This is a genomic window from Paraburkholderia sp. BL6665CI2N2 (assembly GCF_004366535.1).
In the GTDB taxonomy this organism is placed as follows: Bacteria; Pseudomonadota; Gammaproteobacteria; order Burkholderiales; family Burkholderiaceae; genus Paraburkholderia.
On sequence record NZ_SORC01000001.1, the window covers coordinates 5,739,817 to 5,970,502 of the forward strand.

At 62.2% G+C, this 230,686-nt stretch carries 202 protein-coding genes, 3 tRNA genes and 4 pseudogenes (2 of these 209 running past the window's edge); 85 read left to right on the forward strand and 124 right to left on the reverse strand.

Annotated features, from left to right (window positions below):
- From yidC to rpmH, 4 genes are all read right to left on the reverse strand, one after another.
- Positions 1–647: the beginning of a membrane protein insertase YidC gene (yidC, locus tag B0G81_RS25770; RefSeq protein ID WP_134138920.1), read on the reverse strand. The gene continues 1,012 nt to the left of window position 1, outside the view; only the first 647 of its 1,659 coding nucleotides appear in the window; the start codon lies at positions 645–647; its stop codon lies beyond the left edge, outside the window.
- 30 nt (positions 648–677) lie between these two features.
- A complete protein-coding gene (gene yidD / locus B0G81_RS25775) occupies positions 678–908 on the reverse strand; it encodes a membrane protein insertion efficiency factor YidD (RefSeq protein ID WP_007180115.1) in 231 nt (76 codons plus the stop codon).
- Between the two features lie 106 nt (positions 909–1,014).
- Complete coding sequence (locus B0G81_RS25780; RefSeq protein ID WP_134138922.1) at positions 1,015–1,500, reverse strand: ribonuclease P protein component; 486 nt, start codon at positions 1,498–1,500, stop codon at positions 1,015–1,017.
- A gap of 23 nt (positions 1,501–1,523) precedes the next feature.
- Positions 1,524–1,658 carry a 50S ribosomal protein L34 gene (gene rpmH, locus B0G81_RS25785; RefSeq protein ID WP_004198824.1) on the reverse strand — a complete coding sequence of 45 codons (135 nt, stop codon included), beginning with the start codon at positions 1,656–1,658 and terminating at the stop codon, positions 1,524–1,526.
- A gap of 392 nt (positions 1,659–2,050) precedes the next feature.
- On the opposite strand from rpmH, the gene dnaA reads away from it, so the two are divergent.
- The 5 genes from dnaA to B0G81_RS25810 all read left to right on the forward strand — a co-directional run bounded on the left by dnaA (position 2,051) and on the right by B0G81_RS25810 (position 12,932).
- Positions 2,051–3,691, forward strand: a complete 1,641-nt coding sequence (gene dnaA / locus B0G81_RS25790; protein WP_243856584.1) for a chromosomal replication initiator protein DnaA — start codon at positions 2,051–2,053, stop codon at positions 3,689–3,691.
- 220 nt (positions 3,692–3,911) lie between these two features.
- Complete coding sequence (dnaN, locus tag B0G81_RS25795; RefSeq protein ID WP_007180118.1) at positions 3,912–5,015, forward strand: DNA polymerase III subunit beta; 1,104 nt, start codon at positions 3,912–3,914, stop codon at positions 5,013–5,015.
- 114 nt (positions 5,016–5,129) lie between these two features.
- Positions 5,130–7,601, forward strand: coding sequence for a DNA topoisomerase (ATP-hydrolyzing) subunit B (gyrB, locus tag B0G81_RS25800; protein ID WP_134138926.1), 2,472 nt, complete (start codon positions 5,130–5,132; stop codon positions 7,599–7,601).
- A gap of 360 nt (positions 7,602–7,961) precedes the next feature.
- Positions 7,962–10,640 carry a DUF3578 domain-containing protein gene (locus B0G81_RS25805; protein WP_243856585.1) on the forward strand — a complete coding sequence of 893 codons (2,679 nt, stop codon included), beginning with the start codon at positions 7,962–7,964 and terminating at the stop codon, positions 10,638–10,640.
- Positions 10,641–10,643: 3 nt separating this feature from the next.
- The gene (locus B0G81_RS25810) at positions 10,644–12,932 is read left to right on the forward strand and encodes a DUF2357 domain-containing protein (RefSeq protein ID WP_243856586.1); all 2,289 of its coding nucleotides are present in this window, start codon (positions 10,644–10,646) and stop codon (positions 12,930–12,932) included.
- 181 nt (positions 12,933–13,113) lie between these two features.
- Here the strand turns inward: B0G81_RS25810 and B0G81_RS25815 are convergent, their stop codons facing one another.
- Positions 13,114–13,356 (reverse strand): SymE family type I addiction module toxin, encoded by a 243-nt coding sequence (locus tag B0G81_RS25815; protein WP_134138930.1) that lies wholly within the window; start codon positions 13,354–13,356, stop codon positions 13,114–13,116.
- Between the two features lie 932 nt (positions 13,357–14,288).
- On the opposite strand from B0G81_RS25815, the pseudogene B0G81_RS25820 reads away from it, so the two are divergent.
- Positions 14,289–15,399, forward strand: a pseudogene (locus tag B0G81_RS25820) (type VI secretion system Vgr family protein).
- On the opposite strand, the gene B0G81_RS25825 reads toward B0G81_RS25820, so the two are convergent.
- The 15 genes and pseudogenes from B0G81_RS25825 to B0G81_RS25895 form a co-directional block, all read right to left on the reverse strand.
- Positions 15,284–16,000: an Imm52 family immunity protein gene (locus B0G81_RS25825; RefSeq protein WP_166679061.1), complete on the reverse strand. Its 717-nt coding sequence runs from the start codon at positions 15,998–16,000 to the stop codon at positions 15,284–15,286. The pseudogene B0G81_RS25820 and the gene B0G81_RS25825 sit on opposite strands and share 116 nt — an antisense overlap.
- 23 nt (positions 16,001–16,023) lie before the next feature.
- Entirely contained in the window at positions 16,024–16,743 is a 720-nt protein-coding gene (locus tag B0G81_RS25830; protein WP_243856793.1) for an immunity 52 family protein, read from the reverse strand.
- Positions 16,744–16,771: 28 nt separating this feature from the next.
- Positions 16,772–17,356 carry a restriction endonuclease fold toxin 5 domain-containing protein gene (locus tag B0G81_RS25835; RefSeq protein ID WP_134138936.1) on the reverse strand — a complete coding sequence of 195 codons (585 nt, stop codon included), beginning with the start codon at positions 17,354–17,356 and terminating at the stop codon, positions 16,772–16,774.
- Positions 17,356–17,706 (reverse strand): hypothetical protein, encoded by a 351-nt coding sequence (locus B0G81_RS25840; RefSeq protein ID WP_121306916.1) that lies wholly within the window; start codon positions 17,704–17,706, stop codon positions 17,356–17,358. Before B0G81_RS25840 ends, B0G81_RS25835 begins: the two co-directional genes overlap by 1 nt.
- On the reverse strand, positions 17,699–18,199 hold the full coding sequence (locus B0G81_RS25845) for a DUF4123 domain-containing protein (protein ID WP_158608132.1): 501 nt from the start codon (positions 18,197–18,199) through the stop codon (positions 17,699–17,701). The genes B0G81_RS25840 and B0G81_RS25845 overlap by 8 nt, the downstream gene beginning before the upstream one ends.
- Positions 18,196–18,585, reverse strand: coding sequence for a PAAR domain-containing protein (locus B0G81_RS25850; protein ID WP_134138938.1), 390 nt, complete (start codon positions 18,583–18,585; stop codon positions 18,196–18,198). Before B0G81_RS25850 ends, B0G81_RS25845 begins: the two co-directional genes overlap by 4 nt.
- A gap of 42 nt (positions 18,586–18,627) precedes the next feature.
- Entirely contained in the window at positions 18,628–19,560 is a 933-nt protein-coding gene (locus B0G81_RS25855) for a DUF3592 domain-containing protein (protein WP_134138940.1), read from the reverse strand.
- Between the two features lie 50 nt (positions 19,561–19,610).
- The gene (locus tag B0G81_RS25860; RefSeq protein ID WP_134138942.1) at positions 19,611–20,690 is read right to left on the reverse strand and encodes an SUMF1/EgtB/PvdO family nonheme iron enzyme; all 1,080 of its coding nucleotides are present in this window, start codon (positions 20,688–20,690) and stop codon (positions 19,611–19,613) included.
- Between the two features lie 44 nt (positions 20,691–20,734).
- Positions 20,735–22,825 carry a hypothetical protein gene (locus B0G81_RS25865; RefSeq protein WP_121306912.1) on the reverse strand — a complete coding sequence of 697 codons (2,091 nt, stop codon included), beginning with the start codon at positions 22,823–22,825 and terminating at the stop codon, positions 20,735–20,737.
- Positions 22,826–22,857: 32 nt separating this feature from the next.
- Positions 22,858–25,818 carry a type VI secretion system Vgr family protein gene (locus B0G81_RS25870; protein ID WP_243856587.1) on the reverse strand — a complete coding sequence of 987 codons (2,961 nt, stop codon included), beginning with the start codon at positions 25,816–25,818 and terminating at the stop codon, positions 22,858–22,860.
- Positions 25,819–26,289: 471 nt separating this feature from the next.
- The gene (locus B0G81_RS25875) at positions 26,290–26,781 is read right to left on the reverse strand and encodes a hypothetical protein (RefSeq protein WP_134138944.1); all 492 of its coding nucleotides are present in this window, start codon (positions 26,779–26,781) and stop codon (positions 26,290–26,292) included.
- Positions 26,782–27,661: 880 nt separating this feature from the next.
- On the reverse strand, positions 27,662–27,931 hold the full coding sequence (locus B0G81_RS25880; RefSeq protein ID WP_134138946.1) for a hypothetical protein: 270 nt from the start codon (positions 27,929–27,931) through the stop codon (positions 27,662–27,664).
- A pseudogene (locus tag B0G81_RS25885) lies at positions 27,907–28,269 on the reverse strand (DUF3375 family protein); the annotation flags it as partial. The gene B0G81_RS25880 and the pseudogene B0G81_RS25885, both read right to left, overlap by 25 nt.
- 246 nt (positions 28,270–28,515) lie before the next feature.
- A complete protein-coding gene (locus B0G81_RS25890) occupies positions 28,516–29,793 on the reverse strand; it encodes a reverse transcriptase family protein (RefSeq protein ID WP_347877467.1) in 1,278 nt (425 codons plus the stop codon).
- 760 nt (positions 29,794–30,553) lie between these two features.
- Positions 30,554–31,036, reverse strand: coding sequence for a GyrI-like domain-containing protein (locus tag B0G81_RS25895; RefSeq protein ID WP_134138950.1), 483 nt, complete (start codon positions 31,034–31,036; stop codon positions 30,554–30,556).
- A 306-nt stretch (positions 31,037–31,342) separates the two neighbouring features.
- Between B0G81_RS25895 and eat the strand changes: the two genes are divergently transcribed.
- From eat to eutC, 3 genes are read left to right on the forward strand one after another with little or no spacing between them, the layout of a single operon-like run.
- Positions 31,343–32,746, forward strand: a complete 1,404-nt coding sequence (eat, locus tag B0G81_RS25900) for an ethanolamine permease (protein ID WP_134138951.1) — start codon at positions 31,343–31,345, stop codon at positions 32,744–32,746.
- 43 nt (positions 32,747–32,789) lie between these two features.
- Complete coding sequence (locus B0G81_RS25905; protein WP_134138953.1) at positions 32,790–34,184, forward strand: ethanolamine ammonia-lyase subunit EutB; 1,395 nt, start codon at positions 32,790–32,792, stop codon at positions 34,182–34,184.
- A complete protein-coding gene (gene eutC / locus B0G81_RS25910) occupies positions 34,181–34,978 on the forward strand; it encodes an ethanolamine ammonia-lyase subunit EutC (RefSeq protein ID WP_134138955.1) in 798 nt (265 codons plus the stop codon). The genes B0G81_RS25905 and eutC overlap by 4 nt, the downstream gene beginning before the upstream one ends.
- A 5-nt stretch (positions 34,979–34,983) precedes the next feature.
- On the opposite strand, the gene B0G81_RS25915 is transcribed toward eutC, so the two are convergent.
- Both B0G81_RS25915 and adh read right to left on the reverse strand, forming a co-directional pair.
- The gene (locus B0G81_RS25915) at positions 34,984–35,379 is read right to left on the reverse strand and encodes a DUF779 domain-containing protein (protein WP_134138957.1); all 396 of its coding nucleotides are present in this window, start codon (positions 35,377–35,379) and stop codon (positions 34,984–34,986) included.
- A gap of 65 nt (positions 35,380–35,444) precedes the next feature.
- Entirely contained in the window at positions 35,445–36,965 is a 1,521-nt protein-coding gene (gene adh / locus B0G81_RS25920) for an aldehyde dehydrogenase (protein WP_116143432.1), read from the reverse strand.
- Between the two features lie 334 nt (positions 36,966–37,299).
- Here adh and B0G81_RS25925 point away from each other — a divergent pair, with 334 nt between their 5' ends.
- A complete protein-coding gene (locus B0G81_RS25925; protein ID WP_134138959.1) occupies positions 37,300–38,334 on the forward strand; it encodes a helix-turn-helix domain-containing protein in 1,035 nt (344 codons plus the stop codon).
- 45 nt (positions 38,335–38,379) lie between these two features.
- Here the strand turns inward: B0G81_RS25925 and B0G81_RS45625 are convergent, their stop codons facing one another.
- The gene (locus B0G81_RS45625) at positions 38,380–38,700 is read right to left on the reverse strand and encodes a zinc ribbon domain-containing protein (RefSeq protein WP_134138961.1); all 321 of its coding nucleotides are present in this window, start codon (positions 38,698–38,700) and stop codon (positions 38,380–38,382) included.
- Positions 38,701–38,742: 42 nt separating this feature from the next.
- Positions 38,743–40,842: a heavy metal translocating P-type ATPase gene (locus tag B0G81_RS25935; protein WP_134138963.1), complete on the reverse strand. Its 2,100-nt coding sequence runs from the start codon at positions 40,840–40,842 to the stop codon at positions 38,743–38,745.
- An 87-nt stretch (positions 40,843–40,929) separates the two neighbouring features.
- Here B0G81_RS25935 and B0G81_RS25940 point away from each other — a divergent pair, with 87 nt between their 5' ends.
- The 7 genes and pseudogenes from B0G81_RS25940 to B0G81_RS25970 all read left to right on the forward strand — a co-directional run.
- Positions 40,930–41,124, forward strand: a complete 195-nt coding sequence (locus B0G81_RS25940; RefSeq protein WP_134138966.1) for a hypothetical protein — start codon at positions 40,930–40,932, stop codon at positions 41,122–41,124.
- A gap of 49 nt (positions 41,125–41,173) precedes the next feature.
- A complete protein-coding gene (gene cadR / locus B0G81_RS25945) occupies positions 41,174–41,605 on the forward strand; it encodes a Cd(II)/Pb(II)-responsive transcriptional regulator (protein WP_134138968.1) in 432 nt (143 codons plus the stop codon).
- 115 nt (positions 41,606–41,720) lie between these two features.
- Positions 41,721–41,921 (forward strand): hypothetical protein, encoded by a 201-nt coding sequence (locus B0G81_RS25950; protein WP_012431140.1) that lies wholly within the window; start codon positions 41,721–41,723, stop codon positions 41,919–41,921.
- Between the two features lie 43 nt (positions 41,922–41,964).
- Positions 41,965–43,368 (forward strand): ATP-dependent RNA helicase DbpA, encoded by a 1,404-nt coding sequence (gene dbpA, locus B0G81_RS25955; protein WP_134138970.1) that lies wholly within the window; start codon positions 41,965–41,967, stop codon positions 43,366–43,368.
- A 302-nt stretch (positions 43,369–43,670) separates the two neighbouring features.
- Positions 43,671–44,825 carry a pyridoxal phosphate-dependent aminotransferase gene (locus B0G81_RS25960; protein WP_134138972.1) on the forward strand — a complete coding sequence of 385 codons (1,155 nt, stop codon included), beginning with the start codon at positions 43,671–43,673 and terminating at the stop codon, positions 44,823–44,825.
- A gap of 122 nt (positions 44,826–44,947) precedes the next feature.
- Complete coding sequence (locus B0G81_RS25965) at positions 44,948–45,736, forward strand: ABC transporter substrate-binding protein (protein WP_134138974.1); 789 nt, start codon at positions 44,948–44,950, stop codon at positions 45,734–45,736.
- 50 nt (positions 45,737–45,786) lie between these two features.
- Positions 45,787–46,031, forward strand: a pseudogene (locus B0G81_RS25970) (helix-turn-helix transcriptional regulator); the annotation flags it as partial.
- 22 nt (positions 46,032–46,053) lie between these two features.
- On the opposite strand, the pseudogene B0G81_RS25975 reads toward B0G81_RS25970, so the two are convergent.
- Positions 46,054–46,314 (reverse strand): annotated as a pseudogene (locus B0G81_RS25975) (LysE family translocator); the annotation flags it as partial.
- Positions 46,315–46,569: 255 nt separating this feature from the next.
- On the opposite strand from B0G81_RS25975, the gene B0G81_RS25980 reads away from it, so the two are divergent.
- Positions 46,570–47,238: a DUF433 domain-containing protein gene (locus B0G81_RS25980; protein WP_243856589.1), complete on the forward strand. Its 669-nt coding sequence runs from the start codon at positions 46,570–46,572 to the stop codon at positions 47,236–47,238.
- Entirely contained in the window at positions 47,235–47,645 is a 411-nt protein-coding gene (locus B0G81_RS25985) for a hypothetical protein (protein ID WP_134138976.1), read from the forward strand. The genes B0G81_RS25980 and B0G81_RS25985 overlap by 4 nt, the downstream gene beginning before the upstream one ends.
- A 154-nt stretch (positions 47,646–47,799) precedes the next feature.
- On the opposite strand, the gene B0G81_RS25990 is transcribed toward B0G81_RS25985, so the two are convergent.
- A tRNA-Lys gene (locus tag B0G81_RS25990) sits at positions 47,800–47,875 on the reverse strand.
- A gap of 203 nt (positions 47,876–48,078) precedes the next feature.
- Between B0G81_RS25990 and B0G81_RS25995 the strand changes: the two genes are divergently transcribed.
- Together B0G81_RS25995 and B0G81_RS26000 are read left to right on the forward strand one after the other, a co-directional pair.
- Positions 48,079–48,483, forward strand: coding sequence for a PaaI family thioesterase (locus B0G81_RS25995; protein WP_121306893.1), 405 nt, complete (start codon positions 48,079–48,081; stop codon positions 48,481–48,483).
- A gap of 36 nt (positions 48,484–48,519) precedes the next feature.
- The gene (locus tag B0G81_RS26000) at positions 48,520–49,398 is read left to right on the forward strand and encodes a patatin-like phospholipase family protein (RefSeq protein WP_134138978.1); all 879 of its coding nucleotides are present in this window, start codon (positions 48,520–48,522) and stop codon (positions 49,396–49,398) included.
- Between the two features lie 95 nt (positions 49,399–49,493).
- Here the strand turns inward: B0G81_RS26000 and B0G81_RS26005 are convergent, their stop codons facing one another.
- Entirely contained in the window at positions 49,494–50,507 is a 1,014-nt protein-coding gene (locus B0G81_RS26005; protein WP_106283965.1) for a D-2-hydroxyacid dehydrogenase family protein, read from the reverse strand.
- Between the two features lie 376 nt (positions 50,508–50,883).
- Here B0G81_RS26005 and B0G81_RS26010 point away from each other — a divergent pair, with 376 nt between their 5' ends.
- Positions 50,884–52,740 (forward strand): phosphoenolpyruvate carboxykinase (GTP), encoded by a 1,857-nt coding sequence (locus B0G81_RS26010; RefSeq protein WP_134138990.1) that lies wholly within the window; start codon positions 50,884–50,886, stop codon positions 52,738–52,740.
- A 12-nt stretch (positions 52,741–52,752) separates the two neighbouring features.
- On the opposite strand, the gene B0G81_RS26015 is transcribed toward B0G81_RS26010, so the two are convergent.
- Positions 52,753–53,016 (reverse strand): hypothetical protein, encoded by a 264-nt coding sequence (locus tag B0G81_RS26015; protein WP_134138995.1) that lies wholly within the window; start codon positions 53,014–53,016, stop codon positions 52,753–52,755.
- A gap of 59 nt (positions 53,017–53,075) precedes the next feature.
- On the opposite strand from B0G81_RS26015, the gene B0G81_RS26020 reads away from it, so the two are divergent.
- Positions 53,076–54,179: a LysR family transcriptional regulator gene (locus tag B0G81_RS26020; protein WP_134138999.1), complete on the forward strand. Its 1,104-nt coding sequence runs from the start codon at positions 53,076–53,078 to the stop codon at positions 54,177–54,179.
- 160 nt (positions 54,180–54,339) lie between these two features.
- On the opposite strand, the gene B0G81_RS26025 is transcribed toward B0G81_RS26020, so the two are convergent.
- From B0G81_RS26025 to dprA, 3 genes are all read right to left on the reverse strand, one after another.
- Positions 54,340–57,009, reverse strand: a complete 2,670-nt coding sequence (locus B0G81_RS26025; RefSeq protein WP_106283962.1) for a DNA topoisomerase III — start codon at positions 57,007–57,009, stop codon at positions 54,340–54,342.
- A 250-nt stretch (positions 57,010–57,259) separates the two neighbouring features.
- Positions 57,260–57,637, reverse strand: a complete 378-nt coding sequence (locus B0G81_RS26030; protein ID WP_106283961.1) for a thioredoxin family protein — start codon at positions 57,635–57,637, stop codon at positions 57,260–57,262.
- A 68-nt stretch (positions 57,638–57,705) separates the two neighbouring features.
- On the reverse strand, positions 57,706–59,001 hold the full coding sequence (gene dprA / locus B0G81_RS26035; protein ID WP_134139004.1) for a DNA-processing protein DprA: 1,296 nt from the start codon (positions 58,999–59,001) through the stop codon (positions 57,706–57,708).
- A gap of 242 nt (positions 59,002–59,243) precedes the next feature.
- Between dprA and def the strand changes: the two genes are divergently transcribed.
- The 14 genes from def to B0G81_RS26105 all read left to right on the forward strand — a co-directional run bounded on the left by def (position 59,244) and on the right by B0G81_RS26105 (position 72,202).
- Positions 59,244–59,747, forward strand: a complete 504-nt coding sequence (def, locus tag B0G81_RS26040; RefSeq protein WP_106283999.1) for a peptide deformylase — start codon at positions 59,244–59,246, stop codon at positions 59,745–59,747.
- Positions 59,748–59,778: 31 nt separating this feature from the next.
- Entirely contained in the window at positions 59,779–60,768 is a 990-nt protein-coding gene (gene fmt / locus B0G81_RS26045; RefSeq protein WP_134139010.1) for a methionyl-tRNA formyltransferase, read from the forward strand.
- Between the two features lie 114 nt (positions 60,769–60,882).
- Positions 60,883–61,527 carry a LysE family translocator gene (locus tag B0G81_RS26050; protein ID WP_134139013.1) on the forward strand — a complete coding sequence of 215 codons (645 nt, stop codon included), beginning with the start codon at positions 60,883–60,885 and terminating at the stop codon, positions 61,525–61,527.
- 103 nt (positions 61,528–61,630) lie between these two features.
- Positions 61,631–62,488 carry a zinc metalloprotease HtpX gene (gene htpX / locus B0G81_RS26055; protein ID WP_012431382.1) on the forward strand — a complete coding sequence of 286 codons (858 nt, stop codon included), beginning with the start codon at positions 61,631–61,633 and terminating at the stop codon, positions 62,486–62,488.
- 417 nt (positions 62,489–62,905) lie between these two features.
- Positions 62,906–64,345 (forward strand): 16S rRNA (cytosine(967)-C(5))-methyltransferase RsmB, encoded by a 1,440-nt coding sequence (gene rsmB, locus B0G81_RS26060; RefSeq protein WP_134139016.1) that lies wholly within the window; start codon positions 62,906–62,908, stop codon positions 64,343–64,345.
- Positions 64,342–64,941 carry a DUF4390 domain-containing protein gene (locus B0G81_RS26065; protein ID WP_106283956.1) on the forward strand — a complete coding sequence of 200 codons (600 nt, stop codon included), beginning with the start codon at positions 64,342–64,344 and terminating at the stop codon, positions 64,939–64,941. Before rsmB ends, B0G81_RS26065 begins: the two co-directional genes overlap by 4 nt.
- The gene (locus tag B0G81_RS26070; RefSeq protein WP_106283955.1) at positions 64,931–67,345 is read left to right on the forward strand and encodes a PAS domain-containing sensor histidine kinase; all 2,415 of its coding nucleotides are present in this window, start codon (positions 64,931–64,933) and stop codon (positions 67,343–67,345) included. The genes B0G81_RS26065 and B0G81_RS26070 overlap by 11 nt, the downstream gene beginning before the upstream one ends.
- Positions 67,346–68,035, forward strand: a complete 690-nt coding sequence (gene esaR, locus B0G81_RS26075; RefSeq protein WP_106283954.1) for a response regulator transcription factor EsaR — start codon at positions 67,346–67,348, stop codon at positions 68,033–68,035.
- Between the two features lie 108 nt (positions 68,036–68,143).
- Positions 68,144–68,219 (forward strand) — tRNA-Phe (locus tag B0G81_RS26080).
- Positions 68,220–68,608: 389 nt separating this feature from the next.
- Positions 68,609–69,343: a 7-cyano-7-deazaguanine synthase QueC gene (gene queC, locus B0G81_RS26085; RefSeq protein WP_106283953.1), complete on the forward strand. Its 735-nt coding sequence runs from the start codon at positions 68,609–68,611 to the stop codon at positions 69,341–69,343.
- A 64-nt stretch (positions 69,344–69,407) separates the two neighbouring features.
- Positions 69,408–70,040, forward strand: coding sequence for a 7-carboxy-7-deazaguanine synthase (gene queE / locus B0G81_RS26090; RefSeq protein WP_116118660.1), 633 nt, complete (start codon positions 69,408–69,410; stop codon positions 70,038–70,040).
- Between the two features lie 9 nt (positions 70,041–70,049).
- The gene (queD, locus tag B0G81_RS26095) at positions 70,050–70,493 is read left to right on the forward strand and encodes a 6-carboxytetrahydropterin synthase QueD (protein ID WP_090518804.1); all 444 of its coding nucleotides are present in this window, start codon (positions 70,050–70,052) and stop codon (positions 70,491–70,493) included.
- A 225-nt stretch (positions 70,494–70,718) separates the two neighbouring features.
- Positions 70,719–71,501 carry an aldolase/citrate lyase family protein gene (locus B0G81_RS26100; protein ID WP_134139020.1) on the forward strand — a complete coding sequence of 261 codons (783 nt, stop codon included), beginning with the start codon at positions 70,719–70,721 and terminating at the stop codon, positions 71,499–71,501.
- Between the two features lie 50 nt (positions 71,502–71,551).
- Positions 71,552–72,202, forward strand: a complete 651-nt coding sequence (locus tag B0G81_RS26105; protein ID WP_243856795.1) for a tetratricopeptide repeat protein — start codon at positions 71,552–71,554, stop codon at positions 72,200–72,202.
- A gap of 106 nt (positions 72,203–72,308) precedes the next feature.
- Here the strand turns inward: B0G81_RS26105 and rodA are convergent, their stop codons facing one another.
- The 6 genes from rodA to B0G81_RS43805 form a co-directional block, all read right to left on the reverse strand.
- Positions 72,309–73,457, reverse strand: a complete 1,149-nt coding sequence (rodA, locus tag B0G81_RS26110; RefSeq protein WP_106283949.1) for a rod shape-determining protein RodA — start codon at positions 73,455–73,457, stop codon at positions 72,309–72,311.
- A gap of 9 nt (positions 73,458–73,466) precedes the next feature.
- Positions 73,467–75,782 carry a penicillin-binding protein 2 gene (gene mrdA, locus B0G81_RS26115; protein ID WP_134139028.1) on the reverse strand — a complete coding sequence of 772 codons (2,316 nt, stop codon included), beginning with the start codon at positions 75,780–75,782 and terminating at the stop codon, positions 73,467–73,469.
- Positions 75,783–75,924: 142 nt separating this feature from the next.
- Positions 75,925–76,437 (reverse strand): rod shape-determining protein MreD, encoded by a 513-nt coding sequence (mreD, locus tag B0G81_RS26120; protein ID WP_095417751.1) that lies wholly within the window; start codon positions 76,435–76,437, stop codon positions 75,925–75,927.
- Entirely contained in the window at positions 76,434–77,543 is a 1,110-nt protein-coding gene (gene mreC, locus B0G81_RS26125; RefSeq protein WP_134139033.1) for a rod shape-determining protein MreC, read from the reverse strand. Before mreC ends, mreD begins: the two co-directional genes overlap by 4 nt.
- Positions 77,544–77,696: 153 nt before the next feature.
- A complete protein-coding gene (locus B0G81_RS26130; RefSeq protein ID WP_004189550.1) occupies positions 77,697–78,740 on the reverse strand; it encodes a rod shape-determining protein in 1,044 nt (347 codons plus the stop codon).
- 232 nt (positions 78,741–78,972) lie between these two features.
- Positions 78,973–79,122, reverse strand: coding sequence for a hypothetical protein (locus B0G81_RS43805; RefSeq protein ID WP_166679062.1), 150 nt, complete (start codon positions 79,120–79,122; stop codon positions 78,973–78,975).
- Between B0G81_RS43805 and gatC the strand changes: the two genes are divergently transcribed.
- The 5 genes from gatC (at position 79,121) to B0G81_RS26155 (ending at position 84,388) form a co-directional block, all read left to right on the forward strand.
- Positions 79,121–79,420: an Asp-tRNA(Asn)/Glu-tRNA(Gln) amidotransferase subunit GatC gene (gene gatC / locus B0G81_RS26135; RefSeq protein WP_105511670.1), complete on the forward strand. Its 300-nt coding sequence runs from the start codon at positions 79,121–79,123 to the stop codon at positions 79,418–79,420. The genes B0G81_RS43805 and gatC overlap by 2 nt on opposite strands.
- Before the next feature lie 193 nt (positions 79,421–79,613).
- Positions 79,614–81,101: an Asp-tRNA(Asn)/Glu-tRNA(Gln) amidotransferase subunit GatA gene (gene gatA, locus B0G81_RS26140; RefSeq protein WP_134139038.1), complete on the forward strand. Its 1,488-nt coding sequence runs from the start codon at positions 79,614–79,616 to the stop codon at positions 81,099–81,101.
- Positions 81,102–81,106: 5 nt separating this feature from the next.
- The gene (gene gatB, locus B0G81_RS26145) at positions 81,107–82,582 is read left to right on the forward strand and encodes an Asp-tRNA(Asn)/Glu-tRNA(Gln) amidotransferase subunit GatB (RefSeq protein ID WP_134139041.1); all 1,476 of its coding nucleotides are present in this window, start codon (positions 81,107–81,109) and stop codon (positions 82,580–82,582) included.
- Between the two features lie 140 nt (positions 82,583–82,722).
- A complete protein-coding gene (locus B0G81_RS26150) occupies positions 82,723–83,562 on the forward strand; it encodes a PPK2 family polyphosphate kinase (RefSeq protein WP_134139044.1) in 840 nt (279 codons plus the stop codon).
- A gap of 46 nt (positions 83,563–83,608) precedes the next feature.
- The gene (locus B0G81_RS26155) at positions 83,609–84,388 is read left to right on the forward strand and encodes an exodeoxyribonuclease III (RefSeq protein ID WP_134139048.1); all 780 of its coding nucleotides are present in this window, start codon (positions 83,609–83,611) and stop codon (positions 84,386–84,388) included.
- 135 nt (positions 84,389–84,523) lie between these two features.
- On the opposite strand, the gene B0G81_RS26160 is transcribed toward B0G81_RS26155, so the two are convergent.
- The 7 genes from B0G81_RS26160 to argB all read right to left on the reverse strand — a co-directional run bounded on the left by B0G81_RS26160 (position 84,524) and on the right by argB (position 91,866).
- Positions 84,524–85,786 (reverse strand): M48 family metallopeptidase, encoded by a 1,263-nt coding sequence (locus B0G81_RS26160; protein WP_166679151.1) that lies wholly within the window; start codon positions 85,784–85,786, stop codon positions 84,524–84,526.
- A gap of 32 nt (positions 85,787–85,818) precedes the next feature.
- Entirely contained in the window at positions 85,819–87,213 is a 1,395-nt protein-coding gene (locus tag B0G81_RS26165; protein ID WP_106283942.1) for an AmpG family muropeptide MFS transporter, read from the reverse strand.
- A gap of 14 nt (positions 87,214–87,227) precedes the next feature.
- Positions 87,228–87,836, reverse strand: a complete 609-nt coding sequence (gene metW, locus B0G81_RS26170; protein WP_012431403.1) for a methionine biosynthesis protein MetW — start codon at positions 87,834–87,836, stop codon at positions 87,228–87,230.
- Positions 87,833–88,978, reverse strand: coding sequence for a homoserine O-acetyltransferase (locus tag B0G81_RS26175; protein WP_134139054.1), 1,146 nt, complete (start codon positions 88,976–88,978; stop codon positions 87,833–87,835). The genes metW and B0G81_RS26175 overlap by 4 nt, the downstream gene beginning before the upstream one ends.
- Positions 88,979–89,288: 310 nt before the next feature.
- Positions 89,289–89,972, reverse strand: coding sequence for a nucleoid occlusion factor SlmA (slmA, locus tag B0G81_RS26180; RefSeq protein ID WP_134139060.1), 684 nt, complete (start codon positions 89,970–89,972; stop codon positions 89,289–89,291).
- Complete coding sequence (locus B0G81_RS26185; protein ID WP_134139067.1) at positions 89,939–90,742, reverse strand: pyrimidine 5'-nucleotidase; 804 nt, start codon at positions 90,740–90,742, stop codon at positions 89,939–89,941. The genes slmA and B0G81_RS26185 overlap by 34 nt, the downstream gene beginning before the upstream one ends.
- A gap of 224 nt (positions 90,743–90,966) precedes the next feature.
- Positions 90,967–91,866, reverse strand: a complete 900-nt coding sequence (argB, locus tag B0G81_RS26190; RefSeq protein ID WP_007179687.1) for an acetylglutamate kinase — start codon at positions 91,864–91,866, stop codon at positions 90,967–90,969.
- A gap of 265 nt (positions 91,867–92,131) precedes the next feature.
- On the opposite strand from argB, the gene B0G81_RS26195 reads away from it, so the two are divergent.
- A complete protein-coding gene (locus B0G81_RS26195; RefSeq protein WP_134139072.1) occupies positions 92,132–92,350 on the forward strand; it encodes a cysteine-rich CWC family protein in 219 nt (72 codons plus the stop codon).
- Positions 92,351–92,539: 189 nt separating this feature from the next.
- Here B0G81_RS26195 and B0G81_RS26200 read toward each other — a convergent pair whose 3' ends face one another.
- Positions 92,540–94,177 (reverse strand): tetratricopeptide repeat protein, encoded by a 1,638-nt coding sequence (locus B0G81_RS26200; RefSeq protein WP_134139078.1) that lies wholly within the window; start codon positions 94,175–94,177, stop codon positions 92,540–92,542.
- A 133-nt stretch (positions 94,178–94,310) separates the two neighbouring features.
- Here B0G81_RS26200 and B0G81_RS26205 point away from each other — a divergent pair, with 133 nt between their 5' ends.
- Positions 94,311–95,621, forward strand: a complete 1,311-nt coding sequence (locus tag B0G81_RS26205; RefSeq protein WP_134139082.1) for an ATP-binding protein — start codon at positions 94,311–94,313, stop codon at positions 95,619–95,621.
- Complete coding sequence (locus tag B0G81_RS26210; protein ID WP_012431409.1) at positions 95,618–96,160, forward strand: response regulator transcription factor; 543 nt, start codon at positions 95,618–95,620, stop codon at positions 96,158–96,160. The genes B0G81_RS26205 and B0G81_RS26210 overlap by 4 nt, the downstream gene beginning before the upstream one ends.
- Before the next feature lie 141 nt (positions 96,161–96,301).
- Here the strand turns inward: B0G81_RS26210 and hslU are convergent, their stop codons facing one another.
- The 9 genes from hslU to B0G81_RS26255 form a co-directional block, all read right to left on the reverse strand.
- Positions 96,302–97,648, reverse strand: coding sequence for an ATP-dependent protease ATPase subunit HslU (hslU, locus tag B0G81_RS26215; protein ID WP_106283935.1), 1,347 nt, complete (start codon positions 97,646–97,648; stop codon positions 96,302–96,304).
- 9 nt (positions 97,649–97,657) lie between these two features.
- Positions 97,658–98,194 (reverse strand): ATP-dependent protease subunit HslV, encoded by a 537-nt coding sequence (gene hslV, locus B0G81_RS26220; protein WP_106283934.1) that lies wholly within the window; start codon positions 98,192–98,194, stop codon positions 97,658–97,660.
- Positions 98,195–98,667: 473 nt separating this feature from the next.
- Positions 98,668–99,087: an RNA polymerase-binding protein DksA gene (gene dksA, locus B0G81_RS26225; RefSeq protein WP_012431412.1), complete on the reverse strand. Its 420-nt coding sequence runs from the start codon at positions 99,085–99,087 to the stop codon at positions 98,668–98,670.
- 677 nt (positions 99,088–99,764) lie between these two features.
- The gene (locus B0G81_RS26230) at positions 99,765–100,853 is read right to left on the reverse strand and encodes a GTP-binding protein (RefSeq protein WP_134139088.1); all 1,089 of its coding nucleotides are present in this window, start codon (positions 100,851–100,853) and stop codon (positions 99,765–99,767) included.
- Between the two features lie 202 nt (positions 100,854–101,055).
- Positions 101,056–102,258 carry a class I SAM-dependent rRNA methyltransferase gene (locus B0G81_RS26235; protein WP_134139093.1) on the reverse strand — a complete coding sequence of 401 codons (1,203 nt, stop codon included), beginning with the start codon at positions 102,256–102,258 and terminating at the stop codon, positions 101,056–101,058.
- A 94-nt stretch (positions 102,259–102,352) separates the two neighbouring features.
- The gene (gene xerC / locus B0G81_RS26240) at positions 102,353–103,276 is read right to left on the reverse strand and encodes a tyrosine recombinase XerC (RefSeq protein WP_134139096.1); all 924 of its coding nucleotides are present in this window, start codon (positions 103,274–103,276) and stop codon (positions 102,353–102,355) included.
- A gap of 39 nt (positions 103,277–103,315) precedes the next feature.
- On the reverse strand, positions 103,316–104,038 hold the full coding sequence (locus tag B0G81_RS26245) for a DUF484 family protein (protein WP_134139102.1): 723 nt from the start codon (positions 104,036–104,038) through the stop codon (positions 103,316–103,318).
- 57 nt (positions 104,039–104,095) lie between these two features.
- A complete protein-coding gene (dapF, locus tag B0G81_RS26250; protein ID WP_134139106.1) occupies positions 104,096–104,983 on the reverse strand; it encodes a diaminopimelate epimerase in 888 nt (295 codons plus the stop codon).
- 94 nt (positions 104,984–105,077) lie between these two features.
- Complete coding sequence (locus tag B0G81_RS26255) at positions 105,078–105,962, reverse strand: lipid A biosynthesis lauroyl acyltransferase (protein WP_134139111.1); 885 nt, start codon at positions 105,960–105,962, stop codon at positions 105,078–105,080.
- 277 nt (positions 105,963–106,239) lie between these two features.
- Here B0G81_RS26255 and metK point away from each other — a divergent pair, with 277 nt between their 5' ends.
- Complete coding sequence (gene metK, locus B0G81_RS26260) at positions 106,240–107,430, forward strand: methionine adenosyltransferase (RefSeq protein WP_012431419.1); 1,191 nt, start codon at positions 106,240–106,242, stop codon at positions 107,428–107,430.
- A 183-nt stretch (positions 107,431–107,613) separates the two neighbouring features.
- Here the strand turns inward: metK and B0G81_RS26265 are convergent, their stop codons facing one another.
- Positions 107,614–107,979, reverse strand: coding sequence for a hypothetical protein (locus B0G81_RS26265; RefSeq protein ID WP_134139116.1), 366 nt, complete (start codon positions 107,977–107,979; stop codon positions 107,614–107,616).
- Here B0G81_RS26265 and B0G81_RS26270 point away from each other — a divergent pair.
- Positions 107,978–108,193: a hypothetical protein gene (locus tag B0G81_RS26270; RefSeq protein WP_116118681.1), complete on the forward strand. Its 216-nt coding sequence runs from the start codon at positions 107,978–107,980 to the stop codon at positions 108,191–108,193. The genes B0G81_RS26265 and B0G81_RS26270 overlap by 2 nt on opposite strands.
- Before the next feature lie 246 nt (positions 108,194–108,439).
- On the forward strand, positions 108,440–109,201 hold the full coding sequence (locus B0G81_RS26275; protein WP_134139120.1) for a phytanoyl-CoA dioxygenase family protein: 762 nt from the start codon (positions 108,440–108,442) through the stop codon (positions 109,199–109,201).
- Between the two features lie 80 nt (positions 109,202–109,281).
- Here the strand turns inward: B0G81_RS26275 and B0G81_RS26280 are convergent, their stop codons facing one another.
- Positions 109,282–109,488 (reverse strand): DUF3185 family protein, encoded by a 207-nt coding sequence (locus tag B0G81_RS26280; RefSeq protein WP_116118683.1) that lies wholly within the window; start codon positions 109,486–109,488, stop codon positions 109,282–109,284.
- A gap of 215 nt (positions 109,489–109,703) precedes the next feature.
- Between B0G81_RS26280 and mgrA the strand changes: the two genes are divergently transcribed.
- Entirely contained in the window at positions 109,704–110,747 is a 1,044-nt protein-coding gene (mgrA, locus tag B0G81_RS26285; RefSeq protein WP_106283922.1) for an L-glyceraldehyde 3-phosphate reductase, read from the forward strand.
- A gap of 62 nt (positions 110,748–110,809) precedes the next feature.
- On the opposite strand, the gene B0G81_RS26290 is transcribed toward mgrA, so the two are convergent.
- The 5 genes from B0G81_RS26290 to B0G81_RS26310 all read right to left on the reverse strand — a co-directional run bounded on the left by B0G81_RS26290 (position 110,810) and on the right by B0G81_RS26310 (position 118,713).
- Positions 110,810–110,995 carry a hypothetical protein gene (locus B0G81_RS26290; protein WP_012431424.1) on the reverse strand — a complete coding sequence of 62 codons (186 nt, stop codon included), beginning with the start codon at positions 110,993–110,995 and terminating at the stop codon, positions 110,810–110,812.
- A gap of 272 nt (positions 110,996–111,267) precedes the next feature.
- Positions 111,268–112,506 carry an MFS transporter gene (locus tag B0G81_RS26295; RefSeq protein WP_208328618.1) on the reverse strand — a complete coding sequence of 413 codons (1,239 nt, stop codon included), beginning with the start codon at positions 112,504–112,506 and terminating at the stop codon, positions 111,268–111,270.
- Positions 112,507–112,710: 204 nt separating this feature from the next.
- Positions 112,711–114,240, reverse strand: a complete 1,530-nt coding sequence (locus B0G81_RS26300) for an efflux transporter outer membrane subunit (protein WP_134139128.1) — start codon at positions 114,238–114,240, stop codon at positions 112,711–112,713.
- A complete protein-coding gene (locus B0G81_RS26305) occupies positions 114,237–115,442 on the reverse strand; it encodes an efflux RND transporter periplasmic adaptor subunit (RefSeq protein ID WP_134139133.1) in 1,206 nt (401 codons plus the stop codon). Before B0G81_RS26305 ends, B0G81_RS26300 begins: the two co-directional genes overlap by 4 nt.
- Before the next feature lie 88 nt (positions 115,443–115,530).
- Complete coding sequence (locus tag B0G81_RS26310; protein WP_134139135.1) at positions 115,531–118,713, reverse strand: efflux RND transporter permease subunit; 3,183 nt, start codon at positions 118,711–118,713, stop codon at positions 115,531–115,533.
- A 427-nt stretch (positions 118,714–119,140) separates the two neighbouring features.
- Between B0G81_RS26310 and B0G81_RS26315 the strand changes: the two genes are divergently transcribed.
- On the forward strand, positions 119,141–119,353 hold the full coding sequence (locus B0G81_RS26315; protein WP_042327325.1) for a hypothetical protein: 213 nt from the start codon (positions 119,141–119,143) through the stop codon (positions 119,351–119,353).
- Positions 119,354–119,468: 115 nt separating this feature from the next.
- A complete protein-coding gene (locus B0G81_RS26320) occupies positions 119,469–120,497 on the forward strand; it encodes a serine/threonine protein kinase (protein ID WP_106283917.1) in 1,029 nt (342 codons plus the stop codon).
- Positions 120,498–120,521: 24 nt separating this feature from the next.
- Here the strand turns inward: B0G81_RS26320 and B0G81_RS26325 are convergent, their stop codons facing one another.
- The 14 genes from B0G81_RS26325 to B0G81_RS26390 all read right to left on the reverse strand — a co-directional run bounded on the left by B0G81_RS26325 (position 120,522) and on the right by B0G81_RS26390 (position 135,842).
- Positions 120,522–122,423 carry a DUF3857 and transglutaminase domain-containing protein gene (locus B0G81_RS26325; RefSeq protein ID WP_134139138.1) on the reverse strand — a complete coding sequence of 634 codons (1,902 nt, stop codon included), beginning with the start codon at positions 122,421–122,423 and terminating at the stop codon, positions 120,522–120,524.
- Positions 122,424–122,527: 104 nt separating this feature from the next.
- On the reverse strand, positions 122,528–123,550 hold the full coding sequence (locus tag B0G81_RS26330) for an XdhC family protein (RefSeq protein WP_134139140.1): 1,023 nt from the start codon (positions 123,548–123,550) through the stop codon (positions 122,528–122,530).
- Positions 123,523–124,119 carry a carbon monoxide dehydrogenase subunit G gene (locus B0G81_RS26335; protein WP_134139143.1) on the reverse strand — a complete coding sequence of 199 codons (597 nt, stop codon included), beginning with the start codon at positions 124,117–124,119 and terminating at the stop codon, positions 123,523–123,525. The genes B0G81_RS26330 and B0G81_RS26335 overlap by 28 nt, the downstream gene beginning before the upstream one ends.
- Positions 124,110–125,345 carry a VWA domain-containing protein gene (locus B0G81_RS26340; protein ID WP_134139147.1) on the reverse strand — a complete coding sequence of 412 codons (1,236 nt, stop codon included), beginning with the start codon at positions 125,343–125,345 and terminating at the stop codon, positions 124,110–124,112. The genes B0G81_RS26335 and B0G81_RS26340 overlap by 10 nt, the downstream gene beginning before the upstream one ends.
- A gap of 5 nt (positions 125,346–125,350) precedes the next feature.
- Complete coding sequence (locus B0G81_RS26345) at positions 125,351–126,238, reverse strand: MoxR family ATPase (RefSeq protein WP_134139149.1); 888 nt, start codon at positions 126,236–126,238, stop codon at positions 125,351–125,353.
- 127 nt (positions 126,239–126,365) lie between these two features.
- On the reverse strand, positions 126,366–127,163 hold the full coding sequence (locus B0G81_RS26350) for a xanthine dehydrogenase family protein subunit M (protein ID WP_134139151.1): 798 nt from the start codon (positions 127,161–127,163) through the stop codon (positions 126,366–126,368).
- A gap of 22 nt (positions 127,164–127,185) precedes the next feature.
- Complete coding sequence (locus B0G81_RS26355; protein WP_134139154.1) at positions 127,186–129,567, reverse strand: xanthine dehydrogenase family protein molybdopterin-binding subunit; 2,382 nt, start codon at positions 129,565–129,567, stop codon at positions 127,186–127,188.
- A gap of 10 nt (positions 129,568–129,577) precedes the next feature.
- The gene (locus tag B0G81_RS26360) at positions 129,578–130,120 is read right to left on the reverse strand and encodes a (2Fe-2S)-binding protein (protein ID WP_134139156.1); all 543 of its coding nucleotides are present in this window, start codon (positions 130,118–130,120) and stop codon (positions 129,578–129,580) included.
- Between the two features lie 184 nt (positions 130,121–130,304).
- Positions 130,305–130,649: a hypothetical protein gene (locus tag B0G81_RS26365; protein ID WP_116118696.1), complete on the reverse strand. Its 345-nt coding sequence runs from the start codon at positions 130,647–130,649 to the stop codon at positions 130,305–130,307.
- Positions 130,646–131,014 carry a tlde1 domain-containing protein gene (locus tag B0G81_RS26370; RefSeq protein ID WP_134139158.1) on the reverse strand — a complete coding sequence of 123 codons (369 nt, stop codon included), beginning with the start codon at positions 131,012–131,014 and terminating at the stop codon, positions 130,646–130,648. The genes B0G81_RS26365 and B0G81_RS26370 overlap by 4 nt, the downstream gene beginning before the upstream one ends.
- Positions 131,015–131,387: 373 nt before the next feature.
- Positions 131,388–132,779 carry an amino acid permease gene (locus tag B0G81_RS26375; RefSeq protein ID WP_134139161.1) on the reverse strand — a complete coding sequence of 464 codons (1,392 nt, stop codon included), beginning with the start codon at positions 132,777–132,779 and terminating at the stop codon, positions 131,388–131,390.
- Between the two features lie 312 nt (positions 132,780–133,091).
- Positions 133,092–133,748 carry a response regulator transcription factor RqpR gene (gene rqpR, locus B0G81_RS26380; protein ID WP_012431442.1) on the reverse strand — a complete coding sequence of 219 codons (657 nt, stop codon included), beginning with the start codon at positions 133,746–133,748 and terminating at the stop codon, positions 133,092–133,094.
- Positions 133,749–133,758: 10 nt separating this feature from the next.
- Complete coding sequence (locus tag B0G81_RS26385) at positions 133,759–134,637, reverse strand: ATP-binding protein (RefSeq protein WP_134139163.1); 879 nt, start codon at positions 134,635–134,637, stop codon at positions 133,759–133,761.
- Positions 134,638–135,071: 434 nt separating this feature from the next.
- Positions 135,072–135,842, reverse strand: coding sequence for a ferredoxin--NADP reductase (locus B0G81_RS26390; protein WP_106283905.1), 771 nt, complete (start codon positions 135,840–135,842; stop codon positions 135,072–135,074).
- Positions 135,843–136,219: 377 nt separating this feature from the next.
- Here B0G81_RS26390 and B0G81_RS43810 point away from each other — a divergent pair, with 377 nt between their 5' ends.
- Positions 136,220–136,390, forward strand: a complete 171-nt coding sequence (locus tag B0G81_RS43810) for a hypothetical protein (RefSeq protein ID WP_158608130.1) — start codon at positions 136,220–136,222, stop codon at positions 136,388–136,390.
- A 115-nt stretch (positions 136,391–136,505) separates the two neighbouring features.
- On the opposite strand, the gene B0G81_RS26400 is transcribed toward B0G81_RS43810, so the two are convergent.
- The 5 genes from B0G81_RS26400 to B0G81_RS26420 form a co-directional block, all read right to left on the reverse strand.
- Positions 136,506–137,465, reverse strand: a complete 960-nt coding sequence (locus B0G81_RS26400; protein ID WP_134139166.1) for an ABC transporter permease — start codon at positions 137,463–137,465, stop codon at positions 136,506–136,508.
- A gap of 46 nt (positions 137,466–137,511) precedes the next feature.
- Positions 137,512–138,549 (reverse strand): ABC transporter permease, encoded by a 1,038-nt coding sequence (locus tag B0G81_RS26405; RefSeq protein WP_208328555.1) that lies wholly within the window; start codon positions 138,547–138,549, stop codon positions 137,512–137,514.
- Positions 138,539–140,113 carry a sugar ABC transporter ATP-binding protein gene (locus B0G81_RS26410; RefSeq protein WP_243856796.1) on the reverse strand — a complete coding sequence of 525 codons (1,575 nt, stop codon included), beginning with the start codon at positions 140,111–140,113 and terminating at the stop codon, positions 138,539–138,541. The genes B0G81_RS26405 and B0G81_RS26410 overlap by 11 nt, the downstream gene beginning before the upstream one ends.
- 430 nt (positions 140,114–140,543) lie before the next feature.
- Entirely contained in the window at positions 140,544–141,563 is a 1,020-nt protein-coding gene (locus tag B0G81_RS26415) for an ABC transporter substrate-binding protein (RefSeq protein WP_134139173.1), read from the reverse strand.
- A 115-nt stretch (positions 141,564–141,678) separates the two neighbouring features.
- Positions 141,679–142,731, reverse strand: a complete 1,053-nt coding sequence (locus B0G81_RS26420; protein WP_134143211.1) for a LacI family DNA-binding transcriptional regulator — start codon at positions 142,729–142,731, stop codon at positions 141,679–141,681.
- A gap of 340 nt (positions 142,732–143,071) precedes the next feature.
- Between B0G81_RS26420 and B0G81_RS26425 the strand changes: the two genes are divergently transcribed.
- Positions 143,072–144,052 (forward strand): aldose 1-epimerase, encoded by a 981-nt coding sequence (locus B0G81_RS26425; protein ID WP_134139176.1) that lies wholly within the window; start codon positions 143,072–143,074, stop codon positions 144,050–144,052.
- Between the two features lie 28 nt (positions 144,053–144,080).
- Here the strand turns inward: B0G81_RS26425 and B0G81_RS26430 are convergent, their stop codons facing one another.
- Both B0G81_RS26430 and B0G81_RS26435 read right to left on the reverse strand, forming a co-directional pair.
- Positions 144,081–144,878, reverse strand: a complete 798-nt coding sequence (locus B0G81_RS26430) for an endonuclease/exonuclease/phosphatase family protein (RefSeq protein ID WP_012431452.1) — start codon at positions 144,876–144,878, stop codon at positions 144,081–144,083.
- A gap of 88 nt (positions 144,879–144,966) precedes the next feature.
- Positions 144,967–145,506 (reverse strand): hypothetical protein, encoded by a 540-nt coding sequence (locus B0G81_RS26435; RefSeq protein ID WP_134139179.1) that lies wholly within the window; start codon positions 145,504–145,506, stop codon positions 144,967–144,969.
- Between the two features lie 269 nt (positions 145,507–145,775).
- Here B0G81_RS26435 and B0G81_RS26440 point away from each other — a divergent pair, with 269 nt between their 5' ends.
- The 4 genes from B0G81_RS26440 to B0G81_RS26455 all read left to right on the forward strand — a co-directional run bounded on the left by B0G81_RS26440 (position 145,776) and on the right by B0G81_RS26455 (position 150,370).
- Positions 145,776–146,753 (forward strand): AAA family ATPase, encoded by a 978-nt coding sequence (locus B0G81_RS26440; protein ID WP_106283897.1) that lies wholly within the window; start codon positions 145,776–145,778, stop codon positions 146,751–146,753.
- 420 nt (positions 146,754–147,173) lie between these two features.
- Positions 147,174–148,280: an NAD(P)/FAD-dependent oxidoreductase gene (locus B0G81_RS26445; RefSeq protein WP_106283896.1), complete on the forward strand. Its 1,107-nt coding sequence runs from the start codon at positions 147,174–147,176 to the stop codon at positions 148,278–148,280.
- A 231-nt stretch (positions 148,281–148,511) separates the two neighbouring features.
- Entirely contained in the window at positions 148,512–148,823 is a 312-nt protein-coding gene (locus B0G81_RS26450) for a high-potential iron-sulfur protein (RefSeq protein ID WP_116118703.1), read from the forward strand.
- A gap of 254 nt (positions 148,824–149,077) precedes the next feature.
- Positions 149,078–150,370 carry an MFS transporter gene (locus B0G81_RS26455; RefSeq protein ID WP_106283894.1) on the forward strand — a complete coding sequence of 431 codons (1,293 nt, stop codon included), beginning with the start codon at positions 149,078–149,080 and terminating at the stop codon, positions 150,368–150,370.
- A gap of 96 nt (positions 150,371–150,466) precedes the next feature.
- Here B0G81_RS26455 and B0G81_RS26460 read toward each other — a convergent pair whose 3' ends face one another.
- Both B0G81_RS26460 and B0G81_RS26465 read right to left on the reverse strand, forming a co-directional pair.
- Entirely contained in the window at positions 150,467–151,987 is a 1,521-nt protein-coding gene (locus tag B0G81_RS26460) for an amidase (RefSeq protein WP_134139182.1), read from the reverse strand.
- A gap of 264 nt (positions 151,988–152,251) precedes the next feature.
- Positions 152,252–152,950: a dienelactone hydrolase family protein gene (locus B0G81_RS26465; protein ID WP_134139186.1), complete on the reverse strand. Its 699-nt coding sequence runs from the start codon at positions 152,948–152,950 to the stop codon at positions 152,252–152,254.
- A gap of 253 nt (positions 152,951–153,203) precedes the next feature.
- Here B0G81_RS26465 and B0G81_RS26470 point away from each other — a divergent pair, with 253 nt between their 5' ends.
- The 3 genes from B0G81_RS26470 (at position 153,204) to B0G81_RS26480 (ending at position 157,013) form a co-directional block, all read left to right on the forward strand.
- Positions 153,204–154,307 carry a nitronate monooxygenase gene (locus B0G81_RS26470; protein WP_134139189.1) on the forward strand — a complete coding sequence of 368 codons (1,104 nt, stop codon included), beginning with the start codon at positions 153,204–153,206 and terminating at the stop codon, positions 154,305–154,307.
- Between the two features lie 423 nt (positions 154,308–154,730).
- Positions 154,731–155,876 carry a branched-chain amino acid ABC transporter substrate-binding protein gene (locus B0G81_RS26475; RefSeq protein WP_106302606.1) on the forward strand — a complete coding sequence of 382 codons (1,146 nt, stop codon included), beginning with the start codon at positions 154,731–154,733 and terminating at the stop codon, positions 155,874–155,876.
- Between the two features lie 120 nt (positions 155,877–155,996).
- Complete coding sequence (locus tag B0G81_RS26480) at positions 155,997–157,013, forward strand: cupin-like domain-containing protein (RefSeq protein ID WP_208328556.1); 1,017 nt, start codon at positions 155,997–155,999, stop codon at positions 157,011–157,013.
- A gap of 164 nt (positions 157,014–157,177) precedes the next feature.
- Here the strand turns inward: B0G81_RS26480 and B0G81_RS26485 are convergent, their stop codons facing one another.
- Positions 157,178–158,620, reverse strand: a complete 1,443-nt coding sequence (locus B0G81_RS26485; RefSeq protein WP_134139192.1) for a collagen-like triple helix repeat-containing protein — start codon at positions 158,618–158,620, stop codon at positions 157,178–157,180.
- A 259-nt stretch (positions 158,621–158,879) separates the two neighbouring features.
- Positions 158,880–160,091: an MFS transporter gene (locus B0G81_RS26490; RefSeq protein WP_134139195.1), complete on the reverse strand. Its 1,212-nt coding sequence runs from the start codon at positions 160,089–160,091 to the stop codon at positions 158,880–158,882.
- Between the two features lie 191 nt (positions 160,092–160,282).
- Here B0G81_RS26490 and B0G81_RS26495 point away from each other — a divergent pair, with 191 nt between their 5' ends.
- From B0G81_RS26495 to B0G81_RS26505, 3 genes are all read left to right on the forward strand, one after another.
- Positions 160,283–160,945 carry a pyridoxamine 5'-phosphate oxidase family protein gene (locus B0G81_RS26495; RefSeq protein WP_134139198.1) on the forward strand — a complete coding sequence of 221 codons (663 nt, stop codon included), beginning with the start codon at positions 160,283–160,285 and terminating at the stop codon, positions 160,943–160,945.
- Positions 160,946–161,339: 394 nt separating this feature from the next.
- A complete protein-coding gene (locus tag B0G81_RS26500; protein WP_106283886.1) occupies positions 161,340–161,642 on the forward strand; it encodes an H-NS histone family protein in 303 nt (100 codons plus the stop codon).
- Between the two features lie 319 nt (positions 161,643–161,961).
- Positions 161,962–163,215: a cation diffusion facilitator family transporter gene (locus B0G81_RS26505; protein WP_134139200.1), complete on the forward strand. Its 1,254-nt coding sequence runs from the start codon at positions 161,962–161,964 to the stop codon at positions 163,213–163,215.
- Positions 163,216–163,275: 60 nt separating this feature from the next.
- Here the strand turns inward: B0G81_RS26505 and B0G81_RS26510 are convergent, their stop codons facing one another.
- From B0G81_RS26510 to B0G81_RS26520, 3 genes are all read right to left on the reverse strand, one after another.
- On the reverse strand, positions 163,276–163,734 hold the full coding sequence (locus B0G81_RS26510; RefSeq protein ID WP_012431468.1) for an Lrp/AsnC family transcriptional regulator: 459 nt from the start codon (positions 163,732–163,734) through the stop codon (positions 163,276–163,278).
- A 90-nt stretch (positions 163,735–163,824) separates the two neighbouring features.
- The gene (locus B0G81_RS26515; protein ID WP_106283884.1) at positions 163,825–164,454 is read right to left on the reverse strand and encodes an exonuclease; all 630 of its coding nucleotides are present in this window, start codon (positions 164,452–164,454) and stop codon (positions 163,825–163,827) included.
- Positions 164,451–165,095 carry an MBL fold metallo-hydrolase gene (locus B0G81_RS26520; protein ID WP_116143254.1) on the reverse strand — a complete coding sequence of 215 codons (645 nt, stop codon included), beginning with the start codon at positions 165,093–165,095 and terminating at the stop codon, positions 164,451–164,453. Before B0G81_RS26520 ends, B0G81_RS26515 begins: the two co-directional genes overlap by 4 nt.
- A 608-nt stretch (positions 165,096–165,703) precedes the next feature.
- On the opposite strand from B0G81_RS26520, the gene B0G81_RS26530 reads away from it, so the two are divergent.
- Positions 165,704–166,336, forward strand: a complete 633-nt coding sequence (locus B0G81_RS26530; protein WP_106283993.1) for a septal ring lytic transglycosylase RlpA family protein — start codon at positions 165,704–165,706, stop codon at positions 166,334–166,336.
- Between the two features lie 122 nt (positions 166,337–166,458).
- Here the strand turns inward: B0G81_RS26530 and rsmI are convergent, their stop codons facing one another.
- A complete protein-coding gene (gene rsmI, locus B0G81_RS26535; RefSeq protein WP_134139204.1) occupies positions 166,459–167,340 on the reverse strand; it encodes a 16S rRNA (cytidine(1402)-2'-O)-methyltransferase in 882 nt (293 codons plus the stop codon).
- Here rsmI and B0G81_RS26540 point away from each other — a divergent pair.
- The 5 genes from B0G81_RS26540 (at position 167,339) to B0G81_RS26560 (ending at position 169,967) form a co-directional block, all read left to right on the forward strand.
- Positions 167,339–167,842 carry a YraN family protein gene (locus tag B0G81_RS26540; protein ID WP_134139206.1) on the forward strand — a complete coding sequence of 168 codons (504 nt, stop codon included), beginning with the start codon at positions 167,339–167,341 and terminating at the stop codon, positions 167,840–167,842. The genes rsmI and B0G81_RS26540 overlap by 2 nt on opposite strands.
- A 215-nt stretch (positions 167,843–168,057) precedes the next feature.
- A complete protein-coding gene (locus B0G81_RS26545; protein WP_106283879.1) occupies positions 168,058–168,645 on the forward strand; it encodes a phosphoheptose isomerase in 588 nt (195 codons plus the stop codon).
- A gap of 26 nt (positions 168,646–168,671) precedes the next feature.
- Positions 168,672–169,469 (forward strand): BON domain-containing protein, encoded by a 798-nt coding sequence (locus tag B0G81_RS26550; protein WP_116143246.1) that lies wholly within the window; start codon positions 168,672–168,674, stop codon positions 169,467–169,469.
- Positions 169,469–169,816 carry a c-type cytochrome gene (locus tag B0G81_RS26555; protein WP_134143213.1) on the forward strand — a complete coding sequence of 116 codons (348 nt, stop codon included), beginning with the start codon at positions 169,469–169,471 and terminating at the stop codon, positions 169,814–169,816. The genes B0G81_RS26550 and B0G81_RS26555 overlap by 1 nt, the downstream gene beginning before the upstream one ends.
- Positions 169,817–169,891: 75 nt before the next feature.
- Positions 169,892–169,967: transfer RNA gene (locus B0G81_RS26560), tRNA-Ala, on the forward strand.
- 148 nt (positions 169,968–170,115) lie between these two features.
- On the opposite strand, the gene B0G81_RS26565 is transcribed toward B0G81_RS26560, so the two are convergent.
- The gene (locus tag B0G81_RS26565) at positions 170,116–171,882 is read right to left on the reverse strand and encodes a methyl-accepting chemotaxis protein (RefSeq protein ID WP_134143214.1); all 1,767 of its coding nucleotides are present in this window, start codon (positions 171,880–171,882) and stop codon (positions 170,116–170,118) included.
- A 250-nt stretch (positions 171,883–172,132) separates the two neighbouring features.
- Between B0G81_RS26565 and B0G81_RS44795 the strand changes: the two genes are divergently transcribed.
- The 5 genes from B0G81_RS44795 to B0G81_RS26590 all read left to right on the forward strand — a co-directional run bounded on the left by B0G81_RS44795 (position 172,133) and on the right by B0G81_RS26590 (position 178,263).
- Positions 172,133–172,366 (forward strand): hypothetical protein, encoded by a 234-nt coding sequence (locus B0G81_RS44795; protein ID WP_243856590.1) that lies wholly within the window; start codon positions 172,133–172,135, stop codon positions 172,364–172,366.
- A gap of 168 nt (positions 172,367–172,534) precedes the next feature.
- Positions 172,535–174,067 carry a sensor domain-containing diguanylate cyclase gene (locus B0G81_RS26575; protein WP_116118719.1) on the forward strand — a complete coding sequence of 511 codons (1,533 nt, stop codon included), beginning with the start codon at positions 172,535–172,537 and terminating at the stop codon, positions 174,065–174,067.
- 88 nt (positions 174,068–174,155) lie between these two features.
- Positions 174,156–174,770: a DUF2239 family protein gene (locus B0G81_RS26580; RefSeq protein WP_134139208.1), complete on the forward strand. Its 615-nt coding sequence runs from the start codon at positions 174,156–174,158 to the stop codon at positions 174,768–174,770.
- 424 nt (positions 174,771–175,194) lie between these two features.
- Positions 175,195–176,760, forward strand: coding sequence for a methyl-accepting chemotaxis protein (locus B0G81_RS26585; RefSeq protein WP_134139211.1), 1,566 nt, complete (start codon positions 175,195–175,197; stop codon positions 176,758–176,760).
- 195 nt (positions 176,761–176,955) lie between these two features.
- Positions 176,956–178,263, forward strand: a complete 1,308-nt coding sequence (locus B0G81_RS26590; protein ID WP_134139215.1) for a solute carrier family 23 protein — start codon at positions 176,956–176,958, stop codon at positions 178,261–178,263.
- A gap of 135 nt (positions 178,264–178,398) precedes the next feature.
- Here the strand turns inward: B0G81_RS26590 and B0G81_RS26595 are convergent, their stop codons facing one another.
- Positions 178,399–180,054: a Na+/H+ antiporter gene (locus B0G81_RS26595; RefSeq protein ID WP_134139218.1), complete on the reverse strand. Its 1,656-nt coding sequence runs from the start codon at positions 180,052–180,054 to the stop codon at positions 178,399–178,401.
- Positions 180,055–180,438: 384 nt separating this feature from the next.
- Between B0G81_RS26595 and B0G81_RS26600 the strand changes: the two genes are divergently transcribed.
- Positions 180,439–181,716, forward strand: coding sequence for an EAL domain-containing protein (locus tag B0G81_RS26600; RefSeq protein WP_106283871.1), 1,278 nt, complete (start codon positions 180,439–180,441; stop codon positions 181,714–181,716).
- A 45-nt stretch (positions 181,717–181,761) separates the two neighbouring features.
- Positions 181,762–182,457: a copper homeostasis protein CutC gene (locus B0G81_RS26605; protein WP_134139221.1), complete on the forward strand. Its 696-nt coding sequence runs from the start codon at positions 181,762–181,764 to the stop codon at positions 182,455–182,457.
- Positions 182,458–182,551: 94 nt separating this feature from the next.
- Here the strand turns inward: B0G81_RS26605 and B0G81_RS26610 are convergent, their stop codons facing one another.
- From B0G81_RS26610 to B0G81_RS26650, 9 genes are all read right to left on the reverse strand, one after another.
- Positions 182,552–186,139: an indolepyruvate ferredoxin oxidoreductase family protein gene (locus B0G81_RS26610; protein WP_134139225.1), complete on the reverse strand. Its 3,588-nt coding sequence runs from the start codon at positions 186,137–186,139 to the stop codon at positions 182,552–182,554.
- A gap of 277 nt (positions 186,140–186,416) precedes the next feature.
- Positions 186,417–187,388 (reverse strand): ion channel, encoded by a 972-nt coding sequence (locus B0G81_RS26615; RefSeq protein WP_134139228.1) that lies wholly within the window; start codon positions 187,386–187,388, stop codon positions 186,417–186,419.
- A gap of 239 nt (positions 187,389–187,627) precedes the next feature.
- A complete protein-coding gene (locus B0G81_RS26620) occupies positions 187,628–187,873 on the reverse strand; it encodes a hypothetical protein (RefSeq protein ID WP_106283867.1) in 246 nt (81 codons plus the stop codon).
- Between the two features lie 80 nt (positions 187,874–187,953).
- On the reverse strand, positions 187,954–188,184 hold the full coding sequence (locus B0G81_RS26625) for a hypothetical protein (RefSeq protein ID WP_012431490.1): 231 nt from the start codon (positions 188,182–188,184) through the stop codon (positions 187,954–187,956).
- 121 nt (positions 188,185–188,305) lie between these two features.
- Complete coding sequence (locus B0G81_RS26630) at positions 188,306–189,223, reverse strand: carbohydrate kinase (RefSeq protein WP_134139233.1); 918 nt, start codon at positions 189,221–189,223, stop codon at positions 188,306–188,308.
- Positions 189,220–190,500: an AGE family epimerase/isomerase gene (locus tag B0G81_RS26635; RefSeq protein WP_134139238.1), complete on the reverse strand. Its 1,281-nt coding sequence runs from the start codon at positions 190,498–190,500 to the stop codon at positions 189,220–189,222. The genes B0G81_RS26630 and B0G81_RS26635 overlap by 4 nt, the downstream gene beginning before the upstream one ends.
- The gene (locus B0G81_RS26640; protein ID WP_134139241.1) at positions 190,497–191,483 is read right to left on the reverse strand and encodes a LacI family DNA-binding transcriptional regulator; all 987 of its coding nucleotides are present in this window, start codon (positions 191,481–191,483) and stop codon (positions 190,497–190,499) included. Before B0G81_RS26640 ends, B0G81_RS26635 begins: the two co-directional genes overlap by 4 nt.
- Before the next feature lie 194 nt (positions 191,484–191,677).
- Positions 191,678–193,528 (reverse strand): phosphodiesterase, encoded by a 1,851-nt coding sequence (locus B0G81_RS26645; RefSeq protein WP_134139243.1) that lies wholly within the window; start codon positions 193,526–193,528, stop codon positions 191,678–191,680.
- Positions 193,529–193,818: 290 nt separating this feature from the next.
- Positions 193,819–194,847: a bile acid:sodium symporter family protein gene (locus tag B0G81_RS26650; protein ID WP_134139246.1), complete on the reverse strand. Its 1,029-nt coding sequence runs from the start codon at positions 194,845–194,847 to the stop codon at positions 193,819–193,821.
- Positions 194,848–195,444: 597 nt separating this feature from the next.
- On the opposite strand from B0G81_RS26650, the gene B0G81_RS26655 reads away from it, so the two are divergent.
- Positions 195,445–195,963, forward strand: coding sequence for a hypothetical protein (locus B0G81_RS26655; protein WP_243856591.1), 519 nt, complete (start codon positions 195,445–195,447; stop codon positions 195,961–195,963).
- A gap of 364 nt (positions 195,964–196,327) precedes the next feature.
- On the opposite strand, the gene B0G81_RS26660 is transcribed toward B0G81_RS26655, so the two are convergent.
- The gene (locus tag B0G81_RS26660) at positions 196,328–196,540 is read right to left on the reverse strand and encodes a hypothetical protein (protein ID WP_134139250.1); all 213 of its coding nucleotides are present in this window, start codon (positions 196,538–196,540) and stop codon (positions 196,328–196,330) included.
- A gap of 124 nt (positions 196,541–196,664) precedes the next feature.
- On the opposite strand from B0G81_RS26660, the gene B0G81_RS26665 reads away from it, so the two are divergent.
- The 3 genes from B0G81_RS26665 (at position 196,665) to B0G81_RS26675 (ending at position 202,736) form a co-directional block, all read left to right on the forward strand.
- Positions 196,665–197,750, forward strand: a complete 1,086-nt coding sequence (locus B0G81_RS26665; protein WP_106283861.1) for a porin — start codon at positions 196,665–196,667, stop codon at positions 197,748–197,750.
- Between the two features lie 205 nt (positions 197,751–197,955).
- Entirely contained in the window at positions 197,956–198,894 is a 939-nt protein-coding gene (locus B0G81_RS26670; RefSeq protein WP_116143216.1) for a LysR family transcriptional regulator, read from the forward strand.
- An 83-nt stretch (positions 198,895–198,977) separates the two neighbouring features.
- Positions 198,978–202,736 carry a methylmalonyl-CoA mutase family protein gene (locus B0G81_RS26675; protein WP_134143215.1) on the forward strand — a complete coding sequence of 1,253 codons (3,759 nt, stop codon included), beginning with the start codon at positions 198,978–198,980 and terminating at the stop codon, positions 202,734–202,736.
- Between the two features lie 147 nt (positions 202,737–202,883).
- Here the strand turns inward: B0G81_RS26675 and B0G81_RS26680 are convergent, their stop codons facing one another.
- A complete protein-coding gene (locus B0G81_RS26680) occupies positions 202,884–203,843 on the reverse strand; it encodes a nitronate monooxygenase family protein (RefSeq protein WP_121306793.1) in 960 nt (319 codons plus the stop codon).
- Positions 203,844–204,128: 285 nt separating this feature from the next.
- Here B0G81_RS26680 and B0G81_RS26685 point away from each other — a divergent pair, with 285 nt between their 5' ends.
- Complete coding sequence (locus B0G81_RS26685) at positions 204,129–205,019, forward strand: alpha/beta hydrolase (protein WP_134139252.1); 891 nt, start codon at positions 204,129–204,131, stop codon at positions 205,017–205,019.
- Positions 205,020–205,070: 51 nt separating this feature from the next.
- On the opposite strand, the gene B0G81_RS26690 is transcribed toward B0G81_RS26685, so the two are convergent.
- Positions 205,071–205,541: an Lrp/AsnC family transcriptional regulator gene (locus B0G81_RS26690; protein WP_134139254.1), complete on the reverse strand. Its 471-nt coding sequence runs from the start codon at positions 205,539–205,541 to the stop codon at positions 205,071–205,073.
- 114 nt (positions 205,542–205,655) lie between these two features.
- On the opposite strand from B0G81_RS26690, the gene B0G81_RS26695 reads away from it, so the two are divergent.
- Complete coding sequence (locus B0G81_RS26695) at positions 205,656–206,555, forward strand: DMT family transporter (protein WP_116118737.1); 900 nt, start codon at positions 205,656–205,658, stop codon at positions 206,553–206,555.
- Positions 206,556–206,877: 322 nt separating this feature from the next.
- Here the strand turns inward: B0G81_RS26695 and B0G81_RS26700 are convergent, their stop codons facing one another.
- From B0G81_RS26700 to B0G81_RS26725, 6 genes are read right to left on the reverse strand one after another with little or no spacing between them, the layout of a single operon-like run.
- Entirely contained in the window at positions 206,878–207,798 is a 921-nt protein-coding gene (locus B0G81_RS26700; RefSeq protein ID WP_134139257.1) for an MBL fold metallo-hydrolase, read from the reverse strand.
- Positions 207,795–208,280, reverse strand: coding sequence for a MaoC family dehydratase (locus B0G81_RS26705; protein ID WP_134139259.1), 486 nt, complete (start codon positions 208,278–208,280; stop codon positions 207,795–207,797). The genes B0G81_RS26700 and B0G81_RS26705 overlap by 4 nt, the downstream gene beginning before the upstream one ends.
- Entirely contained in the window at positions 208,277–208,501 is a 225-nt protein-coding gene (locus tag B0G81_RS26710; protein ID WP_134143216.1) for a DUF1289 domain-containing protein, read from the reverse strand. The genes B0G81_RS26705 and B0G81_RS26710 overlap by 4 nt, the downstream gene beginning before the upstream one ends.
- 13 nt (positions 208,502–208,514) lie before the next feature.
- Positions 208,515–209,036 carry a YbaK/EbsC family protein gene (locus B0G81_RS26715; RefSeq protein ID WP_116143200.1) on the reverse strand — a complete coding sequence of 174 codons (522 nt, stop codon included), beginning with the start codon at positions 209,034–209,036 and terminating at the stop codon, positions 208,515–208,517.
- A gap of 54 nt (positions 209,037–209,090) precedes the next feature.
- Positions 209,091–210,017 carry a hydroxymethylglutaryl-CoA lyase gene (locus B0G81_RS26720; protein ID WP_134139264.1) on the reverse strand — a complete coding sequence of 309 codons (927 nt, stop codon included), beginning with the start codon at positions 210,015–210,017 and terminating at the stop codon, positions 209,091–209,093.
- A gap of 60 nt (positions 210,018–210,077) precedes the next feature.
- Positions 210,078–211,019, reverse strand: coding sequence for a glyoxylate/hydroxypyruvate reductase A (locus B0G81_RS26725; RefSeq protein ID WP_134139269.1), 942 nt, complete (start codon positions 211,017–211,019; stop codon positions 210,078–210,080).
- A gap of 384 nt (positions 211,020–211,403) precedes the next feature.
- Between B0G81_RS26725 and B0G81_RS26730 the strand changes: the two genes are divergently transcribed.
- Complete coding sequence (locus tag B0G81_RS26730) at positions 211,404–212,006, forward strand: alpha/beta hydrolase (RefSeq protein WP_134139271.1); 603 nt, start codon at positions 211,404–211,406, stop codon at positions 212,004–212,006.
- Between the two features lie 136 nt (positions 212,007–212,142).
- A complete protein-coding gene (locus B0G81_RS26735) occupies positions 212,143–213,168 on the forward strand; it encodes a sulfate ABC transporter substrate-binding protein (RefSeq protein WP_134139276.1) in 1,026 nt (341 codons plus the stop codon).
- A 91-nt stretch (positions 213,169–213,259) separates the two neighbouring features.
- Here the strand turns inward: B0G81_RS26735 and bioB are convergent, their stop codons facing one another.
- From bioB to B0G81_RS26810, 12 genes are all read right to left on the reverse strand, one after another.
- Positions 213,260–214,342: a biotin synthase BioB gene (bioB, locus tag B0G81_RS26740; protein ID WP_134139281.1), complete on the reverse strand. Its 1,083-nt coding sequence runs from the start codon at positions 214,340–214,342 to the stop codon at positions 213,260–213,262.
- Between the two features lie 33 nt (positions 214,343–214,375).
- Complete coding sequence (gene bioD, locus B0G81_RS26745; protein ID WP_134139285.1) at positions 214,376–215,119, reverse strand: dethiobiotin synthase; 744 nt, start codon at positions 215,117–215,119, stop codon at positions 214,376–214,378.
- Positions 215,116–216,300 carry an 8-amino-7-oxononanoate synthase gene (bioF, locus tag B0G81_RS26750; RefSeq protein ID WP_134139290.1) on the reverse strand — a complete coding sequence of 395 codons (1,185 nt, stop codon included), beginning with the start codon at positions 216,298–216,300 and terminating at the stop codon, positions 215,116–215,118. Before bioF ends, bioD begins: the two co-directional genes overlap by 4 nt.
- Positions 216,300–217,661, reverse strand: a complete 1,362-nt coding sequence (gene bioA / locus B0G81_RS26755; RefSeq protein ID WP_134139294.1) for an adenosylmethionine--8-amino-7-oxononanoate transaminase — start codon at positions 217,659–217,661, stop codon at positions 216,300–216,302. The genes bioF and bioA overlap by 1 nt, the downstream gene beginning before the upstream one ends.
- A gap of 1,031 nt (positions 217,662–218,692) precedes the next feature.
- Positions 218,693–219,970 (reverse strand): CocE/NonD family hydrolase, encoded by a 1,278-nt coding sequence (locus tag B0G81_RS26770; protein ID WP_134139296.1) that lies wholly within the window; start codon positions 219,968–219,970, stop codon positions 218,693–218,695.
- A 571-nt stretch (positions 219,971–220,541) separates the two neighbouring features.
- Positions 220,542–220,991 carry a YchJ family protein gene (locus tag B0G81_RS26780; RefSeq protein ID WP_134139298.1) on the reverse strand — a complete coding sequence of 150 codons (450 nt, stop codon included), beginning with the start codon at positions 220,989–220,991 and terminating at the stop codon, positions 220,542–220,544.
- A gap of 7 nt (positions 220,992–220,998) precedes the next feature.
- A complete protein-coding gene (locus tag B0G81_RS26785; RefSeq protein WP_134139300.1) occupies positions 220,999–222,129 on the reverse strand; it encodes an acyl-CoA dehydrogenase family protein in 1,131 nt (376 codons plus the stop codon).
- A gap of 28 nt (positions 222,130–222,157) precedes the next feature.
- Positions 222,158–222,835, reverse strand: coding sequence for an SDR family oxidoreductase (locus B0G81_RS26790; RefSeq protein WP_134139302.1), 678 nt, complete (start codon positions 222,833–222,835; stop codon positions 222,158–222,160).
- A gap of 47 nt (positions 222,836–222,882) precedes the next feature.
- Entirely contained in the window at positions 222,883–224,076 is a 1,194-nt protein-coding gene (locus B0G81_RS26795; RefSeq protein WP_134139304.1) for an acetyl-CoA C-acetyltransferase, read from the reverse strand.
- Positions 224,069–224,845: a carbonate dehydratase gene (gene can, locus B0G81_RS26800; protein ID WP_116119715.1), complete on the reverse strand. Its 777-nt coding sequence runs from the start codon at positions 224,843–224,845 to the stop codon at positions 224,069–224,071. The genes B0G81_RS26795 and can overlap by 8 nt, the downstream gene beginning before the upstream one ends.
- 94 nt (positions 224,846–224,939) lie before the next feature.
- A complete protein-coding gene (aceK, locus tag B0G81_RS26805) occupies positions 224,940–226,778 on the reverse strand; it encodes a bifunctional isocitrate dehydrogenase kinase/phosphatase (protein WP_134139306.1) in 1,839 nt (612 codons plus the stop codon).
- Positions 226,779–226,863: 85 nt separating this feature from the next.
- Complete coding sequence (locus B0G81_RS26810) at positions 226,864–227,268, reverse strand: MerR family DNA-binding transcriptional regulator (protein WP_116118753.1); 405 nt, start codon at positions 227,266–227,268, stop codon at positions 226,864–226,866.
- Between the two features lie 187 nt (positions 227,269–227,455).
- Here B0G81_RS26810 and B0G81_RS26815 point away from each other — a divergent pair, with 187 nt between their 5' ends.
- On the forward strand, positions 227,456–228,529 hold the full coding sequence (locus tag B0G81_RS26815; RefSeq protein WP_134139309.1) for an MBL fold metallo-hydrolase: 1,074 nt from the start codon (positions 227,456–227,458) through the stop codon (positions 228,527–228,529).
- 76 nt (positions 228,530–228,605) lie between these two features.
- Here B0G81_RS26815 and B0G81_RS26820 read toward each other — a convergent pair whose 3' ends face one another.
- Entirely contained in the window at positions 228,606–229,067 is a 462-nt protein-coding gene (locus B0G81_RS26820; RefSeq protein ID WP_134139311.1) for a DUF3828 domain-containing protein, read from the reverse strand.
- A 624-nt stretch (positions 229,068–229,691) separates the two neighbouring features.
- Positions 229,692–230,686: the 3' portion of an ABC transporter substrate-binding protein gene (locus B0G81_RS26830; protein ID WP_134139315.1), read on the reverse strand. The gene runs 592 nt beyond the window's last position; 995 of the gene's 1,587 nt are visible here — the last part of the coding sequence; its start codon lies off the right edge, out of view; its stop codon occupies positions 229,692–229,694.

Genomic DNA, 230,686 nt, shown 5'->3' on the forward strand with positions numbered 1-230,686 from the left:
TGATCGTCACGCACCAGTTCCATATAGACCGACGGGCTCACCGGCGTGGTACCGACGTTCTGAATCTTCGTGTCGACGCCGATCACATAGCTGCCACGCGTGAACGTGTAGGTCTTGATGACCTTCACGCCACCCTTCACCGGCGACTCGAAGCTGAGCTGGAACGACTTTTCGTTGCCCGTCAGATCGTGTTGCTGGTTCGGCAGCGGCGTGTAGATGTCGTTGTGATTCGGGAAATCGCCGCCAAGCAGGCCCGTGCGCGCCAGATACGTATGGTTCGCGGTGCGGTCGAACAGCGTGATGACGAGATCGGGCTGCTTGCCGTCGCCTTGCTTGACGAGCGACAGCTTCGACAGCGTGCCGCCGCGAGTGTCGATTTCGCCGCTATAGACGTCGGTGTTGAACTTGATCAGTTGCGATTGCGTGGCCGCCGGCGCGTTGCCCGGTGCGGCTGCGTTCGTGGCCGGCAGATCGGCGGGCTGGGTTCCCGGCGTCGTGGTTCCCGGGGCGGCGCTACCGACGGTCTTGGTCGGCGTGGCGCTCGGGAAGAACATCGACGGGCGTCCGTGGTCGCGTTGCCAGTTGTCGAACAGCATGACCGCTGACATGAAAAAGATGACCCATAGGACGGTGCGTTTGATATCCATGCGTTGTCTCAGTGTCGATGGAACGGCGCGTCAGCGCTTTTCAGAAGTGGGAGGCGGGACGAGATCGATGCCGCCCGCGGAAAACGGGTGGCAGCGGCAAATACGCCTGGCGGCGAGATAAGTCCCGCGCGCGGCGCCATGATACTGGATTGCTTCGCGCGCGTAATCAGAGCAGGAAGGGTAAAAACGGCACCGGTTGCCGAGCATTGGGCTCACGGCAACCTTGTAGAAACGCAGTAAAGCGATGAGTACCGTTTGCATGGCTGGTGCGGCCGGACGGCGCCGCGCAACGTGGAGTACCGGGCGACGCCCGCGCAGCATGGCTGCCGGAGCGGCCTGAACTGCAAAGCGGGCGGTCACTTGAGCGTCATTCCGTCTTGGGCGCTTCCGCGGGCGGCGCCTCGCGACGGGTCACTTCGCGCGCTGCCTTGTCGAGCAACGCCTCGATTTCACTGCGGCACAGCGCCCTCAACGGCGGCGACGAGGCGCTCGGCAAAGCCTTCTTGTCGAAGCGCGTGTGCAAACGCAGCAGCACATCCCAACCGCCGAATTCCGCGCGACGCAGCCGGAAGGCTTCACGCGCGATTCGACGTACCAGATTACGCGTGGCCGCGCGCGGCGCATACTTCTTGCCGATCACGAGGCCCAGGCGAGCTTCGTTGCCGGTGGGCCGGCCGTACACTACGAAGTGCGCGGTGCGGCGCCACGGGCGCAAACGAAAAACGGATGAAAATTCATCCGTTTTCAGCAGCCTTGCGGCTTTGGGGAAGGCGGCTTGCGCTCGCAACGGAACCGAGCCCAGTTGCTGCGCTTCAGCCGTTCCCGTCTTACCGCGGGCTTCACTACCCGGCATAAGCGTCGCGTGCAACGCCTGCCTTAGATGGCGAGGCGCTTGCGGCCCTTCGCGCGACGTGCGTTGATGACCTTGCGGCCACCTGCGGTCTTCATGCGAACGCGGAAGCCGTGGGTGCGCTTGCGACGGGTAACGGAAGGTTGGTAAGTACGTTTCATGTTGCTCTCACTTGATCGAAAAATAACCGCGCGATCATCGCTGAAAGCGCAATGGCCGGTGGTTCACTGAATTGGTTTTCGCGGAACCCGCTATTTAAACCGGTTTTTCGTTGACCGTCAATAGTTTAGCCTGGTTCGGCCCGGCCCCATGAGGAGCCAGCCTTGTGATCCGTCCCTGTGGATAACTCCCTTGCGGGTCCGTTTTGGCGTTAGAATCTCGCCTTACTTCCCAAAAATCCTGCACGCCGCTCCGGCTCGCTCGTCCCGCAAACCCTTGTGGCACAAGCGCCTGGAGCCATTGCGCCTGGTTAGTCTCGCTGCTCAGGGCCTTGTTGCGTGCGCGCGACAGGGGCAGCGGCAACCGCCGTGCACACCATAACGACAGCAACTCGATGAACGATTTCTGGCTACACTGTTCCGCCTTGCTGGAGCGTGAGCTCACGCCCCAGCAGTACGTGACGTGGATCAAACCGTTGGCCCCGGTCGCCTTCGACGCCGCTGCGAACACGCTTAGCATCGCTGCGCCGAACCGTTTCAAGCTCGACTGGGTCAAGAGCCAGTTCTCCGGCCGCATCGCGGATATGGCGCGCGATTTCTGGCACGCTCCTGTCGACGTCCAATTCGTGCTCGACCCGAAAGCCGGCATGCGCGCCCCTGCGGCAGCCGCGCCGGCGCCGGCTTCTGCGCGTCCGGCCTCCGCGCCTAGCTCGATGGGCGGCAGCGCCGGCAATGGCGCTGCGGTGGACGCAGCCGTCGGCGCCGTGCAAGCGGCGCAGGCCGCACGCGCCGCCGGTATGAATGGCGCGAACAACGCCATGGCCAACCTCAACGCGAATGCCCGCGCCGCAGCTGAACACAACGCGAACGCGCGCGCCGCGGCCGCTGAAGATTCCGCCGACCTCGACCTGCCGAGCCTCGATGCGAACGAAGCCGCGGCCGCCCGTCGTACGTGGCGTCCGGGCCAAAGCGCGAGTTCGAGCGGCAACAGCGGCGAAAACGACTCGATGTACGAGCGCTCCAAGCTGAACCCGGTTCTGACCTTCGACAACTTCGTGACCGGTAAGGCCAACCAGCTGGCCCGCGCCGCGGCGATTCAGGTCGCGGACAATCCCGGCATCTCGTACAACCCGCTGTTTCTGTATGGCGGCGTCGGCCTCGGCAAGACTCACCTGATCCACGCGATCGGCAACCAGCTTTTGATGGACAAAGCGGGCGCGCGGATCCGCTACATCCACGCGGAACAGTATGTGTCCGACGTGGTGAAGGCGTACCAGCGCAAGGCGTTCGACGATTTCAAGCGCTACTACCACTCGCTCGACCTGTTGCTGATCGACGATATTCAGTTCTTTTCAGGCAAGTCGCGTACACAAGAGGAATTCTTCTACGCGTTCGAGGCGCTGGTCGCGAACAAGGCGCAGGTGATCATCACCAGCGACACGTATCCTAAGGAAATTTCGGGTATCGACGACCGGCTGATCTCGCGCTTCGACTCCGGCCTGACCGTGGCGATCGAGCCGCCCGAGCTGGAAATGCGCGTCGCGATTCTGATGCGCAAGGCGCAATCCGAGTTCGTGAGCCTGAATGAAGACGTCGCGTTCTTCGTCGCGAAACACTTGCGCTCGAACGTGCGTGAACTCGAAGGCGCGCTGCGCAAGATCCTCGCGTATTCGAAGTTCCACGGCCGCGAAATCACGATCGAAGTGACGAAAGAAGCGCTGAAAGACCTGCTGACGGTGCAGAACCGGCAGATTTCGGTGGAAAACATCCAGAAGACCACGGCTGACTTCTACAGCATCAAGGTCGCGGACATGTATTCGAAGAAGCGTCCCGCGAACATCGCGCGGCCGCGGCAGATCGCCATGTATCTGGCGAAAGAGCTGACCCAGAAGAGCTTGCCGGAAATCGGCGAGCTGTTCGGCGGACGCGACCACACCACGGTGCTGCACGCGGTGCGCAAAATTGCCGATGAGCGCAGCAAGGACGCGCAACTGAACCACGAACTGCACGTGCTGGAGCAGACGCTGAAGGGCTGAGCGGTCTGTCTGGAAAAAACGACCTGTTTATTTCCAAACTCGCCCCCATTTTAGTGAGGCGGTTCCGTTTTCAGGCACAATACAGGTTTAACCGCCCGGCGGCCGCGGGCGGCTTTCACGCCGTGACAGGCGCTGCGTGGCGCCGGCGGGGAGTCGTGGCTGCGCGCGGAAAAGCTTACCTGGCAAGGCGCGCAGGCCGTTATATCAACGAAGGAACTCTATGCAACTGGTCAAGACCGAACGCGATAACCTCCTCAGGCCGCTGCAAACTGTGAGCGGCATCGTCGAACGCCGCCATACGTTGCCGATCCTCGCCAATTTGCTGATTACCAAGAACGGCCCTGACGTGTCGTTCCTGTCGACCGACCTCGAGTTGCAGATCACCACGCGTGCCGATTTCGGCGTGGGCGGCGATTCGGTGGCGACCACGGTGGCAGCGAGAAAGCTCCTCGACATTCTGCGCGCCATGCCCGACGGGCAGGTCACGCTCACGCTGAACGACAAGCGTTTGACCGTGCAATCCGGCAAGAGCCGCTTTGCGCTGCAAACGCTCGCCGCGGACGAATTCCCGACGGTCGCGCAAGCTAAAGACTACGGCGCGAACCTCGTGGTTCCCCAAAAGACGTTCCGCCAGTTGCTCGGCATGGTCCATTTTTCGATGGCCCAGCAGGACATCCGCTACTACCTGAACGGCATGCTGCTGGTGGTAGATGGCGACCAGCTGATGGCGGTCGCAACGGACGGCCACCGTCTGGCGTTCTCGTCCATGAAGATCGAAGGCTCGTTTCAGCGTCAGGAAGTGATCATTCCGCGCAAGACGATTCTGGAACTCCAGCGTTTGCTGGAAGACATCGACGACACGCTGAAGATCGACATCGCGCAGACGCAGGTCAAGTTCACGTTCGGCCAGGTCGAACTGGTGTCGAAGCTGGTGGAAGGCAAATTCCCCGACTTCCAGCGCGTGATTCCGAAGTCGCACAAGAATCAGTTCGTGATTGGCCGTGAAGAACTGCAGCGCTCGCTGCAACGCGCCGCGATTCTGACCTCGGACAAATTCAAGGGCGTGCGCTGCATCATCGAGCCGGGCCAGTTGAAGATCATGTCGACCAACGCCGATCAGGAAGAGGCGCAGGAAGAACTGGAAATCGCATACGACGGCGACAGCGTCGATATCGGGTTCAACGTCACGTATCTGCTCGACGTGCTCGCGAACCTGAAGGTCGACACGTTGCAAGTGAGCCTGGGCGACGCCAGCTCCAGCGCGTTGATCACGATTCCCGAGAACGACGAATTCAAATACGTCGTCATGCCGATGCGCATCTAACGCGTCCAACACCAAAGAACACACCAAGGGGCGCAGTGCCCCTTTGGCGTTTTTATGGTGATTTGAAAAGTCCCGAGCAGCAACCTTGCAGCAACGCAGAACCGGAAAAAATCCATGACTGAAACGAACAATTCGCAACCCGACAACAGCTACGGCGCATCCTCGATTCAGATCCTCGAAGGTCTGGAGGCGGTGCGCAAGCGGCCCGGGATGTACATCGGGGATACATCGGACGGGACCGGTCTGCATCACCTCGTATTCGAAGTGCTGGACAACTCCATCGACGAAGCGTTGGCGGGGCATTGCAACGACATCCAGGTGATCATTCACGCGGACAACTCCATTTCCATCACCGACAACGGCCGCGGCGTGCCGACCGGTCTGAAGATGGACGACAAGCACGATCCGAAGCGCAGCGCCGCTGAAATCGTGATGACCGAGTTGCACGCCGGCGGCAAGTTCGACCAGAACAGCTATAAGGTGTCCGGCGGCCTGCACGGCGTGGGCGTGTCGTGCGTGAACGCATTGTCCGCGTGGCTGCGTTTGACCATTCGCCGCGACGGCAAGAAGCACTTCATGGAATTCCACCGTGGTGTGCCGCAGAACCGCATTATCGAAGAGATCGACGGCGTGGCCGTTTCGCCGATTCAGGTCACCGGCGAGACCGAGAACCGCGGCACCGAAGTGCACTTCCTCGCTGACGAGACGATTTTCGGCAACATCGAATATCACTACGACATTCTGGCCAAGCGGATTCGCGAACTGTCGTTCCTGAATAACGGCGTGCGAATCAAGCTGACCGACCAGCGCACCGGCAAGGAAGAAGATTTTGCGTTCGTGGGCGGCGTGAAGGGCTTTGTCGAGTACATCAACAAGAACAAGTCCGTGCTGCACCCGAACATTTTCCACATCAGCGGCGAGAAAGACGGCGTGGGCGTGGAAGTGGCGATGCAGTGGAACGACAGCTACAACGAGAACGTGCTGTGCTTCACGAACAACATTCCGCAGCGTGATGGTGGGACGCACTTGACCGGTTTGCGCGCGGCGATGACGCGCGTGTTGAACAAGTACATCAACGATCATGAGGTCGCGAAGAAGGCGAAGGTTGAGACTTCCGGCGACGATATGCGTGAAGGGTTGTCGTGCGTGTTGTCGGTGAAGGTGCCGGAGCCGAAGTTCAGCGCGCAGACGAAGGACAAGCTGGTGTCGTCGGAAGTACGCGCGCCGGTGGAAGATGTGGTCGCGAAGGCGCTCGAAGAGTTTCTGCTCGAGACGCCGAATGACGCGAAGATTATTTGCAGCAAGATTGTCGATGCCGCGCGCGCGCGGGATGCGGCTCGGAAGGCGCGGGAAATGACGCGTCGCAAGGGTGTGCTTGACGGCGTGGGTCTGCCTGGGAAGCTGGCGGATTGCCAGGAGAAGGATCCGGCGAAGTCCGAGATTTATATCGTCGAGGGAGACTCGGCAGGCGGGTCGGCGAAGCAGGGTCGGGATCGGAAGTTTCAGGCGATTTTGCCGCTGCGCGGCAAGGTGCTGAATGTGGAGAAGGCAAGGTATGACAAGCTGCTTTCTTCGGAGCAGATTGTTACTTTGATTACTGCTCTCGGTTGCGGGATTGGTAAGGAAGACTACAACCTCGATAAGCTGCGTTATCACCGCATCATCATCATGACCGATGCTGACGTTGACGGTGCGCATATTCGGACGCTGTTATTGACGTTCTTCTATCGGCAGATGCCGGAGATGATCGAGCGTGGGTACATCTATATCGCGCAACCGCCGCTGTTCAAGATCAAGGCGGGTAAGGATGAGCGGTATTTGAAGGATGAGGCCGAGGTTAATGCTCACATTCTGAAGCTGGCGCTGCAGGGGTCGGAGTTGTTGGCTTCTGAAGGGGCTACGCCGATTACTGGCGATGCGTTGGGGGAGTTGGCTCGGGCTTATTTGCTTGCGCAGGGTGTTGTTAACCGGTTGAGCCGGTTGTATGACGCTGGGGCGCTTGAGGCTGTGATGGATGGGATTGCGATCGATCTGTCCAGCGAGGAAGCGGCTGATGCGTCGGCTAAGGCTCTTGAAGCGAAGTTGCGCGATGATCCGTTGAAGCCGGAAGTTAAGGTTACGACGATGTATGACCCGGTGAGGGAGCTGCGCTCGCTGCGGGTTGCGCGGACGCATCACGGGAATCAGAAGATTTCTGTGTTGGATCAGGATTTTCAACTCACCGCTGACTATCAACAGCTGATCAATACCGCTAATACGTTTAAGGGGTTGATTGGTACTGGAGCTGTCATTAAACGTGGCGAGCGGAGTATGGCTGTTACTGACTTTAAGTCGGCTATGAAGTGGTTGCTGGCTGATGCTGAACGTAACATCTCGAAGCAGCGCTATAAGGGTCTCGGTGAGATGAATCCTGGGCAGCTTTGGGAGACTACGATGGATCCGACTGTGCGTCGTCTTCTTCGGGTGCAGATTGAGGATGCTATTGCGGCTGATGGGATCTTTACTACGCTCATGGGGGATGATGTGGAGCCGCGTAGGGCGTTCATTGAGTCGAATGCGTTGCGGGCGGGGAATATTGATGTGTAATGACCGAACGCTGCTGAGATAAAACGCATGACGTAAGAATATAGGGCCCGTAAGTTGAGAACCTTACGGGTCTTTTTTATAGTTCGGACTGTCCGCGTCCCGCGGTATCTCATAGACGCCTCTGTTGAAGATTTTTCACCGATCCATTTTCGTCCGCACCGGCGATCACGCACTAAAGCAGTCATCGAGTTTCATTCCGCCGATATCATATTTAAAGTATTCTCCCGCTTGCCGTTGCGACTCTGGCAACGGCCGCCCGCTGCGTCGGCGAGTCTAATAATCTGAGAACATGAGATGAGCAGATACTGCGGGGACGATGACTCGAAATCGATCCTAGAGGCGGCCGCGCATTGGCGTGACGTGGCACTGCTGGGCGGCGGTTCCGTCCTCACGAGTAAGCAGCTTTGGACGTCATCGGCGCTCGAGTTGCTCGATGAGTACTTCGTAAGAAGGCCGGACCTTGGCGACGGTAAATACCTGGAAAAGTTGAAACAGCAACTCTCCCCCGTTGACGGCCCCGCTAAGCAACTGGTCGCGGAGATGATGTGGCTGCTGTACCTTTGCCCGAGCAGCCTGACCGCAGCACACAAGCGCAAGACTATCGAAGCGATCTGGGACTGGTCGAGTGAACCATCACCCACCGATTCGCGCTGGCTGGATGATGACGTGCTCGCTGGCATCGGTAGTGCAGGCCCGGGCTTTAATCAGAATCAGTGGCGAGAACTCGTTTTCCTGATCAACTTTCTCCGCCGCTTTCGTGCGCTAAGCGCAGATGATCAAGTTGCGTTAATGGAAGACGGCTGGAAGTTCGATGAATGGCTGCGCCAGATTCAGGATTGGGAAGCGAGGCAGTTTCGTCATATGCTCCTCTTCCTACTATTTCCAGACGACTTCGAGCGCATCTTCGGGAAAAATGACCGCAAGACCATCGTTCGACACTACTCGAAGCGCGAGCGGCGCGAAGTCAATCGAATGGATGCGGTCCAACTCGATCGAGAACTGCATGCCATCCGAAAACGCCTCGAAGTGGAGCGCGGGACCACGCAATTGGATTACTACGTACCTCCGTTAAAAGGTGAATGGCGTAGTGAAACGTTCGCCGCTGCAACGGAGGGCGTAACGGATGAGCACATCCTGCAAGCATTGGGTGAAATCGATCAAGAAGGCGTGCCGGAGGATGCAGAGTCTACTGGCTACGATCTCTTCTTCGAAGGCAAGCGCTATCCGCCCAAGTTAGTTGTGTCGCTGGCAGTCAAATACGCCACGGGTGAGCCACTGGATCGCGCCACATTTTCCGGAGGCGAAGCGTCCTCGGCTTTTCGTCTATTGCGACGTTTGGGTTTTGAGGTCGGTGCGAAAGATGACCCCGTCGGCGGTATTCCCGAACTGCTAGACCGCTTCCTGAAGCAAGCCAACAGTGGAACGGAGCTTCAAACCCAAGGCTACCTCAAGGAGTATCGCGGCCTCAGGGTTCGATTAAGCTTTGGCAAAGGCGGCATTGCCCGAACTCCGTGGATTGCCTTTCTCGGGGGAGAACAGTCAGTCACCGACGGCATCTATCCCTCGCTCTTGTTCTTCAGAGAGCAGCAGCAACTCGTACTGTGTTATGGGGTAAGCGACGAGGAGACACCACATCTGACTTGGGGCGAGCTTGGTGGAGTAGAGACCGTAAGAGACTGGTTCAAGGGGAGATTTGGGCGCACGCCGGAACGTTATGGATCATCCTTCGTCCGGGCCGCCTACGACGTCACGCAGCCTCTCCCCATGGCGGAGCTGCAACAAGATTTGGACGATGCTATCGACATCTACAATCGAGCGCTCAGCGCCGATGATGAGAATCCACAACTGGAAACGGATGAGCTGCAACACGCCCACACGCCTCTACCCGTCCGAGCCGATCTTCACGAAGCGGTCGAGTCGTTCGGCACTGCTCTGCGCGCCAGTGGCGTGCAATTCGGAGTTCAGCATGATGAACTTGTTTCAGCCTTCGTCGCCAGTCTGGTTGCTAAGCCGCTAGTCATCCTTACGGGTTTGTCCGGCTCTGGTAAAACACAAATTGCTATACGTTTCGGCGAATGGCTGGGCAAGGATCGGCTACACGTCGCGGCGGTGCGTCCGGACTGGACAGGCGCAGAGGTACTGTTCGGCTACGAAGATGCACTCAAGCGGGAGCTTGACGGGCGACCTGCTTGGGCGGTTCCTGCTCCGCTGGAATTTATCTTGAAGGCCGTTGCTGATCCACAGCATCCCTATTTGCTGCTGCTCGACGAAATGAACTTGGCGCACGTTGAGCGCTATTTCGCGGACGTACTGTCGGGCATGGAGTCCGGTCAACCATGCATCCCGAACCTGCATAAGGGCGCAGATGGCTGTTGGCGACTGCGTGTTGGCGCGGAGCCCAGAGTCCCCTTCCCGAGAAACCTATGGATTATTGGTACGGTCAACGTTGACGAGACGACATATATGTTTTCGCCGAAAGTACTTGATCGTGCTAACACTTTCGAGTTTCGCGTGCATTCGAGCGATCTGTTGATCGAAGTCGCTAAGCCTCGGCCGTGCGAACCTGGAGATCAGGAACTGGTGCGAGGGCTCCTGAGCATCGCTAGAGACGATGGCTGGCATCGAGAACATCCAAACGCGGCGGCCGGCGAACTCTCCGTCCGTCTGCGACAACTGCATGAACTGCTGAGCCGATACAACCTCGAGTTTGGGCACCGATTGTTTTATGAGGCAATGCGATTTGCTTCGCTCTCGGAAGAGGCGGGAATTGGAAGGGTTGGAGCTATCATGGACCGAATTGTCATGCAGAAGATATTGCCGAGATTGCATGGTTCCCGCCGACGTTTGGAGTTGCCTCTGCTTGCGCTTGCGCAGTTCTCCCGAGACCTACCTAACGCAGTCGCGAGCGACGACTTGCTGCCAACGGCAATGGTGGAGGAGGCGCCGGAGCTGGGTGCGGCTCTCCCTGTTGCCTATACCAAGGCGATTCGAATGCTTCGAAGCTTGCGTGCCAATCAGTTCGCCAGCTTTACGGAATAATTCGTGCGTGCCGTTCCAGAAGCTTCCGTTCCTCTTCACGGCCCGGCTGGGAAGGTCGTCGCACGGCTGCGCATCGCGGTGTTACCGCGGAAGGGTGCGTCTTCCGGCGCGACCCTTTGGTCTCCCGATAGTACAGCGGTATCGATTGACTTATCGAGCAGTGTCGAGCTGTTGGAGGGCATGGAGTATCGATATACCTGGGAAGATATTCAACAAAACGTTGACAGTCTGATTGCCGATCCAGAAGAGATCTTTCAAGCAGATACCTTTGAGGGAAAGACCGGTCGTCTACGCCCTGGATTGGCAACCGGCACCGTACGCGTCGTCTTACGCGCTGGCACCCGTACCCTTGGTGAGTTGGAGCTTGAGGTTCGATCCCGCAAGCTCTCGTACCCATCCGAATACCGTTGGATGCTGCGCGACATCGCGCAACAGATGACGGAGTTAGTGATGGAGCGGTTCGCGGTTAGCGAAGCGCGCTTTGACCTCGACGACACACGCGATGCAGTTACGCTCTATCAGCGCTTCACCTTCCTGCGTGCTCTGTTTGAAAGCGAAAGGTTCCAAGGCGCGCTTCGCGAAATCATCCGCCGCCCACACACCGCGTGGGAAAGCTCGAACGAAATAGTGCGACCGGGCGCGGGGGTGCGAGCGGACTCGCACGTACTCCGACAGTTTGCGAGGAGCGGACCACGATCGGCTTGGCCGGGCGGGTCGATTGCATCCGTCCCGTCTCACCTAGCACGTACGCGGACCGAGGCAACTCGCGATACTGCGCCCAACCGCTTCGTTAAGTTTGCCTTAGAGCATTGGCGCCAGATGCTAGGGGATATTGATCAAGGACTTGCTGAGGCGCAGGCCACGCCCGCCACGACACGCGGGCGCAGAGAAATTGCAGCGATAACGTCGCAGTTGGAAGAGTTACTTCATCAGGAACTGTTTGCAGAAGTTGGCCGACTCTCACGATTTCCTGCCGACGACCAAGTCCTTCAAAAACGCGAAGGCTATCGAGATATTTTCAGAGCCTATGTGGAGACTGAGTTTGCGGCCCGTCTCTCCTGGCAGTCGTCACCTGACGACTATGGAGCGGGGCAGCGTGATGTTGCAACGCTCTATGAGTATTGGGCATTCATTCAGCTATCGCAGTTGGTGGCCTCGCTGGTTGGACAAACGTTTGATATGAGTCCGCTGGTGCAGTCCCGGTCTAGCGGTCTTACAGTCGGCATCCGTACCGGACTGGAGACCGTTCTATCCGGCGTCGTAGAACGCTTTGATCGGCGCATGAAGGTAGAGCTCTGCTTTAATCGAACGTATCGGCGCGGCACGGCGAATAATTCCTCATGGACCAAGCCAATGCGTCCGGACTACTCATTGCTGATCAGTCCAGGCGAGGGAGAGCCAGCAACCTTCGAACCAATCGCTGTTCATTTTGATGCCAAGTATCGAGTCGAATTCGTCAAAGAAGTTTTCGGTTTGGATGACGACGAAGAGGGAGCAGGGACCTCGCAGGCGGCCGCAGGTTTGGAGCGTGGCGGCGCCTTGCGGGCAGACTTGCTCAAGATGCATGCCTACCGTGATGCGATCCGTCGGACGGCGGGCGCTTACGTGCTCTATCCCGGTGGTGACGCCGAAGAGGTTGGTCTCCGGTATCCGGAATACCACGAACTTTTACCCGGGTTAGGGGCCTTCGTGTTGCGGCCAACCGACACTGGGAACACGTGCGGTGCGCCGACGCTAAGGCAATTCATCAGCGAAGTGCTGGATCACGTCGCAACCCGCCTGACTATGCATGAGCGCGGCCGACACTGGCTGGAAGATGCTTATGGTCAGCAAAAGCAAGACCGGCTAACTCGCGTGCTCGCACCACCGCTGCCAGATACAAGTGTGCTCTTGGGATTCGTGAAGAGCCGTGAGCACTGGAATTGGATTAGGGCACGTAAGGCATATAACGTGAGAGCCGAGGGAAGACTCGGCGGTGTTCATGCCGGTGCGGCACTTCTGCAGAGCCAACTGTTGCTCCTCTACTGTCCATCGACGGACGAGATCGAGCTTGCTCGTATTGTTTCTGATGCGGAGAGGGTTTCAACAACCAGCATGGTTGCAATGGGCTATCCGAATCCGAATGGGGATTACTGGTGCGTGCAGTTACAATGGCTGCAGCAAGCACAGTGGATCGTTGGCCTCTCGTCTTCCTCGATTGACGAGTATGTCCGGGGGCTAGGGCTGGTCTATGGCGAACCAGCTTGCGCCATATGGAGCAAGGTTCGCTCGCTCACTCGCGCCACCGAGTAGTGTGTTCAGGATGATAAGGACCATTTTGCCGCCATCGGGAAAATGGTCCTGCGTAGCTGTAAGTTGCACGAGAGCTCAGCGCGCGGTGAGAGCCGTCAATTAGTGGCGAGCGACTACGAAAATTCAGACCTAGAAATCGCGATCACGCTGTGAGCTCATTCGAAGCTCAAGTTTTCTTATCTCACGCGGGTGTAATAGTCAGCCTGCCTTTCTCCACCTCTACCCGAATCCTCCCGCTAATCTCAAACCCTGCCGCTTCCAACCACCTCCCCGAAAGCCGAATCCAAGGCGCCGGCGGCAAGTCTGGAAAGAATTCGATATGAGCCGGCGCGTAAGTTTTCATCGGCCTCGGGCGCCTTTGTGATGAAATGGTCAAGATACGTTGGGTAACAGGCGCAACTGCTTTATGATTGGCGTCAGCCATGATCAACTCCTATTCGCGTAGGGGTGTTTGTGGTCAGCGGGTCGTTTGGGTGGCAGCCCATGCGTCCCGCGCTTTATCTCCTTCCTCGTTCTCCCTTGTGCTTGGCTCGGCGCTTTCGCTTCCTCTTTCATACGTCAAAGAGCCAATCATTCAGTGATGCCTTATAAGCACGACGTGTCGTGATTTTCGGCTATGTCGTTAGGCATCCGATGTATTTTCCCGCATTGTCAGGGGTTGTGCAACAGAGTCGAACGCTCGGCGAGTAACAAAATTGGCCACACACACTGCCGCTAAATTTGAGATGGAGCGGCTCTGGCATGCGTCGCGTGAGATCGGGTATTTTGAAGCCCGACGGAAGTCCCGCATCGTCTCTCGTTCCCGTTCAGAGCAGCCGCATACGCCTGAATAGAACCCACCAACAATGCCCAATGCATATTAGAGTGCGAATATAAGAAGAATTTAACATTCTCCAATAAATCGATTTGCTAAATCGCGTGAATGTTTTGTAAAATCGCGCGGTTACGCGGGGGCGCGTGAAAATCAAAGCAAACTAGAAGAGTCGGTATGGGCATGCATCACATAATCAATGGCTTCAACGGCGGACTCTCGCGAGATGAGCTTCTGTCAAACCCGTGCGGCCCGCTGCCCGACGCATGTGGGCCGCTAAGCCCATTGAATACACGGCTAATCCGAAGCCGCGTTATTGGCTAAGCTCACAAGCCCAATCTACCCGCCGTCGCCATTAATTGCATATTCCCGGCGTTCCAAGGCAAACAGATTAACCGGAAAAAATTTCCACGTGAATCGGAAATTAAGACCGACCAAGAAATAGCGCAAACCCAAACCTAGACCTAAAACAAACCCGCTAAAAAAGAGACCCACGAGCCCAACAAAACCGCACTTGCTCAAGCGCCACCCCAAAAGAGACCACCGTGAACCCCTCCGACCTGCTCCGCGCCTTCGCCTCTCCGTCCCTGACGCAAAGCAACCGCGCCTTCCGCCTGCACTGGGGCTCGGCCCAGTCGAGCCTCGAGCAGGTGCTGATCGCGCATCGCATCGACATCAGCGAGGGCCTGTGCTCAGGCATCGTGGGTCACGTGACGTGTCTGTCGACGCGCGCGGACTTGCCGCTCAATGCGTTCATCGGCTTGCCGCTGTCGGTGCAGATGGTCACCGACCGTGGCGCCTTGCACCCGATCTGCGCGATCGTCACCGACGCGCGCGCGGGCCAGTCGGACGGGTCGCTGGCGACCTACCAGTTGACTATGCGCGATGCGTTATCGGTACTGGAGGGGCGAACCAATACGCGCATCTTCCGCACGCTGAGTGTGCCCGATGTGATCGAGAAGCTGCTGGGCGAATGGCAGAAAAAGAGTCCGGCGCTCGCGCGGGCGTTCGATTTCGACCTGTCGTCGCTAGATCGCGCGAAGTATCCGGTGCGCGAGACGCTGTTGCAGTTTCACGAGTCGGACGCGGATTTCATCCGGCGGCTGCCGTCGCGATGGCATCGCGTGGTTCACGGCGGCGGGCAAGCGGGGCGCGGCCCCATCGGCCGACGGCGCCGGTGAGTCACCTATGCACACGCTGGTGCTGCTGGACGACCCGATGAAACTGCCGCAGTCGTCGGCCGGCATGGTGCGCTATCACCGCGACGCGGCCACCGAAGCGCGCGACTTGATCACGCTGTGGTCGGCCTCGCGCCAGCTCGTGCCGGGCAACGTGCAGCGCGCGAGCTGGGACTACAAGAGCGCGTCGGTGGCGCAGGCGTCGGAGACTAGCATCGTCGATCAGGGCGAAGCCGGCAACGTCGGGCGCGCCGAACTCAAACTGGCGGGCAAGCCAATCGCCCGTCTGGATGACGCCGCAGTGTGCAAAAGACCTGTGTTGAAGGCTAAAGGTCGCCTCGTCCGCCAAATTTCAGTCCGACCTACAGTTCGGCATACAACGGCAATAAATCCTGATCGACCAACCGTAGTTCAATCGCATTCGCGACCGCCACATGCTCCTCCTTCGCCGCCGAAAACGGTTCATCGACGACACTGACCACTATCGTCCCTTTCTGCAACTCGCCATCCATCACAGGAATAAGGGAAGCGGCTTCCGGCACTTGCCGTGACGTGAGAACACGCGGCAAATAAAGCATCCAACCGGCACCCGGTCGTTTTTCAAAGACCTTGTGTTCCGATGCGTATATAAACGACCCCACTTCAATGCTCAGCGCCGGCCAGATACGCGTCGCTTCGCTGACGATATACGCCACGACTTCAAGCCTTGCCATCTCCGTGACGCCTTTTGTTTGCAAGCTCAAGGTGCACAGACCACTCACCGATAAATGGTCCGTAAAAGCTGCGCCTCCGTTACCTTCGATTCCATTCCAGGCACCGAACGAGCGCACCCCCGGGTTGTCCTGCTTCTCGGCCTTGGCCATCGCAATTACAGCCGTGGTCGGCCCTGACGCATTGAAAGCACGATTACGGAGTGAAGCCTTTACACTTTTCGCAGGCGGATACCAACCGTCGATCGGCAAATTCGCGCGTTGCAACACGCTTGCGAACTCCCACAGCCAGGCGCATTCGGTTTCGATGGCGGGCAACACCGGCTCCGCCAGACGAAATGCCAATTCAAGGTTCAGACTGAATTTCATAGTATCGGCCGATTTCATCTGAGCTAAAGTTCAGTGAATAAGGGCAGCAAGTCTTGGTCGACCAATCGCTCTTCAATTGCGTTGGCGATCTTCACATGTTCCGGATTTGAAGCAGAGAAAGGCTCATCGACAACGCTGACGATGAGGGTGCCTATCCGCTGCTTAACATCCATGACCGGAATCAGGTCGCGAGCCTCGGGCACTTGCTGCGCGGTGAAAACTCTCGGCAAATAAAGCATCCAACCGGCGCCGGGTCGTTTTTCGAAGACCTGCTGCTGTGAAAAATACTTGAATGGCCCGACCTGAACGCTCGACGCGGACCAGATGCGCGCCGCTTCCGAAACAACGTCCGCCACCAGGGTTGTCTGCTGAAATCCGACGATGCCTTCCATCTGGAAGGTCACCGAGCACACGCTATCAATGCCCTGCGAGTCGGAAAATGCAGCTCCACCGTCTCCCTCCAAGCCATTCCATACCCCGAGCGACCTGACGCTGGTGCCATTGGATAAAGCGGAATTCTTCGCCATGGCAATCGCCGCGCTGGTCGGTCCATTGGCATCGAAGGCAGCGTTTAGCAGTGACGCTTTTTCCGTATCCGCTGCTGGATACCATTTGTCCACGGGTAAGCCGGCTCGCGTCAGGACCTTTGCAAACTGCCAAAGTCGATCGTATTCCGACTCGATGGTCGGCAATTGCGAGGCAGCTAGGCGATAGGTGACATCGATATTCAAATGAAAGGCCATGTTCGTCAACGTTTTGTGCTCGTGCTCATTAAAGTGGCTTTAATTCTGTGTTGACCAGCGGCGCGGTGGTGCGAAAACTGCGCGTGAAGTACCGATAGCTGAGCGGCTGCATGAAGTACCAATGCAACAGCGCCGGTGTATTGGCCGCCGCAACCAGGTTTTGTTCTCTCGCCTGGTTGCGCATTTTTTCAACACCAGAAATCAGGAAAAATCGCTTTGGATTGCCCGTCTCCGGATCAAAAAACTGATCATAATTCGCCTTTGCCTCTTCCAGCTGACAGAGCGACGCACGAAACCCATCGAAGTCGAGCCCGCTGAAATTCCACTCCGTATTCGGCGCGAAGCCCGTCACCTGCGCCTGATATGTGCGCGAGGTATCTGACATATTCCAGTTCCGCGTCACGAGGTTACCCGCATCCGGTGGACACTTCTTGCACGCTTCATCCGTTTTCGGCATGGTTCGCGCGACCGGTTGGGTCTTGCTCCTGTCTTGCGCCTGATCGCCGGATAGCGACAGGATTCCCGCCGTAGCGGTCCCGCCTAGGAAAGCGGGGAATGCTTCGGCAAGCAACGCGCCCGCTCCTTCGATGAGCGGAATTGCCAATACAGCCATCAGCGTTTCTCCTTATCCCGATCAATCAACTTCCGCCGCGTCACCGCCAGCAGATCTTCAAACCGCTCCTCGATCGGCCGTCCCGGCTTCGCAAGCCAAGCCGCGATCCCCGGCTTGCGATAAAACTCCGGCACATCCGCTTCGATATAAAGAAACTCCACCAGCTCCTTGTCCTGCTGAAACCCCATGCGCTTAGCGTCCCCATACGCCCGCATCAGGCGGTCGAGCAAGGTCGGATCGCTGGCATAGCGCGGGGCGTCGCGCACGATATCGTCACGAATCGTCGCGACAAAATTGCGTTCGTCGCTTGCGCACAAAGCGGCCCATTGGTCTGCGGTCAGTTCAAGCATGGTGAGAGACGTGAAAGCGTTTGCCTTCCGCAAGGCCGTGCCACTCGTCCACATCGCCGAAATAAGCGCGACGTCCTTCGGTGTCGAGCGCATTGAAGAGCGGCACGAAAACACGCGGATCCCAGAACCGGAGCAACGCAATCTTGCCATTCGGCAGTTTGCTGTTGAGCTTGCGTTGCAGTGTCCGCACGAGCGACTCGATATCCTGCGTGCTGAACAACCACATCACACCAGGCCGCGCTGTTTCCAGTTCATCGAGTGAAGCCACCACGTCGGCATCGGGTTGCGCGATGTCAACTAGCCATGGTCCAGCGGATGCCAATGGCTCATCTTCTGTCCCGGCGAAAAGCGTGCGCACAGTGCCCCAGCGGCGCCGCAAGCTGCGGCCGAAATGCTGTTCGTACTGCAGGCCATCGACCAGCGCATACGCACGCAGCCCCGGCGTATCCGCGCGCAAACGCTCCAGCCGTTCAGCGAGAGTCGCCGGGATCATGAGCGCACGACAGTGGAAGCGCCCGTTTCTGCGGCATGAGCGAGGCACTCGCGACACAACGTCGGCGCGACTGTGGACTCCGCCGCGGCGGCCGTCGTGCCCTGCATCGACGCAGGTACATTGCCGGTGGTCTCGGATTGAGCGGCGATCAACACCGCACCGCACGAGGTCTTGTCGCCATGAAAAGCGAGCGGCACGCCTTCCACGGTCATTGCCGCATTCTGCGAGGTCACAATCGGAAACGTGCCGTCGCATTTCGGACAATGGACGAGGTCACCGAGCCGGGCGGCGCGCCGTCCGCTGTCGCCAACGGCGATGGTCGCCGAAGCAGAAACGATCTTGCCGCCGTGCGACGTGCTATCGCCTTCACATGCGATCGAAGTCATAAGTCACCTGCCATCAATTTCGAATGTCGAATCACGTTCAAACTAGGTCCGTTTGCTGTAGCGCCCACCGCTGAAGTCGACGGTGCTGATGAAGAACACACCCACGGCGAGGAACGGTAAGCCGATCGCAAAGAGAATGGCCGGCAGTCCCCAGTGTTCCCAGAAACTATCGATCATCGCGCGGTCGGGCGTGTTCGCGTCGTAGAGAACATTAACCTCGTCACCACTTTCGAGATCGTTATGGGATGACGACGACCCCTGCGCAAAAGAGACCTCTTTCCCTGTCTCCGTCTCGAACGCGACGATCGCCGAATACATATGCGCGCGCGGCTGATAAGGCCGTTGGGCCTCCTGTACTTCGACAACTCGCCCGGTCGTACGCTTATAACTCCCAATGATCTGCCGCTCGCGCATCGCGGAAGCGGCAGCGCCCAGCAGAAACCCAGCTCCGATCACAATCGGGATCAGGCAGACCAACAGATTCTGCCGACCGCGTTTGCGTCTCGCCTGCGAGTACGACAAAGGCGTGGCCTGTTTAACTTTCCCGCGCTCGATCACGAACATCACCGCGCCAATCGCCGAAAACACAACACTGAGCAACATCACCACGCCGATGGGAAACCAGCGCTGCCCAAAGTCGTCGATGATCGCCGAGTGTGCGGGGTCCGTCGGGTCGTAGAACACGCGCAGGGTTTGGCCAATGTCGTAAGCCGGCCGCGTCGACGACGTCTGGCCGGTGATCTGCTCCCGATCACCATGTGCGGTCGTGAAGACGATCACCGGCTGATACGAACGCCAGCTTCGGCCGCCTTGGTCGTAACTCACCACGGTCCCTTCGGCGACCGCCATGCGATGGGTGGTCATCAGCGAAGACACTAGCCAGAACAGCGAAAAAAGTAGGGCGCCGAGACTGAGCGTCAGGATGACGAGCGTGCTTCGACTATACGGCGACTGGGCGACGGTTGAGTTCATCATTAGCGGGCGGTCGGAGCGTGCAGGCGCATCTCATTGTTGTCGGGGATCAGTCATTGCATAACCGGCTCGCTCCGGTTAAGTACGCAGCGAAAGCCCACGTCGGATTTCGCGCTGTCAGGCGCCACGCCGACCCGGTCGATCACGAGATGAATTCGACTATCGGTTGCATAACGAACGCTGCGGAGGGTACCCGTCGTGGGACCGTGCGGATTGCGCGATGGACTGTGACTGTAATAGTTCGCATCGAACCAGTCATAGGTCCACTCCTTGCCGTAGCCGAACACGTCCGACATGCCTAGTTTGTTGTCGCCGTAAGTCCCCACGGGTCGGCTGAATTCCGGCGCCGGGCTAGTTCCTTTGCCCTTCGCCGTGATCAACTCGTCCATCTGGGTCACGTCATATTTGCCGTCAACGACCGGCACTTCCGTGCTCGGAATCACCCACTTCTCGCCACGTGAGCGCGCCGCGTATTCCCATTGCGCTTCCGTGGGGAGATCCAGCGGCAAGCCGGCGACATCGCCCGCCCATTTGCAGAAGTCGCGCGACTGCTGCCACGTCACGAACGCCGCGGGGAAGTCCGGAAAGCGATACTGCAGATCGAAGGCCTCGCGAATTCCAACCGGCGGCAAATGTTTGGCGCGTGTATAGAGATCGAAATCGGCGAACGTCACGCGATGTTTCAGGATCGAGTAACTATCGAGATCCACGTCGTGTGCTGGTCCGGCACCGTCATTGGCGGAGTAGGGGAGTTTTTCGGGAGAAGACTGAGGGCCGAAGTCGCCCATCACGAACTCCCCCCCCTTCACATAGAGGAGTTCCTTGCGAAGGCGGTCCTTCAAGGCGGCCAGTTCGTCGGCGTTGGGTGGCGGCAAGGTTTTGAAATAGTCCTGCAGGATGCGCACCGTGTCGTCGTACGGTTTTCCATGAGCCCAGCTCAACACGGCATTGATATGTTCCCATACGCTTTTGGGCGGCGATGGCGTCGTGATTTCGCGAATCAGGCGGGTCCTGTCGGCCGGCGCATTCGCGTCGATCTTGTCTGCAAGAGCGGCGCGTGACAGAAGTAGCACGGCCACGGCCGCCACTACTTTCAATGGCTTCACCGACACGCGGTAAGACAGATGACTCATGAAACGCAACTCCTCTTGTTCGTTATTTGAACTGCCACTGACTGTCAAGCTATCTGGGTATCAGTGCCCGCGGTGCGAGTCGGATCGAGCCATGCGACATTCGTTCCTTCCTGCATGGCATACCTGGGCGTGTCGTTGAATGCAAAGCGAAAGCCGGGGGCGGGTGCGTCGCGAGGCTGGCTCTCGAGCATCGCCAACTGATCCATGCCGATGAATCGACCGATCTCGGCACGCGCAAACTGCGCATCGCCCTGTTGACTGAAGTCAGGCGAGGTCGATTGATAAACATTCTTGACTTCGTTCTTCACCTGCGCGGCCGCGATGATACGGCTGATCGCCGACGCGGCTTCGAGGCGAAGATCTTCGAATTCATCGCCGATCGCCTTTAGTGCGTAAACCAGATAGCCCTTCACTTCCGCGAGACTGTTGAGCAACGCATCGTTCGCGTTGTGAATGGCCTCGATAAACTGCCTCGGCTTGGTTCGGACGAATTCCTGCAAGGCCGACATGAGTTCGCGCTCCTGCTGGCCGACGTAGTTGCCGATTTCACGGCCGGTGACGATGGCCAGCGTGCACATGGCACAGAACGTCTTGAACGCGGTGTCGGCAAAGTACTTGAGATTCCGGTCCCCGGCGTAAGCAATCTGCGTCTTGGCCCACCACACGAATTCGCCCATATAGACGACATCGACCACCGCTTCGATATCGCCTTTCAAACCGACGCCGGCGCATAGTCCCGCTTTCATCAGGATGCGGAACTTGCCGTCGTATGTGATATGGAACGCGGCCTGCGCGCCCGCGCCGGCTTGTGCGCTGGCGCCGGGCTTGATGGACGCGAAGGCGGTCCATTTATCCCTTTTCTCCTCGGGGCGCCGCCACTGAAACGCGCCTTCGATCGATGCTTCGGCCTCGACGCCTACAAACGCCTTGAGGTCTCCCCCGGCGTCTGTTTTATCCTCGACCTTCGTGACGTCGACCTTGGCGGTCTTCATTTGCGCCAGGTCTCGCTTGGCACGCGTGCCTCGCACTTGCTGGGTCTTGCCGTCACGACCCAGCTTGAATTCAATGCCGCCCTCAGCAAGCAGACTGGCGCCGCACGAAGCGCCGGCCTTCAGCGTGGCGGCGAGACGAAAGAAGCCCAGATCGGTATCCGGCGTGTGGGCCCACGAGTATGCGCCGGAAGCCTCTTGCGTCGGCGCGGGAATCCAGAGTTGCAGGCCCGCTTTCGATGGCAGGAAGAACTTGGCCTGAAGATTGCCGTCGGCGAGGACCGCGCCAATTTCGCCTTTTCCTTTGGCAGACACGGCAATTTCGCCGCGCAGGTGCAATGCGTCGTCGAACGATTTGACTGTGCTCTCGACCTTCGCGCTCGCACCGGCTCCCGCGAAAAGCCGCAACATTTGCGCACCACCGGAAAACTCGCTCATCGCGTCGGGATCGTCCGGCGACTTGAAATTGGCGTTCTTATTGAACGCAGCCGTCATTTGCAATGTCCAGTCGCATCCTAACGGATCCGTCTTCCACTCGTGATACTTGGTCTTCTTCAACGCCGAGTTGAGCTTGTCATTCATCTTGTCGTGGTCGAGTTCGTACTTTCCGGTCGACGGGTCTTTCTTCAAAAATGACTTGAGCTGCGGCTTATCCGAATCCAGCTTGTAGCGGCGGAAATGATTCGCGACCTTCGACGAACGAACATAAGTCAAGCGTTGACCAACATAGGCTTCAGTGCCGGATTTGAATTTCTTGAGCGGCATGAGCTCCCATACGCCATCCTTATTGAATGCCGGCGTATCGGTCAATTCCTTGTGGACGGCCTGGGTTGCGGCTTCTTCCTTCTGTATCGCGGCCTTGAGGCTCGCTTCGAGTTGCGGCCGGAGGGCGACGTTGCCTTGCTGATCGAGCCAGTTGGCATGGGCCGCGCCAAGTTGCTGACGGGCTTCGATGAGGTCCTCGGACAATTTGCTCATCAACGCGATTTCGTTCGCGACGGGCTCGATCGATTCGACCGGACATTCGAAAAGCTCGGCCGTCTCGGGATAGAAGAAGTAAAGCGGTACCTGTTGCGCTTTGGCATCCGCAACGCTTCCCGTTTGGTCGTTGGTGCAACTCTGCCCCGCGACTTTCTGTTCGCTCATGGTCTCAACTCGCCCGTTATGTGGTTGTGTTCCTAGACCCAGTCGTCCTCATGGAACATCTTCAACTCCTGTTCCTTAGTACCGGTGAAGACCCGCACGGTTTTGCCCTCGGCGTCGGTAATGCCGCGGGCCAGCACCTGACCATCGCCGCTTTCAATGCGGTAAGGCGCGAGCGGCATCACGTTGCCGGTGGTCTCGTCCTTCAGGATGAATTGCTGGTCGTTGACCACACTCTTGGGCAATGCCGCGGGTTGCCCGTCGTAGCGCGTCGGGCCGGTGAACGAATGTTCGGAGCCTTTGATATCCACCTGGCCCGGCGCGTGAACCTGAATGTTTCCGCCGCTGATGCGGATATAGGCACCGCCCGACGTGAGCAGAATTTCTTTTTCCGCACTCAACTGGATGGCATCGGTGGAGGATGAAATCTTGATGCCTTTGCTCGCAAGCACGTCAATGCCGTCTGTCTGCGCCTGAATCTCGAGCTTGCCGCGCGCGGCGATCAGTTTCATGCCGAGCTTGTATGCGAACAGGCTGATCTTATCGACCGCATTTGCGACGAGGCTCTTGCCGATCGCAACATTGATATCGGTGTTCGCGGATATCGTCGCGTTCTCGCCCGCGTGAATATGGACGCTTTCCGGCGTGGTGATCCCTACGCCTTTGGGGGAAGCGAGCAACAGCACGGGATCGCTGAACCCGTTGGCTTGGCCAGTGCCGCCCGACGTCTCCTGTCCCTGCGCGGAGGAAGCCGACAAGGCGGGCGAAGCGCTTCCGCCGTAGCTGGATTGGGTGGCATTTGTGAACGTCTTCAGCGAGTCGATCGCTTGCATATCGGCTGCACCGTGTTGTTGCGCAGTGTCCGCCGTTGCGCTCAACAACTGCTGACCTGCGGTCAACTGACCGCGCGCCTCGGTGGCGTCGAGTTGCTCACCGCTCGCACCCGGACGGCCAAACGTGCTGATGTAGAGACCTTTCTGCGAGCGGATCGCGCCGTAGGCGTCGGTGGCAAGTTCGAAGCCCGTGCCGCGGAATGCGCCGCGCGTGTTGTCGGTTTGCGAGACCAGATAGCCGAGATTCAACTGTGCTGCGGTTTGCGTGCTGTAAAGCTGCGCGCGATTCTGACCGGTGGAATCGTCGAGCACTAGCTGGTTATACCCCGAGCCTTTATGTTCCTTTGACTTATAGCCGGACAGCTGGCCGTGCGTGTGCCACTGCGGCGAGCTTGCGGAGTTATAGACGCGGCCTGTAATGAGCGGCCGGTCAGGATCGCCGTCAATGTACGTGATGATGACTTCCTGACCGATGCGCGGCACGAAGACGCCCCCCCAGTTGCTGCCGGCATTCGGGTATGACACGCGCACCCAGCAGGATGCCTTTTCGTCGCCGCTATTGATCCGGTCCCAGTGCATGCGGACTTTCACGCGATTCAACGAGTCCGTAAAGACTTCTTCACCTGAGGGACCGACGACCGTTGCGGTCTGCGTCGGCATGACGGGTTTGTGATGGTCCAACGGACTGCGAAACGGAATGCTGCGCCGCTGAGCCTCAATGGTCGCCATGAAAAAGCCGGTGCTGCCGTCGCCGCTCGGAATCAGCGCGGACGGCTGCACTGGGCCGAAATCGGCGCGCGTCGCGTTGACCTTACTCTGGAGGCTATGCGGAAAATCGGCACCGCCACGTGATACCGGCAGATTGTTCTCGATCACCCACTCCACTGCGAGCACGGCGAATTGCCGCTCCTGCTCGTTGCCATCTGAATGATCCGGATGATCGCGGAGTTCAAACCACTGCCCCGCATCGAGTCGCCTCACTGCGCCTACGCCATAGAATCGCTTGGCGCGCGACTCCCACTCCTCCATGCGGATCTTCGAAAGCGCGTCGCCACGGTCCTGCTCGCGATAAGTGTACGCACCGGAATATTCATAAACTTCCGCTTGCGAAGGCAATGAACCTTGATTGCCGACCGTCGGGATATTGGTGCCTTTCGCATATTGCGGCGATTTATAGTCGAATGTACTCGTGACAAGCGAGGTGCTTTGCAGCGTTCGGGTACCGGACCATTGAACGAGCGCGTCGGTTTCGCTGTTTGTGCCCGCCCGATAGAACGCCACGTTTTGCGGTGAAGCAGGTTTGAACGAATCCAGATTGTCCGTCACCACCAACTTGTGCGACTGTCCGTCTTTGGCCTGTTCAAAATAGCTGTACCAGCCTTCGGCTTCCATCAAACGATTGACGAAATTCCAGTCGTCTTCGTACTGAACGCAGAATGACCGCGGCTGAAGCGGCTTATTCAGCGCAAAGCGAAAAGCGCCTTGGGCTTGAGGATGCTGATTGAATACGTCAGTAATGATTTCATCAACCGTGACGTCCTGCCAGATGCACGCATCACTTCTGAAGCGCAGAAAATGCAACCAGCATGCAAATGCAATTTGATAGCTGGTCAACCCGCCATCTGAGCCGAGCCGGCGAGCGGTGTGAACGAAGCCGTGCACTGGGCGATACGATTTGTCGGTTTGCTGGATCCATAGCGTAACGGGCTGCGCGATAAGCCGTTTGAGTTCGATGTTTTCGTCTGTAGACGCGACGTCGACGGTGAATGCGTAATCGCGGCCTACGCGGCTGTTTCCCACCACTCGGTGGACAAGCAATGCATTCGCGCCGATAGGCGTATCCAGTTTGAGCAAACGCTCATTCTGGAAAATTCCCGAACGAATTTGATCGATTAGGTCAGCTGCGCCCATTTTTTTACACCCCGTCTTGTCACGCATTGGTTCCAGCCCGCAGATTCTAAGTCTGATGATAGCGGATGGTAAACATTCCCTTTGACTGTCGCTATCCGTTCCATTTAAAGGCGGCCGCGACCGGAAATAAATTCCTGTAAAATTGTTAAATGTTGAAGGTCGGAAATATTTTCTTGAGAGCTTGGGCGTTAATGTAACCGGCGCCCAGTAAGCAAGATGATTCGTGGCAATGAGCTTGCCCTCGTAGAACAAATCCCTTGCTGGACAGATAAACTCAAGTAGGGAGTTCGCGATGACCCGCAACGCAAAGCCGACAAAGACGCGCTCGAATTCAAGCTAAAAGCGGTACGGCGGGTCAAAGAATAGCAAGGCATGGCGGCAGTCGTGAGGTACTCGTTGAAATAGCTTCGACAGGCATTATCGTTCATTTTGGAAGCGACCACGATGACCAAAAAGTGGCCACGCTTAGTCGCTCTCGGCACGTGGCTTCACTGCCTCCAGTTCTTATAGCGAAGGGAGAGACAGGTCGGCCGAGGAAAGACGCCACACTTTGTATTCGAGTTTTGAACATCCGCATGGCGCTTGTGCCCGCCAAGCGGACCGGCGCTTAAGCATCTCGCAACCCGCCGATCGATCGCGCTAACCTGATGAGAAGAGAAATTAATCGCCGCAAAAACACAAGCGATCGGCGGGAGGCGTCGCAACTGCGCTCGTAGCGCGGATTCAGAAACGGGAGTTTAAAACGGCCTTTTCAGTCAGACGCGAATGTAAAATATCCAGACACTTTTCTTGTTCGTGTCGACGCATTTCATAGAATGACAGTGCAGTTCGACGCGGACTGGTACGCGCTTCATTCGGACGGTTATACCGGATCACCAGCAGAAAGCGCCCCCGGCTTACGAAAGCGATGTTCTCGTAAAGAATCGTGGTGCGACCCACCTTGCATCGATCGACATAGAAAACCGCGCGTGTCGTGAAATTCATGCTTACCAAGGCAGCCAGAGGTGCGAGGAAGACCATAAAAACATCGCCCAAACTCATGAATGGGTTCGATTGCGCAAAGACGATGTAAGACCCGACAATAATGAGAAAAATGATACCGAGAGCCGGCATTGCAAAGCGGCTGCCACGCACGATCAGTTCTGGCTCGATAGTCTGGGGTAGGCTGTTCATATAAGGAATAAGAAAGTTGAACTCGTGGAAGACATCAGGCACGGCACTTCCTTGCACTTCCACGACCTGGATAATGTAGCGATTTTTTATTCGGACAAACACGAATAGGCTGAAAGAGTATTCTGCACGACAGTCCGGGCTTTGTCCGCAACAAAACGTGATATTGATTCATCGCGCATAAACTCAACAGAATCCTGCTCTACTGCCGGCGGAATACTATTACGACGAGGGCAGCGGCCCGTCAGCGAGGTCGCTGCCAATATCTCGTCGACAGCGAGCGTCAATCGACAACGCGTGATAGGCCCTTGATACGTGGAAAGGGCGGAAGTCGAATGACGGAGCGGTGTAAAAGTGATTATTGCGGATTGCCGCGATCTTGTTGAAGGTCCGCAACCGACCGATACTGTCGAAAAAGCCGCTGACCATTGTTCTCGCTAGGTTTCGATGTCTAATGGGACGCCACGCGTCGCATTGGCGATGCCTGGAGCAGCTAGATCGGCAATCGATTTTTTAACGAGCGCTTTGACTTCGGGCGGTTGGCCCGTTTGGCCGCAGGCAGGAAAAGCAAAAAGCAAGAGCGGCCGACGGCATCGCTCCGAGGATGGAGTATTTCGTGAAAGACAAACGCATGCAATGAATCTTCGAACTGATGGCAAACAGATTTGATGTTCGATCTAGCGGTTTCCAACATAAGCAATTGCGACGATTCTTATAAGAGACGGGGTAAAGGTAGACATACCGGCGCTATCGCGGCGTCGTCGCCCAGCATGCTGATCCACAAGGAACTGCGGCAATTGAGCGGCCTGGCAGCGTTTGGACCAAGGGGGCAAAGCGACAGGAAGCGGACGTCCAGATTCCTCCGCGGCTACGCCAGTTCATGCCTGAAGAGCAGCACAGGGATGAGTTGCGCGCATTCCGATCACTATGTGTCTCCAAAGAACGCGGCCAATGCGGTAGCCGATGGGTCGTGCGATGGAATGCCGACGCCCGAAGCGCAGCGATTGTCGTAGTCGATACGAATGCCCCGCGACTTCGCAATTGCTGTCACGATGCGCGTGTTGAAGCCGCTGAGGCTGAGCTGGCGCCCGTCGATCAGAGAAAAATCGGTGAAAATTGTGCCGCGACCGGCCACCGTGCAGGCGATCCCGGACAGAGCGCCTATCGGATACGGGCCGTCAATGTGCCAAGCCACGCAATCGCCTTTTCCGTAGCGGGTGTGAGATCGAAATGTGGTTCGTCCGAATCCTGAGGATAGAACTTGCGCAGCCAGCCTTTATCGTTGGCGCTCCAGTCAGTGAGGTAATCGGTAGCGGCTTTGGGAAAGGTTGCGGTACCGAGTTGTTCGCGCAACGCATACAGTTCGTCCTCGAGCGCTTCGGCCAGATCTGCTTGCGATATCACGCGCACATTAGGCGCGGTGAAAACGCGATGCAGAAAGCTTGCCACGAGCGGCGCGTGGTCTGAGCGCAGCAGGCGCCACGCCGGATGATTCTGGCGTAACGCGTCGAGCGTCGAATAGTCGAAATCCATGGCGCGAGGGCTGGAGAGCGAAAACGGTCAAATTCGTCGTTCGCATCCTACTGCTCGACGCGAGCGAATACCATGATTACTCTTCGCATTCTATGCGCTGAATGGTCCTCAGTTATGGAACGAGGTTTTGCGAGGAGGAACGACTGCCGATGCCGTTGTTTGAATGATTTCCGCAAGTCAAGGGTCAATGAAGAACCATGTATTTGGCATGGACTGCCGCCCGTGACCCTAGGCGTGACCGAATCCTCAGCGAGTCGCCTTACCGTTAGACTCCGCCGCAACCTCGCTCTCCTCATCCCACTCAATCCGCTCGAGCAAAGCCCCCAGCTTCGCACCTCTCGCCGCATTCACCATGGCCACATGCGCAACCCGCCCCGCAAGATGCGCCCGAAACCCCGGATGATCATCCCGATTCTGCGAGCGCGGCCCATGCCGTGCGCAATTGGTCAGCAAGGCTTTCAGCGCATCGAACTCCGGCCGCGCCACATTCGCATGGCTGTTAACCACCACCCCGGCCAGATGCTGCCGCGCACCGCGCCGCATCACGCGCGTCTTCCTCAGATTGACCGAAAACCCTTCTTCAAGGGCAATCGCCGCGACACGAACGGTTAAGCGCTCCGCCATACAAGCAAGATTTTCGTCACCGGAAAACGCCAGATCATCGGCATATCGCGTGTAACTCGCGCCGACGGAACGCGCCAGACCCGCAAGCCGAAGATCGAGCCGAAAAGCGCACAGGTTCGCCAACGCCGGTGACGTCGGCGCGCCCTGCGGCAAATGCCGGTTCCGATAACGCTGCCGCTCCTGCCAATCGATCCGGTCGCGCACATCCGGCGCGAGCAAGCGGCTACTCGGGATACGATTGGTACACAATGCAGTCAATGTCCTTGCAACGGCGAGCGGATAGCCCAACGCGTGAAAAGCGGAGTAAACGCGTCCCTCATGGACTGACGCAAAGAAGTCGGTGAGATCAAAGCGCATCACCACCGCTTTCGCCACATGCGGCGCGGCAAAGGTCACGATATTCCGGCCACGTCGAAAACCATGCGCCGATTCGTGAGCTGGAACACGGTCGAGCAAACCTGACAACACTTTGCGTTGCAAAGCCCGCAGTCGCGATTTGGGAATCTCGATGATCCGGCATCGACCGTCGCACTTCTCGATCGCCTTGTACGAATAGTGGTGAAGCGGCGTCGCAGCGCTGTGTGCCGGCACGCGCCAGCGATCGGCAAACCATTGCAATTCGTCTGGTTCGACTTTTAACCACGCAGCCAGATCGCCAAGTGTCGGCAGCTGCGGCAGCGTTACGTCCCGCAACCACGGCGGAGGCGGTCGCTGAAAAGGCGGCCGCGTCAGCACGCGAACCACGGTCGGCGGCTGCTCGCTGCGCCACGCTGAAACGAAGCCGGGCATCCCGGCCACGACCGTCGACAACTCCTTGCGCCCGACGCTATCCCACCGCGCAGCAAATCTCTTCGCCACGTGGCGGGCCAATCCGTTCATCCAGCCGGCGGCCTCGCCCAATGCGAGCGTCATCCGCTCGACCATTCCCGCAGGCTCGGCCGGGCCGGCCAGCATGGCATCGGCAATCGCGTAAGTGACGTGTTGCAGCGAAGATAAGGACATAGCAAAAGAAGGCGGGGCGGCCAGTCAACGCGTCTTGTGCTGCGTGAGCGGATTTGCGCAACGCGCAACTGAGGCTCATGCGATGAACTGCGGAGGAGTGTCGATCCACGGGGTAGCCCCGTAGTGCCCGGAACCGATGCGGCCTGTATCCAAGCGTGCTTGACCAGCCGTCCCGCGTGGCGACGATAAGCGAGCCACCCGGAGCTTGTCAACGCGTTGGCCGTATGAAGCGATTTTTCGCCATAGATGGACGGCGGAAATCTGACGGTCGCGTCGTCGCACGGAACTGACACAGCGTATGTTCGTGCAGAGTCAACAAGATGCGGCTGGGCGACGCCAGATCCTTCTGGTTATCCACAGCTCCCTCTGGACAACTCTTGTACAAGCCACCTGACACATTGTGGGTGGAACCTTGATAAGAACGCCGCGTCGCCAGGTCGCACAAAAGTTGTCCCTGGCTCCGTGTTCCTGTCCGCGCGCGCTCCGCAGGGTTATCGATTCCGCAGTGCCTTGATCCGTCAACGAAGTTTCAGGTTATCCACAGCACGATGCGAGGCTTGTTAACTATTACTACGTATACATATACAAAGACTATAAAAACCAGAGAGGCACCTGCAGGGCATGCTGCGCAAGCGCGCAAATCCGGGCAGGTATACGCTCAAGCCAGCGGTAAACAGATCTCCGTGATCAGATGCGCAGGCGCCGTATCCTTCGGGCTAGTCACATACTCCTCGAACACCGGCGCATCGGCCGCTTCTCGCCCGGACTGCACGAGCCATGTCCCGTACAGCCACTCATACGCGGCACGCATATCGCTATACGGTCCTTGGTGCCTCAACACCGCGTACTCACCACCTCTCACATGCGCCACCGAAACCGGCGGACTCACCGTCACGGACGCCTGAACCGGATGCGGCAACAACACACCGGCCTTCGAGCGCAACTCGCTTTCTGCAACAACGCCGGGATCGTCGTAGTAAACACCGATCATGCGCATCTCAGCCGCGAGTAAATTGTGTTTCGCGAGCCAGCCGAACAGCGCATCGAACGCCTTGCCGATCTGCATATACGGCCCAACGTGATCGACCGACAAAACTTCCATCGGCTCCACGTGACGAATCACCACTTCACGCATCGTCATGTGATCGTCTCCTGATAGTGCCGGCCGAAACCGGCTATGGGTGGTGAATACAAATGAGCACAAAAATTGTCGAACGGATGCGGACGAAAGTACCACGCGCCCCTTTACGAAACCCTGCGAACTTCAGTCGAATGCACGCTGAACGTGATACTCAATTAAGTGCCCGCTGACACCGAACCGCCCAGAACTTTGCCGAATTTCGATAACACCTCGAATAATGGCTCACTACTATCGGCTCAAGCCTGTCCGCCCGTGCGCCGCAAAGCCTTGCGGCGTCGGGCTGCCGGCACTATCAGGGAGCGTCCGATGAAATCAGAGTCGAAGAATCAGCACGTCGGCAAAGTCACGCATCACGAGTTGAAGCAGACGCTCGGCACGTGGCAACTGTGGGGCATCGCGGTCGGCCTCGTCATTTCCGGTGAATATTTCGGTTGGAGCTATGGCTGGGCGAGCGCCGGCACGCTCGGCTTTGTCATCACGGCGATTTTCATTGCCGCGATGTATACGACGTTCATTTTCAGTTTCACCGAGCTCACCACGTCGATTCCGCATGCGGGCGGTCCGTTCGCCTACGCCCGCCATGCGTTCGGCCCGACGGGCGGTTATCTGGCCGGCGCGGCGACGCTGGTGGAGTTTGTGTTTGCGCCGCCGGCTATCGCGCTTGCGATCGGCGCGTATCTGCACGTGCAGTTTCCGGGTCTCGAGCCTAAACACGCGGCGATGGGCGCCTACCTTATCTTCATGGCGCTGAATATCGTGGGCGTGCAGATCGCCGCGGCGTTCGAATTGTGCGTGACGCTGCTCGCGATCTTCGAACTGCTGGTTTTCATGGGCGTCGTGTCGCCCGGCTTTCAGTGGTCGAATTTCACCAAGGGCGGCTGGTCCGGTGCCGACACCTTCAGCATGGGTTCGTTTCACGGCATGTTCGCGGCGATTCCGTTCGCCATCTGGTTTTTCCTGGCGATCGAAGGCGTGGCCATGGCCGCGGAAGAAGCCAAGAACCCGAAGCGCTCGATTCCGATCGCCTACGTTGCCGGCATTCTGACGCTCGTGGTGCTCGCCATCGGCGTGATGGTGTTTGCCGGCGCGGCAGGCGACTGGACCAAGCTGTCCAACATCAACGATCCGCTGCCGCAGGCGATGAAATATATCGTCGGCGAACATAGCGGCTGGATGCATATGCTCGTGTGGCTCGGCCTGTTCGGGCTGGTCGCCTCGTTTCACGGCATTATCCTCGGCTATTCGCGGCAAATCTTCGCGCTGGCTCGCGCCGGCTATCTGCCGGAGTGGCTCTCGAAGGTGCACCCGCGCTTCAAGACGCCGCATCGCGCGATCATTGCGGGCGGCGTGGTCGGCATTGCGGCGATCTACAGCGACGAGCTGATCCAGTTCGGCGGTCAGACGCTGACGGCGAACATCGTGACGATGTCCGTATTTGGGGCTATCGTGATGTATATCATCAGCATGTTGTCGCTGTTCAAGCTGCGCCGCACCGAGCCGAACATGGAGCGACCGTTCCGCGCGCCGCTGTTTCCGGTCTTTCCGGCGTTCGCGCTGGTGGCCGCGGTCATCTGTCTGGCGACGATGGTCTACTTCAATTTTCTGGTGGCGATCGTGTTCGCAATCTTTCTCGCGCTGGGCTACGTCTACTTCCTGATGACGCGCCATCAACGCGAAGCCGCGCCGGCGGACGCCTTGCTCGAGGAATGACGGATCGAGCCGCTGCGCGAGCAGCGGCGATGGAGTCGTAAAGATGAGCTACACCGAGACGATCGGCAGCCGCACGTATCGCTTTGCCGATCTGAAAACCCTGATGGCGAAGGCCAGCCCGCAACGCTCCGGCGACCAGCTCGCGGGCGTGGCGGCAGCGAGCGAGGAAGAACGCGTCGCGGCCAAGATGGCGCTCGCGCAAGTGCCGCTGCGCACCTTCCTCAACGAGGCGCTGATTCCCTACGAAAGCGACGAAGTCACGCGTCTCGTGATCGACGATCATTCGCCGCAGGCGTTCGCCGAGATCTCTCACCTCACGGTCGGCGACTTTCGCAACTGGCTGCTGAGCACCACCACGGATGCCGACGCGCTCACGCGTATCACCGCGGGTCTGACACCGGAGATGGTCGCGGCGGTGTCCAAGCTGATGCGCAATCAGGATCTGATCGCGGCGGCGCGTAAACGTCCGGTGATTACGCGGTTTCGAAACACGGTCGGCTTACCGGGGCACATGTCGGTGCGTTTGCAACCGAATCATCCGACCGACGACGTCAAGGGCATCGCTGCGTCGATGCTCGACGGCCTCATGTACGGATGCGGCGACGCGATGATCGGCATCAACCCGGCGAGCGACAATCTCGCCGCGATCACCAAACTGCTGCTGATGATCGACGACTTCCGCCAACGCTATCAAGTGCCGACGCAATCGTGCGTGCTGACTCACGTCACCAACACGATTGCCGCAATCGAAAAAGGCGCGCCAGTCGATCTGGTGTTTCAATCGATTGCGGGTACCGAGAAAGCGAACGCGGGCTTCGGCATTTCGCTCGCGCTGCTGCAGGAAGCGTATGAAGCGGGACTCTCCTTGAAGCGCGGGACGGTCGGCGATAACCTGATGTACTTCGAAACGGGTCAAGGCAGCGCATTGTCGGCGGATGCGCATTTCGGCGTGGACCAGCAGACGTGCGAAGTGCGCGCCTATGCGGTCGCGCGCAAGTTCAATCCTTTTCTGGTGAACACTGTGGTCGGCTTCATCGGCCCGGAGTATTTGTACGACGGTAAACAGATCACCCGCGCCGGTCTTGAGGATCACTTCTGCGGCAAACTGCTTGGCGTGCCGATGGGTTGCGACATCTGCTACACGAATCACGCTGAAGCCGACCAGGACGACATGGACAATCTGCTCACGCTGCTTGGCGTAGCGGGCATCAACTTCATCATGGGCATTCCAGGCGCGGACGACGTCATGCTCAACTATCAAAGCACGTCGTTCCACGACGCGCTTTATGTGCGCGATGTACTCGGTTTGCGCCGCGCACCGGAATTCGAAGAATGGCTGGAGTCGATGCAGATCACCGACACGCGCGGCGCGCTGCTAAGCGCATCGACACAGCAACCATTGCTCGAAGGCGCGCGCGACTGGATGGGCATCGCATGAGTGACTTCCTCGAAAAGAATCCCTGGAACGCGCTGCGGCAATTCACCAACGCGCGCATCGCGCTGGGCCGCGCGGGCAATAGCTTGCCGACCGCGCCGCTGCTCGCGTTCAACCTGTCGCACGCGCAGGCGCGCGACGCCGTGCATCATCCGCTCGATACCGACGTGCTGCACGAGCAATTGCGCGCGCAAAGCTTCAAGACACTCGACGTGCACAGCGCCGCGCCGGATCGTGAGCATTATTTGCGGCGTCCCGATCTTGGGCGGCGTTTAGCGGAAGAGAGTCGCGTGGCGCTGGCAGCGATGCCGAACGATTCCCCCGAAGTGGTCTTCGTGATCGGCGATGGTCTTTCGGCGTTCGCAGCGTCGAAGCAATCGATCCCGTTGCTGCAAGCCGTCGTTCCGCGACTCGCAGACTGGAAGATTGGCCCAGTCGTGATCGCGCGTCAGGCGCGCGTCGCGTTGGGTGACGAGATCGGCGAACTGCTCAATGCAAAGTTGGTGGTGATGCTGATCGGTGAGCGGCCAGGTTTGAGTTCGCCCGACAGCCTCGGCGTCTATTTGACGTACGCGCCCAAAGTGGGCTGTAGCGACGCCCAGCGCAACTGTATTTCGAATGTGCGTCCTGAAGGACTCGACTTTCCGCTGGCCGCGCACAAGCTGCACTATCTGTTGATGCATGCAAGGCGTTTGGGTTTGACCGGGGTCGGCCTGAAAGACGACAGCGATGCGCTGCTGGCCGATACACCAGCGGCGCCCGCCGTCAGCGACGATTCAAAATCCAGCACACCATAAAACGATCAAGCATTGGCGCGTTCCACCGGATGCGTTTCCAGCCACGCATTCTCTGCATCCTCGAAAAGACGGGAACGCGTCAGGAACCGCAAACCACTGGGCCGCTCCAGAGAAAACATTCCGCCGTTCCCCGGCACAGCGTCGATGATCAACTGCGTGTGCTGCCAGTATTCGAATTGCGATTCGCTCATGTAAAACGGCACGCCCGCAATCGTGCCGAGTTTGACATCGGACGAGCCGACCATGAACTCCCCTTGAGGAAACATCATCGGCGCGCTGCCGTCGCAGCATCCACCGGATTGATGGAACAGCACCTCGCCATGCTCGGCGCGCAACTTGTCGATCAGGTCGACAGCCGCAGGCGTTGCGATCACGCGGGCAACTTCTTTCTCAGCAGCCATCACATGCCCTCGCAGAAAAAAGAGCGAGCCGCGCAATGCGGCCCGCCCGAACAGGAACGCGACGCTTAGAAGAAACCGAGCGGCTTGTCGCTATAGCTGACCAGCAGGTTCTTGGTTTGCTGATAGTGGTCGAGCATCATCTTGTGATTTTCACGTCCGATGCCGGACTGCTTATAGCCACCGAATGCCGCATGCGCCGGATAGGCGTGATAGCAGTTGGTCCATACACGGCCTGCCTGAATCTGCCGGCCGAAGCGATAGGCACGCGTGCCGTCGCGTGTCCACACGCCGGCGCCGAGACCGTAAAGCGTGTCGTTGGCGATTTCGAGCGCTTCTTCTTCGGTCTTGAACGTCGTGACCGACACCACCGGTCCGAAAATTTCTTCCTGGAAGATGCGCATCTTGTTGTGGCCGCGGAACACGGTCGGCTTCACGTAGTAGCCTTTGCTCAATTCACCGCCGAGCGCATTGCGTTCGCCGCCGATCAGGCATTCGGCGCCTTCCTGTTTGCCGAGGTCGACGTACGAGAGAATCTTTTCCAGCTGCTCTTGCGAGGCCTGCGCGCCGATCATCGTCCTGGTGTCGAGCGGATGCCCTTGCGTGATCGCCGCGACGCGCTTGAGCGCACGCTCCATGAAGCGGTCATAAATCTTTTCATCGATCAATACGCGCGACGGACACGTGCACACTTCGCCCTGATTCAGCGCAAACATCGTGAAGCCTTCGAGCGCCTTGTCGAAATAGCTGTCGTCGGCGCTCATCACGTCGTCGAAGAAAATATTCGGGCTCTTGCCGCCGAGTTCGAGCGTCACCGGAATGATGTTCTGGCTCGCGTACTGCATGATCAGGCGACCGGTCGTGGTTTCGCCGGTAAACGCGATCTTGGCGATGCGCTTGCTGGAGGCGAGCGGCTTGCCGGCTTCGAGACCGAAACCATTCACCACGTTCAGCACGCCTGCTGGCAACAGGTCGTGAATCAATTCGACGAGCACCAGAATCGAAGCGGGCGTCTGCTCGGCCGGCTTGAGCACCACGCAGTTGCCGGCGGCGAGTGCGGGTGCAAGCTTCCATACGGCCATCAGAATCGGGAAATTCCACGGAATGATCTGGCCGACCACGCCGAGCGGTTCATGAAAGTGATACGCGACGGTGTCGTGATCGATTTCGGAGATCGAGCCTTCCTGCGCGCGAACGGCGCCGGCGAAATAGCGGAAGTGATCGATGGCGAGCGGAATGTCGGCAGCCATGGTTTCGCGTAGCGGCTTGCCGTTGTCGATCGTCTCGGCCACGGCGAGACGTTGCAGGTTCGCTTCCATCCGGTCGGCAATGCGCATCAGAATGTTCGAGCGGTCGCCGGCGGAGGTCTTTCCCCACGCCGCTTTCGCTCGATGCGCCGCATCGAGCGCGAGTTCGACGTCGGCTTCGCGCGACCGTGGGATCGACGTGAAAGCTTCGCCGGTGATCGGCGACACGTTGTCGAAGTACTCGCCGCCCACAGGCTTTACCCATTCGCCGCCGATAAAATTCGCATACTGCTTCTTGTACGGGAATTCGGTGGTCAGAAATTGCATCTCTGCGTGATTCATCTGTGTGCTCCTCACATGTTTGAATGGGCTATATTCGGCTCGATATATCGATTGGCCGCGAACGGCTAGAGCCAGAAGTGTGCCAATGCACCGCGCAGGTGATCCTTGCACGTGTAGCAGGCACTCGCGCACGGTATGAGGCGTCACGCTGTTCAACCGGCGCAAGGTGAGCGTTTCGTTTCTGAGCAAGGTGTGCAGCGCTGTTCATCCATTGAACATTGGCTTTGATGTCTGCCGATACAAACGCGTAAGCAGGCACCGGATTCGTTCGGCATGGGAATTGCCTGTTCTTTCCCCTCGATCCTCCTCGATATTCCATTTGGGCAGATCCGGTATGACGATTGATACGCTCAGCGACACCCTGTTCAGCCCGACGCTCACGCCGCAGCCGAGCTTCCGCGTGCAGACCTGCGTCGCGCACGACGCCGACGAACAGGCGCGCAATCTCCACGGCTGGAGCCAAACCTACGATCAGTTGACGGCGGGATGTTTTGTCGGCGGCCTGACGGAGCTGTGCCTCGATCACATGCAGGTGTTCGTCGAAACGACCAGTCACACGCTGCGGCAAACCTGCGAGGTGCAAAAGGACGCGTACTGGTTCGGTATCCCGACTTGCCCCGCGGGTTCGGGGCGCATCGACGCTCAGGTGATTGCCGGCGACGCGCTCGCGTTTCGTCCGGGCGGCATCGAATTCGAATTGCTGACCTCGGCGGGTTACGAGATTTTTGGCGTGGTGGTGAAAGGCGAAGTGCTGCGCCGTTACGCGGCGGAAGTGGAGCGCGTCGGGCTGGCCGATCATGTGCCGAACAGGCAAGTCGTGCCGATCGGCATGGCTCGCAAGCAGCAGTTGTGCGCCACGCTGCGTCAACTGCTGGACGATGGCGCGGCGTGCGGCACGCCGCTCTCTTCGGTCGCGCGCAACAATCTGCAGGCGTCGGTGCTGGCTTCGCTCTTCGACGTCGGTGCGTTGCCCGGCTCGGAGCCGGTGGCGATGCCGGCGCGGCCACGCCGTCAGTCGATCGTGTCGGAAGCGCGCGACTATGTGCTGGTCAATCGCGAGCGGGCAGTGAGTGTGCCGGAGTTGTGCGAGCAACTCCATGTGAGCCGGCGCACGCTGCAATACTGCTTTCAGGACGTGTTCGGCATGGCGCCTGCCACGTATCTGCGCGCAATCCGTCTGAATGGTGCGCGGCGCGATCTGTCGAATGCGTCGCGCGAATCACGCTCGGTGCAGGACGTGGCGGCGGCGTGGGGCTTCTGGCACTTGAGCCAGTTCGCAACCGACTACCGGAAGCTCTTCGGCATGCGGCCTTCGGATACGTTGAAGGCCGCGATCGGCTCGGTTAACCGGCTTGCGTTGGCGCATTAGTCCGAACGGAACTGAGGCACGCAGGCCGGGGTCACCGTCCCTGCTTCAAGCCTGTGTCGCGGTCCCGCACTGCTGACAGAACTTCGCTCCAGTTGCAATGGAAGCGCGGCAAGCGCCGCACGTCGCCGGCATGAGCGAGGTTCCGCATTGCTGGCAGAAGCGCGCACCTTGCGCGTTGGCGGTCCGGCACTGCGGACAAGACGCCCCCGCGCTGCTGGTTGGAGACTGCGGCATGCCGTGGCCGGATTGATCGCCGTATGATCCGTGACGATTGCCGCGGCCCCAGGCGTCATGACCGCCGCCGTGACCTCCTCCATGACCACCGCCACTATGGTGGCCGCCGAGCATTTTTTCCCAGAATCCCATTTCGCGACTCCCTTCGTCAAATCACAAAAAACTGCCGCACCGTTATTTGCGCAACAGCCGCAACCCGTTCGCCACCACCAGCAGACTTGCCCCCACATCGGCGAACACGGCCATCCACATCGTGCCCAGACCGGTCACGGCCAGCACGAGGAAGACGCTCTTGATGCCGAGCGCCAGCGCGATGTTCTGCACCAGCACCGAATGCGTCGCCTTCGACAGACGAATGAACGACGGGATCTTGCGCAGGTCGTCGTCCATCAGCGCGACGTCGGCGGTTTCGATCGCGGTGTCGGTGCCCATCGCACCCATCGCGAAGCCGATGTCGGCACGTGCCAGCGCGGGCGCGTCGTTGATGCCGTCGCCGACCATGCCGACCGTCGCGCCGTCGTCCGACCACTGCGCGACTGCGTTCAGCTTGTCTTCCGGCAACTGGTTGCCGCGCGCTTCGTCGATACCCACCTGCTGCGCGATCGCGGCGGCGGTGTGCGGGTTGTCGCCGGTGAGCATGGCGGTGCTCACGCCGAGCCGCTGCAAATCGGCGATTGCCGCGCGGCTCGTTTCCTTCACTGTGTCGGCGACCGCGAACAGCGCCAGCACGCGTTCGGCGTCCACCAGCATCACGACGGTCTTGCCCTGACTTTCGAGCGCATCCAGCCGGGCTTCGAGCGACGCGGAGCAGCGTCCCAGTTCTTCGATCAGCCGATGATTGCCGAGCCAGTACGGCACGCCGTCTATCTCGCCACGCACGCCGCGTCCCGCGATTGCCTCGAAGGCGTCGACGGTGATCGGCGCCAGGCCGTCGGCTTTGGCTGCCGTCGCGATAGCCGTTGAGACAGGATGATCGGAGCGCCCCGCGAGACTCGCTGCGAGTGTGCGGCAACGGAGGGCGTCGATCTCAGCGAGTATTTCGAACTCGGTCTGCACGGGTTTGCCGTGCGTGAGCGTGCCGGTTTTGTCGAGCGCGAGCCGCGTCAGCTTGCGGCCTTGCTCAAGATAGGCGCCGCCTTTAATCAGAATGCCTTTGCGGGCCGCCGCGGCGAGACCGCTGACGATCGTCACCGGTGTGGAGATCACGAGCGCGCACGGGCACGCGATCACCAGCAGCACCAGCGCCTTGTAGACCCACGCCTGCCACGAACCGTCGAACAGCAGCGGCGGCGCGATGGCCACGGCAAGCGCGACGGCGAACACGATCGGCGTATACACGCGGGCGAACTGGTCGACGAAACGCTGCGTCGGCGCCTTGGTGCCTTGCGCTTCCTCGACTGCGTGGATGATGCGTGCGAGTGTCGTGTTGCTGGCGGCAGCGGTGACACGATAGTCGAACGAGCCGGTCTGATTGATCGTGCCGGCGAACACGGCGTCGCCCACGGCCTTATCGACCGGCAGACTTTCGCCGGTGATCGGCGCCTGGTCCACGCTCGAGCGGCCCGCGACGACTTCGCCGTCGAGTGCGATCCGCTCGCCCGGCTTCACGCGAACCACGGCGCCGATCGCAATGGCCTTGAGTTCCACTAGTCGCCAGGTGCCGTCGAGTTGCCGCACGTTCGCCTGTTCGGGCGTGAGTTGCATCAAACCCTGGATCGCATTGCGGGCGCGGTCGAGCGATTTCGCCTCGATCAGTTCGGCGATGGTGAACAGCACCATCACCATCGCCGCTTCCGGCCACTGACGCAGAACGAGTGCGCCGGTCACCGCGATGCTCATCAGCGCGTTGATGTTCAGGTTGCCGTTGCGGATCGCGAGCCAGCCCTTCTTATACGTCGCGAGGCCGCAGGAGAGGATCGCGAGGATCGCCAGACCCGCAGGCAGCCAGGCCGGTGCGCCGAGCCAGCCAGCGGCCTCTGAGCCTGCCGCAGCCGTGGCGGCGAGCGCCAGCGGCCACCACGGCTTGGGCGACGCGTGCGGCGCAGGCGTGGCCGCGGCGTCCGGACTGGCGTGCGCGAGTTCGGGCGTGAAGTCGAGCGAACGCAGCGCGGCGAGGATCGAATGGAGCGCTTCCGGCGCGTGGACGACCGTCAGGACGCGCTGCATCAGGTTGAATTCCATGCTGCGCACGTGCGGCATGCGGCTGAATTTCTTGCGGATCAGCGCTTCTTCGGTCGGGCAATCCATCTGCATGATGCGGATGGCGGTGCGCATGTTGCTGCCGATGGCCTCGGACGGCCGCAGTGCGGCCGGTGCGGCTGCCGTTGTTGCTGCTCCTGTGCTGCAACACGCCGCATCCGCATGATTGTGGACGGGCGCGTGGCCCGGGCCGTCGTGAGCATGGTCGTGATCGTGCGCATCATGGCGATGACCGCGGTTGGCGGCATGCGCGTCCCCTTCGTGCCCATCCGCACGGGCTTTCGCCTGTTCAAGGCGGTCGACATCGGCGCGGTCGGTTTGAGGCATGGTGGCTTCCTGGTTCGATTTGTGGTCTAGTAAACACCCTGAAGCCACTACAAGGTCAAGGCTGCCAGCCGGAGGGTCCATGAAAATCGGCGAATTGGCGAAAATCGCCCATTGCACGACCGAAACCATCCGTTTCTACGAAAAAGAGGGCTTGTTGCCCGAAGCGGAGCGCACCGAGGCCAATTACCGCAGTTACACGGCGAAGCACGTCGAACGGCTGCGTTTCATCCGTAATTGCCGTGCGCTCGACATGACCCACGACGAAATCCGTGCGCTGCTGCGTCTGACCGACGCGCCGGCGGACGGCTGTGGCGGCATCAATGCCTTGATCGACGAGCACATTGCGCACGTCGACATGCGCATCGACGAACTGAAGCAGCTGAAAGTGCAATTGACCACCTTGCGCGAGCAGTGCCACGGCGAACAGGCCGTGGAAGACTGCGGCATCGTGCAGGGCCTCGCCGAGATGGATGTGAGAGCGCCGCGCGCGCGGCATACGCATCTCGGTTGACGTGCCGGGTTGGCGTGCATTAGCCGTCGCCACCGTGGCAGCAACCGTCCCATTCACGGCCGGGCCGTCCGTACGGCTCGCCGGACAAGCAATCGAATCCAGTTGGAGAATCAACGTGTTTACCTGTAGAAACCAGTCCTGCCAGGCGCAGTGGGAGCAATCGGACGTCGTCATCAAGAACGAAGGGCAGGGCCTCCTGTTCCGTTGCCCGATGTGCGGCGCGCGCAATTACGTCGAGCGTTTCGACGGGGACGACGGCTCCGTGTTGTACGAGCAGATCGAAGGCCGTCCCGACACCGGCCCGATGGCCGAATAGTTGTTGTCCCTAGCCGCCTTATCCGATTTGCGAGTTATCACCTATGAACACCCCCATCACCGCCGGCGCGCCGTTTAGCCAGCTACCGCTGCCGCCCGCGACGCTCGCCAACCTGACGCAACTCGGCTACGTCGAGATGACGCCGATCCAGGCCGCGAGCCTGCCGATCGCGCTCGCCGGCCACGATCTGATCGCCCAGGCGAAAACCGGCAGCGGCAAGACCGCGGCATTTTCGCTGGCGCTGCTGGCGCGCCTCGACGCGCGCAACTTCGCCGTGCAGGCGATGGTGCTATGCCCCACGCGCGAACTCGCCGATCAGGTCACGCAGGAAATCCGCCGCCTCGCGCGCGCCGAAGAGAACATCAAGGTGCTGACGCTGTGCGGCGGCACGCCGATGCGCCCGCAAACGGCCAGCCTCGAACACGGCGCGCACATCGTGGTCGGCACGCCCGGCCGCATCATGGATCACCTCGAGCGTGGCAGCCTGCCGCTGCAATCGCTCAACACGCTGGTGCTCGACGAAGCGGACCGCATGCTCGACATGGGTTTCTTCGACGATATCGCCACCGTCGTGAAGCAATGCCCGAAAGAGCGCCAAACGCTGCTTTTTTCGGCGACGTATCCCGAAGGCATCGTCAAGCTGAGCCAGCAGTTCCTGCGCAATCCGAAGGAAGTGAAGCTCGCCGAGCGGCACGACAACACCAAGATTCGTCAACGCTTCTATGAAGTGACCGAAGACGGGCGGCTGCACGCCGTCGGCCTGCTGCTGAATCACTATCGTCCGGTGAGCACGCTCGCGTTTTGCAACACCAAGCAGCAGTGCCGCGATCTGCTCGACGTGCTGCGCGCGCAGGGTTTTCATGCGCTCGCGCTGCATGGCGAACTCGACCAGCGTGAACGCGATCAGGTGTTGATCCAGTTCGCCAACCGCAGCTGCTCGGTGCTGGTGGCCACCGACGTCGCCGCGCGCGGTCTCGACATCGCTCAACTCGAAGCCGTGATCAACGTGGACGTGACGCCGGATCCGGAAGTACACGTTCACCGCATCGGCCGTACGGGGCGCGCCGATCAGGAAGGCTGGGCGCTGAGTCTCGCGAGCATGAACGAGATGGGCCGCGTCGGCAGTCTCGAACAGGCCCAAAAGCGCGAGGTCGAATGGCACAAGCTGTCCGAACTGACCGCAGCGAGCAATGAGCGGCTGTTGCCGCCCATGGAGACGCTGCAGATTCTCGGCGGCCGCAAGGAAAAGATCCGTCCCGGCGACGTGCTCGGCGCGCTGACCGGCGAGGCGGGTTTCTCCGGCTCGCAGATCGGCAAGATCAACGTGACGGAAATGTCCACCTACGTGGCGGTGGAGCGTAGCGTCGCGCGTGAAGCGTTGCGCAAGCTCGGCGCCGGCAAGGTAAAGGGCAAAAAAGTCAAAGTTCGTTTGATGGACGACGCCTGATAGACGGCGAGGCCGGTCGCGAGCGCTCCGCTCGAGACCGGCCGCATCACATTACGTCATACCTCTGCAGTTCTCCGCACTTCTCGTGCGGCCTCGTTTCTTCCCCGAAAGTACCGATCCGACCGGCTTTGCCCGTGGCGGCGCGCCTTCGCGTGAGGCATGACGTAAATGCATGCCGCGCATGACAAAGTTTCGATTGTGACGGTTCTTTGGCTGATGCCTAATCACCAAACCGGAAGGGACCGCCGCGCAGCTGGCTGTTCCGTGAATCCGCTGCCGGATGGAGAAAGGGAGAAAGCCTTATGCAGAGCGCCACGCAAGCCCGCTCGAAGTTGCCTGACGTAGGCACGACGATTTTTACCGTGATCGGTCAACTGGCCGCTCAGCACGACGCGCTGAATCTGTCGCAAGGCGCGCCGAATTTCGCGCCGGACGCCAAACTGATCGACGGCGTCGCCCAGGCGATGCGCGCCGGTCATAACCAGTACGCGCCGATGGCCGGCATCGCCGCCTTGCGCGAAGTGCTCGCCGACAAGGTCGCCACGCTATACGGCGTGCGCTATGACCCGGCGAGCGAAGTTACCGTGATCGCCAGCGCAAGCGAAGGACTGTATTCGACGATCAGCGCATTGGTGCATCCGGGCGACGAAGTGATCTACTTCGAGCCCTCGTTCGACAGCTACGGGCCGATCGTGCGACTGCAGGGCGCCACGCCCGTGCCGATCAAGCTGTCGCTCGACGACTTCCGCGTGAACTGGGACGAGGTCGCCGCCGCGATCACGCCGAAGACTCGCATGATCATCATCAACACGCCGCACAATCCGACTGCGACCGTGTTCAGTGAAGCCGATGTCGAACGCCTGAAAGCCGTTACGCGCAACACCGATATCGTGATTCTCGCCGACGAGGTCTACGAACACGTAGTGTTCGACGGCGCGAAACATCAGAGCATGGCTTGTCATTCCGAGCTCGCGGAACGCAGTGTGATCGTCTCGTCGTTCGGCAAGTCGTATCACGTGACCGGCTGGCGCGTCGGTTACTGCCTCGCGCCGGCCGCGTTGATGGACGAGATTCGCAAAGTGCATCAGTTCATGGTGTTTTCCGCCGATACGCCGATGCAGTACGCGTTCGTCGACGCATTGGCCAATCGTGAAAGCTACCTCGGCTTGTCCGCGTTCTATCAGAAGAAGCGCGATCTGCTCGCGGAAGCACTGCGCGATTCGCGCTTCGAGTTGTTGCCGAGCGAAGGCAGCTTCTTCATGCTCGCGCGTTTTCGCGGCTTCTCCGAGGAAAGCGATAGCGATTTCGTGCTGCGGCTGATTCGCGATGCGCGTGTCGCCACCATTCCGCTGTCGGCGTTTTACACCGATGGTACGGACTCCGGCTTGATCCGCCTAAGCTTCTCGAAGGATGATGCGACCTTGATCGAAGGTGCGCGGCGCCTTTGCGAGATCTGATCGGAAAGACAACACGGCTCCGCGCTGCTGCGTTTTTTGAACGAAGTATGATCGTCGCGCGGGTACGCATTAGCGCGCCGCAAGGCGGCGTAACAACAAAATCGAAGGAAAAGGGACCTGCTATGAAATTGCTCAAGCCTCTTCTGGCGCTGGCCTGTGCATTCGCGTCGCTCGCGGCGTCGTCTGGTGCAAGCGCTGCCGATACGCTGCGTTTCGGCCTCGAAGCGCAGTATCCGCCGTTCGAATCGAAAGGCCCGAACGGTGAGTTGCAAGGCTTGGATATCGACGTCGGCAATGCCGTTTGCGTGGCCGCGCATATGACGTGCAAATGGGTCGAGACCTCGTTCGACGGGTTGATTCCCGCGCTGCAGGGCCGCAAGTTCGACGCGATCAATTCGGCGATGAACGCGACCGACGCGCGTCGTCAGGCGATCGATTTCACCACCGTTGTGTATCGCGTGCCGACGCAGTTGATCGCCAAGCGCGACAGCGGTCTGCTGCCGACGCCGGCCTCGCTGAAGGGCAAGCGCGTGGGCGTGTTGCAGGCGTCGATTCAGGAAACCTTCGCGAAGGCGCATTGGGAATCGGCGGGCGTGACCGTCGTGCCGTATCAGGACCAGAACCAAGTTTATACCGACCTCGTGGCCGGGCGTCTTGACGCGACGCTCGTGCTGGCGCCAGCCGGACAGACCGGCTTTCTGTCGAAGCCGAGCGGTGACGGGTATGCCTTCGTCGGCGAGCCGGTGCGCGATGACAAGATCCTCGGCAGCGGCATTGCTTATGGAATTCGCAAGGGCGATACGGCGCTGCGTGACCGCTTGAATGCGGCGATCGCGAAGGTGCAGGCCGACGGTACGGTGAAGACGCTGGCCGCGAAATATCTCGGCAACATCGATGTGACGGCGAAGTAGGCTTTCGCGTAGCTGCGGGCGTTCCGGTGTGGGGGCGTTCGTGAGCCTGCTTGGAGGACATTTGCGAGGCGGCCCGTTTGTCCGCGTCGCATCTGATTGCGCGTTCAAGCAACGCTATGTCATGACGCCGCACGCTTATCTGATCAACCGGCGCATTCAATACAGCCGCGCGCAACTCAGGCGCGGGCGCGCGATCGCCGACGTCGCACTCGACGCCGGATTCGCGGACCAGGCGCATTTGCGGAGAATCTTCAAGCGACTGGTCGCGGGGACGCCGGGACAGTATCGCAATTGAATCCGTGAGCCGCGCGGCGTCTTCACGCCACGAGCAGATGAAGCGCACTCGCCGCGAGCAATGCGGTCATTGCGCGATTGAAGAACCTCACACGCTGCGGTCGCTGCAAGTGTTTGCGCAGGAACGTGCCTGCGTACGCCCAACTGGCAATCGACACATAACAGATCGCGAAATATACGACGCTGAATTGCCAGACGAGCCTGCGGTCGCCGTCCGCCGCGTAGGCGCCCCAGCCAGCCAGCGACACGAGCCGCGCTTTCGGATTGAGCCATTGCATTGCCGCGCAACGGTATCGGGCGAAGGGGCAGAGTGAATTGAAGGAATTGCTGTGGGGACTTTGTCCTCACGTTTCGGCCTTGCGGCCTTAACGATGCATGATGCGGTACGAGTACGAACAGCAACGACCTGAGCAACGCTGATGGCGTGAACGATCTGCGGTGAGGCTATGGTGGAAACCACGGGCCGTGTGCTATCCAAACTGAGATGAGATGAGGCGCGATAGGCTGCGCAACTCGGCCTTGGTAGACGGTAGAATACGATGATGGAACTGACCGGAATTGGCCTCTACACGCTTCAGGAAGCGGAAAGGCTCACTGGCGCTGAGGCGCGAGAAGTGAGCCGGTGGTTGTTCGGCTATTCATTCAAGAATGGCGCGAGCCTACCTCTCTGGACCACTCAGCTTGCAGAGTTGGACGAGAAAGTGATTGGTTTTAAAGACTTGCTGGAACTACGCATTGTCAAAGCCTTTCGAAATCACGAAGTTCCGCTAAAAGTAATCCGGTCTGCGATAGACAATGCGAAGTCGATATTTGGAACCGAGTACCCATTCACGGCAAACCGCTTCCTCACGGACGGAAGAACGGTCTTCTACGAAGCATTGAAGGAGCAAGGGGAGACCGAGCTCACCGACCTCGTGAGACGACAACTTGTGTTCGAGCACATTGTGCGACCTGAACTCTATGCTGGCATCGAATTCACTGCTGACGGTCAGGCCAAGCGTTGGTTCCCGCTGAAGCGGAGCAATGTTGTAGTTCTCGACCCAGAGATTGCATTTGGCAAGCCGGTCCTCGCCGAGTACGGTGTGAGAACCGATTTGGTCGTCGAGACATACAAGGTCGAGAAAAGCAAAAAAATGGCCGCCTCACTCCATGGCATTCCCATTGCTGCTGTTGACGCCGCCATCCGCTACGAGCGGTTGGTTGCATGAAATATTTCTTCGATAACAACCTGTCGGCTCACCTCGCCCATGCCGTGGGTGAGCTTTGCAAGGTTGAGGAAACTGTCGCGGAGGTAATTCATTTGCGCGACAAATTTCCCGCTAATGCCAAGGACCACGATTGGATTGCGGCGCTTGCTGCCGAAGGGCATTGGGTAGTGCTCTCTCAAGATGGGCTGCGCAAGAATGATCTTGAGAGGAAGGCGCTCCGAGAGTCTGGATTGATCGTTTTCGTGCTCCAGCGCCAATGGGCAGAGCGGCGACACTGGGACAAAGCGCAAAATCTCGTTAAATGGTGGCCCGCAGTCATGGATCAAAGCCGGCGCATCAAAGGCGGGGCGGCCTTCCGAATTCCGTGGCGGTTTGGTGCTGGTCAATTCGAGCAGATCAAGCTCTGAAGGCCCTACTACGCGAGAGCGCGAAGCGCAGGTGTTCGGCGTAGCAACGCCGGTCATTCGCGTCTACGGTGAAATCAGTGTAAGCAGTGGATTCATGGAATCCCGAAACGCAAAAAGCCCGGTCGCAAGGACCGGGCTTTTTGCTTTGAATCTTTGGTGGGGCGTGAGTGACTCGAACACTCGACCTACGGATTAAGAGTCCGCTGCTCTACCAACTGAGCTAACGCCCCCAACAGAAGCGAAATTATGCAGAAATTTTTCGGGCTTGCCAAGTCCCCTTCGCAGATTTCTTAAAAATAATTGCATCCCAGAGCCCGACGCGTTCGTCGATGGCCGCACTGTCGCGAAAAAGGCGCGCCCAGCATCGTCCCGGTATCATGTCGCGGACACCTTGCCGCACGAAGCCTCGCGCGGCTTTCGACCGGGGATCGCCATGGATGACAAAGAGATTAACGAATTGCTCGACCGCATCCTCGCGCCGTGGGTCCGTGCGCTCACGCTGACGCCGGTCAAGGTCGATGAGGAAGCTGCCACACTACGCCTACCGTTTTCCGGCGGGCTGCGTCATTCGGGCGGCGTGATCTGCGGGCAAGTGTTCATGGCCGCGGCGGACACAGCGATGATCGTCGCCATTTCGGCCGCGCTCGGTGGTTTCAAGCCTATGACCACGGTCTCGCTCAACATCAATTTCATGCGCGCGGTACGCAAGGGCGACGTGTTGATCACCGCGCGAGTGCTGCGCATGGGCCGCAATCTGGTGTTCGGCGAAGTCGAGTTGTTCGACGAATCCGGCAACATGGCCGTTCACGCCACCACCACCTACGCACTGCTCGACTAAAACCGGCCAGAGAGCCGCATTAGAGGAAAAACCAGGATGTTTGATCAGGTCGTATTCGCTGGCGGCGGCAATCGCTGCTGGTGGCAGGCGGGTTTCTGGGATGTGATCCAGCCGGAGCTGCGGATCCGGCCGCGTGTCATCACCGGTATTTCGGCCGGCGCCGCCACTGCGTGCATGCTCTACACGCGCGATTCCGACTGGGTCATGCGCTATTACGAAGAGGCGCTGCGCCACAACACCCGCAACGCCTACTGGGGCAATCTGCTGCGCGGCGAGTCGGTGTTTCCGCATTACCGCATCTACCGTCAGGCGCTGCTGGACATCTACGGCGAGAAGTTTTCGACACTCGCCGATGCGCCGGAAATCCGCATCGGCGTGTCGCATCTGCCGCGCTGGCTCGGCGCGCGCAGCGCGGTCGCCGCGGGCCTGATCGCGTACAACATCGAAAAATACGTGCGCAAGACGCTGCACCCGACACTTGGTCAGACGCTCGGCTTTCATCCGGAATTCGTGCGCGCACAGGATTGCGCGAGCGTCGAGGATCTGGCGGATCTGATTTTGCAGTCGTCGAGTACGCCGCCGTTCACGCCGGTTTTGCGACGCAACGGCCGGCCGGTGCTGGACGGCGGGATGGTCGACAACGTGCCGGTCGGCGCGCTCGACGCCGAGGCGCCGGGCAACGTGCTGGTGATGGTCACCCGCCTCTATCCGCGCCCGCAAATGTTCGTCGTGCCGCACGGCGTGCAGCAACGGCTGTACGTACAGCCGTCGCGCAAGGTGCCGATTTCGAGCTGGGATTACACGAGTCCGTCACAGATGATCCACGCGTACAACCTCGGCCGTGCCGATGGCGAGACCTTCCTCGAACGCATGCCCGATCTGCTCGAAGCCGGCGCGCACGAAGCGGTACGGTGAATTGAGCGGTAGCGGCGGCGCGAAGCCAAACGGCGATAAGAGCGCCGCACGAATTCGCACGGCGCGCTTATCGCCCGAAAAAACGCAGTGGTTTTTTAACGCCGACGGCCGCCCTGCAAGGCTTCCGGATTCGCCACGCTGCTCGTATCCCCGGCGTCGAAAGCCAGAATGTTCTTGAATGCGGCGGTGAAATACTGTTCGTAGCTTTCGCGTTCCACATAGCCGATGTGCGGCGTGCAAATCACGTTTTCCATGCGCAGCAGGCTGTAGCCCTGCAGAATCGGCTCGCTTTCGTAGACGTCGATCGCGACCATGCCCGGACGGTTGTGCGATAGCGCATTCACCAGCGCGTTGTCGTCGAGCAACTCGGCCCGGCTCGTGTTCACGAGCAGCGCGGTCGGCTTCATCCGCATCAGGTCTTCCTGTTTGACGATGCCGCGCGTGTCGTCGTGCATGCGCAAATGCAGCGACAGCACGTCGCTCTGCTCGAACAGCGCCTCGCGGCTCTCCGCGACACTGTACCCGTCAGCGCGAGCGGCTTCGCGCGAATGCTCGCGGCCCCAGATCAATACGTTCATGCCGAACGCCTTGCCATAACCGGCCACCAGCCTGCCGATCTTGCCGTAACCCCAGATTCCCAGCGTCTGGCCACGCAATACCTGGCCCAAACCGAAGTTCGGCGGCAGCGCCGACGTCTTCAGGCCGGACTGCTGCCAGGCTCCTTGCTTAAGGTTTGCTACGTATTGCGGAATCCGCCTTTGGGCGGCCATGATGAGAGCCCACGTCAACTCGGCAGGCGCGAACGGCGAGCCGGTGCCTTCCAGCACGGCAATGCCGCGCTCGGTACACGCGTTCAGATCGATGTGGCTGGAAACCTTGCCGGTCTGACTGATCATGCGCAAACGCGGCAATTTATCGAGGAGTTGCGAGCTGATGCGGGTGCGTTCGCGAATCAGGACGAGCGCGTCGACTTCCGAAAGACGGCTTGCCAACTGGCCGAGACCGCGGACGGTGTTGTTGAAGACCTTGACCTCATGGTCGGCCAGCAATTGAAAGCAGTCGAGCTTGCGCACGGCGTCCTGATAATCGTCGAGGATGGCAATCTTCATGGTATGTGTCTTGCGGCGCACCTTGGTGGTGCGGAACGGAGTGTTATGCTGACTGTCCCACCATGTGACCTAGGTCACATGCCGGTCTGGCTGAATGCCTTACCGTAGTAGCTACCGCACAGAATGGCAGCGCCACGGCAAGGCCGATTGACATCGTTTTTAACAGTTTGTTGCGTGTTGAGGCAAGCCGCTTTACAGACGGTTGCAGAAGCCCGTCGGCTGGCGCCTCCGCTCACAGGCTGTGTGGCCTGGAACGATCTGCACAATTGCGCGTCGGGTGGCAGGCACCCGGCGTGAAGAATTGAATGCCTCTCGCATGCAGCGTCTCTGGGCTTGTACCGTTTTTTCTATTGTTTTTCAAAACGGAGACAAGTCGATGAACCACCCCTCATTCGAAGGACAGCCTACTATCGAGGCGCCCGCGTGGGTCAAACACCGAAAGCTGCTCGACTGGGTCCAGCGCGTTGCCGCCAGGACCAAGCCGGACAGGGTCGTCTGGTGTGACGGTTCGCAGGAGGAATACGACCGGCTTTGTGCACAGATGGTCGAAGCAGGCACACTCAAGAAGCTCAATCCCGCCAAACGCCCCAATTCTTATCTGGCATGGTCCGACCCGTCCGATGTGGCGCGCGTCGAAGATCGCACCTTCATCTGCTCGCAGCGCCGCGAAGACGCAGGTCCCACCAATAATTGGATCGCACCGGCCGAAATGCGCTCGACGCTCGACGGCCTGTTCGAAGGTTCCATGCGCGGCCGCACCATGTATGTCGTGCCGTTTTCGATGGGCCCGCTCGGCTCGCCGATCGCGCACATCGGCGTTGAATTGAGCGACAGCCCGTATGTGGTCACCAACATGCGCATCATGACGCGTATGGGCCGCAAGGTTTACGACGTGCTGGGCGAAGACGGCGAGTTCGTGCCGTGCGTCCATTCGGTCGGCGCGCCGCTCGCGGCCGACGGGAAAGACGTGCCGTGGCCGTGCAACGAAACCAAATACATCGTCCATTTCCCCGAATCGCGCGAAATCTGGAGCTATGGTTCGGGCTACGGCGGCAACGCGCTGCTAGGCAAGAAGTGTTTCGCGTTGCGCATCGCCTCGACCATGGGCCGCGACGAAGGCTGGCTCGCCGAACACATGCTGATTCTCGGCGTGACCTCGCCGGAAGGCCGCAAACATCATGTCGCGGCGGCGTTTCCGTCGGCGTGCGGCAAGACCAACTTTGCAATGCTGATTCCGCCGGAAGGCTTGAACGGCTGGAAAATCTCCACGATCGGCGACGATATCGCCTGGATCAAACCGGGCAAGGACGGCCGCCTGTACGCGATCAATCCGGAAGCCGGCTACTTCGGCGTGGCGCCGGGCACGAGCGAGAAGACCAACTTCAACGCCATGGCCACGTTGAAGGAAAACGTGATCTTCACGAACGTCGCGCTCACCGACGACGGCGACGTCTGGTGGGAAGGCATGACGGATGATGCGCCCGCGCACCTGATCGACTGGCAAGGCAAGGACTGGACGCCGGCCAGCGCGAAGGAAAGCGGCCGCAAGGCGGCGCATCCGAACGCGCGCTTTACGGCGCCGGCGTCACAATGCCCGTCCATCGACCCCGACTGGGAAAATCCGGCGGGCGTCGCGATCGACGCGTTCATCTTCGGCGGGCGCCGCTCCACGACGGTGCCGCTCGTCACCGAAGCGCGCAACTGGGTGGAAGGCGTCTACATGGCCGCGACCATGGGCTCCGAAACGACCGCCGCCGCAGCCGGTCAGCAGGGCGTGGTGCGCCGCGACCCATTCGCGATGCTGCCGTTCTGCGGCTACAACATGAGCGACTACTTCGGTCACTGGCTGAAAACCGGCGAGCGTCTGGAGCAACTGAACGCGAAGCTGCCGAAAATCTTCTGCGTCAACTGGTTCCGCAAAGGCGCGGACGGCAAGTTCGTATGGCCGGGCTTCGGCGAGAACATGCGGGTGCTGAGCTGGATGGTCGGCCGGATCGAAGGCACGGCTCACGGTGAGGAACATGCGTTCGGCGTGTCGCCGCACTACGAGGACCTCGACTGGCGCGGGCTGAATTTTAGCCGCGAGCAGTTCGAGCAGGTTATTTCCGTCGACGACGCAGCCTGGCGCGCGGAATTCGCGCTCCACGCCGAGCTGTTTGACACGTTGCAGCAAGGCTTGCCGCCCGCGCTGACGGAGGCCAAACGCGCGCTCGAAGAGAAGCTCGCCGCCTGATCAGGTGAGTGTTCACTTCGCACGGAACCGCCTTCGGGCGGTTTTTTGTTGCCGCTCGCTCGCATGACGAGCTTCCTGGTTTTGCCACGCCGACGACCATTCCGTCTGTTCGGACAAAAAAGGCAGTTCAAGCTGCACTGCAGCAGATTGTTTCCTTTTCAGGAACAATTCCTGATCGTGCCCCACACTGGGGAGCACAGTCGCACAAATATTGACAATATTTCCGCTTTCGCGGGCAACTTCTGCACGATTCCGCGAGTCGTAGGAGAATTCCAAGTTCGCTTCGCTGGTTTTCCCCGATTGTCAGGAAGCTGTAACACGGCAGGAGTTGTCCTATGGATCATTTGCAGTCGATGCGAGTTTTCGTCAGAGTGGCGGATCTCGGCAGTTTTGCCCGCGCTGCGAGCGCGATGGATATTTCCAACGCAGTTGCGACCCGGCACGTTGCGGACCTCGAAGGCCGTCTAGGTACGCGGCTGCTCAATCGCACCACCCGCAGCTTGTCTTTGACCGAATCAGGTCAGGTTTATCTCGAGCGCGCGCGCCAGATTCTCGACGAACTGGAAGATGTCGAGCAGATGGTGGTCGCGCGCAATCACGAACCTGTCGGCACGTTGCGAATCGTCGCGCCGGTCGTGTTCGGATTGCACAATCTGGCACCCGTGCTCCAGACGTACGCGGAGCGTTATCCGAAAGTCATTCCCGATGTCACGCTGGTCGACCGTCAGGTGGATCTGGTCGAAGAAGGCTTCGACGTGGGCGTGGTGATTGCGCGGCAAATGCGCAGCGCAAGTATTGTCACTCGGCGTCTCACCACTGGTTGCATGACGGTGTGCGCCACGCCGGCTTATCTTGAGAAACACGGCATGCCGACGCGTCCGGAGCATCTGCTCGAGCATCCGTGCCTGAGCCTGCCGTCCGAATATTGGGGCGACGAGCGCGTGTTCACCGGCCCGGAAGGCGAAGTGCGCGTGCGTCCGGCGAACGTGATCGTCGCGAACAATACGGAAATGCTGCGTCAGTTTGCGTTGCTCGGCATGGGCATCGCGATCCTGCCGAGCTATCTGATCGGCCGCGACATGACGCGTGGCCGCCTTGTGCGTCTGCTCGGCGATTACCGGTTGCCGCAGGTCGAGATCAACATTGCGTATCCGAGCCGCCGTCACTTGCCGGCTAAGGTGCGTACGTTTATCGACCATCTGGTTGAGCATTTCAGCCAGACGCCGAATAGTCTGCTGGGTGAACAGTGGATCAAGGAAGACGGCCTCGGCCGCGCCGTCACGACGACGGCGCTCGATTCCGCGGACGCCATGCCGCCGGAAGCGTTCGACGGCGCTGAGCCGCTCTCACGCCTGCTGGACAGCGAGTTATCGCCGCTGCCGAAGACGCTGGCCAAGACGACGCCTCGCACCCGGCCCACAGCTTTGTCGCCGCTGTAAGTCGCGAATCGGGCAAGCCTGCAAAGCCGCTGATAAGCGCTTTCGCCGGACAAACAAAAAGGCGCGGTCACGTGATGTGATCGCGCCTTTTTTCATGGCAAATTCAAACGAAGCGAGCCGGAAGCGAATCCTCTTCCGGCCTTCCCGCGACCAGTTCGACTTACGAGCCGGTTTTGCGCGCCACCGCTTTCTTGGCGGGTGCTTTCTTGGCCGCAGCGGTCTTGGTCGCCGGCGCTTTTTTCGCCGCTGTCTTCTTGGCTGCCGGCGCAGCCTTCACGGCCACCGACACTTCGTCGTCGTCCGACTCCGCTTCTGGGGCAGCCTTCGCAGCCGACTTCGCCGCTGCGGTCTTCGCGGCAGTCTTCGCCGACGGTTCCTTCTTTTCGAACTCGAAACCGATCTTGCCGTCGTTCTGCTTGACGAGGAACGCCTTGAAGTTACGGCCGGTACGCGACGACTTGAAGTTCGTCAGCAGATCCGTGCGGCCTTCTTCGAGCAGCTTGGCCATCTGTTCGCGAGCAATTTCTTGCTGCAGGATCACCTTGCCCGAACGGAAGTCACACGTCTTCGGATTGGCGACCGAGTTTTCGCAGACGTAGCTCATGCCGTGCTCGAATACGCGGCCCTTGCACTTCGGACATGCGCCCACCGGTTGCTGATCGGAGAAGTCAGGCGGTTCGCCGTCTTCGCCGCCCGCATCCTGGCCGAAGTCGAATTCGAGCTTGTAGTTCTTGATCTCGTCATCGAACGACAGCTTCAGGATCGCCGAGAAGGGGCGGCCCATCTTGCTGCGGAAACCCGACAGCGGACCGATCGTCTTGTTCTGCAGCAGTTCTTCGACTTCCGGAATTTCGAACTGACGTCCGCCCGGAATTTTCGAAATCGAGAACTCGCATTTCGAGCAGGCAAAGCGCCGGTAGTTTTCCTTTACCTGACCGCCGCAATTCGGACAAGGCGTTTGCAACGTCGCGTAATCGCCCGGGATCGTGTCGGAATCGTATTCTTTCGCGCGCTTGACGATGGTCTGCGTCATGCGGGCGATTTCCTGCATGAACGCGTCGCGCGGCAGGTTGCCGCGTTCCATTTGCGAGAGCTTGTACTCCCACTCGCCGGTCAGTTCGGGCGCCGTCAGTTCCTTCACGCCCAGACCGCGCAGCAGCGTCATCAGCTGGAAAGCCTTGGCGGTCGGAATCAGATCGCGGCCTTCGCGGATCAGATACTTTTCACCCAGCAGACCTTCGATGATCGCCGCGCGCGTGGCCGGCGTGCCGAGCCCCTTGGCCGCCATGGCTTCGCGCAGTTCGTCGTCTTCGACGAGCTTGCCCGCGCCTTCCATGGCCGACAGCAAGGTTGCTTCGTTGTAGCGTGCGGGCGGTTTCGTCACCAGTTGCTGGGCGGCGATCTTGTCGGTCTTGACCTTTTCGTCTTTCTGCACCGGCACGAGGTTCGCGTCTTCGCCGCTGATCTCGCGGCCGTAGACTTGCAGCCAGCCGGGCTCGACCAGCACCTTGCCTTCGGTCTTGAAGTGATGGCCGACCACTTCCGTGATCCGCGTCGTCACCTTGTATTCGGCGGCGGGGAAAAACACCGCGAGGAAACGCTTCACGACGAGGTCGTAGAGCTTCTGTTCGGGCTCCGACAGATTCTTCGGCGCCTGCAGGGTCGGGATGATTGCGAAGTGGTCGCTGATCTTCGAGTTGTCGAAAATGCGCTTGTTCGGCTTCACCCAGCCCTTGTCGAGCACCTGCTTGGCATACGGCAGATAGTTGTTGCTCTCCTTGAGCATGCCAAGCGTCTCTTTGACCGTATCCAGGTAGTCTTCCGGCAGCGCGCGCGCGTCGGTACGGGGATAGGTCAGCACCTTGTGCTTTTCGTACAGCGCCTGGGCGAGGCCCAAGGTGTTCTTCGCCGAGAAGCCGAAGCGGCCGTTGGCCTCGCGCTGCAAGCTGGTCAAGTCGAACAGCGCCGGCGACAGTTGCGTGGACGGCTTCGATTCTTCCGTCACCGTGCCGATCTGGCCACGGCAGGCGGCGACGATCGTTTCGGCCGCGGGCAACGCCCACAGACGCGAATCGCGTTTTTCCGGATCGAACTCGTCGCGCTTGAATTTCGGATCGAACCAGCGGCCTTCGTAGAAACCGGCCGCGCAGACGAACTCCGCTTTCACTTCCCAATAGTCGCGCGGCACGAAGCGGCGAATCTTCTCTTCGCGCTCGACCACGATCGACAGCGTGGGCGTCTGCACCCGCCCGACCGTGGTCAGGAAGAAGCCGCCGCCTTTGCTGTTGAACGCGGTCATGGCCCGCGTACCGTTGATGCCGACCAGCCAGTCCGCTTCCGAGCGGCAACGCGCCGCATCGGCGAGCGGCTGCATCTCTTCGTCGCTGCGCAGACGGGCGAAGCCGTCGCGGATCGAGCCCGCCGTCATGGATTGCAGCCACAGGCGCTGCACCGGCTGCTTGGCTTTCGCGTGCTGCGCGATCAGGCGGAAAATCAGCTCGCCCTCGCGCCCCGCGTCACATGCGTTGATCAGACGGTCGACGTCTTTGCGCTTGAGCAGTTTGGTCAGCACCTTCAGGCGCGACTCGCTCTTGGCGATCGGGTTCAGATCGAAGTGCGGCGGAATGACGGGTAGATTGGCGAAACTCCACTTGCCGCGTTTGACTTCGTAGTCTTCAGGCGCGGCAATTTCCAGCAGATGGCCGACTGCCGAGGAAAGGACGTACTCGTCGCTCTCGTAGTATTCGTCATGCTTGGTAAATCCGCCCAAAGCGCGCGCGATGTCGTTCGCGACGGAAGGCTTTTCGGCGATGATCAGTGCTTTGGACATGACTCGATGTGAGGTTGGTAGATCAGGGTTGATGGCCGTGAGTGCGCTTCTGTTAGCGCTACCCTCGTTTGCGACCTTTGCGACCCATTAACGACCGCTTTATAGCACACGGCGCGAGACCGGCGTGTCAAGTGCCATAAAAAGCGCGAATTCATAATTGCGTGCTCAGGCATTGGGCATGCCGCCGCCAACGCCTTATACACCGCTCGCAATGCCCGGGCCGCCGGGCTTGCAAGCTGGCCAGCCTGAATCAGGCAACCGCCAGCGCGGGCCGCAGTTTTGGCGCGCCGCTGACGCCGGGCACGGCCGTCAGATCAGACAACATCCGTTCCACGATCGCCGCTTGCGGCAAAACCGTGCCGAAGAATCGCGTCGTAACCGAATCTTCGATCAGGATGGTCGGAAAGTTCTCCACATCCAGATCCTCGAACCGGTCCGCATGGGTCTCTATATCGATCCATGCGAAACAGATGTCCGGGTGCCGGTCGGCCAGCTTGTCAAAAGCGTCCTGATACTCGCGGCAGGTTCCGCACCATTCCGCGCAGAGGCAGGCCACGAACAGCGTTTCGGGTTCGTTGACGCGCTCGGCGATCCGGTCTTGGTCGGTGTCGAGGTTTAGCGCGGGCATCGTGGTTCCTTGCGTACTTTTGTCAGGTGCTTTGGCGCGAATGTAGCATGACCGATCATGAATCGTGGTCAACTCTGATCAATGCCGCGTTGGCCGTGGCTTGCCCGCATGAAGCGGCCGCCGGGCAGCATGGTCACCTGGCCGGCGAGTTCCAGTTGCAGCAAGGCGGTTTGCAGGTCCGCGTCCTCCATCTCGGTACGGGTAGCGAGAATTTCAAGCGTGGTGGGCGAATGGCCGAGCGCGGCGAGGAGGCGCTGTGCTTCGGGATTGGCCGGCGGGCAGGGCGGGGCGGCGGCCAATGCTGCTTCTGCTGAATCGGCCGGAGATGCTTCTGTCGGCTGAAGCGCTGCCGGTTTCACTTGATCCGCGTCCGCGGCGCCGCGCGCGGGCCTCTTTCCCGAGCCGGCGCGGCTCCAGAAGGTGGCGTGCGCCGAACTTGAACCCGAACCCGCTCGCGGAGCCGCCCGCCGTGCGAAACCCAGTTCCTCCAGCACTTCATCCGGCGTTTCCACCAGCTTCGCGCCCTGCTTGATGATCCGATGACACCCGCGCGACAGCGGCGCGTGAATCGAACCCGGCAACGCGAAGATATCGCGTCCCATCTCGTTGGCGAGCCGCGCCGTGATCAGCGAACCGGACCGCATCGCTGCTTCGACGATCACCACGCCGCTGACGAGGCCGGCGATCAGACGGTTACGCTGCGGAAAATTGGCGGCGCGTGCTGGCGTGCCGAGCGGCCATTCGGAGAGAATCGCGCCTTGCACCGCGATTTGCCGCGCGAGTGCGTGGTGCGCGGCCGGATACACGAGGTCCGCGCCGGTACCGATTACGGCCACTGTGCCACCGATGCCTTCCAAGCCACCCCGATGCGCGGCGCCGTCGATACCGAGCGCGAGCCCGGAGACGACGGTCACACCGGCCACCGACAGCTCGCGCGCGAATCGCTCCGCGTCTTCGACGCCTTGCGGCGTCGCGCTGCGGCTCCCGACAAGGGCGACCGCTCGCGTGTGCAGCAGGTTCAACCGGCCCTTTATATATAGCAGCGGCGGCGGATCGGGCATGGTCAGCAGTGCCGGCGGATAAGCGGGGTCGTCGAGTGTCACTACCTGATTGCCGGGTTGCTCACGCCACGCGATGACCGCGTCCAGCTGGGCTTCGAAATCGGGGCCTGTCGGTGCCAGCGCTGCGCGTGCCGCGGCCTCGCCGGCAATCTCGGCGAGCGCCTCGGGCGCTTGCTCGAATATCGCTTCAGGCAAGCCGAAAGCGCTGAGCAATAAGCGCAGCGCTCCGGGTTTCAGACCCGGCGCGAGCGCAAGCCGCAGCCAGGCGGCAAGTTCACTATGGGTTGCAGGCAAAGTGTGCATTGCGGGTCGATCCTCCTGCAGGGCCAGCGGGCAGGCGGGCGCCATGCTAAAATTTTCATCATCCGAAATAACCGCAGCGCCGCGCCCACCCGCGCGGGCTCGTCGTCTGGCGCACGTGGCGCGTTGAATCGAACCGGTTCGACACCATCTATCCTCTGCGCAACGCGACGGGCTCACAACCTGGCCGAAAGGCCAACGAACCGTCAACGGGTCGGCGGCGCCCGAAAATCACACTCAAGATCATGGCTTTACTCAACATCCTCAATTACCCGGACAAACGGCTGCACAAGATCGCCAAGCCGGTTGAAGTGGTCAACGACCGCATCCGCCGCCTCGTCAAGGACATGGCCGAAACCATGTACGCCGCGCCGGGCGTCGGCCTTGCCGCGACCCAGGTGGACGTGCACGAGCGCGTGATCACGATCGACGTGTCGGACGACCACAACGAACTGCTGGCCTTCATCAACCCCGAAATCATCTGGTCGAGCGACGAAAGGAAGCTGTCGGAAGAGGGCTGCCTCTCGGTGCCGGGCATTTACGACAACGTCGAGCGTGCGGAGAAAGTGCGCGTGCGGGCGCTCAACGAGAAGGGCGAAACCTTCGAGATGGACTGTGAAGGCCTGCTTGCGGTGTGCATCCAGCACGAAATGGATCACCTGATGGGCCGCGTGTTCGTCGAGTACCTGTCGTCGCTGAAGCAGACGCGCATCAAGAGCAAGATGAAGAAGCTCGCCCACGCGATGTAATGCGCGTTCACCTCGCCTACCGCTCCCGTTCATGAGTCATTCGTTGCGCGTCATCTTTGCCGGTACGCCGGAGTTCGCCGCGGCCGCGCTGGCCGCGATTCACCGCGCCGGGTTCCAGGTGCCGCTCGTGTTGACCCAGCCGGACCGGCCCGCCGGGCGCGGAATGAAGTTGCAGGCAAGCCCGGTCAAGCGCTACGCGCAGGAGCACGGACTGGCCGTCGCCCAGCCGCCTTCGCTGCGCCGCGCCGGCAAATATCCGGCTGAAGCCGCTGCCGCGATCGACCAACTACGCGCTACGCCGCACGATGTCATGGTGGTCGCCGCATACGGCCTGATCCTGCCGCAGGAAGTGCTCGATATTCCGCCGCTCGGCTGCATCAACATTCATGCGTCGTTGTTGCCGCGCTGGCGCGGCGCGGCGCCGATTCATCGCGCGATCGAAGCGGGCGACGCCGAAACCGGCATCACGCTGATGCAGATGGATGTCGGCCTCGACACGGGCGCGATGATCTCCGAAGCACGCACCGCGATTTCCGCCGACGACACCACGTCCACGTTGCACGACCGTCTCGCGCAGGACGGCGCGAAGCTGATCGTCGAAGCGCTGATCGAACTCGAGCGCACCGGCGAACTGGCGGCAACGCCGCAACCCGCGGAAGGCGTGACCTACGCGGAAAAGATCGGCAAACACGAAGCCGCGCTCGACTGGCGCCGCCCGGCGAAAGTGCTTGCGCGCCAGGTGCGTGCGTTCGATCCGTTCCCTGGCGGTGTGGCCACGCTTGAAGACGGCTCGTCCATCAAAATCTGGGCCGCTGTTGCAACCGACGGCGCAGCCGCCGGCCACGCGCCCGGCACGATCACCGACGTCTCCCCCGAAGGCGTAGTCGTAGCCTGCGGCGAAGGCGCGCTGCGTCTCACGCAATTGCAGAAACCCGGTGGCAAACGCCTGCCGGTGCGCGAATTTCTGGCCGGCTCGACGCTGGCTGTGGGGCAGCGCTTTCAACTTCCCGAAGCAAGGTAGCACCGCTGCGTATGCCCTGAACATCGTCCATTCGGCCGATGTTCGAGACCCCGCAGGACAGGCCTGCCGCGCGTAGAATCCTTCATGCAACGGCCCCGGATTTTGAGGATTCACATGTTCGGCATTACCCATTTCGAGTTTTTCGTCGTCGCGGTCTTTCTTCTAAATGTGACGCCCGGCCCCGATACGGCTTATATCGTCGGGCGCAGCGTCGCTCAAGGCCGCGGCGCGGGTCTCATGTCGGCGCTCGGCATCTCCGCCGGCTGCTGCGTTCACTCGCTGGCCTGCGCGTTCGGCCTGACCGCGTTGCTGGCTGCATCGGCCACCGCATTTACCGTTATCAAGTTCGTCGGCGCTATTTATCTGATGTATCTCGGCGTGCGTTTGCTCTTCGCCAAGCCGGCTGTCGCCGATGACGCTGCGGGCGAAGCGCGCGCGGCCGGCGCGCCCAGGTCGCTGCGCCAGCTTTTCCTGCAAGGCTTCTGGACTAACGTGCTGAACCCGAAGGTCGTGCTGTTTTTCGTGTCGTTCTTCCCGCAATTCGTGACGACCGGCACTGATCACAAAGCGCTCGCTTTCCTCACACTGGGTGCAGTGTTCGTCATGATGAGCATGGTCTGGAACAGTTTTGTCGCGTGGATCGCGGGCAGTGTGACGCGGCGTTTCTCCGGCCGGGCGGCGGTGAAGAAGTGGTTGGATCGTGGAGTCGGCAGCGCTTTTGTCGGCCTGGGTATCAAGCTCGCCACTGCGTCAAGATGATTGAATTTTCCTGACGCGCCCATATCTAACATTTAGCTTACAATCGGGCGCCGCGATCACGCGGCGCAGATATGAACCCGCGTTAGGGCAAGGAGTTGCAGACATGTTCAATTGGGTCAAAACCGCGATGTTGATGGCCGCGATCACGGCCCTTTTCATCGTGATCGGCGGGATGATCGGCGGGTCGCGCGGCATGACGATCGCGCTCGTGATCGCCCTTGGGATGAATTTCTTTTCGTACTGGTTTTCGGACAAGATGGTCCTGCGCATGTACAACGCGCAAGAAGTCGACGAAACCAGTGCGCCGCAGTTCTATCGCATGGTGCGCGAACTTTCCACACGCGCCGGCCTGCCCATGCCGCGCGTGTACCTGATCAACGAAGACGCGCCGAATGCGTTCGCCACCGGCCGCAATCCGGAACATGCGGCGGTCGCCGCCACCACCGGCATTCTGCGCGTGCTGTCCGAGCGCGAAATGCGCGGGGTCATGGCGCACGAACTCTCGCACGTGAAGCATCGCGACATTTTGATCTCGACCATTTCGGCCACCATGGCCGGCGCGATTTCCGCGCTGGCGAATTTCGCGATGTTCTTCGGCAGCCGCGACGAAAACGGCCGTTCCACGAACCCGATCGCGGGCATCGCCGTCGCGCTGCTGGCGCCGATTGCCGGTGCGCTGATCCAGATGGCGATTTCGCGCGCACGTGAATTCGAAGCCGATCGCGGCGGCGCGCAGATTTCCGGCGACCCGCAGGCGCTTGCTTCGGCGCTCGACAAGATTCACCGTTACGCGAGCGGAATTCCGTTTCCGACCGCCGAGCAGCATCCGGCCACCGCGCAGATGATGATCATGAATCCGCTTTCGGGCGGCGGCATCGCGAATCTGTTCTCTACGCACCCGGCCACCGAGGAACGCATCGCGCGTTTGATGGAAATGGCGCGCACGGGGCGCTTCGAATAACGCTGCGCATTCCTTGCGCGGCGTGAGGAAAAAGGCGAGTCTGCGGGCTCGCCTTTTTATTTCGGCGCAAGGGCGCGAGCGTCTGATGCGCTGCGTTATCACGAGAAAATCCACTCTGTTCGCGAGGCGCCTGAGGGCCCGCGCCGCATCGTTGAGCCTGCGCTTGGGCCCCCGGCCTTTGCAGCCACCGTGGATTTGCAATCTCTACGCTTGCAGGCTGCCCGCGGACTCGTGCGCCGCGTTACGCTACGTCCGCGCCGATATATCCAACCCGCGCTTCAATCCCACTCCTTCCCGCTCGCCATACATCCGCGATCGCTGCGCTCACAGACCGCCCGCCGGCCCGCGTCGCGCGCCACGCTACAATGCGTGTTGATTGCGTCGCGCGCTCCCGCGCGGCCCGCCATAGCCTTCTTGATGACTACAAAGCCTTCTTCGCGTACCGCTTCCTCATCGGTGCGCCCGCGCGAATCACGTTTGTCGATGCTGCATCTCGCGCCCGAATCGCTCGGCTTCGCGCTCGACTGCGCGGGCCAGGCGGTCGGCGCCGTGCGTCTCGGCGCAGCGTTGCCGGCCGCGCTGCAATCCGTCTTCGTGTCCGCGCCGGAGGCCAGCGCTGCCGCGGCACGTGGCGCGGTGCAGGACATCGCCTACCGCACCATGCGACGTCTCGCGATTGCCGAGTGGCTGATCGCGAAGCTGGTGAAAAAGGCACCGCCGCCGCACGTCGGCCATGTGCTCGCGTGCTCGCTGGCCCTGCTCGTCGACGACGAAGCGAACGCTGCCTACGCACCGTTCACGGTCGTCGATCAGGCAGTGAGCGCGATCGGCGCGCGCCGTGAATTTGCCTTTGCGAAGGGCCTCGTCAACGCCGTGCTGCGCGGTTTCCTGCGCGAACGCGAAACGCTATTGAGCGCCGCGCAAGCCGACGAAGTCGCACGCTGGAACTATCCGGCATGGTGGATCGATGCCGTCAAGCGCGCGTGGCCCGACGCATGGCAGTCGGTGCTAGCCGCTGGCAACACACAAGGCCCGCTGACGCTGCGGGTGAACGCGCGTCAATCGACGGTCGACGCCTACTTGCAAGTGCTGCAAAACCATCACATTGCGGCGAGCAGGGCCGGCGCGTACGCCGTCAAGCTCGCCACGCCGATGCCGGTCGACCGCATTCCGGGCTTCAGCGACGGCGTCGTCTCGGTGCAGGACGCCGGCGCGCAGCTCGCCGCGCCGCTACTCGACGTGCGCGACGGCATGCGTGTGCTCGACGCCTGCGCGGCGCCCGGCGGCAAGACCGGCCATCTGCTCGAACTGGCCAACCTTCAGCTCGTCGCGCTCGAAAGCGACGCGTCGCGCGCGCGCCGTATCGGCGAAAATTTGCAGCGACTCAAGCTCGAAGCGGAAGTGCGGATCGGCGACGCGGGCGCGCCCGCAAAATGGCACGACGACATCGACCCGCCGTTCGATCGCATTCTGGCGGACGTGCCGTGTTCGGCGTCGGGCATCGTGCGGCGTCATCCGGATATTCGCTGGCTGCGCCGCGCATCCGACATTCCCGCGCTGGTCGCTGAGCAGCGCCGCATTCTCGACGCGCTCTGGCCGCTCGTGAAACCAGGCGGCGAGTTGCTCTACGTTACGTGTTCGATCTTTCCCGAAGAAGGCGAGTTGCAGGCGCAGTGGTTTGGAAACAAGTATCAGGATGCGGTACGATTGGACGCGCCGGGGCAACTGTTGCCTTCAGTCGCTCGCGCGCCCGCCGACACATCGGCCGGTTCTCATGCCGGACAACCCGCTGAAGACAGCGCCGGCGCGAACTCAGACCACGACGGATTCTTCTACGCGCGCTTTCAGAAACGGTGACCATCAAACGCTTCTTCCCGCTTCGGCTCGCTGCCGTGCTCTGGATCGCGCTGGCCGTATGGCTGGCGGCGCCGGGCGTGGCGCACGCTGATTCGATCGCGGTGCAGCGTGCATCGCTGCAAGCCGACAACACGGGTTGGAATCTCGACGCACGTTTCGACTTCGATCTGAACAGCAACCTCGAAGACGCGGTCAACAAAGGCATTCCGCTGTATTTCACGACCGACTTCGAACTGAGCCGGCCGCGCTGGTACTGGTTCGACGAGCAGCCGGTGAGCGTGTCGCAAAGCATTCGCCTGTCGTTCCAGCCGCTCACGCGCGAGTATCGCGTATCGAGCGTGTCGTCCGGCGGTTTGCAGCTCGGCTTCACCACGCTCAAGGATGCGCTCGCGGTGATCAAGCACATCACGTCGTGGCACGTGATCGAACGCAATGAAGTGCGTGTCGGCGAGACGTATAACGCGTCGGTGCGCATGCAACTCGACATCGCGCTGATGCCCAAGCCGTTTCAGATCGACGCGGTGAATAACCGCGACTGGAATCTCGCTTCCGAATGGAAGCGCTTTACTTTCACGGTGACCGAACGTGCTAAATAAAGTGCGCTCCGCTACCAGTGTCAGCAGCATCGTCGTGCGCGTGCTGGTGTCGACGGTCGCCGTGACGGCCGTGCTGCTGCTCGTGCTGCTCGCCGCGGCCAGCGCGAACACGGAATTCTTCGACCGCTATTACCAGTGGCTCTACGCCGCTAACCTCGTGGTCGCGATGATCTTTTTGCTGGTGGTGGCGACGCTCGTCATCATCATCATCGCGCGGCTGAGAAAGGGTAAGTTCGGCACGCGGCTATTGGCGAAACTCGCGTTCTTCATGGCGCTGGTCGGCGTGGTGCCGGGCGGCATCATCTACGTCGTGTCGTATCAGTTCGTGTCGCGCAGTATCGAGTCGTGGTTCGATGTGAATGTCGAAACAGCGCTCACCTCCGGTTTGAATCTCGGGCGCGGCATGCTCGACGCGTCGCTGTCCGATCTGCAAACCAAGGGCCGCTTGATGTCGGAACAGTTGGCGAGCGCGGACGCCGCCGGCACCACGCTCACGCTGCTGCGTTTGCGCGACCAGTTCGGCGTGCAGGATGCGACGATCGTCGAACCTACGCGCAGCATGTCAGGCGCGACGCCCGACATGCACGTGGTCGCGCAGGCCTCCGGCAACTACGCGACGCTCGTGCCGAACGATTTGCCCACGCCGTTGATGATCGAACAGGCGCGCGGCCGTGGCTATGCGGCGATCGAAGGCGAAGTGGACGGCGATCCTCACGCGCATGGCAGCAAGGGCGTGTTGCGGCTGCGGGTGGTGCAACGCATCCCCGATTCGAACGCCGCGCTGTTGCAGCCCACCGAACGCTTCCTGCAACTCACGCAGCCGGTTTCGCCCACGCTCGCGCGCAATGCCGACGCGGTGCAGCGCGCCTATCGCGAGTACCAGGAGAAGGCGCTCGGCCGTACGGGTCTGCGCAAGATGTATATCGGCACGCTGACGCTCGCGCTGTTCCTTGCCACCTTCATCGCGATGATGCTCGCACTCGCGCTCGGCAATCAGCTCGCGCGGCCATTGTTCCTGCTGGCGCAAGGCACCAAGGAAATCACGGAAGGCGATTACACGCCGAAGCGCGAAATCAAATCGCGCGACGAACTGGGCTTTCTCACGCAGTCGTTCAATGCAATGACGCGGCAGTTGTCCGAAGCGCGCGCGGCGGTCGAGAACAACCGCATCGCGCTTGAACACTCGAAGGCGTATCTGGAAAGTATTCTCGCGAACCTGACCGCGGGCGTGTTCGTGTTCGACCGGCAGTTCAGACTGACCACCGCGAATCGAGGCGCCGAGCGAATTTTCCGTCAGCCGTTCCAGGCGGTGATGGGTTCGGCCTTGGATCAGATCGGCGTGCTGAGCGAATTCGGCGGCATGGTGCGCAAGGCGTTTGCCGATCGCGAAGCGGCGAGCGGCGATGGTCACGACGATCGCGGTCACTGGCAGCAGCAGTTTTCCGTGCAGGTGCCGGACGAAACCGAGCCGCTTACGTTGCTCGTGCGCGGTGCGCGGCTTGTCTCGGCGACGGACCGCGACGCGGAAGACATGCAGACTTCCGGCTACGTCGTGGTGTTCGACGATATCTCGGACGTGATCTCCGCGCAGCGTTCCATCGCGTGGGGCGAAGTCGCGCGGCGGCTCGCGCACGAAATCAAGAATCCGCTCACGCCGATCCAGCTCTCCGCCGAACGTCTGCAGATGAAACTCGCCGACAAGCTCTCGCCATCCGATGCCGATGTGTTGAAGCGCGGCGCGACCACGATCGTGAACCAGGTAGCCGCGATGAAGCAGATGGTCGACAACTTCCGCGATTACGCGCGTACGCCGCCGGCGGTGCTCGCCCATTTGCAGCTGAACGATCTGGTCAGCGAAGTGCTCACGCTGTACGGTATCGAAGAAGGCAAGGGCGCCATTCAGGTGGAGCTCGCCGCATTGCCGGCGATTCGTGGCGACGCGACGCAATTGCGTCAGGTGATTCACAACCTGCTGCAGAACGCGCAGGATGCGGTGGCGGACCTCGAGCATCCGCGTGTGTTGCTCGAGACGAGGACAGTAGAATACGGAGACCCCGACGCGGAAGGCAAAGTCCGCGTCGCGGTGCGTCTGACCGTGTCGGATAACGGAGCGGGCTTTCCCGCGCGTATCCTCACACGTGCATTCGAACCTTACGTAACGACCAAGGCCAAAGGTACGGGCCTGGGTCTTGCGATGGTCAAGAAGATCGTCGATGAACACGGCGCGCGCATCGACATCCGCAATCGCATGAAAGCGGGAGATGTCATCGAGGGCGCGCAGATTTCGATCCTCTTCCTTCAACTGGCAGACGATGGCGTGGCACCTGGAACAGGGCCGCGTCCGGCGCACGGCGGTGCGTCGCAGGGAAAGACAAAAGCAACAGTGCAGACAAGGGCAGCGTAAATGGCAACCATCCTGGTGGTAGATGATGAAATGGGCATCCGGGAATTGCTCTCGGAGATCCTGAGCGACGAAGGGCATGTCGTGGAGGCCGCGGAAAACGCGCAGGAAGCGCGCGAGTTCCGTTTGCGCCAGGCGCCTGACCTGGTGCTGCTCGACATCTGGATGCCCGACACCGACGGCGTGACCTTGCTTAAGGAATGGGCCGCGCAAGGGCAACTGACCATGCCGGTGATCATGATGTCCGGCCACGCAACCATCGACACGGCGGTTGAAGCAACCAAGATCGGCGCGCTCAATTTCCTCGAGAAGCCGATTGCGCTGCAGAAGCTGCTTAAGGCCGTCGAGCAGGGTCTCGCGCGGGGCACGGCAGTGGGTGCGCCCGGCGGCGCGGCGGCCAAGCCGGTGTTGCCGGTGAGTGTTTCGGCGGTCGCTTCGGCGGCGGCATTGCCGATGCTCTCGACCGACGGCATGGGCAGCGGCGCGCTGGCTGCGCAAACGGCCTCGATCTCGTTCGACATTCCGCTGCGTGACGCACGCGACGCGTTCGAGCGCGCGTACTTCGAATATCACCTCGCGCGTGAGAACGGCAGCATGACGCGCGTGGCGGAGAAGACCGGGCTGGAGCGCACGCACTTGTATCGCAAGCTCAAGCAGCTCGGCGTGGATCTTGGCAAAAACAAAGGTGAGTGAGCCGCGGAAGTGAAGCCGGCGTTAAATATGCGGATCTCGCTTCCACAGAATTTTTCGAGAAGGGGCTTGTCGGAGCGCTGACCCTTTGATATCATTTCGTTCTTCGTTGGCCCGGTAGCTCAGTTGGTAGAGCAGCGGATTGAAAATCCGCGTGTCGATGGTTCGATTCCGTCCCAGGCCACCAGGATTCAGCCCCAGGAAATCGCAAGATTCCTGGGGCTTTTCCTTTTTGTGCGCCTGGTGTGGTGGGGCGTGATGGGCAGCGTTGCTTCGGCTTGCGTGCGCCACGTGTGCAGGGCGCGCTCGGCGGTGTTTGGCGTCGCGTGATAAAATCGCGCCAGTTCAAGGACTTGCACGTAAGTGCGTCGCGTGAGTGCCGCGCGGCAACGCCGCCATTAACACCGAACCCTTCGCCCGACGATTAACGGTATAAGCCCCAGCAACTCTGCGTGCGGAAGGCGCGGCCTATACTGCTTTGAGCCGGCAGCAGTGCCGGCACGCGTCGCGCCGCGTTGCTTGCATGGCGCACCTCGCGCAGCGCGACGTGGCACTCTTCATTCACGGAGTTTCACGGTGATCCGCAAAGACGCTAAACGTAGCGCTCTGGTGCTGTTTTCCGGCGGCCAGGATTCCGCCACATGTCTCGCCTGGGCGCTCGAACGTTATGAAACGGTCGAGACACTGGGCTTCGATTACGGTCAGCGGCACCGCGTCGAACTGGAATGCCGCGAGGGGTTTCGCAATGCGGTCGCGCGCGCATTTCCGGCATGGGCGGAGCGTCTCGGCGACGACCACATGATCGATCTGTCAGTGCTCGGCGCGATCAGCGATACCGCCATGACGCGCGAGATCGAGATCGAAGCTACGGCGAACGGTTTGCCGAACACGTTCGTGCCGGGCCGCAATCTGATGTTCATGACAATCGCGGCGGCGATTGCCTATCGACGTGGTTTGCAGGTGCTGGTCGGCGGCATGTGCGAGACGGATTTCTCGGGCTATCCCGACTGCCGCGACGACACGATGAAGGCGTTGCAAGTCGCGTTGAACCTTGGCATGGACACGCGCATCCTGCTCGAAACACCGTTGATGTGGCTGGACAAAGCCGACACGTGGCGTCTCGCACACGAGCTCGGCGGCGACGAGCTGGTTGAGCTGGTGCGCGTCGAGACGCATACGTGCTATGTCGGCGAACGCGCCGAATTGCATGCATGGGGTTTCGGTTGTGGCGAATGCCCGGCGTGCCGTTTGCGCAAGCGCGGTTACGAGGCGTATCTGTCGGGTGAGAAGGTCACCGAGGCGCCGCTCTGATGACGCGCGGCGCAGCAGCGCAACTCAGGCAATAATTTTTCAGGAACACAGGGCAGAAAGCAGCATGACTTACGCGGTCAAGGAAATCTTCTACACGTTGCAGGGCGAGGGCGCGAATGCCGGGCGTCCGGCTGTCTTCTGCCGGTTCGCCGGCTGCAACCTGTGGTCGGGCCGTGAAGAAGATCGCGCCGAGGCGGTGTGCCGCTTCTGCGATACGGATTTTGTCGGCACCGACGGCGAGAACGGTGGCAAGTACCGCACGGCTGACGATCTCGTGAAGATGATCGCGTCGCAATGGCCCGAAGGCGAGGGCGAGCGTTTCGTGGTGTGCACGGGCGGCGAGCCGATGCTGCAGATCGATCAACCGTTGGTCGACGCGCTGCATGCCGCCGGCTTCGAAATCGCCATCGAAACCAACGGCTCGCTGCCGGTGCTCGAAACGATCGACTGGATCTGCGTGAGCCCGAAGGCCGACGCGCCGCTCGTCGTGACCAAGGGCAACGAATTGAAGGTTGTGATTCCACAGGACAACCAGCGTTTGTCCGAGTATGCGAAGCTCGACTTCGAGTATTTCCTCGTCCAGCCTATGGACGGACCGTCGCGCGACCTCAACACCAAGCTCGCGATCGACTGGTGCAAACGCCATCCGCAATGGCGCCTGTCGATGCAGACCCACAAGTATCTGAACATTCCCTGATTTGCCGTGCTGACGATTACACGAAAACTCGAATTCGACGCGGGTCACCGCATCCCCGATCACCGCAGCCAGTGCCGTAATCTGCACGGTCATCGCTATGTGCTCGAAATCACGCTGCAAGGCGATCTGGTCGACACCGAAGGCGCGCCCGATCGCGGCATGGTGATGGACTTCGCCGACGTGAAGTCGCTCGCCGTCGAGCATCTCGTCGACAAGTGGGACCACGCGTTTCTCGTCTATGAAGGCGACACGCAAGTGCGCGGTTTCCTGGAAACGATGGCCGGCCACAAGACGGTCGTGCTCGATCGCATTCCTACCGTCGAAAATCTTGCCGCCGTCGCGTTCGACATTCTCGCGAACGTCTACGACGCGCACTACGGCGTGAATCTGCGTCTGCACAAGCTGCGTCTGTACGAGACGCCGAATTGCTGGGCCGACGTGGTCCGCGACTAAAGCCTGTAACCCGACGCTCGCGGGCCGCTCGCGCGGCCCAACCTTCGCGTTATTGTCACGGTATGATCGCTCCGACAACCACACGGAGCGAGACATGCCGGTCACCGCATTGCGTCGCAGCAGGCAGCCGGGCCGCCACGGCCCGCGCGCTCATCTGGCCCACGAGGCCAGCACGCTTTCCCGCAGTTCAGGCGAAGCGCCGCTTCACTGCGAGGGAGCGCGGCGATGAGCACCTTCACCAATCCCCTCAAGTCACGCCTTAAAGAAACCGATCCGCTGTTCGGACTGTGGCTCTCGCTCGGCAGCGACGCCGCCGCCGAAGCGCTCGCGCACGCCGGTTACGACTGGCTGCTGATCGACATGGAGCACTCGCCGAACGATAGCGGCGACGTCGCCTCGCAACTGCGCGCGATCGCCGCCGCGCATCTGCCGAGCGAGCCGGTGGTGCGCGTGCCGTCCAGCGAGGCATGGCTCGTCAAGCGCGTGCTGGATGCCGGCGCGCGCACGCTGATGTTCCCGAATATCGAGTCCGCGGACGAGGCGGCGCGCGCCGTGCGTCTCACGCAATATCCGGCCGCCGGCGCGCTCGACGGTGAGCGCGGCGTTGCCGGCGCGGTGCGGGCCGCGGGCTACGGCATGCGGCGTGACTACGTGCAGACGGCCAACGCGCAGATCGCGACCATCGTGCAGATCGAGTCGGCGCGCGGCTTGCAGGAAGTGGAAAAGATCGCGGCGACGCCGGGCGTCGATTGCCTGTTCGTCGGGCCGGCGGATCTCGCCGCGAGCCTCGGTCATCTCGGCGATTCGAAGCACGCCGACGTGCAGGCCGCGATGGCGCGCATCGTCAGCGCCGCGGACAAGGCGGGCATTGCCGCCGGTATTTTTGCCATGGACGTCGCGAGTGCGAAGCAGCATCGCGATGCCGGTTTTCGTTTCATCGCTCTGGCCGCGGACGTCATGTGGATGTTGCGCGCGACTCGCCAGGCGCTGCAGGAGGTGAGGTCATGAAGGGGATGGTGCAGTGCGTCGTGGTGCGTGTGGCGCTCACAGCGGCATTGATGGCGAATGTGGCGGCCTATGCGCAAGACAGCCGGATCGCGAAGTCGAATGATCCGGAGACGCAAACCGCGGTCGCCGACTACAACGCCGGCAATCTGGCTGCGGCGCTTGTCGAGTTCCGCAAAGCTGCCGAGCGCGGCAGCCGTCTCGCCGAGTTCAACTACGCGATGATGCTGCTCAACGGCGAAGGCACGTCGGTCAATGTCGATGAAGGCAAGAAATGGCTGCGCAAGGCCGCCGACGCCAACATGTCGCACGCGCAATACGTGTACGGCAAGATGTACGACGATGGCGAGTTCGTCGGGCGCGATCCGGTTGAGGCGCACCGCTGGTTCCTGAAGGCGGCGGAGCAGGGACACGTGCAGGCGGAGCTGGCACTGGCCAATCAGTTCCTCGATGGTCGCGGCACCGAGCGCGACAACAAGCAGGCGTTCGTCTGGTACAAGAAGGCGGCGCAGGGCGGCGACATGACGGCGCAATACGTGGCCGGCTCGTTCTATGAGCGGGGCGGCGACGGCGTAGAGAAGAATCTCAACGTGGCGCGCGCTTATTACGCAGCCGCGGCGGCGCAGGGCGATCCGGCGGCGCGGCTCAAGTATCAGCAACTCAGCGCGCAGTTGCGAGATCAGAAGGAAGTGAAGCCGCAGTAAGACCGTGGCGTTTTGATAACGACGCTGGATGCAAAAAGGGACGCTCCGTGAAGAGCGTCCCTTTTGCTTGTGGCGTCGCCGGCAACGCCCGCGCGGCACCGCCGCGCTAACTCTGCATCAACCGCTTCTGCCGCGCGACGCTCATGATCAGGCCGATCGCGACGCCCAGCGTGGTCAGCGCGGTGCCGCCGTAACTCATGAATGGCAACGGCACGCCGACCACCGGCAAGATGCCGCTCACCATGCCGATATTCACGAATGCGTAGGTGAAGAACGCCATGGTCAATGAGCCGGCTAACAGGCGTCCGAATAGCGTCGCGCCATTGGCCGCGATATACAGCCCACGCGCGATCAACAGCATGTACAGCGTGAGCAGCACGACGCCGCCCGCCAGCCCGAACTCTTCGGAGAACACGGCGAAAATGAAGTCGGTGTGCTTCTCAGGGATGAACTCCAGGTGCGCCTGCGTGCCTTTCAGCCAGCCTTTGCCAAGCGGGCCACCCGAGCCGATCGCAATGACCGCCTGAATGGTATGGAAGCCCTTGCCGAGCGGATCGGAAGTCGGATCGAGCAGCGTGCAGATGCGGTGTTTCTGGTAGTCGTGCATCAGCGGCCATTGCACTTCCGGCTGACAGATTTTGTCCTGGAAGGCGGCGATGGACGCGACCGCGATCACACCTGCAATCAGCACCGGCACGATCAGCTTGAAACTCAGGCCAGCGAAGTAAATCACGAAGAGACCGGCCGCGAACACTAGCACGGCTGTGCCGAGGTCGGGCTGCTTGGCGATCAGGCCGACCGGCACCGCGAGAATCACCAGACCGACCAGAAAGTCGTACCAGCGCATTACCCCTTCGCGCCGCTGGTAGTACCAGGCGAGCATCAACGGCGTGGCGATCTTCAGGATTTCCGACGGCTGGATCACCACGCCGACATTGATCCAACGCTTCGCACCTTTGCGCGTGAGGCCGAATAGCGCCACCGCGACCAGTAAAGCGATCCCGAATGTATAGAGCGGAACCGCGAAGCGCATCAGCGTGGTGGGTGGCACATTGGCGAGCGCCCACATCAGCACGAAGGTCAGCATGATGTTGCGCAGCTGGTCTTCCACGCGGCCGGGGACATCCAGACTCGCGCTGTACAGCGTGACGATGCCGACGCACAACAGCAGAAACACGATCAGTGCGAGCGGGCGATCGAAGCCCGCGAACATCCGCTTGATGCGGTCGAGCCAGGCGCGCTTGTCGAATTGCATGCCTTCTCCTTACTCGTCGATGCCGCCGGAAACCGGCTGGCGTGGCGACGTGGCCTGAATGCCGCCATCGCGCGACGCGGCGGCGGCTGTCGGCGCCGGCTCGCTGGCCGGACGGGGTTTATGCGGGACGCCGGATTTACGCGACGCGGGATTCTTCGTGGCGGTGGACGCGGACGTCGAGGCGGCAACCGGTGCCGATGCGGCATCAGGCGCGGAAGCTTCCGCCGCCGCGGACGCCGCCTTCGCAGCCGCCGCAGCGGAGGCCGCCGCTGCCGCCGAAGCCGTACCGGGAATTGGCAGCGCGGTGAAGCCCGCTGCGACCTTGACCGGCTGCACGCCGTCCTGCGGCGCCAGCGGTGCACCGCCGACTTCCGGCGCGGAGGCATCTTCGGTTGCCGACGCCGCTGCCTCGATGGCCGCTTGCTGCGCACCCGGTTTGTTCTTGCCGACCAGGTAATAGTCGAGCACCTTGCGCGCGATCGGGCCTGCGGATTCCGCACCCCAGCCGCCGTTTTCGACGATCAGCGCGAGCGCGATCTTCGGTTGCTCGGCCGGCGCGAACGCGATAAAGAGCGCGTGGTCGCGCAGATGCTCGGCGACCGCGTGGCCTTTGTAGTTCGCGCCCTGCAGCGAGTAGACCTGCGCCGTACCCGTCTTGCCGGCCGCCTGGTACGGCGCGCCGATGAACAGCTTCGACGCCGTGCCGTTGGTCACGACGCCTTCCATCGCGCGCTTGATGATGTCGATGTCCGATTGCTTGACCGCGATCTTGTCGCTCGGATCGCGCACCACCGGCCGCGTGTCTTTCGTGATCGGATTTTCGATGTCGCGCACGAGGTGCGGCTTCATCACGACGCCGTTGTTCGCGAGCGTGGCCGTGGCGTGAGCGAGTTGAAGAATGGTGAACGAGTTGTAGCCCTGGCCGATGCCGAGACTGATCGTTTCGCCTTCATACCAGCGTTGCTGCTCGGGCTTGCGGTACGCCTTGCGCTTCCATTCCGTGGAGGGAAGAATGCCCTTCGCCTCGCCCGAAATGTCGATGCCGGTGATCTGGCCGAAGCCCCACGGCTTCATGAAGTTGGCGATATTGTTGACGCCGAGATCGTGCGCGAGCATGTAGAAATACGTGTCGTTCGACACCACGATCGCGCGGTTCATATCAACCCAGCCTTGGCCCGAGCGCACGTCGTTGCGGAACGTGTGGCCGCCGAAAGTGTACGAACCGGGATCCTGGAAGCCCCAGCCCGGCGTGCGCTTGTGCAGCGTGAGCGCGGCGAGCGCCATGAACGGCTTGTAGGTCGAGCCCGGCGGATAGGTGCCGTGCAGCGGACGGTTGAGCAGCGGATGGTCGGGCGAGTTGTTGAGATCGTCCCAGGTCTGCTGGTCGATGCCGTCGACGAACGAGTTCGGATCGAAGCTCGGCGCGGACACGAACGCGAGCACGTCGCCCGTCGACGGTTCGATCGCGACCAGCGCGCCGCGGCGGCCCGCGAAGGCCTGCTCGGCCACCTGCTGCAAGCCGATGTCCAGGGACAGCACGAGGTTGTTGCCGGGCGTAGCCTGGGTTCGCGACAACGTGCGCACCGGGCGGCCGCCTGCGGTCACTTCCACTTCCTCGAAACCCGTCTGGCCGTGCAACTCGGTCTCGTAACTCTGCTCGACGCCGATCTTGCCGATGTAGTCGGTGCCCTTGTAGTTATTCGCGTCCAGACGCGGATCGTAGTGGTCCGGATCGCTGTCGTTCTGATCGCTGGCGTCGTCGATACGGTCCTGATCGCGCTGCGAAATCCGGCCGATGTAGCCGATCACGTGCGCCGCGGTCGGCCCGAGCGGATATTGACGGAACAGGCGCGCGCGCACTTCCACGCCAGGAAAGCGGAAGCGCTGCGCGGTGAAACGCGCGACTTCGTCGTCGGTCAGTCGGGTGCGGATCGGCAGGCTCTCGAAGTTCTTCGAGTCCTCCTGCAGCTTCTTGAAGCGGCGGCGGTCGCGTGCGTCGATTGAAACGACCGTGGCCAGGTTGTCGATCACGTTTTCGATCGAGTCGTTCAGCTTCGACGGCGTCAGTTCGAGCGTGTAGGCCGAGTAGTTCTTGGCCAGCACCACGCCGTTGCGATCGGTGATGATGCCGCGGTTCGGCACGATCGGCGCGACGGAGATGCGGTTTTCATCGGCCTGCAGCGAGTATTTGCTGTAGTGCCAGACCTGCAGAAACAGGAAACGGAAGCCGATCAGCCCGAAGCAGACGAACACGAACAGGCCCGCCGCCGCGACGCGCAGGCGGAACTTCGAGAGCTGTTGCTGAGTGTCCTTGAATTCGGTCATGCGATTCTGCAAAAGGCCGGGTGACGGCCATCATGAGTGTGCGCCTTTTCCGGCCGGAACCGGGAGGCATGAACAGCGATGCGCGTCGAGTGGGCCGGGAAAGTGGGTTCTGGCAAGAACGGCCGGCGCGCTCGATGCGGGATCAAATCGGCCGGGTATCGTCCGGATCGGCGGGGCGGCGCTGCGGCATCAGCAGCAGCATGCTGGTGACCGGCCACAGCGCGGCTTCGACGAAGCCGTCGATCAGATAACCCCAGCCCGGAAACGCCGCGCCCGTCAGCAGACGGATCACGAACGGCACCAGTTGCGCGACCACCAGCAGCGGCATGACCGCGAAGGTCTGCACGCCGAGCGACATCCACAGCACACGACGGTGAATCGTGATCGCGCCGTACGACAACAACGTGTACGCCAGCGCGTGCTCACCGAGCAGGCTGGCGTTGTGTACATCCATCAGCAAACCGAGTGAAAACGCGATACCCATGCCGACTTTGCGCGGCTGGTGCACGTTCCAGAACAGCAGCACGAGCGCGACGAAGTCCGGCACGCCGACGAGGCGCCCCCACGGCATCAGGTTCAGCAGGAACGCCGCAGCGAGGCTGAACGAGATGAAGTAAGGATTGACCGGCTGCAGGATGTATTGCGGACGGTTCATGGCTGGGCCCCTGGCTTGGCTGGCGGCTTCGCGTTCTTGTCAACGGCCGGTTTCTTTTCGGCGGCGGGCTTTTTCTCCGCTGCGGGCGGTTTGGCCGGCGCCTTTTCGGTGGGCTTGGCGGTTGCGGGTTTCTCGGCTGCGGCCTTTTCGCCGGCTTTTGCCGGGGATTTATCCGCCGCGGCCTTGCTGTCGGCCGATTTGGCGCCTTTCTTCGCTTTTGCGTCCTTCGCGGCCGTGGCTGCGTCGGGCTCTTCGGCCGGACGCGGGGGCACATTGTTCACGTAATGCAGCACCAGCAGCTGACGCGCGCCGCGCACCGGCGCGACCGGCAGGCAGATCACGCGGGCGAACGCCGTATCGGCCTGCTTGTCGACCCGCACCACCTTGGCGACCGGCAGACCCGGCGGATACACGCCGTCCAGACCGCTGGTGACGAGTTCGTCGCCGGTTTGAATGTCGGCGCTGATGGGCACGAAGCGCAGATCGAGCGTGTCGCCCTTCGGCGTGCCGTAAATCACGCTGCGCAGACCCGTGCGCACGATCTGCACAGGCACTGCCTGATCTTTGTCCGTAAGCAGCGTCACTTCGGCTTGCAGCGGGAACACGCGCGTTACCTGGCCAATCACGCCGTCTTCGTTGACGACCGGCGAACCGTTCTGGATGCCTTGCTGCGCACCCCGGCCGATCACAACCTTCTGCGTGAACGGATCACGCGTGTCGTACTGGATTTCGGCAGGCAGCGATTCCGTGGTGGAGCGCTGCGACAGTTGCAGCAGCGCGCGCAAATGCGCGTTCTCGGCCGCCAACCCAGCGGCCGTATTGGCTTGCTGCGAAAGCTGCAGGTCTTTGGTGCGCAGTTTGTCGTTTTCGCTGCGCAGCGTGGCGCTGGTCACGGCCAGGTCGGCGGCGCCCACGAACATATCGCGCGGCACGAGGGCGGCGCGTTGCAACGGATAAAGACCCGCGCCGAGCACGCCGCGAACGATTTCGAGCGTTTTGAAGCGTGCGTCGGAGATCAGCAGGGCGATCGCCAGCAGGACAAAAAATACGAGTCGTGCGAGGGCGGACGGTCCTTGCTTGAACAGGGGCGGCGGACTGTATTCCATGGTCGGCGCCGGGGGCGTGAGCGGTTGGGTGAGACGGCGGCGCGCGAGGAACGCGCGTTCAGCGCGCGGAGGCTGGTAGGCCCAGCCAACGGCAAACCGGCCCGCAAGGAGCCGTTTGCCTGATCCGCGCTACTGACATGGAGACGGGCTCGCTTACTCGTACGAGAAGATGCTGCCCAGCTTGTCCATGCGTTCGAGCGCCATGCCCGAACCGCGCACAACGCAGGTCAGCGGGTCTTCGGCGACGAGCACCGGCAGCCCGGTTTCTTCGGCGAGCAGGCGGTCCAGATCGCGCAGCAGTGCGCCACCGCCCGTGAGCATCATGCCGCGCTCGGCAATGTCGGCGCCGAGTTCCGGCGGCGTTTGTTCGAGCGCGATCTTCACCGACGACACGATCTGGTTCAGCGGATCGGTGAGGGCTTCGAGAATTTCGTTGCTGGAGATGGTGAAGCTGCGCGGAATGCCTTCCGACAGATTGCGGCCCTTCACTTCCATTTCCTTGACTTCGGAACCCGGGAAGGCGGAACCGATTTCCTTCTTGATGGCTTCGGCGGTTTGCTCGCCGATCAGCATGCCGTAGTTGCGGCGGATGTAGTTGACGATGGCTTCGTCGAACTTGTCGCCACCGACGCGCACCGAGCCTTTGTACACGATGCCGCCGAGCGAGATCACGCCGACTTCCGTCGTGCCGCCGCCGATGTCGACGACCATCGAGCCGGTTGCTTCCGACACCGGCAGGCCGGCGCCGATAGCCGCGGCCATGGGTTCTTCAATGAGGTAGACCTGCGAAGCGCCCGCACCGTGCGCGGCTTCTTTAATGGCGCGGCGCTCGACCTGGGTCGAACCGCACGGCACGCAAATGATGATGCGTGGCGACGGCGAGAACATGCGCGATTCGTGAGCAGTTTTGATGAACTGCTTGATCATCTGCTCGGTGACCGTGAAGTCGGCGATCACGCCGTCTTTCATGGGGCGGATTGCCTCGATGTTGCCCGGCACCTTGCCGAGCATCTGCTTGGCTTCCTTGCCGACTGCCTGGATGGTTTTCTTGCCGTTGGGACCGCCTTCCTGGCGGATCGACACCACCGACGGTTCATCAAGAACGATACCCTTGCCACGCATGTAGATGAGCGTGTTGGCCGTACCGAGGTCAATGGCCAGATCGTTGGAAAAGTAGCTGCGCAAAAAACCGAACATTCAAAATCCTGTCTCGCTGGGGGCCGGGCCTCGCAATGGTTGCGCAGGGCGGCAGCGGAAAAAATAACAGCTTCAACCGGGCGGATGCGGCGCCACAGGAACTTGAAGCTGCGAGGGAGTCTACCGGAGGCCGATGCAAAGCCAGGTCAGAAAAATCCGAACTATCTTTGGGAATTGTTCAGAAAGGCCTTGGTAAGACGGTCCGGGTTTGGGTCGAACGCGTAATGATACCTTATAATTTTGGATGTTTTAAAGGAAACGGACGGCACTTTTTGCCACCGCTGGCCCCTTTTTCGAGGTCTTCCTCCAGCGTCGTAACCCGCTGTCGCGGCATCGTTTTTTCCTTGCTGCGGCGGTCCACCACATTTTCCGGTGACTGCATGGCTCTGACCCTGACCGATGTAAAACGCATCGCGCATCTCGCGCGGCTCGAACTGGCCGACGCCGACGCTGAGCACACGCTCGTCCAGCTCAACGATTTTTTCGGCCTCGTCGAGCAGATGCAGGCGGTCGATACCACCGGCATCGCGCCGCTTGCCCATCCGATCGAGCAGATCGAAGACGTCGCGCTGCGTTTGCGTAACGACGCGGTGACCGAAACGGTCGAACGCGAAGCTTTCCAGCGCCCGGCGCCCGCCGTGCAGGACGGCCTGTATCTCGTGCCGAAGGTGATCGAGTAACACCCGCGCAACGAGCCCGGCGCGGTATGCGAGCGGGCCTCCAGACGAAGTGCCGACTTGCGGCATATCGACTCGTGGCTTCAACGCTCGCATAACCGTCGTCTCCGGCTTCCTCGGCTCGGTTTGCCGGCGGGCAGCCGAACGCCTCCACGGCAGCGTGACTACGCTGCCGCGCTCTTCAGGATAAAACGCAATGCATGAAAAAAGTTTGACCGAACTGCGCGCCGCACTGACGGCCAAGGAATGCTCCGCAGTCGAACTGGCGCAGCTCTATCTGAAGCGGATCGACGCGGCCAACAGCCTGAACGCATTCATCCAGGTCGATCCCGATCTGACGCTCGCGCAGGCGAAAGCCGCGGACGCGCTGCTTCATACCGGCCACGCCGGCCCGCTGGTCGGCCTGCCGATCGCGCACAAGGACGTGTTCGTCACCAAGGGCTGGCGCTCCACCGCCGGCTCGAAAATGCTGTCGAACTACGAAAGCCCGTTCGACGCGACCGTGGTCGCGCGTCTGCAGAACGCCGGCATGGTGTGCGTGGGCAAGACCAATATGGATGAGTTCGCAATGGGCTCGTCCAACGAGAATTCGTACTTTGGTCCTGTGCAGAATCCGTGGGATGTTAAAGCTGTGCCGGGCGGTTCGTCGGGCGGGTCGGCTGCGGCCGTCGCCGCGCGCCTCGCGCCCGCTGCAACGGGTACGGATACCGGCGGCTCGATCCGTCAGCCGGCGTCGTTCTCCGGCATCACCGGTATCAAGCCGACATATGGTCGCGTGTCGCGTTACGGCATGATCGCGTTTGCCTCGTCGCTGGATCAGGGCGGTCCGATGGCGCAAAGCGCCGCGGATTGCGCGACGCTGCTCAACGCCATGGCCGGCTTCGACGAACGCGATTCGACCAGCCTCGTGCGCGACGACGAAGACTACACGCGTTATCTCGGCAAATCATGGAAAGAAGACGGCGCCGGCAAGCCGCTCGCCGGCCTGCGCATCGGCCTGCCGAAAGAGTATTTCGGCGCCGGTCTTGCCGACGACGTGCGCGCCTCGATCGACGCCGCGTTGAAGCAATACGAAGCGCTCGGCGCCACGCTGGTCGAAGTCTCGTTGCCGAAAACGGAGTTGTCGATTCCGGTGTACTACGTGATCGCGCCGGCCGAGGCTTCGTCGAACCTGTCGCGTTTCGACGGCGTGCGCTTCGGCCATCGCGCTGCCGAGTATCGCGATCTGCTCGACATGTACAAGAAGTCGCGCGCCGAAGGTTTCGGCCCGGAAGTGAAGCGCCGCATTCTGGTCGGCGCCTACGTGCTGTCGCACGGCTATTACGACGCGTATTACCTGCAGGCGCAGAAGATCCGCCGCATCATCGCGCAGGACTTCCAGGAAGCGTTCAAGCAGTGCGACGTGATCATGGGACCGGTCGCGCCGTCGGTGGCGTGGGACCTCGGCGCGAAGGGCGACGATCCGGTGCAGATGTATCTGGCCGACATCTACACGTTGTCGGTGAGCCTTGCCGGTTTGCCGGGCATGAGCGTGCCGTGCGGCTTCGGTGCGGGCGCGAACGCGCAGCGTCCGGTCGGTTTGCAGATCATCGGCAACTATTTCAATGAAGCCCGGATGCTTCAGGTGGCCGACGCGTTCCAGCGCGCGACCGACTGGCACCGCAAAGCACCGGCAGGAGTGTGAGCACCATGGCCAAGCAATGGGAAGTCGTGATCGGTCTGGAGACCCACGCGCAACTGTCGACTCAATCGAAGATTTTTTCGGGCACCGCGACGCAATTCGGCGCGGCGCCGAACACGCAAGCCAGCCCCGTCGATCTGGCGTTGCCGGGCACGTTGCCGGTGATGAACCGCGGCGCCGTGGAGCGCGCGATCCAGTTCGGTCTCGCGATCGGCGCAACGGTGGCGCCGCGCAGCATCTTCGCGCGCAAGAATTATTTCTACCCCGATCTGCCGAAGGGCTATCAGATCAGCCAGTACGAAATCCCCGTCGTGCAGGGCGGTCAGGTAACGATTCAGGTGCCGGCCAATGAAAAGGCCGGCAAGGAAGCGTATGAGAAGGTCGTCAATCTCACGCGCGCTCACCTCGAAGAAGACGCGGGCAAGTCGCTGCACGAAGACTTCGCGGGCATGACCGGCATCGACCTGAATCGTGCCGGCACGCCGCTGCTTGAAATCGTGACCGAGCCTGAAATGCGCAGCGCGGCCGAAGCGGTCGCTTACGCGAAGACGCTGCATACGCTCGTCACGTGGCTCGGCATCTGCGACGGCAACATGCAGGAAGGCTCGTTCCGTTGCGACGCGAACGTGTCGGTGCGTCCGGTCGGCCAGGCCGAATTCGGCACGCGCGCCGAGATCAAGAACCTGAACTCGTTCCGCTTCCTCGAAGAAGCGATCCAGTACGAAGTTCGCCGTCAGATCGAGTTGATCGAAGACGGCGGCACGGTGGTGCAGGAAACGCGTCTGTACGATCCGGACAAGCGCGAAACGCGCTCCATGCGCAGCAAGGAAGACGCGCACGATTACCGCTATTTCCCCGATCCCGATCTGATGCCGCTCGTGATCGACGCGGCGTGGATCGAGCGCGTCAAGGCAGAGATGACAGAGCTGCCGGTGGCGATTCAACAGCGTTTCGTGTCGCAATACGGTTTGACGCCGTACGACGCTAACGTGCTGACCTCGAGCAAAGCCATGGCCGCGTACTACGAAGCGGTGGTGAGCAAGGTCGGTCCGGCCAACGCGAAGGTTGCCGCCAACTGGCTGATGGGCGAAGTGTCGTCGCAACTGAATCGCGAGGGTCTCGACATTGCCGGGAGCCCGGTGTCGTCCGCGCAACTCGCGTTGCTGCTGCAGCGTATCGCCGACGGCACGATCTCCAACAAGATCGCCAAGGAAATTTTCCTCGCGATCTGGGAAGAGAAGGCCACCGACGAAGCCGCCGCCGACCGCATCATCGAAGCGAAGGGGCTGAAGCAGATTTCGGATACCGGCGCGCTGGAAGCGATCATCGACGAAGTGCTCGCCGCGAATCAGAAGTCGGTCGAGGAATTCCGCGCCGGCAAGGAAAAGGCATTCAACGCGCTGATCGGTCAGGCAATGAAAGCGACGAAGGGCAAGGCCAATCCGGCGCAAGTGAACGAACTGCTGAAGAAGAAGCTATCCTGAGTCGAAGTTAAGTTGAGCGTGAACGACTGAAGCGCTAAAGCTCAGGTCAGCACGGGCTGTTGCCGGAAACGAAAGTGGGGCAACGGCCCGTTTCATTTTGCGGGTCCGTTTAAGCGAACACAGATCAGGGGAGTGTGTGGATGGCCAGGCAACCCGAACTCGACGATTTCCGCGTGCCGTATTTCGACGACGGCAAGAAGAAAAACAAATTCTCGCTGAGCGATTTCGACCCGGCCGCCAAGCCGTTTTCGACCGGCTCGAAAGATGGTGACAAGGCGCGTCTGTCGGAGATCGGCACGAAGCTCGACAACTTGCAGGAGCGCTTGCACGCGCAGCAAACGCGCCGCGTATTGCTGGTGCTGCAGGGCATGGACACGAGCGGCAAGGACGGCACGATCCGCGCCGTGTTTCACGAAGTCGATCCGCTCGGTTTGCGCATCGTGCCCTTCAAGGCGCCGACGCCTGTCGAACTCGCGCATGACTTTCTCTGGCGCGTGCATTCACAAGCGCCGGCCGCCGGTGAGCTGACGATCTTCAACCGCAGTCACTACGAAGATCTGCTGGTGCCCACCGTGCTCGGCACTTTGGATGAGCAAGCCTTCGTGCAACGCTGCTGCCACATCCGCCAGTTCGAGGAATTGCTGGCGTATAGCGGCACGGCCATCGTCAAGTGCATGCTGCACATTTCGAAAGACGAACAGCGGACGCGTCTGCAGGCGCGCATCGACGATCCGAGCAAGCACTGGAAATTCGACCTTGCCGATCTCGAAGCGCGCAAGCAGTGGGACCAATATCAGGAGGCGTACCAGGACGCGCTGGCAGCGACCTCGACGGAATACGCGCCGTGGTACGTGATTCCCGCCGACTCCAAGACGCATCGCAATGTGATGGTTGCGGAGTTGCTGTTGCGCAAGTTCGAGGCACTCAAGCTCGAATATCCGCCTGCCAAAGAATCGCTGAAGGGCATCAAGGTCGAGTGACCGTGCCTTTCGCTTCATCAACGAATCGAACGTAAAAAGGAACGACATGTTGCGTGTGATTACCGCGAACCTGAACGGCATCCGCTCAGCGGCCAAGAAAGGCTTTTTCGACTGGTTCGGCGAGCAGAAGGCCGACGTGCTGTGCGTGCAGGAAATCAAATGCTCGCAGGACGATATGACGCCGGAATTCATGGCCCCGCACAACTTCACCGGATACTTTCAGCACGCTGTGAAGAAGGGTTATAGCGGCGCGGGCGTGTACACGCGTCACGAACCGGACGAAGTGGTGATCGGTTTTGGCAGCGAGGAGTTCGACCCGGAAGGTCGTTATGTCGAACTGCGTTTCGGCAAGCTCTCGGTGATTTCGGTGTATGTGCCCTCGGGCTCGAGCGGCGACGAACGCCAGCAGGCCAAATACCGTTTCATGGACGAGTTCATGCCGCATCTCGCGGAGCTGGCTCAGGAGCGTGAGGTGATCGTGTGCGGCGACGTCAACATCGTCCACAAGGAAATCGACATCAAGAACTGGAAGAGCAACCAGAAGAATTCGGGTTGCCTGCCGGAAGAGCGCGCATGGCTCACCAAACTATTCGATGAAGTGGGTTACGTCGACGTGTTCCGCACGCTCGACCAGCGGCCGGAACAGTACACATGGTGGAGCAATCGCGGTCAGGCGTATGCGAAGAACGTCGGGTGGCGGATCGATTATCAGATCGCGACACCGGGTATCGCGAGCAAGGCGAAACGCACCGACGTGTTTCGCGATATCAAGTTCAGCGACCATGCGCCGCTAACGGTGGATTACGACCACAAGGTGAAGAAGTAAGCATGGCAAGCGAGGCTGAGGCCTCGCCTTTGTCATGACAATGGTCGCGAGTGCGAGTGCGCAGCAAGCGAACCGGAACTCGACCCTGCGGAACGCGTTGTCGCGGAAGCAGCGGACGCTAAAGACCCGCGCAACTCAATCGCGGGCCAGTTTGCGGCGCGGCCGGCCCATGCCGGCGTAGTCTGGCAACGCGTCCACGGTCTTGCCGATCGCCTTCGCGTAGAGCGGCAGCATGTCCGGCAAGCGCTTGACAATGTCCTGACGGCGCGCCGGCGTGTAGGGATGCACGTAGATGAAGCCTTGATCGCGATTGCTGCGCGTGGCCTGCGCCAGCTTGTCCCACAGCGTGACCGCGGCGCGCGGATCGAAGCCGGCGCGCGACGCGATATCGCTGCCAATCACGTCGGCTTCGGTCTCGTCGGTATTTTCGTACTTCATTTCCAGCAGGCGCGAGCCGATGCCGAGCGGCGCCGCGCCCAGATCGGCGAGCCCGAATAGCTGCGGGATCGTGCCGGACGAGTCGAGCTGGCTTGCCTGCAGTTGGCCGAGCCGCTCGCGCGCATGCTCGCGCAGCGCATGCGCGATCTCATGGCCGATCAGCATGCCGAGCTCATTGTCGTTCAGTTTCGCGCGGTCGAGCAGTCCGCCGTACACGACGATCTTGCCGCCCGGCAGACAGTACATGCGTATATCGGGCGAGCGCACCACCGCTACATCCCATTTCCAGTTTTTGGCCCGCTCGTTCCATTTCAGCGAGTACGGAATCATCTTGTCGACGATCGAGCGCACGCGCGTGACATGCGCGTCGGTGTCGGCATACAGACGGTTCGAATGCTCGGCGCCGTAGGTGATCTGGCTGAACTCGTCGGCGGCTTGCGCTTCGAGCATCGGCGATGGGATCAGGTTGCGGAACACCAGATAGCCGCCGTAACGCAACTGCGTGTTCAGGGTGTACGACGCGGACGCCGCGGCGGGCATCGAGGGGACGGCCGGCGCTTTCGTGGCCGCGGGCGGCGAAGATGTTGCGGCGGGCGTTCTGGCAGTGACCGGGGCCGGCGGCGGCTGCGTCGATTGGGGCGAGGGAGGCGATGAAGGCGGCGTTGCAGCCGCGGGCGCGCTGCCTGCACCCGCTGCGCCGGTGGCATTGTTCGCGCCTTGTGCCGCCGATGTCGCGCTTTCAGGGCTCGCGGCTGTCACCGGTGCGGGCTTCGCCGTCGGTGCTGACGTAGTGGCCGGCGCCGGAGCCGGAGCCGCCGCGGGTGCGCTGGTAGCCGCAGCCGGCATGGCTGCCGCAGAGGCGTTCAATGGCGCGGCTAATGTCAGGCTCGCACAGCCAAGCGCGCATATGGCGTGCAGTGCCGCGCGGGTGCCCTTGATGGCAGGGCGCCGAGACGTCACCGAGCGCGCCGCACCCTTCGAAAGAAGCGCCTTCACGACTGCTTCCTCCACGGCGCGATACGCAGCAGAAGCAGCATGCCGGGCAACCCCAGCGCGGTACAAACGATGAAGTAGTCGAACCAGCCGATCTGCGCGACCACGTAGCCGCTCGCCGCGGAAGCCAGCGTGCGCGGCACCGAAGCAAGGCTCGTGAAGAGCGCGAACTGGGTGGCGGTGTAGCGCGGATCGGTGGTGCTGGCGATATAGGCGGTGAAGGCCGCCATCGTCAGCCCGGTGGCAAAGGTTTCCAGTCCGTAGACAAGCGCCAGCGCAACTGAACGCGGCTCGAGCTGCACCGCCCAATCGACGCCCACCAGTGCCAGCAGCTTCGTCGTGCCTTCGCTCAGCCAGACGGCGATGTCGTAAATTGCCACGAGACCGGGCGATGCCGGCCCGAGGTGCGCGAGCCATGCGAAGCCGAGCGTCGACACCATCTGCAGGACGCCGAATATCCACAGCCCGCGGCCGATGCCGATTTTCATCAGCCAGATCCCACCGACGATCCCGCCCGCCAGGCTCGCGCCGAATGCGGTGGTCTTCGCGATCACGCCGATCTGCGTGCGCGAAAAGCCGATGTCGAGAAAGAACGAGGTGGACAGCGTGGTCGCCATCGTGTCGCCGAGCTTGTACAGAAAGATGAAGCCGAGCACGAACAGCGCGCCGCGCCAGCCGTCGCGCTGAATGAATTCCTTGAATGGCTGCACGATCGCTTCGCGCAGGTTTTTGGGCGGCGTGCCGTGGACTTCGGGTTCGCGCACTACGAGTGTCATCACCATGCCGGGCAGCATGAACGCGGCCGTGACAATGAAAACGGTGGTCCAGGGCAAATGGTCGGACAGGATCAACGCGAGCGAACCGGGCACAAGCGCCGCGATCTTGTAAGCGTTCACGTGCACCGCGTTGCCGAGACCTTGCTGGGTATCGCTCAACAACTCGCGCCGGTAGGCGTCGATCACAATGTCCTGACTTGCGCCAAAGAACGCGACCAGCGCGGTCAAAGCCGCCACCGTCCAGATCGAATCTTTAGGCGACACGAACCCCAAGGTGGCAATGGCACCGGCCACGAGTATTTGCGTGACCAGCATCCAGCCGCGCCGTCTGCCCGGACGCCAGCCCGGAAAACGCGGGACGTAGCGGTCCATCAACGGCGCCCAGATGAATTTCCAGGTGTACGGGAACTGGATCAGCGCAAAGAGGCCGATCTCCTTCAGATTGACGCCTTCTGAGCGTAACCACGCCTGCACCAGGTAGACGAGCGTGAACAGCGGCAAGCCCGACGTAAAGCCGAGAAAGACGCAGATCAGCATGCGCGTATTCAGGAACGCGCGCCAGCCGGGATGTTCTTCGTGAGCGGTAAGTGCAGGCGCCTCGTGCGGCGGGTTCGACATGTGGATAAGTGGCGTTAGCTTTTCTTGACGCGATAGACCGCAAGACTACCACGCCAGTTCACCCCCCACCGCACCACCTGACCGTCGTGCAGCACCACGCGGTCCAGAATTTCGATGCCGACTTCCGGCGCGAGCGCCTCGAAATCCTCGATGGTCAGTACCCGCACGTTCGGCGTGTTGTGCCACTGATAAGGCAGCGACTTCGACACCGGCATGCGCCCCTGCAGCACCGAGAGCCGATGCGCCCAGTAGCCGAAGTTCGGGAACGACACGATACATTCCTTGCCGACCCGGACGGTCTCGCGCAAGATCGCCGCCGTCTGATGAATGGTTTGCAGCGTCTGCGACAGAATCGCGAAATCGAAGCTGCCGTCTTCGAACAGGCGCAGGCCGTCTTCCAGATTCTGCTGGATTACGTTGACGCCGTTCTGCGTCGACGCCAGCACGCCCGCGTCGTTGATTTCGATGCCGTAGCCCTGCACGTCCAGTTCTTCGGTCAGCAGCGAGAGCAGCGAGCCGTCGCCGCAGCCCAGATCCAGCACCGTGGCGCGCGGTTCGACCCAGCGCGCGATCGCGCGGAAGTCCGGACGCAGCGCCAGGTAATCGAGTGCTCGCTGGTTCATGCGTTCACCTCGTTCGCAATACGTTCGTAGTAGGCGCGCATCAGGTTGTGATAGCGCGCGTCGTCGAGCAGGAAGGCGTCGTGGCCGTGCGGCGCGTCGATTTCCGCATACGTGACCGTGCGCTTGTGGTCGAGCAGCGCTTTCACGAGTTCGCGCGAGCGGGCCGGCGCGAAACGCCAGTCGGTCGAGAAGCTGGCGATCAGATATTTCGCCGTGGTGTGCGCGACAGCGGCTGTCAGATCGCCGTCGAAAGCCTTGGCCGGATCGAAATAGTCAAGCGCGCGGGTGATCAGCAGGTAGGTGTTCGCGTCGAAGTAGTCGGCGAATTTGTCGCCCTGATAACGCAGATAAGACTCCACTTCGAATTCCACGTCGAAGTTGAAGTTATACGCGTCTACCGCGCCTTCCGCGCGACGCAGCGAGCGGCCGAATTTCTCGGCCATGTCGTCGTCCGACAGATACGTGATGTGGCCGATCATGCGCGCGACGCGCAAGCCGCGCTTCGGCTTCACGTTATGCGCGTAGTAGTTGCCGCCGTGGAAATCCGGGTCCGACAGAATCGCCGAGCGCGCGACCTCGTTGAACGCGATGTTCTGCGCCGACAGCTTGGGCGTGGACGCGACCACGATGCAATGACCGACGCGCTCCGGATACATCATGCTCCACGCCAGCGCCTGCATGCCGCCGAGGCTGCCGCCCATCACCGCCGCGAAACGCGTGATGCCGAACTGATCGGCGACGCGCGCCTGGGCGTTGACCCAGTCTTCCACTGTCACGACCGGAAACGTGGCGCCGTACGGGTTGCCGGTGGCCGGGTCGATACTCATCGGCCCGGTCGAGCCGAAGCATGATCCGAGGTTGTTCACACCGATCACAAAGAACTTGTCGGTGTCGAGCGGCTTACCCGGCCCGACCATGTTGTCCCACCAGCCGATGTCCTTGGGATTGTCAGCGTACACGCCCGCCACGTGATGCGACGCGTTGAGCGCGTGGCACACCAGCACCGCGTTGCTACGCGCGGCGTTGAGCGTGCCGTAGGTCTCGACCATCAGGTCGTAACCGGCGAGCGAGCTGCCGTTCTGCAATTGCAGCGGCTCGGAGAAATGCATTTTGTGGGGAGCGACGATACCGATCGATTCCATTCATTCCGCCATTTGTCGAAACAGGGCGGCTAAACGGCGTCGGCGAAAGCACGGAGGAACGACTGTGTGCGTGGCTGACGACCTCTTTAGCCGCATTTATAGTGAACCGCGGGAAACGTTCCCGGCAGTTCGCGCGCCCGCAATCGAGTCAGCAAATCGGCGCGTATAAGGTTTTCAAGCAGGTGTTCAGGGTGTTGCGGACAACGGTTCCGAATGAATCGGGGTCCCGCGGTCAGGCGCAAAGTATAGCGGAAATTTTTGTGCGGCAACGTCGCGGGCGCAGAGCGTGGCGCGACGCAAGCCGCGCGGACTACTGAAGAATCAGAAGCAGTTGCGCGTCGGCGTGGTCGGCGGGCGGCCGCGCGAAGCCGCTGCGCACATAGCGATGCCAACGGCCGATGATATAGCTCAGCAGCAGACTCGCGCGGATCGCGGGATCGTAGCCGGCCGGCAGCGGCACGGCGTCCTCGCCCGAGTTCGCCGTGGTGTTCGCTTCCATTTGCGCAAGCCGCAGGCATTGCTTCAACGACGCCTCGACGCGCTCCAGCATCTGATTGACGCGCTCGGTCAGCCGTTCATGCTCGCCGACCAGCGCCTCGCACGTCAGCACGCGCGTCATGCCGGGGTTCTTCGCGGGGAAGTTGAGCAGCATCAGCGCAATCGAGCGCGCCTGCAACACGCCGTTGCTTTCCTTCTCGACGATCTGGTTGATCAGCCCGAAGATGGTCTGCTCGATGAACTCGATGAGCCCTTCGAACATTTGCGCCTTGCTGGCGAAATGACGATACAGCGCGGCTTCCGAGACGCCGAGCCGGGCGGCCAGCGCCGCCGTGGTGATCTTTTCGCTCTTGGGCGCCTCCAGCATCGCGGCAAGCGTCTGGAGAATGTGCACGCGGCGCTCGCCCGGCTTCAGGCGCTGCGCGCGCGGGGCGGCGAGCGTGGTGGTCGGTTCGTGTTCGGTTAAGACTTCGTCAGGCTTGTCGATCGGCTGCATGGCTGTCGTCCCGTCTGCTGTCTCTTCAATCGAACCGAGCGGGTGCTCAGTCGTAGCGATTTTAACGAACGAATGCTTCTATCGACATAGTGTGGCCGGCCGGTGCCCGGCAGGCGAGTCGGTATGCCGTCCGCGTGCGGCTTGCGTGGCAGATGGCCGGTGATCCACACCGTGCGGATGCCGAGCCGCCGATAGTTTTTCAAGTGCGAGCGCGTGTCTTCGACGAGGATCACGTCCTTTAGCGAAACGTGCGCGTCGCGCATGGCCTTGCGCAACATCGCGTGGTCGGGCTTGGCGCGCCAGCGGCGGCGATCGCGCATATGTTCGATGGCGATCACCTGTTCGAACAGACGCTCGATTCGCAGTTCGGCGAGCACCGCGCGCGCGTAGGCTTCGGGCGCGTTCGTCAGCACGATCTTGCGGCCTGGCAGGGCAGCGACGAGGCGCGCGACGCCGCGTTCATGGCGGATCATCGAACCGAGATCGGGGAAGGTGTGCACGACCTTCAGGAAGTCGTTCGCGTCGAGCGGATGGTGGCGTGTCAGGCCCAGCAGCGTCGCGCCATAGCGTTGCGTGTAGCCGGTGCGCAGACGGTTTGCTTCGTCGATATCTACTTGCAGCGTGTCGATGATGTACTGCGTCATCCCCTGATTGATCGCCGGAAAAATCGCGTGCGACGCGTGATGGAGCGTGTTGTCGAGATCGAACAGCCAGACCGGACGGCCACCTGCGATGTGCGGACGACGGTTTCGGGAGGTGGGAGTGCGCATGGTGGAGAACGCCGTTCAGGCGCGAACAGTCGCCTCACGCGGCGAACGCGAACGGTTCACGGTGCGGGTGGCGAGCAAGGACGAGGTAGCCGGGTGGTGCTTTGTGGCGGCGCGCCGCTGCGAGCCGCCGAAGGTGTAGCGCGCGCCGTATGACTGCCCAGCGCAACAGCACGGCACACAGGGCACGCCATGACGTGCCGCGTGTGCCGGATTTGAGGCAGGAATCAATGCGAACGGATCATCGTGCCGAACGGCTGTTCGGTGAGAATTTCCAGCAGCACCGAGTGCTCGATACGGCCGTCGATGATATGCACCGAGCGCACGCCGCTCTTGGCCGCGTCCAGCGCCGACGAGATTTTCGGCAGCATGCCGCCGGAGATCGTGCCGTCGGCGAACAGGCCGTCGATTTCGCGCGCCGACAGATCGGTCAGCAGATTGCCTTCCTTGTCCATCACGCCGGGGATGTTGGTCATCATCACGAGCTTTTCGGCGTTCAGCACCACCGCCAGCTTGCCCGCGACCAGATCCGCGTTGATGTTGTACGAGAGGCCGTCTTCGCCGAAGCCGATCGGCGAGATCACCGGAATGAACGCGTCATCTTGCAGCGCTTTCACGACCGCCGGATTGATCGCCTCGACTTCACCCACCTGGCCAATATCCACGTACTGGCCAGGATTGTCGCGATCCGGCATCAGCATCTTGCGTGCGTGGATCAGGCCGCCGTCCTTGCCCGTCAGACCGACCGCGTGGCCACCGAAGTGGTTGATCAGCGTGACGATGTCCTGCTGCACTTCGCCGCCGAGCACCCATTCGACGACTTCCATCGTCTCTTCGTCGGTGACGCGCATGCCCTGAATGAACGTGCCTTGTTTGCCGATCTTTTTCAGCGCCTGATCGATCTGCGGACCGCCGCCGTGCACGATGACCGGATTGATGCCGACCAGCTTGAGCAGGATCACGTCGCGCGCGAAGCCTTGCTTGAGCCGCTCTTCGGTCATGGCGTTGCCGCCGTATTTGATGACCACGGTCTTACCGTGATACTGACGAATGTAGGGAAGCGCCTCGGCCAGGATTTCAGCCTTCAGGGTGGGCGCGATCTGCGAAAGGTCGGGAAGCTCGGACATGGCGGCAGGCTCAGGCACGGAACAGTTGAAACAGGGCGAATTGTACAGGACTGGCGCGCTGCAACAGGGTTTTCGATAGTTGCGCGGGCGGCGGGCGCCGTGGGCTTTGCGCACCGCGCAATCACAGCCCGCACACGCCAACGGACGACAAAGCGTACCGCGCCTCGGAGGTGCCCGTAAATTAGCCGAACGGACGACTCACGGTGGTTCGCCAGTCGTGGCATCATTTCCTGATCCCCGTTGCTGCGAGGGTGTCCAGGCTGTCATGAAACCGTCCGTTTCCCGTTCTGAAGGCCGCGCGCGCTGCCCGCGCTGCGGCAACGCGTTCGATTGCGCCATGCACAGCCAGCCATTTGACTGCTGGTGCCGTGAGATGCCGCCGTTGCCGGCGGACCGCCTCGATCCGGCTCGGCGCTGTTTGTGTCCTGAATGTCTTGCGGCGGAGATTGCGCAGGCCGCTCAGGTGAGACCCGGCGGCGTGTGATTGGTGGGGGCAGGCCACGGGAAGTGGCGTAGCTTGGGGAAAGCACAGTCAGTCCCCGGGGGTGTTGCTAGCTGGCGAGCGTGCCACTGGCCTACGGACGCAGCGTCGCCGGCTTGCGGGCGCGCCACCGGCTCACGGTAGCGCCACCGACTCACGGTAGCGCGATCCGCCTATATAAGCGCCGCGCGCTTACGCCGCCCGGCGGTACTGAGCCGCAAGCGCACTCAGATCACGCGCGACGGCTTCCAGCGCCGGCTCCCACTGACCGAATTGCGGCTGCCGGTAAAGCGTGGCGCTCGGATACCACGGGCTGTCGCGGCGGTCGAGCAGCCAGACCCAATGCGGGTTGACGTCGAGTAGCACCCACGTGCGCTGGCCGAGTGCGCCGCTCAGATGCGCCGCCGAGGTGCAAACCGTAATGACGAGATCGAGCGCGCCGACAAACGCGGCTGTATCGTCGAAGGTCGCGAATTCGGCGGTGTAGTCGGTCATCGGTAAGCCGGCCGCACATGCCGCCGCCACGTCCGCGCCAGCGCCCGGCTGCAACGAATAGAACGCCACGTCCTGCATGCCGCCGAAGTGAGCCGCGTAGCGCTCCCAGCCGACACGCCGGAACGGATTGCGTTGATGTCCGTGGCTGCCGGTCCACGTCAACCCGACTTTGAGCCGCGATTCCCCGGCCAGCCGCTCTTGCCATGAGTTGATGGCCCGCGGGTCCGCTTGCAGATAGGGCGCCGCCGGAATCGTTTCTTCGCGCGTGTCGAAAATCAGCGGCAGGCTCAGCAAAGGAACCTCGTAATCGAACGCCGGCAGCGATTCGACCCCGCCACCGGCTGAAAACTCGTCCGCATGAGCGCCGAGGCTGCGCGCGAGCAGCGCGCCCATCTGCGGAAATGAATTCCAGACGAGACGGCCGCCTTCGCGATGGACGCGTTCGGCCAGCATTGGAATGTAGCGGCAGAACTGCAACAGGTCGCCCATGCCTTGCTCGCCCCACACGAGCAATGTCTTTCCGGCAAGCGGTTCGCCGCGCCAAACCGGCGCCGGCATTACCGGACGGTTGCCGCCCAATTCCGAAGAACCGTCCCAGCGCGCTTCATGCGATGCCCAACCGTGCGCATAATCGGCATGCACAAGCTGCAGCATGGAGAGGTTGGAGCGCATGCTGGCGTCGTCGGGGGCTAGCGCGCAAGCGGTTTGGGCGGCTTGCACCGCGTCGTCCCAACGTTGCGCTTCACGCAGCGTCAGCCCATAGTTGTTGTGCGCCAGCGGGCTATGCGGCGCGCATTGAACGGCCTTTGCGCCGGCTTCGAGCGCGCGCGGCAGGTCCATATTTATACGGTAAGCGTGCGTGAGATTGGTCCAGCCGTCGCCCTCATCGGGTTCATCGCGGACGGCATTTTCCAGCAGCGTGATCCGTTCGTTCAGGTCGCCGCCGGTGAACGTCAGCGCAGCGGCAAGATTGTTGCACAGGCGCGGCAAACGCGGATCGATTGTGAGTGCATGGCGATAGGGCGCGATGGCTTCGGCATGCCGGTTCGCCATCTGCAGCGCGTAGCCGAGGCGAAAGTGTGCAAGAGCGTTGCGCGGATCGAGTTGGGCAATAATGGCGGCGAGTTCGATTGCGTCGCCGGAGCGCTGTTGCTCGAGCAGCTTGGCCATGAGCGAACTGAGCGAGGCGTCGTCGAGCGGATGAATTCGCGCCGCGGCGTCGAGGCAGTCGGCTTCGGCCTGCGCCGTGCCGGTTTGCCGGGCTGCGACGGCTTGTCGCAGAACAGTCAGGAAAGCTGAAGAGGCGTCGGCCTCGCTGTGGGGAGTCGGTAGCATGGATGGGTTGCGCGATGAAGGAGCCGAAGAAAAGTTCGTTCCCGTTAAGCGCTATCGCAAAAATTCCATGTTACCGACGCAAGGCCGCGAGGTAAGTCGGACTAGTCCGAACAGGTAAATTAAAGTTAAAGTCATGCACCGAATCACCAACACTGGCCGCGTCAATCTCGGGCATCTGTTCTGGCTGCGCAGCCTCGCGATCATTGGCCAGTTGATGACGATTGCGTTCGTGCAGATTTTCATCGGCGTGCACTTGCCGCTGCCCGCCATGCTGCTGGTGATCGCGCTCGAAGTGATCTTCAACGGAATCACATGGTGGCGTGTCTCGCAGCAGCGCCCCGAATCCAACATGGAATTGTTCGGCCAGATCTGGGTCGATCTGGGCGCGTTGTCCGCGCTGCTGTTTCTCTCCGGTGGCACCACCAACCCATTCGTTTCGCTCTACCTGCCGTCGCTCGCCATCGCCGCGGCCGTGCTGCCGTGGCATCTGATGGCGTGGCTCGCGGCGTTCGCCGTGGCCTGTTACGCAGTCCTCGGTTTCGATTCCGTACCGCTGAATCTCGACAATCCGGCGAACCTGTTCGACTACTACCGAGCCGGCATGTGGGTGAACTTCATGGTCAGCGTCGGCCTCATTGCATGGTTCGTTGCGCGCATGTCGCGAGCATTGCGGCTACGTGACGCAGCGCTCGGAGACGCGCAGCAGCGCTTGCTTCACGACGAACGCGCGGTCGCTCTGGGTGTGCAGGCCGCTACCGTCGCGCACGAAATCGGAACGCCGTTGTCTACAATTGCCATGTTGTCCGAAGAATTACGAGATGCAGCGCGTTCAGATAAGGGACTTGCACCTTATAGCGCCGATCTCGAATTGCTCGAACAGCAGATGACCCTGTGTACGTCGGCGCTTGCACGCTTGCGCAGCCGGGCATCGACAACGACCAACCGGCAGCAGGTCGGCGAGTGGCTCGAATCGTTTGCCGAGCAGTGGCGCTTGCGTCATCCGCATGTGAAGTTCGAGCGGGTTGGCGTGCCGCCGGCGGATGTCAGTCTTGACGATACGGTGGCCGTGAGTCAGATTCTCACGATTTTGCTCGACAACGCCGCGCGTGCAAGCCGCGATCACGTGACGCTGTCCTGCGCGCTGGGGGCGCGCGGCGACCAGATCGTCTTCGAAGTATGTGATGCAGGCCCCGGCATTCCGGCCACGTTGCGCGGCTCGCTCGGAGCGATGCCGGTCGAGAGCACGCAAGGTGGGCACGGTGTGGGCCTCTATCTGGCTTTTTCGGCGGCGGCGCGTCTGAACGGGTCGATCGAACTGACCGATGTCAGCACGATCAAGCCGCGTGGCACGCGCGCGGTCCTTAAGCTGCCGCTCGCCGGACGCAAATTTTCTGGCAAAGGCCGTCAAGGCGCTGCGCCATCCAACACGGAGAAACAGGCATGAGCGATATGAATTTTCTGGTGATCGACGACGATGAGGTGTTCTCCGGCATCCTCGCTCGTGGGCTCACCCGGCGCGGCTACACGGTGAGCGAGGCGCACAACGCGGATGAGGCCATCAAACTGGCGAATCAGCAGAAGTTCAGCCAGATCACGGTGGATCTGCATCTCGGCAACGACTCGGGTCTCACGCTCGTCGCACCGTTGCGCGATTTGCAGCCCGACGCGCGCATGCTGGTGCTGACGGGTTATGCGAGCATCGCCACCGCGGTGCAGGCGGTGAAAGACGGTGCGGATAATTATCTGGCCAAACCTGCCAACGTCGAGACCATTCTGTCGGCGCTGCAAAGTGAAGCGAGTGCGCTGCAAGCTGAAGAGGCGATCGAGCATCCCACGCCGCTGTCGGTGGCGCGTCTGGAGTGGGAGCATATTCAACGCGTGCTCGCCGAGCACGGCGGCAATATTTCGGCTACCGCGCGCGCGTTGAACATGCATCGTCGCACGCTGCAGCGCAAGCTGGCGAAGCGGCCGGTCAAGCAATAAGAGCCTCGATTCAATTCCGCTTGCCGTAGGCAAAGAAAAAACGGGCTGCCAGATCAAAGGCAGCCCGTTTTCTTATACGCTTTGCATCTGTTCCGCATCAAGCAGTGAAAGCAACGGAACGAGGCAATCCCGGCAACGACATCACAGCACGTAGCGCGAGAGATCCTCGTCTTCCGCCACTTCGTTCAGCGCGCGATCGACATAAGCCGCGTCGATCTGCACCGTCCGGCCCGAGTGATTGCCGGCCGCGAACGAAACTTCTTCGAGCAGTTTCTCGATCACCGTGTACAAACGCCGTGCGCCGATGTTCTCGGTCTTTTCGTTCACCGAGTACGCGATCTCGGCGAGGCGGCGGATGCCGTCGTCGGCGAATTCCAGGTGCACGTCTTCGGTCGCGAGCAATGCCTGGTATTGCTTGACGAGGCTCGCATCCGTGGAAACCAGGATCGATTCGAAGTCGTTCACCGAGAGCGAGTCCAGTTCGACGCGAATCGGAAAGCGGCCTTGCAGTTCCGGAATCAGATCGCTCGGCTTGGCCAAATGGAATGCACCGCTCGCAATGAACAGGATGTGATCGGTCTTCACCATGCCGTACTTGGTGTTGATCGTGGTGCCTTCGACCAGCGGCAGCAGATCGCGCTGCACGCCCTGACGCGAAACTTCGCCGCCGCCGGCTTCGTTGCGCGAGGCGATCTTGTCGATTTCGTCGAGAAACACAATGCCGTTCTGCTCGACGTTCTGCACAGCCTTGGTTTTCACCTCTTCGTCGTTCAGCATCTTGCCGGCTTCTTCGTCGGTGAGAACCTTCAGCGCTTCTTTCACCTTCAGCTTGCGGCGCGTTTTCTTGCCGCCGCCGATGTTCGCAAACATCGAGCGGATCTGCTCGGTCATGTCTTCCATGCCCGGCGGCCCCATGATGTCCATGCCGACTTGCGGCTGTTCCACGTCGAGCTCGATTTCCTTGTCGTCGAGCAAGCCTTCGCGCAGACGCTTGCGGAAGGTCTGGCGTGTCGTGCTGCCTTCGTCGACGGTATCAGCCGCGCTCGAACTCGCGCCGAAGCCGACGGGCCGCGCGCTCGGCAGCAAAATATCGAGGATGCGGTCTTCGGCCTGATCTTCGGCCTTGGTCCGCACTTTGCGCATTTCCGTTTCGCGCGTCTGCTTGACGGAAATTTCGATCAGGTCACGCACGATGCTGTCCACGTCGCGGCCCACATAGCCGACTTCGGTGAACTTGGTGGCTTCGATCTTGATGAACGGCGCATCGGCCAGTTTCGCCAGACGCCGCGCAATTTCAGTCTTGCCGACGCCGGTCGGTCCGATCATCAGAATGTTCTTCGGCGTGATTTCCTGACGTAGCGGATCTTCAACCTGCTGACGGCGCCAGCGATTGCGCAGCGCCACCGCCACCGCTTTTTTCGCGCGGCCTTGGCCAATGATGTGTTTGTCGAGTTCCGAGACGATCTCGGCAGGGGTCATGGTGCTCATCGTGGGTCCTTACTCGATCGTCTCGATAACGCGGTTATGGTTCGTGTAGATGCACATGTCGCCGGCAATCTCCAGCGACTTCTCCACGATTTCACGGGGCGACAGATCAGTGTTGTGAGCGAGCGCGGTCGCCGCGGCTTGCGCATAAGCACCGCCGGAACCGATCGCGCAGATGCCGCCTTCCGGATCGAGCACGTCGCCGTTGCCGGTGATGACTAGCGTGGTCGTGGCATCCGCGGTGATCAGCATGGCTTCGAGACGGCGCAGCATGCGGTCGGTGCGCCAGTCTTTGGCGAGTTCGACGGCGGCGCGCGTGAGGTTGCCCTGATGTTTTTCCAGCTTCGCTTCGAAGCGGTCGAGCAGCGAGAAGGCGTCGGCCGTGCCGCCGGCGAAGCCGACCAGCACCTTGCCGTTATAGATGCGCCGGACTTTCTTCGCCCCGCCTTTCATGACGATGTTGCCTAGCGTCACCTGGCCGTCGCCGCCGAGCGCGACTTTGTCGCCGCGGCGCACGGAGACGATCGTCGTGCCGTGAAATTGCTCCATATGCGTTCCTCTTTGCAAAACGGGTAGGACGCGGCAGCGCACTGCGCTACCGCATGAATCCTGAAAGCGGACGGCGCGCGACGCTAACCAACCGGCCGGCGCGCGCTCGTGCAGCGCATGTCCGATTTATTTTAGGGCGTGCGCGGTCATATCAAGAGCCGGCAAATGGCATAAGACAAAAAACACGTGAATTGGTGCGGCGTGCGCGTCCGCGAGGCATCATGCGGCGCGGGGTCGGGATAGCATGAATCCCGCTCGCGGGCCGGCAAATGGCATAGGACAAGTACAGATGAGTTCGGAAGCGAACGCGGTGGTTACGCCGATAAGGAGGTGTCGACGCAAGGCCGAAACCGCCTGCACCACGGCGATGCCTCAGATATGCGTCACACAAAAGAAAAAGGCGCACGGCTCACCGTGCGCCTCTCGACGAAGCAGCGTTTCAGGGCGCGGAGCCGAAGCCGCGCCGCAAGCGTTCAGTCGCCGAACAGCTTCTGGCGCAGTTCGCGGCGCTCCTGCGCTTCGAGCGACAGGGTGGCCGTGGGCCGTGCGAGCAGACGCGGGATGCCGATCGGCTCGCCGGTTTCTTCGCACCAGCCGTAGTCGCCCGAGTCGATGCGCGCGATGGATTGCTGCACCTTCTTCAGCAGCTTGCGCTCGCGGTCGCGCGTGCGCAGTTCGAGCGCATGCTCTTCCTCGATCGTAGCGCGGTCGGCCGGGTCCGGCACGATGACCGTTTCGCGCAGGTTCTCGGTCGTCTGGCCGGCATTGCGGAGAATATCCGCCTGCAGTTGTTCGAGCTTGTTCTTGAAGAAGGCGAGCTGATCCTCATTCATGTAATCCTTGTCGCTCATCTTCAGGATTTCGGCTTCGGTCAAGAGTCGTTTCGTCGTCATCTGGCTTACTTCTTCAATGTGAGGCAAAACTCTTACATAGTGCCCGCACTTTCGTATTGCCCGCAAATGCGCCTCGAAGACGCTGAGCGCCAAGGCGGGCACGGACGGTGGACTGTCGTGACGCCGAAGCGCCTGGCGCCCACACGCCGGGCGTCGCAACGCTAATGCGGGGCCGAACTCCTCTGGAAACCGATTCTCAAATGCTCCTGAGGCATTGCTTGCCGACAGCGCGCCTTTTCAGGCGCTGCCAGCCGGCATTGTCGGCGTATCGTCCGGATAAGATTTTCCGGCGCCTTTCAGGCCCGTCGCGGGATACGCGCTGACCGGGCAATTCGTTGTCATTCTCCAGTGGGCACGTATTGTAACTGAACCACAATCTAGCGCCGCAAGTGGTGAAAATCCCCGTACGGCACCCCGATATCCCGAAAATATAACGCGCGCACGACCAAAAAGCGATGGTCGTGCACGCTTTAATACAGCAGGGTTTTCACGCGCTTTTCATACGCGCGACTTTTCAGTGAGCTTTCGGCCGCCGTTAAGGCGGATTCAGCAGATGATTTGGCCGGCGCGCGCTTTGCGCATATTTACATTCACGCATTAGCACGGCGCGTGCCGCGTCGCACGGCTCTCGGTCTGAATAAACGGCAAGCCCCGGACAAGCCGGGGCTTCGCATTCCTTAGGCGAGGCAGGCGTCCAGTCCGTCGGTGATCAGGTCTTGCGGCAGTTCGATGCCGATAAACACCATCTTGTTGGTCTTCTTCTCAATGGGCTGCCATTTGGCGGCCAGATCGCTGCCCATCATCTGATGCACACCCTGGAACACCACCTTACGATCGACGCCCTTCATATAGAGCACGCCCTTGTAGCGCAGCAGCCGCTCGCCATAAATCTGCAGAATGCCGCCGAGGAAGTCTTCCAGCTTGTTCGGATCGAACGGTCGGTCGCTGCGGTAGACGAATGATTTGATCTTGTCGTCATGGTGCGCATGGTGGTGATGCGCGTGATCGTGGCCTTCGTGATCGCATTTGCCGTGGTCGTGATCGCAGTTGGCGTGATCGTCATGGGTGTGGCCGTGCTCGTCATGCGCGTGAGCGTGGCTGTGCGCATGCTCATCTTCCACGAGGAAGTCCGGATCGATCTCGAGCTTCGAGTTCAGGTTGAACCCGCGCAGGTCGAAGATTTCCTTGATGTCCGCTTCGCCGAAATTGACCACCTTGATGGCCGCGCGCGGGTTCATATGCAGCAGGCGGTGGCGGAGATCGGCCAATTGGCTTTCATCGACCAGATCCGACTTCGTGATGAACAGGCGGTCGGCGAAACCGACCTGGCGCTGCACGACTTCGTGTTCGTCCAACTGGTGGTTCGCGTGCTTCGCGTCGACCAGGGTGATGATCGCGTCCAGCAGGAATTCATTGGCGATTTGGTCGTCCATGAAGAACGTCTGCGCAACCGGGCCCGGATTGGCGAGGCCGGTGGTTTCGATCACGACGCGGTCGAAATCCAGCTTGCCTGATTGCTTCTGCGCCGCCAGATCGCCCAGCACGCGCGACAGGTCGCCGCGAATCGTGCAGCAGATGCAGCCGTTGCTCATCTGGATGATCTGCTCGCTCGTGTCCTGCACGAGGATTTCGTTGTCGATGTTTTCTTCGCCGAACTCGTTCTCGATCACGGCGATCTTCATGCCGTGCTTTTCATTCAGGATGCGCTTGAGCAGGGTGGTTTTGCCGCTGCCGAGAAAGCCGGTCAGGATGGTGACTGGGATCATGTGGGTCGCCTGTATGGTCGTGTAACGGTGCGTAATCGGGTGAATAAGCGAATGCGTGTGCCGGGCGCGCAGCCGGGTGGCGCGCTGCCCTGTCCAGGCGGTTATTGAAACATATCTGTCAAGGCGACGCTGGCGGACCCTGGTTCGCGTCCGCTTTCGCCCAGGCGTCCGGCGCCGGAAACATTCCTGAAACTATGGGCGATCAGGCGATTTGCAACAGCAGGCCCTTCAGGTATTCGCCTTCGGGGAATGCAGTGAGCAATGGGTGATCCACCCCGGCGCCGAGCCGCTTAAGAATGCGAGCGTCCACGCGCGCGTCGGCGGCCGCGCCGGACACGATCTTCTGGAAAAGCTCGGCGTCGATCGCGCCGGAGCACGAATAGGTGAAGAGCAGGCCGCCCGGGCGCAGCAGCTTCAGGCCGGTCAGGTTGATATCCTTGTAAGCGCGCGCCGCACGGTCCACATGCTCACGTGACGGCGCGAATTTCGGCGGATCGAGCACGATCAGGTCGAAGCGCTCGCCTTCGTCGTGAAGGCGGCGGAGCGTTTTGAACGCGTCGGCGTCGAGCCAGGTGGCGCGCTCGGCGTCGAAGCCGTTGGCCGCGACGTTCTGTTGGGCGATCGCCAGTGCGTCGCCCGACGAATCGATCGACACCACGCGTTTGGCGCCGCCTTTCAGCGCCGCCAGCGAGAAGCCGCCGGTGTAACAGAAGCAGTTCAGCACCTCGCGATCCTGCGCGAGCTGTTGCACGAGCAGGCGGTTGTCGCGCTGATCGACGTAGAAACCGGTCTTGTGGCCGTTGCGCACGTCGACGTGATAGCGCACGCCGTTTTCGCTCGCAATCAACGCTTCCGACGGCGCTTCGCCCGCCAGCACGCCGGTGATCTGCTCAAGTCCTTCCTTCTGACGAATCGACACGTCCGAGCGTTCGTAGACGTTCGGGCAGCCGGTCGCGCCGGTCAGCGCCGCGACGATCGCTTCCTTCCACGCCTCGACGCCCGCCGCCATGAACTGGCAAACGAGTTGGCTGCGCTGGCCTTCGTCCTCGGCCACGTAATGATCGACGATCAAGCCCGGCAGTCCGTCGGCTTCGCCGAAAATCAGCCGCACCGCGCCGGTGTCGTGGACCATCGTCTGACGGTGCGCGAGCGCGCGCTGCACGCGGCGCTTGAAAAAGGCGTGATCGATCGGCTCGCTTTCGTCGAAGCTCCACACGCGGGCGCGGATCTGCGAGTGCGGGCTGTACGCCGCGCGCGCCAGGAAGCGGCCGTCGTGCGCGCGTACCAGCACGGTGGCGCCGGGCGCGGGATTGCCGTCGATCCGGTCGATCGCGTTGGCATAAACCCACGGATGGCGGCGCAGCAGCGACTTTTCTTTCGACGGTTTGAGCGTAACGGTATTCATCAGGGTGTCAGAGAGAGCAATGGGCCGCGCGGCACGGCGCACGCAGCAGGTAAGGCGGAGGCGGAGACCGTACGCCGCGAATCGAACCGCGGAATCAGTCGCGTTTTTTGGCGCGCGGATGCGCCCGATCGTAGACGTGCGCGAGATGCTGGAAATCGAGCGCGGTGTAGACCTGTGTCGCGGTGATGCTCGCGTGGCCGAGCAACTCCTGCACGGCGCGCAGATCGCCGCTCGACTGCAGCACGTGCGTGGCGAACGAATGCCGCAGCACGTGCGGATGCACATTGGCGGGAATGCCGGCGACCAGCGCCGCGCGCTTCACACGCTCGCGTACGACGTTCGGCGACAGGCGATTGCCGCGCGCCGAGAGAAACAGCGGATGCGGATCGTGCTTCACCATCTGATCGCGGACGGCGAGCCAGGCGCTCAAGGCTTCCAGCGCCTTGCTGCCGACCGGCACGACGCGGCGCCGGTTGCCCTTGCCGAGCACTTCGACTTCGGCGGAATCGAGCTTGAGCCAGCCGGCCGAGCGATAGCCGACGGCATCGGCAAAACGGGCGTCGAGCCCGACCAGTTCCGCGAGTCGCAGGCCGGACGAGTAGAACAGTTCGAGCATGGCGTGATCGCGCAAACCTTCGGGCGACGCGGCGGGCGGACTTTCCATCAGGCGCGTGGCGTCGTCGACGGATAGCGCTTTAGGCAGCGGTTTGGCCTGCTTCGGCGCGCGCACGGTCGCGACCGGATTGGCCGGCAGGTCGACGCGGCCGGCGAACCAGCGGTAAAACGCGCGCCACGCCGACAGCCGGTGGCTAATCGAGCGCGCCGTCAGGCCGCCTGCATGCGCCCGCGAAACAGCGCCGCGAATGTCCACGGCTGTGAGGCTTTCGAGCGGCCGGCCTTTGGCCAGCTGCTTGAGTTCTTCCAGTTCGTGGGCGTAGCCGCGCAGCGTATGCGCCGAGAGCCGCCGCTCGTGTTCGAGATTCGACAGATAGGCGGCGATCGGGTCGGCGGCGGTCACGGTGGGTTTTCGAGCGGCTGGCGCGGAGCTGAGCGCGGCTCAGCGCGGCAGCAGACGGCTCAGCGCCGCGCTGACCAGCGCGCCGATCTGCGTGAGGAAATCAGTGGCCATGCCGTCGTGGAAGCGGCGTGCGTCTGCCGAACCCATCACCAGCAGGCCGAAGGTCGGCGCTTCTTCCTTGCCTTCCGGATCGCGCAGCGCGAGCAGCGCGATCGACTCGGTTGCGTGCGCCGGCTCGGGCGCCGCGTGGCCGGCCGAGCCCTCGTCGCTTACCGTGGTCACGGAGGGCACCAGCCACTGCGCCGCCTCGAAGCCGGTATTCGCGCCGCAATACGGCGTGGTCAGGCTGTTAGCGAAAATGCGCACTTCTTCGCCGACATGGCGCGCGAAGTCGGCCTGGGCATACGGTTCGGCCACATCCCACACGCGCAGCGCGGCTTGCGGCACGTCGAAGATGTCGCGCAAACCGGTGGCGATCGTGCGCGGCAGCGCATACGGATCGCGCTCGGCCATCACGCGAATGGTCCAGCGGTTGAATTTCGACGCGATGCTGTCGTTCTCGTGGCCGTAGCGCAGGAGTTCGGCGAGGCGGCGTTCGAGGTGCTTGTTCTTGTCGCGCAGCATTTCCATCTGCCGTTCCTGCAGCGACACCGCGGCTTTGCCGTGCGGATTCGCGAGGCGGATCGTCGCGAGCATTTCCGCGTGTTCGGCGAAGAATTCAGGATTGGCGAGCAGGTATTCGGCGACTTCGCGATCGTTCATGGTTTCGGCTAAAGGACTACGGGGCGACGCCGTGGGGCGGCGCATCGGTCAATGAGTTTAAGCGGCCTGTGAATCGGCTAATGAGTCGGGCAGTTCGATTTCGCCTTCGAAGACGGTCGCGGCAGGGCCGGCCATCAGCAACGGCTGGTCGGCTTGCGCGGCGTCCCACGTGATGGTCAGTTTGCCGCCGTGTGTGTGCACGAGCACCGGCGCGTCCAGCAGCCCGCGCCGGATGCCGGCCGCGACGGCCGCGCAGGCGCCCGTTCCGCACGCCAGCGTTTCACCCGCGCCGCGTTCGTATACGCGCAGCTTGATCTCGCTGCGCCCGACGATCTGCATGAAGCCCGCGTTCACCCGCTGCGGAAAACGCGCATGCCGTTCGATCACCGGGCCTTCGACCAGCACGGGAAACGTTTCCACGTCGTCGACTACTTGCACGGCGTGCGGATTGCCCATCGATACCACCGAAATCCAGCGTGTCCTGCCGTTCACGTCGAGCGGCCAGAGCGTGTCGGCGCCTTCGCGGCGGCCTTCCAGGCCTTTCGTGGCGAACGGCACGCGTTCCGGGTCGAACACGGGCGTGCCCATGTCGACCAGCACTTCGCCGTTTTCCTGCATGGTCAGCGTGATGGTGCCCTTTTGCACCTGCACGCGCACGCTGCGTTGATCGGTGAGGCCCCTGTCGCGCACGAACTTGACGAAGCAGCGCGCGCCGTTGCCGCAATGCTCGACCTCGCCGCCGTCGCAATTGAAAATGCGATACCTGAAATCGACGCCGGCCACCGTGGGCTTCTCGACCAGCAGCAACTGGTCGGCGCCGACGCCGAAATGCCGGTCCGCGAGCGCGCGCACCTGCACCGGCGTCAGGTTGACCGGTTGGGTGTAACCGTCGAGCACGACAAAGTCATTGCCCGCGCCGTGCATTTTGGTGAATTTCAGTTTCATCACGCTATTGTAAGTGACCCGCCCACAGGTGGGCCCAAGCGCCGAGTTATTTCCGTGTTCGGACGCTTGCTTCGCACACCGCGAAGGCGGTCGCTCAATACACGCTCGGTTGACCCGGGGGCCGGGTCTTGAAGCGCTTGTGGACCCAGTAATACTGCTCGGGCATCAACGGAATCTGCTCTTCCAGGAAAGCGTTCATGCGACGGGCGTCGGCGTCGTCGTCGCCGGTCGGATAGTTCTCCCACGGCTTGAACACCTTGAGACGGTAGCCTTTGTAATTCGGCAGCACCTCGCCGATGAACGGCACGACCTGCGCGTGGCCGACCTTGGCAAGACGTCCCACGGCGGTCAGCGTACAGGTCGGCACGCCGAAGAACGGCACGAAGGTGGAATTGCGCGCGCCATAGTCCATGTCGGCGCCGAGCATGACCGGCTTGCGCTCGCGCAGCCAGCGCAGCACGATGCGCGCGCTGTCGGCGCGGCTCGCCATATCCGCGCCGAAACGCGCGCGCGCCGCTTTGGCGACTTCTTCCAGCTCCGGGTTCGACATCGGCTGATAGAGCGAGCCGCATTGGCGCTTGAGCGAATAGTTGAGGAAGATCGAACCGGCCTCGATACCCACGAAGTGAAAGCCGAGAAACAGCGTGGGCGGCAGATTCGGATCCGTCAGATCGATCGCGCTGTCGAGCTGGATCAGCTTTTCGAGCTTCTTCGCCGAGCCGAACCATTGCACGCTGCGCTCGAGGTAGCTGCGAATCGCGTGACGGAAATGCTTCTGCGCGACGTCATCGCGACGCTCGTCGCTCCACTCGGGAAAGCATAGTTTCAGGTTGATATGGACAATGCGTTTGCGCCGGCTCGGGATCTGATAGAGCAGCCAGCCGAGTCCGTCGCCAATGCGAGCGATAAGACCATAAGGCAACAGTGCAAACAGTTTCAGCAGCGCGATCGCGAGTTTGGCGCCATAGCGGCTCAGCATGCCGCCCCCTGAAAAAAGGCGCGGCACAGGACGGGCTTCAGAAAAGCGGAAAAGTTGACGTAATACCGCACTCTTGGACACTCTGTGACAATCATAAGAAGTCGCTATAATAAGGGCTTCGCCGAGTTAATAGACAACTTGCGGGGCGAAGCCGGTGGCTGCAATCCATGTGATTTGCGCCGCCTGGTCAGGTAATCCGCTAAAGCGTCGCCGCTTCAAGGCTCCCGAAGCTGGCTACGTGAAACTCAACCGTAACCACACAACAGGAGTCTGCAACGTGGCAAACGACTATCTCTTCACTTCCGAATCCGTTTCCGAAGGCCATCCCGACAAAGTCGCGGATCAGATTTCGGACGCCATTCTCGACGCCATTCTCGCTCAGGACAAATACTCGCGTGTCGCTGCGGAAACGCTGTGCAATACGGGTCTCGTCGTGCTGGCGGGTGAAATCACCACGACCGCTAACGTCGATTACATCCAGGTCGCGCGCAACACGATCAAGCGCATCGGCTACGACAATACGGACTACGGCATCGACTACCGAGGCTGCGCGGTGCTCGTCGCGTACGACAAGCAATCGCCGGACATCGCGCAAGGCGTGGACCGCGCGCACGACAACAACCTCGATCAAGGCGCGGGCGACCAGGGCCTGATGTTCGGTTACGCGTGCGAAGAAACGCCGGAATTGATGCCGCTGCCGATCCACCTGTCGCACCGTCTGGTGGAGCGTCAGGCGAATCTGCGCCGTGACGGCCGTCTGCCGTGGCTGCGTCCGGACGCGAAGTCGCAAGTCACCGTGCGTTATGTCGACGGCAAGCCGCATGCGATCGACACCGTGGTGCTGTCCACGCAGCATTCGCCGGATATCGATCTGGGCACGTTGCGCGAAGCCGTGATCGAAGAAGTCATCAAGCCGACGCTGCCGGCCGAACTCATCAAGGGCGACATCAAGTTCCTCGTGAACCCCACGGGTCGTTTCGTGATTGGCGGTCCGCAAGGCGATTGCGGTTTGACCGGCCGCAAGATCATCGTCGATACATACGGCGGTGCCGCACCACACGGCGGCGGCGCGTTCTCGGGCAAGGATCCGTCCAAGGTCGACCGTTCGGCGGCTTATGCCGGCCGTTATGTCGCGAAGAACATCGTGGCCGCAGGCCTCGCGTCGCGCTGCCTGATTCAGGTGTCGTACGCGATCGGCGTCGCCCAGCCGACGTCGGTGATGGTGAACACGTTCGGCACGGGTCGCGTGTCGGACGCAACCATCACGCGTCTCGTGCAGGAGCATTTCGATCTGCGTCCGAAGGGCATCATTCAGATGCTCGACCTGCTGCGCCCGATCTACGAGAAGAGCGCGGCCTACGGTCACTTCGGCCGTGAAGAGCCGGAATTCACGTGGGAATCCACGGACAAGGCATTGGCGCTCGCCGAAGCCGCCGGTACGGAACCGGTTGCCGCGCTGGCCGAATAAGCGCGAGCCGTCCGTTTCAGAAAAAAAACCCCGCTGGCGTGAGCCAGGCGGGGTTTTTTCATTTTGCGTCGGTTGCTTTGCTGCGCAGTCGACTGGCAGCTTCAACGGCTGCGAAGTCATCTTGCATCAGCGCAGCCATTGCAGCCGCGCCGGTCCGGAAACGTGCTGCGTTCCGTAATCGCCTTAACGGCTCGCAAATGCGAACGCGAACCAGCCGGTGCTGCCATTCGTCGACATACGACGCGGACGACGGCTCGTGTTCTGCGGCACGGCGACGGGGGCACGCGGCGCGGTGAGGCGCAGCGGCGTCGGTTTGCGCAGCAGTGTGCGCAGCGAAAAACGGCGCGAGCCGCCTTGCACACGCAAGGCCGAGAAGAACGTGTTGAACCAGGTGCGAATGCCGTCGACAGCTTTGGCATCGCGCCATTGTTCGCCGAGCGCGCGGGTGCGGGTGGCGTGATGGCGCAGCGCGCGCACGACATGGCGGCGCGCGGGACGCGCTGCTTTCAGTGCGGCGCGGGTAAGACGGGTGCTCAGGAGAGTATGCATGGCTTCACAAATAGGCAACGTGTCGCGCGACGGAATGTGCGCCAAGAAGAGCACCAAATGTGCCAATGGCGGTGTCGCGATGGACGGCGCGAAAGCCTGGAATTCGACGGAAAAGTGCACGGTGTACGGCGGAGTCGGCCTCGGCGGCCTGTACGCGGCGCGGAAGTGCGGGAATAACGATCAACATGCAGCGCAGGTTACACGCGATTCGTGACGTCATAAAGTCCGTTTTTACCCTGCGAATACGGGTTTTTACGGGGTAGATAGCGATTTGCGGCAGCGGGATCGCGCCCTTTGCGGTCGATTTTCGTGCGTGTCTGCCCGCTCGAAGTGCCGCACCATCGAGCCCGGCGCATGAAAGTAGTGCGTAAGGTGCGGTTTCTCGCGGGCGAAACGGCACACCTTGGGATCGCGCCCGCTTTACAATCTTGCATCGGCTTGTCGACAGTAACGGAACACCATGTCACTTCATTCCAAGAAAGAGCAGATTCAGACGTTGCGGGAGCAGGGTTTTGTCGTGGTGCCCGGATTGGTGTCGGCCGAGCGTTGCGATGAATTCAGGCAGATTGCGCAGCGTCAGTTGCAGGAAGCGGCCGCGCCGATCGAGTTCGAAGCGGATCTGCAGTATCCCGGCGCGCCGACCTCCAAACACGCGCCCGGCGGCCATACGGTGCGGCGGCTGCTGGATGCTTATGGCCGTCATCCGAGTTTCGCGCAATGGGCGACCGCGCCGGAGATTCGCGGCTGGATGGAACTGTATTTCGGCGAGGAGCCGCGTCTGTCACGCGCGCACCATAACTGCATGATGACCAAGCATCCGGCGTATGGCAGCTTGACCGGCTGGCACCGCGACGTAAGGTATTGGTCGTTCGAGCGGGACGATCTGGTATCGGTGTGGCTGGCGGTCGGCTCGGAAACGGTGGATAACGGCGCGCTGTGGCTAGTGCCGAAGTCGCACAACGCCACGTTCACTTCCGACCGGTTCGATCAGGCCAAATTTTTCCGCTCCGATCTGGAAGAGAATCAGGAGTGGATTCGCGCTGCGGTGTCGCCTGAACTCAAGCCCGGCGACGTGGTGTTTTTCCACTGCAATACATTGCATTCAGCCGGCAAGAACATCAGCGATCAAGTGAAGTTTTCGCTGGTGTACACCTATCACGGGGCGAGCAACGTGCCGTTGCCGGGAACCCGTTCGGCTGCGAAGCCCGAGGTGGCGTTTTAGGCTTTCCCGATTTGTCATGGCGGCGCTTCGGGTCCAGAGACGCGGAGCTCGAAGCACCTCGCCGCGCATCGCGCATGCCCTTAGCGCCGCCGCCCCGACAAAGCCATTCCCGTCAGGCCGGCGATCGTAGCCACGACGCCGCCCACGATCAGCATGATCGCCTTGTTGGACGGCGAACCGGTAAAGACGCGCGAGACGTCGCTGCTCACCGAATTGAACGCCTGCCCGCCGAAATACAGCAGCACGATACCGCCGACAATCAACGCGATGGAAATCGCCTTCGTCATCTATCTCTCCCCTGAGCTCGAGTCGGGCAAAGTGTAGGGGAGCCGCAGGCGATCGTCCATCCCGCATACTGGGTGCCTGCATGCATCACGTCGTTTCGCTACCATAGCGGTCTGGCTGCATCCCCACCTACAAAAATAAAGCAGCACGCCTCCCGCAGCATGCAATTGCCCATGCCCGCACATGTCGGGCGCCTTCACCATCAAGGACACTAGCAATGGCTTACGAAGCAGCTTCAGAACGCTATTCGGATATGCAGTACCGCGTCTGCGGTAAGTCGGGTCTCAAACTGCCTGCGCTGTCGCTCGGTCTGTGGCACAACTTCGGCGACACCACACCGATTTCCACGCAGCGCGACATCCTGCGCACAGCCTTCGACCTCGGCATCACGCACTTCGACCTCGCCAACAATTACGGGCCGCCGTACGGCAGCGCCGAAACCAATTTCGGCCGACTCTTCAAGGACGACTTCAAGCCGTATCGCGACGAACTGCTGATTTCGTCGAAGGCCGGTTGGGACATGTGGCCGGGTCCGTACGGTCAAGGCGGCGGCTCGCGCAAATATGTACTCGCGAGTCTCGATCAGAGCCTGGCGCGCATGGGTCTCGACTACGTCGATATTTTCTATTCGCATCGTTTCGATGCCGACACGCCGCTCGAAGAAACCGCGGGTGCGCTGGCGAGCGCGGTGCAGCAGGGCAAGGCGCTATACATCGGGATCTCGTCGTACTCGGCAACCAAAACGCTCGAAATGGCGAAGCTGCTCGCCGAGTACAAGGTGCCGCTGCTGATCCATCAGCCCGCGTACAACATGCTCAATCGCTGGATCGAGCACGGATTGCTGGATACGCTGGAGAATGTCGGCGCGGGCGCCATCGCGTTCACACCGCTGGCTCAGGGTCTGCTCACCGGCAAGTACCTGAACGGCGTGCCGGACGACGCGCGCGTCAACAAGCCGGGCGGCGGTTCGTTAAAGCAGGAGCATTTGAGCGCGCAGAATATCGACCACGTGCGCAAGCTCAACGACATCGCGCAACGCCGCGGACAGAGCCTGGCTCAGATGGCGCTCGCGTGGGCGCTGCGCGATCCGCGCGTGACGTCCGTGCTGATTGGCGCGAGCCGTGCCGAGCAGGTGCGTGAGAACGTCGGTGCGCTGAAGAATCTCGCGTTCTCGAAGGACGAACTGGCCGAGATCGATCGCTACGCGACCGAAGGCGGCATCAACCTGTGGGAAAAGCCGTCGACGGATCAGGCGATCTGATCCCTGCGCCTCGGCCGTTCACACGGCAGCAAGAGAAAAGCCGCCGTCGGGGCGGCTTTTTTCTAGACGAGCGCCGGCAAACCTTCGACCAGCACCACGGCGAACATCACGCCGATCAGCGCGCCAAGCACGCGCAACGCGTTGTGCCGGAATTCCGTCTTGCACGGAAGTGCACCGACAAACAAGGCCCCGGCCAACGCCATCGGAATGACCAGGATGAAATCGCCGATCGTGAAGTAGGTCGTCATTCTCGTCTCCTTATATATTCCGGCGAAGGCGGCGGCTCGATTTATGGAGTCATGCACCGCCCACGCCCGATTTGAGTATAGGAGACAAGTCAGGTCGATATGGCGACGCTTTGCGGCGCTGCAGCGCCTATTCGCAAGCCGCTGAACCCGATGCGGCAAGGGCCGCCGCGATTGTCGCGACGCAGCAATCACGATAAAAAACGTTAAGCGTTCGCTTACGTTGTCCTTACTTTTAGGCGCTATTCAATGCGCGCTGGGTCGAAGCGCGAGCATCAGATGCGAGCTTGCTCACGCCCGCGCAAACGCATCGCCGCAACCAGGCCGATGACGAGCAACACGCCCACCAACCCCGCGACACCGTTCCATCCAAAACCGGCCCACACGTGACCGCCGTACGAGCCGACCAGGCTCGAGCCGATGTAATACGCGAGCAGATAGAGGGCGGCGGCCTGACCTTTCGCATCCTTGGCGAGGCGTCCGACCCAGCCGCTCGCCACGGAATGTCCGGCAAAGAAGCCGAACGTCACGCACGCAATGCCGGCCGCAATCGCCGCCAACGGATGCAACAGCGTGAGCGCGAGACCGAGCAGCATCAACAGCAAACTGGCGATGAGTACGCGGGCGCGGCCGAACGTATCGGCCATGCGTCCCGACCACGGCGATGCGACTACGCCCGTCAGATACACGACGAAGATCGCGCCGATTTCCGTCTGATTCAACTGATACGGCGGCGCGAGCAACCGGTAGCCGATGTAGTTGTACAGCGTGACGAAGCTGCCCATCAGCACGAAGCCGAGCAGAAACAGCAGAGGCAGTCCAGGTCGTGTGAATTGCCTGAGCAGGGCGGTACGGTGATGCGTGAAGCCGAGGCCGCGCCGCGGCACGAAGTGACGCGACGGCGGCAGCAGCGCGCGGAACGCGAGCATCGACAGAATGCCGAGCACGCCGATCGTGCCGATCGCAACGCGCCACGAGAACAGATCCGCGACCACGCCGGTGATCACGCGCCCGGCCATCCCGCCGATCGCCGTGCCGCCGACGTAAAGTCCCATCGCGAGGCCGAGCCCATCGGGATGCACTTCTTCCGCGAGATAGGCCATCGCGACGGCGGGCACGCCACCGAGCGCTAGACCTTCGAGCGTGCGCAGCACGAGCAGTTGATGCCACTGCGGCGCGATCGACACGCCGATGGTGAGTAGTGCGGAAACGGTGAGCGAAAGTGTCATCAGCTTATGACGGCTCCAGCCTTCCGAAACGAAGCCGGCAACGAACACGGCAAGCGCGAGCGCGGCCGTGGTGAACGAGAGCGACAGGCTGCTCTGTGCCGGCGTCACGTTGAACGCCGTCGAAAACGATGGCAGCAAGGGCTGTACGCAATAGAGCAGCGAGAACGTCGCGTAGCCGGCGAACAATAGCGCGATGCTGGCGCGCCAGTAGGCGCGCGTGCCGCGTTCGAGGTAAGGAATGTTGGGCGCGGCAGAGGCGCTGGAAGAGACGGGCGAGGAATCGATCGAAGAAGCAGGAGCAGCCGAAGCAGCAGTCTGATGGGCGTCCGGCGGCGGGGTCACGAAAAATCTCCTCAGGGATGCGAAGGCCGAAAGAGTTAAGGATACGCTGAAAAAGCCGCGCGAATCGGCACTCAGATCAGCGGGCCGTCGCTGCGACGCGGTCAGACGGTGCGCCCGACGGCCTTTCGCGCCATTGAAAAACGGCGGTTACCCATGCGCCGCGGCATCGCTCGCGGGTGCGGACGGATACACGATCTGTTCGTCCGTCGGCAGCGCGGACGCGTCCCAGCCGCCGCCCAGCGCCTTGATCAACGCCACGCTCGCGGCCATCCGCCGACGCGCGATCGACACAGCGTCGCGTTCGTTGGTGAGCGCGGTGGTTTGCGCGACCACCACGTCGAGATAAGTGATTGCGCCGTTCTTATAGCGATTCGATACGACCGCGAGCGCTCGTTGCGCGGCGGCCACCGCATCGTCTTGCGCGGTCGCTTCCTGTTCGAGCACGCGCAGCGCAGCGAGATTGTCTTCCACCTGGCCGAAAGCGCTCAACACCGTCTGCCGGTACTGGGCCACGCTTTCGTCGTAATGCGCGCGGGCCTGCTCCTTCACGGACGCGCGTCCGCCGAAGTCGAGCAGCGTGCCCGCCAAGGTCGGCCCCAACGACCACAGGCGGCTCGGCGCCAGCAACCATTGGCTGTAGTTGGTGGCTTCGAGGCCGCCCGTCACCGACAGAATGAGGTTCGGAAAAAACGCCGCCGTCGCCACGCCGATCTGTGCGTTCATGTCGGCGACATGCCGTTCCGCCGCCGCGATGTCTGGCCGGCGTTCAAGCAACGCGGACGGCACGCCTGCCGCTGCCACGACGGGCACCGCGGCGAGCGGCGCAACCGGCAGTGAATACGTGGAAGGCGACTGCCCGATCAGGATCGCGATCGCGTGTTCGAGTTGCGCGCGCTGCACGCCGAGATCGAGTGCTTGCGCCTGGGTGGTCTTCAGTTGCGTCTGCGCCTGCGCGACATCGGCATCCGTGGCGATGCCGCCGGTGTAGCGGTGTTGCGTCAGATCGAGTGCTTGCTTGTAGGCCCCGATCGTGTCGTCGAGAAGTCGACGCTCCTGATCGAGTCCGCGCAGCTCGAAGTAGTCGGTGGCGAGTTCGGCCTGCATCGACAGGAGCATGGCTTGGGCATCGGCGGCGCTGGCCTGCGCTTCGGCTTTCGCGCCTTCGACGCTGCGCGACACGCGGCCCCACAGGTCGGGCTCCCACGACGCGTCGGCTTGCACGAGGTAGTCGTTCAGCGTGAGGCCGGCGGTCGATTTGTGCAGCACATTCTCCGAAGAACGCGCACGTGAATAGGCGCCATTCGCGCTGACGACCGGGAAGAAGCTCGACCGATATTGCGCCACCGTGGCGCGAGCGGCGCGAAAGCGCGCTTGCGCGGCCTGCACGTTCTGGTTCGCGCTCGCGACCTGTGGTTCGAGTGCGTCGAGCGAAGGGTCCGCGTAGACGCTCCACCACGCGCCGCGTGTGAGCGTGTCGGCGGGTTGGGCGGGTTTCCAGCCGGTGCCGTCGAGTTCTTTGTAGGTGGCGGCGGTGGTGGCGGTCGGCTTCACGTAGTCCGGGCCGAGCGTGCATGCGGTGAGTGCACATACGCTCGCTAATGCAAAAGCGGACGCGTGCAGCGAGACATATCGCAGCGGCGGCGCGACAAAACGGCGACCGGATCCTTGCGCGTTCATGACGACGCACCCTTCGACGCATCTGCTTTCGCGGGCACGATCCGCACCGGCGCGCCATCAACGATCGAGTCCTGCGGATTCAGGATCACCTGCTCATCGCCCTGCAAGCCGGACACGACCGCTACGCGCGTGCCGAAGTCCGTTCCCAATGACACCGGCACCAGCTTCACCTTGCGTTGCGCGTCGACGGTCGCGACTTTCACGCCGTCCGGGCGGAACAGCAGCGCGTTGCCGGGCAGCGTAAATGGTGCCGCGCCGGTGCCCAACGCGAAGTGCACTTGCGCATAGGCGCCCGGCAGCAAGTCGCCATTTCGGTTGTCGACATCGACCTCCACCAGCATCGTGCGTTGTTGCGGATCGACGGCGCCCGCAGTGCGCGCCACGGTGCCCGGATAATGTTTCGACGGCGTTTCGGTCAGCGTCAGAAACGCGGTCTGCTGAGCGCGAACCTGCTGCGCGTACGCTTGCGGCACATTCACATAAACGCGCAACCGATCCGCCTGCGCGACGTGAAACAGCTCCTTCGCGGGTCCGCCCGAACTGCCTGCGTCGATCAGCGCACCGACGTCCACATTGCGCGCCGTCACGATGCCGTCGAACGGCGCATACACTTTCTGGAACGACTGTGTCTTCTCGAGTCGAGCCACGTTGAACCGCGCGGCGTCGAGCGTGGCTTTCTTCGCGAGCATGTCGCCGACTTTCTCGTCGGTTTCCTGCTTCGAGACCGATTTGCTTTTCAGCATGTCGGTCCAGCGGTCGGCGGTGCTTTTCGCAAGCGCATAGTTGGCGTTGGCGTTCGCGAGATCGGCGCGGGCCGCGCGCAGTTGATCGTCCACTTCGGGTGTGTCGATTTCCGCGAGCAACTGGCCGCTCTTCACATGCGCGCCGATGTCGGCGTACCACTTCTTCAGATAGCCACTGGTGCGCGCGTAGATCGGCGTATCGAGAAAGGCCTGCACGTTGCCGGGCAGCACGAGATCGAGTCCGGCCGTCGACTTCTGCGGCCGCACCACTTCGACGCTCGTCTGGCTCGTATGCTCGGCATCGCGTTCGAGCGCCGCGTGCGCGTCGTGGCGCGACCAGATGCCTTGCGCCGCCAGCGCGACGACGGCCACGGCGACCGCGATGCCGATCCAGCGTGCGCGTTTCGCTTTGGCCGGATCGGGCGTCGTGCCGGAACGGTCTGGACGTGGTCCTTCCATCAAACTTCCCCTGTAGAGATGCGTGGGCAGTCCAGGCTGCCTCTTATGCTCCATGCCACTGCCGGCACGATGACGAAGATGCGCTGCATCACGGCTTCCCCACCACGTGCTCAGCCGCGCGCAAGCGACGTGCCGCCAGTCGGCGGTAGATCATCGAAAACACCACCGGCACGAAAATCAGCGTCGCCAGCGTGCCGATTGTCAGCCCGCCGATCACCGCGCGCCCGAGCGGCGCATTCTGCTCGCCGCCTTCACCGAGACCGATCGCCATCGGCACCATGCCAATCACCATCGCGAGCGCCGTCATCAGCACCGGACGAAAACGCGTGAAGCCCGCTTCGATCGCCGCGCGCGTCGCGTCGCCGTGTTCGAGCAACTGCTCGCGCGCGAAGCTGATCACGAGAATCGAGTTGGCGGTGGCAATGCCGATACACATGATCGCGCCCGTGAGCGCGGGAATCGACAGCGTGGTGTGCGTGATAAACAGCATCCACACGATGCCCGCGAGCGCGCCCGGCAATGCGGTGATGATGATGAACGGATCGAGCCACGACTGGAAATTCACCACGATCAGCAGATACACCAGCAGAATCGCGAACACGAGTCCGGCGAACAGGCCGGAGAACGAATCGTTCATGGTCTGCACCTGGCCGCGCACTTCGATGGTGGAGGTTTTGGGCAGATCGGCCTTGGCATCGTCGATGATCTTACGAATGTCGTCGGATACGCCGCCCAGATCGCGGCCATCGGCGGTGCCGAAAATATCGATGGTGGTCTGCGCGTTGTAGTGCGTGAGCGTCGCATTACCCGCTTCGCGCCTCATGGTGGCGAGCGAGCCGAGAATGTTGCTGCGGCCATTCGCGTTCAGCGGAATGTTGGCGAGCGATTGCAGCGAATCGATCGTGTATTGCGGCGCTTCCGTGATCACGTTGTAGCTCACGCCGTTGCGCGGATTGAGCCAGAACGTCGGCGTGGTTTGCTGACTGCCCGACAGCGTGATCAGCAGATTGCTCGCGATGTCGCGTTGCGAAAAGCCGGCTTGCTGCGCGCGCGTGCGGTCCACATCGATAAAGATGCGCGGCAAATCCGCGGGCTGCTGAATGCGAGCGTCGACCAGACCGGGCACCGTGCGCAGCCGATTCAGCAACTTCGCGGCGAACACGCGATTGCCGGCCACGTCACGGCCAACGATCTGAATATCGATCGGCGACGGCATGCCGAAGTTGAGCGTCTGACTGACGATATCCGCGGGCAGGAAGGCGAACTGCACGCCGGGGAATTCGTCGGTCAGCGTGCGCCGCAACGTGCGCACGTAGTCGGCGCTCGGATGATGATCGGGATTGAGCGTGATCAGCACGTCCGCATCCGAGGTGCCGATCGTGCCGGCGTTGCTGTACGAAAGGTTGATGCCCGAAACCGGCAAGCCGATGTTGTCGATGATCGAATGCAACTCACCCGGCGGTATCAACTGACGGATGCGCGTGTCCACACGATCCGTCACGACCGCCGTTTCCTCCACCCGCATGCCGGTTTTCGCGCGCAGATGCAGCGCGATCGTGCCTGCATCGACCGCCGGGAAAAAGTCGCGGCCGAGAAACGGCATCAGCAACATCGACGCTCCGCAGCACACCAGAAACAGCGTCACGAACAGACCCGGCCGCGCGACACGCGCTTCGAGAAACACGCGATAGCGGTCGCGCAAACGCGCGAAGCCGCCTTCAAATGCGTAGTGCACGCGCATGAACGGATTACGCGTTTGCGCCGGGGCGTGATGCAGATCCGCCGGCTTATGGTGATAACGCAGTAGGTATTTCGCGAGCGTCGGCACGAGCGTTCGCGAGAAGAAGTAGGACGCCAGCATCGCGAACACTACCGCTTCGGCGAGCGGAATGAACAGATAGTGCGCGACGCCAGTCAGCAAAAACATCGGCACGAACACAATGCAGATGGACAGCGTGGACACCAGTGTCGGAATCGCAATCTGATGCGCGCCGTCGAGAATCGCCTGCTCCAGCGTCTTGCCCTGCTCGAGTTGATGGCTGATGTTTTCGATCGCCACGGTCGCGTCGTCCACCAGAATGCCGACCGCGAGCGCGAGCCCGCCGAGCGTCATGATGTTGATGGTTTCGCCAAGCATAGAGAGCGCGATGATCGACGTGATCATCGACAGCGGAATCGACACGGCGATGATCAGCGTGGCGCGCCAGTTGCCGAGGAACAGCAGAATCATCAGACCGGTCAGGCATGCCGCGATCAGCGCCTCGCGCAGCACGCCTTGCACCGAAGCGCGCACGAACAGCGACTGATCGGCGACCGGGTCGATATTCAGCGAGGCGGGCACGAGATTGCGCAACGTCGGCATCATCTTCTTGATGCGGTCGACGATTTCGAGCGTGGACGTGTTGCCGCTTTTGTTGATGGTCAGCAGCGCCGCACGCTGGCCGTTCACGCGCACGATATTGGTTTGCGGCTGGAAACCGTCGCGCACATGAGCGACGTCGCGAATATAAACGGTGCCGTTGGCGGTGGACTTGATCGGGATATTGTTCAGGCCCGCCAGCGAATCCGGGCTGCCGTTCATTTCCACCGAGTACTCGGTCGAGCCGATTTTCGCGGTGCCCGAGGGTAGGATCAGATTTTGCGCGGTCACCGCGTTGACCACGTCCATCGGCGAAAGATTGCGCTCCTGCAATTTGCGCGAATCGATATCGACCATGATCTGGCGCTGCTTGCCGCCGTACGGCAGCGGCGCGGACGCGCCCGGCACGGTGGCGAGTTGCGTTTTCAGGAAGTTGTTGCCGAAGTCGAACAGTTCCTGCTCGGTAAGTGATGCGGACGATAATGCGAGCCGCAGGATCGGCACGGTCGAGGCGTTGTAGCGCAGGATGAACGGCGGCGTGATGCCGGGCGGCAGCGAGCGCAACTGCGTTTGTGACAGCGAGGTGACCTCGGCCAGCGCCTCGTCGATATTCGCGTGCGGCTGGAAATAGATCTTGATGACGGCGATGCCATTCAGCGAGGTCGACTCGGTGTGTTCGATGTCGTTGACCGCCACCGACAGCCCGCGCTCGTAGTTGAGCACGATGCGCTTTTCCATCTCGTCGGCGGGCAGGCCGTTATACGACCAGATCACCGAGAGCACTGGAATGTCGATATTGGGGAAGATGTCAGTGGGCGTGCGCAGGATCGTCAAAGGTCCGACGATCAGCAATAGCAGGGCCAGGACGACGAATGTGTAGGGGCGGCGCAGCGCGAGACGAACGATCCACATGACTAGTCGGGCCGCTCAAACCCGCGCAAGGCCGCGCCATAGAGGCGGCGAACGTGAGCGGCGGGACGCGCGCCGCCGCAGCGCGCAAAGGCCGCAGGAGCGGTCCGCTTGAGCAAATGGTCTAGTTGGTGCACGTTTTTGATATCTCACCCCACCAGGGTTTATGATGGTCTCGTTGCGACGCGTTACGCTCCGAATCATCGGTCCAGCGCGCCGTAATGGGAATAGGGCGAAACAAGGGGTGAAGAGCCCTGAGTTCGCGCTTTCCTCGGCCCCGCAAAACGGGAACAATGACTCGAACCTCTCACGCGTATCACGCGCAGCAGATTGGGTGCGTACGCAACGTTATCGGCGGGGCGACGCTTTTATCATCACATTGACCGGCGCGAAATCATAAAGCCGGCTATGGGAGAAACGGGGAAACATCATGCAAATCGGTTCGATTGTTCGATCGGTGCATATCGCGGTGCCGCAAGGCGCGCGCGGGATCGTCATGCGCATTCTGGGCGACATGGCCATGGTGGCGTGGTATGCCGGCGAGCCCGGCGCTTCGCCGCACCTGAATACTGAACCCTTTTTCCTCGAAGACCTGATCGATACGGGCGAGCAAGTCCGCCCGTCGAGCGCGCAGATGCATTGAAGGCAGTTTGAGTGTGAGCCGTGTGCAAGTTGTAAGCCGCGGTTCGTTCCGCTGTTCATTCCGCTTGTGAGCCGTCGCCCTCGTCTTTGACGGCGGCGCGGCGCACAATGCGGGCATGAACGACGACATCCTCGATCCACAGGACAGCGCGAACAGCGCTGTGCCTTTCGCCCGGCTCAGGCCGGAAATCGTACTCGACGCGCTCGACAGCGCCCTCAGTACAGTCGGCGTGCGCACCGACGGCCGTATGCTCCCGCTCAACAGCTACGAGAATCGCGTCTACCAGGTGGGCGTGGAAGACGGCCCGCCCGTGGTCGCGAAGTTCTACCGTCCCGAGCGCTGGAGCGACGCCGCTATCCTCGAAGAACATGCTTTCGTCGCCGATCTCGCCGCGCGTGAGATTCCGGCTGTGCCCGCGCTTGCTCTCGATGGCCGCACGCTGCATACGTTCGACGGTTTCCGCTTTTCCATCTTCGAGCGTCGCGGCGGCCGCGCGCCGGATCTCGACCGGCGCGACACGCTCGAATGGCTCGGGCGTTTCATCGGCCGAATCCATGCGGTCGGCCAGACACAGAATTACACCGAACGTCCCACGCTCGACATCCACACTTTCGGCTATGAACCGCGCGACTTTCTGCTCGCGCACCGTTTCGTGCCGGACGACGTGCGCACCGCGTGGGAAACCGTGGTGAACCTCGCGCTCGAAGGCGTGGAGCGCGCGTTCGAACGGGCCGGCGACATCCGCATGCTGCGCATGCATGGCGACTGTCATCCGAGCAACGTGTTATGGACCGACGCGGGGCCGCACTTCGTCGATTTCGACGACAGCCGCATGGGACCGGCGGTGCAGGATTTGTGGCTGTTGCTGCCGGGCGAGCGCGTTGAAGCATCGCGCGCGCTGGCGGATCTGCTCGCCGGTTACGAAGACTTCTGCGACTTCGAGCCGCGCGAACTCTATCTGGTCGAGGCGCTGCGTACGCTGCGGCTGATTCATTATCAGGCGTGGCTCGCACGTCGCTGGGACGATCCGGCTTTCCCCGCAGCGTTTCCGTGGTTCAACACGCAGCGTTACTGGGAAGAGCGCATCCTGGAGTTGCGCGAGCAGCTTGGCGCGATGCAGGAAGGGCCGCTCTGGCCCGTTTGAGCGCGTGCTCTCTGAAGCAGGCGCTCAAGGCGCCTGCGCAGCAACGCTCGACGAATCCACCAGCGTCGATCTGACGATCACCTCCGCTCGCACGTCGCGCCCGATTGCTTCGATTGCGGGACGCATCTGCGCGAAGTCGTCGGGCGTGCAGACGTCGCTATCGAAGTGCGTCGTGCTGTCGCGCGTCATCGTGACGACGTTGCTGAGCGGATCGAACGTGTATTGCGACTCGAAATCGACGAAGCGATCCTGGGTCCGTTTCGCCTCCGGCATGTCGAGCACGTGAAAATTGGCGGGCAACTCGATGCGCGCGCGTTCGTGCAACGCCAGGTTGTGACAGACGAACGGCTGCGTGCGCCGGCGCTCGCCGAGCCAGTAACGCGTATCCGCCGCGAGGCCGCCGGCCAGACTCGTCAACGCTGGAATCGACGCCGCCGCGCCCGGCACCACGAGACTTTCCAGCGTGCCTTTCATCGTAATGACGAGCGGGCCGTCGGCGACGCCGAGGTCATTGGTGGCGAGCGTCGCGGTGCCACGCAGGTTGGCGCTGCGCAATTCGGCCTGAATCGACTCCTCGCGTTGCGCGGGTGTCTGCGTGCGTAACATCGAGCGCGCCTGTTCAGCCGAAGCGCCGGCCGCTTCCAGCCGGTACGTAAAGCTCGCGGAGCCATCCGGTTCGACTTTGATCGACAGATCGGTGCTGCGCGTCATCAACATGGTGGCGGGCGTGCGCGACAGCACGCCCTCGCCGACCAGCACGGTCGGCCGGTTCATATCGGACGACGGCAGAAAACCGAACTCGACATTCGAGGCGGTCGAGTCAACGTATTGCTGCAAATCCGGCAGCCATGTAATGACGTGATTGATGACGCCGTAGCCCGGCACGCTCGGCAGCGTGTAGATCGTGCCGCTGCTGATCAAGGCCGGCTCATTGCGCACGCCCGCCGCGTCGAGCAACGCGCCATACAGCGCCACGTGATCCTTGCAATCGCCATAGCGATTCGCGAGCACCGCGCTCGCGTTGTGCGGCACGACGGCGCCGCGTCCGACGTTGATCGCCACGTAGCGCACGTTGCGGCGCACCCAGTCGTACAGCGTTTTGGCCTTGTCGCGCGGCGTGCGGTCGTGCGCGGTGAGTTGTTGCGCGAGACGCGTGACGGCCGCGTCGGGCGCGCTCGGGTCCGCTGCCGATTCGCGGTAAGTTGCCGCGAACGCGGCGTAGTCAGGGAAGGTCGACACCATCAGCCGGTCGCCATACGAAACGTAGGCAACAGAGCCGCGTTCCAGCCGGCTGAAGTGCGCCTTGTCGTAGCGATATTCGTAGCGCGTGCGACCGTCGCGCGTCACGGGTTGCACTGCGGTGAAACCACGCGCGTCGGCATAAAGCGGCTTGTCGGCGGGCAGATCGTAGATGAGACGGAAGTTGTGCGTCGGCGCGAGGTCGGGCGGTGTGAAGTCGCTGAATTCGCCCGGCACGATCGGCTGCTTCTGCGTCTTGCGATAGGTGAGATGCACGCGCGCGCCTGGCTCGACGGCGGGAAACACGATCACCTTTTCCTGGATGTCCTGGAACATCGGCGCGTCGAACGAACGGGCTTCCTGAACGTTGCGAATCTGCTCGGGCTGCACGTCGTGACGCACGCCGTCGGCGGTGATCGTGTAGGCCTCGAGGATCTGCACATCCGCCATGTTGCGATTGAACCAGACATATTGCTGCGCGACCCTCGCGATGCCGGCTTCGTTATTCACGTGAAGCGTCATCGAATCGAGCTTGGTGAACGAGCCGTCGGCGTTGACGGTGAAGGTTTGCGTCTCGCCTTCGTTGGTGTACGGATCGTCCAGTTTGGCCGGAACGCTCGCGTCCGCGCCGTGGATGCCGGCAAGCCAGCCGAGAGATGCAAGACAGACCAGAAAAGGGAGGCGCATGGCAGGCTGGTATCCGAACGTAGCGTTGACGGGATCGCCCGTTAGAGTCGGTTTGCGCCACGTAGATGTCAAGCGGATGCCGCGCGTTGCGATCGAACAAATCTTCAAACGCTACAAGCCGCCCCGCCGGACGCCGCGATTTCGCGCGCTGCCTTGGCACCTTCGACCTGAAGCAAGGTCGGTAGCGAAACGCCGTTCTTGGCCGCCGTCACTTCGGCGAGAATCGACACCGCGATTTCGGGCGGCGTGCGGCTGCCGATATAAATGCCAACCGGTCCGTGCAAGCGGGCCAACTCCGTATCGTTCAGATCGAACTCCTTGAGACGTTCGCGCCGCGCCTGATTATTCCTTCGCGAGCCCAACGCGCCGACATAAAACGCCGGCGTCTTCAACGCTTCCATCAGCGCGAGATCGTCGAGCTTCGGGTCGTGCGTGAGCGCGATCACGGCGCAGCGTTCGTCGAGTTTCATCTCGATCACCGTGTCGTCGGGCATGGTGCGCACGATCTTCGTGCCGGGGATGTCCCACTCCTCGGTGTATTCCTCACGCGGATCGCACACGGTGACCTGATAATCGAGCCCCACCGCGATGTGACACAGATAGCGCGACAACTGTCCCGCGCCGATTACCAGCATGCGATAACGCGGGCCGTGAATCGTCAGCAGACGCTCGCCGTCGAAATGCACGCCGTCGGTTGCCTGCGCGTCTTCGAGTTGCGTGGCGCCCGTCGTCATATTCACTTCGCGGGCCACGAGGCGTCCGTTCTCCACCGCGTGGCACAGTTCGGCAATGCCGCTTTGCGGTGTCAGCGGTTCGAGCACCAACTGGATCGTGCCGCCGCACGGCAGGCCGAAGCGATGCGCTTCTTCCGCCGTGATACCGTACTTGACCGCTTCCGGTCGCGTCTGCTCGATACCGCGCTGCCGCACGCGGTCGATCAGATCGTCTTCGATGCAACCGCCCGAAACCGAGCCCACCACGAGTCCGTCATCGCGCACCGCGAGCATCGCGCCCTCGGGACGCGGCGACGAGCCCCACGTCTTCACCACCGTCACCAGTAGCGCGCGATGTCCTTCTTCGAGCCAGCGAGCGCTGGACTTCAGGACTTCGAGATCCACGCTGTCCATGATTTCTTCCTTTTCGTTGCGTCGCCGCCGGACTCGCCGTCCGCGGCTTCATTCGATGCTGTATTGTGCGGCACCGTTTCATCTGCTGCATTTTCCCCGGCGGCCGGGGCTGTGGCGCCCTCATCGCCGCCGCCTACCTGGGCGCCGAAGCGTTTGAAGAACTCGCCTGCAATTTTACGCGCTGCGCCGTCGACGAGCCGCGAGCCGATCTGCGCGAGCTTGCCGCCGACCTGCGCGCTCGCCGTGTAACTGAGCTTGGTGGCGGCATCGCCGTCGGGCTCGAGCGAGACATGCGCGTTGCCCTTGGCAAAGCCCGCGGCGCCGCCCTGGCCTTCAAACACGATGCTGTACGAGTTCGGCGCCTCGATGTCGGTGAGTTGCATGCGCCCTTTGAAGCGTGCTTTGACCGGCCCGACTGCGGCGCTCAGCGCCACCACATAGGCATTTTCACCGTCCGGTTCGATGCTTTCGCAGCCGGGAATGCAGGCGCGCAGAACCTCGGTGTCGTTCAGCGCGTCCCATGTGCGCTGCTGCGAAACGGGCAGCGTATGGGTTTCGATCAATTCCATGATGTCGCTCCTGCGGTGCCTGTGACACCGGCACTGCGACGCGGCGCGCGCGTGAGTTGCGCGAGGTCGCGGCCGAACGCCGTCAGGCTGTCTAGATTATGAACCGGACGATGCGCGTCGACATACGGCAGGATCGCCTGCACGCCGCGCGCTTTCGGAGAAAAGCCGCTAAAACGCAGCAGCGGATTAAGCCATACGATGCGGTGTGCGAAGCGGTGCAGGCGGGCCATCTCGGTGTCGAGCACGTCGATCGCTTCGTGATCGAGGCCGTCGGTGACGAGCAGCACCGTAGCCCGGCCGGTCAGCACGCGCCGGGCCCAGCGGCGGTTGAATTCGGCAAGCGCCGCGCCGATCCGCGTGCCGCCCGACCAGTCGACCACCTGTTCGGTGAGCGTCGCGATCGCCACGTCGGGATCGCGCTCGCGCAGCGCGCGCGTCGCGTTGGTGAGCCGCGTGCCGAACAGAAACACTTGCAAGCGTTCGCGCGATTGCAGCAACGCGTGGCAGAAATACAGCACCGCGCGCGAATAGCTGCTCATCGAACCGGAGATGTCGAGCAGCAACACGAGCGGCGGTTTGCGTTCGACCACCGCGCGATATTTCCACACCGTCCAGTCGCCGCCAGCGCGGACCGCATGCCGGGCACTCGCGCGCAAGTCCGCATGTGTACCATGCGACGCCGCTTTCAGACGACGCGTCGGCTCGGCCGCGAGCGGCAGACGCTGCCCGCGGATCAGGTAACGCAAAGTGCGCCATTCATCAGCGGAAAGCGTGTCGAAATCGCGATGACGCAGCCGCTCTTCCGCGCTGAAGGTGATGTGCGCATGCAGTTCGTGTCGCTCGGTTTCCTGCTGCGCTTTGCTATGCCGCGACTGCGGCGCGCGGACGGCCAGCGCGTCGGCGAGACGGTTGTTGCGTTTGGGTGGCGGCAGGCCGTCGCGGACTTTTGGCAGAAGCAGCGCGCGCAGCTTGCCTTCCCAATCGGGATCGCGCCAGAACAGATCGAAGGCGGCGTTGAACAGATCGCGTTCGTCGGGCGCCGATACCAGCGACGCGGCGAGGGCGGCGCGCACGTCGTCGCGGCGGCCGAGGTCGATCCAGTGCAGCGCGGCGAGCGCATCGACGGCTTGCGCGGGCGACATCGGCAAACCGGCGCCGCGCAGCACGCGCACGAAGTGGACGACGTTGCGAGCGAGCGTGGGCGTGTCGTCGGGTGAGTTCGTCATGCCGGCTATCCTGGCGCCGCAAGGCACTGCGCGATTTGCGCGGCATCGACGCGTGCCAGATCGTCCTGATACTTGAGCAGAACGCCGAGCGTGTTGTGCACGGATTGCGGATCGAGCTCGGTTACCGACAACGCCTCCAACGCGCGGCACCAATCGATCGTCTCAGCGATACCAGGCGCCTTGAACAGATCCATACCGCGCAGCCGATGCACGAAATCGACCGCACGCCGCTGCAATTCCGCCGACGTTTGCGGCGCGCGAACTGCCACGATCTCCAACTCGCGATCCCGATCCGGATAGCCGATCCATTGATACAGGCAGCGGCGCTTCAACGCGTCATGCACTTCGCGCGTCCGGTTCGAGGTCATCACGACGAGCGGGGGTTGCTCCGCGCGGACCGTGCCGTATTCCGGAATCGATACCTGGAAGTCCGAAAGCAGTTCCAGTAGAAAGGCTTCGAACGGCTCGTCGGCGCGGTCGATCTCGTCGATCAGCAACACGCGCCGCGCGCCGGGATGATTTTCATCGGGCATCAGCGCTTGCAGCAACGGCCGCTTCAGCAGAAATTCGCCGCGATACAAGGTGTCGTTGTCGGGCCGTTCGCCAGCGGCTTCGGCAAGACGCAGCGCCATGATTTGCCGCGGATAGTCCCACTCGTAGAGCGCGCTTGCCGTATCGAGACCTTCATAACATTGCAGACGCAACATCGAGGTGCCGAGCATGCCCGCCGCGGCCTTTGCAAGCTCCGTCTTACCGACGCCCGGCTCGCCTTCGACGAACAATGGCCGCTCCATGCGCAGCGCGAGATACAGCGCGGTCGCCAGTTCGCGGCTGGCGAAATAACTTTGAGCGGCGAGTTGAGCGAGGGTGTCGTCGATTGAAGCGGGCTGCATGGTGTTCCTGGATCTGCGCAATGAAGCGATACCAACGAAGCCAAGCCGCATTCACGCACGTGAGCGAATGCGGCTGACGTGACCTGCGTGAGCGCAGATCACACCAGCCGCGAACAGCGAGGAAACGCTAAGCGTTCGCCTTCGTCACCGCGCGTGCGGCCAGCACCGGAATCAGATGCGCGCGATAGTCGGTACTCGCGTGCATGTCGGTGTTCAGGTCGGCCGCCGACACTGTCACTCCGCGTGCTGCTTCGGGCGTGAAGTTCGCCGACAACGCGCTTTCCAGCTCCGGCACACGAAACACCGACGCCGCCGCGCCCGTCACCGCCACACGCACACCGCTCGCGAACTTGGCGACGAACACGCCGACCAGCGCAAAGTGCGAAGCGGGGTTCCGGAATTTTTCGTACGCCGCGCGCTCGGGCACGGGAAACTCCACGGCGACGATTAGCTCGTCGGGCGCCAACGCCGTTTCATACATGCCGACGAAGAAGTCGCTCGACGCGATGCGCCGCCGATCCGTGACGATGGTCGCGTCCAACCCCACCGCCGCGGCCGGATAACACGCGGCCGGGTCGTTGTTGGCGAGCGAGCCGCCTATCGTGCCGAGCGCGCGCACCTGTCGATCGCCGATGTGCGCGGCGAGATCCGCGAGCCCTGGAGAAACGCGCCGCAGTTCCGCGTGATCCGCCGCGTCCGCATGACAGACGGCGGCGCCGATCGTCACCGTTTTCGCATCGACGGTGATCGCCTTGAGCGCGGGAATGCGCGTTACGTCGATCAGTTGCGACGGTTGGGCAAGCCGCAGCCGCATGGTGGGCAAAAGGCTTTGGCCGCCGGCCAGGAACTTGGCATCGCTGTCGGCGGTGAGAATGGCGGCGGCCGCTTTGGGATCCGTCGCGCGTTGATACTCGAATGAATACATGTCGAATGCTCCGCTCAGGATCTCAATGAGGTTGTTTGGCAGGGTGAATCGCGGACCACACGCGATGCGGCGTCGCCGGCATTTGCAGGTCGGTCACGCCGAGCGGCGCGAGCGCGTCGAGGATCGCGTTGATCACCGCCGGTGGCGAGCCGATTGCGCCCGCTTCGCCGCAGCCTTTCACGCCGAGCGGATTGTGCGTGCACGGTGTGCCCTTCGCGGTTTCGACGGTGAAGTCCGGCAGATCGGACGCATGCGGCATCGCGTAGTCCATGTACGAGCCCGACAGCAACTGGCCGCTCTCGTTGTCGTACACGCAGCGCTCCAGCATCGCCTGGCCGATGCCCTGAGCGAGCCCGCCATGCACCTGGCCCTCGACGATCATCGGATTGATCACGTTGCCGAAATCATCGACCGCGGTGAACTTCTGGATCCGGCACACGCCCGTTTCCGGATCGACTTCAATCTCGCAGATGTACGCGCCGGATGGATAGGTGAAGTTGGTCGGATCGTAGAACGCGCTTTCCTCGAGGCCGGGTTCCAGCACGTCGAGCGGATAGTTGTGCGGCACGTAGGCGGCGAGCGAGATGTCTGCAAACGCCTTGGTGCGGTCCGTGCCCGAGACGCGGAACACGCCGTCCTTGAACTCGATGTCTTCTGCCGCGGCTTCGAGCAGATGCGCGGCGATCTTCTTCGCCTTGGTTTCGATCTTGTCGAGCGCCTTCATGATCGCCGAGCCGCCGACCGCGATCGAGCGCGAGCCGTACGTGCCCATGCCGAACGGAATGCGGCCGGTGTCGCCGTGGACGACCTCGACGCTTTCCAGCGCAATGCCGAGCCGGTCGGCGACCACTTGCGCGAAAGTTGTCTCGTGTCCCTGGCCGTGACTATGCGAGCCCGTGAACACGGTGACCGAGCCGGTGGGATGCACGCGAATCTGACCGACTTCGAACAGGCCGGCCCGCGCGCCCAACGCGCCCGCTATATTCGATGGCGCGAGACCGCATGCCTCGATGTAGCAGGAGTAGCCTAGGCCGCGCAGTTTGCCGTTCTTTTCGGATTCCTGTTTGCGTGCCGCAAAGCCTTTGACGTCCGCGAGTTCGAGCGAACGGGCGAGGATGGTTTCGTAGTCGCCGGTGTCGTAAGTGAGGCCGACCGGCGTCGCGTATGGAAACTCGCGGATGAAATTGCGGCGGCGAATCTCGGCCGGGTCTAGCTTCATCTCGCGCGCGGCGGTTTCCACCAGCCGCTCCACCACGTAGGTCGCTTCGGGGCGGCCCGCGCCGCGATAGGCATCGACGGGAACGGTGTTGGTGAAGACGGCTTTCACTTCCGCGTAGATGGCGGGCGTGGCGTACTGGCCGGCGAGCAGCGTGGCGTACAGAATGGTCGGCACGGCCGACGCGAACGTGGACAGATACGCCCCCATGTTGGCGGTCGTGTGGATGCGCATGCCGAGGAACTTGCCGTCGGCGTCCATGGCCAGTTCGGCCTTGGTCACGTGATCGCGGCCGTGCGCGTCCGAGACGAACGCTTCCGAGCGCTCGGCCGTCCACTTCACCGGACGGCGGATTTTCTTCGACGCCCACGTCAGCGCCACGTCTTCGGCGTACAGGAAAATCTTCGATCCGAAGCCGCCGCCGACGTCCGGCGCGATCACGCGCAGTTTCGATTCCGGCAGCGACAGCACGAACGCCGCCATCAACAGCCGCTCCACGTGCGGATTCTGGTTCGCGACGTAGAGCGTGTAGCTGTCGTCCTGCACCGAATAGCTCGCATTGACCGCGCGCGGTTCGATCGCGTTCGGGATCAGGCGGTTGTTGACGATGTCGAGCGTGGTGATGTGCGCGGCTTTGGCGAAGGCGGCGTCGGTGGCGGCTTTGTCGCCGTGGCCCCAGTTGTAGCAGACGTTGTCGAGCACTTCATCGTGCACGGCGGGCTGACCGGCGTCGGCCGCGTGCGCGGTGTCCACCACGGCCGGCAGCACGTCGTAGTCGACTTCGATCAATTCGGCGGCGTCTTTCGCGGCCTTGATCGAATCGGCGATGACGAGCGCGACCTGATCGCCGACGTGCCGCACTTTCGTGTGCGCGATGATCGGATGCGGCGGCTCGTTCATCGGCTTGCCGTCGGTGCTATGGATCAGCCAGCCGCAAGGCAGGCCGCCGACGTTGTCAGTTGCCATGTCCGCGCCGGTGAAGATCGCGACCACGCCGGGCGATTGTCTGGCCGCGGCGGTGTCGATGCTGTTGATCTTCGCGTGCGCGTGAGGCGAGCGCAGGAATATGGCATAGGTTTGCTGGGGCAGGACGATGTCGTCGGTGTATTGGCCGTTGCCGGTGAGGAAACGATAGTCTTCCTTACGTTCGACGGAAGCGCCAATCAGGTGAGTGTCGGGTGCGTTCATCGTCGGCTCCTCAGGCGGTGGCCGGTGCGGTGGCTTGCGCGTCGGCCTGTGAGCTGGCATTCGCGGCCGCATTGGCCGAGCCGGCGGAGTTCATGCCTTCGGCGCCTTCGAGCACTGCTTTGACGATGTTGTGATAACCCGTACAGCGGCACAGATTGCCGTCGAGCTGGGCGCGCACGTCGTCGCCGGTGAGATTCGGTTGACGCTGGACGAGCGAGACCGCGCTCATCACCATGCCGGGCGTGCAGAAGCCGCACTGCAGTCCGTGGCAGTGTTTGAAGGCCGCCTGCATGGGGTGCAGGGCGCCGTCTTTGGCGAGCCCCTCGATGGTGGTGATTTCCGCGCCTTCCGCTTGCACGGCGAGGATGTTGCAGGATTTGATCGCGCGTCCGTTGAGGTGGACTGTGCATGCGCCGCATTGGGCTGTGTCGCAGCCGACGTGCGTGCCTGTCAGGCGCAGTTGGTCGCGAAGGAACTGGACTAGCAGGGTGCCAGGATCGATTGACGCGCTGATGGGCGCGCCGTTCACCGTCAGACTGATGCTGATCGCCATGAAGTTGTCTCCTTATGGGGTGAGACCGGACCTTTTGCTTTTTCTTTTGTTGCCTGTTTCGCGGGGTCCGATTGGGGTGCTTCGGGTTTTTATAAGGCTGCAGAAAAGTAAAGCACAAATTGGGCTGGGGCGCTATGAGGGGTTTTTTGCGCGGGGGGTTTTGGGGGTGTGGTTTAGGACTTGCCTATTTCGGAAGTTTTTCCGAGACAACCCACACAACCGGATCAGACATCGAGCACTCCACCGAGCCGGCCTGGCTAGATGTGATGACTTCGATCGACCGTCCGCCGCGCTCGTGAAACGTAATGTCATAGACATCACGCCAAAGACCTTTGCCGATCTTCTCCGAGGCAACGCGAACCGCACGGGTTTTCGATTCGTCCAGCCTGGTCGGATCGGTAATCCCCGCGTTTTTCAGATACACGATTGCGATATTAGTGGGCCAGCTCTTGCATCCGAGGGGCGAGCCCGCGAAGCAGAGGGCGGGGGCCGCCAATGCGAGCGCGGCAACGAACGGAAGTAATTTCATTGCGCTACGATCAGCGTGTGATCGCCGCTCGCCCATATGTGTTGACGGTTGTTCATGCCGGTAATGATGCAGCCATTTGAAGCCTGTCCCGGATGGACGCTGCTATCGCCGTGAATCAGAAAACCCGAGCGGCCGAACGTAACCGTACCCGTTTGTGGGGACAGCCGCAGTGTGTAAGGTCCGGCATGCGGGTGCGTGAACGGCTGGCCTATTGTCCATGCGCCGCGAGGAATCGGACCGATACTTTCCTGCATTTGCGCAGAGGGATTATTTTTGCCCGGCCCGATCCCCGAGTATGCCGCGGGCGTTAACGAGTTTCCATCATGAGATATAACACCAGTCGCCTGGCTGTACTTCCACGCCATTTGCTAACCTCATTTTCAGGTGAAAGTCGCGATACTACTGGCTCTGGCTTCTCAAAAATGGAATCAATCTGCAATTTTGGCGACCGGCAACGCGCGCGCGTATTTAAGATATGCCGTTTGAATCGATTATGAGCCATGCATCGATTAAACGGTTAAACGCTTTAATCGATGCCGCCTATCCACATCCACGCCGATATTGCCCCGACTCGGCCGCTGAGTCCCGCGCGCCTTGAAGACGGGCGAGAGTGGCTCCAGCGTTCACACCCGGTTACGACGACTGGCCTTCTCATTCTCGTGCAACGCATTTAGACGAGCAATGAAAAGGCCAGCGCCCGAGAACAAGAAAACCGTATCCCGCGCGGAGTGGAGAAAATCACTTACTCAGCTTCGAATGCCGCCGAGAATACCCAAAATAAATAACCATCCCAATCAGCAACCAAACAACAAACGCGCCCCAAGTAACCGCCTGAAGATTAACCATCAAAAACAGACACGCGGCCACCGCCAAAACCGGCACAACCGGCACTCCGGGACACCGAAACGCCCTCGGCAAATCCGGATGCGTCTTCCGCAAAACCAGCACCGCAATCGACACCATCGAAAACGCTGCCAACGTACCGATATTGATCAGCTCAGCCAACACATTCAACGGAACGAGCGCGCCGATCAACCCGAAGAAAATCCCAACAAGCCAGGTCGTAAAAAACGGCGTAGCGAACCGAGGATGCACTCGCGAAAGCCTCGCCGGCAACAGCCCATCCCGCGACATCGCGAAAATCACCCGCGTCTGCCCGTAAGCCATCACGAGAATCACCGTCAGCATGCCCAGCACCGCGCCAAGGTCGATAAACCCCGCGACCCACTTCTGACCGGCCACCTGCAACGCATACGACACCGGATGCGAAATGTTCGCGAACTGCGCCGACGGCACGATGCCAGTCACCACGGCGGCCACCGCCACATACAACACCGCGCAAACGCCCAACGACGCAATGATCCCGATGGGCAGATCGCGCTTCGGATCTTTCACCTCTTCCGCCGCGGACGATACCGAATCAAATCCGATAAACGCGAAGAACATCACCGCCGCCGCGCCGAACACGCCGTTCCAGCCGTTCGGCATGAACGGATGCCAATTGGCCGGCGTCACGTGGAACACGCCCACGCCAATCACCAGCAACACCACGACGACCTTGATCGCGACCATGATGTTGTTGATCCGCGTTGACTCGCGCACGCCGACCGACAACAGTGCGGTGATCGCCATCATCACGAGGAAGGCGGGCAGGTTAAAGAGCGTGTCATGACCGGGCAACGCGCCCGGCGCGGCCGTCAGCGCCACCGGCAACGACACGCCGAAGCCCGACAGCAAGGATTGCAGATAACCCGACCAGCCCACCGATACCGCGGAGGTGGCCAGCCCATACTCGAGCATCAAGTCCCAGCCGATGATCCACGCGGCCAGTTCGCCGAGCGTCGCATACGAATAGGTGTAGATCGACCCGGCCACCGGAATCGTCGACGCGAATTCGGCGTAGGCCAGGGCGGCAAAGCCGCAGGCGACCGCGGCGATCAGGAACGAGATCATCAGAGCCGGACCGGCCTGCACGGCGCCCGTGCCGGTCAGCACGAAAATGCCGGTGCCGATAATGGCGCCGACGCCCAGAAAGGTCAGATCGAGCGCACCGAGCGCTTTCTTGAGACCGGCGTTCCGGGCACTCGCGGCGATCATGTGCTCGACGCTCTTCTTGCGAAACAGGGACATTGGCGGGGTCTCCAGTAGTGCACGCGTGTTGCGCGCCGAATGTCGGAAAACCCACGATTTTAACGGATGCGCGCCTTGCACCATGTTGGGACGTGCTTTTAGCGGCGGGATGCAGAGGCTGAAAATCCCCGTTCGACGTGACTCGGGGGCACTCCCGTCCGAGGCGGGCCAGGCAACGCCCGCAAAGGTTTTCGCTCGATGCGCAGCCAACGAGGCGAGAACCGCCCTCTTGCAAATGAGTGCCGGCAGGAGCGAGTTGTTCAGCGACCCAGCGACCCAGCGACCTAACGCCGCGCTGGCGTCTAGCGGCTGTCAGCCCGCCATCGCCGGATTCAGATCAATGAGCCGGTTGCTCATCACATAGAACGTCAGCTCGGCGTTATTGCGCAGCTTCATTTTTTCGAGCAGCCGGGTGCGGTACACGCTGACCGTTTTCACCGACAGCGAGAGCGCCACGGCAATATCCGTCAGCCGCTTGCCCGACGCGAGCATGCACAGCGTCTGATATTCGCGGTCGGAGAGCTTTTCGTGCGGCAACTGTTCGCCGTCGAAGGAAACGTAGTCGGCGAGCGCCTCGGCCATCGCCGGGCTCACGTATTTGCGGCCCGCCGCGACCTGTTTGATCGCGCTGATCATCTGCGCGGCATCGACGGTTTTCGACAGGTAGCCGGCGGCGCCTGCCTTCAGGGCGCGCACGGCGTATTGGTCCTCGCGGTACATCGAGAACATCAGCACGGCCGCGCGCGGCGCCTTGCGCTTCATGCGTTTGAGCACTTCGACGCCGTTCATGTCGGGCAGCGAAATGTCCAGCAGCACCACGTCGTAGGCGTGCCGGGCAGCGGCGTCGAGCGCTTCGGCGCCGCTTTGCGCTTCGGTGACTTCGCGCGCCACGCCGCGATCGAGCAGCAACTGGCGGACGCCCTGGCGAACCACCGCGTGGTCGTCGGCGAGCAAAATGCGCAGGCTCATGATGGCGTGCTCACGATTGCAGCGCGTGCCGGGCCGCGCGCGGCGCGTGCTCCAGCATCGCGTCCCAGGCAAAACGCGCGCGCACGAGGGTGCCGCGCGACGCCTTGCCGTTCTCGTTGTTCTCGCCGCGCTCAGAAGCGGCGCGCCGGGTGCTCAGGCGCAGTGTGCCGTCGAAAGCCGCGCAGCGCGCCTGCATGCCGCTCAGGCCGAAATGGCCGGGACGGCTGCGGGTGTTGCGCGTGACGCCGACACCGTCGTCGCTAATAAGCAGCGTGAGGTGACGGCGGCTGGTTTCGATCCGCACATCGGCGGATTCGGCGCGCGCGTGCTTGGCGATATTGTTCAACGCTTCCTGCGCGACGCGGAACACGGCCAGTGCGGCGTCGGCCGGCAGGCGCGTGAGGCGCACGTCGGCGGCGCACACAAAGCTCGTGCGCAGTTGCGTGCGTGCGGCGAAGTCGCCGGTCCAGTGCGCCAGCGCGCCGACAATGCCGGCTTCGAGCGACGGCGCATGCAGTTCCGCGACAGCCTGGCGGCTAGCCTCGCACACCGCGTCGAGCGACCGGTTCGCCACGGCAAGCGCGGCGGCGCACTGCGGCGGCGCGTCGGCGGGCAGCCAGGTTTCGACGCCGGCGAGCGCGAAACGCGTCGCCGTCAGTTCGGCCCCCACGCCATCGTGCAACTCACGCGCCACATGGCGGCAAGCGGCTTCCTGCGCCTGAACCAGCTCGGCCGAGAGTTCGCGCACCCGGGCGCGCAGCCGCGCAAGTTCCCGATCGGCCGGCGAGGTCAGCGCAGCCGGCTCGGCCGCGCCGCACGCGTCGAATCCGTCACGTGCCGGTGACGAAGCAAGAGGGGTGGTGAACCGGACGACAGTCGACGTATCCATGACTTTCCCTGTCAGGAAACGCTGTGGACAGCGAAGCGGATGCGCATGAGCGGCGCGAAGACGAAAGAACGCATGTGGGTCTCTAGCCTCCAGGTGCAGGCCGTCGCGCTTAGGACGCAACGGATGAATCGCTACAGTGTGACGTAACGAAATTTACATTCAGTAACATGGCGGACGGGCCACGACAGGCAGGATAATTCGACTGATGATGCGCCGCGATGATATCTCATTAAAAGAAAAAATGCAGTCGCACCAAGGGTTAGCGCCCACGTTTCACGCAATGGTCGATGAATTGCAACGCCTGTTTTGTAGGAAGAATACCGACGCCAAATGTCAGTCCGGCGACGCCGAATTGTAACTGGGCAAAAAAAAGGAGCCCATAGGCTCCTTTTGCTGATTTCGCGGCGGCGGGGCCGCGAAGATCGGGACGTGCCTCAGCCGACGAAGGCCTTTTCGACCACGTAGTGACCCGGCGAGTTGTTGCTGCCTTCCTGGAAGCCTGCGTCGTCGAGCAGCTTGCGCGTGTCGCGCAGCATGTGCGGGCTGCCGCAGAGCATGACGCGGTCGTTTTCGAGCGAAAAGCCCGGCACGCCGAGGTCGGCGAACAGCTTTTCGGTTTCGATCAGTTCGGTGATACGGCCACGGTTCTGGAACGCTTCGCGCGTGACAGTCGGGTAGTACAGCAGCTTTTCCTGAACCAGCTCGCCCAGATGCTCGTGCGCCGGCAAGTGATCCGTGATGTATTCCTTGTACGCCAGCTCGTCGACGAAACGGCAAGTGTGCGTGAGCACCACGCGCTCGTAGCGCTCGTAAATGTCCGGATCTTTAATGATCGACATGAACGGCGCGAGGCCCGTGCCGGTGGACAACAGCCACAACGTCTTGCCCGGCAGCAGGTTGTCGGCCATCAGCGTGCCGACCGGCTTCTTGCCGATCAGCACTTCGTCGCCGACCTTCAGATGCTGCAAACGCGACGTGAGCGGGCCGTCCTGCACCTTGATGCTCAGGAATTCGAGGTGCTCTTCGTAGTTCGCACTCGCGAGGCTGTAGGCGCGGATCAGCGGCTTGCCGTCGACTTCGAGGCCCACCATCGTGAACTGGCCGTTTTCGAAACGGAACCCCGGGTCGCGCGTGCAGGTGAAGCTGAAAAGCGTATCGGTCCAGTGATGGACGCTCAGGACGGTTTGTGAATTCAGGTTGCTCATGGCTTCTTGGATAGTGCGAAAACAAGGGCGGCCAGTCGTTTTGAGCCGGCCGGCACGGCAAGGGCGATGCTGCGCTAACCCATACGGGAATCACGCGCAATCCGCTATTTTACCGCGCCCGCTGCCTGGGGGCTGCGGCGCGGCGGTTGAGCGTGGTCATGCGGGTTACCGGACCTGGAAGCGCCGGCGCCGGCTGTCTTTGTGATCGGCGCCGCGGAATACGTTGGCGTGGTGCGGCTACGCGCTTCAGCAGGGGTGCGGCGATGGGCGAATGCCGCGCAGGGCGGCTGCCATCGGTTGTCCGGGATGCGCCGGGTAGGCGCGCCGCGCGGGCAACATTTTCAGGATGATACCGAAACCCGCCATGCGCTGCAGCATTGACCCTGCTGATAAAACTGGCAAAAAGGGCGACGGATGGAGAGAAAAAGCGTCGCGGCGTGTCCGTGACGACGTTTTCATCGGTCAACTGCAACGGCGCCGTGTTGGTACACAAATGCGGCGCGATGGCCGTCAGCCACGCCGGAATCCCAGTTGAAGCCGGGGTTTGAGCGTTTGCCGTTTTGATTACTCCGAGGCGCGGCAAAGGAAAGCAGATCAGCGGCGAGCTCTTAGCCGTCACCCCGCCAGGTCAAATGGATCATCCAAGCCGCGTGGTTCAGCCAATCACGCCGGAGCCGCGACCCGCTTTTTCCCACGTTGTCTCAGCACGCGAGCCTGCAACACGATCACCAGCAGCAGGAACACGCCGCGAATCACTGACTGCCAGTACGCCGACAAGCTGATAAACCCTAGCCCGTTCTCGAAGTTCAGCAGGTTGAACACCAGACCGAGCAACAACACGCCGGCAATCGTCATCGCGATCGAACCTTCGCCGCCCGTCAGCAGCGTGCCGCCGAGCACCACCGCCGAGATCGCGAACAGCTCCCAGCCGACGCCTTCGTTAGGTTGTCCCGCGCCGAATTGCGCGGCGAGGATCACGCCCGCCATGCCGGCGAGCAGACCGCTCACCGCATACGCCGTCACCAGCGTGCGGTCGACGTTCAGACCCATCAGTCGCGCTGCTTCCTCGCTGCCGCCGATAGCCAGCGAGTGCCGCCCAAAGCGCGTGCTACGCAGCGCCAGCCAACCGGCCAGCGCCGCCACTACGGCGACGATGCCCGGAATCGGCAGTCCGAACAGATCGCCCTGGCCGAAGTTGCCGAAGTTCGACTCGGCGGCAATCGACACAGCATCGTTCTTGCCGAGCAGCAGCGCGACGCCGTGCGCGCCGAGGCTCGTAGCGAGCGTGACGATAAACGGCAGGATTTTCAGGCGCGTGATGATTAGTCCGTTGAGCACGCCGACCGCGAGTCCCGCTGCGCATCCCGCCAGCACGGCAACCCAGCCGCCATGGACACTGGTCAGCGCGGCGACGACGCTTGCCAGCGCGGCCACCGTGCCCACCGATAGGTCGATGCCGCCCGTGATGATCACGAACGCCATGCCGACCGCGATGAGCGCGAACATCGAGTTGTAACGCCAGAACGACGTGATGTTGTACGCCGAGCCGAAATGCTCGTAGCGCACGAGGCCGAACACGACGAGCGCGGCCAGCGCGAGCAGGATAGGAAGATTCTTTTTCATCGCTTGGAGTCCGGAATTTTCTCTGAGGCGCGTGAGTTAGCGAGACTTAGCGCGAGCGCCGCTGTACATAAACCGCCGCGACGATGATGCCGGCCTTCACCACCAGCGCCGCCGCGTCGGGAATGCCGTGCGCGAGCAGCGTGTAGCGCAGTAACTGGATGATCAGCGCGCCGATCAGCGTGCCGCCGATATACGCCTTGCCGCCCGTCAGCGCCGTGCCGCCGACGGCGACCGCGGCAATCGCGTCGAGTTCGACCCCGAGTCCGACCACGTTCGCATCCGAGGACGAATTCACGGAGATCGAGATCAGCCCCGCCAACCCCGCGAGCGCCGCGCAGAGCGTGTAGGCGATCAGCTTCACGGTGGCCGTCGGCACGCCGCATAGATAGGCGGCTTTTTCATTGCCACCGGTGATCAGCAGATACTGGCCGAACAGCGTCTTGCGCACGACCCATGCGAACAGGACGACCAGCGCCAGCATCAGCAACACCTGAAAGGGCACGCCCGCGACCTTGCCGAGCGCGATCCACTGAAAGGCGGGCGTGTTGAACGCCTGCAGGCTGCCGTCGGTGACGACTTGCGCGATGCCGCGTCCGGCGATGAACAGCACCAACGTCGCGACAATCGGCTGCACGGATAACCTCGTGACGAGCAGGCCGTTGAAGACGCCGCACAGCGCGGCGGCGAGTACTGGCAGCACGAACGCGAGCGCGATGCCGCCGGGGCCGGCGATGTTCAGGAACAGCATCGGCGCGAGCGCACCGGAGATCGCCATCGACGCGCCCACCGACAGATCGATGCCGCCCGTCGCCACCACCAGCGTCATGCCGATGCCGACGATCACGATCGTCACCACCTGCGTCATGTTGACGTTGAAGGTTTGCAGCGACCAGAAGTGCGGCGTGAAGATCAGGTTGAACAGCACCATCGCGAGCAGCACGATGACTTCGCGCTGCATGGCGAGATGGCGCCATTTACGCACCGTGGTTGCCGGGGAGGCGGGCAAAGCGGCCGCCGTCTGCTGGGCGGTTTCGCCGAGCGGCGGCTCGGTGTGCAACGATTCGGTGTGCAACTTAAGCGCCATGACGGTCGTCCTCCAACGCGTCTTCGATGTGTGCGGCGTTTGCCGTTTGCGCGGCTTCCGCGAGTTCCGAATGGCCGTCGCTGCCGTAGGCGATGGCGTCCATGATCGCGGTCTCGCTCATGTCGGCGCCATTCAGTTCGGCGACCGTGCGGCCGTCGCGGATCACCACCGCGCGATCGGCCACGGCCGTCAGCTCTTCCAGTTCGGAAGCGGACAGCAGCACGGCGAGGCCCGCGTCGCGCAGCTCGCGCACGATCTTCGCCACATCCGCTTTGGCGCCGACGTCGATGCCGCGCGTCGGTTCGTCGAGCAGCAGCAGCGAAGGCTCGGCGGCCAGCCAGCGCGCCAGCAGAACTTTCTGCTGATTGCCGCCCGACAGTTCGCGGATCGGCTGATCGGCGGAACGCAGCTTGATGCCGAGCGACAGAATAAAGCGATCGACAATCGCCTGCTGTTTCTTCACGTCGACCACGCCGTTCCTGGTCAGCGTGCGCAGACAGACGAGCGTGAGGTTGTCGCGCACCGAGAGTTCGGGGACGATGCCCTCGGCCTTGCGGTCTTCGGTGAGATAGGCGAGACCGCGCGAGATTGCGTCCTGCGGCGACTTCAGCGCGACTGTCTCGCCGCCGATCGAGAGCGAACCTTGCTCCAGCGGATCGGCGCCGAACATCAGCCGCATGGTTTCGGTGCGGCCCGAGCCGAGCAGGCCCGCGAGACCCACGGCTTCTCCGGCGTGCACTTCGAGTGAAACGTCGCTCACCTTCGGGTGCGCGCTCAGTTGCGTGGCCGCGATCATCTGCTTGCCGCGTCGCGCGAGGTTCGCTTCGCGTGCTTCGGCGTCGTCCTGCACGACGGCGGCGAGTGTGCGGCCGAGCATCGTCGTGACGAGCTGCAGCTTGTCCATGTCCGCCATCGTGCTTTGCGCGACCGTCTCGCCGTCGCGCATCACGGTAACGCGGTCGCACAGCGCGTAGAGTTCGTCGAGCCGGTGCGATACGAAGATCACCGCGCGGCCGTCGTCGCGCAGCTTGCGCACCACGGTGAACAGCAGCTCCACTTCGCGTTCGTCGAGCGATGAAGTGGACTCGTCCATGATGACCATCTTCGCGTCCGACGACACCGCGCGCGCGAGCGCGACCATCTGCTGAATCGCGGTCGAATAGCGGCCAACGGGTTTCTTCACATCGATCTGCAAACCGAACGATTCGAGCAGCGCGGCGGCGCGTTGCTGCACCGCGCGCCAGTCGATCAGCCCAAAACGGCGCGGCTCACGGCCAAGAAAAATGTTCTCCGCCACCGAGCGGAACGGCACCAGGTTGATCTCCTGATAGATCGTGCTGATGCCGGCTTCGCGCGCCTGCTTGGGCGTGCGGAAATCGACTTCGCGGCCTTCGAAGCGCACGCTGCCCGAGGCGCGTCGATACGCGCCGGTCAGGATCTTGATCATGGTCGATTTGCCCGCGCCGTTCTGGCCGATCAGCGCATGCACTTCGCCGGCGGCGACGCTCAGATTGGCGCTGCGCAACGCGGGTACGCCGCCGAAGCTGATGCCGATGTCCTGCATCTCCAGCAGCGGCGAACGGGTAATGGGGGAGTGTGGCGTCTCTTTGCCGGATTCCGTCACGGATGTCCTCCTGATGCAGGTGCTGCCTGATTTGCCGCGTGCGCCCTTTGCGCTGCACATGCGAGCCGGTGTGGCCCTTCGTTCGGGCTCTGATGCCGGCATTGTTGGCGAACCATGTTACGCCGCATAAAAGCGAAGCGACGGTTCGTGCCGCCACGAACGCGTCGCTCCGAACCCTTCCCGTCGCCCGCCCCCGAGGAGACAGATTCGGGGCGGGGACGTCCTGCGAGGCAATCCCCCGATTCCGATGCATCTAACGGACTTGCTTCGGGACGGGGGACTTCCTTCGGGGCGCCGCTGGAGCGCGTGGACGCTCCGTCAAAGCATGGCGCTCAAACTTCGCAACTGCGCGTACAACTCCGCGTCGTGATCAATAGCCGTCCTGCATGTTCTGCTGCACGTTGCTCTTGTCGTAGAACTTGTCGGAGACCTTAACCCACGTCGGAATCTTTTCGCCCTTCGCGTAACGCTGTGCGACGTCGCACGCGAGCGGGCCGAAGAACGGGCTCGACTGCACGCTCGCGCCGAGTTCGCCGGCCGCGATCGCGTCCATGCCGCCCTTGGTGCCGTCGATCGTGACGATCTGGATATCCTTGCCCGGCTGCTTGCCGGCGGCCTTGATCGCGGCGATCGCGCCGAGCGCCATTTCGTCGTTGTGCGCGTACACGGCGGTCACGTCCGGATGCGCCTGCAACAGCGTTTCCATGACCTGGCGGCCCTTGTCGCGCGCGAAGTCGCCGCTTTGCGACGCGATGATCGTCATGCCCGGGTTCTTCGCGATGATTTCGTCGAAGCCCTTCTTGCGATCGTTCGCGGCGGACGCGCCGGTGGTGCCTTCGAGTTCGATGATTTTCGCCTTGCCGCCCGTCGCCTTGACGAGCCAGTCAGCAGCGCGATGGCCCTGATCGATGAAGTCCGAGCCGATGAAAGTGATGTAGTCGCGGCCCGCCTTGGCGACCGATTGATCGACATTACGGTCGACCAGGATCACCGGAATGCCGGCCTTTTTAGCTTGCAGCACGACCGGCGCAAGCGGCTTTTCTTCGCGCGGCGGGAACACCAGCAGATCGACGTGCTGCGCGATCATGTTCTGGATGTCCGACACCTGCTTGGAGTTCGAACTGTTGGCGTCGGTCATGACCAACTGCCAGCCGCACTTCGCGGCAATGTCCTTGAAGCTCTTGGTTTCCGCCAGACGCCACGGATTGTTGCTTTCGGTCTGCGCGAAGCCGACCTTCAGCGGAGTCTTGCTGGGCAACTTCGGCAGCGCGTCGTCGGCGTGCGCGGTGGCGACGCCGAAACCGATTGCCAGAGCCAGCAGCGAACCCGCCAGCGGACGAATCTGCTGCTTGCGCGCGTGTCCGCGCGACTGCGTGTTGAGCGACGCCATGTCTTCCTCCAGTACCTGGTGAGGTAGGTGTTATTTGCTTTTTAATTTCTCCTGCCGGTCGACGTTGATCTGTGCCGCCGGACGTGCCGATTATTTCACCCAGAATTATTATCGGTCAATCACTAATAATATTAATTATTGGCTTTTTCGCCTCGGTAATTACCCTGACCGAGCCGCGTTCGACCAGCGGACCGTCCAGTTTCACCATGCGATGCCGAACCGGCGCGCCGGCGGCACGATTGTGTTCTTCCTGCAGCAAAGTCTCGACGGCCCAGCGTCCCAATTCGTAGTTCGGCAACACCACGGTCGAGAGCGGCGGATGCGTGTGGCGGGCGATTTCCTGGTCGTCGTAACCGAGCACCGAGACGTCTTCAGGCACGTGCATGCCGAGTTGCTTCAACGCTTCGATCGCGCCGATGGCGGTGAGGTCGTTGGCGCAGAAAATCGCGGTCGGCGGATTGGGCTCGCGCATCAGCGAAAGCGTCAGTTCGAAGCCGAGGCCCGAACTCCAGTCGCCGTCGCGCACCATTTCCGGCGCGTAGGGCAGATCGGCGGTCGCAAGCGCGGTGCGGTAGCCTTTGAGACGATCTTTCGACGCGTCCTGCCAGGGCTCGCCGTTGATATAGCCAATGCGCCGATGGCCGGACTGCAGCAGATAGTCGGTCGCCAGATGGCCGCCGGCCACCTCGGCGGGCACCACCGACGAGAACCCGCCTTCGCCCGTATAGCAGTTCAGCAGCACGGTCGGCACCTGCGACAGTGCCGCCGGCGGCGTTACCTTGCGCGTGTAGACGGTCGCGTAGATCACGCCGAACACATGCGGATTGGACAGCGTGGTGTCGAGCACCTGCTTCTCGATGTCGGCGTTGCCGTGCGTGGAATAGACCGCCAGCATCTTGCCGCTTGCGTACGCTGCATCGCGCGCGCCGTCGATGTTCACGACCGGATGCGGACTGGTGGAAATTTCGTCGGCGAGATAGACGATCAGATTGCGTTCATCGGCGGAGGCCGATACCGGCTCGCGCAGCGAGAGCCGGTAGCCGAGATCGTGCGCGGCCTTCAGTACCTTGTTGCGGGTAGTCTCCGAGAACTTCGCGCCGGTCGCGTTGTTCAGCACCAGCGAGACAGTCGATTGCGACACGCCGGCGAGCTTGGCGATGTCGGTCATGGTCGGACGGCGTTGAGTCGATTTTTTCATTGTGCGGGCCGCGCTGCAGCGGCGCTAAAGCTGGGGCATGCCGTGGGCATCCTGGTGCCTGACGGTAACACTAATAATATGCGCGCGGCAACGCGCGGTAACCCGTCATTTGGGAGGCTTGCATCGCCCTCTGCTGGACGCTCATTCGACAAATTTATTACTAATAATATTGACGATTGTGCTTTGGCGTGCGATTCTCGGTCGCGCGGATTGTGACAGTCCGCCGGCCGCGCGCTGTGCGCGGCACGTTCCAGGAGACGCCAATGCGCGTTCATGCCGCCATCCGCCCGAGGCACTGCCTTTTCTGACCATGCGCGACGTTTCCTTGCATTCGATCCGGCCGTCGGCGACCGGACTCATGTGGCTCGACGATCCCGCGGTCATGGCCACGGTCGTCACGCTTTCGGCCGGTGCGCTGCGTGTCGTGATCGCGCCCGAAGTGGGCGGCGCGCTGGCGGCCTTCTACGAAACGACGCCCGACGGTCCATTGCACTGGTTGCGGCCGGCCTCGGCAGCGGCGTTCGCTGAGCGCGATCCGCTGCGCATGGCGAGCTTTCCGCTTTTTCCCTACTGCAACCGGATTCGCGACGCGCGTTTCGAATTCGACGGCCGCACGATCGATCTCGCCGGCAATGACACGCGTTTCGCCCACGCGCTGCATGGCAACGCGTGGCGGCATCCGTGGCAGGTGGGGGCGCGTACCGAAAGCTCGGTGGAACTGCACTTCGAACACGAACCGGATGCGCGCATACCCGGCGACTGGCCGTTTCGCTATCGCGCGCGGCAGCGAATCGAGTTGAGCGGCGGCGCGTTGCGCATCACGCTAGCCGCGCAAAACCTGGCCGCGCAGCCGATGCCGTTCGGCATGGGGCATCACCCGTACTATCCGCGCACCGCGCAGACTCGCGTGTACGCTGAGGTGAAAGCCATGTGGCACGCCGACGCCGACGTGTTGCCGACGCATCTCGGCGCGCATCCCGCGGTGGAAGCGTTGCGCGAAGGCATGTCGCCGGACGCGTTCGGTCTCGACAACAACTTCGCGAACTGGTCGCGCGAGGCGACTATAGCGTGGCCCGACGAACACCGTCGACTAACGATGACCGCCGACGCCCCGTTCGATCACATGGTGATCTTCGCGCCCGCCAACGACCCGCAACTGTGCGTGGAACCCGTGACGAATACCACGGACTGCTTCAACGCGGTCGCCCGGCGTGAGCACGTGGGCGGCTGCGTATTGCAGCCGGGCGAGCAGATCGCCGCGACGGTGAAATGGACGCCGCACAAGGACTAACGTGCGGCGCGTGCGCTCGGGTTCGCTTCTATTCGACTCGCAAGCGCGCCATATACGGCAAGTGATCCGAGAGCCACGCGGTCTCCTGCGTCGGCTGGATCCATTCGATCGGCTTCATGCCACGCACGAACATTTTGTCGAGCGCGAGCGCGGGCGAGAAAGCCGGAAAAGTGCGGCCCGACTCGCCGAGCAGCGTGGCGACTTCCTGCAAACCATGTTCGCCGAAGAGCGGCACGGAATCGTTGCGCCAGTCGTTGAAATCGCCGGCGAGCACCAGCGGACCTTCGGGTGCTTCCTTCGCGATCCAGTGCGCGATCCAGTTCATCTGACGCAAGCGGGCTGAGCGTGTAAGCGCAAGATGCGCGCACAGCAGCGTGACCGAGTGACCACCGAAAGTCGCGCGGGCCACCAGCAGACCGCGCTTTTCGAAGCGATGCGCGGAAATGTCCCAACGTCCGCCGAGATCCAGCGGATGCGGCGACAAAATCGCATTACCATGCCGCCACGATGGTTTGAAAACGTTTGGTCCGAGCGCGATTTCGAGTTCGAGCGCGCGCGCGATTTCAGTAGCCTGGCAATGCCAGACATCGCTCAACGGATCGGCGAGCGGCGAGCCGAAACTGCTCGCCAATACCGGCGACGGCATGCGCCGCGCCATCGCTTCCTGTAAAAAATAGGCGTCCGCATGGGTCGATTGCACCCAGCGTTGCATGGCTTGCCATGCCTGAAAGCCGAGCGGTGTGCGGCCTTTATGCAGGTTCCAGCTCACCGCGACGAAATCTTTGGGCGCTACGCTCTCGCGGATCAATTCTTCGGGGTTTCGCATGCCGCGTTGTCCACGTGTTCTGGTTGGGGGCGTCGGTTAGCCGCGTGCTGTTTGCGTGTTCGCTTGCGTGTGCTTTGCATCAGTTCGATCAGTTTGCCGAGGTTGCGCTGTCCGCGAGACTTGCACGTACGCGGTAGACCAGGTTCGGGTCTTTGTCGACGATGGTCCACGTGGCCCATTGCCCCGGCGCCAGCCTCAGACCCGGATGGCTCGCGCTCACCTGGCGCGGTTGCGGCGGCAGCTTGCAGCCGGTGTCGGTTTGCCGCGCGGCGTTTTCCTCGAATGTTTCCTGTGCGTCGATCGACATGGTGACGCCGCTCGCATCCGCCTGCAGCGGCGAGACGGTCAGCGTGCGCGCCAGATCGATACTGCCGGCCGGCTGATCCTTGCAGCCGACGCTATGCTGCACCATCTTGTGATGCGTGTCCGTGCGCGCCTGGCCGACGGTGGTGGTGCCGTCGAACGCGTCGATTTGCTGGCCGTCGCGCATGACCTGCAACTGCCATTGCACGACCTGCTGCGCCGGCCGTTGTGGTGTGCTTTGCGGTGCGCTCTGTGATGCGCTTTGTTGTGCGTTCGCAAGCAACGAAGTGCCGAGCAACACGGCCACGATACTGGTTTTCCACATAGAAGCATTCTCCGGTCACGAGATCCGGCCGAGTAATCAGAAGGCCATCTTACCCCTGATGGGCGTAACGCCTTTCTGACACGTCAAACGGGGCCGGGTTCAGCAACAATCCATTTCAGGTAAGGCCGGCAATCACCAAAAACAACCCGCTGTTAGCAGCAGAGTGGCGAGACTGCTGGCTTGCACGCGAATATGTCGTCGTTACACTGGACTTGAAACGGCGCCATACAAGGAGCCGCAGCAGCAAGACCAGCCAGACGGGGTGAGCGATGACAACAGCAATGGTCAAACAAGAAATCGCCGTGGCGTCTTTCAGCAGGGTGTACGACCTCGATCAGGTCGAGACCGCGCTGAACGATCTCGGTGAAGGCGCGAACGAGGCACTGCGCGCAACTTACGAAAAGATGCTGAAGACCGGCAATCTGCGCTTTTGCGTGAAGCCGAACCGCATGCCGTCGATCGACGATCTGATCGACGCGCTGCCCAACTTTTCCGCGCCACTCGACGACATTCGCAAGCAGGTCGCCTTATGCCTCGAGACCGAAGACCGGCTCGAACTGATGCCGATCCTCCTGCTCGGCGACCCCGGCATCGGCAAGACTCACTTTGCCAAGCAGTTGGCGCGCCTGCTCGGCACCTCGTACCAATACGTAGCGATGAGTTCGCTGACGGCGGGCTGGATTCTGTCGGGCGCTTCCTCCCAATGGAAGAACGCGAAGCCGGGCAAGGTGTTCGATGCGCTCGTGAACGGCAGTTACGCGAATCCGGTGATCGCCGTCGACGAAATCGACAAGGCCACCGGCGATTCGCAATACGATCCGCTCGGTGCGTTGTATGCGCTGCTGGAGCACGACACGGCGCAGACCTTCATCGACGAGTTCGCCGAGATTCCGATCAACGCTGGGCATGTGATCTGGATCGCGACGGCGAACGACGAACGCTCGATTCCCGAGCCGATCCTGAACCGGATGAACGTGTATGAGATCCCGCCGCCGGATCGCGACGGCGCGCGCCGTATCGCCCAGGCGATCTACGACGAGATCCGCAGCGCGCACAACTGGGGCCTGCGCTTTCCCGAGGTGCTGGGTGACGACGCGCTCGACGCGCTGATGCGGGCGTCACCGCGTGAAATGCGCCGCGCGATTCTCAACGGCTTCGGCGCGGCGCGGATCGATGGTCGGGATCATGTCGAAGCGGGCGACATTCGCCTGGACCACGGAAACCGGCGAAAACCCATCGGTTTCTGAGCATTTTTGCCACTTTTTCGCAGCAAAGCCGCCTTCGGGCGGCTTTTTTATGGCCAAAGGCAGGAATCTGTGCTCGAAGCACAATGAATGTCGCGGCAATTATTGCTATTAATAAGATACAACGCGGGCAGTGCCTCCCATTCGCCCCACATACGAAGAAGCGAGCGCCGCGACCCCCGACGGCGTACACTGATTGAGTCCGGCCACTACGTTTGAAATCCGCACAAGACCGCATGCCCGCAGCCATTACCGACTGCGGGCATTTGTGTCTGTAAGGCGTCGTACAATTTTGCGTAGCGGTGGCGAATGGACAGGTGCGTTCGGCAGCGAGCGGTGTAAGGCACGCGAAAGCCGCACCTTGTCTTCATCTTGATCGGGTGAACGAGGTAGCGCGCGGCGATGTTGGCCGCGTCAAGGGACATGGACCAAATCGAATGTGTAGTGATCGGCGCCGGCGTGATCGGGCTCGCGGTGGCGCGCGCACTGGCGGCGCGGGGCCGCGACGTCATCGTGCTGGAAGCCGCTGAAGCAATCGGCGTGGGCACCAGCTCGCGCAACAGCGAAGTGATTCACGCGGGCATCTACTATCCCCGTGGCTCGCTCAAAGCCGCGCTTTGCGTGCGCGGCCGCGAGATGCTCTATGACTACTGCGTCGAGCGCAACGTGCCGCATTCACGCTGCGGCAAATTGCTGGTGGCCACTTCACGCAACCAGATTCCTCAGCTCGAAAGCATCATGGCCAAAGGCCGCGACAACGGTGTGCTCGACCTCATGCGAATCACCGGCGACCAGGCGCAAGCGCTCGAACCCGCGCTCGAATGTGTCGAAGCGGTGTTCTCGCCGCAGACGGGTATCGTCGATAGTCATCAGTTTATGCTGGCGCTGCAGGGTGACGCCGAACGCGACGGTGCAGTGTGTGCGTTTCACGCGCCGGTCAAAGCTATCGAGGCGAGCAACGGCCGCTTCATCATCAACGTGGGCGGTGGCGCACCGACCACGATCAGCGCGGCGTGCGTGATCAACAGCGCCGGTTTGCAGGCGAACGCACTGGCGCGCAGAATCCGCGGACTCGACGCGCGGCATGTGCCGCCGCTCTATCTCGCACGCGGCAACTACTTCAGCATCTCGGGGCGCGCGCCGTTCAGCCGCCTGATTTATCCGATGCCGAACGAGGCCGGACTCGGCGTGCATCTGACCATCGACCTCGGCGGCCAGGCGCGTTTCGGTCCCGATGTCGAATGGGTCGATGCGATCAACTACGACGTCGATCCGCGTCGCGCGGAATCGTTTTATGCGGCGATTCGCGCCTACTGGCCCGCGCTTCCGGACGATGCATTGCAGCCCGCATATGCGGGGATTCGTCCGAAGCTTTCCGGTCCCGGCGAACCCGCTGCCGACTTCGTGATTCAAGGTCCGGCTGCGCACGGTGTGCGTGGACTCGTCAATCTGTTCGGTATCGAGTCGCCAGGATTGACAGCGTCGCTCGCCATCGCGCAGCGAGTGTGCGAGTTGAGCGGACGCGCGTGATTCGCAGCGACGATCTCGCTGCGAGCGCGCGGTTCGCGCATCGCGCGCTTCACCGCGAGCGCTCACTTCGTCTGCGATCGATTCGCATTCCGCGCGACATTCAGCCGCGCGGTCGTACCAATTCGCTTATCTCTATCATTTGGACCGTCACGCGCGACGGCTTCATTGCTATCCTTGGGGACCGCTGTCACCAGAACGGCGATCAGTTCAATATAAATGGAGTGAGTCCCCATGAAACCTTCCCGTCGTACATTCTTGATCACCAGCATTGGTGTGGCATCAAGCTTCGCGCTGTCGCGCCAGGCGTTCGCCGACGCACCGAAAGTTTCCGAAACCGATCCGACCGCGCAAGCACTCGGCTACAAGGAAGACGCCGCGAAAGTGGACAAGGCGAAGTTCGCCAAATACGCAGCAGGTCAGGACTGCGGCAACTGCAGCTTCTATCAGGGCAAGCCGACCGACGCCTATGCCGGCTGCCCGATGTTCGCCGGCAAGCAGGTCGCGAGCAAGGGTTGGTGCAGCGCATATAACAAGAAGGCCTGATTACCCATCAGCCGCACGCGCACTTCGTGTTGCGCGAAATGCGCCGCAACATCGCAGCGCGTATTCAAGGTCCCATCATTCAGACGTCTGCCACCTCGCGCGGCAGACGTCTTTTTGCTGCTTGAAAACCGCCTATGCGCTCTTTACACTCCAATGCGACCTCTACGGCTCGCGCTCTTTTTCTCGCTCGCGCTAACACGGCATTGCACTAAAACGACGCACTACAGGATACTTTTGGCAGGCTGGAGATCCGAATGAGACCAGCGTCAAGGAGCCTTCATACGCGAGCCGTCGTCGCGGCTGTGATCGGCAATGCACTCGAGTGGTACGACTTCACCGTGTTCGGTTTTCTGACGGTGGTGATCGCCCAGTTGTTCTTCCCGGCCGGCAGCGACTATTCGTCGTTGCTCCTCGCCACCGCGACGTTCGGCGTCGCCTTCGTCATGCGGCCGATCGGCGGCATCGTACTCGGACTCTATGCGGATCGCGCGGGACGCAAAGCGGCGTTGTCGCTCGTCATCGCCCTGATGACACTCGGCATTCTGGTGCTGGCGATCGCACCGCCGTATTCGGCGATCGGCATCGGCGCTCCGTTAATGATCGTAATCGGACGTTCGCTGCAAGGCTTTTCCGCCGGCGGTGAATTCGGCAGTTCGACGGCGTTGCTGATCGAAGCGGCGCCGTTTTCGAAGCGCGGCTTTTACGGCAGTTGGCAGATGGCAAGCCAGGCGGCGGCGCTGCTGCTCGGCGCGCTGGTGGGCGCCTTGATCACGCGCGGACTGTCGCCCGAGGCGTTGAAATCCTGGGGCTGGCGCGTGCCGTTCATTCTGGGTTTGATCATCGGGCCGATCGGCATCTACATCCGCCGGCATCTCGCCGATTCGGAAGCGTTTCTGCTCGCGCAAAAAACCGCGCGGCGCGCGACGCTCGGCGAAGTCTTCAAGACTCACACCCGCGACGTGCTCTGCGGACTCGGCTCGGTGATCGCGCTCACGGTGACGATATACGTGCTGATCAGCTATCTGCCCACCTTCGCGGTCAATCAGCTGAAGCTGCCCTACGCGCAATCCTTTTACGCGGTGATCGTCGGCAATCTGCTGTTGACGGTGTTGTCGCCATTGGCCGGCGCATGGTCTGACAGGATCGGACGCAAGGGGCTGTCGCTGTGGTCGCTGGTGATTACGCTCGTGATCATTTATCCGCTGTTTGCGTGGCTTGCGGCGGAGCCGAGCGTGTCGAAACTGATTCTCGTGCAGGCGCTGCTGTCGATCACGCTGTCCGGCTACTACGGACCGTTCGGCGCGCTGATCGCGGAGCTGTTTCCGGCGAACGTCCGCTCGACCGGCTTATCGCTCGCCTACAACATCGCGGTGATGGTGTTCGGCGGCTTCGGGCCGTTTGTCGTGACGTGGCTGATCGACGCCACCGGCTCGCCGCTCGCGCCGACTTACTACGTGATGGGCGGACTGGCGCTGTCGATCGTCGCGGTGGCCTGCATTCCGGGCAAGCGCCACGCGGATCTCGACGCGCATCGCAAGCCGGCCTGAACGGCGGCGCGGTTTAAGTCAGGCGCCGACGCCGGTGCCCGGTTCTCTGCGTCACTTCGTTACGACACATTCTTTCGCCGCCGCCAGTTGCTTCGCCTAATTGCGCGCCTGTATCAACGGCGGCCGTTTGTCGAACCACGGTCGTGCCATTTCGAGTTGCGCGGCCAGACGCAGAAGCGTCGCATCACCGCCGACGCGCGCCGCGAATTGCACGCCGATCGGCAACCCGCGCGCATTCCAGTAAAGCGGCACCGACATGGCCGGCTGGCCGCTCAGGTTGAACAGTTCAGTACAACCGGCCCACGTAAACGCCTTGTCCGACGCTTCCGACAGCACCTTCTTCAACAGTGCTTCGAGCGGCATGGTGGTGACGGCGCGCATCTGCATCCGCTCCGCCGAAGTGGGCTGCATCTCGCCGATCTTGATCGGCGGCGCGGCAAGCGTGGCGCACAGAATCACGTCGTAGCGATTCAGCAGATCGGTGAGCCGTTCGGTGATGCGACGCTGTTCTTCCAGCGCGGCGGGCAGGCCGCGTTCGCCGAGCTTGCGGCCCACATGCGCCATCGTCCACGTCGAAATTTCGAACTCGGCGCGCAGCGGTTTGCGGCCGCTAATGCGCTCGGCGTTCAACACCAGGTCTTCTGCCGTGACGGACCAGAGCGTGAGGAACGCATGACGAACCGCCGCGAAGTCAATGCCGAGCGATACCGGTTCGATGTTATGGCCGAGCGAACTGGCAAGTTGCGCGGCATCGTCAAGCGCGGCGCGCGCGTCGGCGGAAAGCGACGGCGCCAGCATCGGCTCGGTGACGTACGCAATATTCAGCGGCTTGCACGTCTCGCGGCTCGCGCCCAGAAACGTGCCCGGCGCGCCGAGCGGCCGGTCGACATTGCCGCCAAGCAGATCGAGCAGCAACGCACTGTCGCGCACGCTGCGCGACACCGCATGATCGACGCCGAGTTCGCCGGCTGCCACCACCGCGCTCGCACGCGGCACGCGTCCGCGCGATGGTTTGAGCCCGAAAAGTCCGCAGCACGACGCGGGAATGCGGATCGACCCGCCGCCGTCCGACGCATGCGCGAGCGGCACGATACCCGCGGCAACCGCCGCCGCCGCGCCGCCGCTCGAGCCGCCAGGCGTATGGTCGAGATTCCACGGATTGCGGCATGCGCCGAACAGTTCGGGCTCCGTATAAGGCATCTGTCCAAGTTCCGACGTGCTGGTCTTGGCGAAGATGTTGAGGCCGGCCGCTTTCGCCAGCGCGACCACGGGCGCGTCTTCGGCGGGAATGAAATGACGGTAGTGGCGGCTGCCCATGGCCATGCGCAGTCCGGCGACCGGCGCGCCGAGGTCTTTGATCAGATAAGGCACGCCGGCCAGCGCGGTTTGCGCGCTGACGCCATCGGCGTTGTTTGCGCCGTTCGCCCGGCTCGCGTCGTCGCGCGAAGCGCGTTGACGGGCTGCATCGTAGTCCTTCAGGACAATCGCGTTGATCGCAGGGTTGACCGCTTCCGTGCGTGAAATCGCGATGTCGAGCAACTCGCGCGCGCTTGCTTCGCGCTTGCGTACCAGTTCGGCGAGGCCGGTGGCGTCATGGGCGAGATAGTCTGAATGCACGACGAAGGAGCCCTCGCTATCGAGTATTGAATCGGCCGGCGGTCCATGCGCACGATGAAGCGCGCGGCGAATTGCCGTCGCCCGGATTAGTCGCCGTAAAGGGAAAGACGGCGTGCCACTGAAATGCCGTCTTCGAGAGAGTAACTGAGTTACGCGCGCGAGTTACTTGCGCCAATGCAAAGCACCCAGAAAAAAGCGCACTGGGTGCGCGCAATCAATCGACGCGACTGGCGGCGCACACAAGCACGCCGCCAGAACCGCGCTTTACAGACGTTCGCCGAGGAACGTCAGCGTCCGGCCGTGCGCCAATGCAGCGGCGCGCTGGTTATACGACGCGCGGTCCGAACAGTTGAAGCCGTGATCGGCGTTCGGATAGATGTGGAATTCGGCGTCGGTACGGCCGGCGAAGCGTTCCTGAATCTCACCGACAGCCGACACCGGGATATGCGCGTCGAGTTCGCCGTAGTGGAACTGCATGGGCACCTTGATCTTCGCGGCTTCGTCGAGCTGGTTCTGGATGCCGCCGCCGTAGTAGGCGACCGCGCCGTCGAGCGTGCCTTGCGCCGCGGCCAGATACGCGAGCCGGCCACCGAAGCAGAAGCCGATCGCCGCGACCTTGCCGGTCACTTCCGGCATGGCGCGCAGTGCGGCGGCGGCTGCGCCGATATCGGCCACCGCTTCGTGGACCTTGAGCTTCTGCATCAGCTCAATGCCTTTCTCGCGATCGGCGCCGTCGTACGTCAATTCCACGCGCGGTTGCACGCGCCAGAACACGTCCGGTGCAAGCGCCACGTAGCCGTCTTGCGCGTACTGATCCGCGACCGAACGGATATGGCTGTTCACGCCGAAAATTTCCTGAATGATGATGACGGCCGGTCCCTTGCCGCCTTTAGGCAACGCCAGGTAGCCGCCGAAACTGTCGTTGCCGGCGGGAATGTCGATCCATCGGGAAGTGGTGCTCATGTTGCTCTCCATTGACTCGCGCGCGGCTGCGCGAGGTCGGTCCGAGTGAAGGCCACAGGCCTGAACGCCTGAAGCGGGGCGGTCAGTTTGCCACCAAAAGAAACGCCGCGCAGCGCGGCCCCGTGAGGCGGAAATCTCGTAAGGCGATTGAAACATTCTCGATAATTCATTTTCCCCGCGCGCGCCGGCTCGGTACATTGAAGCGTGTTGGCTCGCTCATGCGGCCAGCGCATTGACGGGAAAGGAGTCCATCATGAGTGAAGGCAGTTTTGTGACGCCGTTTGCCGAGCGGTTCGGGTTGCGCGTGCCGGTGGTGCTGGCGCCGATGGCGGGCGGCGCGACGACGCCGGCGCTGGTCGCCGCGGTATCGAACGCCGGCGGTCTCGGCTTTCTGGCGTGCGCGGCGCTCTCGCCCGAGAAGATCGCGAGCGAAGTCGCGGCGATCCGCGCGCTGACGGATCGTCCGTTCGGCGTGAATCTGTTCGTGCTCGAACCGGCTGCGCCGGACGACGCGACCGTGCGTACCGCGCTCGAAGCCATCGATCCCGTGCGGCACGATCTCGGTTTGCCGCCGGGCGCTCCGCTCGCACGCTACGCGCCGGATTTTCGCGCGCAACTGGACATGCTGATCGAATTGCGCGTGCCGCTGGCGAGCTTCACATTCGGCTTGCTCCCGGCCGACGATGTCGCCCGTCTGCACGACAACGGTCTATATGTAATAGGCACCGCGACGCATGCCGCCGAAGCTGTGGCCTGGCGCGACGCGGGCGCCGATGCCATTGTCGCGCAAGGGGCGGAGGCGGGCGCGCATCGCGGCACCTTCATCGGCGCATTCGAAGATGCGTTGGTCGGCACGCTGGCGCTCGTACCGCAACTAGTCGACGCGACCGGACTGCCGGTGCTCGCTGCCGGCGGCATCATGGACGGACGCGGTATCGTCGCCGCGCTCGCGCTCGGCGCGCAAGCCGCGGTGATGGGCACCGCGTTTCTCACCTGTCACGAGAGCGCGATTCCGCAGATATGGAAAACCCGCGTGCGCGCCACGTCCGACACGTCGACTTCGGTCACGCGCGCGATCACCGGCCGCCATGCGCGCGGGATACGCAATCCGTTGATGCAGCGTTTGAGCGAAGCGGCTGAAAAGATCGCGCCGTATCCGGTGCAAAACGCGTTGACGCAGGAGTTGCGGCAAACCGCGAGCCGCGCGGAAAACGGCGACTATCTCTCCCTATGGTCGGGCCAGGGCGCGCCTTTGGGCCGCCGCCGCCGCGAAGATATCGGCGCCGCCGAACTGATGGGCCAACTCGAAGACGAATGGCGCGCGGTGACCGCGCGCATCGCTGCGTTCAAACGCTGATTCGACAGGATCCGGACAGCGTCCGGACGTGCCTCCTTTTCAAGCACGAAGCCTATTCGGATGATTAACGGTTTAACACGCTAAAAGCTTTAGGCCGTGCAGTTAGACAAAAGCCTCTCCTGGCGGAAACCCGCATGGGCTGGTGCTTTCCAGTCACTCTCTCCAGCCGGAATCGGCGCTTGTTGGATAAACGCTATTAGTGTTCATCCCACTTCCTCAAAAAAGCCCCACAAATTAATTTGATGGCCTACACTTGCGCGCAAGTACGGTTTGCCGCCTGCCACAAACAGTCCGGTAAGCGTGCTGGCCAAGTGCATGAACGATGCAACCGGCGTGGTCGTCCACGGGACTGAGCGACACGTGTTGGGGAAGCGGGGGCACAGGGCGATTACGTTGTTTTTGGGACCGAAACTGGAGACTTACATGAACATCAAGATTCAAAAGCTGTTGCCGATCAGCGCTGCGGCGATGCTGTTCGCGACGTTGGCAACTTCGGCTGCAGCCGACACGGTCGTCAAGATCGGTCACGTTGCACCGCTGACTGGCGGTATCGCTCACCTGGGTAAAGACAACGAAAACGGCGCGCGCCTGGCAGTTGAAGAAATCAACGCCAAGGGCCTGACGATCGGTGGCCAGAAAATCACGCTGCAACTCGATCCGCAAGACGATGCAGCTGACCCGCGCACGGCAACTCAAGTCGCCCAGAAACTGGTCGACGACAAGGTCGTGGCAGTGGTTGGCCACTTGAATTCGGGCACGTCGATTCCGGCTTCGAAGATCTATAGCGATGCAGGTATCGTGCAGATCTCGCCGTCGGCAACGAACCCGGCCTACACGCAACAAGGTTTCAAGACGACGTATCGCGTCGTCGCGACCGATGCGCAACAAGGTCCGGCACTGGCTAACTACGCAGCGAAGGGTCTGAAAGTGAAGAGCGTCGCGATCGTCGACGACTCGACCGCTTACGGCCAGGGTCTGGCGAACGAATTCGAAAAGACCGCCAAGTCGCTGGGCCTGAACGTGATGTCGCATGATGCGACGAACGACAAGGCTGTCGACTTCCGCGCGATTCTGACGAAGATCAAGGGCGAAAACCCGGACGCGATCATGTACGGCGGCATGGACGCCACCGGCGGCCCGTTCGCCAAGCAAGCCAAGCAGCTCGGCCTGCGCGCGAAGGTGTTGGCAGGCGACGGCGTGTGTACCGACAAGCTGTCGGACCTGGCCGGCGACGCAACCGACAACATCGTCTGCTCGGAAGCCGGTATGGCGCTCGAGAAGATGGCTGGCGGTTCGGCGTTCCTCGCCAAGTATCAGAAGCGTTTCGGTCAGCCGATCCAGATCTACGCTCCGTTCACGTATGACGCTGTGTACATCATCGTCGACGCTATGAAGCGTTCTAACTCGACCGATCCGGCGAAGATTCTGGCAGCTATGCCGAGCACGGATTACAAGGGTGTGATCGGTGAAACCACGTTCGACTCGAAGGGCGACCTTCAGCACGGCGTGATCTCGCTGTACAACTACAAGTCCGGCAAGAAGACGCTGCTCGACGTAGTGAAGATGTAAAAACCCGTGATCGAAGGCAGCGTGTTGTCTGTCTTCGGTTGCAGGGTTTAAAAGGCACGCGCGCCGCAAGGTCCGCGTGCTTTTTTCTTTTGCGGATCCGCTTTGTCGGGAGAGACCGCCGTGACTGCCGTAACCCGTTCGTTCGACGACGCGTGGCGCCGCTGGATTGCCGAAAATTTGATGCTCGACGCACCGTCGTCCGCGTTGCATGGCGCGCTGGTCGGCCACGGTTTCGACGCGGCCGATGCCACGCGGGAAATCGACGCGGCGCTCGCGAGTCCTTATTTTCACGGTGCAACGCGTCTGCGCAATCGTTTGCGCAAGCGCGAATGGATTTTGTCGGTGTACGGCGAGCTCAATCGCATGCGCGCGGCGAGCGCTGTGGTCGAACGGCGCGAACGGTTATCGCGCGATGCGTTCTTTGAGCAGTACTACTTTCTGAACCGGCCGGTGATCATTACCGGCGCATTCGATGTCTGGCCTGCACGTTCGCGGTGGAATTGGGACTACTTTCGCGAGCGGTGCGGCGATCGTGAAGTGGAGGTGCAGTTCGGCCGCGATTCGGACGCGAACTACGAAATCAATCAGCCCAGGCTCCGGCGCATGATGCGCTTTGCGGACTATGTCGACCTCGTCGAACAGAGCGGGCCGACTGACGATTTCTATATGACCGCCAATAACACCTCGCACAACCGCGCGGCGCTCGCGGCGTTATGGCCCGACGTGCCGTCAATCGACGAATATCTCGACGCTGCATCGCCCGACACGGGTTTCTTCTGGATGGGACCGGCGGGCACAAAGACGCCGTTTCATCACGACTTGACCAACAACTTCATGGCTCAGGTGATTGGCCGCAAACAGATCAAACTCGTGCCGCTGTCGGACACGCCATATATGGCGAACCATCTGCATTGCTATTCGCAAGTGGACGGTGCGGCGATCGACTACGACAGCTTCCCGTCAATGCGCCAGGCGCAGTTGATCGAATGCACGCTCGCGCCCGGCGAGTTGCTGTTTTTGCCGATCGGCTGGTGGCATTACGTGGAAGGCCTCGACGCGTCGGTGACGATGACGTTCACCAATTTTCTGCGCGGTAACGAGTTCTCGCGTCACTACGATACGTATCACGAACTGTGACGTGCGGATGAAGCGAGCGCGGCGCTTCGGCGCTGCATCGTTGACGTGTGACTCGCGCAGACGGACGCGTCGATAAAAAAACAGCGAGCCGGTTGCCCGGCTCGCCGCCCCCCTGCGACGCCTGTTTTTAACGCGTCGTTATGTGCAGTCGTTATTCTTGTTCGTCACTTCTTTGAAGCGATGCCGCCTAGACCGCCGAGCAAGCCGCCGCCGGTCGTGCCGCCCGCCGACGTTGCCGCGCCGCTCAAGGTGCCGGTGACGGTGCTCAACAGGCCGGTGATCGGTGCGAGCGGGTTGCTGGTTCCGCCGCTGCTACCCGATCCCGTGGCCGAGCCCAGCGCGCCGGTCAGCGTCGACACGACCGAGGTCACCGGTGCGAGCGGACTGCCGCTGCTGCCCGTCGCGCCGCCCAATGCGCCCGTGACCGAACTCACGACGCCGGTGAGCGGCCCAAGCGGACTACCCGAACCCGCTCCGCCGAGACCGCCGGTCAACGTGCTGACCACACTGGTCAACGGCGCGAGCGGGCCGCCGGCGCCGCTGCCGCCCGTCAGGCCGCCGCTCAAGGTGCCGGGCAACGCGGTGAGGATGCCGGTCAACGGTGCGAGCGGCGAGCCCGTGCCGCCGCCGCTGCCCGGATGATTCAGAATGCCCGTGATGCCGCCGAGCGGATTGCCGCTGCCGGTGCCGCCCGCCGTCAGCAGGCCGCCCGCGGACGTGACTGTGTCGCCGAGCTTGGTGACGACGTTGCCGAGATTCTCACCGATCGGATTGCCGGTCGCACCGCTGAGTTTGCCGCCGGCGCTGCCGAGGCCATGGCCGACCGTCGCGAGCAGACCGTTCAGCGGTGCGCCGAGACCGGTGGTGTCGCCGACGGTTTGCGTCGTTTGCGCGAGCGTGCTCGTAATCGGCGTGATCGCGGTGCTGACCGTCTGCGTGACCTGCTGGATCGGGCCGTTCGTCAACTGCGAGCCGAGTTGCGTACCCAGGCCGCTGACGGCGTTGCCGACCGTCGAGACCGCACTGCCGAGCGGCGTGGTCAACGGACTGAGCGGCGCAGTGGGGCCGCTGCCGAGACTCGTCACGAGTTGGCCGGCGCTGTTGACGGACTGACCTGCGTCGTAAACCAGGTTGCCACTGCTGGCGAGCGTCGTGCCGAGCGGGTCGGTGGAATTGCCCAACTGGCCCAAACCATTCGCCACGCCCGTGCCGACCGCGGTCACGCCGTTGCCGAGATTCGATACGACATTGCCGAGCGCCGTGGTGGTCGCCGGATTCGCGCCCGGTATCGGCGTGAGGCCGATCTGGCTGCCGACGGCGGAGACGCTCTGCCCGACAGCGGTGACGGCGTTGCCGCTGTTTTGCACGACGACGCCGACGGGGTTGGCGCTGGTGGGCGTCGGAGTGGGCGTGGGCGTTGGTGTCGGCGTTGGGGTCGGAGTCGGCGTGGGCGTAGGTGTGGGTGTAGGGGTCGGTGTGGGCGTCGGCGTGCCGCCGCCCGATCCGCTCCCCACGCCCGGTCTGTTCAACGTGCTTCCGCATCCCGTCAGGACGATCATCGACGTGACGCACATGGCGATCGCCGTCAGCTTGAATTTGCGATTCATGGTCTGCTCCCCCGTAGTTTGGTCATTACTTGGGGGAACTAACTGCAAGGCCTATGCCATTTCTATCTGCTTAGCCGGTGCACGTAATAACCGCATATAAATCAATGTGTTGGCGGTATGAGAGCCGCGAGCGGTGACGTTTCATTCAACCAATGTGTCGCGGAACGCCACAGCGCGCGGCCGCTGCGTAACGTAACGTAAAGCGAGCGCGTTTCGTGTGCCGCCGCACGCCATGGCGCAGCAGCGGCGCGCCTGCGCGTCAGATCTTCAAACGCCGCAAAACCTTCGGACCGACGAGCGCGATCAGCGCGGAACAGATCGCGACCACCGACAACCCGATCGGCAAACTGGTCACCTGCGTCACCGCGCCGATGATCACCGGCCCGAGCAGCAGCCCGAAGTACGCCAGCCCGGCAACATGCGCGAGCCCTTCCGCCGGATGAATGCCTTTCACGCCCGCCGCCGCCGCGAACAGCACCGGCATCATGTTCGCGAGCCCGAGACCCATCAGCGTGAAGCCGATCAGCGCCGCAACCGCGTTCGGCAGCAGTAGCGCGCCGACCATCCCGACGCAGGCGAGCGTCGCGCTTGCCATCACCAGTTGCGGTGCGCCGAAGCGGGCGCGCACGGCGTCGCCGCCGAAGCGTGCGGCCGCCATGCCGCCGGAGAACGCCGCGTAGGCCGCGCTCGCGAGCGCGGGCGTGGCCAGCACGACGTCGCGCATGTAGACGGTGGCCCAGTCGTACATCGCGCCTTCGGCGATCAGCGCAACCAGCGCCATTGCGCCGAGCGCCCACAACGCAGGCGAGCGCCAGCGATTCGCGCGCGGCGCGGCGGAGTCGGGGTGGTCGGCATGCGGCACGTGCGGCAGCACGGAAGGGCAGGCGGCGATCAGCACGAGCGTGCTGACCGCGGCAGCCAGCGCAAGATGGACCGCCGGCGCCATGCCGCGCGACAGCAGCGCCCCGCCGACCGCCGCACCAAACATCCCGCCGACGCTGAACATGCCATGCAACGACGACATGATCGGCTTGCCGAGCGCTTTTTCGACGGCGCTGGCCTCGGCGTTCATCGCGACATCCAGCGTGGCCATGCCCGCGCCGAAGGCGGCCAGCACGACCAGCAGCATCCAGTAAGCCGGCACGACCAGAATCAGCGCCGCGCACACCGCCATCACGAGGCCGCCGGCGAGGCAGGCGCGGCGCGTGCCGACTCGCGCGATCCACGAAGCATTGGCCGCCATCGCGCCGATCGAGCCGCCGGCGACAGCCAGCAACGCGAACGAGAGCAGCGCCGCGTTCAGATGAAAACGGTCGCGCACCGTCGGCACATGCACGCCCCATGACGCGTACATCATGCCGGCAATGAAGAAAACAGCCATCGTGGCGAGACGGGCGCGCTGCCGGGCCGTATCGGAGAGGTCGCGGTGGGCGGCGGGAAGGGCGGCGAATTCGGAGGAACGGTCTGACACGGAAATCTCGAGGAGGGTGACGCGCGAGAAAGCGCGTTGAAAGCGAATTTCCGATTCTAACGAAGCATGCTGTCTTATGCTTGGAAGGCGGAATCCGCATATTGGCGATTATTCAGTTCTGACGCGCCAGCGTTGTGCGGCCTGCTTACCGGCGTTTGTGATTCGCCGCTCATCTATCGAGGAACGCGCACTTGAATATTCCCGCTCATGCTCCGCTGCATCTGCTGCATACAGCCGCTGTCGGCACGCTCGCTACTCATGCGCGCCAGCCGGAAGGTTTCCCTTATCCGTCCGTGCTGCCGTTCGCGCCGGACTTGCGGCATCGTCCGACGATCCTCGTGAGCCGGCTCGCCGAGCATACCCATAACCTGCACGCCGACCCGCGCGCCGGTTTTCTGGCCGTAGACGCCCCCGACGGCGACGTGCTGAGCGGCCAGCGCGTCACCTTGCTCGGCACCTTCGAACCGGTCGACTCGACGCCCGAGGTGGTGCAGCGTTATCTGCGCTATCACCCCGACGCGGAGCGCTATCTCGTACTCGGCGACTTCACTTTCTGGGCAATGCGGCTCGAGCGGCTGCGTTATATCGGCGGTTTCGGCGCAATGGGTTGGCTCGCCGGCGATGAACTCGATCCATTGCCGCCACTCGGTTTCGATGAAGAGAACGCGTTGATCACGCAATTCGCCGCTCAGTCCGGGAGTAAGGGCGAATTTCAGCTGGTCGGCGTCGATCGATATGGCGTGGATCTGAAACTGAACGGTGAACGCAGCCGTTTTCCCTTTGACGACGCCAAACCCGATACTGAAACCTTGCGCGCGGCGCTAGAAGATTGCATGCAGCGCTACATGAATTAGATTTTTACCGGCGTTCGGGAAAACACTCATGCGTAATAACAGCGCAGACGGCGTGTCTCAATATGTTACGAAATTTCATGTTGAAGCTATCATGGTATGAAATGTTGGCGTCAAATCTGCATTTTAAATTTCATCTTTTGATAGTTAATCCCATATTTACTGATGCTGACTGCGTTTTTCAGCAAAAAGCGAATTGGGCTATCTGAAAGGAAGTGCCCGGGCGCGACGGTAGCTGGAAATTTTTTGAAACGAATCTAGTTTAATTTTCCGTCCCATCTTTTGTAATCTTTCTATCTTGTGTTAATCTCGCCTCCAATTCCGAGGCGTGATCTATCTTCAAAGGGCAAGCCGGCTTAAGACTGGCGGTCATTTATCCAAACCACAAAGGGAATCTATGTCTTCCTACAAGGAACTACTCGCCCAGCGCGAGAAGCTCGAAAAGCAGATCGAAGAAGCGAAGTCGCGCGAATACGCTGAAGTGCTAAATGAAATCAAGCAGAAAATGACCGACTACGGCATTTCTCTGACAGAACTGGGCGGCGGTCGTGCTGCCAAGGGTGCTAAAGCCGCGCGTCCGCGCGCAGGCGTCGCACCGAAGTATCGCGACCCGGATAGCGGCAGCACGTGGTCGGGCCGCGGTAAGCCGCCGCGCTGGATTGCAGGTCTGGATCGCGAAAAGTTTCTGATCGAGAAGTAATGCTTTGTAGCAGCTTTGCCGGCCGCTTTTTGCCTGCAACTAATGCTTCCGATCATAAGTCATACGAATAGCTTCAATCAGATGCAGTGATTGCGTCTGCCGTTGCGAAAGAGAACCGCGTACCGTCGAGGGCGCGGTTTTTTTATTTACTGCAGCCACTGCCGTGATTTTTTGCCGCATGAACACCCGTCAACTGGAACGCGAATGCTTTTCGTTTAGATAAGCGATTGATTTAAAAGGAATTTTGTTGGCATCTTCAGCGCATTTCGAGATGCGCCGGGTAGAATGCAGGAAGTGAACTTTTCATTCCACTTCTGAGATGCCCGCCGCCACTGCTGCCCCATCCGCCGAAAAACATCGCGTTGCGCGCAAAAGTACCTTTGTCAGTATTGCGCTCAATACAGTGTTGATGACGCTGCAAATCGTCGTCGGTGTGTTTGCGCACTCGCAGGCATTGGTCGCCGACGGTGTCCATTCCCTCGCCGATCTGATTTCCGATTTTGTCGTGCTGATTGCCAATCGGCACAGCGGCGCAAAGCCCGACGCGGATCACAATTACGGGCACAGTCGCTACGAGACGGTGGCGTCGCTATTTTTGGGCGCGCTTCTCATTGCGGTGGGCGTCGGCATGTTATGGCGAGCCGGAACGCGTCTCGCCGATTTGCAAAATATTCCCGCCGTGCATATGAGCGCGCTCGCCGTCGCATTGCTCGTTCTGGTTTCCAAAGAGAGTCTCTTTCGCTACATGCTGGGGGAAGCGCAACGCGTGCGTTCCGCCATGTTGATTGCCAATGCCTGGCACGCGCGTTCCGATGCGGCGTCGTCGCTGGTGGTCGCGAGCGGTATTGTCGGCAGCCTCGCCGGCGTGCGGCTGCTCGATCCGATTGCCGCGGCGATTGTCGGCTTCATGGTGGCGCGCATGGGCTGGATGTTCGGCTGGGACGCGCTGCAGGATCTCTCCGACCGCGCGCTCGACGACGCTGCCACCGCCGACATGCGCGCGCTGCTGCTCTCGACGCCCGGCGTACGCGACGTGCACGAAATGCGCACGCGCAAGATGGGCGATTTCGCGCTCGTCGACGCGCATATTCTCGTCGATCCGCTGATCTCGGTATCGGAGGGGCACTACATCGCCGAGTCGGCGCGCCTGCGCGTATTGACGGACAACCGCGTGCTCGACGCGTTGATTCATGTCGATCCCGAGAACGATGCGCTTGCACGTCCGCCCTTCGATCTGCCGACTCGCGAACGGGTCATTGCAGAGGTGAACTCCGCGTTGGCGTCTTACGGCGTGAAGGCGGCGGCGGTGAATATCCACTACCTGAGCATGGGGCTGGATGTCGAAGTTGTGCTGCCGGATGCATCGTCGTCGCGCAAGCTGCCCAGCGAGGCGCAGCGGCTTGGGCGGGCGGATCTGGCGGCGCTCAGGACTCGGCTGGGCGCGCGCAGAGTGGAACTGCTACAGGCATTGGACGCGGTATCCGCGGAAGTCGATGCGGAAACGCTCGGCGCGAAAGGCGGCGTGGGCATTGGAGGGCGCCCGAAGGCGACGGAACCGCACAGCGCTACCTGAGACATGCGGAACCGCGCGAGCATGCCGCCGCCCGCGTGGCGTGCTTATGCCGTTAACTGATCACAGCGGCAGTTGCGTATCGAATTTGATCTCGCGCAGCACCACGCTCGTGCGAACCTGCGCAACGGCGGGAATCTTGAAGATGCGTTCGTGCAGAAAGCTGTCGTACGCCTTGATGTCCGGCGCGACGATTTTGAGGATGTAGTCCGATTCGCCGGTCGTGCTGTAGCATTCGGTGACTTCGGGGCAGGTGGCGATTTCCCGCTCGAACTGTTCCACGCCGCCTTCGGTGTGCCGCGTGAGATGGATATGCGCGAGGGCGCACACGTGCAGCCCGAGTTTTTCCCGATCCAGCAGCGCCGTGTAGCGCTGGATGACCCCCGACTGTTCCATGTCCTTGATGCGCCGCCAGCATGGCGTGCTCGACAGGCCGACCTGGTCGGAAATTTCTTGCACCGAACGGCGTGCATCGAGCTGCAATAGGCGCAGGATTTTTTGAGAGAACGTATCGAGTGTCAACTGCGCCTCCGTTTGCGTCGCCGTATCAACGCATGGTAGAGGGCGCGAAAACGAAACGCAATGTAAAACGGCCCTGGCGAGGGAGATTACCTAATTTGCCGGTTCCTCGGTGGTGTTTTGTCCTGTGCCGTCCCCATCTTTACCGGCTGCCAGCGTGATCGCCTGACTTGCGCGCAAATCCTTCAGCATGTTGCAGAAAAGCGCGCCTTGTTCGATCGCGTCGTCCAGCGCGACATGCGTATGCGGATGTTCGTCGAACCAGTGTTTTGGAAAGCGCGGCTTGATGTTCTTGCGGTACGGCAGGCCGGTCATGGCGAAGGCCAGCGTCTTGATGTCGAGCGCCGACCAGGAAAACGGACAACGGCCGACGAACCGCATCATGTACCAGAACATATAAGTGAAGTCGAAGCCGGCCGGCATCGCCACGAACACAGGTTTGCCCGGCAAGGCCTCGACCCAGTCGACGTACGCCGTCAATGCGGCCTCCGGCTTCTGCAGGTCTTTGCGGCAGGCTTCCCATGCTTCGGGCTGCGTCTTCCACCACGCTTCCTGCACGGGATGCGCCTTGGCTCCCTCGAGCAACTCCAGATTCGCCGAGAAGGTGGCGATCAGGCGCTTGTCTTCGGTGTAGGCGGCGGAGGCGAAACTGAGCATGGAATGCGGACCGGGAATCGGGCCGTCCGCTTCGACATCGGTGCTCACGTAGATTTCGCTGCTCATGCCTCGACTCCGTCGGCAACGTACGGATTGGTGCGGCGTTCGGCGCCGAACGTCGAAGTGGGACCGTGACCGGGGACGAAGGTGATGTCGTCGCCGAGCGGCCAAAGTTTTTCGCGAATCGAGCGCACCAGATCCGCATGATTGCCGCGCGGAAAATCCGTGCGGCCGATCGAGCCGGCGAACAGCACGTCGCCCACCAGCGCCAGCCGATGCGCGCGGCTGAAGAACACCACGTGGCCCGGCGTATGACCTGGGCAGTGATAGACCTCAAGCGTTTCGTCGCCGAACTGCACGCTCTCGCCGTTCTGCAGCCAGCGATCCGGTTCGAACGCTTCGGCGGCCGGAAAGCCGAAGCGCGTGCTTTGATCCGGCAGCTTGTCCAGCCAGAAGCGTTCGTCGGGATGCGGGCCTTCGATCGGCACGCCGTAGCGCGTGGCCAGCGTTTTGGCGCCCGCGCAGTGATCGATGTGGCCGTGCGTCAGAAAAACTTTTTCGACCGTCACGTTCTGCCGCGCGATTTCGCCGTCGATGATGTCGAGGTCGCCGCCCGGATCAACGACGGCCGCGCGTCCGGTTGCCTCGCAAACGAGCAGCGAACTGTTCTGCTGGAACGGCGTGACAGGGATCAAGGTGACTTTCATGGATGACGGCGCCGCTGGAAAAACATTGATTGTACCGGCCTCTCGTCCGCGTTCGCTGAGGGCGCTGAAGCCCCGGCGCAGCGGGCTTCGAGATGCTCATTCTTGCAGCAGGAGTGAAAATTCATCAAGGTTTTCAGTCGCTTGCCAACCCGGAATTCTGTTTTAGGTATAATGCACCCCATGCACAGGGAACTGTGCATGCCACAAGGCGATGCGTCCCCATCAAAAATGGGCACGCGGATCGCCACTCAAGTATGGGCTGTCGCACTTTTGGACGGCCATCAAGTATCGATGCTTTCGATGCACACGTCTTGCCCAGCCAGGCGCCGCGCGCCTGCTACGGACTTAACTGCCGTGACGCTGGGTGGGGCCTACGCCGCCGTTCCTGCGCGCTGAGTTTCGCGCGCAAGAACGTGTTTGCCACGTTCGATGGCGGCATGTGGGGTCTGGTCAGGCTGCCGGGGACAGGTTGCGCCAGACGTGAAAATTAACCGTGCGGTAGCGGCTGAATGAGCCGCATCCGGGCTTTGACGTTCTGCGCTTGTCTGCGCGGCGCGTTGTCGTCCATTGCCGCCGGAGTCGCAGGCAACACGCTCAACTTTGGCGTGATGCGGCTCGACAATGTGATTGCACGTCTTATGAAAACTCGGTTATCCCGTGGTCTGGGGACTCTTTTTGCCTTTTTTGTGCTGGCCGGTTGCGCCACGCCTCCGGGCGCTAGCAACACGTCGGAAAGCGGCGCGCCGCAGAGCACGAAACTGACGCAAGCGGGCTCCTTTGGACCGCAAGCTTTCGGTAGCGCGCCGGCCTCCGGCGCGACTGCTCAAGGCTCGTCGCTGGCCGATGCAAAGCCTCTCACCGATGAAGGTTCCGGCATTTCGGACTTTCATCAGACCGGTCGCGCTTCGTGGTACGGCCGCGGCTTCCATGGCCGCCGTACCGCCAACGGCGAACGCTACGACATGCACGCGCTGACCGCCGCGCATCGTACGTTGCCGCTCGGCTCCTATGTGCGTGTGACCAATCCGGCCACGTCGCGCTCGGTCGTCGTGCGTATCAACGACCGTGGTCCGTACGCGCGCGGCCGCGTGATCGATCTTTCCATGGCTGCCGCCTCCGCGCTGGACATGCGCCATGCCGGTACGGCTCGGGTGCAGATTGAAGGGCTGACGCAGCAGGAAGCACGCGACGCGCGTAACGAAATGCTGGCGTCGAATTCGGATTCGAGCGCCCAGAAGTGAGATGACCGCGGCGAGCGCGGCTAAGGCGCGCTCCTCGTAGCGCCGCGTCGGCGGCCACGGGTTGTGTCCGCAGAAGAACGAAGGGCCGCATTACGCGGCCCTTTGTTGTTTGTCCGTCAGCTTTACTCTTCGTCTTCCTTTTTCAGCGCCAGCGCGCGCGCGTACAGCGCGTTGCGCGACGCTCCGGTGATCGCCGCCGCTACTTTAGCCGCGCTACTCACCGTCAACTCCTCCAGCAGAATGCCTAGCAGCGCGTCGTGATCGTGTTCGCCGGCGGCTTCCGGCTGCGCGCCCTCTACCACCAGCACGAATTCGCCGCGTTGCCGGTTCGGATCGGCGGCGAGCCACGTTGGCGCTTCGGCCAGGGTGCCGCGATGCAGCGCTTCATGTAACTTCGTCAATTCCCGTGCGATGAGCAGTTTGCGCTCGCCGCCGAATGCATCGGCCAGTGCCTGCACCGTTTCGACGATCCGGTGTGGCGCTTCGTAGAACACCATAGCGTGAGGATGGTTCGCGAGCGGCTGCAGCGTCGCGGCGCGGGCTTTGGCTTTCGGCGGCAGGAAGCCGAGGAACGAGAACGTCGCGACCCAGTCACCGGCCACGCTCAGCGCGGTCGCGAGCGCGCTTGCGCCGGGCAGCGGGATGACGGGAAAGCCGGCTTCACGAACCGCGTCGACGAGTTTCGCGCCGGGGTCCGAGATGCCCGGCGTGCCCGCATCGGACACGTAGGCCACGCGTTCGCCCGCTTGCAGATGCTCGATGAGACGCAGTGCCGCGGCCCGCTCGTTGTGCTGATGCACGGCGACGAGCGGCTTCGAGATGCCGTAACGCGCGAGCAGTTGCCCCGTGTTGCGGGTGTCTTCTGCGGCGATGCGGTCCACCAGTCCGAGCACATGCAACGCGCGCAGCGTGACGTCGGCGATGTTGCCGATCGGCGTGGCCACCACATATAGCGCGGCAGTGGGGTACTGCTGCCCTTGCGCGAGTTCGGAGAGAGGAGTCATGAGACAGAAGACACAAACAGACGGAACGAGGCCGCCATTGTGCCACGCGGTTCCACGCGATCCGCGTGGCGGGCCGGCCGTGAGCGCGCCGGCGCCGAGCGGTCCCCTCGCCAGGCCGCACAACTTTTCGGGACTCGTCGGGTCCAAACTCGTCGGCGCGGCTTTCGAATTGCGTGCGCAGGAATTTTTGCAGCGTCAGCGTTTGCGATTCGTCGCGCGCAATGTGTCTTGCCGCGGCGGCGAGATCGATCTGGTCATGCGCGAACGTGATGGCGCGCTGGTCTTCGTCGAAGTCCGCGCGCGTGCGCAGAAGCGCTACGGCGGCGCGGCCGCGAGTATCGGCTGGCAGAAGAAGCAACGCATCGTACGCGCCGCGCAACATTTTCTGGTGACGCATGCCGCCGGCTGGCGCGATCAACCCGCGTGCCGCTTCGACGTGATCGCGTTCGAAGCCGGCCGCCTCGTGTGGTTGCGCGACGCGTTCCGTGCCGACGAAGTCTGACGCCAGGCGCGGAGAACGCGCGTGAGTGCGATAAACTTGCGCTCGCGTGCAGGCCACGGGGAACGTCGACAACGCGGCGAGCAGTGCAACGAGCGATGGTTTGCGCGCCTGCACCGCGTTGCCGCTCTGATTCATCGAAGCGGCACGACCTGGTAATACGACTTCACAACACGGCCGCGCAGTGCGGCCCATTCGCGGCAGAAGATAAAGACTCGATGTCAGTCGAACGAATTCAACAACACTTCCGCGACAGCGCGGCAGTCAAACTCGAAGCCCTCGAAACCCTGTCGATGCCGATCGCCGCTGCGATCGACACGATGTTCGCCGCGCTGGCCAACGGCAATCGCATTCTCGCGTGTGGCAACGGCGGCTCGGCGGCCGACGCGCAACACTTCGCCGCCGAACTGATGGGCCGCTTCGAGCGCGAGCGGCCCGGCTTGCCGGCGGTCGCACTGACCACCGACACCTCAGTGTTGACCGCCATCGCCAACGACTACGCGTTCGAACAGATTTTCTCGAAGCAGGTTTGGGCGCTCGGCCAGCCGGGCGACGTGCTGCTGGCGATCACCACGTCCGGCAATTCCGCCAACGTGCTCGCCGCGATCGAGGCCGCGCATGAGCGCGAAATGATCGTGGTCGCGCTGAGCGGCAAGGGCGGCGGACGCATGCAGGAAGTATTGAGCGATACCGATATCCATATCTGTGTGCCGTCGGATCGCACCGCGCGCATTCAGGAAGTGCATTTGCTGACCATCCATTGTCTGTGCGACGGCATCGATGCCATGTTGCTGGGCGAAGATTGAGACTGATTCCGAAGGAGAGCTAGTTGATGAGCGTATTCCGCGTCAAGAAGACACTGGTGAGAACCGTGCTGGTGGTTGGGTTCGCGGCGGGGCTGTCCGCAACGTTGCAGGGTTGCTTTCTCGCTGTTGCCGGCGCGGCGGGCGGCAGCGCGCTGGTGGCGACGGATCGGCGCACGCTCGGCGCGCAGACCGAGGATCGCGAGTTGCAGGTGAAGGCGCTCTCGCAGATCAGCCAGAACTTGCCCGACAATGCGCACGTGAACGTGACGGTGTTCAATCGCCGCGTGCTGCTGACCGGCGAAGTGGCGGGGGACGTGTCGAAGCAGCGCGCGGAGACCATCGTGCGTGGTTTGAACAACGTCAGCACGATCGTCAACGAACTGACGATCATGCCGGCCAGTTCGTTCTCGTCGCGCACCAACGACACTTACCTCGAGACGCGAGTGAAGACCGCGCTGATCGCCGAGAAGAACATTTCGGCGAACAACTTCAAGGTGGTGGCCGAGCGTGGCTCGGTGTATCTGATGGGCCTCGTCACGATGGACGAAGGCAATCGCGGTGCGGATGTCGCGAGCCGTGTGCCGGGCGTGGTGCAGGTCGTGAAGGTGTTCCAGTACATTCAGCCCGCGGAAGCCGCGGCGGCTGCCGCCGCAGCGGGGACGGCGCCCGTAGCGGCGGCTTCGCAACCGGACGCGAGCGCGCCGACTGTCGGCACTATTCCTGATTCGTCGGTGAGTTCGCGGCCGCTCGAACAGCAGACGCCCGCGCCGGTCACCAATTCGAACGCCGTGCATCCGGGTAACCCGAAGGCGACGACGCCATGATGCGCGGTGTTGCCTTGGCGATCAGCGCGCTGGTGGTCGGCGCGCTGGCGGGTGTCGTTGTACCGGCCGCGCGTGCCGCCGATGCGCCGCGCGGTCAACTGGTCGCCAACGCGAATGCTTGCATGGGATGTCATGCGGTGGATCGCAAATTGGTCGGCCCGTCGTTCCAGCAGATTGCCGCGAAGTACAAGGGCGACGCCCAGGCGCCGGCGAAATTGTCGCGCAAGGTGAAGGACGGCGGCTCTGGCGTGTGGGGCATGATTCCGATGCCCGCGCATCAGTCGATGAGCGATGCGGATATTCGGGCAGTGGTGGATTGGGTGCTTGCAGGGGCGCCTTCCAGGTGATGGTTTTTGCCGTTTTGCTGGTTCCGGCCGGCTTGGCAAAACGGAAAATGCCTGTGCTAGAATTATTTGCACGTTGGGGGGGTAGCTCAGCTGGGAGAGCGTCGCGTTCGCAATGCGAAGGTCGGGAGTTCGATCCTCCTCCTCTCCACCAACCAGACATGTCGTCACTCGAAAACCGGCTAACGCCGGTTTTCGCATTTCTGCCCCAAGCTTTTCGCACCAACCCCCTTTGCTGCCCCAACCACGTCCCGCATGAGCGCCACCCGCACAAGCACGGCGCTCGAGCAGAAAAAACACATTCAAAACTTATCCCACCCATCTTCCGCAGCGACGGCAGTCGCAGCCGTCGCCAACGCAGCACCGGGCGCGATACCCGACGCAACACTCGCCACACCCGCCACACCCGTCGCCCGCACGACCCCCCGCCCAGACACAACCCCCCGCTCCTCCCGCACCGTCTCCTTCCGCAAAGGCGCCGCGCCGACAATCCTCCCCGCACCACCACCATTCAAAATCTGAAAGAACGCCACCGCCTCATTCAACTGCTGCCCCTGATCTTCCATCGACCGCGAAGCCGCCGCCGCTTCTTCCACCAAAGCGGCATTCTGTTGCGTGACATTGTCCATCTGCGTGATCGCGAGATTAACCTGCTCGATGCCGCGGCTTTGCTCACTCGATGCCGCCGCGATCTCCGACATGATGTCCGTCACCCGCGCCACCGCCTGGGTGACTTCGGCCATCGTCTTGCCTGCTTCGCCGGCAAGCGCCGAACCGTCGCGGATCTTCTCCACCGAGGTGGCAATCAGATCTTTGATTTCCTTGGCCGCGCTCGATGAGCGCTGCGCCAGGCTTCTGACTTCGCTCGCGACCACCGCAAAACCGCGGCCTTGTTCACCAGCGCGCGCAGCCTCGACGGCCGCGTTGAGGGCGAGAATGTTCGTCTGGAACGCAATACCTTCGATGATGCCCGTGATGTCCGCGATTTTGGTTGAGCTATCGCTGATGTCGTGCATGGTGTTCACCACCTGGCCGACCACCTCGCTGCCTTTCTGCGCGACCGACGATGCGTTCGTGGCGAGCATGCTGCCTTGCTGCGCGTTGTCGGCGTTCTGCTTAACCGTCGAGGTGAGTTCTTCCATGCTCGACGCCGTCTCCTGCAGCGAGGCCGCTTGCTGCTCGGTGCGCTGGCTTAGATCCATATTGCCCGCGGCGATCTCGCGCGCGGCGCCGGCGATGCTCGTGCTGCTGTCGCGCACGCGTCCGACGATCGCCGTCAGCCGTTCGTTCATCTCGCGCAACGCACCGAGCAGCTTGCTGGTTTCATCGCTGCCGTCGACCACGATGCGCGTACGCAGATCGCCTTCCGACACAGTGCGCGCGACATCGATCGCCTGGCGCAGCGGCCCGGTCACCGCGCGCGTGATCAGCACGCATGCGCCGATCGCGAGCGCCACCGCGATCAGGCTGATCGCGATCAGCAGATTGCGCTGGTTCTCATAGTGCGCCGCGTATTCGCTGATCATCTGTTCCTGACGCGTATGCGTGTAGTCGGCATATGCGTTGGTCGCGCGAATCAGCGCGGCGAGCAACGGCCGGCATTGATCGTCCATCTTGACGATCGCTTCGTCGCGCTTGTTGGTCAGCGCGAGATTGACGATGTCGGTGGCGACCGGTCCATACAAAGCCTCCACCCGATTGATCTCGGCGACGAGACTGCGCGCTTTCTCCGACGTGTCGGTAGCGGTCGCGATCATATCGTTGAGCTTCTTCAGATCGGTTTGCACGTCTTCGTGCGCGCGCAGCACATCGGCTTTCTCTATTTCGAGGTCCTGCGGCTTGGTCACGAGCACGAGATTACGCGCGGCGATTGCCCGGCGGTCGACTGCGGTTCGCACCTGCACCGCCATGTCCGCGCGTGCATTGATACCGCGCACGAAGCTGGAAAAACCATCGGTTGAGTCGCTGAGCGCTTTCAGGGAAAGCCCGGAAACCGCGACGACGATAAGAGACAGCATGCCGAACCCGGCAATGAGTTTTGCTTTGATGGTGAGGTGCTTTAGTGTCAAAATTTTTTTCTCCAATAACGAAACGTAGATGCGTTCGCAATGGACTCTCAGGTCCGGGCATGGGAGCGTCTGTGTGACCGCCGCACATCGCGGGGCCTCGCGCGGTCTATCCCTTCGATGTCTTGCGTCGATGCAGCAGCCAAAGCGCATCGACGCAAGCCACAAAATGGGTATCCCATTTACCGGATATCGGTTCGCACACTCGAGTACTGAAGGCAGATCGGGTATATCTCTACAAGGCTTGCACGCGATGACCGACAAAATTGGAATTTCTCGGCAACCGAATATATTCGAGCGCGTGATGAAAGCATTGCATCGAGCAAGAGGATGGAGCAATCGCTTGAGAAAGGTCGGCGTTCCCGTTGGTCTCGCCATGCTGAAGGTCGCCCGCCACGGCGCCGATCAAGCCGAGCTCGAGACCACCGACATCCGCGCGTTGAGCCGCTCAGCATCCCGGCCCGCGCTCGATCCGCACACTGGCTAAGCACGCGCAAGCGGTGCCGAACTCGCCCGACCCGGCAAAAAACTCGTCTTTTCGATGGTTTGGCGCGGCGCATCGTCTGGTACGCTACCGCTTCACGGTACGCGCCAGTGAGGACGCGGCCCTCTTCTTCACGCGCTTAGGCGAGCGCATGTTCGAACGAAAAAGCCCATGGTGACGCGCCGACCGAACTTCGTGATTGCGATCAGTATCGTGCTGGCCAGTGCGATTCTTGCGATCGCCGTGTGGGTGCTGGCACAGATGCGCGACGACGCATTGCGGCGCGCCCAGGATTCGGTCTTCAACGTGTCGCTGCTGGTCGAGCGCGACGTGTCGCGCAATCTGGAGATTTACGATCTCTCGCTGCGCGCGGTGATCGACGGTCTGAAACACCCCGGCGTGCTGGAACTGGATCCGGCCATCCGCCAGATGGTGTTGTTCGACGGATCGGCGAGCGCCAAAGACATGGGCTCGATCCTCGTGACCGACGAAGCCGGCAACATCAAGTTCGACTCGCAGGCCACGCCGCCGCGCCTCGTCAATCTCGCCGACCGTGATTACTTCAAGGTGCAGCGGGACTCGCCCAACGTCGGTCTGTACATCAGCCACCCGTTCATGCCGAAGGTCAGCGGCAAGGAAATCAGCATCGCGCTGAGCCGGCGCATCACGCGGCCGGACGGCAGTTTTGGCGGCGTGGTGGTCGGCACCATGCGTCTCACCTATTTCCGCAGGCTGTTCGCCGGCATGAATCTCGGCGCCGGAGGTTCGATGGCGCTGATGCTGAACGACGGCACGATGCTGATGCGGCGTCCGTTCGATCCGAAAATCATCGGTATCAATCTGACCGGCACCGCCAACTACTCGCGCTTCACCCAGCAGCCGAGCGGAGATTTCTTCGGCACGGCGGCGATTGACGGTGTCGAGCGCTGGTACGCGTTCCGCCATATCGACATGTATCCGCTGATCCTCGACGTCGCGCTGTCCACACGCGATATCTACGTGGAATGGCGGCACCGCGCGTGGATCATCGGCTCGCTGATCGCCGCGCTCGATGTCACCATCATCGCGCTGGCGCTTCTGTTCTCGCATCAGTTGCGCTATCGCCGCGCGGCCGAAGAAGAATTGCGCGTGCTGGCGCGCACCGACGGGCTGACCGGCCTGAACAATCGCCGCAGCTTCGAGGAACACGCGGAAGATGAGTGGCGCCGTGCGCAGCGCAACGCGTGGCCGCTGTCGATGCTGCTGATCGACGTCGACAGTTTCAAAGGCTTTAACGACCTGTACGGCCATTCCGCGGGCGATGACGCACTCACGGCCGTGGCGCGTTGTATCACGCAGAGCGTGCGGCGTCCGGGCGATACGGCGGCGCGCTACGGTGGTGAAGAGTTCGCCGTGCTGCTACCGGACACCGACGAAACTGGCGCAACTTTCATCGCCGAGAAGATTCGTGCGGCGGTTCAGGCGCTTCAGCTTCGCCACGTGGCGAGTTCGCACCATGTGCTGACCGTGAGCATCGGCATCGCCACCGCGCGAGGCGAGGTGTTCGCAACGAGCCGCGCGCTCCTGAACGCCGCCGACGACGCGCTGTACGAAGCCAAAGATGCGGGCCGCAATCGCGTGCTGAGTTCTCGCACCGTGACGCACACTTCGCCCATCGGCGGCGGCGCGGTGACACCCCGCACCGAAGCGCGCAACTCCGTCTAGAGCAAGCCGCATAAATTTACCCGGGTAATATCTTGCATTTGAATTTAACCCGGATATAATTCGACAAATTCTTTATTTGGAGTTTGTCATGACCGTCCATCCGACCACCTGCACCGCGTTCGAAGGCCATCGCCGTATCGCCTCCGGCGCCTTGCCCGACGTGGCGCTTGCCGTAAGGGAAGTACTGGCGCGCGGCGAACAGGCGCCGGTTCTGGTCTTCGACGACGTGACCAGCCGGCCGGTCGAATTCGATCTGCGCGGCACGCCCGACGAAATCGTCGCGCGGTCAGCGAGCGAGGATGACGGCGCCCAAACCGCTCACGCCATTGAAGACGCCGCAGAGGACACGCCACGCGGTCGTGGCCGGCCCAAGCTCGGTGTGGTGGCGAGGGAAATCACGTTGTTGCCGCGCCATTGGGACTGGCTCAATGGACAGTCTGGCGGCGCGTCGGTCGCGCTGCGCAAACTGGTCGACGCGGCGCGCGTGGCCGGCGAGAACAAGGACCGTCAGCTCGCGGCGCAGGAAGCCGTGTATCGCTTCATGACCGCGCTAGCCGGCAATCTGCTGCGCTATGAAGATGCGACCCGCGCGCTGTACGCCGACGACCGTCCGCGTTTCGACGAGATCGTCGCGGCATGGCCGCAGGACGTACGCGACTACACTTTGCGACTCGCCGACAACGCTTTCGCGACGCACGCATAAAGGCGCGCAAATCGCAGCGTTTTTGCAGGCGACGCGCGCGCACCGAATCGCATAGACAAAAAAAAGCCGCTCACGCGGGGAAGCGTGAGCGGAAAGTCGGAGAGTTACAACAACATCGCATGCGCCTACTCATGGGGGTCGGCGCAGCAAAACAAGTCTAAGAGCTTGCTCTTATCCGATACATCAGACGAATCCCAAACTTGCCGCTGACCCGCCGCGCACGTAGCGCCTCGCGCCCCGGCCGCGTGCGCTAAGCATTGCTTACAACATCCTGTCCCGCTTATTCCTGACATTTCGCGCATCAAGTCTCTGTGGTGCCCGCCGTAATTGAGGTGGGAGCGTCGCTACGTATCCGACAGATCGCGAAATGTTCGCGACAGCGTGGCGGCTCGAGCGTCCGCCGTGACTCGTTAAGGATGGTGAAATGAAGTGGTTCGACCGCATGCCTGTGTTCAGGAAACTGCTGGTGGCGTTTGCCGTGGTGATTGGTTTTTGCGTCGTGATCGGCGCGATGTCGCTGAGTACGCTGTCGTCGATGCACGGCATTACCGACGCCATCTGCGATAAGCACATGAACGGCCTGTACTGGATGGAAGAGGCGAACCGCCACAAGATCGATTCCGATCTGGCCGCCGCGAATCTCGGCTACGCCGCCGACGACGCCGGCCGTCAAAAGTTGAAGGACAGCATTGTCGGCTCGCTCAAGGAGATGCACACCGCCTACGACCAGTATCGCGCGACGATCGAGACGGGCAAGGGCCAGGAAATGTTCGACGACGTGCTGCGCAAGTCGGTGGTGTGGGAAGGTATCGTGCATCAGCAGATCGGCCTCGAACCGATTCCGGCGGGCGTCGACAACAACGAACTCGTGCGTCGCGCGATTGCGTCGAGCGAGGCGCTGCGCGATCGCATCACCGCGCTGATCGACTATCGCCGGCAGCAAGCCAACGACGCGCAAGCCGAGGCGTCCACCGGCTATCAGCACATGCGCATCGTCATGATTGCGCTGGTGCTGGGCGCGATCGTCGCGGGCATGCTGCTCGCCATGGTGATCGCGCGTCGTCTCGCAGGGCAACTCGGCGGCGAACCGGATTACGCGATGCAGATCGCCAACCGCATCGCGGACGGTGACCTGAGCGTGCGCGTCGAAACACGCGCCGGCGACGCTCACAGCTTGCTGTTCGCGTTGCGCAACATGCGCGAACGGCTGGCCGGCATCGTGTCGGGCATCAGCGAGTCGAGCGAATCGATCCTGATGGCGTCGGGCGAAATCGCGCAGGGCAATACCGATCTGTCGCAACGCACTGAAGAACAGGCCGCGGCGCTGCAGGAAACCGCGTCGAGCATGCAGGAGTTGACGTCGACGGTGAAGATGAACGCCGAGAACGCGCAGCAGGCCGGCGGCGTGGCGCACGGCGCGTCGGAAGTGGCGGCGCGCGGCAGCCATCTCGTCGGCGATGTGGTCGAAACGATGCGTGAGTTGGCGGCCGGTTCGAAGCGCATGACGGACATCATCGCGGTGATCGAAGGGATCGCGTTCCAGACCAACATCCTCGCGTTGAACGCGGCGGTGGAAGCCGCGCGTGCCGGCGAACAAGGACGCGGCTTCGCGGTCGTGGCGGGCGAAGTGCGCTCGCTCGCGCAGCGCAGCGCGGTGTCGGCGAAGGAGATCAAGGAGTTGATCGAAAGCTCGACGGCGCGTGTGGGCAGCGGGGCCGAACTCGCCGAGCGGGCCGGGCAGACCATGGCCGAAGTCACGCACGCGGTGAAACGCGTGACCGACATCATGGGCGAGATTTCGTCGGCCTCCCAGGAGCAAAGCACCGGCATCGAAGAGGTCAACCGCGCGGTCGCGCAGATGGACGACGTGACCCAGCAGAACGCGGCATTGGTCGAACAGGCGGCGGCCGCGGCGGCGTCGATGGCGGATCAGGCGAGGCAGTTGCAGGCGGCCGTGACGGTGTTTTCGCTGGAAGCGCGGCACGGCTGAGGGCGCGGGTGCTCACGGGGGTGTTCATGAAGGGCGCAACGGCTCGCGCCCGGTTTCACGCCGTGCCTCGCCGCGCATTTCCCCGAGCTTGCCAGGCCCAATGGCACTCCGTACACTCGCGCCTAATTCCTGGGCGGCGCTTTGTTCCGGCGCCGCGCCACCATACATAGCGCCGAACAGAGGAGAACCCCCGCCATGGCCGATTCCTACTTCCCCCGCTGGCGTCCCCAGTCCGCGGCTGCCGAGGGCCGCATCGTCGGTACCGACGAGCGGCTCGGGTGGCCGCAGATGTTTGCGATGGGTGTGCAACACGTCGTCGCGATGTTCGGCTCGACGGTACTCGCGCCGTTGCTGATGGGCTTCGATCCGAACCTGTGCATCTTCATGTCGGGCATCGGCACGCTGTTGTTCTTCGTACTGGTGGGCGGCCGCGTGCCGAGCTATCTCGGGTCGAGCTTCGCGTTCATCGGTCTCGTGATCGCGGTCACGGGTTATGGTGGGCATGGCCCGAACCCGAACATTCCGGTCGCACTGGGCGGCATCATCGCGTGCGGCGTGGTGTACGCGCTGATTGGCCTGATCGTCTCGGCGGTCGGCACCAAATGGATCGAGACGCTGATGCCGCCGGTGGTGACGGGCGCGATCGTCTGCGTGATCGGTTTGAATCTGGCGCCGATCGCGGTGCGCGGCGTAAGCGGCAGCAACTTCGATTCGTGGATGGCGCTCGTCACCGTGCTGTGCGTCGGCGCGGTCGCGGTGTTCGCGCGCGGCATGTTGCAGCGTCTGCTGATTCTGGTCGGCCTGCTGATGGCGTACGTCATTTACGCGATCGTGACGAACGGTCTTGGCATGGGTAAGCCGGTCGATTTCGCCATCGTCGCGAACGCAGCCTGGTTCGGCATGCCGCACTTCACGGCGCCGGTGTTCAACGTGCAGGCGATGACCTTGCTCGCGCCGATCGCGGTGATCCTGGTGGCGGAGAACCTCGGGCATATCAAGGCAGTGAGCGCGATGACGGGCCAGAATCTGGACCGTTACGTCGGCCGGGCATTTCTCGGCGACGGACTCGCGACGATCGTCTCCGGCTTTGCTGGCGGCACGGGCGTCACGACGTACGCCGAGAACATCGGCGTGATGGCCGTCACCAAGATCTATTCGACGCTGGTCTTTGTGATCGCCGCGTTGATCGCGCTGGTGCTGGGTTTTTCGCCGAAGTTCGGCGCGGTGATCCAGACGATTCCGGGACCGGTGCTGGGGGGCGTGTCGATTGTCGTGTTCGGCCTGATCGCCGTGACCGGCGCGCGCATCTGGGTGGTCAACAAGGTGGACTTCTCCGACAACCGCAATCTGATCGTGGCCGCGGTCACGCTCGTGCTCGGCGCCGGCGACTTCTCGTTGAAGCTCGGCGGCTTCGGTCTCGGTGGCATCGGCACCGCGACGTTCGGCGCGATCATTCTCTATGCGCTTCTGAGAAGGAAGCCGGCTCAAGGTCCGGTGGCGTGAGTTTTCGCGCACGCTGAAGCACTCGTTTTTACGGGTTCGTCGGCGGCGCAGGTTTTTTCTTTCGCACATTGTCTTGAGCGAAGAAAAAGCCGTTTTGCCGCCGCCCGAATCGCACCCACGTAGCGCAAGCGCGCGTTACTTTCTTCGCGCCGTCAGTGCCGTCTCCGACAAGTCCACCTCCCGCATCAGCTTGTTCAACGTCTCGTCGTTGATCTCCTGGCTGCTGTGCAGTTCCAGCAACGCCTTACGCTCGGCTCTCATGGCAGCGAGCTTCATCCTGAACTCCAGCGCGTCGGCACGGCGCGCCAGCTCGCGCGGTTCGCGTTCTTCATCGAGCGTGGCGAGGCGGCGCCGATAGAGGTCCATCACGCGCGCCGTGACGTCCGCCGCATACGCCGAGGCCGACTCATCGAGATTCGCGCACTCCCTGTCGTGCACCTCGTCGACGGCGCGAATCGCGGCTTGCGCCGCCATGGTCCGGGCAAGCGCTTCCTCGGCGGCGTGCGGATCCTTGCCGCGGCGCCAGCCGCTCAGCAGCAGCGGCAACGCCACCACCGCCACGATCAGCGAGACCAGAATCACGCCGGATGCGATGAAGATCGCGAGATCGCGGCCCGGCAACGGGGCGCCACCCGGCAAAACCTCCGGCAACGACAACACGCCCGCGAGCGTTACGGCTCCGCGCACGCCGGCTACCGTCGTCACCGCGGCAGTGCGTAGGCCCGGAACGGCATTCGCCATGCCTTGTTTTGCGGCGCTGCGGCTCGCGAAAAAGCGCAGCAGCCACACCCACACAAAGCGCATCGCGTAGAGCGCGCCCGCTACCGCGGCGATGTAGCCGATCAGCCGCCAGACCTGCGCGTTACTGGTCTCGTGCGCGTCGAGCAATGCCCGGCCGAGAATGTGCGGAAACTGCAGCCCCAGCAGAATGAACACCATGCCGTTGAACACGAACTCGATCATCGTCCACGTGCTGCTCGCGCGCACGCGCGATGACGCCGGCCCCGCAGTCACAATGGTCGTGTAGTTCATCATCATGCCGGCGGCGACCGCGGCCAGAATGCCCGACAACTCGAAACGCTCGGCCACCAGATAGGCGGCGAACGGAATCAGCAGAGTCATCACGACGCCGGGCGCCGGATCGCCTTCTTCGGTGAGATTCAGAAAGTGAGCCGACACGAAGCCGAACAGCCAGCTCACCGCCGCGCCGGTCGCGAGGCCGCCCACGGCGATGATCACGAAACTGATCGACGCGTCGCGCAACGAAAACACGCCGGTCAGCGCCGCGGCAATCGCGAACTTCAAGGCGACCAGTCCCGACGCGTCGTTCATCAACGCCTCGCCTTCAAGAATATGCATCAGCCGCCCGGGAATCTTGCCTTTGCCGACGATGCTGGATAACGCGACCGCATCGGTCGGCGACAACACGGCGGCCAGCGCGAACGCGACCGGCAGCGAGATCGACGGCACCAGCGCGTGCACAAAGTAGCCGACCACCAGCACCGTCATAAAGACGAGGCCGAGCGCGAGCATCAGGATCGAGCGGCGCGCCATGAAGAACTCACGCTTCGGAATGCGCCAGCCGTCCGCGAACAGCAGCGGCGGAATGAACAGCATCATGAAAATTTCCGGATCGAAGGTGACGTGCAGGCCAAGCCTCGGCCACGCGAGCAATGCGCCGATCGCGATCTGCACGAGCGGCAGCGGCAACGCGATCGGCAGGACGCGGGTGAGGGCGCCCGACGCGGCGACGGCGAGCAAAAGAATCAATACGGTAAAGACAATGTCCATCGGTCTATTTCTGGGGATATAACGGTGTGACTTCGGCGAGTTTCGGCCGGTTTCGGCGATTCGGGCCACGCGAAGCTGACTAAGCGTAAGGTCGCAGTTTAGCCCGACGACGCATTCCGGCTCCGTCAGGGCGACATGCCGCGCCGCCAGCGAGGCGCTCACGTGTTTTCATAACGCCGCGCACCTTAACGGTGCGCGCCACGCCCACGCGCGGCGCATGCTCCCTTACACGGGTCAATCTTTCAGATAATTTTCATCGGAACGTGCGTCAGCGTGCGCATGGAGCTTGCTTAAGGGATATCGATGACGCACATTTGAGAAACGGCGCCGAGGTTGTTCGCTTCCGCGTTCGGACCGGCCCGGCTCTCGCGTGAGAGGACTTGCATGACCATTGCGCAACAGGAAAGGACGGCCAGCGCGCCACACGGTTTCGGTGTCGAGATGACGTCGGGGCTCGAACGTTTTACGGTGCAGCATGGCGAACTCACGCTGAGTAGCGTGTTTCAGCCGATTTTCAGCCTCTCGCATATGCGGGCGGTCGGTTACGAAGGGCTGCTGCGTGCGCACGACGCGCTCGACCGCCCCGTGTCGCCGCTCGACGTATTCGGCGAGGCCGCGCGCCTCGGCGATGTGCTGCAGGTCGACAAGCTGGCTCAGACGCTGCATCTGGAGAATTTCAAGGTACTCGGCGCGGAGCGCGAGTGGTTGTTCCTGAACGTGCATCCCGGCGCGCTCACCGATCCCTATCTCGCCGCTGCCTTGCTGGCAACTTTGAAGCGCGTGGATCTGCCGCCGCGACGCATCGTGCTCGAAGTACTCGAGCATCGCGCCGAAGACCTGGAGCGTCTCGCCGACGCCGTGCGCCAGTTCCGCGAGCGCGGCTTCCTGATCGCACTCGACGATTTCGGCGCGGGCCACTCGAACGTCGAACGGATCTGGCAGTTGAATCCCGACATCGTCAAGCTCGACCGCATCATGCTGTCGCATGCCGCGCATCGCGCCGACATGGCGACGATCCTGCCTGGCCTCGTGGCGCTGCTGCACGAAGCGGGCAAGCTGGTACTCGTCGAAGGCGTGGAAACGGAGCATGAAGCGCAGATGGCGCTCGCCTGCAATGCGGACTTCGTGCAGGGCTTTTTCTTCGGCCGTCCGAACCCGGGCGCGGCCGACGCGTTGCACGCGACCACCTGCATCAGCGAACTCACCGAGCGTTATCGCGATCAGGCCGACGCGCGCGAGCGCCGCAATGCCAGCCGGCTCGCGCCGTACTTGCGGGCCTTCGAGCGGGCCGCGGAGCGGCTCGCGGCCGGCGAACCGCTCGAGGAAGTGTGCTGGAATTTTCTGGCGCTCGATCACGCCGCGCGCTGCTTTCTGCTCGATGCGAAGGGCAAGCAGGCGGGCCGCAACGTCGTGCTGCGGGCTGATCGCGCCGCGCATGAAACGCGCTTTCTGCCGCTTGCCGACGCGCAAGGCGCGAACTGGTTGCGTCGTCCGTATTTCCGCGATGCGATCAATGCGCCGGAGCGCGTACATGTGACGCGGCCGTATCTGTCGATCAACGAGGCGTTGCCGTGCGTAACGCTTTCGGTGGCGACGCGCGTCGGCGAGCAGACTTGCGTGTTGTGCGGCGATATCGATTGGGTGGACGAAGAGCGGTTCTGAGATCATGTCGTTTTCAACGATATTTAACGACACTCAGCCGCGCTTATGTCCGTCCTCCTTGAAGTCATTGCCACGACCGTTGCCGATGCGCGCCTTGCCGCGCAAGCCGGCGCTGACCGTCTCGAACTTGTCACCGCGATGGGCGAGGGCGGTTTAACGCCGAGCGTTGGACTGATCGAAGCGGTAGTCGCCGCAGTCGAGATACCGGTGAATGTGATCGTGCGGCCGCACAGCCGCTCGTTTGTCTACGACACCGACGACTACGCAGTGATGCTGCGCGACGTGCGCGCGGTGAAAGCGGCAGGCGCGAATGGCATCGTGATCGGCATGCTGAACGCCGCCGGCGAGATCGACCGCGAAGGCCTCGCCCGTGCGATCGATGCGGCGGATGGACTGGCTATCACCTTCCATCGCGCATTCGACGAAGCGCGGGATTTGCGCCGTTCATTGGAGGTGCTGCTTGGTTTCGACGCCGTGACGAACGTGTTGACTTCGGGAGGACAACCTTCGGTGCTGCACGCAGAAGACACGATTCGAGAATTGGTGCGGCAAGCGGCCGGTTCGCACTGTACCGTCTTGGCCGGAGCCGGTTTGACGGTCGATGCGATTGCCGGTTTCGTGAGCAGAACACAAGTTGAAGCGGTGCATTTCGGTTCGGGCGTGCGCATGAACAGCAACGGTCTCGCACCGGTCGATCCAGACAGAGTTGCGAAGGTCCGCGCACTGTTGACGAGCGCATGAATCAATAGCTAAACCAGCGTAGCAAAGAAAAATGCCGCTTCGAGATCGCTCTCGAAGCGGCATTAATTTACTTGCCTCTACAAGGCCAAAAAAACTACTTCGCCACGACCACCGGAATCCCGCGCAACTGCCCCGCGCCCTTTACCTCTTCCAGGGATTTCCGCACCGACTCACCCGTCGCCGCTTCGATCTGCAAGCGTGCAGCCAGATCGCGCTCGCCACGCTTCACACCCGCCAGATTCGCAAGCTTCACGTGACCATAACCGCGCACACGAGCGTGCAGGTCGGCGAGCTTTGCCACGTCTTCCAGATTGCCGGCATCGAGCTTCACGAGCGCGCGCTGCAACGTGGTTTCATAATCGCCCGCAAGCTCGCGTTCCATCTTGCGTTCCAGCGTACGGCCGAACGGATCGAGCATGGTGCCGCGCAGGCTGCTGAATTTCGCCAGCGTGCCGAGCACCGGCCACATCCATTGACCAAAGGTTTTTTTAGAAGGATTCTTGCCCGGTTCAGGACGCGTGAGCGTCGGCGGCGCGAGATTGAACTTGATGCCGAAGTCCTTGCCGGCCACGCCTTCGAATTGCGCCTCCAGTGCTTCACGGAATGCCGCGTCCGTATGCAGACGCGCTACTTCGTATTCGTCCTTCACCGCGAGCAGACGATAGAACGTGGTCGCCACCGCGCGCGTCACGCGCTCGCTCTTCGCATCCACCGAGGTTTCCGCGCGACGTGCCGCCTCCACTAGCGCGCGATAACGCTTCACGTAGCTCGCGCCGCCGTATGTGTGCAGACGTCCTTCGCGATGCGCGATCAGTTCGTCGAGCGTATCCACGCGCACGCTCTGCTTGGCGAGATGCCGCGCTTGCCACAGCGCTTCGAGCGCGGCGGGATCTTCGGCGGCGAGGCGGCCGATCGAAAACGCCAGCTGATTCATCCGCACGGCGACGTTGTTCAATTCGATCGCACGCATCATCGCGCCGAACGATACGGGCACCAGACCGAGTTGCCAGGCATAACCGAGCATCAGAATGTTCGCGCCGATCGTGTCGCCGAGAAAACGCGTGGCGAGCGCTTGTGCATCGCATGTCGACATGCGCTCCGGCCCGGCCGCGTGACGCATCTTGTCGAGCAATGCGTCGGCGTGCAGCGTCGCGTCCGGATTGGTCACGAACGTGGCGTTCGGAATTGCATGCGTGTTCACGACGATGCGCGTGCGGCCATGACGCACCGTTTGCAGCGCATCGGCGCTGGCGCCGACCACCATATCGCAGGCGAGCAGCACGTCGGCCTGTTGCGTGTCGATGCGCACCTGGTTGAGCCACTCGTCGCGCGCGGCGAAGCGCACAAACGACAGCACCGAGCCGCCCTTTTGCGCGAAGCCCATGAAGTCGAGCACCGATGCGCTCTTGCCTTCCAGATGCGCCGCCATGCTGATCAATGCGCCGACCGTCACGACGCCCGTGCCGCCGACGCCCGTCACCAGAATGTCGTACGGGGCGGCGTCGAGGTGCGTCGCAGGAATCGGCAGTGCTTCGACGCGAGCGGCCAGCGCTTGCGGATCGAACGCGGCGCCCGCGGCTTTCTTCAGCTTGCCGCCTTCCACCGTGACGAAGCTCGGGCAGAAGCCGTTCACGCATGAATAGTCTTTGTTGCACGACGATTGATCGATACGGCGCTTGCGGCCCAAGGCCGTTTCAACCGGTTCCACCGACAGGCAATTCGACTGTACGCCGCAATCGCCGCAGCCTTCGCAAACCTCTTCATTGATGAAAAGACGCTTGTCCGGATCGGGGAATTCGCCTTTTTTCCGGCGCCGGCGTTTTTCCGCCGCACAGGTCTGGTCGTAAATCAGCACGGTCACACCGTCGGTGTCGCGCAATTGGCGCTGCACGGTATCCATCTCGCTGCGATGGTGAAACGTGGTGCCCTTCGGGAACTGGTCGTGATGGCCGTCGTATTTCTCCGGCTCGTCGCTGACCACGACGAAGCGCGACACGCCTTCGGCTTCCACCTGACGCGCGATCTGCGGCACCGAGCTGCTGCCGTCAACGGGCTGGCCACCCGTCATCGCGACGGCGTCGTTGTAGAGAATCTTGTACGTGATCGTGGCCTTCGCGGCCACGGCCTGGCGGATCGCCAGAATGCCCGAGTGGAAGTAGGTGCCGTCGCCGAGATTCTGGAACACGTGACGTGTTTTCGTGAACATCGAATGCGAGGCCCAGTCCACGCCTTCGCCGCCCATCTGGATGAGACCGGTCGTGTCGCGCTCCATCCACGAGGCCATGAAGTGACAGCCGATGCCCGCATGCGCGATCGATCCTTCCGGCACTTTGGTCGACGTGTTGTGCGGGCAGCCAGAGCAGAAGTACGGCGTGCGCTTCACGCTGTCCGCAGCGTTCGAAAGAATTTGCGGTGCGACCAGATCGACCACGCGTTCGCGGCGATCGAGCGCGGGCTTGTGCTTCGCGAGCCAGTCGGCGAATACCGGCAGAATGCGCGACGGCCGCAATTCACCGAGCGACGAAAGCAGCAGCGTGCCGTCTGCGGCGTTCTTGCCGACCACGATCGGCCGCGTGCCTTGCGTGCGGTTGTACAGATAGTCCTTGATCTGCTGTTCGATGACCGGGCCTTTCTCCTCGATCACCAGCACTTCGGACAGGCCGGAGACAAACGCGTCGATCCGCGTCATCTCCAGCGGAAACGAAAGGCCGACCTTGTAGATCCGCACGCCGGCCGCTTCCAGATCGGCGACCGTCAGATCGAGGCGGCGCAGCGTTTCCATCAGGTCCAGATGCGCCTTGCCGCACGTCACGATCCCAACGTTCGCATGCGGACTCGGCGCGATCCATTTGTCGATGCTGTTCACGCGCGCGAAGTGGCGCACCGCGTCGAGCTTCGCGTGCATCCGCGATTCGATCGTCAGGCTCGGCAGATCGGGCCAGCGATTGTGCAGGCCGCCGGCGGGCGCCGCGAAATCCTGCGGTATGGTCCAGTCGGTGCGCAGCGCGTCGAGATCGACCGTCGAGCCTGATTCAACCGTTTCGGAGATCGCCTTGTAGCCGACCCACGCGCCCGAAAAGCGCGACAACTCCCAACCATACAAGCCGAACTCGAGCATGTCGGCGATATTCGACGGATTCACCACCGGCATATGCCACGCCATCATCGCGAAGTCGCTTTGATGCGGCATCGATGAGGACACGCAGCCGTGGTCGTCGCCGGCCACCACCAGCACGCCGCCGTGCGGCGACGAGCCGTAGGCGTTGCCGTGCTTGAGCGCGTCGCCGGCGCGATCCACGCCCGGGCCCTTGCCGTACCACATCGCGAACACGCCTTCGACGGTGCGCAGCGGGTCCGATTCGACCCGCTGCGTGCCGAGCACGGCGGTGCCGCCGAGTTCTTCGTTGATGGCGGGCAAAAAGCGAATATCACTCGCCGCGAGCAGTTTGTTCGCTTTCCACAACTGCTGGTCGACCATGCCGAGCGGCGAGCCGCGATAGCCGCTAATGAAGCCCGCGGTATTCATGCCGCGCGCCTTGTCGGCGGCGCGCTGCATGAGCACGAGACGCACCAGCGCCTGCGTGCCGGTCAGGAAGATCCGGCCGCGCGTGGCGGTGAGGTTGTCGGAAAGCTTGTAATCGGCCAGTGCGGGCGTGCCGTCGATGGGCAGGCGAGCGGTCATGGGTGAGTCTCCGTTGTCGATCGGAGTTGGCGCTTTAGCGCTTACTCCGATCCCATGCAACATAGTTGCGGTTTGCATCCGCGCGCAGTGGTGGGGACCACGAAGGTGACGCAGCGAAAGAGACTCTATTTTTTAGCGCCAATGAGAGAGGATTTTTTCTACTTTGCCCGGACAGTCGCAAATGGGCGCGAAGACCCGCGCGTTTTAATGAAGTTTTGAGATGGATCTGCCGCACAACGGGCGGAGTCGGGTAAGCCCTGGTGCGGTCCGAACCTGATTATGGCAAGGTCCGCAGCGTTGTAGCGCTCGCAACGGGCGCATCGTCGAGCGGCACGATCTCATTGAAATGCGCGTAGTCGATATGGCTCACGCCGTCTTTCTCGGTCATGATGTCGACGAAACGGTGCTGCCAGTAGATCTCGTCGCACGACCACGTGTGGCGCGCCTGCATGGTTTGCGAGGTCGACTCGTCGATGCCTTCGAGTGTGAGCAGCAGCAACGTGCCGCGTTTATTGAGCGTTTCCGCGGTCTCGCCGAATAGCGGACTGCTTTCATCGACAATGTGCATCACCGTCCAGCCCAGTTTGAATACCGGGTGTTGATCGCGAACCAGCGTCAGGTCATAGAGCTTGCGCAACGTATAACCTTCGACCGTGGTTTCCGTGCGCAGAATGCGCAGCCGCGCGCGTGCCTCGGCGATCACGTTCTGACGCGCGTTGGCCGAGCGCACCATGAGCGTCATGCGTCCGTCGAGCGGTCGGATCACCGCGTAACGGGCAAAGATGATCTTGGCGTGCGGGCGCGAGAAGCGCGCGAAGATGAGCCCCGTTGCCAACGCGATGCCGGACATGCCGACAAAAATTTCCAGCGTGGCGATCCAGTGCGCGTAGACGGTTTGCGGATGCATGTCGCCATATCCGACCGTGGCGAGCGTCTCGACGCTGAAGAAAAACGCGCCGCCAAAACCGGCGGGAAACTGATTGGCGATGGGCGCGTTGCCCAGCATGTAGAGCGCGGCGAACGTGGTGTTGAGCAGCAGGAACAAGACGCCGAGTGATACGAAAAAAACCGGCCAGCGAACCACGAGCGCGCGGTGATAGAGATCCTGCCAGAGCGGCGTCGGCATGCCGTGATCGATGACCACGCGATCGTCCAGACGGAATTCGCGGCTGCCTGTTGGGCGGCGCGTCGATGCACGAGCTTCAGCGTCGCCGAAGCCGGAAGGACGGTCTGACGGTTCGGTCGCCATCGCAAACTCGTGGAGATGAAAACGGCCAAAGCGTAGCACGCCGCCTTGTCCGCGAAAGGTGATTTTCGGCGTGGCGCGCGGGGCGCGACGGTGCGTCGCTGCCGTGAGTTCGCCGTGCCTGCGCGGTGTTTCGGCCCGGCGTATCGACCGGCTTCGATGCGCTCGCACCGCGCATTGAAGCAAGCACGCAGCAGTCACGCAGTCACGCACGCGAACCGCGGCGTGCGCACGCTTCGAACTTACGGAAAGGCTCGCGGCTTGGGTATGCCTGCGCCGTGTTCGATATCGTCGACGGCTTGCTGATGAGCGGCCGCGACCGCTTCGGTCTCGTCGCCGTAGCCATTGTCGCCGCCTACCGTTGTCCACGGTTTGACGGCTTTCTCGCGATGGCGGATTTCGTATTCCGCGTCCCAGCGGGCACCATTGAGTTCGAGCGGGCGGACGTGAATGGAATACACGCCGTAGAGGAAGAGCTGTTCAGCCATGACCGCCTCCGGCCGTTTGGTTCAGGGTGGCGCCGAGCGATGACAAACGAGAACGCGAAAGACGCGGCGCCGGTTGCTGCCTAAAGTTCGATTTCTCCGAGGATGCGGTGAGCAAGCGCTTTGGCTTCCTCAAGGGCTTCTTCCGGCGTCGACGAAGTGGCTTCGACTTCGTACAGCGTGGTTTCCTGATCGGCGGTTGCGTCGCCTTCGTCGCGCGAAAGGGTGACCACGCCCTGCCAGGTGTCTTTTTCTACTTCTCTTGTGGAGGCAGTGGCCGTGTAAATGCCTTTGGTGTAGGTGATGTCGTCCATGGCGTCTCTCCGTCTTCCAAAGGTTTCGGTTTTTTCATCCTAGCACGATGATGGAGCTTCCGTTCTCCGCCCCGGCGGCGCTCCATGCCGGTGAGAATGCGCGCCGCACAAGGCAACAGAATTACAGCAGCGCGACCACCTCATCGAGCGACGGCGCGTGGGCGCCGGCATGGCGGCAAGCGGCCGCGCCGGCGGCCAGCGCGAACGCCAGATGCTCCGGCCATGCCCGCTGCGGCGCGGTCATCAGGCTGAACAGCAAGCCGCCGATCGACGCATCGCCCGCGCCGACCGTATCGACCACCTCGACGCGCGGCGGCCGTGCCTCGGTCACCATCGCGCCGTCTATCAGCACGGCGGTCTCCGGTCCGCGCGTCACCAGCACGGTGGCGGTCGGATTCATGGCGCGCAACTGCGCGAGTGCGCCGGCTTCGTCGTCGGTCTTGAAGATCAGGCGCAAGTCTTCGTCCGACACCTTGATCAGATCGGCGAGCGCGGCCATTTTCCGTAACGTGGGCTCGTAGCCGTGCTCCATCAGATTGCGGTAGTTCGGATCGAAACTGATCTTCACGCCCTGCGAACGCAACTCGGCCGCCAGCGTCGCGAGCGTGTTGCCGATCGGCTGCCGCACGAGGCTGATGCAGCCGAAGTGCGCCCATTTCACCTGACCCATCCAGCCCGCCGGCAGTTGTGCCGGATCGAACGCCAGATCGGCGCTGTTCTCGCCCATGAAGAAGTACGCGGGCGGATGCGTCTGATGGACGATCGCCAGCAAGGGCGGCCGCTCCACGCGCTGCATGAAGCGCATGTCGAGCCCGGCCGCGACGCTTGCATTCCACAACTCATCGGAGAAGTTGTCGACACCTAACGATCCCGCGCACGCGGTCGGCAGGCCGAGCCGCGCCACGCAGCGCGCCACGTTCCAGCCGGCGCCGCCAGGACGCGAGAGCCATTGCGACGTGCCGGTGCGCACGAGATCGGTGAGGATGTCGCCGGCTGAGACGAAGAAGGGGAATTCGTGGTTCGCGCTGGGATTGCTCATTTTGTTTGCTCCGCGGATTCGGGCGCAGCGGCCGCCCCGTCAGGCAGCGCGTGGGCCAGTACTTCGTAGCAGGCGCCCATGGTGTGATAGTCGGTCTTGCCGGCCGGACTCTTTTCGTCGCTGTACTTGCGGTTGTCGCACGTGAGGATGCGGTACCACGCGCCATACTTGTGATCGACGAAATGCGCCCAGCTATAGCGCCAGATCTCGTCGTACCAGTCCCAGAAGCGTTCGTTGCCGGTGCGCTTGCCGAGTAGCGCGGCCGTCGCGAAGGTCTCTGCCTGGACCCAGAAATACTTGTCGTGGTCGCACACGGTGCCGTCGGGGCCGAAGCCGTAGTAGAGGCCGCCGTGGTCTTCGTCCCACGCGTGCGTCATAGCGGCGTCGAATAGCTCGATGGCGCGCGGCAGCAACCACGGCAGCGGACGGAAGCGCTCGAGAATCAGCAGCAGCTTCGCCCATTCCGTCTGGTGCCCCGGCTGAAAGCCCCATGGACGGAAGATGTTCGAACTGTCTTCCTCGTTGTAGTGCCAGTCGACCGACCAGTCCGCGTGAAAGTGCTCCCACACCAAACCTTGCGAGAGCTTCGCCTGGCGCAGCGTGATATTCGACGCCACCCGCTCCGCGCGATCCAGATAGACGAGATGCCGGGTTGCTTCGTGCGCGGCGAGCAGCGCCTCGGTGGTGTGCATGTTCGCGTTCTGGCCACGGTACGAACTGACCCGCCAGTCGGGCGACGCTTCGTCGGCGTAGAGGCCCGCGGCGGCGTCCCAGAAACGGTGTTCCATCAGTTCGAAGGTTGCGCCGATCATCGGCCTGGCTTCTTCGATGCCGGCCATCGCCGCATGCGAATAGGCGAGCAGCACGAAGGCCAGGCCGTAGCAGTGACGCGTCGCGTCGAGCGTGCGCTTCTTGCCGTCGTGCCATTCGAGTTCCCAGTCGTAGCCTTCGTGCTGCGCGTCCCAATGCGCTTCGCGCAGGAACCGCAAACCGTGGCGCGCGTATTCGAGATGCTGCGGGTCGCCGAACTGGCGATACGCCATCGCGTAGTTGAAGACGTAGCGGCAACTGCTCACCAGATGCCGCGTGGTTTTGTCGTAGACCGAACCGTCGTCGCGGAAGAAATGGAAAAAGCCGCCGCTCGGGTCGAACACGTTCGGCGCGTAGAAACGCAGCGTGTCCTGCACATGCGAGAGCAGAAAGTCGCGCGAGCGGAAGCTCTCGGGCGGCGCCGCAGCGGCGCCGTTAGCGGGGTGAAGCGGATCGGATTGCGTCATGGCGTTTTCACCAAAGTACTGGCACGGGCAATGAGATGGACGGGCAAACGGACTTCCAGTTCGGCGGGTGCGTCTTCGAGCAGCAGCTCGACGCCGCGCCGGCCGAGCGCTTCCTTGTCGACCGAGAGAGTCGACAGCGGCGGCGTGGCATGGGCGGCGGCGGGAATGTCGTCGAAACCGATGATGGCAATGTCCTCGGGCACGCGCAGTCCGCGCGCGAGGCACGCGCGCAGCGCGGCGAGCGCGGCGGCGTCGTTGTAGGCAAACACGGCGTCAGGGCGCGGGCCCGGCGCGTCGAGTAACTGATGCATGGCGCGCGCGGCGCCGCTGTCGGGGTCGAGGCCGGCGTCGATTGTTATTTCCAGTGACGGGTCGAATAGCAAGCCCGCTTCGAAGAACGCGCGCCGGTAGCCGAGCGCGCGCTGCGCGATGCTGAAGTGCGCGAGCGAGCCGCCGATGAACGCGACACGCTTGCGCCGCTGCTCGAACAGATGCCGCATGGCGAGCATGGCGCCCGCTGCGTTGTCGAGATTCACCGAGCGCATGCCGGGCGCCCACAGGTCGATCAGCACGAGCGGGCGCTGCATGGCCACCAGCGTGGTCAGCGTTTCGGGCTCGACGAAACCGGCGATCGCCACCGCGTCCGGCGCATGCAGGCGCATCTGCTGGATCACGTCTTCGGTGGGGCCGGCGGTCAGCACGGACGGCACGATACCGCGCTCGCGGCAGGCGTCTTCCACGCCGTGCAGCACGTGCGAGAAGAACGGACTGACGGCGAAATTATTGTGCTGACGGTGCAGCAAAAACGTGAGACGGCGGATGCGCGGGCGCAACTGGGCAGCGTCATAGCCGAGCTTGCGCGCCGCTTCGACGACGCGCTCGCGGGTGGCCTCGGAAAGGCCCGGCTGGTTCTTCAATGCGCGTGAGACGGTGCCGATCGACACGCTGGCCGCGCGGGCGACGTCGCGGATGGTTGTGGCCATCGAATCAGGCGGACGCGCGAGGGCGGCCGCACGGTGTTTGAGTTCGGGCGATTGTATAGTAAAACCGCTCCGAAACCGCCCGAAAAACACCCGCGCGACACCGGGAAATACCCGTAGGCAATGGAGTTGGCCCGGAATATGCTGTTTAGTAAAATTAGCTAAACGAAGCCCGATGTAGTCTCAACGCCGCTCGTTCACCCGAGTGAAACATGAGCGGCTTCGGCCTGTCCGCGCAACAAGGCCACGCTTTCGTCGGCATCGATCAGCACGAAGCCGCTCGTCTCGTGTTTCGCGCGCCGCTTGGCCAGCGCCGCTACGGATGCGATTTCCTCGCTGCTGTAAAGCGACGGGCCGTCGGCGGGTTCGACGCGCACACAGCCGATCGCCATCGTCACGAAACCGAAGAAGGTCGGGTTGCCGCGTCGGTCTTCACCGTGAATGCCACCGGCGAGGCGATCGGTCGGTGCGTAGAAGCGTTGCGCGCCCTCGTTGAACACGTGAATCGCGCGCAGCACGCGCTCACGCCAGTCGTCGCTCTGGAACAGGATCAGAAAGTCGTCGCCGCCTACGTGGCCGAGAAAGTCGCGGGTGGGATCGCACGCATCGGCGAGTACGACGGCGGCGAATTTCAGGACTTCGTCACCTTGCCAGTAGCCGTACTGATCGTTGAACGGCTTGAAGTGGTTCAAGTCGACGTAGCATGCGTAGAAGCCAGCGTGGTTGTCGAGCAGGCGGGCAATGTGCGAACTGATAGGGATGTTGCCGGGCAGGAAGGTCAGCGGGTTCGCGTAGCGCGCGGCTTCAATGCGCACCTCCGTGACCGCGCGCACCAGCTTCTCGCCGGTGCCGAGGCCGACGTATTTGCCGTTGTCGGTGATGACGAAGCCATCGGCGAGATAGCGCTGATCGTCGCTTGCGAGGAGCTTGGCCATCTGCTCGACGGTCATCGATTTCTCGATAATCATCGGCGACGCATTGGCGAACAGCAGGCAAGGGCGCTTGCCGAACAGCTCGCGGTGATACGGCAGCGCGTAGCGGTCCATGAAGCTGCGGCGGTTGATCAGCGCGACCGGCTCGTCGTGTTCGACCACCGCGACCGCGTGCAGGTCGGGCATGCGATTGAACAGTTCGAGCACGTCGTTGTTGGTCGCCTGGCGCGGCAATGCCGGCGCGTGCACCAGCATTTTTTCCGACGCCATGCCGCCCGAAGGCGACGCGCTGCTCACCGTGCGCGTGGTCTCGGGGAACACAGCGATGTGACCGGCGCGCAGCGCGTCGCGGGCGTCGTCGGTCACGCGGCGGGCCGGCTGCGCGTGCGGGCGGCCGAAGAAAAAGCCTTGCCCGCAGCCGATTCCCATGTCGCGCACCACGATCAGATCCGCTTCGTTTTCAATGCCCTCCGCGACGAGCCGCGCGCCGCTCGCGCTGGCGAAGTGCTGCATCGCGCGCACGGCTTCGAACTTGAGCGGGTCGCAGGATATGTCGTGAATGAAGAAGCGGTCGATCTTCACGACGTCCGGCTGCAGCCGCACCCACAAATTCATGCTGGCGTTCGCGGTGCCGTAGTCGTCGAGCGCGAACTGCGCGCCGGTTGTGCGCAGCGTCGTGATCACCGGCAGGAAACTGCCCACATCCAGAATCGTGCTCTGCTCGGTCAGTTCGACCACGATCCGTTGCGGATCGACGCCGCGATGACGCAGCAGCGCGAGCGTATCATCGCGCGCCTCGGCCAGCTGACGCATCGCGCCCGCGCTGAAATTCAGAAACAGCTTTCCGTCGAAGTCGAGCTGCGCGAACGCTTCGATGCAGGTGCGCGCGGCGGCGCGTTCGAGCTCGATCGTGCAGCCCTCGGCGAGCGCTTGCGCAAACAGCGCGAACGGCGCTTCGAGCGGCGTGCCGGCCGGGCCGCGGATCAGACCTTCATAGCCGAGGATCGCGCCGTCTTCGAAATCGATGATCGGCTGGAACACGGCGGACAGCTCACGCCGGGCGATCAAGTCCTCGACGCGCGGCGCGGCGGGTCGGGAGGGCGAGCGAGGTTGCATGGCGGGTAGGCGTAGCGTTCGACCTTGGGCTTATCGGCCGGACTTGCCTGGAGTTAAGTGAAGTTTTAATGAACCGTTGCACCGGGTTGGTGCGGTTGATATTCGTGGAGTCATTCTGAAGGACGCTTCCGTCCGGCTTGGCATTGCCAGGAATCGGCCTATGCCATCCGGCCGAGGCGACAGCGACGCCGTTTGCGCGTGAAATAACAAAAAAGCCGCGCGAGGCGGCTTTCTTCAAATGACGCTCAGGGAGGGCGCTTATGAATGTCCTGTTTGCATTGCGCGCGTATTCACCGGCGGGCCACGGCGGCGGCGGCCCGCTCGCGCGAAGCGGCGTGGGTCTCGCCGCTCATGTCGCGGGCGCCCCAGCGCTGCGCGAGCGCGGCGCACACCATCAACTGGATCTGGTGGAACAGCATCAGCGGCAAAACGACGGCGCCCACCGCATGCGAGGCGAAGATCACCTTGGCCATCGGCACGCCGGCGGCGAGACTCTTCTTCGACCCGCAGAAGATAATGGTGATCTGGTCCGCACGGCTAAAGCCGAGCCGCTTGCTGACGAATATCGTCACGGCGAGAGCCAGTGCGAGCAGCACGACGCACAGCAGCAGCAGGCCGCCGAGGGCCGAGAGCGGAATCTGATGCCACAGGCCTTCGTTGACGGCCTCGCTGAACGCGCCGTATACCACCAGCAGGATCGACCCCTGGTCGACAAACTTGAGCACGCCGCGATTGCGCTCGATCCATTTGCCGATCAACGGGCGCAGCAACTGCCCGGCCACAAACGGCACCAACAGCTGCAGCACGATGTTGCCTACCGTATGCCACGGCGAAGCGCCGCCGCCGGCCGCCTGATTGGTGACGACGAGGCTGACGAGCGCGGGTGTGATGAAAATGCCGAGCAGGCTCGAGGCCGACGCGCTGCATACGGCAGCCGGCACGTTGCCTTTGGCAATGGACGTGAACGCGATCGACGACTGAACCGTAGACGGCAGCGTGCAGAGGAAGAGGACCCCCGCATAGAGCGCCGGCGTGACAAGTGGCGAAAGGAGCGGTTTAAGCGCGAGGCCGAGCAGCGGAAAGAGCGCGAACGTACTGAGCAGCACTACAAGATGCAGGCGCCAATGCGTCGCGCCCGCAATAATCGCTTCGCGTGAGAGCTTGGCGCCGTGCAGGAAAAACAGCAGGCCGACTGCCACGTTGGTCACCCAGTTGAACCCGACGGCGGCCTGCGCGTGAACCGGCAGCAAGCTGGCAAGGATCACGGTGCCGACGAGGCACAGGGTGAAGTTGTCGGGAAGCAGTTTCGGGCGAGCCATGTCGGAATCTCGATTCGGTGACGCGGAATAGCGCGCGGGGCAAGCGCGTGAGGCCGCCGTCCCAGCCTATGGGAAACCGCTATTGTTGTTGATTTTCGATTAAATATGCAAATTCATTTGCCGAATTGATTAATGAGGGTTGCGCATCAAAAGGCGCACTCCGGAAAATTTTCGGGCAGCGCCTTGATTCACGTTTTCAGTATTGGCGACGTGATCTGTTTGGTCTATGCGCTTTTAGCAATAGAGGTGAAAATCCCACACGATTCGTCATACGCAAAAGCGCGTGAGCGGGCCGCGCCAAGTCATTGAACCCAAGCGGTTTCACGGTTTTCCCGCAAGGCCTCCGTGGCGGAAAAAGGTCGCAGTAACAAGGTGTTACATCCGCGTCCGAGGCCTAACACTTTTTGGCTCGACACCCTTTGCCGGTGCCCATAAATTACGGTTCAAAGGCCGTCGGGTTGTACCCGCGCCGCGAACTTGTCGCAGCGCCCGTGCCAATCCCAAAACAAGTCCATCGCAGCTCGAACGATGGGTTTCAGGCAAGTCTTCGGGCATGAGAGTCACTGGGTGGACGGGTTGTCGAGAACGAGGCACTGGGTGTTGGGCGCGGTTATCGCCGCGCTGTGCTCGTTCGCCTATGCGAAAGCGTCGGGCGTGCCGCACGGCGGCGGTGGCGGCGGCCATTCGCATGCCGAAGCGAATCACGCCGTGGGTGGCGAGATGCGCAACGGGGGCCGCTACTACGGCGCTGTCCCGGCAGCCCCGGCGCGCACTGCAGTCGCCGACCGCAACGCACGTCTGCCGCGTGGCGCAGCGAACTTCGCGGGCGGAACTTACGCCGACGGCTTCGACGTCTACAAACCTGGCGTGCACCGGGTCGCCGGCCCGGCCGGATATGCCGGCGACAGCCGCGGCAGCATGCAGTACGCCGGCGCCATCACGCCAGTCAGTGCCGAGTCGCGCACGGTGCCGCGGCCGCCGGCCAATGCGCCGGTTCGCTCCGGTTCGATTCGCGCCGACATCGCCCGCTACAACGAAGAACGCGGTTCGCAGCGCGCCATGCAGCGCCAGTCCGACGACCCGCGCCAATCGGAAGGCTCGCCTTACCGGAACTAGGCGTTCGCGCTGCGCGCGCTGTGCGTCGGGTTTGTTGCGTGAGCAACCAGTGTTTGCCGTTCCGGCTGCGCTCGCACACATCTCTTTCTGTCTTCCTGCCGCGTCAATATTGTCCGAATGCTCCCGTGGGTAGCTGATTCCGCACGCCCTACTCATGCCTCATCGCGAACGGCGAGCGAGGCGTCTCTGCCCATTTCGTGCTCCCAAATTCATATCGCTTCGTCGCACCGCACCGCTTCGCCTGCCTGTCAATCTGGTTGTTAGCAGCCTTCGGCGTTGCCTTCACTCCTGACGCGCGCCGTCGATGTGACGTTTCGACGCCACACTTTTTTGAAAATACTCGGCAGCACACCCTCTCCCATCGTCAAATTTGGTCGTTTCTGCGGCGGTGCGTCATCCGCATGTCATCTGAGGCGTTATCAATCCGTCCGCTGCAAGGTGAGCAACGGTTTGCGCGGTGCGCCAAAACTTGCGGCGGCACCGCGGGCGCGCTATCGGCCATGGCTTTATCAGGCCGATAAGCGACAAAACTAATCAGACCGATATACCGGCAATAACCAACGATATTTTTGTTCATAAAAATGGTCCGCAAAGATGGTCCCGCCCAGATTGGCTCGATGATCGAACGGACAACAACAATGATTCGCGCGAGCTCCCCCTTTCGCACAGCCACACCCTTTTTGACAAAGACAGGAGAACCCATGAAAACAAGCATCAGCAGTGCGCTGAAGACCACCCTCAAGGCAACCGCGTGTGCCGCTCTGCTGGCCAGTGCATCGTCTGCTTTTGCGCAATCGAGCGTGCAGCTTTACGGTCAGGTCGACGAATGGGTCGGCGCGCAGAAATTCCCGGGCGGCAAGACCGCGGTGCAGGTCGCGGGCGGCGGCATGTCGACTTCGTATTGGGGCTTGAAAGGGGCGGAGGATCTGGGCAACGGCTACAAGGCGATCTTCGCGTTGGAAGGTTTCTTCCTGGCGCAAAACGGCCAGTACGGCCGCTTCACCGGCGATACGATGTTCTCGCGTAACGCGTACGTCGGTATCGAGTCGCCCTACGGCACGGTCACGGCCGGCCGTCTGACGACGCCATTGTTCGTGTCGACGATTCTGTTCAACCCGTTCGTGGATTCGTACCAGTTCTCGCCCATGGTCTGGCACACGTACCTGGGCCTCGGCACGTTCCCGACCTACTCGACGGATCAGGGCGTGACCGGCGATTCGGGCTGGAGCAACGCGGTGTCGTACTCGTCGCCGAACTTCAGCGGTTTGAGCGCGACGGCCATGTACGCGCTCGGCAACACGACCGAGAACGGCGCGAAGAAATGGAGCGGCCAGGTTCTGTACTTCCACGGCCCGTTCGCGGCCACGGCGGTGTACCAGTACGTGAACTTCAACAACGTGCCGAGCGACCTCGGCAGCTTTGGCACCTCGGGCGTGCCCGGCCTGAAAAGCCAGAGCGTTGCGCAAGTCGGCCTGTCGTATGACCTGAAGTTCGTGAAGTTCTTTGGCCAGTACATGTACACGTACAACGACCAGCAGGTCACGAGCTGGCACGTGAACACGGCGCAAGGCGGCGCGACGGTGCCGTTCGGCCCGGGCTCGGTGATGGCGTCGTACGCCTACTCGCGCGACGGCGGCGGCTTCGATCAGACCCGTCAGACGGCAGCGCTCGGCTACGACTATCCGCTGTCCAAGCGTACGGACGTCTACGCCGCCTACATGTACGACCACATTTCCAGCGTGTCGAGCGGCAACACCTACGGGGTCGGCCTGCGCGCGAAGTTCTAAGCGTCCCGGTGGCACTTGCGCGACGCCTGCTTGCGGGCTTCGCGCGACGGACGCATCAGTTTGATCTCCAAACCCGTCTCCTTCGGAAGGCGGGTTTTTTGTATCTGCGCGGCGCTATTCCTTCGCTTGGGAAGCCGTTTTGCCGACCAGTCTTTGATAAACCCGGCAAAATAGTGCCGATTGATTCCCAAAGCGAGTGATTGAGATGGATACCCTCGTCAGCATGAAAGTGTTCCGCCACGTGGTCGAAGTCGGCAGTTTTGTGGGCGCGGCTGAACGCATGGAGATGTCGGCGGCCATGGCGAGCAAGCATGTGATGCACCTCGAACAGCAACTCGGCGCGCGGCTGCTCAACCGCACCACGAGGAGGGTCGCGCCGACCGAGGCGGGCCGCGAGTACTACGAGCGGCTGAGCCAGGTGCTCACCGAACTCGAGGAGGCCGAGCAGGTGGTCGGCGCGGCGAGCGTCGTGCCGCAGGGGCGCTTGCGGGTGTCGTCGCTGTCGGCATTCGGTTTGAGTCACGTGATGGCCGCAGTGGCCGACTACGCCGCGCAGTATCCGCAGGTCACCGTCGATATGACCTTGTCGGACCGCGTGGTCGAACTGATCGACGAGGGTTTCGATGTCGCGATCCGCGCGTCGCCGAGCGGGCTGAAGTCTTCTTCATTGATCGCGCGGCAAATCGCGACCGCGCATCTCGTGCTGTGCGCGTCGCCGGCGTATTTGAAGCGCCACGGCACGCCGAAGACCGTCGCCGATCTGGCGCGCCACAACTATCTGCAATACGCGGGCGTCTCGGCGCTCGAAATCGCGCCCGCCACCGGCGACGCCTCGCCGCGCGTGCGTCTGACGGGCAATCTGATCGTCAATCATCTGGAAGCGCAGCGCGTGATCGTGCTGCAAGGCGCGGGCATCGCGATGCTCGGCACCGAAGTGATCGGCGACGATCTGGCCGCAGGGCGCCTCGTGCCGTTGCTGGTGGACGACGTGCCGCCGCGCGAGCTGCCTATTCACGTGGTCTACGCGAGCCGCCGGCATCTGTCGGCCAAGGTACGATCGTTTGTCGACTTTCTCGCCGAACGGTTCGCGAACGAATCGCTGTGGCCGTCGCTCGAACAGATCAAAGCGTTGGCGGTGCGCTAGTCTGCCCTGGCCACCGAGGCAGCGTGACCCGTTTCGCTATACTGGTTGCCAGCACCCATACGCGTAACGATCTTGGGGGAGACATGACCGATCTGTCCACGCCGCAGCGCGCCGGCAGCCACAAGCTGCCCGCGGGCCGGCGCTTGCGCTTTGTCACGGCGGCTGCCTTGTTCGATGGCCACGATGCGTCGATCAACATCATGCGGCGCATTCTGCAGGCGAGCGGAATAGAGGTGATTCACCTCGGCCACAACCGCTCCGTCGATGAAGTCGCCGCTGCCGCGTTGCAAGAGGACGCCGACGGCGTCGCCGTGTCCAGCTACCAGGGTGGCCACAACGAATACTTCGGCTATCTGGTCGATCTGCTGCGAGCGCGCGGCGGCGAGCGCATCAAGGTGTTCGGCGGCGGCGGCGGCGTGATCGTCCCTGAGGAAATCGCGGAGCTCGAGCGTTACGGCGTCGAGAAGATCTATTCGCCGCAGGATGGGCAGCGGCTCGGGCTGCAAGGCATGATCGACGATATGATCGCGCGCTGCGCCGAAGGCGCGCGTGCGGCTGTGGCGGCCGGTCGGAATCCGGTTGGCGAGTGGGTGAACGAGCTTTCGAAGCGTGGGTTGCCGCGATTTGATTCGCGCGGCGATGCTGGCGGCGACGAGGACGTGAATGCCGCGCGGAATCTGTTCAGTCAGCCGAGTCAGGTGGGCAACGCGGCGAACGCGGATCATATGGCCGACACGGCCGACCCAACATCTCTCACCTTCCGGCGCCTCGCGCGAATCATCAGCGAGTTCGAAGCGGGCGGCGTCGACGCATCCGCGCGCGAAAAACTGTCCGCTCAAGCCAAGGTCAAGGCAACCGCAATCCCCGTCCTCGGCATCACCGGCACCGGCGGCGCCGGCAAATCCTCGCTCACCGACGAACTGATCCGGCGCTTTCGCCTCGACTACGGCGACGCCCTCACCATCGCCGTGCTCGCCATCGATCCGTCGCGCCGCAAGTCCGGCGGCGCGTTGCTGGGTGACCGCATCCGCATGAACGCGATCGGCGACTGGGGCGGCGGCGCGCGCGTCTACATGCGTTCGATGGCGACGCGCGAAGCATCGAGCGAAGTCTCCGACTCGTTGCCCGACGTGCTGATGATATGCAAAGCGGCGGGCTTCGATCTGATCGTCGTTGAAACATCCGGCATCGGGCAGGGCAACGCCGCGATCGTGCCGTTCGTCGACGAATCGCTGTATGTCATGACGCCGGAGTTCGGCGCGGCCAGCCAGTTGGAGAAGATCGACATGCTCGACTTCGCCGGCTTCGTCGCGATCAACAAGTTCGATCGGAAGGGCGCGCCGGACGCGTTGCGCGATGTCGCCAAACAGGTGCAGCGCAATCGCGGCGACTTCGCGAAGGCGCCGGAAGCGATGCCGGTGTTCGGCACGATCGCCTCGCGCTTTAACGACGACGGCGTGACCGCGCTGTATGTGCACGTGGCCGAGGCGCTGCGCAAACACGGCTTGCGCGCAGGCGGCGGCCGTCTGGCCGCGCCGGAAGGCCTGCGCTTTTCGAGCGGCCGCAACGCAATTGTGCCGCCGGCCCGGGTGCGCTATCTGGCGGATATCGCGCAGACGGTCCACGCTTATCGCGAGCGAGCCGACGCGCAAGCGCGGGTGGCGCGGGAACGCTGGCAACTTGCAGAGGCGCGAAGGATGCTCGCGGAGGCAGCGAGGGCCGCTGGGGCTGCTGCGCAATCGCGGGCGAGGGTGAGCGCCGACCGGAGCGCGGACCCGAGCGCCGACCCGAGCACCAGCCCAAGCAGCAACCCGAACGCCAACCCGAACGCCAACCCGAACGCCAACCCGAACGCCAACCCGAACGCCAACCCGAACGCCAACCCGAACGCCAACCCGAACGCCAACCCGAACGCCAACCCGAACGCCAACCCGAACGCCAACTCGAACGCCAACTCGAACGCCAACCCACGCGCCGACTCAACCGAACAATCCATAGCGAGCGTCGCAGACGCCGGCGCGCCTTCGCCGCTCCAGCAACTCGACGCCCTCATCGCCCAACGCACCGCCTCCCTCGGCGAACGCGAACGCACGCTGCTCAACAGCTGGCCGCAAACCGTGGCCGCCTATTCAGGTGCCGAACACATCGTCCGCATCCGCGACCGCGAGATCCGCACCGCGCTCACTGTCACGACGCTCTCCGGATCTGAAGTCCGCAAAGTCTCCCTGCCGAAGTTCGTCGACCACGGCGAAATTCTGCGCTGGCTGATGCTCGACAATCTGCCCGGCTATTTTCCTTTCACGGCGGGCGTGTTCCCATTCCGCCGCGAAAATGAAGACCCGACGCGGATGTTCGCCGGCGAAGGCGATCCGCAACGCACCAATCGGCGCTTCAAGCTGCTCTCCGAGGGCATGCCGGCCAAACGACTTTCGACTGCCTTCGATTCGGTCACACTCTACGGCGAAGAACCCGACGAGCGGCCCGACATCTACGGCAAGGTGGGCAATTCGGGCGTCTCGGTGGCGACGCTCGACGACATGAAAACGCTCTACGACGGCTTCGATCTCTGCGCGCCGGAAACCTCGGTCTCGATGACGATCAACGGCCCCGCGCCGACCATCCTCGCGATGTTTTTCAACGTGGCGATCGATCAGCAAGTCGCGCGCATGACGCAACAACAAGGCCGCGCGCTCACTGACCAGGAACTTGCCGCCACGCGCCGCGCAGCGCTGGAAAACGTGCGCGGCACCGTGCAGGCCGATATCCTGAAGGAAGACCAAGGCCAGAACACCTGCATCTTCTCGACGGAATTCAGCCTGAAAGTGATGGGCGATATTCAGGCCTACTTCGTCGACCACGGCGTGCGCAATTTCTATTCGGTGTCGATCTCCGGCTATCACATCGCCGAAGCCGGCGCGAACCCGATCTCGCAACTCGCGTACACGCTCGCGAATGGCTTCACCTATGTCGAGGCCTATCTCGCCCGCGGCATGTCGATCGACGACTTCGCGCCGAATCTGTCGTTCTTCTTTTCGAACGGCATGGACCCGGAGTACACCGTGCTGGGCCGCGTCGCGCGCCGTATCTGGGCCGTTGCCATGCGTGAGCGCTACGGCGCGAACGAACGCAGTCAGAAACTCAAGTATCACGTGCAGACGTCGGGCCGCAGCCTGCATGCGCAGGAGATCGACTTCAACGACATCCGCACCACGTTGCAGGCGCTGATCGCGATCTACGACAACTGCAACTCGCTGCACACGAATGCGTTCGACGAAGCGATCACCACGCCCACCGAGGATTCGGTGCGCCGCGCGGTGGCGATCCAGTTGATCATCAATCGTGAATGGGGGCTCGCGAAGAATCAGAATCCGAGTCAGGGCAGCTTCGTGATCGAGGAACTGACCGACCTGGTGGAAGAGGCGGTGCTCGCCGAATTCGACCGGCTGACCGAGCGCGGCGGTGTACTCGGCGCGATGGAAACCGGCTATCAGCGCGGACGCATCCAGGACGAGTCGATGTTGTACGAGCACCGCAAGCATGACGGCTCGTATCCGATCGTCGGCGTGAATACGTTTTTGAGCGCGCATCCGCATGAGGCGCCGCCGCCGATCGCGCTAGCCCGTTCCACCGACGACGAAAAGCAGAGCCAGTTGCAACGTCTGCGCGCTTTCCAGGCGCAGCATCGCGACGCGTCACCCGCCGCGCTCGAACGCCTGAAACGCGCGGTGATCGACGATGAGAACGTGTTCGCGGTGCTGATGGACGTCGTGCGTGTCTGCTCGCTCGGGCAGATCACGCACGCGTTGTTTGAAGTGGGCGGGCAGTACCGCCGCAATATGTGAGTCAGGCTGCGCGGCGATCGCTGCGGCTGGGCGTGAAGCCGGGCCGCAGTGCAAAACTGTCGGATCAGGCGCCTCAGATCCAGCGCCCCGAATCAGACGCTTAGGCAAACACGCAACCCCGGCCGAGTCACGCCCGGGCGTACCACCTCAGCGCGCAATCCCCAGCCGCGCCTTTGCGTCGTTATATTCCTTCGTCAAACGCTGCACCAGCTCGCCCACGCTCGGCACGTCGTCCATTAGCCCGACGCCCTGACCCGCACCCCAGATGTCTTTCCACGCCTTCGCCTTGTCGCTGCCGAAGTTCATCGCGCTCTTGTCCGATTCCGGCAGCGCGTCCGGGTCCAAGCCCGCGTTCAGGATGCTTTCGCGGATGTAGTTGCCGTGCACGCCGGTAAACAGGTTCGTGTAGATGATGTCCGACGCCGTGGAATTGACGATTGCCTGCTTGTAGCTGTCGACTGCGTGAGCTTCCGTGGTCGCGATGAAGCGCGTGCCCATGTAGGCGAGGTCCGCGCCCATGGCCTGCGCGGCGAGAATCGAGCCGCCATTGGCGATCGAGCCCGACAGCACGATCGGCCCGTCGAAGATGCGCCGCACTTCGCCGACCAGCGCGAACGGCGAGGTCGTTCCCGCATGGCCACCCGCGCCGGACGCGACCAGGATCAGACCGTCGACGCCCGCTTCCAGCGCTTTCTGTGCATGGCGTAGATTGATCACGTCGTGCAGCACGATGCCGCCATAGCTATGCACCGCATCGACGATCTCCCGCGCCGGCGCCCGCAGGCTCGTGATGAAAATCGGCACCTTGTGTTCGACGCATACGCGCACGTCGTGTTCGAGCCGCGTATTCGATTGATGGACGATCTGGTTGACGGCGATCGGCCCGATCAGCGCATCGGGATTGGCGGCCTTGTGCTCGGCGAGCTGCGCCTGAATCTGCGTGAGCCACTCGTCGAGCAGCTCAGCCGGACGGGCATTCAGCGCGGGAAACGAGCCGACGATCCCGGCCTTACATTGAGCCAGCACGAGCTCGGGATAGCTGACGATGAACATCGGCGAAGCGACGACGGGCAGCGCAAGTTTTTGCAGGACGGCGGGCAATGCCATAGTGCGTGTCTCCTGATTTGAGCGGGCCGGTGCGTCGTTGCGCGCCCGGCGATGACTGAGTTTAGCGGCACATGGCTTGCGGCGCTTTCCTACACGCCACAGCCATCCGAAGATTTTAAGAACGGTCGTTCGATTATAGGCGAAGCGCAGCGAGCGCGTTCGATTGGGGCGTTTAGAACAGTTGGAAGGAGTGTTCAGGTTCTATGCTTGCGTGGGCTAACCCACCTCGCGCGGACACATCGGGCTTCTACAATGCAGGGACTCCAAAATCACGAGCGAGACGCCATGGCTTTCGAGAATTTCACGCCCTTTCGCGTCGCCGTGGGCGACGTCGATATTTTTGGAGTGAAGGGCGGGGCGGGGCCGCCTCTTCTGCTGCTGCACGGTCATCCGCAGTCGCATCTGATCTGGCGGAAGTGCGCCGCGCAGCTGGCGGGGCATTTCACGGTGATCGCCACCGATCTGCGCGGGTACGGCGCGTCGGGCAAACCGCCAAGCGACGCCGCGCACACGCCGTATTCCAAGCGCGTGATGGCGGCCGATCAGGTCGCCGTGATGCGCCATTTCGGCTTCGACCGTTTTCTCGTGTGCGCGCACGATCGCGGCGCGCGCGTCGCGCATCGCATGGCGCTCGATCATGCGGACGCCGTCGAGCGTCTGATGCTGCTCGACATCGCGCCGACGCTCGCCATGTATGAAGCCACCGACCGCGCCTTTGCGACGCATTACTTCCACTGGTTCTTCCTGATCCAGCCGGCGCCGCTGCCTGAAACGCTGATAGGTGGAAATCCGGCGGCGTATGTCGACGCGGTGATGGGCAGCCGTCACGCGGGTCTCGCGCCGTTCGAGCCCGCCGCGCTCGACGCCTATCGCGCGGCCCTCGCGCAACCGGATGCGATTCACGCGATGTGCGAGGACTACCGCGCATCGGCGAGCATCGATCTGGAACACGATCGCGCCGACATCGAGCGCGGTCTCAAGATCGGCTGCCCGCTGCGCGTGCTGTGGGGCGACAAAGGCGTGATCGAGAAGTGCTTCGACGCACTGGCGGAATGGCGTCATGTGGCGCGCGACGTAAGCGGCCGCGCGCTGTCTTGCGGCCACTACATACCTGAAGAAGCGTCGGACGAACTGGTCGCCGAAATGCTTTCTTTTTTCGAACCGGTCGCACAGTAACGTCGCGTTCGTTTCATTTCGCTCCTACGCGAAGCCGCGTTCGCGTGTCGCTCAACCGAGCGGCGGCAGGCGGCGCGCGACCGGCGTCGACTTGACGATCGCGGTGCTGGTCTCGGCGCGCTCGGTGACCTTGGACAGAATCTCGTCGAGCTGCTCGATGGAATGGAGATACAGGCGGCAGATGAAGCAATCGTCGCCCGTCACCTTGTCGCATTCGACGAACTCCGGAATCCGCCGGATCACCTCTTCCACCAGATGCAACTGACCGGGTAGCGGCTTCACGCGCACGATAGCCTGCAGCGTGTAGCCGAGCGCGCGCGGATCGATCTGCACCGTGAAGCGCTCGATCACGCCTTGCGCTTCGAGCCTGCGCACGCGTTCCGCCGTGCTCGGCGCCGACAGCCCGACTTGACGCGCCAGTTCGCTGACCGGCTGACGGGCGTCTTCCGCGAGCGCGGCGAGGAGCGCCCGGTCGGTGCCGTCGAGCGGGGCGGGCGTTGGAAGAGTAAGGCGTTTGGTCATGAGGGCCTTCGATTGTTAGGTCGGATCGCGTGATCGCTTAAGTTTAGCCATGTATTCGGGCGATCGGATTAATTACACTGCTCGTCATGCAGGAATCAATTCGAGGATCGAATCATGGCGTCAAATGAAATCCGCCGCGGGGCCGCGGAAATGACCATGGCGATGCTGATGTCCGGCACCATCGGCTGGCTGGTGGTGTCGTCGCAGCAAAGCCCGTTCAATGTGGTGTTCTTCCGCTGCATTTTCGGCGGCGCGACGCTCGCGCTCGTGTGCGCCTTACTCGGGCTATTTCAGCGCAAGCTCTTCTCGTGGAAGATGCTCGGCCTCGCGTTGCTCGGCGGCGCGGCGATCGTGATCAACTGGGTATTGCTGTTCGCCGCGTATTCGCGCGCGTCCATCTCGATGGCGACGGCCGTCTACAACACGCAGCCGTTCATGCTGGTGGCGCTCGGCGCGCTGGTGTTTCGCGAGCGCGTCAGTGCGTCGACGGTCGCGTGGCTGGTGGTCGCGTTCATCGGCCTCGTGTTTGTCGTGAAGGTCGAACCGGCGGTGCTCGCGGTGCCGGGGCAATATCTGGTCGGCGTCGCATACGCGGTCGGCGCGGCCGCAATGTATGCGGTGTCGTCGATCATCACGAAGCGGCTCAAGGGCACGCCGCCCCATCTGATCGCGCTGATCCAGGTATCGCTCGGCGTGCTGATGCTCGCGCCGTTCGTGCGCTTCGATGCGTTGCCCACAACCGGCGTGCAGTGGCTCGAACTGGTCGTGCTCGGCGTCGTCAATACCGGCCTCATGTACGTGCTGTTGTACGGTGCGATCCAGAAGCTGCCGACTTCGATGACGGGCGCGCTCTCGTTCATCTATCCGGTGGTGGCGATCATCGTCGACCGGATCGCGTTCGGGCAAACGCTCGCGTGGATTCAGGTGCTGGGAGCGGTGCTGATTCTGGTGGCGGCAGCCGGGGTCAATCTCGGCTGGCGGATCGTGCCGCAAAAGCGCCTGTCGTCGACCTGACCGGCGTTGCGCGCTTGCGACGAATCACAATGATACGGATTCCAGAGTAACTGGATGCGCAAATATATTCATACCGCGGACTAAATGATCCGAAAGATACGCAACCACGGCGCCTCGTAACGTGACGCGTTGTAGGCGGCTTTGAAAGCGGGCGTCAAACTTCTGTAGGGAAATCACCGATGCGGTCAAAAAACCGGCACGCGTATCATGCGTCTTGACGCTGATCACGTCCGACAGAATTTCCGCCGCTCGCCTGCAAGGGTCGAGCGGCTTTCTTTTTGTGGCGACGATATCCCGCTTTGTCTCTCTCAGAGGCAAAACGTCAGGCCGCGCGCGCGACGATGCGCGCACCATTCACTTCCAGCGGCCCATTCCTCGCCGCCAGTTCCTCGACAATCGCCTTCAGCAACGCGGGCCATTCGCCACGCGGCTTGAGCATCGACGCGGCGGCGCGCATCACGCTGGCGTCGTCGAGCATGCACAGCAAGGTATCGAAGCCCATTGCACGGACTTCGAGCAGCTTGAATACGATCAGCACCTTCAGCGCATTCTTTGCGTTGCGGGCCGGATCGGCGCGCAGCCACGCAACCCGCGAAAACGCGCGTTCAAGCGCCTGTTCGACACTCGTGAAGGGTGCGCCATGACCGGGGATCACGAGGCGCACGTCGAGCCTCGCAATGGCTTCCAGCACGGCTTGCTCCTCGGCGAAACCGCTTTCGCCTTCCAGTTCAGGAAAGATCACGCCGAAGCCGTTTTCCCATAGCGCGTCCGCGCTGATCAGAATGCGCTCCTCCGCGCAGTAGAGCATCAGCGAATGCGGATCGTGGCCGGGCGCGCCGAGCACATCCCAATCGAGCGCGCCGAGGCGCAAGCGCGCGCCGGGCGCGATCGTTCCAGTGAGGGTGAAACGCTCGCAGGTCTGGCCGGTGGCGCGAAACGTCAGGCGCGTTTCGTCCCACTCCTGCACGGCGCCGGCTTCCGAAGCCGGAATGACGGTGCGGCATGGCCACGTCGCTTGCAACAGAGCATTGCCGCCGCAGTGATCCGAATGCAGATGCGTGTTGACGATCAGATCAAGCGGCCGCGCGCCGAGCGCTTGCCGCACGAGGGCGAGCGTTTGCGGCGCGTGCGTGGCGTAGCCGGTATCGACCAGCGCGGCGCAGGCGTCGTCCACCAGCAGCACGTTGTTCGACGAGAGCCAGCCGCGTTCGAAAACCCGAATCGATTCCGGCAGCGTGATCATGGCGAGTTGGGCGCTACGTTTGCGCTTGCGTCTGCGTTCGCGGACGCTTCGGGTTTCGGCATCACGAGAATCGTCGACGAACCGACCAGCATGGTCTCGCCACGCTGATTCACGACCGAGCCTTCGAGATGCGTCAGATCGCCGTTCAAACTCGGCTTCCAGTAAGCATGCTTCACGCGCCATGTGATCGTGAGCGTGTCGTTCGCCTGGACGGCTTTCTTCAGCTTGATATCGAACTCGAGACCGAGCGGTTGCGCGTAGGACGAATAGTGCGTTGCGAGCAGCGCCATGAAATGCGCGGTGGGCTGCGTGCCGGACGCGATCAGGCCGCCGAAGCGGCTTTGCGCGGCATACGCTTCATCGTGATGCAGCGGGTTGTAATCATTGACGAGCGCAGCGAACGATTTCACCGACTCCGCCGATAGCGCCAGCGTCGAACTGAACGTTTCGCCAACCGTGACGATGCGCGGGGCGGCGTTCATCGCCGCTCCTTCGGCTGGCTCGCGACGAATTGCGCGTGGCGAAGCTCGATCGCGTCCCAGACCGCGCGCTTCGCGTCATCGTCGAATAACGACCAGTTGGCGATTTCATCGATGGTGCGCAGACATCCTTCGCACCAGCCCGTTGACGCATCCATCCTGCACACGTTGATGCAAGGCGACGGCACGGCGTGGTGGTCTTCGTTATCGGGGCCCGCTGTCATCATCGTCATCGCGTCACGCCGTCTCGCGCAGCGCGACGTCGATCACCGGCGCGTTCGTGAGTGCGATTAATTCCTGCGCCGTCAGATTGAACACCGCATGCGGATGACCCGCGGCGGCCCACAGACTGTCGAGTTCGAGCAGATCGGCATCGATCAGCGTGACCGGCTCGGTCGCATGACCGATCGGGCAGACGCCGCCGATCGCATAGCCGGTTTTTTCGCGGACGAACTTCGCGTCCGCACGGCCGATCTCGCCGACTCGCGCTGCCACTTTCTTTTCGTCGACACGATTCGCGCCGCTCGCGATCACCAAAACCGGCGCGTCGTCTTCCCGGCGGCGAAACAGGATCGACTTGGCGATCTGCGCGACCGAGCAGCCGAGTCCTGCGGCGGCTTCGGCGGAGGTCTTGCCGGTTTCCGGCAGCATCACGATCCGGCCCGCGTGACCGCGTTCGCGCAGCAGCAGCGCAACGCGGCGCGCCGAGTCGGGCAGCGCGGTGAGATCGTCGGATTCGAGAGAAGCTTGGTCCGTCATCGTTTCAGGTCCTGATTGATTGCGTGAGTGGTGAGCGGCCGCATTGCGCAAGCGTCAAACGCAGTTGGCCGCTTCGCTGCGCGCTTTGGCGAGCAGTGCTTTGCCCGCGCGCGAAACATTGGGGCGGCCGATCGACGTCGAGATGAAATCGCCGATTGCCACGACTTGCGCGAGGTCGATGCCGGTCTCGATGCCGAGGCCGTTCATCAGATACAGCACGTCTTCGGTCGCGACGTTGCCGGTCGCGCCCTTCGCATACGGACAGCCGCCGAGGCCCGCCACCGAGGCATGATAGATTTCGATCCCTTCCTGCAGAGCCGCGTAAATGTTGGCAAGCGCCTGACCATAGGTGTCGTGAAAGTGGCCGGATAGACGCTCGCGCGGAAACACCTGCGTGACCGCCTCGAAGACTTCACGCGTGCGCTTCGGCGTGCCGACGCCGATCGTATCGGCGATATCGATCTCGTCGCAGCCGAGCGCCGCGAAACGCTGAACCACATCCACCACCGACGCCACCGGCACTTCGCCCTGATACGGACAGCCCAGGGCGCACGAGACACTCCCGCGAATCCGCAAGCCATGCTCCTTCGCCGCCTGCGCGACCGGCGCGAATCGATCGGTGCTTTCCGCGATGCTGCAATTGATGTTCTTCTGCGAGAACGCTTCGCTGGCGGCGCCGAAAATCACGATCTCGTCGGCACGCGCGGCGAGTGCGCCTTCGAAGCCGCGCAGGTTCGGCGTCAGCACCGAATAGATCGTGCCGGGGCGGCGTTCGATGCCGGCCATCACGTCGGCGCCGTCGGCCATCTGCGGCACCCATTTCGGCGACACGAACGAAGCGGCCTCGACGTTACGGAAGCCCGCCGCCGACAAACGGTTGATCAACTCGATTTTGGTCGCGGTGGCGACGAATTCCTTTTCGTTCTGCAGTCCGTCACGCGGACCGACTTCGACGATTTTCACTTGCTGAGGCAGGGCCATGATGTGTCTCCTATGTCGACGCCGCGCGTGGCGGCGCTCCTTCAACTGGATTCGATGGATTCAGTATCCGTGTTCGATATTCACCACGCCGCTGATCGTGTCGCCGCGCACGAGCGCGCTGATCTTCTGCGCGACCTGGGCCACGCTTTCTTCGCGCAACGTCAGCGCGGACACGTGCGGCGTGATCGTGATGCGCGGCTCCTGCCAGAACAGATGATCCGGTGGCAGCGGTTCCTCGCGGAACACGTCGAGCGTGGCGGCGGTGATCTGCCCGCTTGCGATGGCGTCGAGCAAATCCTGTTCGACCAGATGCGCGCCGCGCGCCACGTTGATCAGGTACGCGCCGTGCGCGAGCTTCGCGAAGGTGCGCGCGTTCAGCACACCGCCCGTCTCCGGAGTATGCGGCAGAAGATTGACCAGCACTTTCACGCCGTCGAGAAACGCGTCGAATTGCGCTTCGCCGGCGAATGTCGTGATGCCGTCGATCTGCCGCGCGCTGCGGCTGTAGCCGCGCACCGGCAGGCCGAACGCCGCGAGCATTCGTGCGACATGCGCGCCGAGCACGCCGAGTCCCAGCACGCCGACCGTGAAGGTGTCACGCGGATGCGGCTCGAGCACTTCCCAACGGCGCTCGTTCTGCAGCGTCTGATACTCGTCGAAACGGCGCAGATAGCGCAGCACCGCGTGCGTTGCATACTCGGCCATTTGCGGCGCCATGCCGGTGTCTTCGAGACGGATCAACTGCGCGTTGCGCGGTAACGTGCCGGGCTGCTCGTGTTCCAGCGCGAGGATAGCGTCGACGCCGGCGCCGAGATTGAAGATCGCGCGCAGATCGTCGCGGCCGGCCAGCATCTCGCGCGGCGGCCGCCACACGACCGCGAAGTCGGCGGGCGCGGTGTCGCCCGGCTGCCATTCACGCAGATCGGCATCCGGCAGGGCGCGAGCGAAATCGTGCAGCCAGGCGGCGGCGTCGGCATGCGGCATGTAGAAGAGGATTTTCATACGGTCCGGAAGGCGCCTTCGAGATCGGGTCTGGGGACGAAGATGCCACGGCATGACCGGCGCGACGGCTGCGGCGTTGCGGACGACGCTTGCGGCATGAGGCCTCCTCCTTTTATGGATAGGCTTCATTCTACTTTTTCGACGCGATTCGCGCGCGTTTGCGTACGGCCGTGCGGTTCGGAGGTGGGCTTTGCGCCGCGCGGCCCATGTTGGCGGCGCGTTGGGTTGCGCATTTATTCGTGCGTTTGGCCGCTCGTTTGCCCGCTCGTTCGCTCGCGCATTTGTCCGCGCATTTGTCGGATAAACAAAGCACAAAAACTTGGTTCGCCCTTGCGGTGAGCAGCGGGACAATCACTACCCGGATTCCCGCAGCGAGGCACACACATGCTTTCATGCACCAGATCGACATGGCCGCCGCGGCTTGTCACCGTTCCCGGCCTGCACGGCAGCGAGGGCGCGCACTGGCAGACCTGGCTGGAGCGGCAGTTCGCGCGCTCGTTGCGCGTCGAGCAAGCCGACTGGGACGCGCCGGACCTCGCGCTGTGGTCGAAATCGCTGCGCGATCTGCTGGCGCGCGAGCGCGGGCCGTTCGTGCTGGCAGCGCATAGCTTCGGCTGCCTCGCGACCGCGTACGCATTGCAGCAGGCGTCCTATGCGAACGACGTGGTCGGCGTGCTGTTCGTCGCGCCCGCGAGTCCGCAGAAATTCGCCTTCGCGGGAGCGTTCGACGCGCGGCGTCTCGGCGTGCCGTCGATCCTGATCGGCAGCGAAACCGATCCGTGGATGCCGCTCGCCGGCTCGCGCGATCTCGCGCAGCGTTTCGGCAGCGCGTTCGTCAATCTCGGCGATGCCGGCCATATCAACACGGCGGCCGGCTTCGGTCCGTGGCCGCGCGCCAAGTATTTCGTCGATACGCTGGTGCATTGCGCGGCGCCGCTGCGCTTTCGCGAGGAGTCGTTCGAGGCCGTACAGCACACGTTCGTGTGAGTGATTGGGCTGCGGCGTTCGCGCATCGAGTGACGGACGCAAGGAACACTGGCCAAGTAAGCGATCCGTTAGAATCCCGCTTCACGCTGCACGTTCGTGCGGCCGCTGGTTTTCATCATCGACAGGCGGGGACGAGATGGCAGGCAAGACGGGGACATCGCGCTGGCTGGCAGCCGGCATGACGGCAATCACGCTCGCGCTGGCGGGCATGTCGACGGCGCACGCGGATACATCGCTGCTCAACGTCTCGTACGACGTGACGCGCGAGTTGTACAAGGACATCAACGCCGGCTTCATCGCGGCGTACAAGCAGAAGAGTGGCGAGAACATATCGATCCGCCAGTCGCACGGCGCGTCGAGCGCGCAGGCGCTGTCGGTGCTCCAAGGCCTGCAGGCCGACGTGGTGACGATGAACCAGCCGAACGACATCGACCTGCTCGCCGAGAAAGGTCAACTGGTGCCGGCGAACTGGCGCGCGCGCCTGCCGGACGACAGCGCGCCGTACACCACGACGATGGTGTTCCTCGTGCGCAAGGGCAATCCGAAACACATCAAGGACTGGGACGATCTCGCCAAGCCTGGCGTGCAGGTGATAATCGCGAATCCGAAGACTTCGGGTAACGGACGCTACACGTATCTGGCGGCATGGGGTTATCGCAAGCAACACGGCGGCACCGACGCGCAGGCGCTCGACTTCGAAAAAGAGATCTTCAGGAACGTGCCGGTGCTCGACACGGGCGGCCGCGGCGCGACGACCACCTTTACGCAACGCGGCATCGGCGACGTGCTGGTGACGTTCGAAAACGAAGTCGCGCTGATGGACACGGGCGTGGGCGGGGCCAATTTCGAGGCGGTGTATCCGTCGGTGAGTTTGCTGGCGGCGCCGCCGGTGTCGATCGTCGACAAGGTGGTCGACAAGCGCGGGACGCGCAAGGAAGCGCAGGCTTATCTCGACTATCTGTGGTCGCCGGCCGCGCAGGACATCATCGCGCAACATCATCTGCGTCCGCGTGACAAGACTGTGCTCGCGAAGCATGTCGCAGAGTTCAAACCGATCAAGACGTTCACGGTGGAAGAGATGTTCGGCAGCTGGCAGAAAGCGCAGCAAACCCATTTCTCCGATGGCGGGACGTTTGATCAGATCATCGTGGATAAGAAGTAAGTCCGCGCTTCGTCAGTAAGTAAAAAGGCTGCCTCAAACAACGAGGCAGCCTTTTTTATCGCGCGTGCTTTATCTCACGCGGCACTGGCGCTCAGTTCGCCGCAGCGTGCTTATCACAGCCATGTTCGCAGCCGCTTTGATCGAGCGGCATTTGCTGCGCGGCCTCGGCGCGAATGCCGAGACGTTCAAGCAGCTTGCGGTCCGCCTCTGCTTGCGGGTTGCTGGTGGTCAGCAATTGATCGCCGTAGAAAATCGAGTTCGCGCCGGCGAGGAAGCACAGCGCTTGCAACGCTTCGTCCATCTGCTCGCGGCCGGCCGACAGACGCACCATCGCGCGCGGCATGGTGATGCGCGCAATTGCGATCGTACGCACGAATTCGAACGGGTCGATCGCTTCGGTGCCGGTCAGCGGCGTGCCTTCCACCTGCACCAGATTGTTGATGGGCACCGATTCCGGATACTGCTCCATGTTCGCCAGTTGCGCGATCAGACCGGCACGCTCACGACGCGATTCACCCAGACCCACAATCCCGCCGCAGCACACGTTGATGCCCGCATCGCGCACGCGTTCGAGCGTGTCGAGGCGGTCCTGATACGTGCGCGTCGAAATGATCTGTCCGTAGAATTCCGGCGACGTGTCGAGGTTGTGGTTGTAGTAGTCGAGGCCCGCTTCACGCAGCCCTTGCGCCTGATGCGTTTCGAGCATGCCGAGCGTGACGCAGGTTTCCAGACCCATTGCCTTCACGCCGCGGATCATGTCCTTGATCGGTTCGAGGTGGCGGTCTTTCGGATTGCGCCATGCCGCGCCCATGCAGAAGCGCGTCGCGCCGTTTTCCTTGGCGACCTTGGCGGCGGCGAGCACTTCGTCGACCGGCATCAGCTTGTCGGCCTGCAGGCCCGTATCGTGATGCACCGACTGCGGACAGTACGCGCAATCTTCCTCGCAGCCGCCGGTCTTGATGGACAGCAGCGTGGACAGTTGCACGGTGTTCGCATCGAAATGCTCGCGATGGGTTTGCTGCGCCTTGAACATCAGGTCGTTGAACGGCAGTTCGTACAACGCGACGATGTCGGCGACGCGCCAGCGCGCGACCTGTTTCGCGCCGGCTGCGGCGTTGGCAATGTTTGCCGCGGCTGTGTCGGCGGGCGTGGGAGCGATGTTCAGTTGTGTCATGTCGTCAATCCTCATGGATGGATATGTGAGTTTTTAGCGCTGCGAATGCGTTTGCGTGTGCCGCAGCGTCTGCAAAAGCCGTTTGATGTCGAGCTGGTCTGCCGCAAGCTCGGGCGAAGCTGGATTCAGATTCGGCACGACACCAAGCAACGGCGCGTCGTATTCACGTGCCAGATGCTCGCGGATCGATGCGATGTTTTCGTCGGGGAAGGTCATGTCCGGATCGATGCGATTCGCGACCCAGCCGGCGAGCGCGAGCCCGCGCGCGGCGATTGCTTCGGCGGTGAGCAGCGCATGGCTGATGCAGCCGAGCCGCATGCCGACCACCAGCACGACCGGCAGCTTCAACGCGACGGCGAGATCGGCGGTGTCCTGAGTGGCCGTCAACGGCACACGAAAGCCGCCGACGCCTTCCACGACCACGATCTCCGCACGCTTCAAAGCCTGCGCGTGACAATCGACGATATGGTCGAGATCGAACGTAACGTTTTCCAGTGCGGCCGCGATATGCGGCGCGGCCGGTTCCTTCAGCAGATACGGCGTGCGCGTCGCGGGCGGCAGCAACACGTTCGACGCGGCGTCGAGTTGATCCGCGTCTTCGTTATGCAGCACACCGTTCAGCTCGAACGCGCCGGCGGCGATCGGCTTCATCGCGGCAGCTTGCAGGCCTTCGCGCACGAAGCCGCGCAACAGTGCCGACGAGACGAACGTCTTGCCGATTTCCGTATCGGTGCCGGTGACGAATAAGGACAGTGCGTGTTGAACTGTGCTACTCATGCCGCTTTCGCTCCGAGTTGCTGCAAGCCGGCTTCGAGACGGTCGAGGTCCGCTTGCGAGTGCGCGGCCGACAGCGAAATACGCAAACGCGACGTACCGGCGGGCACGGTCGGCGGACGGATCGCCGGCACCCACAGACCCGCGCGATCGAGCGTGGCCGCGATGTCGAGCGTGGCGTCGTTCGCGCCGATGATGAGCGGCTGCACGGCAGTGTGCGAGTCGACCGGCAGCCAGGGCGTCGCCTTCAGCATGGCGCGCGTGCGTTCGATCAGTTGTTGAAGATGCGCGCGGCGCGCGTCGCCTTCTTCGCCACCGATGATGCGCAAGCTCGCCGACACCGCGTGCGCCGCGGCCGGCACCGACGCCGTGGTGAAGATGTACGGGCGCGCGCGCTGCACGAGCCATTCGATCACGGTTTCATGCGCGGCGACGAACGCGCCGGAGACGCCGGCCGCTTTGCCGAGCGTGCCGATTGAAATGAGGTTCGGCGAACGGAGCGCGGCTTGCGCGATCGCGCCGCGGCCTTGCGGGCCGAGCACGCCGAAACCGTGCGCGTCGTCGACGATCAGCCATGCGCCGTGTTGCTCCGCGAGTTCGAGCAGACGCGGCAGCGGTGCGATATCGCCGTCCATGCTGAAGACGGTATCGGAGACGATCACTTTGACGTCGGCGTCCGAGGCCTCGAGCATCGCGCTCAGCGCTTCTGTATCGCAGTGCGGGTAGATCTGCACGTCGGCGCGGGACAGGCGCGCGCCGTCGATCAGCGACGCGTGATTGAGCGCATCGGAGAAGAGCGTCGTGCCGCGGCCCGCGAGCGCGGTGAGCGTGGCGAGATTCGCCATATAGCCGGTGCTGAAGTAGAGCGCGCGAGCATTGTCGACGAAGCCGCCCGCGAATTCTGCGAGATCGTCTTCGAGCTGCGCGTGCGCGCGCGAGTGGCCGCCGAGCAGATGCGAGCCACCGCTGCCCGCGCCATAACGCTGCGCGCCTTCAGCGATCGCCGCGATGAGTTGCGGATGCGCGGCGAGGCCGAGATAGTCGTTACTGGCGAAGCCGATGATTTCGCGGCCGTCCACTGTCATGTGCGCGGCGCATGGCGTTTCGGCGGTGCGGCGACGACGGCGCAGGCCGCGCGCGTCGATTTCCTTGAGGCCTTCGGTGAGCCTGTCGAGCAGGTGCATTAGCGGGTCTCCGCGAGCGTGGCTTCGAAGGTTTCGCGCGTGCGCGAGGCGAGCAGCGCGAGTTCTTCGTCGTCGAGGATATATGGGGGCATCAGATACACCGTGGTCGAAATCGGGCGCAGCAGCAGTTCACGCTGCAGCGCGTTTTCGAAGAAGCGGCGCGAGAATGTTTTGGCTTGCTGGGCGTCGTCGATCACGGCATCGAAGGCGAAGAGCGTGCCGCACTGGCGCAGATTGCGGACTTGCTTGTGCTCGGCGAGCGGCATGAGCGCGGCCTTCAGTTTCGCGGATTTTTGCGCGTTGGCGGCGAGCACGTTGTCGCTCGCGAACAGATCGAGCGTGGCGAGCGCCGCGCGACACGCGAGCGGATTGCCGGTGTACGAGTGCGAATGCAGGAAGCCGCGCGCGGTGTCGTCGTGATAGAAGGCCGCGAAGATTTCGTCACGCGACAGCACGATGGAAAGCGGCAGATAGCCGCCGCTGATGCCTTTCGACAGACATAAAAAGTCCGGCCAGATGCCGGCCTGTTCGCAGGCGAAGAAGGTGCCGGTGCGTCCGCAGCCGACGGCGATTTCATCGGCGATCAAATGCACACCGTATTGGTCGCACAAGGCGCGCAATCCGGCGATATACGACGCGTCGTGCATGGCCATGCCGGCCGCGCACTGCACGAGCGGTTCGACGATTAGCGCGGCGATTTTCGTGGCGCGTGTTTCGAACAGCGAGCGAACGTTATCGAGCGCGCGGCGCGCGACGTCGGCGGCGCTTTCACCTGGTTGCGCGAGGCGGGCGTCGGGCGATGCAACGACGTGCGCGTGGCGGATCAGCGGATCGTAGGCGTCCTTGAAGAGCGCGACATCGGTGACGCCGAGCGCACCGATGGTTTCGCCGTGGTAGCTATTGGCTATGCAGACGAATTCCTGCTTGTCCGCGAAACCGCGATTGCGCCACGAGTGGAAGCTCATCTTCAGGGCGATTTCGACGGCGGATGCGCCATCTGATGCGAAGAACGCGTGGCCCAGCGTGTTGCTTGTCAGCGCGCTGAGCCGCTCGGCGAGTTCGATGGCCGGTTCGTGCGTGCAGCCGGCGAGCATGGCGTGTTCGAGCGTGTCGAGCTGGTCTTTCAGTGCCGCGTTGATGCGCGGGTTGGCGTGGCCGAACAGGTTGACCCACCAGGAGCTGATGGCATCCAGATAACGACGGCCGGCGCGGTCGTAGAGCCACGCGCCCTGGCCGCGCGCGACGGGCACGAGCGGCAGGCGTTCGTGGTGCTTCATCTGCGTGCAGGGGTGCCAGACGGCGCGGAGGCTGCGGGCGATCCAGTCTTCGGGGGCTGCTGATGGTGGTGCTGGGTTTTCCAAAGGGTACTCCAGGGGTGCTTTTTTGCCGCTGCGAGATGTGGCTTTTTTAGGGCCGTTTTTAGTCAGGTGCGCGGATTTTTTTGCGCTGCGCGCGGCTCTTGGCGGGCTTGCGGGGTCGAGATTAGCGGTTTATTTCGTGCTGTGCACTAGGGGTTCGATGCGCGTTTTTTGCCTGCGGCGCTGGGGTTTGGCGATGTTCGGTGGAGGTGGTTTCTGTTTGTGGGTGAAGGTCGCTGATCGGCGGAGTTGGCGACGGCAAAGTAGTGGTAACTTACTGGCGGGGATTTGGGGTTTTGGGCCTGCGCCGGCTCGGATTTTTCTGTCTGTGTTCTCTGCGGCGTTGGCCTTTCCTTGCATTCACGGTGGTCTATTGGCGTTGCCCCTGTGCGGGGCGGCACCTACTTTCTTTGCCGCGGCAAAGAAAGTAGGCAAAGAAAGCCGCTTCACACCGCAAGCCCATAAGCGGGTCCCCCGCAAAGCCGTGGTAGTGGCGCATCTGGAATCTGTGCCCTCGCACATTCGACGCTTGTGACACAGCAGTCATACCTCCCGCCTCGCGCTGCGCGCTCGCCGGAAAGGGCTGCTTAGGTCGATTGGGTTTTCGTGCGCGGTGGGGCGACGACGTCGTTTCGGCATGAACGCCGAAACGACGAGGGTTGGAGAAGTTGGTACGGACAGGGACTGGCGGCTCAGTAAGTACTGAGCACAAGAGCGAACCGATGGTTTGAAGAATTACCGCGACGGCGCGCGCAGCGCCGCCGGAAGAATGACGGCCTTGTCACTGAGGCTGAATGTGCGAGATGACGGATTCCAGATGCACCACTGCCCCCTCCAAGCCAGGAGACCCGCTTATGAGCTGGCGGTGTGAAGCGGCTTTCTTTGCCTACTTTCTTTGCCGCGGCAAAGAAAGTAGGTGCCGCCCCGCACAGGGGCAACGCTAATAGACCACAAAGAGATCAAGGAAAGGCCAACGCCTCAAAGAACACCGAGAAGCAACACCCGCCGGGGCAGGCATAAACAAAACCGGACTTCTACTCCCGACTAGCAATAGCCCGCCGAGCATCGGCGCCCCCAGTGGGAGCTCCACCATCAGCCGTCTGCGAAGACTGATCCCCCCAAACAACGGAGCTATTCACCGCATACAACCTGCAAGGCGCAGAAGACTGCTTCTGACAATTCGCGACTGCGACCGACATCGGATCATCACCGCCCTCAGCCCAGGACCAAGCCCCCGAGTCAGAAACAGCAAACGCCCGACTAGGAAACTGATGCAAGAAATTCCGATACCCATTACGCCCGGCTTCATCGACAAACGGCACGGCGTCAACAGCATCGACAGCAGCAAACCCACTGGCTTTAGGCGTAGACGGATCCGACACACGATACTGCACGCCAGTCGGCATGCCCACCTGCGCTAGAAAAGCCTCGACAGTCGGCCACCACACATGCACGCCATCACGATCACCGACCAGCCGATGCGCGTCATTCTTGTAGTTGCCGAAATCCACCATCTTCGCGCTCGCGCCGTGCGCGCCATAAGCGGCGTACATGCCTGCCACCAACCGCGCGTTCCAGACCGAATCGTTATCGCCGTACATCCACAGCGACGGCACCTTGGTCTTCTCGCCATACGCGCCAAACGCATGCGTCAGGTTGCCCTGCCAGTCGCCGCACGCGTCCTGCCGCAAGCCGCCCGAGAAATTGATCAGCGCCCGCACGCCCGGCGCTGCTTGCGTGCCGTACGCCATCGTCGCAAGACCGCCGTGTGAGGTGCCGGCCACGACGATATGCGTCGCGTCCACGTAAGGTTGCTTCGACATGAAGTCGACCGTCGCGGCGACGTCGCCGGCCTGGCCGATGCCGTTTTTCTCGACGTCGCAACCATCCTGCTGATACACGCCGTCCGAGTGACCGAAACCCTGGCGGTTCGGCGCCACCACCACGTAGCCGCGGCGCACGAATTCGCGCGCGAACGGCAGCGGGTCGCTGCGCTCCTGCGTGTGCGGATCGCCGGGAATCTTGCCGTGGTTGAAAACGATCATCGGAAACGGGCCGGCGCCGTCCGGTTTGTAGATCGTCGTTTCGAGAGTGACCGTGCCGGCTGCATCGACCGGTACGCGGATGATCTGTTCGTTAAGACCGGCGGTGGGCAGATAGACGTCGTCGTCGAGCGCGATGCGCGGCACGTGGGCGCGGGTCAACGGTCCCGGCTGGGTGTCCGCGAGCGGGTCGGCGTGCGCGAGTGCGACAGCGCATGTAGCCGCCGCACAGATCACCGCACACTTTGTCAGAACCTTGCTGAACACCATTCACGCACCTGCCTCAAAAACCTGCCCTGAACACCGTGGCGTCTGTCTGTCGAAAGTCATTGCTGACATTTGCCTTTCGGGCAGGTTTTCGACAAACAAAAACACGCTCGCGTACGGAGTGCGCCAGAGGCGCACGCACGCTATTCGAGATCGCACGGGATGAACCCAAACGGCCGACGCGACCCCACGCGCCGATGATGAGCGCCACGGCTGCTGCCGAAACCGCCGCCGGAACCACACTGTCTGGTGCCCGGCAGGGCTCCCTGCGCATTTTGCGGAGCGGGTATGGACCGGCCCTCGCAACGTGACGTCATGAAGCTACGGCCTCATCCTGGCACGACAATTTTGTTTTGTGCAATCAAGGAGAACCCGCGCCGCAAAAATTGCCGCGTGCTGTCTGGTCGCTGAGCCCGGTCGATACAGGCCTCACCGGTGTTTGGCGCACCGAAGCAATCAGGCGTGGCGCGGGTCATGTGGCATCTCGCCAACAAAAAAAATGGCCCTGGTATCAGGGCCATATGTGAGCGCGGCGTAAGGACACTGCGGCATCTTGTAAGGGGCAGAAAGGACTTTATTCGCTGATGTCGCCGTCGACGTAGCGCCAGCGGCCATCATCGCCGCGAACGAAACGGCTCAGCTCATGCAGCCGATGCGCGCGGCCGCCCACCTTGTAACGTGCGACGAATTCGACCGTCGCGTGATCGGCGTCGGCTTCTGCAAACGCCTTGATTTGCAGTCCGAGCCAACGCGGCGCATCGGCCGCTGCCGGGTCCGCGTCGAGATCGGCGGGGCAGGTCTGCGGCGCCCAAGTGGCACGCAGGTAATCCGTCGAGCCTACAACATACGCGCTATAGCGCGAGCGCATCAGTTCGAGCGCCCGTGGCGCCGTTTCGCCGCCGTCGATATAGCGGCCGCAGCACTGCGCGAAGCGCGGCGCTTTGGCGCCGCTGCGCTGGTCGGGCGCGGCGCCGCCGCACGGACAGTCGGATGGTCGTTGCACTAACAACATTTGCTTATTCATCTGACTTTCAGCCGAGACCGCGTGCAATCAAAATCTTCTGGATGTCGCTGGTGCCTTCGTAGATCTGGCACACGCGTACGTCGCGGTAAATGCGCTCGACCGGGAAGTCGCTCAGGTAGCCGTACCCGCCATGAATCTGCAAAGCGGCCGAACAGATGCGCTCGGCGGCTTCGGACGCGAATAGCTTGGCCATCGCGGCTTCGGTCAGGCACGGTTGGCCGGCGTCTTTCAACGATGCGGCGTGCCAGATCAATTGTCGCGCGGCTTCGAGTTGCGTCGCCATGTCGGCGAGGCGGAATTGCACGGCCTGGTGCGAAAACAGCGGGGCGCCGAAACTTTCGCGCTCCTTCGCATAACTCAAAGCCGCTTCGAACGCGGCGCGCGCCATGCCGACGCTTTGCGCCGCGATACCGATGCGGCCGCCTTCGAGCCCCGACAACGCGATCCGGTAGCCTTCGCCTTGCGCGCCGATCAGATTCGCGGCCGGCACGCGGCAGTCCTCGAAAATGATCTGCGCCGTATCCGACGAGTGCTGGCCAAGCTTGTCTTCCACGCGCGCGACAACGTAACCCTTCGTGTCGGTCGGCACAATAAACGCGCTGATGCCGCGCTTGCCCGCCGCTTTATCGGTCACGGCCATCACGATCGCGAGGTTGCCGTTTTTGCCGCTCGTGATGAATTGTTTGACCCCGTTCAGCACGTACGCGTCGCCGTCACGTGTGGCGGTGGTGCGCAACGCGGATGCGTCGGAGCCGGCCTGCGGTTCGGTCAGGCAAAACGCGCCGAGCATCTCGCCGCGCGCAAGCGGCGTCAGCCAGTCGCGTTTCTGCGCGTCGTTGCCAAAGGTCAGCAGAATGCTGCAGACCGGGCAGTTGTTGACGGAGATAGCCGTCGAGGTGCCGCCGTCGCCGGCAGCGATTTCTTCGAGAATCAGCGCGAGCGCCAGCGCGTCCATGCCGGCGCCGCCGTACGCTTCGGGCACCAGCACGCCGTACGCGCCGAGTTCGGCGAGCTGTCGGTGCACATCCTTCGGAAAAGTACGCTCACGGTCCCACGCCGCGGCGTGCGGCGTGATCGCTTCGCGCACGAAGGTGCGCAGCGCGTCGCGGACCATCAAGTGATCCTGATCAAGCACCATGTATGTGTCTCCCGTGCGGCACAGCTGCTCACCAGTCGAGCAGCGTGCCGTCGTATTGATAGAAGCGGCCGTTGAACTCTTCATGCGCCGCCGCGGCTTGCGCCAGCACTTCGCGCATGCCGGTGACGCTGCGCGCCGGATCGATCGCCGCCTGCGCACCGCCCATGTCGGTGCGCACCCAGCCCGGATGCAACGAAACGCACACGGCGCGCTTCGCCTCCAGCGACGCGAGTTTCAGTGCGTCGTTCAATGCGGCCTTGCTCGCGCGATACAGCCACCCGGTCGTGCCGCTTGCGTCGCCGATGCTGCCCATCTTGCTCGAGATCACCGCGAACACGCCGCCGGCCTCTTCGACGAGCGGCAGCAGGATCGGCATGAGTTGCATCGGTCCGCGCACGTTGGTGTGCATGACGTGGTCGAAGTCTTCAGCGGTGATCGTCTCGATGCCTTCCGTGCGCGGGCCGTACACGCCCGACACCAGGATCGCCGCGTCGAGTCGCTCACCGTCGAGCTTCCAGCCGAGCGCGGCGATTTCTTCCGGCGCGCTCACATCGAGTGAAAAAGTTTCGGCGCCGAGTTCGTTCAACGCGTCGAGCGCGGCGCCGTCGCGCGCGGTCGCGAGCACGCGCCAGCCGCTCTTTTTGTACTGCCGTGCAAACTCCCGACCGATGCCGCGCGACGCACCGACGATCAACACTGTCTTCATGGAATACCTCGGCAAGCCGTCAAAACAGCGCGCTCAAAAAACGCGGGTTAAACCAGTTCGATACCCATCGCCGTCGCTTCTCCACCGCCGATACACAGCGTCGCGACGCCGCGCTTGCCGCCGCGCTTCTTCAGCGCGCCGATCAGCGTGACGAGAATCCGCGCGCCCGACGCGCCGATCGGATGGCCGAGCGCACAGGCGCCGCCGTTCACGTTGACTTTCTCGTGCGGCAGATGATGTTCCTTCATGGCCGCCATCGTCACGACGGCAAAGGCTTCGTTGACCTCATACAGATCGACCTCGTCGGCGCGCCAGCCGTTCTTCTCGAACAGCTTGCGAATCGCGCCGACCGGCGCGGTGGTGAACTTCGCCGGCTCCTGCGCGAACGTCGAGTGGCCGACCACGCGGGCAATCGGCTCGACGCCGAGACGCTTCGCGGTCGATTCGCGCATCATGACGAGCGCGGCTGCGCCGTCGGAAATCGACGACGAATTCGCCGCCGTCACCGTGCCGGTTTTGCTGAACGCCGGTTTGAGCGTCGGAATTTTTTCGATGTTTGCCTTGAACGGCTGTTCGTCTCGATTGACGGTGACGTCGCCCTTGCGGCTTTCCACCTTTACCGGCGCGATTTCCCAGGCAAACGAACCGTCTTCGTTGGCGCGTTTCGCACGATTGAGCGACTCGACGGCGAACGCGTCCTGCGCCTCGCGCGTGAAGTCGAACGAGCCCGCGCACTCTTCAGCGAAGGTGCCCATCAGACGGCCTTTTTCGTAGGCGTCTTCGAGGCCGTCGTAGAACATGTGGTCGATCACCTGACCGTGGCCCATGCGCATGCCGCCGCGCGCCTTGGGCAGCAGGTACGGCGCATTCGTCATGCTTTCCATGCCGCCCGCGACAATCACATCGACGGAGCCCGCCGCGAGCATGTCGTGCGCGAACATCGCGGCGCGCATGCCGGAGCCGCACATCTTGTTCACCGTCGTGCTTCCCGTGGCGAGCGGCAAGCCGGCGCCGAGCGCGGCCTGACGCGCGGGCGCCTGACCGAGGCCGGCGGGCAGCACGCAGCCCATCACCACTTCGTCGATCTGCTCGGGCTTCAGTCCCGCGCGTTTCACGGCGGCTTCTATCGCTACCGAGCCCAACTGCGGCGCCGTCAGCGCGGCGAAGTCGCCTTGAAATGCCGCCATGGGCGTGCGGGCCACACCCACGATGACGATCGGATCAATCTTTGTCTCACTCATGTTTAAGCTCCTTGATTACGCCTTCGACGATAGCCGGCACATCGCCGAGCTGAGCCGCATCGGCGGCGACCACGTCGTTCTCTGCCTTGTGCGGGCCACTAGCTGACACGGCCGCGACGCACTTCTGATAGGTGGCATCGAGTGCGCCCGGCTCGCTGACCATCATGCCGAGGTTGCGCACCTTGCCGTCATGCACGCCGTACGCCCAGCCGTGCACCGTCAATTCCTGGCCGCGCGCCCACGCATCGTTGACGATGGTGGTGCGGCATACGTTCATCACCTGTTCGATCGCATTCAGTTCGACCAGCCGCCGATGGCGCACCTCACCGATCGGCCATTCCTCGATCAGCGCCGCATGTTTGGTGCGCACGTCCTGCACGTGATGCAGCCAGTTGTCCGCGAGACCCACGCGACGGCCGTGCAGCGCCGCGCCGACGCCCGAGCAGCCGTAGTGGCCGACCACCATGATGTGTTTGACCTTTAGCAGATCGACGGCGAACTGGATCACCGAGAGACAGTTCAGGTCGGTATGCACGACCACGTTGGCGATGTTTCTATGCACGAACACTTCGCCAGGCGGCAAGCCGATGATCTGGTTCGCCGGCACGCGCGAATCGGAGCAGCCGATCCATAAATACTCGGGCGTCTGCTGATGCGCGAGGCGCGAGAAATACTCTGGGTCTTCGGACAACTTGCGGGCGACCCACGCTTCGTTGTTGTCGAAAAGATGCGAGAGCGGATTGTCAGGAGTTGAATCGTTCGTGTTCATGGTGCGTCTTGGCGGTTGCTCGACCGATTGACCGGTCGATTTCGTTGCATAAGGTTCGGACGAGGCATCTGAAGATGCGAGCGGCGCGTGAGCTTCACGCCGCCCGCACGCTGCGCGCGTCGGCTGGCGCATCTGGCGCGGGCGATGCAACGCCGGCGGCATCGGTAAAGCGTGCCGGATAGCGGTTGCAGAAGCGCACGCTGTCGTCGTACGGGAAAAAGTCGGGCAGTTCGCCTTTCAATAGATGATCCTTGTGCCGTTGCCATAGCGCAGGATCGAAGAAGTCCGCGTGATGCTGCATGAAGGAACGGCGCACGCGTGGGTCGCCGAGCAGGAATGTGCCGTACGTTTCCGGGAAGATGTCGTGCGGGCCGACCGAGTACCACGGCTCGCCCGACATTTCGTCCTCCTCGTTACGCGGCGCCGGCACCGCGCGCACGTTGCAGTCGGTCAGATATTCGATTTCGTCGTAGTCGTAGAACACCACACGGCCGTGACGCGTCACGCCGAAGTTTTTATAAAGCATGTCGCCTGGAAAGATGTTCGCCTGCATCAGTTCCTTCACCGCATTGCCGTATTCCTTGATACCGTGCTCGACGTCTTCGTCGTTGCCGTTCTGCAGGAACAGATTGAGCGGCACCATGCGGCGTTCGATATACATATGGCGAATCACCAGGTTGTCGCCGTCGTATTCGAGCAGCGACGGCACTTCCTTCTCGAGCTCGCGCACCAGCGCTTCGTCCAGACGTGAGCGGGGCAACGCCACGCTCGAATATTCGAGCGTGTCGGCCATGCGGCCGAGGCGGTCGTGTCGTTTGACGAGCTGATACTTGCTTTGGATCTGCGCGCGCGTGGTTTCCTTCGGCGGCGGGAAGTTGTCCTTGATCAGCTTGAACACGTACGGAAACGACGGCAGCGTGAACACCAGCATCACGAGCCCCTTGATGCCGGGCGCGATGATGAACTGATCGCTCGAATGCGAGAGGTGATGCAGCAGGTCGCGATAGAACAGATTCTTGCCCTGCTTCTGTAAGCCAACCGACGTATAGATTTCCGCCTTCGGCTTTCCCGGCATGATGGTGCCGAGAAATTCGACGTAGGCGGACGGCACTTCCATGTCCACCAGAAAGTATGAATGCGAAAAGCTGAAAATGATCAGCAACTGTTCGCGCTTGAGCAGCACGGTGTCGAGCGCGAGCACGCCCGGCTTCACATGACGCAAGGGCACCGCGAACGGCAGCAGCAAATCGCCGTTGATGATCCGTCCGACGATATACGCCGATTTGTTCCGGTAGAACAGCGACGAGAGCACGTGAATCTGGAAATTGGGCGCTTCGTCGAATGCACCGAACGCGTCGTGGATCGCTTGCATCACGCAGCCGACGTCGCGCGTCAAATCTTCGAACGACGGCTCCAGCTGGAAGTTCGTGACGATGCGTTCAAGCGTCGCCGCGAGCCCATCTTTGCCCGGATAGTACGCACGGTAAGTCGGCTTGGCCGCCGGCTCGTCGTTCTCGATGTATTCGGTCGAGATGGCCGGTCGCACGAAAATGAAATCGTTGTTGAAGTACGAGCGGTGCAGGATCTTGCAGCATACCGAATTAAAAAACGTTTCCGCGCACTCCGGCTGACGGTGCGTGGTCAACAGGCCGATGTAATGCAGCTTGATCTGCTGCCACACTTCGCTGTCGATTTTTTCCGCGTCGTATTCGTCTTCGAGCAGTTCGACGCATTCATCGACACGCTCGTCGTATGAAGTAATGCGATCGCGCGCGAGCTTCTGCAAACCGTGCCAGTCGCCTTTTTCGAAGAGCGTCTTGGCGTGGATCGCGGCGTCGCGAAAGATCCGGTAATGGCGGTCGAATCCTTCGAGCATGGTCTGCGCGAGGTCAAAACCGATCTGCGACGACAGCAGTTTGGGGAAGTGATTCATGTCGACCGCGCATTCGCCTCATGTCGTGAAGACACCCGTGATTGTATCGTCCGGGTGCACCTGCGACGCATCGCGCCGCGATTGTTCAGGCCGGCTTGGCTTCGCGCGTGCCGCCGTCCAGCAGTGCGCGCGCCTGGGTTTCGTATTGCGCGAGGTCTTCGAGCGTCGCATTCAGGTCTTCCAGTTGACGCTCGAGCACTTCGCGATGACGCGCCACCGTGGCGAGGAACGCGTGCAACTGCGGCACCGTGTCGGTCGGCGACTCGTACACGTCCAGCAGATCGCGAATCTCCGAAAGCGTGAAGCCGAGCCGTTTGCCGCGCAAGGTGAGCTTCAGACGTGTTCGGTCGCGGCCCGAATAGACGCGCCGCAAGCCACTCGATCCCTCGCGGCTCGGTGAGAGTAAACCCTGGTCTTCGTAGAAGCGGATCGCGCGGGGCGTGACGTCGAATTCCCGCGCGAGCTCGGTGATCGTGTATTGCGTGTTCATCGGAGCATTCCGTGGCCGGGCAGAAAATCGGATTGAACGATAGAATCGACGTTTACGTTATCGTCAACTTGAGTTGAACGCAACCAGGCGCAGTACGGCGGCGGTACGTCATTCGCACACGGCAACCACGCCGACCGGCATCGCACACCTTGCCATGCCGGACGGCCGACGGAGGAAGACACCCACAATGAATGCACTCGAACATCAACTCGACTACCCGTTCAACGACACCTTGCCGGACGCGGGCCATGCGATGGAAGTCGCGCCAGGTGTGTTCTGGCTACGCATGCCGCTACCTTTCGCGCTGGATCACATCAATCTCTGGCTGTTGCGCGACGAGATCGACGGCCAGCAGGGCTGGACAGTGGTCGACTGCGGTATCACCTCGGACACGATCAAGGAGAACTGGGAGAAAGTGTTCGACTCGGTGCTCGACGGCCTGCCGGTGCTGCGTGTGATCGTCACGCATTGCCATCCCGATCACATCGGCCTCGCGCACTGGATTTGCGCCGGCGGCGACAAAAAACGCTGGGACGTACGGCTATGGATGACGCTCGGCGAATACATGCAGGCCCGCGTCATGGCTGCCGGCGACGGCTCGAATGCGGGCGGCGAGGGCGCGGCACGACACTTCGCGCGACACGGCGTGACCGACGAAGAGTCGCTTGAGAAACTGCGCAATCGCAAGAGCTACTACGCGAGCCTCGTGCCGGCGATTCCGGGGCAATATCGCCGTTTGCGGGAAGCGGACGGCGTGATGATTGGTGGCAAGACCTGGCGCGTGGTGACCGGCTTCGGCCATTCGCCCGAACACTGCGCGTTGTTCTGCGAAGATACCGGCGTGCTGATTTCCGGCGACATGGTGCTGCCGCGCATCTCGACTAACGTGTCGGTGTTCGATATGGAGCCGGAAGGCACGCCGCTCGCGTTATATCTGGAGTCGCTCGGCCGTTACGAGACGATGCCGGAAGACACGCTCGTGCTGCCGTCGCATGGCAAGCCGTTTCGCGGCGTGCGCACGCGCATCCGCCAATTGCGCGAGCATCACGACGCGCGTCTAGCCGAAGTGCGCGAGGCGTGCGCGGAGAAGCCGCAGAGCGCCGCGGATATCATGCCGCTGATGTTCAAGCGGCAACTCGATATCCATCAGATGACGTTTGCGATGGGTGAAGCGCTAGCGCACTTGCATCTGCTGTGGCTTGCCGGTGAGTTGAAGCGTAAGCAGGATGCGGATGGGGTAATTCGGTTTTCGCCGGCGTGATCGAGGTGGTGTGTTGATGGGAGAGGAAAGCCCGCAGGCGGGGGCTTTTCAGTGGTCAATGCAGCACTGAAACGTACTATTTGTCATCTTGCGTATCGTCGATCTTGGTGATCTTCCAGACACCACTCTGTTTGCGCAGAAACGCAAGAATGGTTTTCTTCTCCGCGGATCCGAACGTAACGGGAACAAGCGCGACATCGTCAAGCATGATCGCGGGATGTGTTGCAATGTGCGCGAGCCAATCCTGCTCGTCGTAATCCTGTACCTTTGTGAAGTACTCGGCCCTTTCGGCAAACTTGTTTTGCTTATATTCGGCCCTCAGGAAATCGACGGTCGATCTCGATACGTAGCGATAGACTTCCTTGTCCATGAGAGCATAGCCGCGGTCTTCTGAATCCCGCTTGATAAACCATGTATAGAAAGCCTTGGTACTGGCCTCGGGCGTCGTGGCCTGGCGCATCTGCGCGAGCGCCAGCGGCTGAAAGAAACTGCCGGAAATGACGAAGAGCACCGCAATAAGCATGAAGATTTTTCGCATGATGCCGCTCAGTCGTGACGGTAGATTTGATAAGGTGGACGTGCGCTTCGGTATGCTGGGCCGGGATAAAAGCCGTATTGTTGTCTGAAATCGGAAATCCAGATTCGTCCGTCGTACATGGCCATATGACCGTCCGGATGGTTCGCGATGGCCTGGATCACGACGACATCCCCTTTCTGCGGATTTGCGTCGCTTACCTCATAAAAGCCTGTGCAGATCAATGAAGAGCCATAGTTCCTCGCGGAGTACATCACCATGAGTGAAATTCCGCCGCGCTGGATTGCCTCTCGCACGTATCTTGCGCAACGTTGGTGGCTTGAAGATTCCGCATGCCATTGAAGATAGTCGACAGCGGAATTTATATTCCAATAAGACATAAAATAGGTATCCAAATTAAATTTGAATCCTAACGTCGTTCGTTGATGTGCTGCTAAAAAAATGACAAACTTTTAACGTTTCCTGCAATTGATGCGTATTGCAGAAGTCTTTTTCATCGAGATACCCGCAATGCATATCGTATTGCGCGAATTAGTAATCGAGCCTCGGATGCCGGTAAAGCAAAAAGCCCGGTGCTTTCGCAACCGGGCTTTCTTTCGCATGCGGCACGTTCAAACGCGAACGCGATTACTGCACCGACACCGCCCCGAAGTTCTGCCGCCCAAACGGACTCACGTGATACCCACTCACGTTCGTGCGCGCGATCGCCGCAGCAGTCGGATACCCAAGCGGAATCCACAGCGCCTGATCGTGAATGATCTGCTGCGCCTGTTCATACGCCTTCGTGCGCTTGGCCTGATCCGGCGTTGCTTTGCCGTCGGCAATCAGCTTGTCCAGATCCTGGTCGCAGAACCGCGCGAAGTTGATCCCCGACTTCACCGCATTGCAACTGAATAGCGGCGACAGGTAGTTGTCCGGATCGCCGTTGTCGCCGGCCCAGCCCATGAAGAGCGAATCATGCTGGCCTTGCTTGGCCTGCTTGATCAACTCGCCCCATTCGATCACCTTCACATCGGCCTTCACGCCGATCTTAGCGAAGTCGGCCTGCAGCAGTTCGGCGCCGGCCTTCGGATTCGGATTCAGCACGCTGCCGTTCGGCCGCACCCAGATCGTCGTTTCAAAACCGTTCGGGTAACCCGCGTCGGCGAGCAGCTTCTTTGCCTTCGCCGGGTCGTACGGCCACGCCTTCACGGCCTTGTCGTAGCTCCACGTGTTCGGCGGATAGGGGTTCACGGCCGGCGTTGCCGTGTTGTCGAATACGGTCTTCAGATACGTGGTGCGATCGAACGCCATGTTCAGCGCGGCGCGCACCTTCTGGTTGTCGAGCGGCTTCTTCTGCGTGTTCAACGCGACGAACGCCGTCATGAACGCGGGCGTCTGCACGATGGCAAGCGACTTGTCCGTCCTGGCATCAGCGAGGTCCTGCGGCTTCGGCGACAAAGCGATCTGGCATTCGCCCGCCTTCACTTTCTGCGCCCGCACCGTGGCGTCCGGCGTGATCGCGTAGATCAGGCGGTCGATCTTCGGCTTCGGGCCCCAGTACGACGGATTCACGTCGTAGCGAATCACTGCGTCTTTCGTGTAGCTCTTCAGCTCGAACGGACCCGTGCCGATCGGCTTCG

Coding starts and splice junctions, on each gene's coding strand:
- yidD (WP_007180115.1), bottom strand. CDS start 908: ATGCAAACGGTACTCATCGCTTTACTGCGTTTCTACAAGGTTGCCGTG.
- B0G81_RS25780 (WP_134138922.1), bottom strand. CDS start 1,500: ATGCCGGGTAGTGAAGCCCGCGGTAAGACGGGAACGGCTGAAGCGCAG.
- rpmH (WP_004198824.1), bottom strand. CDS start 1,658: ATGAAACGTACTTACCAACCTTCCGTTACCCGTCGCAAGCGCACCCAC.
- dnaA (WP_243856584.1), top strand. CDS start 2,051: ATGAACGATTTCTGGCTACACTGTTCCGCCTTGCTGGAGCGTGAGCTC.
- dnaN (WP_007180118.1), top strand. CDS start 3,912: ATGCAACTGGTCAAGACCGAACGCGATAACCTCCTCAGGCCGCTGCAA.
- gyrB (WP_134138926.1), top strand. CDS start 5,130: ATGACTGAAACGAACAATTCGCAACCCGACAACAGCTACGGCGCATCC.
- B0G81_RS25815 (WP_134138930.1), bottom strand. CDS start 13,356: ATGGCTGACGCCAATCATAAAGCAGTTGCGCCTGTTACCCAACGTATC.
- B0G81_RS25825 (WP_166679061.1), bottom strand. CDS start 16,000: ATGAAATTCAGTCTGAACCTTGAATTGGCATTTCGTCTGGCGGAGCCG.
- B0G81_RS25830 (WP_243856793.1), bottom strand. CDS start 16,743: ATGGCCTTTCATTTGAATATCGATGTCACCTATCGCCTAGCTGCCTCG.
- B0G81_RS25835 (WP_134138936.1), bottom strand. CDS start 17,356: ATGGCTGTATTGGCAATTCCGCTCATCGAAGGAGCGGGCGCGTTGCTT.
- B0G81_RS25840 (WP_121306916.1), bottom strand. CDS start 17,706: ATGCTTGAACTGACCGCAGACCAATGGGCCGCTTTGTGCGCAAGCGAC.
- B0G81_RS25845 (WP_158608132.1), bottom strand. CDS start 18,199: ATGATCCCGGCGACTCTCGCTGAACGGCTGGAGCGTTTGCGCGCGGAT.
- B0G81_RS25850 (WP_134138938.1), bottom strand. CDS start 18,585: ATGACTTCGATCGCATGTGAAGGCGATAGCACGTCGCACGGCGGCAAG.
- B0G81_RS25855 (WP_134138940.1), bottom strand. CDS start 19,560: ATGATGAACTCAACCGTCGCCCAGTCGCCGTATAGTCGAAGCACGCTC.
- B0G81_RS25860 (WP_134138942.1), bottom strand. CDS start 20,690: ATGAGTCATCTGTCTTACCGCGTGTCGGTGAAGCCATTGAAAGTAGTG.
- B0G81_RS25865 (WP_121306912.1), bottom strand. CDS start 22,825: ATGAGCGAACAGAAAGTCGCGGGGCAGAGTTGCACCAACGACCAAACG.
- B0G81_RS25895 (WP_134138950.1), bottom strand. CDS start 31,036: ATGACGATGCGTGAAGTGGTGATTCGTCACGTGGAGCCGATGGAAGTT.
- eat (WP_134138951.1), top strand. CDS start 31,343: ATGAAATCAGAGTCGAAGAATCAGCACGTCGGCAAAGTCACGCATCAC.
- B0G81_RS25905 (WP_134138953.1), top strand. CDS start 32,790: ATGAGCTACACCGAGACGATCGGCAGCCGCACGTATCGCTTTGCCGAT.
- eutC (WP_134138955.1), top strand. CDS start 34,181: ATGAGTGACTTCCTCGAAAAGAATCCCTGGAACGCGCTGCGGCAATTC.
- B0G81_RS25915 (WP_134138957.1), bottom strand. CDS start 35,379: ATGGCTGCTGAGAAAGAAGTTGCCCGCGTGATCGCAACGCCTGCGGCT.
- adh (WP_116143432.1), bottom strand. CDS start 36,965: ATGAATCACGCAGAGATGCAATTTCTGACCACCGAATTCCCGTACAAG.
- B0G81_RS25925 (WP_134138959.1), top strand. CDS start 37,300: ATGACGATTGATACGCTCAGCGACACCCTGTTCAGCCCGACGCTCACG.
- B0G81_RS45625 (WP_134138961.1), bottom strand. CDS start 38,700: ATGGGATTCTGGGAAAAAATGCTCGGCGGCCACCATAGTGGCGGTGGT.
- B0G81_RS25935 (WP_134138963.1), bottom strand. CDS start 40,842: ATGCGCACCGCCATCCGCATCATGCAGATGGATTGCCCGACCGAAGAA.
- B0G81_RS25940 (WP_134138966.1), top strand. CDS start 40,930: ATGATTGTGGACGGGCGCGTGGCCCGGGCCGTCGTGAGCATGGTCGTG.
- cadR (WP_134138968.1), top strand. CDS start 41,174: ATGAAAATCGGCGAATTGGCGAAAATCGCCCATTGCACGACCGAAACC.
- dbpA (WP_134138970.1), top strand. CDS start 41,965: ATGAACACCCCCATCACCGCCGGCGCGCCGTTTAGCCAGCTACCGCTG.
- B0G81_RS25960 (WP_134138972.1), top strand. CDS start 43,671: ATGCAGAGCGCCACGCAAGCCCGCTCGAAGTTGCCTGACGTAGGCACG.
- B0G81_RS25965 (WP_134138974.1), top strand. CDS start 44,948: ATGAAATTGCTCAAGCCTCTTCTGGCGCTGGCCTGTGCATTCGCGTCG.
- B0G81_RS25980 (WP_243856589.1), top strand. CDS start 46,570: ATGATGGAACTGACCGGAATTGGCCTCTACACGCTTCAGGAAGCGGAA.
- B0G81_RS25985 (WP_134138976.1), top strand. CDS start 47,235: ATGAAATATTTCTTCGATAACAACCTGTCGGCTCACCTCGCCCATGCC.
- B0G81_RS25995 (WP_121306893.1), top strand. CDS start 48,079: ATGGATGACAAAGAGATTAACGAATTGCTCGACCGCATCCTCGCGCCG.
- B0G81_RS26000 (WP_134138978.1), top strand. CDS start 48,520: ATGTTTGATCAGGTCGTATTCGCTGGCGGCGGCAATCGCTGCTGGTGG.
- B0G81_RS26005 (WP_106283965.1), bottom strand. CDS start 50,507: ATGAAGATTGCCATCCTCGACGATTATCAGGACGCCGTGCGCAAGCTC.
- B0G81_RS26010 (WP_134138990.1), top strand. CDS start 50,884: ATGAACCACCCCTCATTCGAAGGACAGCCTACTATCGAGGCGCCCGCG.
- B0G81_RS26020 (WP_134138999.1), top strand. CDS start 53,076: ATGGATCATTTGCAGTCGATGCGAGTTTTCGTCAGAGTGGCGGATCTC.
- B0G81_RS26025 (WP_106283962.1), bottom strand. CDS start 57,009: ATGTCCAAAGCACTGATCATCGCCGAAAAGCCTTCCGTCGCGAACGAC.
- B0G81_RS26030 (WP_106283961.1), bottom strand. CDS start 57,637: ATGCCCGCGCTAAACCTCGACACCGACCAAGACCGGATCGCCGAGCGC.
- dprA (WP_134139004.1), bottom strand. CDS start 59,001: ATGCACACTTTGCCTGCAACCCATAGTGAACTTGCCGCCTGGCTGCGG.
- def (WP_106283999.1), top strand. CDS start 59,244: ATGGCTTTACTCAACATCCTCAATTACCCGGACAAACGGCTGCACAAG.
- fmt (WP_134139010.1), top strand. CDS start 59,779: ATGAGTCATTCGTTGCGCGTCATCTTTGCCGGTACGCCGGAGTTCGCC.
- B0G81_RS26050 (WP_134139013.1), top strand. CDS start 60,883: ATGTTCGGCATTACCCATTTCGAGTTTTTCGTCGTCGCGGTCTTTCTT.
- htpX (WP_012431382.1), top strand. CDS start 61,631: ATGTTCAATTGGGTCAAAACCGCGATGTTGATGGCCGCGATCACGGCC.
- rsmB (WP_134139016.1), top strand. CDS start 62,906: ATGACTACAAAGCCTTCTTCGCGTACCGCTTCCTCATCGGTGCGCCCG.
- esaR (WP_106283954.1), top strand. CDS start 67,346: ATGGCAACCATCCTGGTGGTAGATGATGAAATGGGCATCCGGGAATTG.
- queE (WP_116118660.1), top strand. CDS start 69,408: ATGACTTACGCGGTCAAGGAAATCTTCTACACGTTGCAGGGCGAGGGC.
- B0G81_RS26100 (WP_134139020.1), top strand. CDS start 70,719: ATGAGCACCTTCACCAATCCCCTCAAGTCACGCCTTAAAGAAACCGAT.
- B0G81_RS26105 (WP_243856795.1), top strand. CDS start 71,552: ATGGCGAATGTGGCGGCCTATGCGCAAGACAGCCGGATCGCGAAGTCG.
- rodA (WP_106283949.1), bottom strand. CDS start 73,457: ATGCAATTCGACAAGCGCGCCTGGCTCGACCGCATCAAGCGGATGTTC.
- mrdA (WP_134139028.1), bottom strand. CDS start 75,782: ATGACCGAATTCAAGGACACTCAGCAACAGCTCTCGAAGTTCCGCCTG.
- mreD (WP_095417751.1), bottom strand. CDS start 76,437: ATGAACCGTCCGCAATACATCCTGCAGCCGGTCAATCCTTACTTCATC.
- mreC (WP_134139033.1), bottom strand. CDS start 77,543: ATGGAATACAGTCCGCCGCCCCTGTTCAAGCAAGGACCGTCCGCCCTC.
- B0G81_RS26130 (WP_004189550.1), bottom strand. CDS start 78,740: ATGTTCGGTTTTTTGCGCAGCTACTTTTCCAACGATCTGGCCATTGAC.
- gatC (WP_105511670.1), top strand. CDS start 79,121: ATGGCTCTGACCCTGACCGATGTAAAACGCATCGCGCATCTCGCGCGG.
- B0G81_RS43805 (WP_166679062.1), bottom strand. CDS start 79,122: ATGCAGTCACCGGAAAATGTGGTGGACCGCCGCAGCAAGGAAAAAACG.
- gatA (WP_134139038.1), top strand. CDS start 79,614: ATGCATGAAAAAAGTTTGACCGAACTGCGCGCCGCACTGACGGCCAAG.
- gatB (WP_134139041.1), top strand. CDS start 81,107: ATGGCCAAGCAATGGGAAGTCGTGATCGGTCTGGAGACCCACGCGCAA.
- B0G81_RS26150 (WP_134139044.1), top strand. CDS start 82,723: ATGGCCAGGCAACCCGAACTCGACGATTTCCGCGTGCCGTATTTCGAC.
- B0G81_RS26155 (WP_134139048.1), top strand. CDS start 83,609: ATGTTGCGTGTGATTACCGCGAACCTGAACGGCATCCGCTCAGCGGCC.
- B0G81_RS26165 (WP_106283942.1), bottom strand. CDS start 87,213: ATGTCGAACCCGCCGCACGAGGCGCCTGCACTTACCGCTCACGAAGAA.
- metW (WP_012431403.1), bottom strand. CDS start 87,836: ATGAACCAGCGAGCACTCGATTACCTGGCGCTGCGTCCGGACTTCCGC.
- B0G81_RS26175 (WP_134139054.1), bottom strand. CDS start 88,978: ATGGAATCGATCGGTATCGTCGCTCCCCACAAAATGCATTTCTCCGAG.
- slmA (WP_134139060.1), bottom strand. CDS start 89,972: ATGCAGCCGATCGACAAGCCTGACGAAGTCTTAACCGAACACGAACCG.
- B0G81_RS26185 (WP_134139067.1), bottom strand. CDS start 90,742: ATGCGCACTCCCACCTCCCGAAACCGTCGTCCGCACATCGCAGGTGGC.
- argB (WP_007179687.1), bottom strand. CDS start 91,866: ATGTCCGAGCTTCCCGACCTTTCGCAGATCGCGCCCACCCTGAAGGCT.
- B0G81_RS26195 (WP_134139072.1), top strand. CDS start 92,132: ATGAAACCGTCCGTTTCCCGTTCTGAAGGCCGCGCGCGCTGCCCGCGC.
- B0G81_RS26200 (WP_134139078.1), bottom strand. CDS start 94,177: ATGCTACCGACTCCCCACAGCGAGGCCGACGCCTCTTCAGCTTTCCTG.
- B0G81_RS26205 (WP_134139082.1), top strand. CDS start 94,311: ATGCACCGAATCACCAACACTGGCCGCGTCAATCTCGGGCATCTGTTC.
- B0G81_RS26210 (WP_012431409.1), top strand. CDS start 95,618: ATGAGCGATATGAATTTTCTGGTGATCGACGACGATGAGGTGTTCTCC.
- hslU (WP_106283935.1), bottom strand. CDS start 97,648: ATGAGCACCATGACCCCTGCCGAGATCGTCTCGGAACTCGACAAACAC.
- hslV (WP_106283934.1), bottom strand. CDS start 98,194: ATGGAGCAATTTCACGGCACGACGATCGTCTCCGTGCGCCGCGGCGAC.
- dksA (WP_012431412.1), bottom strand. CDS start 99,087: ATGACGACGAAACGACTCTTGACCGAAGCCGAAATCCTGAAGATGAGC.
- B0G81_RS26230 (WP_134139088.1), bottom strand. CDS start 100,853: ATGATCCCAGTCACCATCCTGACCGGCTTTCTCGGCAGCGGCAAAACC.
- B0G81_RS26235 (WP_134139093.1), bottom strand. CDS start 102,258: ATGAATACCGTTACGCTCAAACCGTCGAAAGAAAAGTCGCTGCTGCGC.
- B0G81_RS26245 (WP_134139102.1), bottom strand. CDS start 104,038: ATGAACGATCGCGAAGTCGCCGAATACCTGCTCGCCAATCCTGAATTC.
- dapF (WP_134139106.1), bottom strand. CDS start 104,983: ATGAAACTGAAATTCACCAAAATGCACGGCGCGGGCAATGACTTTGTC.
- B0G81_RS26255 (WP_134139111.1), bottom strand. CDS start 105,962: ATGCTGAGCCGCTATGGCGCCAAACTCGCGATCGCGCTGCTGAAACTG.
- B0G81_RS26270 (WP_116118681.1), top strand. CDS start 107,978: ATGGCTTCACAAATAGGCAACGTGTCGCGCGACGGAATGTGCGCCAAG.
- B0G81_RS26265 (WP_134139116.1), bottom strand. CDS start 107,979: ATGCATACTCTCCTGAGCACCCGTCTTACCCGCGCCGCACTGAAAGCA.
- B0G81_RS26275 (WP_134139120.1), top strand. CDS start 108,440: ATGTCACTTCATTCCAAGAAAGAGCAGATTCAGACGTTGCGGGAGCAG.
- B0G81_RS26280 (WP_116118683.1), bottom strand. CDS start 109,488: ATGACGAAGGCGATTTCCATCGCGTTGATTGTCGGCGGTATCGTGCTG.
- mgrA (WP_106283922.1), top strand. CDS start 109,704: ATGGCTTACGAAGCAGCTTCAGAACGCTATTCGGATATGCAGTACCGC.
- B0G81_RS26290 (WP_012431424.1), bottom strand. CDS start 110,995: ATGACGACCTACTTCACGATCGGCGATTTCATCCTGGTCATTCCGATG.
- B0G81_RS26300 (WP_134139128.1), bottom strand. CDS start 114,240: ATGAACGCGCAAGGATCCGGTCGCCGTTTTGTCGCGCCGCCGCTGCGA.
- B0G81_RS26305 (WP_134139133.1), bottom strand. CDS start 115,442: ATGGAAGGACCACGTCCAGACCGTTCCGGCACGACGCCCGATCCGGCC.
- B0G81_RS26310 (WP_134139135.1), bottom strand. CDS start 118,713: ATGTGGATCGTTCGTCTCGCGCTGCGCCGCCCCTACACATTCGTCGTC.
- B0G81_RS26315 (WP_042327325.1), top strand. CDS start 119,141: ATGCAAATCGGTTCGATTGTTCGATCGGTGCATATCGCGGTGCCGCAA.
- B0G81_RS26320 (WP_106283917.1), top strand. CDS start 119,469: ATGAACGACGACATCCTCGATCCACAGGACAGCGCGAACAGCGCTGTG.
- B0G81_RS26325 (WP_134139138.1), bottom strand. CDS start 122,423: ATGCGCCTCCCTTTTCTGGTCTGTCTTGCATCTCTCGGCTGGCTTGCC.
- B0G81_RS26330 (WP_134139140.1), bottom strand. CDS start 123,550: ATGGACAGCGTGGATCTCGAAGTCCTGAAGTCCAGCGCTCGCTGGCTC.
- B0G81_RS26335 (WP_134139143.1), bottom strand. CDS start 124,119: ATGGAATTGATCGAAACCCATACGCTGCCCGTTTCGCAGCAGCGCACA.
- B0G81_RS26340 (WP_134139147.1), bottom strand. CDS start 125,345: ATGACGAACTCACCCGACGACACGCCCACGCTCGCTCGCAACGTCGTC.
- B0G81_RS26345 (WP_134139149.1), bottom strand. CDS start 126,238: ATGCAGCCCGCTTCAATCGACGACACCCTCGCTCAACTCGCCGCTCAA.
- B0G81_RS26350 (WP_134139151.1), bottom strand. CDS start 127,163: ATGTATTCATTCGAGTATCAACGCGCGACGGATCCCAAAGCGGCCGCC.
- B0G81_RS26355 (WP_134139154.1), bottom strand. CDS start 129,567: ATGAACGCACCCGACACTCACCTGATTGGCGCTTCCGTCGAACGTAAG.
- B0G81_RS26360 (WP_134139156.1), bottom strand. CDS start 130,120: ATGGCGATCAGCATCAGTCTGACGGTGAACGGCGCGCCCATCAGCGCG.
- B0G81_RS26365 (WP_116118696.1), bottom strand. CDS start 130,649: ATGAAATTACTTCCGTTCGTTGCCGCGCTCGCATTGGCGGCCCCCGCC.
- B0G81_RS26370 (WP_134139158.1), bottom strand. CDS start 131,014: ATGGCGTGGAAGTACAGCCAGGCGACTGGTGTTATATCTCATGATGGA.
- B0G81_RS26375 (WP_134139161.1), bottom strand. CDS start 132,779: ATGTCCCTGTTTCGCAAGAAGAGCGTCGAGCACATGATCGCCGCGAGT.
- rqpR (WP_012431442.1), bottom strand. CDS start 133,748: ATGAGCCTGCGCATTTTGCTCGCCGACGACCACGCGGTGGTTCGCCAG.
- B0G81_RS26385 (WP_134139163.1), bottom strand. CDS start 134,637: ATGGATACGTCGACTGTCGTCCGGTTCACCACCCCTCTTGCTTCGTCA.
- B0G81_RS26390 (WP_106283905.1), bottom strand. CDS start 135,842: ATGAGCAACCTGAATTCACAAACCGTCCTGAGCGTCCATCACTGGACC.
- B0G81_RS26400 (WP_134139166.1), bottom strand. CDS start 137,465: ATGAAAAAGAATCTTCCTATCCTGCTCGCGCTGGCCGCGCTCGTCGTG.
- B0G81_RS26405 (WP_208328555.1), bottom strand. CDS start 138,549: ATGGCGCTTAAGTTGCACACCGAATCGTTGCACACCGAGCCGCCGCTC.
- B0G81_RS26410 (WP_243856796.1), bottom strand. CDS start 140,113: ATGCAGGACATCGGCATCAGCTTCGGCGGCGTACCCGCGTTGCGCAGC.
- B0G81_RS26415 (WP_134139173.1), bottom strand. CDS start 141,563: ATGGCGTCGCTCAACACGCAGTCGCGCGGACACGCGCGCAAGCAGCAG.
- B0G81_RS26420 (WP_134143211.1), bottom strand. CDS start 142,731: ATGACCGACATCGCCAAGCTCGCCGGCGTGTCGCAATCGACTGTCTCG.
- B0G81_RS26425 (WP_134139176.1), top strand. CDS start 143,072: ATGCGCGACGTTTCCTTGCATTCGATCCGGCCGTCGGCGACCGGACTC.
- B0G81_RS26430 (WP_012431452.1), bottom strand. CDS start 144,878: ATGCGAAACCCCGAAGAATTGATCCGCGAGAGCGTAGCGCCCAAAGAT.
- B0G81_RS26435 (WP_134139179.1), bottom strand. CDS start 145,506: ATGTGGAAAACCAGTATCGTGGCCGTGTTGCTCGGCACTTCGTTGCTT.
- B0G81_RS26440 (WP_106283897.1), top strand. CDS start 145,776: ATGACAACAGCAATGGTCAAACAAGAAATCGCCGTGGCGTCTTTCAGC.
- B0G81_RS26445 (WP_106283896.1), top strand. CDS start 147,174: ATGGACCAAATCGAATGTGTAGTGATCGGCGCCGGCGTGATCGGGCTC.
- B0G81_RS26450 (WP_116118703.1), top strand. CDS start 148,512: ATGAAACCTTCCCGTCGTACATTCTTGATCACCAGCATTGGTGTGGCA.
- B0G81_RS26455 (WP_106283894.1), top strand. CDS start 149,078: ATGAGACCAGCGTCAAGGAGCCTTCATACGCGAGCCGTCGTCGCGGCT.
- B0G81_RS26465 (WP_134139186.1), bottom strand. CDS start 152,950: ATGAGCACCACTTCCCGATGGATCGACATTCCCGCCGGCAACGACAGT.
- B0G81_RS26470 (WP_134139189.1), top strand. CDS start 153,204: ATGAGTGAAGGCAGTTTTGTGACGCCGTTTGCCGAGCGGTTCGGGTTG.
- B0G81_RS26475 (WP_106302606.1), top strand. CDS start 154,731: ATGAACATCAAGATTCAAAAGCTGTTGCCGATCAGCGCTGCGGCGATG.
- B0G81_RS26485 (WP_134139192.1), bottom strand. CDS start 158,620: ATGAATCGCAAATTCAAGCTGACGGCGATCGCCATGTGCGTCACGTCG.
- B0G81_RS26500 (WP_106283886.1), top strand. CDS start 161,340: ATGTCTTCCTACAAGGAACTACTCGCCCAGCGCGAGAAGCTCGAAAAG.
- B0G81_RS26505 (WP_134139200.1), top strand. CDS start 161,962: ATGCCCGCCGCCACTGCTGCCCCATCCGCCGAAAAACATCGCGTTGCG.
- B0G81_RS26515 (WP_106283884.1), bottom strand. CDS start 164,454: ATGAGCAGCGAAATCTACGTGAGCACCGATGTCGAAGCGGACGGCCCG.
- B0G81_RS26520 (WP_116143254.1), bottom strand. CDS start 165,095: ATGAAAGTCACCTTGATCCCTGTCACGCCGTTCCAGCAGAACAGTTCG.
- B0G81_RS26530 (WP_106283993.1), top strand. CDS start 165,704: ATGCGGCTCGACAATGTGATTGCACGTCTTATGAAAACTCGGTTATCC.
- B0G81_RS26540 (WP_134139206.1), top strand. CDS start 167,339: ATGAGACAGAAGACACAAACAGACGGAACGAGGCCGCCATTGTGCCAC.
- rsmI (WP_134139204.1), bottom strand. CDS start 167,340: ATGACTCCTCTCTCCGAACTCGCGCAAGGGCAGCAGTACCCCACTGCC.
- B0G81_RS26545 (WP_106283879.1), top strand. CDS start 168,058: ATGTCAGTCGAACGAATTCAACAACACTTCCGCGACAGCGCGGCAGTC.
- B0G81_RS26550 (WP_116143246.1), top strand. CDS start 168,672: ATGAGCGTATTCCGCGTCAAGAAGACACTGGTGAGAACCGTGCTGGTG.
- B0G81_RS26555 (WP_134143213.1), top strand. CDS start 169,469: ATGCGCGGTGTTGCCTTGGCGATCAGCGCGCTGGTGGTCGGCGCGCTG.
- B0G81_RS44795 (WP_243856590.1), top strand. CDS start 172,133: ATGACCGACAAAATTGGAATTTCTCGGCAACCGAATATATTCGAGCGC.
- B0G81_RS26575 (WP_116118719.1), top strand. CDS start 172,535: ATGGTGACGCGCCGACCGAACTTCGTGATTGCGATCAGTATCGTGCTG.
- B0G81_RS26580 (WP_134139208.1), top strand. CDS start 174,156: ATGACCGTCCATCCGACCACCTGCACCGCGTTCGAAGGCCATCGCCGT.
- B0G81_RS26585 (WP_134139211.1), top strand. CDS start 175,195: ATGAAGTGGTTCGACCGCATGCCTGTGTTCAGGAAACTGCTGGTGGCG.
- B0G81_RS26590 (WP_134139215.1), top strand. CDS start 176,956: ATGGCCGATTCCTACTTCCCCCGCTGGCGTCCCCAGTCCGCGGCTGCC.
- B0G81_RS26595 (WP_134139218.1), bottom strand. CDS start 180,054: ATGGACATTGTCTTTACCGTATTGATTCTTTTGCTCGCCGTCGCCGCG.
- B0G81_RS26600 (WP_106283871.1), top strand. CDS start 180,439: ATGACCATTGCGCAACAGGAAAGGACGGCCAGCGCGCCACACGGTTTC.
- B0G81_RS26605 (WP_134139221.1), top strand. CDS start 181,762: ATGTCCGTCCTCCTTGAAGTCATTGCCACGACCGTTGCCGATGCGCGC.
- B0G81_RS26610 (WP_134139225.1), bottom strand. CDS start 186,139: ATGACCGCTCGCCTGCCCATCGACGGCACGCCCGCACTGGCCGATTAC.
- B0G81_RS26615 (WP_134139228.1), bottom strand. CDS start 187,388: ATGGCGACCGAACCGTCAGACCGTCCTTCCGGCTTCGGCGACGCTGAA.
- B0G81_RS26620 (WP_106283867.1), bottom strand. CDS start 187,873: ATGGCTGAACAGCTCTTCCTCTACGGCGTGTATTCCATTCACGTCCGC.
- B0G81_RS26625 (WP_012431490.1), bottom strand. CDS start 188,184: ATGGACGACATCACCTACACCAAAGGCATTTACACGGCCACTGCCTCC.
- B0G81_RS26630 (WP_134139233.1), bottom strand. CDS start 189,223: ATGAGCAATCCCAGCGCGAACCACGAATTCCCCTTCTTCGTCTCAGCC.
- B0G81_RS26635 (WP_134139238.1), bottom strand. CDS start 190,500: ATGACGCAATCCGATCCGCTTCACCCCGCTAACGGCGCCGCTGCGGCG.
- B0G81_RS26640 (WP_134139241.1), bottom strand. CDS start 191,483: ATGGCCACAACCATCCGCGACGTCGCCCGCGCGGCCAGCGTGTCGATC.
- B0G81_RS26645 (WP_134139243.1), bottom strand. CDS start 193,528: ATGCAACCTCGCTCGCCCTCCCGACCCGCCGCGCCGCGCGTCGAGGAC.
- B0G81_RS26650 (WP_134139246.1), bottom strand. CDS start 194,847: ATGGCTCGCCCGAAACTGCTTCCCGACAACTTCACCCTGTGCCTCGTC.
- B0G81_RS26660 (WP_134139250.1), bottom strand. CDS start 196,540: ATGAACAAAAATATCGTTGGTTATTGCCGGTATATCGGTCTGATTAGT.
- B0G81_RS26665 (WP_106283861.1), top strand. CDS start 196,665: ATGAAAACAAGCATCAGCAGTGCGCTGAAGACCACCCTCAAGGCAACC.
- B0G81_RS26670 (WP_116143216.1), top strand. CDS start 197,956: ATGGATACCCTCGTCAGCATGAAAGTGTTCCGCCACGTGGTCGAAGTC.
- B0G81_RS26675 (WP_134143215.1), top strand. CDS start 198,978: ATGACCGATCTGTCCACGCCGCAGCGCGCCGGCAGCCACAAGCTGCCC.
- B0G81_RS26680 (WP_121306793.1), bottom strand. CDS start 203,843: ATGGCATTGCCCGCCGTCCTGCAAAAACTTGCGCTGCCCGTCGTCGCT.
- B0G81_RS26685 (WP_134139252.1), top strand. CDS start 204,129: ATGGCTTTCGAGAATTTCACGCCCTTTCGCGTCGCCGTGGGCGACGTC.
- B0G81_RS26690 (WP_134139254.1), bottom strand. CDS start 205,541: ATGACCAAACGCCTTACTCTTCCAACGCCCGCCCCGCTCGACGGCACC.
- B0G81_RS26695 (WP_116118737.1), top strand. CDS start 205,656: ATGGCGTCAAATGAAATCCGCCGCGGGGCCGCGGAAATGACCATGGCG.
- B0G81_RS26700 (WP_134139257.1), bottom strand. CDS start 207,798: ATGATCACGCTGCCGGAATCGATTCGGGTTTTCGAACGCGGCTGGCTC.
- B0G81_RS26705 (WP_134139259.1), bottom strand. CDS start 208,280: ATGAACGCCGCCCCGCGCATCGTCACGGTTGGCGAAACGTTCAGTTCG.
- B0G81_RS26710 (WP_134143216.1), bottom strand. CDS start 208,501: ATGACAGCGGGCCCCGATAACGAAGACCACCACGCCGTGCCGTCGCCT.
- B0G81_RS26715 (WP_116143200.1), bottom strand. CDS start 209,036: ATGACGGACCAAGCTTCTCTCGAATCCGACGATCTCACCGCGCTGCCC.
- B0G81_RS26720 (WP_134139264.1), bottom strand. CDS start 210,017: ATGGCCCTGCCTCAGCAAGTGAAAATCGTCGAAGTCGGTCCGCGTGAC.
- B0G81_RS26725 (WP_134139269.1), bottom strand. CDS start 211,019: ATGAAAATCCTCTTCTACATGCCGCATGCCGACGCCGCCGCCTGGCTG.
- B0G81_RS26730 (WP_134139271.1), top strand. CDS start 211,404: ATGCTTTCATGCACCAGATCGACATGGCCGCCGCGGCTTGTCACCGTT.
- B0G81_RS26735 (WP_134139276.1), top strand. CDS start 212,143: ATGGCAGGCAAGACGGGGACATCGCGCTGGCTGGCAGCCGGCATGACG.
- bioB (WP_134139281.1), bottom strand. CDS start 214,342: ATGACACAACTGAACATCGCTCCCACGCCCGCCGACACAGCCGCGGCA.
- bioD (WP_134139285.1), bottom strand. CDS start 215,119: ATGAGTAGCACAGTTCAACACGCACTGTCCTTATTCGTCACCGGCACC.
- bioF (WP_134139290.1), bottom strand. CDS start 216,300: ATGCACCTGCTCGACAGGCTCACCGAAGGCCTCAAGGAAATCGACGCG.
- B0G81_RS26770 (WP_134139296.1), bottom strand. CDS start 219,970: ATGGTGTTCAGCAAGGTTCTGACAAAGTGTGCGGTGATCTGTGCGGCG.
- B0G81_RS26780 (WP_134139298.1), bottom strand. CDS start 220,991: ATGAATAAGCAAATGTTGTTAGTGCAACGACCATCCGACTGTCCGTGC.
- B0G81_RS26785 (WP_134139300.1), bottom strand. CDS start 222,129: ATGGTGCTTGATCAGGATCACTTGATGGTCCGCGACGCGCTGCGCACC.
- B0G81_RS26790 (WP_134139302.1), bottom strand. CDS start 222,835: ATGAAGACAGTGTTGATCGTCGGTGCGTCGCGCGGCATCGGTCGGGAG.
- B0G81_RS26795 (WP_134139304.1), bottom strand. CDS start 224,076: ATGAGTGAGACAAAGATTGATCCGATCGTCATCGTGGGTGTGGCCCGC.
- can (WP_116119715.1), bottom strand. CDS start 224,845: ATGAACACGAACGATTCAACTCCTGACAATCCGCTCTCGCATCTTTTC.
- aceK (WP_134139306.1), bottom strand. CDS start 226,778: ATGAATCACTTCCCCAAACTGCTGTCGTCGCAGATCGGTTTTGACCTC.
- B0G81_RS26810 (WP_116118753.1), bottom strand. CDS start 227,268: ATGAACACGCAATACACGATCACCGAGCTCGCGCGGGAATTCGACGTC.
- B0G81_RS26815 (WP_134139309.1), top strand. CDS start 227,456: ATGAATGCACTCGAACATCAACTCGACTACCCGTTCAACGACACCTTG.
- B0G81_RS26820 (WP_134139311.1), bottom strand. CDS start 229,067: ATGCGAAAAATCTTCATGCTTATTGCGGTGCTCTTCGTCATTTCCGGC.